General features: G+C 62.6%; 165 protein-coding genes and 1 tRNA gene (1 of these 166 cut by a window edge). 96 read left to right on the forward strand and 70 right to left on the reverse strand.

What is annotated here, in order from left to right:
- Window positions 1-18: the 5' end (the start) of a non-ribosomal peptide synthetase gene (locus ABIB73_RS23970; RefSeq protein WP_354227970.1), read on the reverse strand. 6,432 nt of this gene lie to the left of the window's left edge; only the first 18 of its 6,450 coding nucleotides appear in the window; the start codon lies at window positions 16-18; its stop codon lies beyond the left edge, outside the window.
- Between the two features lie 136 nt (window positions 19-154).
- Between ABIB73_RS23970 and ABIB73_RS23975 the strand changes: the two genes are divergently transcribed.
- The 3 genes from ABIB73_RS23975 (at window position 155) to ABIB73_RS23985 (ending at window position 5,431) form a co-directional block, all read left to right on the forward strand.
- Entirely contained in the window at window positions 155-3,589 is a 3,435-nt protein-coding gene (locus ABIB73_RS23975; RefSeq protein WP_354227972.1) for an ATP-binding protein, read from the forward strand.
- A gap of 1 nt (window position 3,590) precedes the next feature.
- Entirely contained in the window at window positions 3,591-4,385 is a 795-nt protein-coding gene (locus ABIB73_RS23980) for a protein-L-isoaspartate O-methyltransferase family protein (protein ID WP_354227973.1), read from the forward strand.
- A gap of 95 nt (window positions 4,386-4,480) precedes the next feature.
- The gene (locus ABIB73_RS23985; RefSeq protein WP_354227975.1) at window positions 4,481-5,431 is read left to right on the forward strand and encodes a DUF6492 family protein; all 951 of its coding nucleotides are present in this window, start codon (window positions 4,481-4,483) and stop codon (window positions 5,429-5,431) included.
- A 3-nt stretch (window positions 5,432-5,434) separates the two neighbouring features.
- Here the strand turns inward: ABIB73_RS23985 and ABIB73_RS23990 are convergent, their stop codons facing one another.
- Together ABIB73_RS23990 and ABIB73_RS23995 are read right to left on the reverse strand one after the other, a co-directional pair.
- On the reverse strand, window positions 5,435-6,502 hold the full coding sequence (locus ABIB73_RS23990; RefSeq protein ID WP_354227977.1) for an endo-1,4-beta-xylanase: 1,068 nt from the start codon (window positions 6,500-6,502) through the stop codon (window positions 5,435-5,437).
- 100 nt (window positions 6,503-6,602) lie between these two features.
- Window positions 6,603-7,694, reverse strand: a complete 1,092-nt coding sequence (locus tag ABIB73_RS23995; protein WP_354227979.1) for a glycosyltransferase family 1 protein — start codon at window positions 7,692-7,694, stop codon at window positions 6,603-6,605.
- 262 nt (window positions 7,695-7,956) lie between these two features.
- On the opposite strand from ABIB73_RS23995, the gene ABIB73_RS24000 reads away from it, so the two are divergent.
- The 8 genes from ABIB73_RS24000 (at window position 7,957) to ABIB73_RS24035 (ending at window position 17,421) form a co-directional block, all read left to right on the forward strand.
- Window positions 7,957-9,393 carry a lipopolysaccharide biosynthesis protein gene (locus ABIB73_RS24000; RefSeq protein WP_354227981.1) on the forward strand — a complete coding sequence of 479 codons (1,437 nt, stop codon included), beginning with the start codon at window positions 7,957-7,959 and terminating at the stop codon, window positions 9,391-9,393.
- A gap of 283 nt (window positions 9,394-9,676) precedes the next feature.
- Window positions 9,677-10,909 (forward strand): branched-chain amino acid ABC transporter substrate-binding protein, encoded by a 1,233-nt coding sequence (locus ABIB73_RS24005; protein ID WP_354227983.1) that lies wholly within the window; start codon window positions 9,677-9,679, stop codon window positions 10,907-10,909.
- A gap of 124 nt (window positions 10,910-11,033) precedes the next feature.
- Window positions 11,034-11,981 carry a branched-chain amino acid ABC transporter permease gene (locus tag ABIB73_RS24010; protein WP_354227984.1) on the forward strand — a complete coding sequence of 316 codons (948 nt, stop codon included), beginning with the start codon at window positions 11,034-11,036 and terminating at the stop codon, window positions 11,979-11,981.
- On the forward strand, window positions 11,978-13,270 hold the full coding sequence (locus tag ABIB73_RS24015) for a branched-chain amino acid ABC transporter permease (protein WP_354227986.1): 1,293 nt from the start codon (window positions 11,978-11,980) through the stop codon (window positions 13,268-13,270). Before ABIB73_RS24010 ends, ABIB73_RS24015 begins: the two co-directional genes overlap by 4 nt.
- The gene (locus ABIB73_RS24020; protein ID WP_354227988.1) at window positions 13,267-14,016 is read left to right on the forward strand and encodes an ABC transporter ATP-binding protein; all 750 of its coding nucleotides are present in this window, start codon (window positions 13,267-13,269) and stop codon (window positions 14,014-14,016) included. The genes ABIB73_RS24015 and ABIB73_RS24020 overlap by 4 nt, the downstream gene beginning before the upstream one ends.
- A complete protein-coding gene (locus tag ABIB73_RS24025; protein WP_354227990.1) occupies window positions 14,016-14,711 on the forward strand; it encodes an ABC transporter ATP-binding protein in 696 nt (231 codons plus the stop codon). The genes ABIB73_RS24020 and ABIB73_RS24025 overlap by 1 nt, the downstream gene beginning before the upstream one ends.
- Window positions 14,712-14,923: 212 nt before the next feature.
- Window positions 14,924-16,144, forward strand: a complete 1,221-nt coding sequence (locus ABIB73_RS24030) for an ABC transporter substrate-binding protein (protein ID WP_354227992.1) — start codon at window positions 14,924-14,926, stop codon at window positions 16,142-16,144.
- A gap of 83 nt (window positions 16,145-16,227) precedes the next feature.
- Window positions 16,228-17,421 (forward strand): CaiB/BaiF CoA transferase family protein, encoded by a 1,194-nt coding sequence (locus ABIB73_RS24035; RefSeq protein WP_354227994.1) that lies wholly within the window; start codon window positions 16,228-16,230, stop codon window positions 17,419-17,421.
- A gap of 24 nt (window positions 17,422-17,445) precedes the next feature.
- Here the strand turns inward: ABIB73_RS24035 and pstS are convergent, their stop codons facing one another.
- Window positions 17,446-18,498: a phosphate ABC transporter substrate-binding protein PstS gene (gene pstS / locus ABIB73_RS24040; RefSeq protein WP_354227996.1), complete on the reverse strand. Its 1,053-nt coding sequence runs from the start codon at window positions 18,496-18,498 to the stop codon at window positions 17,446-17,448.
- A 58-nt stretch (window positions 18,499-18,556) separates the two neighbouring features.
- Here pstS and ABIB73_RS24045 point away from each other — a divergent pair, with 58 nt between their 5' ends.
- Together ABIB73_RS24045 and ABIB73_RS24050 are read left to right on the forward strand one after the other, a co-directional pair.
- Window positions 18,557-18,724, forward strand: coding sequence for a hypothetical protein (locus tag ABIB73_RS24045; RefSeq protein ID WP_354227998.1), 168 nt, complete (start codon window positions 18,557-18,559; stop codon window positions 18,722-18,724).
- A 280-nt stretch (window positions 18,725-19,004) separates the two neighbouring features.
- On the forward strand, window positions 19,005-20,567 hold the full coding sequence (locus ABIB73_RS24050; protein ID WP_354227999.1) for a L,D-transpeptidase: 1,563 nt from the start codon (window positions 19,005-19,007) through the stop codon (window positions 20,565-20,567).
- Window positions 20,568-20,595: 28 nt separating this feature from the next.
- On the opposite strand, the gene ABIB73_RS24055 is transcribed toward ABIB73_RS24050, so the two are convergent.
- The 5 genes from ABIB73_RS24055 to ABIB73_RS24075 form a co-directional block, all read right to left on the reverse strand.
- On the reverse strand, window positions 20,596-21,408 hold the full coding sequence (locus ABIB73_RS24055; RefSeq protein WP_354228000.1) for a class I SAM-dependent methyltransferase: 813 nt from the start codon (window positions 21,406-21,408) through the stop codon (window positions 20,596-20,598).
- A gap of 132 nt (window positions 21,409-21,540) precedes the next feature.
- On the reverse strand, window positions 21,541-22,059 hold the full coding sequence (locus ABIB73_RS24060; protein WP_354228001.1) for a DoxX family protein: 519 nt from the start codon (window positions 22,057-22,059) through the stop codon (window positions 21,541-21,543).
- The gene (locus tag ABIB73_RS24065) at window positions 22,059-22,838 is read right to left on the reverse strand and encodes an HvfC/BufC N-terminal domain-containing protein (protein ID WP_354228002.1); all 780 of its coding nucleotides are present in this window, start codon (window positions 22,836-22,838) and stop codon (window positions 22,059-22,061) included. Before ABIB73_RS24065 ends, ABIB73_RS24060 begins: the two co-directional genes overlap by 1 nt.
- The gene (gene bufB, locus ABIB73_RS24070) at window positions 22,828-23,742 is read right to left on the reverse strand and encodes an MNIO family bufferin maturase (RefSeq protein WP_354228003.1); all 915 of its coding nucleotides are present in this window, start codon (window positions 23,740-23,742) and stop codon (window positions 22,828-22,830) included. Before bufB ends, ABIB73_RS24065 begins: the two co-directional genes overlap by 11 nt.
- A 47-nt stretch (window positions 23,743-23,789) precedes the next feature.
- Entirely contained in the window at window positions 23,790-24,095 is a 306-nt protein-coding gene (locus ABIB73_RS24075; protein WP_354228004.1) for a BufA1 family periplasmic bufferin-type metallophore, read from the reverse strand.
- A gap of 221 nt (window positions 24,096-24,316) precedes the next feature.
- Between ABIB73_RS24075 and ABIB73_RS24080 the strand changes: the two genes are divergently transcribed.
- The 7 genes from ABIB73_RS24080 (at window position 24,317) to ABIB73_RS24110 (ending at window position 32,292) form a co-directional block, all read left to right on the forward strand.
- Complete coding sequence (locus tag ABIB73_RS24080; protein ID WP_354228005.1) at window positions 24,317-26,407, forward strand: adenylate/guanylate cyclase domain-containing protein; 2,091 nt, start codon at window positions 24,317-24,319, stop codon at window positions 26,405-26,407.
- Window positions 26,408-26,595: 188 nt separating this feature from the next.
- Window positions 26,596-27,438, forward strand: a complete 843-nt coding sequence (locus tag ABIB73_RS24085; RefSeq protein ID WP_354228006.1) for a shikimate dehydrogenase — start codon at window positions 26,596-26,598, stop codon at window positions 27,436-27,438.
- A 26-nt stretch (window positions 27,439-27,464) separates the two neighbouring features.
- Window positions 27,465-28,313 carry an amidohydrolase family protein gene (locus ABIB73_RS24090; protein ID WP_354228007.1) on the forward strand — a complete coding sequence of 283 codons (849 nt, stop codon included), beginning with the start codon at window positions 27,465-27,467 and terminating at the stop codon, window positions 28,311-28,313.
- Between the two features lie 27 nt (window positions 28,314-28,340).
- The gene (locus ABIB73_RS24095; RefSeq protein ID WP_354228008.1) at window positions 28,341-29,495 is read left to right on the forward strand and encodes an ABC transporter substrate-binding protein; all 1,155 of its coding nucleotides are present in this window, start codon (window positions 28,341-28,343) and stop codon (window positions 29,493-29,495) included.
- Between the two features lie 337 nt (window positions 29,496-29,832).
- Window positions 29,833-30,354, forward strand: coding sequence for a hypothetical protein (locus tag ABIB73_RS24100; protein WP_354228010.1), 522 nt, complete (start codon window positions 29,833-29,835; stop codon window positions 30,352-30,354).
- A 32-nt stretch (window positions 30,355-30,386) separates the two neighbouring features.
- On the forward strand, window positions 30,387-30,971 hold the full coding sequence (locus ABIB73_RS24105) for a HutD/Ves family protein (RefSeq protein ID WP_354228012.1): 585 nt from the start codon (window positions 30,387-30,389) through the stop codon (window positions 30,969-30,971).
- 124 nt (window positions 30,972-31,095) lie between these two features.
- Window positions 31,096-32,292, forward strand: coding sequence for an adenylate/guanylate cyclase domain-containing protein (locus ABIB73_RS24110; RefSeq protein ID WP_354228014.1), 1,197 nt, complete (start codon window positions 31,096-31,098; stop codon window positions 32,290-32,292).
- 22 nt (window positions 32,293-32,314) lie between these two features.
- Here ABIB73_RS24110 and ABIB73_RS24115 read toward each other — a convergent pair whose 3' ends face one another.
- Window positions 32,315-33,289, reverse strand: coding sequence for a LysR family transcriptional regulator (locus tag ABIB73_RS24115; protein ID WP_354228017.1), 975 nt, complete (start codon window positions 33,287-33,289; stop codon window positions 32,315-32,317).
- A gap of 159 nt (window positions 33,290-33,448) precedes the next feature.
- Between ABIB73_RS24115 and ABIB73_RS24120 the strand changes: the two genes are divergently transcribed.
- The 7 genes from ABIB73_RS24120 to ABIB73_RS24150 all read left to right on the forward strand — a co-directional run bounded on the left by ABIB73_RS24120 (window position 33,449) and on the right by ABIB73_RS24150 (window position 39,849).
- Window positions 33,449-34,354: an amino acid ABC transporter substrate-binding protein gene (locus ABIB73_RS24120; protein ID WP_354228019.1), complete on the forward strand. Its 906-nt coding sequence runs from the start codon at window positions 33,449-33,451 to the stop codon at window positions 34,352-34,354.
- 20 nt (window positions 34,355-34,374) lie between these two features.
- Window positions 34,375-35,091, forward strand: coding sequence for an amino acid ABC transporter permease (locus ABIB73_RS24125; protein ID WP_354228021.1), 717 nt, complete (start codon window positions 34,375-34,377; stop codon window positions 35,089-35,091).
- Entirely contained in the window at window positions 35,091-35,753 is a 663-nt protein-coding gene (locus ABIB73_RS24130) for an amino acid ABC transporter permease (RefSeq protein WP_354228260.1), read from the forward strand. Before ABIB73_RS24125 ends, ABIB73_RS24130 begins: the two co-directional genes overlap by 1 nt.
- A gap of 126 nt (window positions 35,754-35,879) precedes the next feature.
- Entirely contained in the window at window positions 35,880-36,317 is a 438-nt protein-coding gene (locus ABIB73_RS24135; RefSeq protein ID WP_354228023.1) for a RidA family protein, read from the forward strand.
- A complete protein-coding gene (locus ABIB73_RS24140) occupies window positions 36,317-37,534 on the forward strand; it encodes an aminotransferase class V-fold PLP-dependent enzyme (protein WP_354228025.1) in 1,218 nt (405 codons plus the stop codon). Before ABIB73_RS24135 ends, ABIB73_RS24140 begins: the two co-directional genes overlap by 1 nt.
- A 248-nt stretch (window positions 37,535-37,782) precedes the next feature.
- The gene (locus ABIB73_RS24145; RefSeq protein ID WP_502918454.1) at window positions 37,783-38,898 is read left to right on the forward strand and encodes a DUF2336 domain-containing protein; all 1,116 of its coding nucleotides are present in this window, start codon (window positions 37,783-37,785) and stop codon (window positions 38,896-38,898) included.
- Between the two features lie 153 nt (window positions 38,899-39,051).
- On the forward strand, window positions 39,052-39,849 hold the full coding sequence (locus tag ABIB73_RS24150; protein WP_354228028.1) for an adenylate/guanylate cyclase domain-containing protein: 798 nt from the start codon (window positions 39,052-39,054) through the stop codon (window positions 39,847-39,849).
- A gap of 136 nt (window positions 39,850-39,985) precedes the next feature.
- Here ABIB73_RS24150 and ABIB73_RS24155 read toward each other — a convergent pair whose 3' ends face one another.
- Window positions 39,986-43,045, reverse strand: coding sequence for an AAA family ATPase (locus tag ABIB73_RS24155; protein ID WP_354228030.1), 3,060 nt, complete (start codon window positions 43,043-43,045; stop codon window positions 39,986-39,988).
- Between the two features lie 485 nt (window positions 43,046-43,530).
- Between ABIB73_RS24155 and ABIB73_RS24160 the strand changes: the two genes are divergently transcribed.
- From ABIB73_RS24160 to ABIB73_RS24210, 11 genes are all read left to right on the forward strand, one after another.
- Window positions 43,531-43,719: a hypothetical protein gene (locus ABIB73_RS24160; protein WP_354228032.1), complete on the forward strand. Its 189-nt coding sequence runs from the start codon at window positions 43,531-43,533 to the stop codon at window positions 43,717-43,719.
- A 54-nt stretch (window positions 43,720-43,773) separates the two neighbouring features.
- The gene (locus tag ABIB73_RS24165) at window positions 43,774-44,502 is read left to right on the forward strand and encodes a sulfite exporter TauE/SafE family protein (RefSeq protein WP_354228034.1); all 729 of its coding nucleotides are present in this window, start codon (window positions 43,774-43,776) and stop codon (window positions 44,500-44,502) included.
- Window positions 44,503-44,641: 139 nt separating this feature from the next.
- A complete protein-coding gene (locus ABIB73_RS24170; RefSeq protein WP_354228035.1) occupies window positions 44,642-45,292 on the forward strand; it encodes a response regulator in 651 nt (216 codons plus the stop codon).
- 365 nt (window positions 45,293-45,657) lie between these two features.
- Window positions 45,658-45,846: a hypothetical protein gene (locus ABIB73_RS24175; protein WP_354228037.1), complete on the forward strand. Its 189-nt coding sequence runs from the start codon at window positions 45,658-45,660 to the stop codon at window positions 45,844-45,846.
- A 468-nt stretch (window positions 45,847-46,314) separates the two neighbouring features.
- Window positions 46,315-47,583 (forward strand): NHLP bacteriocin system secretion protein, encoded by a 1,269-nt coding sequence (locus tag ABIB73_RS24180; protein WP_354228039.1) that lies wholly within the window; start codon window positions 46,315-46,317, stop codon window positions 47,581-47,583.
- Window positions 47,584-47,595: 12 nt separating this feature from the next.
- The gene (locus ABIB73_RS24185) at window positions 47,596-49,812 is read left to right on the forward strand and encodes an NHLP family bacteriocin export ABC transporter peptidase/permease/ATPase subunit (protein WP_354228041.1); all 2,217 of its coding nucleotides are present in this window, start codon (window positions 47,596-47,598) and stop codon (window positions 49,810-49,812) included.
- On the forward strand, window positions 49,809-52,715 hold the full coding sequence (locus ABIB73_RS24190) for an NHLP bacteriocin export ABC transporter permease/ATPase subunit (protein ID WP_354228043.1): 2,907 nt from the start codon (window positions 49,809-49,811) through the stop codon (window positions 52,713-52,715). The genes ABIB73_RS24185 and ABIB73_RS24190 overlap by 4 nt, the downstream gene beginning before the upstream one ends.
- A 95-nt stretch (window positions 52,716-52,810) precedes the next feature.
- Window positions 52,811-53,374 carry a cyclic nucleotide-binding domain-containing protein gene (locus ABIB73_RS24195; RefSeq protein ID WP_354228044.1) on the forward strand — a complete coding sequence of 188 codons (564 nt, stop codon included), beginning with the start codon at window positions 52,811-52,813 and terminating at the stop codon, window positions 53,372-53,374.
- 259 nt (window positions 53,375-53,633) lie between these two features.
- Window positions 53,634-53,807 carry a hypothetical protein gene (locus tag ABIB73_RS24200; RefSeq protein ID WP_354228046.1) on the forward strand — a complete coding sequence of 58 codons (174 nt, stop codon included), beginning with the start codon at window positions 53,634-53,636 and terminating at the stop codon, window positions 53,805-53,807.
- A 45-nt stretch (window positions 53,808-53,852) separates the two neighbouring features.
- Window positions 53,853-54,002, forward strand: a complete 150-nt coding sequence (locus ABIB73_RS24205) for a hypothetical protein (protein WP_354228048.1) — start codon at window positions 53,853-53,855, stop codon at window positions 54,000-54,002.
- Between the two features lie 130 nt (window positions 54,003-54,132).
- On the forward strand, window positions 54,133-54,321 hold the full coding sequence (locus ABIB73_RS24210) for a hypothetical protein (RefSeq protein ID WP_354228050.1): 189 nt from the start codon (window positions 54,133-54,135) through the stop codon (window positions 54,319-54,321).
- Between the two features lie 423 nt (window positions 54,322-54,744).
- Here the strand turns inward: ABIB73_RS24210 and ABIB73_RS24215 are convergent, their stop codons facing one another.
- The 8 genes from ABIB73_RS24215 to ABIB73_RS24250 form a co-directional block, all read right to left on the reverse strand.
- Window positions 54,745-55,506, reverse strand: coding sequence for an ABC transporter ATP-binding protein (locus ABIB73_RS24215; RefSeq protein WP_354228051.1), 762 nt, complete (start codon window positions 55,504-55,506; stop codon window positions 54,745-54,747).
- A complete protein-coding gene (locus ABIB73_RS24220) occupies window positions 55,503-56,252 on the reverse strand; it encodes an ABC transporter ATP-binding protein (protein ID WP_354228053.1) in 750 nt (249 codons plus the stop codon). The genes ABIB73_RS24215 and ABIB73_RS24220 overlap by 4 nt, the downstream gene beginning before the upstream one ends.
- Window positions 56,249-57,241 (reverse strand): branched-chain amino acid ABC transporter permease, encoded by a 993-nt coding sequence (locus tag ABIB73_RS24225; RefSeq protein WP_354228055.1) that lies wholly within the window; start codon window positions 57,239-57,241, stop codon window positions 56,249-56,251. Before ABIB73_RS24225 ends, ABIB73_RS24220 begins: the two co-directional genes overlap by 4 nt.
- Window positions 57,238-58,107 carry a branched-chain amino acid ABC transporter permease gene (locus ABIB73_RS24230; protein ID WP_354228057.1) on the reverse strand — a complete coding sequence of 290 codons (870 nt, stop codon included), beginning with the start codon at window positions 58,105-58,107 and terminating at the stop codon, window positions 57,238-57,240. The genes ABIB73_RS24225 and ABIB73_RS24230 overlap by 4 nt, the downstream gene beginning before the upstream one ends.
- A gap of 46 nt (window positions 58,108-58,153) precedes the next feature.
- Window positions 58,154-59,332: an ABC transporter substrate-binding protein gene (locus tag ABIB73_RS24235; RefSeq protein ID WP_354228059.1), complete on the reverse strand. Its 1,179-nt coding sequence runs from the start codon at window positions 59,330-59,332 to the stop codon at window positions 58,154-58,156.
- Between the two features lie 582 nt (window positions 59,333-59,914).
- Window positions 59,915-61,006 (reverse strand): NAD(P)H-dependent flavin oxidoreductase, encoded by a 1,092-nt coding sequence (locus tag ABIB73_RS24240; RefSeq protein WP_354228061.1) that lies wholly within the window; start codon window positions 61,004-61,006, stop codon window positions 59,915-59,917.
- 10 nt (window positions 61,007-61,016) lie between these two features.
- Window positions 61,017-61,730, reverse strand: a complete 714-nt coding sequence (locus ABIB73_RS24245) for an SDR family NAD(P)-dependent oxidoreductase (protein WP_354228063.1) — start codon at window positions 61,728-61,730, stop codon at window positions 61,017-61,019.
- A gap of 137 nt (window positions 61,731-61,867) precedes the next feature.
- Complete coding sequence (locus ABIB73_RS24250; RefSeq protein ID WP_354228064.1) at window positions 61,868-62,782, reverse strand: helix-turn-helix domain-containing protein; 915 nt, start codon at window positions 62,780-62,782, stop codon at window positions 61,868-61,870.
- A gap of 263 nt (window positions 62,783-63,045) precedes the next feature.
- On the opposite strand from ABIB73_RS24250, the gene ABIB73_RS24255 reads away from it, so the two are divergent.
- The 5 genes from ABIB73_RS24255 to ABIB73_RS24275 all read left to right on the forward strand — a co-directional run bounded on the left by ABIB73_RS24255 (window position 63,046) and on the right by ABIB73_RS24275 (window position 68,019).
- Window positions 63,046-64,254 carry an acyl-CoA dehydrogenase family protein gene (locus ABIB73_RS24255; protein WP_354228065.1) on the forward strand — a complete coding sequence of 403 codons (1,209 nt, stop codon included), beginning with the start codon at window positions 63,046-63,048 and terminating at the stop codon, window positions 64,252-64,254.
- Between the two features lie 97 nt (window positions 64,255-64,351).
- Window positions 64,352-65,734, forward strand: coding sequence for an FAD-binding oxidoreductase (locus tag ABIB73_RS24260; RefSeq protein WP_354228067.1), 1,383 nt, complete (start codon window positions 64,352-64,354; stop codon window positions 65,732-65,734).
- A 306-nt stretch (window positions 65,735-66,040) separates the two neighbouring features.
- A complete protein-coding gene (locus ABIB73_RS24265) occupies window positions 66,041-66,181 on the forward strand; it encodes a hypothetical protein (protein ID WP_354228068.1) in 141 nt (46 codons plus the stop codon).
- Window positions 66,182-66,422: 241 nt separating this feature from the next.
- Entirely contained in the window at window positions 66,423-67,145 is a 723-nt protein-coding gene (locus ABIB73_RS24270; RefSeq protein WP_354228070.1) for a winged helix-turn-helix domain-containing protein, read from the forward strand.
- Between the two features lie 76 nt (window positions 67,146-67,221).
- Entirely contained in the window at window positions 67,222-68,019 is a 798-nt protein-coding gene (locus ABIB73_RS24275) for an MBL fold metallo-hydrolase (RefSeq protein WP_354228072.1), read from the forward strand.
- A gap of 140 nt (window positions 68,020-68,159) precedes the next feature.
- Here the strand turns inward: ABIB73_RS24275 and ABIB73_RS24280 are convergent, their stop codons facing one another.
- From ABIB73_RS24280 to ABIB73_RS24295, 4 genes are all read right to left on the reverse strand, one after another.
- A complete protein-coding gene (locus tag ABIB73_RS24280; protein WP_256374932.1) occupies window positions 68,160-68,288 on the reverse strand; it encodes a hypothetical protein in 129 nt (42 codons plus the stop codon).
- A gap of 87 nt (window positions 68,289-68,375) precedes the next feature.
- The gene (locus ABIB73_RS24285; RefSeq protein ID WP_354228074.1) at window positions 68,376-68,837 is read right to left on the reverse strand and encodes a universal stress protein; all 462 of its coding nucleotides are present in this window, start codon (window positions 68,835-68,837) and stop codon (window positions 68,376-68,378) included.
- A gap of 110 nt (window positions 68,838-68,947) precedes the next feature.
- Window positions 68,948-69,172, reverse strand: coding sequence for a DUF4326 domain-containing protein (locus ABIB73_RS24290; RefSeq protein WP_354228076.1), 225 nt, complete (start codon window positions 69,170-69,172; stop codon window positions 68,948-68,950).
- Between the two features lie 108 nt (window positions 69,173-69,280).
- A complete protein-coding gene (locus ABIB73_RS24295) occupies window positions 69,281-69,934 on the reverse strand; it encodes a hydrolase (RefSeq protein WP_354228078.1) in 654 nt (217 codons plus the stop codon).
- Window positions 69,935-70,086: 152 nt separating this feature from the next.
- On the opposite strand from ABIB73_RS24295, the gene ABIB73_RS24300 reads away from it, so the two are divergent.
- Together ABIB73_RS24300 and ABIB73_RS24305 are read left to right on the forward strand one after the other, a co-directional pair.
- Window positions 70,087-70,959 carry a LysR family transcriptional regulator gene (locus ABIB73_RS24300; RefSeq protein ID WP_354228080.1) on the forward strand — a complete coding sequence of 291 codons (873 nt, stop codon included), beginning with the start codon at window positions 70,087-70,089 and terminating at the stop codon, window positions 70,957-70,959.
- 464 nt (window positions 70,960-71,423) lie between these two features.
- Window positions 71,424-72,386: an alpha/beta fold hydrolase gene (locus ABIB73_RS24305; RefSeq protein ID WP_354228082.1), complete on the forward strand. Its 963-nt coding sequence runs from the start codon at window positions 71,424-71,426 to the stop codon at window positions 72,384-72,386.
- Between the two features lie 144 nt (window positions 72,387-72,530).
- Here the strand turns inward: ABIB73_RS24305 and ABIB73_RS24310 are convergent, their stop codons facing one another.
- From ABIB73_RS24310 to ABIB73_RS24320, 3 genes are all read right to left on the reverse strand, one after another.
- Window positions 72,531-73,013, reverse strand: coding sequence for a tyrosine-type recombinase/integrase (locus ABIB73_RS24310; RefSeq protein WP_354228262.1), 483 nt, complete (start codon window positions 73,011-73,013; stop codon window positions 72,531-72,533).
- A gap of 171 nt (window positions 73,014-73,184) precedes the next feature.
- A tRNA-Ile gene (locus ABIB73_RS24315) sits at window positions 73,185-73,260 on the reverse strand.
- Between the two features lie 344 nt (window positions 73,261-73,604).
- A complete protein-coding gene (locus ABIB73_RS24320) occupies window positions 73,605-74,582 on the reverse strand; it encodes a Bug family tripartite tricarboxylate transporter substrate binding protein (RefSeq protein WP_354228083.1) in 978 nt (325 codons plus the stop codon).
- Window positions 74,583-74,689: 107 nt separating this feature from the next.
- On the opposite strand from ABIB73_RS24320, the gene ABIB73_RS24325 reads away from it, so the two are divergent.
- Window positions 74,690-75,667 carry a TAXI family TRAP transporter solute-binding subunit gene (locus ABIB73_RS24325; protein WP_354228085.1) on the forward strand — a complete coding sequence of 326 codons (978 nt, stop codon included), beginning with the start codon at window positions 74,690-74,692 and terminating at the stop codon, window positions 75,665-75,667.
- A 183-nt stretch (window positions 75,668-75,850) separates the two neighbouring features.
- Here the strand turns inward: ABIB73_RS24325 and ABIB73_RS24330 are convergent, their stop codons facing one another.
- From ABIB73_RS24330 to ABIB73_RS24340, 3 genes are all read right to left on the reverse strand, one after another.
- Entirely contained in the window at window positions 75,851-77,065 is a 1,215-nt protein-coding gene (locus ABIB73_RS24330; RefSeq protein ID WP_354228087.1) for an ABC transporter substrate-binding protein, read from the reverse strand.
- A gap of 101 nt (window positions 77,066-77,166) precedes the next feature.
- Entirely contained in the window at window positions 77,167-78,060 is an 894-nt protein-coding gene (locus tag ABIB73_RS24335) for a substrate-binding domain-containing protein (RefSeq protein WP_354228089.1), read from the reverse strand.
- A gap of 9 nt (window positions 78,061-78,069) precedes the next feature.
- Window positions 78,070-78,336, reverse strand: coding sequence for a hypothetical protein (locus tag ABIB73_RS24340; protein WP_354228091.1), 267 nt, complete (start codon window positions 78,334-78,336; stop codon window positions 78,070-78,072).
- Between the two features lie 30 nt (window positions 78,337-78,366).
- Between ABIB73_RS24340 and ABIB73_RS24345 the strand changes: the two genes are divergently transcribed.
- The 4 genes from ABIB73_RS24345 to ABIB73_RS24360 are packed head-to-tail and all read left to right on the forward strand — an operon-like array spanning window position 78,367 to window position 83,508.
- On the forward strand, window positions 78,367-79,206 hold the full coding sequence (locus ABIB73_RS24345; protein WP_354228093.1) for an ABC transporter substrate-binding protein: 840 nt from the start codon (window positions 78,367-78,369) through the stop codon (window positions 79,204-79,206).
- A gap of 54 nt (window positions 79,207-79,260) precedes the next feature.
- Entirely contained in the window at window positions 79,261-80,367 is a 1,107-nt protein-coding gene (locus ABIB73_RS24350) for a molybdopterin-binding protein (protein WP_354228095.1), read from the forward strand.
- A gap of 13 nt (window positions 80,368-80,380) precedes the next feature.
- A complete protein-coding gene (locus ABIB73_RS24355; RefSeq protein WP_354228097.1) occupies window positions 80,381-82,330 on the forward strand; it encodes a molybdopterin biosynthesis protein in 1,950 nt (649 codons plus the stop codon).
- Between the two features lie 47 nt (window positions 82,331-82,377).
- Entirely contained in the window at window positions 82,378-83,508 is a 1,131-nt protein-coding gene (locus ABIB73_RS24360) for an FAD-dependent monooxygenase (RefSeq protein WP_354228099.1), read from the forward strand.
- A 59-nt stretch (window positions 83,509-83,567) separates the two neighbouring features.
- Here the strand turns inward: ABIB73_RS24360 and mobA are convergent, their stop codons facing one another.
- Both mobA and fdhD read right to left on the reverse strand, forming a co-directional pair.
- On the reverse strand, window positions 83,568-84,245 hold the full coding sequence (mobA, locus tag ABIB73_RS24365; protein WP_354228101.1) for a molybdenum cofactor guanylyltransferase MobA: 678 nt from the start codon (window positions 84,243-84,245) through the stop codon (window positions 83,568-83,570).
- Window positions 84,190-85,080 carry a formate dehydrogenase accessory sulfurtransferase FdhD gene (gene fdhD, locus ABIB73_RS24370; protein WP_354228102.1) on the reverse strand — a complete coding sequence of 297 codons (891 nt, stop codon included), beginning with the start codon at window positions 85,078-85,080 and terminating at the stop codon, window positions 84,190-84,192. Before fdhD ends, mobA begins: the two co-directional genes overlap by 56 nt.
- Before the next feature lie 106 nt (window positions 85,081-85,186).
- Here fdhD and mobB point away from each other — a divergent pair, with 106 nt between their 5' ends.
- The 14 genes from mobB to ABIB73_RS24440 all read left to right on the forward strand — a co-directional run bounded on the left by mobB (window position 85,187) and on the right by ABIB73_RS24440 (window position 101,668).
- On the forward strand, window positions 85,187-85,714 hold the full coding sequence (gene mobB / locus ABIB73_RS24375; RefSeq protein WP_354228104.1) for a molybdopterin-guanine dinucleotide biosynthesis protein B: 528 nt from the start codon (window positions 85,187-85,189) through the stop codon (window positions 85,712-85,714).
- Window positions 85,715-85,723: 9 nt separating this feature from the next.
- On the forward strand, window positions 85,724-86,980 hold the full coding sequence (locus ABIB73_RS24380; protein WP_354228106.1) for a molybdopterin molybdotransferase MoeA: 1,257 nt from the start codon (window positions 85,724-85,726) through the stop codon (window positions 86,978-86,980).
- Window positions 86,981-87,024: 44 nt separating this feature from the next.
- Window positions 87,025-87,300 (forward strand): sulfurtransferase TusA family protein, encoded by a 276-nt coding sequence (locus tag ABIB73_RS24385; protein ID WP_354228108.1) that lies wholly within the window; start codon window positions 87,025-87,027, stop codon window positions 87,298-87,300.
- A 320-nt stretch (window positions 87,301-87,620) separates the two neighbouring features.
- Window positions 87,621-89,276: an OFA family MFS transporter gene (locus ABIB73_RS24390; RefSeq protein WP_354228110.1), complete on the forward strand. Its 1,656-nt coding sequence runs from the start codon at window positions 87,621-87,623 to the stop codon at window positions 89,274-89,276.
- Window positions 89,277-89,367: 91 nt separating this feature from the next.
- The gene (locus ABIB73_RS24395) at window positions 89,368-89,652 is read left to right on the forward strand and encodes a hypothetical protein (RefSeq protein WP_354228112.1); all 285 of its coding nucleotides are present in this window, start codon (window positions 89,368-89,370) and stop codon (window positions 89,650-89,652) included.
- A gap of 250 nt (window positions 89,653-89,902) precedes the next feature.
- Window positions 89,903-91,612: an NADH-ubiquinone oxidoreductase-F iron-sulfur binding region domain-containing protein gene (locus tag ABIB73_RS24400; RefSeq protein WP_354228114.1), complete on the forward strand. Its 1,710-nt coding sequence runs from the start codon at window positions 89,903-89,905 to the stop codon at window positions 91,610-91,612.
- A complete protein-coding gene (gene fdhF / locus ABIB73_RS24405; protein WP_354228116.1) occupies window positions 91,609-94,374 on the forward strand; it encodes a formate dehydrogenase subunit alpha in 2,766 nt (921 codons plus the stop codon). Before ABIB73_RS24400 ends, fdhF begins: the two co-directional genes overlap by 4 nt.
- Before the next feature lie 247 nt (window positions 94,375-94,621).
- The gene (gene ybaK, locus ABIB73_RS24410; protein WP_354228118.1) at window positions 94,622-95,095 is read left to right on the forward strand and encodes a Cys-tRNA(Pro) deacylase; all 474 of its coding nucleotides are present in this window, start codon (window positions 94,622-94,624) and stop codon (window positions 95,093-95,095) included.
- 219 nt (window positions 95,096-95,314) lie between these two features.
- Complete coding sequence (locus tag ABIB73_RS24415) at window positions 95,315-96,151, forward strand: N-acyl homoserine lactonase family protein (RefSeq protein ID WP_354228120.1); 837 nt, start codon at window positions 95,315-95,317, stop codon at window positions 96,149-96,151.
- Between the two features lie 121 nt (window positions 96,152-96,272).
- Window positions 96,273-97,211, forward strand: coding sequence for an ABC transporter ATP-binding protein (locus tag ABIB73_RS24420; protein ID WP_354228122.1), 939 nt, complete (start codon window positions 96,273-96,275; stop codon window positions 97,209-97,211).
- Window positions 97,208-97,909, forward strand: coding sequence for an ABC transporter permease (locus ABIB73_RS24425; RefSeq protein WP_354228124.1), 702 nt, complete (start codon window positions 97,208-97,210; stop codon window positions 97,907-97,909). Before ABIB73_RS24420 ends, ABIB73_RS24425 begins: the two co-directional genes overlap by 4 nt.
- An 8-nt stretch (window positions 97,910-97,917) precedes the next feature.
- Window positions 97,918-99,522 carry a Gldg family protein gene (locus tag ABIB73_RS24430; protein WP_354228126.1) on the forward strand — a complete coding sequence of 535 codons (1,605 nt, stop codon included), beginning with the start codon at window positions 97,918-97,920 and terminating at the stop codon, window positions 99,520-99,522.
- Window positions 99,519-100,580 carry a DUF4340 domain-containing protein gene (locus ABIB73_RS24435; RefSeq protein ID WP_354228128.1) on the forward strand — a complete coding sequence of 354 codons (1,062 nt, stop codon included), beginning with the start codon at window positions 99,519-99,521 and terminating at the stop codon, window positions 100,578-100,580. Before ABIB73_RS24430 ends, ABIB73_RS24435 begins: the two co-directional genes overlap by 4 nt.
- Complete coding sequence (locus ABIB73_RS24440) at window positions 100,577-101,668, forward strand: HupE/UreJ family protein (RefSeq protein ID WP_354228130.1); 1,092 nt, start codon at window positions 100,577-100,579, stop codon at window positions 101,666-101,668. The genes ABIB73_RS24435 and ABIB73_RS24440 overlap by 4 nt, the downstream gene beginning before the upstream one ends.
- Window positions 101,669-101,685: 17 nt before the next feature.
- On the opposite strand, the gene ABIB73_RS24445 is transcribed toward ABIB73_RS24440, so the two are convergent.
- Complete coding sequence (locus ABIB73_RS24445; RefSeq protein ID WP_354228132.1) at window positions 101,686-102,369, reverse strand: GntR family transcriptional regulator; 684 nt, start codon at window positions 102,367-102,369, stop codon at window positions 101,686-101,688.
- Between the two features lie 161 nt (window positions 102,370-102,530).
- Between ABIB73_RS24445 and tcuA the strand changes: the two genes are divergently transcribed.
- Both tcuA and tcuB read left to right on the forward strand, forming a co-directional pair.
- Window positions 102,531-103,922 (forward strand): FAD-dependent tricarballylate dehydrogenase TcuA, encoded by a 1,392-nt coding sequence (gene tcuA / locus ABIB73_RS24450; protein ID WP_354228134.1) that lies wholly within the window; start codon window positions 102,531-102,533, stop codon window positions 103,920-103,922.
- Complete coding sequence (tcuB, locus tag ABIB73_RS24455; RefSeq protein ID WP_354228136.1) at window positions 103,909-105,012, forward strand: tricarballylate utilization 4Fe-4S protein TcuB; 1,104 nt, start codon at window positions 103,909-103,911, stop codon at window positions 105,010-105,012. The genes tcuA and tcuB overlap by 14 nt, the downstream gene beginning before the upstream one ends.
- Window positions 105,013-105,024: 12 nt before the next feature.
- Here tcuB and ABIB73_RS24460 read toward each other — a convergent pair whose 3' ends face one another.
- The 3 genes from ABIB73_RS24460 to ABIB73_RS24470 all read right to left on the reverse strand — a co-directional run bounded on the left by ABIB73_RS24460 (window position 105,025) and on the right by ABIB73_RS24470 (window position 108,893).
- The gene (locus ABIB73_RS24460) at window positions 105,025-106,332 is read right to left on the reverse strand and encodes a sensor domain-containing diguanylate cyclase (protein ID WP_354228138.1); all 1,308 of its coding nucleotides are present in this window, start codon (window positions 106,330-106,332) and stop codon (window positions 105,025-105,027) included.
- 247 nt (window positions 106,333-106,579) lie between these two features.
- Window positions 106,580-107,884: a nicotinate phosphoribosyltransferase gene (gene pncB / locus ABIB73_RS24465; protein WP_354228140.1), complete on the reverse strand. Its 1,305-nt coding sequence runs from the start codon at window positions 107,882-107,884 to the stop codon at window positions 106,580-106,582.
- 79 nt (window positions 107,885-107,963) lie between these two features.
- The gene (locus ABIB73_RS24470; RefSeq protein ID WP_354228142.1) at window positions 107,964-108,893 is read right to left on the reverse strand and encodes a LysR family transcriptional regulator; all 930 of its coding nucleotides are present in this window, start codon (window positions 108,891-108,893) and stop codon (window positions 107,964-107,966) included.
- A gap of 70 nt (window positions 108,894-108,963) precedes the next feature.
- Here ABIB73_RS24470 and pcaH point away from each other — a divergent pair, with 70 nt between their 5' ends.
- Window positions 108,964-109,746, forward strand: coding sequence for a protocatechuate 3,4-dioxygenase subunit beta (gene pcaH, locus ABIB73_RS24475; protein WP_354228144.1), 783 nt, complete (start codon window positions 108,964-108,966; stop codon window positions 109,744-109,746).
- 3 nt (window positions 109,747-109,749) lie between these two features.
- The gene (gene pcaG, locus ABIB73_RS24480) at window positions 109,750-110,376 is read left to right on the forward strand and encodes a protocatechuate 3,4-dioxygenase subunit alpha (protein ID WP_354228146.1); all 627 of its coding nucleotides are present in this window, start codon (window positions 109,750-109,752) and stop codon (window positions 110,374-110,376) included.
- Between the two features lie 23 nt (window positions 110,377-110,399).
- Here the strand turns inward: pcaG and ABIB73_RS24485 are convergent, their stop codons facing one another.
- From ABIB73_RS24485 to ABIB73_RS37635, 3 genes are all read right to left on the reverse strand, one after another.
- Window positions 110,400-111,014 (reverse strand): LabA-like NYN domain-containing protein, encoded by a 615-nt coding sequence (locus tag ABIB73_RS24485; protein ID WP_354228148.1) that lies wholly within the window; start codon window positions 111,012-111,014, stop codon window positions 110,400-110,402.
- Window positions 111,015-111,558: 544 nt separating this feature from the next.
- Window positions 111,559-111,948 carry a nuclear transport factor 2 family protein gene (locus tag ABIB73_RS24490; RefSeq protein WP_354228149.1) on the reverse strand — a complete coding sequence of 130 codons (390 nt, stop codon included), beginning with the start codon at window positions 111,946-111,948 and terminating at the stop codon, window positions 111,559-111,561.
- Window positions 111,949-111,987: 39 nt separating this feature from the next.
- Window positions 111,988-112,152, reverse strand: a complete 165-nt coding sequence (locus ABIB73_RS37635) for a hypothetical protein (protein WP_502918455.1) — start codon at window positions 112,150-112,152, stop codon at window positions 111,988-111,990.
- Between the two features lie 266 nt (window positions 112,153-112,418).
- Between ABIB73_RS37635 and ABIB73_RS24500 the strand changes: the two genes are divergently transcribed.
- A complete protein-coding gene (locus ABIB73_RS24500; protein ID WP_502918456.1) occupies window positions 112,419-113,369 on the forward strand; it encodes a GlxA family transcriptional regulator in 951 nt (316 codons plus the stop codon).
- A gap of 19 nt (window positions 113,370-113,388) precedes the next feature.
- Here the strand turns inward: ABIB73_RS24500 and ABIB73_RS24505 are convergent, their stop codons facing one another.
- Window positions 113,389-114,291: a helix-turn-helix domain-containing protein gene (locus ABIB73_RS24505; RefSeq protein ID WP_354228151.1), complete on the reverse strand. Its 903-nt coding sequence runs from the start codon at window positions 114,289-114,291 to the stop codon at window positions 113,389-113,391.
- A 50-nt stretch (window positions 114,292-114,341) separates the two neighbouring features.
- Here ABIB73_RS24505 and pobA point away from each other — a divergent pair, with 50 nt between their 5' ends.
- Window positions 114,342-115,514: a 4-hydroxybenzoate 3-monooxygenase gene (gene pobA, locus ABIB73_RS24510; protein WP_354228153.1), complete on the forward strand. Its 1,173-nt coding sequence runs from the start codon at window positions 114,342-114,344 to the stop codon at window positions 115,512-115,514.
- A 54-nt stretch (window positions 115,515-115,568) separates the two neighbouring features.
- Here pobA and ABIB73_RS24515 read toward each other — a convergent pair whose 3' ends face one another.
- The 3 genes from ABIB73_RS24515 to ABIB73_RS24525 form a co-directional block, all read right to left on the reverse strand.
- A complete protein-coding gene (locus ABIB73_RS24515) occupies window positions 115,569-117,719 on the reverse strand; it encodes a CHASE2 domain-containing protein (protein WP_354228155.1) in 2,151 nt (716 codons plus the stop codon).
- An 18-nt stretch (window positions 117,720-117,737) separates the two neighbouring features.
- Window positions 117,738-118,406: a hypothetical protein gene (locus ABIB73_RS24520; protein WP_354228157.1), complete on the reverse strand. Its 669-nt coding sequence runs from the start codon at window positions 118,404-118,406 to the stop codon at window positions 117,738-117,740.
- 185 nt (window positions 118,407-118,591) lie between these two features.
- Window positions 118,592-119,728: an HD domain-containing phosphohydrolase gene (locus ABIB73_RS24525; RefSeq protein ID WP_354228159.1), complete on the reverse strand. Its 1,137-nt coding sequence runs from the start codon at window positions 119,726-119,728 to the stop codon at window positions 118,592-118,594.
- A 281-nt stretch (window positions 119,729-120,009) separates the two neighbouring features.
- On the opposite strand from ABIB73_RS24525, the gene ABIB73_RS24530 reads away from it, so the two are divergent.
- The 13 genes from ABIB73_RS24530 to ABIB73_RS24590 all read left to right on the forward strand — a co-directional run bounded on the left by ABIB73_RS24530 (window position 120,010) and on the right by ABIB73_RS24590 (window position 132,775).
- Window positions 120,010-120,333, forward strand: coding sequence for an STAS domain-containing protein (locus ABIB73_RS24530; RefSeq protein ID WP_074118959.1), 324 nt, complete (start codon window positions 120,010-120,012; stop codon window positions 120,331-120,333).
- The gene (locus ABIB73_RS24535) at window positions 120,333-120,698 is read left to right on the forward strand and encodes a response regulator (RefSeq protein ID WP_354228161.1); all 366 of its coding nucleotides are present in this window, start codon (window positions 120,333-120,335) and stop codon (window positions 120,696-120,698) included. The genes ABIB73_RS24530 and ABIB73_RS24535 overlap by 1 nt, the downstream gene beginning before the upstream one ends.
- Complete coding sequence (locus tag ABIB73_RS24540) at window positions 120,695-122,794, forward strand: chemotaxis protein CheA (RefSeq protein WP_354228163.1); 2,100 nt, start codon at window positions 120,695-120,697, stop codon at window positions 122,792-122,794. The genes ABIB73_RS24535 and ABIB73_RS24540 overlap by 4 nt, the downstream gene beginning before the upstream one ends.
- Window positions 122,791-123,255, forward strand: coding sequence for a chemotaxis protein CheW (locus tag ABIB73_RS24545; RefSeq protein ID WP_354228165.1), 465 nt, complete (start codon window positions 122,791-122,793; stop codon window positions 123,253-123,255). The genes ABIB73_RS24540 and ABIB73_RS24545 overlap by 4 nt, the downstream gene beginning before the upstream one ends.
- A gap of 39 nt (window positions 123,256-123,294) precedes the next feature.
- The gene (locus tag ABIB73_RS24550) at window positions 123,295-124,992 is read left to right on the forward strand and encodes a methyl-accepting chemotaxis protein (protein WP_354228167.1); all 1,698 of its coding nucleotides are present in this window, start codon (window positions 123,295-123,297) and stop codon (window positions 124,990-124,992) included.
- Between the two features lie 37 nt (window positions 124,993-125,029).
- Window positions 125,030-125,518, forward strand: a complete 489-nt coding sequence (locus tag ABIB73_RS24555; protein WP_354228169.1) for a chemotaxis protein CheW — start codon at window positions 125,030-125,032, stop codon at window positions 125,516-125,518.
- 60 nt (window positions 125,519-125,578) lie between these two features.
- A complete protein-coding gene (locus tag ABIB73_RS24560) occupies window positions 125,579-127,387 on the forward strand; it encodes a methyl-accepting chemotaxis protein (RefSeq protein WP_354228171.1) in 1,809 nt (602 codons plus the stop codon).
- Between the two features lie 138 nt (window positions 127,388-127,525).
- A complete protein-coding gene (locus ABIB73_RS24565) occupies window positions 127,526-128,380 on the forward strand; it encodes a CheR family methyltransferase (protein WP_354228173.1) in 855 nt (284 codons plus the stop codon).
- Window positions 128,381-128,397: 17 nt separating this feature from the next.
- Window positions 128,398-129,489: a protein-glutamate methylesterase/protein-glutamine glutaminase gene (locus tag ABIB73_RS24570; protein WP_354228175.1), complete on the forward strand. Its 1,092-nt coding sequence runs from the start codon at window positions 128,398-128,400 to the stop codon at window positions 129,487-129,489.
- 5 nt (window positions 129,490-129,494) lie between these two features.
- Window positions 129,495-131,213, forward strand: coding sequence for a chemotaxis protein (locus ABIB73_RS24575; protein ID WP_354228177.1), 1,719 nt, complete (start codon window positions 129,495-129,497; stop codon window positions 131,211-131,213).
- 149 nt (window positions 131,214-131,362) lie between these two features.
- On the forward strand, window positions 131,363-131,806 hold the full coding sequence (locus ABIB73_RS24580; protein ID WP_354228179.1) for a hypothetical protein: 444 nt from the start codon (window positions 131,363-131,365) through the stop codon (window positions 131,804-131,806).
- Window positions 131,807-131,931: 125 nt separating this feature from the next.
- On the forward strand, window positions 131,932-132,216 hold the full coding sequence (locus tag ABIB73_RS24585) for a hypothetical protein (RefSeq protein ID WP_354228181.1): 285 nt from the start codon (window positions 131,932-131,934) through the stop codon (window positions 132,214-132,216).
- 130 nt (window positions 132,217-132,346) lie between these two features.
- Window positions 132,347-132,775, forward strand: coding sequence for a CHRD domain-containing protein (locus ABIB73_RS24590; protein WP_354228183.1), 429 nt, complete (start codon window positions 132,347-132,349; stop codon window positions 132,773-132,775).
- Window positions 132,776-132,835: 60 nt separating this feature from the next.
- Here ABIB73_RS24590 and ABIB73_RS24595 read toward each other — a convergent pair whose 3' ends face one another.
- The 4 genes from ABIB73_RS24595 to ABIB73_RS24610 all read right to left on the reverse strand — a co-directional run bounded on the left by ABIB73_RS24595 (window position 132,836) and on the right by ABIB73_RS24610 (window position 136,110).
- Entirely contained in the window at window positions 132,836-133,201 is a 366-nt protein-coding gene (locus tag ABIB73_RS24595; protein WP_354228185.1) for a VanZ family protein, read from the reverse strand.
- Between the two features lie 153 nt (window positions 133,202-133,354).
- On the reverse strand, window positions 133,355-134,938 hold the full coding sequence (locus tag ABIB73_RS24600; protein WP_354228186.1) for an EAL domain-containing protein: 1,584 nt from the start codon (window positions 134,936-134,938) through the stop codon (window positions 133,355-133,357).
- 513 nt (window positions 134,939-135,451) lie between these two features.
- Window positions 135,452-135,703, reverse strand: a complete 252-nt coding sequence (locus tag ABIB73_RS24605) for a hypothetical protein (RefSeq protein ID WP_354228188.1) — start codon at window positions 135,701-135,703, stop codon at window positions 135,452-135,454.
- Between the two features lie 233 nt (window positions 135,704-135,936).
- Entirely contained in the window at window positions 135,937-136,110 is a 174-nt protein-coding gene (locus tag ABIB73_RS24610; RefSeq protein ID WP_354228190.1) for a hypothetical protein, read from the reverse strand.
- Window positions 136,111-136,684: 574 nt separating this feature from the next.
- On the opposite strand from ABIB73_RS24610, the gene ABIB73_RS24615 reads away from it, so the two are divergent.
- Together ABIB73_RS24615 and ABIB73_RS24620 are read left to right on the forward strand one after the other, a co-directional pair.
- On the forward strand, window positions 136,685-136,840 hold the full coding sequence (locus tag ABIB73_RS24615; protein WP_354228192.1) for a hypothetical protein: 156 nt from the start codon (window positions 136,685-136,687) through the stop codon (window positions 136,838-136,840).
- Window positions 136,841-137,390: 550 nt separating this feature from the next.
- Window positions 137,391-137,660: a hypothetical protein gene (locus tag ABIB73_RS24620; RefSeq protein ID WP_354228194.1), complete on the forward strand. Its 270-nt coding sequence runs from the start codon at window positions 137,391-137,393 to the stop codon at window positions 137,658-137,660.
- Window positions 137,661-137,680: 20 nt separating this feature from the next.
- Here ABIB73_RS24620 and ABIB73_RS24625 read toward each other — a convergent pair whose 3' ends face one another.
- The 3 genes from ABIB73_RS24625 to rfbA form a co-directional block, all read right to left on the reverse strand.
- Window positions 137,681-137,887, reverse strand: coding sequence for a hypothetical protein (locus ABIB73_RS24625; protein ID WP_354228196.1), 207 nt, complete (start codon window positions 137,885-137,887; stop codon window positions 137,681-137,683).
- A gap of 90 nt (window positions 137,888-137,977) precedes the next feature.
- Window positions 137,978-139,042, reverse strand: a complete 1,065-nt coding sequence (rfbB, locus tag ABIB73_RS24630; protein WP_354228198.1) for a dTDP-glucose 4,6-dehydratase — start codon at window positions 139,040-139,042, stop codon at window positions 137,978-137,980.
- A gap of 12 nt (window positions 139,043-139,054) precedes the next feature.
- Entirely contained in the window at window positions 139,055-139,936 is an 882-nt protein-coding gene (gene rfbA, locus ABIB73_RS24635) for a glucose-1-phosphate thymidylyltransferase RfbA (RefSeq protein ID WP_354228200.1), read from the reverse strand.
- 86 nt (window positions 139,937-140,022) lie between these two features.
- On the opposite strand from rfbA, the gene rfbC reads away from it, so the two are divergent.
- The 3 genes from rfbC to ABIB73_RS24650 all read left to right on the forward strand — a co-directional run bounded on the left by rfbC (window position 140,023) and on the right by ABIB73_RS24650 (window position 142,018).
- On the forward strand, window positions 140,023-140,577 hold the full coding sequence (gene rfbC, locus ABIB73_RS24640) for a dTDP-4-dehydrorhamnose 3,5-epimerase (RefSeq protein WP_354228202.1): 555 nt from the start codon (window positions 140,023-140,025) through the stop codon (window positions 140,575-140,577).
- A gap of 1 nt (window position 140,578) precedes the next feature.
- A complete protein-coding gene (rfbD, locus tag ABIB73_RS24645) occupies window positions 140,579-141,475 on the forward strand; it encodes a dTDP-4-dehydrorhamnose reductase (protein WP_354228204.1) in 897 nt (298 codons plus the stop codon).
- 120 nt (window positions 141,476-141,595) lie between these two features.
- Entirely contained in the window at window positions 141,596-142,018 is a 423-nt protein-coding gene (locus ABIB73_RS24650; RefSeq protein ID WP_354228206.1) for a hypothetical protein, read from the forward strand.
- A gap of 27 nt (window positions 142,019-142,045) precedes the next feature.
- On the opposite strand, the gene ABIB73_RS24655 is transcribed toward ABIB73_RS24650, so the two are convergent.
- Window positions 142,046-142,780, reverse strand: coding sequence for a metallophosphoesterase family protein (locus ABIB73_RS24655; protein WP_354228208.1), 735 nt, complete (start codon window positions 142,778-142,780; stop codon window positions 142,046-142,048).
- Between the two features lie 170 nt (window positions 142,781-142,950).
- Complete coding sequence (locus ABIB73_RS24660; protein WP_354228210.1) at window positions 142,951-143,229, reverse strand: hypothetical protein; 279 nt, start codon at window positions 143,227-143,229, stop codon at window positions 142,951-142,953.
- A 357-nt stretch (window positions 143,230-143,586) separates the two neighbouring features.
- Between ABIB73_RS24660 and ABIB73_RS24665 the strand changes: the two genes are divergently transcribed.
- Entirely contained in the window at window positions 143,587-145,011 is a 1,425-nt protein-coding gene (locus tag ABIB73_RS24665; RefSeq protein ID WP_354228212.1) for an undecaprenyl-phosphate glucose phosphotransferase, read from the forward strand.
- 115 nt (window positions 145,012-145,126) lie between these two features.
- Here the strand turns inward: ABIB73_RS24665 and ABIB73_RS24670 are convergent, their stop codons facing one another.
- From ABIB73_RS24670 to ABIB73_RS24695, 6 genes are all read right to left on the reverse strand, one after another.
- Window positions 145,127-145,846 (reverse strand): hypothetical protein, encoded by a 720-nt coding sequence (locus tag ABIB73_RS24670; RefSeq protein ID WP_354228214.1) that lies wholly within the window; start codon window positions 145,844-145,846, stop codon window positions 145,127-145,129.
- A 55-nt stretch (window positions 145,847-145,901) separates the two neighbouring features.
- Window positions 145,902-148,154 carry a polysaccharide biosynthesis tyrosine autokinase gene (locus tag ABIB73_RS24675; protein WP_354228216.1) on the reverse strand — a complete coding sequence of 751 codons (2,253 nt, stop codon included), beginning with the start codon at window positions 148,152-148,154 and terminating at the stop codon, window positions 145,902-145,904.
- Between the two features lie 27 nt (window positions 148,155-148,181).
- Complete coding sequence (locus ABIB73_RS24680) at window positions 148,182-148,829, reverse strand: hypothetical protein (RefSeq protein ID WP_354228217.1); 648 nt, start codon at window positions 148,827-148,829, stop codon at window positions 148,182-148,184.
- A gap of 192 nt (window positions 148,830-149,021) precedes the next feature.
- Entirely contained in the window at window positions 149,022-149,660 is a 639-nt protein-coding gene (locus ABIB73_RS24685) for a transglutaminase-like cysteine peptidase (RefSeq protein ID WP_354228219.1), read from the reverse strand.
- Between the two features lie 160 nt (window positions 149,661-149,820).
- Window positions 149,821-150,447: a hypothetical protein gene (locus ABIB73_RS24690; RefSeq protein WP_354228220.1), complete on the reverse strand. Its 627-nt coding sequence runs from the start codon at window positions 150,445-150,447 to the stop codon at window positions 149,821-149,823.
- A 62-nt stretch (window positions 150,448-150,509) separates the two neighbouring features.
- Entirely contained in the window at window positions 150,510-152,036 is a 1,527-nt protein-coding gene (locus ABIB73_RS24695; protein ID WP_354228222.1) for an O-antigen ligase family protein, read from the reverse strand.
- 198 nt (window positions 152,037-152,234) lie between these two features.
- Between ABIB73_RS24695 and ABIB73_RS24700 the strand changes: the two genes are divergently transcribed.
- The 4 genes from ABIB73_RS24700 to ABIB73_RS24715 are packed head-to-tail and all read left to right on the forward strand — an operon-like array spanning window position 152,235 to window position 157,033.
- Window positions 152,235-153,458, forward strand: a complete 1,224-nt coding sequence (locus tag ABIB73_RS24700) for an acyltransferase family protein (protein ID WP_354228223.1) — start codon at window positions 152,235-152,237, stop codon at window positions 153,456-153,458.
- Between the two features lie 14 nt (window positions 153,459-153,472).
- Window positions 153,473-154,813 (forward strand): hypothetical protein, encoded by a 1,341-nt coding sequence (locus tag ABIB73_RS24705; protein WP_354228225.1) that lies wholly within the window; start codon window positions 153,473-153,475, stop codon window positions 154,811-154,813.
- Between the two features lie 22 nt (window positions 154,814-154,835).
- Complete coding sequence (locus tag ABIB73_RS24710; protein WP_354228266.1) at window positions 154,836-155,942, forward strand: acyltransferase family protein; 1,107 nt, start codon at window positions 154,836-154,838, stop codon at window positions 155,940-155,942.
- The gene (locus ABIB73_RS24715; RefSeq protein ID WP_354228227.1) at window positions 155,939-157,033 is read left to right on the forward strand and encodes an acyltransferase family protein; all 1,095 of its coding nucleotides are present in this window, start codon (window positions 155,939-155,941) and stop codon (window positions 157,031-157,033) included. Before ABIB73_RS24710 ends, ABIB73_RS24715 begins: the two co-directional genes overlap by 4 nt.
- A gap of 5 nt (window positions 157,034-157,038) precedes the next feature.
- Here ABIB73_RS24715 and ABIB73_RS24720 read toward each other — a convergent pair whose 3' ends face one another.
- The 4 genes from ABIB73_RS24720 to ABIB73_RS24735 all read right to left on the reverse strand — a co-directional run bounded on the left by ABIB73_RS24720 (window position 157,039) and on the right by ABIB73_RS24735 (window position 165,825).
- Window positions 157,039-158,385, reverse strand: a complete 1,347-nt coding sequence (locus ABIB73_RS24720; protein ID WP_354228229.1) for an acyltransferase family protein — start codon at window positions 158,383-158,385, stop codon at window positions 157,039-157,041.
- A 136-nt stretch (window positions 158,386-158,521) separates the two neighbouring features.
- Window positions 158,522-159,622, reverse strand: coding sequence for an acyltransferase family protein (locus tag ABIB73_RS24725; protein ID WP_354228231.1), 1,101 nt, complete (start codon window positions 159,620-159,622; stop codon window positions 158,522-158,524).
- A 216-nt stretch (window positions 159,623-159,838) separates the two neighbouring features.
- Complete coding sequence (locus tag ABIB73_RS24730; protein ID WP_354228233.1) at window positions 159,839-164,446, reverse strand: beta strand repeat-containing protein; 4,608 nt, start codon at window positions 164,444-164,446, stop codon at window positions 159,839-159,841.
- Window positions 164,447-164,715: 269 nt separating this feature from the next.
- Window positions 164,716-165,825 (reverse strand): glycosyltransferase, encoded by a 1,110-nt coding sequence (locus tag ABIB73_RS24735; RefSeq protein ID WP_354228235.1) that lies wholly within the window; start codon window positions 165,823-165,825, stop codon window positions 164,716-164,718.
- A gap of 177 nt (window positions 165,826-166,002) precedes the next feature.
- Here ABIB73_RS24735 and ABIB73_RS24740 point away from each other — a divergent pair, with 177 nt between their 5' ends.
- Window positions 166,003-167,184, forward strand: coding sequence for a glycoside hydrolase family protein (locus tag ABIB73_RS24740; protein ID WP_354228237.1), 1,182 nt, complete (start codon window positions 166,003-166,005; stop codon window positions 167,182-167,184).
- A 35-nt stretch (window positions 167,185-167,219) separates the two neighbouring features.
- On the opposite strand, the gene ABIB73_RS24745 is transcribed toward ABIB73_RS24740, so the two are convergent.
- From ABIB73_RS24745 to ABIB73_RS24785, 9 genes are all read right to left on the reverse strand, one after another.
- Window positions 167,220-167,966 (reverse strand): hypothetical protein, encoded by a 747-nt coding sequence (locus ABIB73_RS24745; protein WP_354228239.1) that lies wholly within the window; start codon window positions 167,964-167,966, stop codon window positions 167,220-167,222.
- 150 nt (window positions 167,967-168,116) lie between these two features.
- Window positions 168,117-169,559 (reverse strand): oligosaccharide flippase family protein, encoded by a 1,443-nt coding sequence (locus ABIB73_RS24750; RefSeq protein ID WP_354228241.1) that lies wholly within the window; start codon window positions 169,557-169,559, stop codon window positions 168,117-168,119.
- 183 nt (window positions 169,560-169,742) lie between these two features.
- Window positions 169,743-171,155, reverse strand: coding sequence for a hypothetical protein (locus ABIB73_RS24755; protein WP_354228242.1), 1,413 nt, complete (start codon window positions 171,153-171,155; stop codon window positions 169,743-169,745).
- A 69-nt stretch (window positions 171,156-171,224) separates the two neighbouring features.
- Entirely contained in the window at window positions 171,225-172,424 is a 1,200-nt protein-coding gene (locus ABIB73_RS24760) for a glycosyltransferase family 4 protein (protein ID WP_354228244.1), read from the reverse strand.
- A gap of 51 nt (window positions 172,425-172,475) precedes the next feature.
- On the reverse strand, window positions 172,476-173,678 hold the full coding sequence (locus tag ABIB73_RS24765) for a glycosyltransferase family 4 protein (protein ID WP_354228246.1): 1,203 nt from the start codon (window positions 173,676-173,678) through the stop codon (window positions 172,476-172,478).
- 220 nt (window positions 173,679-173,898) lie between these two features.
- Entirely contained in the window at window positions 173,899-175,122 is a 1,224-nt protein-coding gene (locus ABIB73_RS24770; RefSeq protein ID WP_354228248.1) for a polysaccharide biosynthesis/export family protein, read from the reverse strand.
- Window positions 175,123-175,710: 588 nt separating this feature from the next.
- Entirely contained in the window at window positions 175,711-176,484 is a 774-nt protein-coding gene (locus tag ABIB73_RS24775) for a 2OG-Fe(II) oxygenase (RefSeq protein ID WP_354228249.1), read from the reverse strand.
- 567 nt (window positions 176,485-177,051) lie between these two features.
- Window positions 177,052-178,206, reverse strand: a complete 1,155-nt coding sequence (locus ABIB73_RS24780; RefSeq protein ID WP_354228251.1) for a glycosyltransferase — start codon at window positions 178,204-178,206, stop codon at window positions 177,052-177,054.
- A gap of 71 nt (window positions 178,207-178,277) precedes the next feature.
- Window positions 178,278-179,390 carry a glycosyltransferase family 4 protein gene (locus ABIB73_RS24785; protein ID WP_354228253.1) on the reverse strand — a complete coding sequence of 371 codons (1,113 nt, stop codon included), beginning with the start codon at window positions 179,388-179,390 and terminating at the stop codon, window positions 178,278-178,280.
- Between the two features lie 270 nt (window positions 179,391-179,660).
- Between ABIB73_RS24785 and ABIB73_RS24790 the strand changes: the two genes are divergently transcribed.
- The gene (locus tag ABIB73_RS24790; protein WP_354228255.1) at window positions 179,661-180,680 is read left to right on the forward strand and encodes an NAD-dependent epimerase/dehydratase family protein; all 1,020 of its coding nucleotides are present in this window, start codon (window positions 179,661-179,663) and stop codon (window positions 180,678-180,680) included.
- A 139-nt stretch (window positions 180,681-180,819) separates the two neighbouring features.
- A partial coding sequence (gene gmd / locus ABIB73_RS24795) for a GDP-mannose 4,6-dehydratase (RefSeq protein ID WP_354228257.1) occupies window positions 180,820-181,562 on the forward strand: 743 nt, incomplete at its 3' end.

Raw genomic sequence — 181,562 nt, forward strand, 5'->3', positions numbered from 1 at the left:
AATGTCCGACAACGCCATTCCCTTTTGATCTGATTGAGCTATTCTTCCAAGAACTTAGGGAACGCGTCCAGTCTGAGGTGAAGTTTGGGCCCCAAAATCTGTGGTTGAGGGGCCCCAGAGCCCTTCGACGGAGTAATAGTCGGGCGGAATCACCATGCTGGAGAAAGAGCCGGAGACGGAAGACGGGTTGAAGCGCTGGCTCGAAGGCATCGGTCTTGGCCACTACACCGATCTGTTCGCGCAGCACCGCCTCGATCTTGACGTCATGGGGGACCTGACCGAGGCCGACCTGGTCGAGCTCGGACTGCCGCTCGGCGATCGCAAGCGGCTCCAGCGGGCGATGGTCGCGTTGTTCCAGGCTGAAACGGTGGAGACGACGGTCGCGGCGGCGCGCCCGGCAGCGCGGACGGAAGTCGGCGCCGAACGGCGCCAGCTCACCACCATGTTCTGCGACATGGTGGATTCCACCGCGCTCTCGGCCCAGTTCGACCCGGAAGACGTGCGCGACATGATCGCGAGCTTCCGCGAGACCTGCGTCCGCGTGGTGAAGCATTATGAAGGCTTTGCCGCCCGCTTCGTCGGTGACGGCATTTTGGTCTATTTCGGCTATCCGACCGCACATGAGGACGATGCCGAGCGTGCGGTGCGCGCCGGGCTCGAAATCGTGCGGGTGCTGTCGACCGCGCGCGCGATCGAGCCGCGCGGCGCGCTCAGCCACGCGCCCGCCGTCCGCATCGGGATCGCGACCGGCCTCGTCGTGGTCGGCGATCTCGTCGGCCAGGGCACGGAAGAGCGCGATTCCGCGGTCGGCGAAACGGTCAATCTCGCCGCGCGCCTGCAAGCGCTGGCGCCGCCCAACGGCGTCGTGATCTCCGCCTCGACGCAATCGCTGCTGAAGGGGAAGTTCGATTACCGCAATCTCGGCGCCCATGCGCTGAAGGGCATCTCGGACAAGGCCCAGGCCTGGCACGTCGTGCGCGCCTCGCGAGTGGAGACCCGCTTTGCCGCCGCCATGGGCACGCGGCTGACCCCGCTCGTCAATCGCGAGGAGGAAATCGCGCTCCTGATGGGGCGCTGGCAACAGACCAAGGACGGCGACGGCCAGGTCGTGGTCAAGTTCGGCGAGCCGGGCATCGGCAAGTCGCGCATCGTCCAGGAGATCTTCGAGCGGATCGCGGGCGACCGGCACGGGCAGGTCTCGTTTCAGTGCTCGCCCTACTACACCTCCACTGCCTTCTATCCGTTCGCCGAGCAGCTCAAATTCTCCCTCGGCCTCGACCGCGAGGACGCCTCCGCGCTGTCGCTGACGAGCCTCGAGACCGCGATCGCCGCCACCCATGTTGACATCGAGCAGGTCGCGCCGCTGTTTGCGGCGCTGCTGTCGATCCCGGCGGGAGATCGCTATCCGCCGCTCGACCTGTCGCCGCAGCAGCAAAAGGATGCGACCGTCGCGGCGCTGGTCAATCACTTCCTGGGGCTCGCGCGCGACCAGCCGCTGGTGATCGCCTTCGAGGATTTGCACTGGATCGACCCGACCTCCCGCGAGGTCATCGATCTCCTCGTCGACCGTGTCCAGAACCGGCCGATCCTCGTCGTGATCACCGCGCGCTCGGAATTTCAGCCGAGCTGGAGCGCGCATTCGCACATCACCACCCTGGTGCTCAATCGCTTGAGCCGGCAGTTGCGCATGACGCTGGTCGAGCGCGTCGCGGGGAGAGAGCTTCCCAAGGAGGTCGTCGAGGAGATCATCGTCAAGACCGACGGCGTGCCGCTGTTCCTGGAGGAACTGACCAAGACCGTTCTGGAATCCGACCTGCTGACGGAGCGGCACGGGCGCTACGTGCTCTCGGGTGCGTGGCGGCAGCTCGCGATCCCGGCGACGCTGACGGACTCGCTGATGGCGCGGCTCGACCGGATGGGGCCGTTCAAGCGGATCGCGCAGATCGGCGCCACTATCGGCCGCGAGTTCTCCTACGAGACCCTGCACGCAGTCGCCAACACGCCTGCGGAGCAGATCGAGGCGGCGCTCAATCACCTGGAGGAGGCGGGGCTGATCATGCGCCGCGGTCACCCGCCCGACGCGCATTATTCCTTCAAGCACGTGATGATCCAGAACGCCGCGCATGCGAGCCTGTTGCACAGCGAGCGGCGCAAGCTGCATGCCCGGATCGCCCAGGTGCTCGCCGAGATGTATCCGGAGAAGACCGAGCGCGAGCCCGAGCTGCTCGCCCACCATCTGACCGAGTCCGGCCAGAGCGAGGGCGCGGCGAGCTTCTGGCTCAAGGCCGGCAAGCAGGCGGCCAAGAGCGGCGCCAATCTGGAGGCGATCGGCCATCTACGCCGGGGCTTAAGCGTCGTGCAGGCCAACGCGCGCATGCAGGGCGCCGACGAAATGGAGCTCGAGCTGCGCATCGCGCTCGGCAACGCGCTGATCGCCGCCAAGGGCTATGCGGTGCAGGAGGTCGAGGAGAACTACATCCGCGCGCTCGAGCTCGGCCAGCAGCTCGACGACGACGAAAAGGCCTTTGCCGCCACGCGCGGGCTCTGGGTGTGTCATTTCATCCGCGCCGATCTCACCCGCGCGCACGATCTCAGCGTCGAGCTGTTGAAGTTCGCCAAGCGCGAGCGGCTGAACGAGCGGACGCAGCCGGCACAGCAGACCGGCTATCTGATCGAGGCGCACCGCTCGATCGCGATGACCATGCTCTATCGCGGCCGCTTTGCCGCTTCACAACATCACCTGCACCGTTGCATCAATCTCTACAGCCCCGATCTGCATTCCGATCTGATGGAGCGCCACGGCACCGATCCCGGCGTGGTTTCGCTGTCCTATCTCGGTTACCTCCTGTGGTTCCTCGGCCGGCCCGACGCGGCGCGCCAGCACAGCGAGCAGGCGATCTTGCTTGCGGAGAAGATTCACCATCCCTTCTCGCTCGCTTTCGCGCTGGTGTTCGGCGCCTATCTCTGCCAGCACCTGCGCGATATCGAGGGTACGCGCGACCATGCCAACCGCGCCATGATCATCGCCACCGAGCACAATTTCCTGCACTGGAAGCAGCAGGCCGCGATCCTGCGCGGCTGGGCGCTGTCGCAGCTCGGCGAGGCCGATGAGGGCATCAGCCAGATGCGCTTCGGCCTCGACGAATATGAGGCGATGGATTCCTGGCTCGCCGGCTGCTGGTTCCGCTGCCTGCTCGCGGAGGCCTATGCCAAGGTCGGCATGCGCGATGCCGCCTTGCGCGCGCTGGACGGTGCGCTCGCGACCGCACGGCGGACCGGCGATCACTCCTACCTCGCCGAGGTCTATCGCATGCAAGGCGAGATCACGCTGTCGGACGGCAATCCGGCGTCCGTGCAGGAGGCCGAAGATCTGTTCGGGCTGTCGCTGGAGACGGCGCGCAAGCAGGGCGCGCTGTCCTGGGAGCTTCGCACCGCCGTCAGCCTCGCACGTCTGTCGCTCGATGCGGGCAAGCGCGAGCACGCAAGCCTGCTGCTCGTGCCGATCGTCGGCAAGTTCAGCGAAGGGTTCCTCACGCCGGACCTGAAGCAGGCGGTGCTGCTGGTCAATGAACTCGGGCCGATGCAGTGAGATGAGCGATCTTGCCGCGGCGCGTGCGCGCTATGTCGAGTTGATCGCGAAGCGGGAGCGGATTTCCTCGCCGCGCCTGCTCGCCGCGCTGGCCGCCGTTCCGCGCGAGGATTTTCTGGCGAAGGGGCCCTGGCGCATCAGGAGCGAGGCGGCGCGCAGCTACCGGCTGACGCCCGACGCCGATCCCGTGCATCTTTATGACAATGTGCTGGTGGCCATCGACGCGCGCCGCAAGCTCGACACCGGACTGCCGAGCCTGTGGGTGCATTTCATCGACACGCTCGACGTCAAGCCGAAGCAGCGCGTGGTTCAGGTCGGCTGCGGGCTCGGCTATTTCTCGGCGATCCTGTCGAAGATCATGGGCCCAAAGGGCAGCGTGCGCGCAATCGAGTGCGACGAGCGGCTCGCGGCGCGCGCTGCGAATTACCTTCGCGCCTATCGCAATGTCGAGGTCATCAACGGTGACGGATGCGAGGAGATCGGCGAGCCGGCCGATGTGATCATCGTGCATGCCGGCTTCTCGCAGCCGCATCCGCTCTGGCTTCAGTCGCTCCGTCCGCGCGGACGTCTTCTCGTGCCTATGACTCAACGGGACCGCGAAGGCGCCGTCATCAAGATCACGCGCAAGGGCAAGGGATTCGAGGCCGAGGCGGTGCAGCAGATCCGGATATTTCCCGGCCAGGGCCGCGGTACGACCGCCCTCGACGACCGCGTCGCCGACTGGTGGGAACGGGCGTCGTCGCTGGCGCCGCTGCGCTTTCGCGGCATCGAGCAGGGGCTGCCTTCAGACGGATAAGCCTTTGTTTCGCTTTACCTTGATTCGGATTGTGAGTTCCCAGCCCCTCCCGGCGCAGGTATGAATGCGGCTCCATGGCCATTTGAGCACGCTTTATGCATTCCGTTGCACTGCTGACTGCCAGCTATGCCAAGGATATCGAACGCTTTTCGCTGCTCAGCGAGAGCATCGACACTTGGTTGACGGGATATTCGCGGCATTATGTCCTCGTTAACGACGAGGACGTGCCGCTGTTCGAGCGGTTCGGTTCCGACAAGCGTGTCATCGTTCCGGCCTCGCGTTACTTGCCGAAATGGCTCTGGGCGCTGCCGCCGGCGCTTCAGTTCATCAGCAATCGCCGGGTCTGGCTGTCGCTGCTGTCGTCGCCGGTGCATGGCTGGCACATCCAGCAGATCCTGAAGATCTCCGGCGTCCTCAATGCGCCGGAGCAGCGCGTTTGCATCATGGACTCGGACAATCTGTTCTTCCGCGAGTTCGACATCGGCCAATATGCCGGCGCCGAGAAGACGCCGTTGTTCGTCACCCCGAAGGCCATCAGCGCCGACGCGCCGCTGCATGGCCTGTGGCTGCGCACGGTCGACCAACTGCTTGGCATCAAGGACCGGTCCTTCCCTGCGGACGACTATGTCGGCAATGCGCTGGTTTGGGACAAGGACGCCGCGCGCGCGATGACCGACGCGATCAAGTCGGCGACGGGCGTGAACTGGGTTCTTGCGCTGTGCCGGAAGAAGAAGTTTTCCGAATACCTGCTCTACGGCCACTTCGTCGCCAATGCGCCAAAACATCTGGCGGCACATCGGGTGACCGAAGACAGCATTGCCGTCTCGCACTGGGAGGACACTCGTCTCGACCGTCCCGCGATCGAAGCGCTGATGCGCGCTGCTTCGCCGGAGCAGGTCGCGCTCTGCATCCAGTCCTATTCGTCGACCTCGATCGACGACATTCGCGATGTCTTCCGGTTGAACTCGCGCGACCGGCGTGGTCCGAGCCTGTCTCCCGATTACATCGGCGATGCGGCTGCGTTCGAGACCCCGAAGACGCGCTAGACCTCAAGCATCCTTCGTGAACTTGCTGATGACGTCCATGAACGGCTTGGGCTTGAACTCGCCGTCGAGCGGCAGGGGACGGTTCGACTGCTTGTCCTTGCGGGCAAAGGTGCCGTTGATCCAGCTGTAGCGGTCCGAGATGCCCCAGGTCAGGATCGAGCGCACCGGGCCGCTGGTCGAGATTGCCGTCAGCAAATCATCGACGCGCTTGGCGACGATGGCGTCGCGCTCGGCCGGATTGCCTGTCAGCTTCTGATCGTCGACGTCGAGCTCGGTGACGAACACCTCCAGGCCCCACGACCGTAGCTCGGTGACGAATTCGGCCAGCCCATGCGTGTCGATCTCGAGCTCGGCATGCAGATGTGACTGAAGCCCGACGGCGTGAAGCGGAACGCCCTGGTCGAGCAGGTCCATGATAAGATTGCGGTAGGCCGCTCGCTTGGAGATGAACGAATCCTTGGCCGACTCGATGTCGTATTCATTGATCGCGAGCTTCACGTAAGGATCGGCGGCCGCCGCCGTGCGGAAGGCCAGCGGAATCCAGCGGTCGCCCAGGTGCTGGGTCCAGAACGTGTCGCGGCGGTCAGTGACCTTCTTCGGGTTGTCCGGGATCGGCTCGTTGACGACATCCCATGACGTCAGCTTGTCCTTGTAATAGGACACGACGGTCGCGATGTGATCGACGTAAGCGCGCTCGACGCCCTTCGCATCCTTGATCTGCTTGGTCCAGTCCGGAATGTCATGGTACCAGGCGAGGGCGTGCCCGCGCATCGTCAAGTCGTTCTGCTGGGCGAAATCGAAGATCGCATCCGCGCGCTCGAAAGCAAAGGTGTGCGCGTCCGGCCGCAGCATCGGCCATTTCAGCTCGAGCACCGGCACGACCTGCGTGCAGTAAGTGCTGATGGCTTCGCCGAGCCGCGGATCGGCTTGCAAGTCCCAGAGCGTGGCGGCAGCGCCAAATCCCGGGCGACGTTGGGCAAGCTTCGACGCCGGCGCTGCGGATGCAGATGCGCCCGCCGCAAGCGTTGCGGCGCTGCCAAGGAGGAATTCGCGTCTGTCGAGCCTGATCACGTGGCGGCAGTCCTTTCGGAACCAACGCGCCATCGTACCAAGCGACGCCTTGCGACGCCGGTGTTTCCTCATGTTGGGTTAACTTTTGCGGACAGCTTTGTCAGCGGGTCTGACGCTGCATCACCCCTTCCGCGATGTCGTAATAGTGAAGCGCGCCCTTCTCGAGGGTCAGATTGTCCATCACATAGTCGCGAGGCGCGTAATCGCCGGCGCTGGCATGCGACCAGAAGTCGCTCCAGCCGGAGATGAAGCCGTTTGCGTCGGTGAAGGTCATGCCGCAGCGTGCGTCGAAATAGGGCACCGAGGAGACACCCCCCTCGTATCTCACCTTGTGCGGAAAATGCTCGGGGTCCCGCCATGGACCGCCGCGGTCCCAGGCGAACACGGGAACGCCGCTCGACAGCGCCTGCTGGCAGGCGATGCCCTGGCTTTCGTGCTCGCAGAGGAAGATCATGCTGCGACAGCGCGCCAGCGCCGCCTTGTAGTCGTCTTCCTTGTAGTGGCCGTAGCGGATCACTTCGACCGTGCGGCCGCTCGCTTCGAGATGCCTGCTGATCGGTTCGATCAGTTCCGCCTCGTAGCGGTCGTGGTCCCAGCGCACTTTGTCATAGAGCAGCACGTCGACGCTTTTCTGCGCGGCAGGCGCCGGCGTCCACAGGTCAGTCTCGATGCCGACCGGCCAGACCTCGACGTGCGGCCAGTACGGCCGGCACATCTCGGCGTACCAGGTGCAGGGCACCAGGACGCTCTTCGTTTGCAGGTCTTTCAGGCGCTCTGGCTCCTCCACCGGATGGTTGTACATGGCGACGCCGAGCAGCAGCGGGTTCTTCCATGCGAACCAGTCGAGCACGAAGGGACGGCCGATGATGCAGGCGAGCTCTTCCGGGTGCTTCCGGATGTAGCCGTAATCGTTCACGCGATAGCGGATACCCACCCTGTCGAGACCGGCGCGGAGATTGAGGAACACCCGCCGCTGGCCGCTGATCCACGACTTGCCAAGCAGCATGCGCCGCAGCAGCGGCCGGATGTGACGGTCGCCGGGAAACCAGCGGTCGTCCCGTTCCTCGAAGAACAGGTTGAGGACCATCCGCTCGCCGCTTCCGGTCGCGGAGGCGGCTGGAACCAGGGGAGCATCACTGCCGCCATGAGGCAGGGAGGCCGGGGTCGCCCGAGTACGTTCGGCAACGTCCATCTCGGTCACGTCCACGCATCAGAGAAAGCCGGGCGGCGTCTTGAAATCATGGTTTCTTTTCGGTGATCGCGCCGCCCGGTTCAAGGAAAGCGCAAATTTAACGCTAACGCGCGAAACCGGCGGACCAACCCCATTCGCGGTCCGATTTGCAGACTTATGTGACTATGTTGGGGGATGCTGCGGCGCAGTCCGATCGCCACGCCAAGGTCCAACTGACTAACGGCCACCTCGATCACAAGGCCGACCCCGGTCCCGTGCACGCATGCTGAATCGCCATTTCTCGATCTACCTCCTGGCCTACATCCTGCCTGCGGCGGTGGGCTTCTTCGCGGTCACCGCCTACACGCGGCTGCTGACCCCGGCGGAGTACGGCGTCTATGTGGTCGGCATCAGCGTCGCCGGCATCTTGGGCGCGATCTTCTTTGCCTGGATCAAGCTGTCGGTGTCGCGCTATCAGGCGATGTCGGCCGAGGTGGATTTCCGCGGCACGGCGATGGTCGCCTTTGCGCTCACCGCCGCCGTCCTCTGCGCCGCGACTCCACTGGTGTTCCTGTTCCGCAGTGACGTCAGTGTCGAGCTGCTGCTCGCCAGCATGTTCGTGGCGATCATGTCGAATGCGGTCGATGTCGGCCAGGAATTCGAGCGTGCCAAGCTGCGCCCCTATCGGTTCGCGGCGATTTCGATCGTGCGCAGCGTGTCGAGCGTGGGCTTTGGCCTGCTCGGCATCTGGCTCGGCTGGGGCGGCATGGGCTTGCTCGCGGCGTTCGGCATGGGCTCGCTCGCCGGCATCATTCTCAATCTGGTGGGCGACCGTACGAAGATCGCGCACTTTCAGCGCAGCCAGTTCATGCAGCTGGCGCGCTATGGCCTGCCGCTGACCCTGGCCGGGCTTTCGGTCGCGCTGTATTCGACCTGCGACCGCCTCATCGTCGCCGGGCTGCTCGGCAAGGACGCCGCCGGCATCTTCGGCGTCGCCGCCGATCTGCCGCGCCAGTTCATGGTCATGATCGCCTCGAGCGTCGCCGCGGCGACGGTCCCGCTGGTGTTCCGATCGCTGTCGGAGAAGAGCGCGGATGCGACCCGCGAACGCCTGACCGAGAGCTTCGAATTGTTGCTCGTTGTCGTGGCGCCAGTTGCGGTCTGGCTTGCGCTCGCGACGGACCAGGTCGCCGGTACGCTCGTTGGCGTCGACTTCCGCGCCGGCGTGTCGGCGTTGCTGCCGACGCTTGTGCTCGCCCGCTTCTTCGGCATCGCCAATCAATTCTACGTGCAGATCAGCTTCCAGCTCGCCGAGCGTCCCTTCATGCTGGCGGCGCAGTCATTCCTCACGCTGGTGGTGAGCGTGGCGCTGATGTTCGCGCTGGTCGCCGGCTATGGCCTCTACGGCGCGGCGCTGGCGACGCTTGCGACCGAGGCGATCGGCTTCGTCGTCGCCGTCGTCCTGATGCATCGCGCCCATCCCGTGCCGTTCGACGTCAACCGCCTCGCCGGTGTCGCGGCGTCTGCCGCCGCGATGGCGGGCGCGATCCTCGTTGCGCGGTCGGAAGTCAGCGGCACCGGTCCCGTCTCGCTCATCATCGTGAGCGTTGCGGGCGGCCTCGCTTACACCGGTGTGGCGTGGCTGCTCAACGTCGCGAATGTACGGACGCTGTCCTTGCGCTTCGTGCGAACGTTCAATCGCAAGGCGCTGGGCGTTTAGGGCGGGGCCGACAGGGCACGGTTTCGTCGCCCCTACGATCGTCGTCCAGTGCCAATGTGCGACGCGCGTGCGAATTCCCCCTTGCGTTCTATTTCGTATCGCGGAAAGTTGTGCGGAAGAGGTAGGCAGCCGCCTTCACATTTTGCCATAGCGGCGGCCGGAGCCATGTCCTGCCGAGCTTGTCAATCATAGTTCATTCTGCTCATTAAGGCCTGAAATTGCGCTGCAACATGCGCAAAATAGTCCATCGACTAAAGTCGAAATTCAGCGAGGAAACGAAATAATGCGCAAGCTAACTTTGGCCATTGCCGTGATCGCCCCGATGCTCGGTCATGCCGCGTCGGCCGAGGACACCCTCAAGATCGGCTATATCGATCCGCTCTCCGGCGGCGGAGCCAGCGTCGGCGAGGGTGGTTTAAAGACATTCCAGTATCTGGCCGACGAGCTCAACGCCAAGGGCGGCATCCTCGGCCACAAGGTCGAGATCGTTCCGCTCGACAACAAGACCAATCCGCAGGAGAGCCTGGTGCAGGCCCAGAAGGCGATCGACGCCGGGGTGCACTACATCACGCAAGGCAACGGCTCGTCCGTCGGCGCGGCGCTGTCGGATTTCGTCACCAAGAACAACACGCGCAATCCCGGAAAGGAAGTCCTGTACTTCAACTACGCCGCCGTCGATCCGAGCCTGACCAACGAGAAGTGCAGCTACTGGCATTTCCGCTGGGATGCGAGCTCCGACATCAAGATGGAAGCGCTGACCAGCTACATGAAGGACACCGCCTCGATCAAAAAGGTGTACCTGATCAACCAGGACTATTCGTTCGGCCAGTCGGTCCGTACCGACGCGCGCAAGATGCTTGGGGCCAAGCGGCCCGACATCCAGATCGTCGGCGACGAGCTGCATCCGCTGCTCAAGGTCACGGACTTCTCGCCCTACATCGCCAAGATCAAGGCGTCCGGCGCCGACAGCGTCGTCACCGGCAATTGGGGCCAGGACATCGCGCTGTTGCTCAAGGCTGCCGCGGATGCCGGGCTGAAGGTCAACTGGTATACCTACTACGCCGGCGGCGCCGGTGGCCCGACCGCGATCAAGCAGACCGGTCTCGATCATCAGGTCTTCCAGATCACCGAAGGCTTCGCGAACTCCGGCAACAAGGCTGCGATGGACTACGAGAAGGCGTTCCGCGCCAAGGTGAACCTGTCGCTCTGGTATCCGCGTGCGGTCAACGAGATGCGCATGTTCAAGGCGGCGGCCGAGAAGGCCAATTCGATCGACCCCGTGAAGGTCGCGGCGGCGCTCGAGGACCTGAAGTTCGAGGTTCTCGACGGCGGCAACGGTCTCATGCGCAAGGATGATCACCAGTTCTTCCAGCCGATCTACATCTCCTCTTTCGGCAAGCTCACCGAGAATGAGCCGTTCGACGAGGAGAGCACCGGTTGGGGCTGGCATCTGGTTTCGAAGATCGATACGCCGCAGGCCATGGTCTCCACGACCTGCAAGATGACGCGGCCGTAATCACGGGGTACGTCGTCTTTCCGCGAGCCGCCGTCGGTTGCGGGAAGACGACGGGCGGAATGCATTTGATCGGTTGAACGATGTTCGCCGGGGCCAATTGGCCCCGGATATCCATGAGTGCGCTGTGCTTGAACTCATTGTCATTTCGACCCTGAACGGCGTGCTGTTCGGCATGCTGCTCTTCCTGCTGTCGAGCGGGCTGACCGTCATCTTCAGCATGATGGGCGTGCTCAACTTCGCCCATGCCAGCTTCTACATGCTCGGCGCCTTCTTCGGCTTCCAGCTGACGAAGTGGATCGGGTTCTGGCCGGCGCTGGTGCTGGCACCGCTCTTGGTCGGCGCCATCGGCATGGCGGTGGAGCGCTACGGCCTGCGCAACACCCACAAGCACGGCCATGTCGCGGAACTATTGCTGACATTTGGCTTGGCTTTTGCGATCGAAGAGATCGTCTCGATGATCTGGGGCAAGAGCCCGCTCGACTATCGCGTGCCGGCGCTGCTCGATTTTCCGGCCTTCACCATCTTCTCGACCAACTACCCCGCCTACAAGATATTCATGCTGGCCGTGTCGGTCGTGATCTTCGTGGCGCTGCTGCTCGTGCTCAAGCGCACCCGCGTCGGTCTGATCGTCCAGGCGGCGTTGACCCATCCCCACATGGTCGGACATCTCGGCCACAATGTCGGCCGCGTGTTCATGGCGGTGTTCGGGGTCGGCAGCGCGCTGGCCGGCCTTGCCGGCGTCATTGCCGGTCCGGCCCTGGTGACGCAGTCCGACATGGCCGCATCGCTCGGACCGATCCTGTTTGTCGTCATCGTGTTTGGCGGGCTCGGGTCGCTGCCGGGCGCCTTCATCGCCTCGCTCGTCATCGGACTGGTTCAGACTTTCGCGGTGGCGCTCGATGGCTCGCTGGCGAGCGCCTTCGGCCCGCTCGACCCGTCGTCGGGCCCCTCCGTCCTCACCGACATCTGGAACGTCACGATCGCCCAGGTGGCGCCGATCGTGCCTTATCTTCTGCTGGTGATCATTCTGATCGTTCGCCCCATGGGCCTGATGGGGACGCGCGAGTCATGACCACGGCTATGAATTCGACATCGAAGGCCGCGGCAAAGCCTGCCGGCGAAAATCTGCGCTTCTATGGCGTCTGGCTGATCGGCATAGCCCTGCTGATCGTCCTGCCGCTGGTGTTCTCGTCGGGCGGCTCGCTGACGTCGTTCAGCCTGATCGGCATCGCGATCGTCTTCGCGCTGTCCTACAACATCCTGCTCGGACAGACTGGCCTGCTGTCGTTCGGCCACGCCGTCCACTATGGCCTTGGCGGCTTCGCGGCCTGTCACATGATGAATGCTGTGGTGTCGCGTGGCTGGCCGATCCCGCTCCCGTTCATTCCGCTGTTCGGGGGGCTCGGTGGTCTCGTCTTCGCGATGATCATCGGCTGGGTCATGACCAAACGCGCCGGCACGGTGTTCGCAATGATCTCGCTCGGCATCGGCGAGTTGGTGGCGTCCTCCTCGCTGATCCTGCGCTCGGTGTTCGGCGGCGAGGCCGGCATCACCACGGATCGCACCGCGTTGCCGAAGCTGCTCGGCTGGTCGTTCGGGCCGCAGCTTCAGGTCTATTATCTGATCGCGTTCTGGTTGGTGCTGTCGGCCATTGCGATGTACGCGCTGACCCGGACGCCGCTGGGACGGATCTGCAATGCGGTCCGCGACAATCCCGAACGCGTCCAGTTCATCGGCTATGATCCGCACGTCGTCCGCTATCTCGCCTTCTGCTTTGCCGGATTCTTCGCCGGCATCGCCGGCGGCCTCGCCGCGATCAATTTCGAGATCGCGAACTCCGCCTATCTCGGCGCGATCCAGTCCGGCCTCGTGCTGTTTTCGACCTTCATCGGCGGCACCGCCTATTTCTTCGGGCCAATCCTCGGCGCGATCCTGGTCACGTATCTCCAGCTCGGGCTGACCAACCTCACCACGGCATGGCAGCTCTATTTCGGCATCATCTTCATCGGGATCGTGATGTATGCGCCGGGCGGCATCGCCGGCCTGTTGATGATGCATCGGCCGCTGATCCGCGCCGGAACGCTGTGGACGGTGATCCCGTCCTATCTGGTCGCGATCGTGCCGACCGTGGCGCTCGCCTGCGGCGTGATCCTGACCATCGAAACGGTCGCACGCTATTCCGGCGGTGATCCCATCAACCTGTTCGGTATTCCTTTCAACGCCACGTCGCCGGCGACGTGGCTCACCGCAGCGGTTCTCGTTGTTGGCGGCTTCTTCGTGGCGCGATTGACCTGGCGGCGGATTGCGGAGGCATGGGACCGCGCTGCCACGGTGGCCCGTGACCGGGGGTATCTGGCATGACCGCAGCCATCGAAGTCCGCGCCGTCGAAAAGCGCTTTGGCAATGTCGGCATCATCCGCGACCTCAATCTCAGCGTCGCGAAAGGAGAGCGGCACGCCATCATCGGGCCGAACGGCGCCGGCAAGTCCACGACGTTCAACCTGATCAGCGGCCATATCAAGCCGACCTCGGGCGAGGTCCGGCTGAACGGTGATTTGATCTCCGGCCTCCAGCCTTTCGAGATCAACCGGCGCGGCCTGTCGCGCTCGTTCCAGGTCACCAATGTGTTCGCCCGCATGACGGTCTGGGAGAATGTCCGCTGTGCCGTGCTGTGGGCGACCGGTCATCGCTACGCGTTCTGGAAGAACGTCGATAGCCTCCCCGAGGTGCGCGAACGCACCGCCCAGATTCTGGATGACATCCATCTGACGCACCGGCGCGATGTTCCGGCGGGCCTTTTGACCTACGCCGAGCAGCGCGAGCTGGAAATCGGCATCACCATTGCCAGCGGTGCCACCGTCGTCATACTCGACGAGCCGACCGCCGGCATGAGCCACGCCGAGACCGAGCGCGCGGTGTCGCTGATCCGGCGATTGACCGAGGGCAAGACGCTGGTGATCGTCGAGCACGACATGAGCGTCGTGTTCGGTCTCGCCGACCGCATCTCCGTCCTGGTTTACGGGCACATCATCGCGTCGGGCACGCCGGAAGAGATCCGGCGTGATCCGAAGGTCAAGGAAGCCTATCTCGGCGAGGAAGCGCACTGATGCTCGAGGTCAGGAATCTCCACGCCTATTACGGCAAGAGCCACATCCTCCAGGGCGTCGATCTCGATGTCGCCGCAGGCGAGGTCGTGAGCCTGCTCGGTCGCAACGGCGTCGGCCGCTCCACCACAGTCAAGGCGATCATGGGCGAGGTTGCTCCGCAGGGCACGATCCGCTTCAAGGGCAAGGATATCGTCGGCCTGCCCAGCTACAAGATCGCACACCTCGGCCTCGGCTATGTGCCCGAGCATCGCGATATCTTTCCGAGCCTGACGGTTCGCCAGAATCTCCTGCTCGGCGTCAAGGACACGCGCCGTCCCGGCAAATGGCGGCTCCAGGACATGCTCGACATGTTCCCCAATCTCGCCGCGCGCGCCGATACGGCCGCGGGCGTGCTGTCCGGCGGCGAGAAGCAGATGCTGACCACCTGCCGCACGCTGATGGGCGATCCGGACCTGATCATGATCGACGAGCCGACCGAAGGGCTCGCGCCGCTGATCGTGCAGCAGGTTGGCGATCTCATCGCCCGCATCGCGCAAGCCGGCGTCGCAATTCTGCTCGTCGAGCAGAAGCTCTCGATCGCGATGCGGATATCGAAGCGCGTCTACATCATGGGACACGGTCGCGTCGTGTTCGAAGGCACGCCGGAGGAGCTCAAGGCGAACTCTGCTGTACGCCAGGAATGGCTCGAGGTCTGACGTCGCTGTCAGGCGACGGACAGGCAAAATAGAACGGCTGCGCGATGCGCATACGCATCTGAATTCTTAGCTACATCTCACGCCCCATAATCAAGGTATCGTCGCGATCGCTGGCATCGCCATCGATGCGGCCGACGATAACCAAGAACAGAAGTGGAGGACGTTGACGACGGCCTGTGGGCCCGCGTCGATGCGCTCTGCCAGGGAAGGAGATGCCGAGCATGCCGGGAAAACAATTTAGGTTCGTCCGTGGAGCTGCCGCTCTGTTGGCGGCCTTGGGCGCTGCTACGGCCGCGATCGCCGGAAACTACGATACCGGCGCGACCGACACGGCCATCAAGCTCGGCCAGACCATGCCCTATTCGGGCCCGGCCTCGGCCTATTCCGCGATCGGCCGCGCCGAAGCCGCCTACTTCAAGATGCTGAACGAGAAGGGCGGCATCAATGGCCGCAAGGTCGACCTCATCAGCATGGATGACGCCTATTCGCCGTCGAAGACAGTCGAGCAGGTGCGGCGTCTCGTCGAGAGCGACGAGGTGTTTGCGATGTTTTCGATGCTCGGCACCGCCCCGAACATCGCGGCGCAGAAATATCTGAACGTCAAGAAAGTTCCTCAGCTGTTCCCGTCGAGCGGCGCAAGCCGCTGGAACGATCCGAAGAAGTTTCCGTGGACCACCGGCTCGCAGCCGACCTACAAGACCGAAGGTCGCATCTACGCCAAGTGGATTCTGGCGAACAAGCCGGATGCCAAGATTGCCGTCATCACGCCGAATGAAGATGCGGGCAAGGATTATCTGGCGGGCTTCAAGGAAGGCCTCGGCGAGCACGTCGACCAGATCGTGTCCGAGGCCGTCTACGAGACGACCGATCCGACCGTCGACTCGCAGATCGTCAAGTTCAAGGCCGCCGGCGCCGACGTTCTGTTCAATGAATGCACGCCGAAATTTGCGGCGCAGGCAATCAAGAAAGCCGCCGAGCTCGGCTGGAAGCCGCAGATCATTCTTCCGGCCGTCTCCAACTCCGTCGGCTCGGTGCTGACCCCGGCCGGGCTCGACAATTCCGTCGGAATCGTCACCGGTGCCTTCCAGAAGGATCCCGGCGATCTGCGTTGGGCCGATGATCCCGGAATGAAGGCCTGGCGCGAGTGGATGAAGACGTATAATTCGGGCGCAGACTCGGCCGACATCTTCAACGTCACCGGCTACACCATGGCGCAGATGATGGAGATGGTGCTGCAACGCGCCGGCAATGACCTGACGCGCGCGAATTTGATGAAACAGGCGCAGTCATTCAAGGATGTCGAGCTGCCGATGCTGCTGCCGGGCATCAAGCTGAACACCTCCGCCGAACAGGTCACGCCGATCCGCCAATTGCAGATGGCTCGGTTCAACGGCAAGTCCTGGGAGCTGTTCGGCGACGTGCTCGGCGAATAACATACACAAGCGGGCAGGGCGCCAGTCCCGCCCGCTTGGGCTGCCCCACCGCGATCGCCTCTCCCTCCAGCCACAGTGACGACATGACGACACCGACCGGCCCCCTCAGCGGCATCCGCGTTCTCGATCTGACGAGCGTGCTGTTCGGTCCCTATGCCGCGCAAATGCTCGGCGATTGGGGCGCCGATGTCATCAAGATCGAGCCGCCGACGGGTGACACCTGGCGATATGCCGGGTTGTTCCGCAACCGCGGCATGAGCGGGCAGTTCATGGCGGTCAATCGCAACAAGCGCAGCCTCGCGCTCGATCTGAAGCATCCGGATGGCAAGGCGGCGCTTGCTCGCCTGATCCCGACGGTCGATGCGCTCGTCACCAATGTGCGGCCGGCTGCGATGGCGCGGCTCGGCTTCGGCTACGAGGCCTGCGCAAAGCTCAATCCGCGGCTGATCTATGCGGCGGCGACCGGCTTCGGCCAGGACGGGCCATGGGCGGCGCGCCCTGCCTTTGACGAGATCATCCAGGCCGCCTCGGGCCTGGCATCCTCGATCGGATCGGACGATGAGCCGGAATTCATCCCGAGCCTGGTCGGTGACAAGATCTGCGCGATCGCCATGGTCGGCGCGGTGTCCGCCGCCCTGTTCCGGCGCGAGCGCACGGGCGAGGGCCAGATGGTCGAAGTGCCGATGCTGGAAACCATCGCCGGCTTCAACAGCATCGAGATGCTGGGAGGGCATGCGTTCGATCCGCCGATCGGCCCAACCGGGTACAAGCGGATGAAGAACCGGCGCCCGGTGCGCACGAAGGACGGCTGGCTGACGATGCTGCCTTACTCCGGCGATAATTGGTGCGCCTTCTTCGAGGCCGTCGGGCGTCCCGAGCTGATCGAGGAGCTCGGCGTTCGCGATCCCGTGCTGCGCTCACAGAACATCGACAGGATCTACGACCGCATGAGCGAGATCGGGCCGACCCGCACCACGGCGGAGTGGGAGGAACTGCTGCTGCGGCTGGACGTGCCACACACGGCCTTCGCGCGGCTCACCGAGATCGCCGATCAGCCGCATCTCGCCGCGGTCGGATTGTTTGCCGATCTTGATCACCCCACGGAGGGACGGATCCGGCAGGCGCGCCCCGCGACGAAATTCTCCGAAAGTCCACCTGGCATCCATCGCATGCCGCCGCGCCTCGGCGAGCATTCGCGCGAGGTGCTGCGCGAAGCGGGCCTGAACGATGCCGAAATCGAGGCACTCGTTGCGAACAAGGCCGTTGGCGCGCCGTAGGGCGCGCCGCTCTGGTTCCGGGCGTCAGCGCTTGCCGATCGCCGACGCCGTCACGGTGGTCGCTTCAAAGCTCTGCTGCCAGTACTGCTCGACCTGCTGGATCAGGGCCGGCGGCAACGGAACGTAGTTGAGCGTTTCGGCCTGCGACTTTCCGTTGTCCAGCGACCATCGCACGAAGTCGATTGCCGCGGCCGATCTCTCCGGCGATTTCGGCTGTCTCGGCATCAACACGAACGTCGTGGCCGTGATCGGGTAGGCATCTTCGCCGGGCGCGTTGGTAAGGACGAGATGGAAATCCTTCTCTACCTTCCAGTCCGCGCTCGAGGCTGCTGCCTGGAACGACGCGGCGTCGGGGACGACGAAATTGCCGGCGCTGTTCTGCACCACGCCGAACGAGATCTTGTCGAGCCGTTGCAGCGCATAGGAATATTCCAGATACCCGATCGAGCCGGGAACGAGACCGACAAGCGAGGCGACGCCGTCATTGCCCCTTCCGCCAAGGCCGACCGGCCACTCGATCGCGGTGCCCTCGCCAACGCTTGTCTTCCATTGCGGGCTGACCTTGGAGAGATAGTTCGACCAGTTGAACGTCGTGCCGGAGCCGTCGATGCGATGAACGACGGTGATCGGCGCATTCGGCAGCTTCAAATCGGGATTGATCGCGCGAATGGCCGGATCGTTCCAGGATTTGAGCTTGCCGAGATAGATGCCCGCGAGCACCTCGCCGGTGAAGTGAATCTGGCCCGGCTTGACGCCGTCGATATTGACGACCGGGACGACGCCGCCAATCACGATCGGGAACTGGATCATGCCGATCTTCTCCAGCTCCTTTGGATCAAGCGGCATATCGGTCGCGCCGAAATCGACGGTGGCCTTCTTGATCAGGCCGACGCCGATGCTCGACCCCACCGCCTGATAGCTCACGGTGTTTCCGGTCTTCGCCTTGTAGGCGTCGATCCATTTCGCCATCACGGGCGAAACGAAGGTTGAGCCTGCACCGGTGGTCTCTGCAGCGAAGCTTTGCGTCGCGACAACCAGAGCGGTGAGGACGATCGGTAGCCTGAGATGTTTCATCATGCGTGCGAAACTAGCAGCACGCCCGGCAAGCCTGTGTGGCTTACGTCACAAAAATGTAATGGAAATCAAAGTCATCTGGTTTGGCCGCAGTGTGATGCGGGCCTGCCGCAACCGAACAAGCCTGCCCGATTCAAGAACCAACGTTGCGTGCGACGGCGATCAGGACGGCCGCGAGGACGGCAAGCGACACCGAGACGGCCAGGCCTTCCAGGTTGCCGTGGCCTGACGCAATTCTCTGTGATTCCAGTCACATCCTGTCCGCTCCACCTCTGACGGCGAACATGCTGCCGCAGCGCGCGCCCGCCAGTTCCGGGCCAGCTTCAGGCGCCAGTGTCTCTCTTGGGCCGCCCTTCCGCCCGCGCGGGCCGTCGTATATGAGAGATTTGTCGCCGGAACGGGCCGAATATCGCCTGATACGGAACGGATAGTGGCTGCGATTTCTTAATCCAAAGATCGCAATCTGACAGGTGATCGATGCAAGTACGGACAGGCAACCGGGGTATGGCATGAAAGACCGACTGACGACGGCGCAATCCAATGGAGCGATGCGGCGTTGGGGATCTCCCGGAATTGTGATGTTCGCGGCGGTGGCCGCGCTGACGGCGCTGACCCCTGCCAACGCGGCCAAGCAGGCGCGCCAACCCGCCGAGGCGGTGGCGCAGCGCGAAGCGGGCGAGCCGATCATGGCGATCGTGTCGATCAAGAGCCAGCAAGTCATCTTCTACGACGCCGAGGGCTGGATCCTGCGCGCGCCGGTCTCCACCGGAACCACGGGACGCGAAACGCCCGCCGGTGTCTTCGCGGTCGTCGAGAAGGACAAGGACCACCACTCGACCATGTATGACGATGCCTGGATGCCGAACATGCAGCGCATCACCTGGAACGGTATCGCGTTGCACGGCGGGCCGCTGCCCGGCTATGCGGCGTCGCACGGCTGCGTGCGCATGCCCTTCGGCTTCGCCGAGGGCCTGTTCGAGAAGACGAATATCGGAATGCGGGTGATCATCTCGCCGAACGACGCGGCGCCGGTCGATTTCTCTCATCCATCGCTGTTCATGCCGCAGAAGAACGCCATTGCGGCGGCCCCAGCGCGTGCCGACAAGCTCTCCGCCGAGGCCGAGGAGGCCGCGAGAGCTGCCGACGAGGCCAAGAAGGCCGCCGCAGCGGCAGCGAAAGAGGCCCAATCGCTCCCCGCCTCGCTGCGCAAGCTGGAACAGCAGAGGGCCCGCGCCGATGCCGAGCTCGCCTTCGCCGACAAGTCGCTCGCCGCCGCAAAAACCGATCAGGCCACGGCAAAGGCCGAGGAGCTGAAGCAGAAGGCCGCCACCAAGGCGGCGGACGCCGCAACCCAGCTCGATGCCGCCAAGGCTGCCGCACAGCCGAAGCGTGATGCCGTCGCCGCCACGAAGGACGCCGCCAAGGCCGCGGCGAGCAGGAAGGCCGATGCCGTGAAGGCGGCGACCGATGCCAAACTCGCGCTCGAGCCGGTCTCGGTCTACATCAGCCGCGCAACGCAGAAGCTTTACGTACGGCGCAACACCCACAAGCCGGCGCCGGACGGCGGCGGCGAGGTGTTCGACACGAGCATCGAGGTTCCCGTCGCGATCCGCAATCCCGACCAGCCGCTCGGCACGCATATCTTCACGGCGATGGCCAAGAATGATTCGGGGCTGCGCTGGAGCGTGGTCAGCATTGACGATGGCGACAACGCCAAGGACGCGCTCGACCGCATTACCATGCCGCAGGATGTGCTCGACCGCATCGCGCCGACCGCCTTGCCGCGGTCGTCGATCATCATCTCGGACGAGCCGTTGAGCAGCGAGACCAACTACCGCACCGAGTTCGTCGCGGTGCTGAGCAACCAGCCCCAGGGCGGCTTCATCACGCGGAAGCCGACCGCGCCTCCGATGGCGGTTGCGAGCGATGACAGCTGGGACAATGGCGGCAACGGCTTCGGCTTCTTCTTTCAGCAGCGCGATCCCAACCCGCAACCCGTCAATCCGCGCCGTCGCGGCGGCCAGTACCAGTACTATCAACCGGCACAGCCGATGCAGCGGAGCTTTTGGTAGGACGCGGCACGCCGCGTGCCTCCCGCAACTACCGACGAGCCGTGATCACCAGGGCCTGGATCTTGGCTTCGACCGGTCCGGAGCCGTGCCGCATGCGGATCGCCTCGGCGACAGCGTCGGTCGCAGCCTGGAGCTTGGTTGCATCCCTTATCTCGATCTCGGACCGCAGCGGCGTGCCCTGGCAGTAGGCGAACGCCACAAGGTCGGGGGTCGGCGCGCGGCTTAGCGCCGGCCGTATTTCGATCGAGACGTCGCCAAAACCTGCGCGTTCGAGATCGGCTCTGATGATTGCTTGGTCGAAGTAGCCGTGCGGGGTCCGGGCCATGAAACGGGGCGGATCATCGGGAAACAGCTTGCCGAGGGTCATCGTGACATCGTGTGCGAACACGTTCTCCTCGATGCGGTCCCAGACGTTGAACAGGAACGTGCCGTTCGGCTTCAGGACGCGCTTTGCCTCCGCATAGGCTTTGACGCGGTCCGGAAAGAACATGGCGCCGAATTGGCAGCAGACCACGTCGAACTCGGCATCGTCGAACGGCAAGGCCGATGCATCCGCCTGGCGCCAGGAAATGCGATGGTCCTCGCCCTGGCGCTGCGCTGCGATCGCAAGCATCGGCTCGTTGAGGTCGGTCGCAACGTAGCGAAAGCCCTGAGGCAGCGCGGCGGCTACGGCGCGCGTCACCGCGCCAGTACCCGCGGCCGTCTCGAGCAGCGCTGAGGGAGAGAGCGCCGCCACGCGCGTTGCGATATCGTCAGCGAAATCGGAGAATATCAGCGGGACGAAATAGGTGTCGTAGATCCCCGGGATCGAGCCGGTAAAGACCTTATCGGCATTCGACATGGTCGCCTCGCGGAACGTTCATGCGTGAAGCATACCACACAGCTGGCGGTATTTGCGTTTTAGCGCGCCAGCAATGACGTGAATCCGGTGAGTTCCTCCGAACAAGGGCGAGTGAGGCGGCCGAGCCGAAGCTCAGCGCGTCTCCGCGGTGAGACCAAGCGCCCAGCCGATCAGATGGTCGAGCGAGACGCGCCCCGGCCCGTAAGCCATGATGCCGAGGGCCATTGCTGCCCAGGTGATATGCACTGGCCAGCCGTCGGGCACGGTGAGCTCGACGATCACCGTCATGAGCAACAGTCCGAGGGCTGCGAACCGCGTGCCGAGACCCAGCACCAGCAGGATCGGGAACGTGATCTCGCCGCACCCTGACAGGAAGGCCATCACCGTCGGCGCCGGATAGTGATAGGGGCCACCCGGCAGATGTAGCATGAATTCGTCGGTGAACAACGTCACCGCGGTGTCGTTCAGCTTCAAGAAGCCGCCCCATTTGAGAATGCCGGAGCGCCAGAACGGCACCGCAAGGGCGACGCGCAGCACGAGCTGGACCATCGACGGCGATGCGATGGTCTGCACCAGATGATTGGCCTTCTCGATGAGCAACCCGAGTGTCGGCAGGCTGCCGCCTGCCGGGAGGCGTTGATCCGTGATCATCAAGCGTCTCCAAAGGCAATTGAGGTGAATGCGCCCGCCTCGATCAGGCCGGCGATGTTCGAGGCGATGTTGAAATCGGGCGACGCCTCCAGCGCTGACGCGGCGGCCTCGCCGAGCGGCCGGCCCGAGATCAGATTTGTCGCGAAGACCGCACCACCCGGCGGAAGGTGCCGGACGGTGACGTCGAAGTCAGCGCGTGTGATCAGCGCGTCTTCCGGTATCGACGCGTCGATGCGTCCGACGGGCGCTGTATCGCGGTTGGCGGCAAAGATCGTCACCGTCGAGAAACGCGATCGCACGATGCACGCCGCCGGGTGAGGGCTGAAAATGAGATCGCCCAGCCGGTCCGGCGCGACTGTGGAAAGCCGCGCCGGCGCGAGTGGCGCGGCGTCGCGCGCGTGATAGGCGTCGAGCCAGGCCCGTTCGATGCGGGCGACGTCGGCAAGCCAGGGCAGCGGCCGCGCATGTTCGTAGGCCTCGATGAAAGCCGGAAAGTCGCGGCCATAATCGAACAGCAGCGGCGAGGTCGGTGGCGTTTCGCGAACATGGAAGCGCGCCATGGCGCGAAAGAAATCGGGGCCGGTGACGCGCTGCACCGCCGGATAGATCGCGGCCATCGCGTCGATCAGGCTGACCGTGACGTTGTTGCGGTAGACATCGTACCGCTTGCCGGCGGCTTTGCCGTTCGGGCCGGTCACGATCAGAGGTGCAAGGCGCGTTGGATCCAGCAGCGCCGGCACGAAGGCCGCGGCAAAGGACAGGTCCTGCTCAGGCGGCATGGCGATCTCCCGTCAGCGTGGCTGGGCTACAGCGGTCGAGGATCGCCTGCGCGGCGGCAGCCTCGGCTTGCAGGATCGGCCAATCCGGGATCTTGCTGTCCCACTCGATCAGAGTCGGCACTGGACCGCAGCGCCGGATGACGATCTCGTAGAGCCTCCACACGGCGTCCGCGACCGGGCCGTCATGGCTATCGATCAGCAGCAGATCGCCGTCATCGTCGGCTTGCTCGGCGTGACCGGCGAGATGAATCTCCCCGACGCGCGACATTGGAAAGTCCGCCAGATACTCCAGCGCCGAAAAGCCGTGATTGGTCGCGGATACGAAGACATTGTTGATGTCGAGCAACAGGCCGCATCCTGTGCGCTCCGCAACACTGCGGATGAAGTCGGTCTCGCTGATCGTCGACTCCGCGAAGGCGAGATAGGTCGATGGGTTTTCCAGCAGGATCGTACGCCGAATTGCCTCCTGCATCTGGTCGATGTGATCGCAGACGTGGTGCAGCGTGGCGTCGGTGTAGGGCAGGGGCAACAGATCGTTGAAAAACCTGGTCTCATGCGTCGACCAGGCGAGATGCTCGGACACCAGCGCCGGCTGGTAGCGCGCGACCAGGCCGCGGAATCGGGCCAGGTGCGCCTTGTCGAGTGGCTGCGGTCCGCCGATCGACATGCAGACGCCATGCAGCGACAGCGGGTGATCGCGGCGGATCGCTTCCAGCGCACGATGCGGTGGCCCGCCCGCGCCCATGTAGTTCTCGGCGTGAACCTCGAAAAAGCCGCGTTGCCGGCCTGCGCTCAGGATTGCCTGGAGATGCTCAGGCTTGAAGCTCGTTCCGGCAACGCCGCCGATCGGGACGGAATAGCGGAGTGGCATCACGGACGCGTCGGGCTCGATTGCCGTCGTCATGGTTTCTCTCCGCTCTTCCCTGTTGTGGTGGTCGTGACGCGCCGGCGTTACACTGGCTTGAGCGAGCCCTTCTTGCCGTTCGGCAGATCGATGCTGGCGCAGGTGCCGCCCTGCACGAACTTCCACGCATTGCTCTGGAAGTCGGTGGTCGAGGTGCCCTGGCAGGTCGTGCCCGGTCCCGCCGCGCAATCGTTCTGCCCCTTCAGCGCGACGCCGAAGCATTTTTCCTTCTTGGCGGCGACGGCCGCATCGGCCTCGGCCTTGGTCAGCGGGGCGGCGGCGGCGAGCGTTGCGAGCGCAGTTGACATGGCGCCGGCGAGAACGAGCGTAGTGACAGCAAGTTTGGCAGACATCGGATTCTCCTTTTGAGATGGCATCGCTTGGTACGCGAAAAGCGCATTGTCCCATTCGCCTCGTCCGCGACCCGCGTTACCTTTGAGCCACTCACGAGTCCGTGAGCCCCTTGGGTGAGTGCACACAGGCCGTGCGCCCGGGCCTGCCAGACGTAACGAACGGCGGCGGGCCACGTAGAGCGATTCAGGAACCATGCTTGGGCCTCAAGGCGGAAACAGCGATGAACGTCGATCCTGGACGGCAGCTTCACGCGATCGCCAGGCTGACGGTCAGCATCCGCCTTGCCGTCTCGGCGCTGGTCCTGACTGCGATTTTGCTGACGGCTGCCCTGTCCAGCCTGTTGTGGTGGCGAACGGCGGAGGCGACCAGCCGGCAGCTCGCCTCGACCATCAACGAGCAAATCGTGGCGGCGGTGCGCAAGGAGGTCTTGGCCATCGTGGACGAGGCGCGCGCCGCACATACCGCGATCCGCACCCTGTTCCTCCAGAACGTGCTCGACACTCGCGAGGCCGACAAGCGCGAATTCGTGTTCCTGTCGCAATTGCAGTCGCAGGCGACGATCTCCTGGGTCGCCTTCGGCTGGCCCGATGGCTCCTTCTTCGCCGCGCACAAGCTCGGCGACCGCCGCCTGGAGATGATGGAGATATCGCTGACCGATCATCCCGGCCAGCGCCGCGTCGACGAATATGACGTGGTGCCAGGCGACATCGAATTCGCCAATCGCCGCTTCGAGCCGACAGAATTTCGCGTCGCCGACCGCACCTGGTTCAAGACCGGCCTGACAGCGGACGAGCCGCAATGGTTCAGGGTGTCGGACCATCCGATCGGCGAGCGGCCCTCGATTGCCTTTGCGGGTCCGATCGACGTCTACCAGGAGCGGCAAGGCGTCCTTGCGGTCATCATCGAATATACGAGGCTCGCGCGCTTCCTGTCGCAGCTCGAGGTCGGACGCACCGGTGCGGCCTTCATCCTCGGCGGCGATGGCGAAATCGTCGCTGCGCCGGACAAGGAGGCCGACGAGTTGCATCCCGCGCGGGGCGAGCAGAAGCTGCTGCCGCTGGCGCAAATGGCGCTGGCAAAGGCCGGCGACGCGGCGCGCAAGGAAGCATGGCGAGGCCGGCTCATCTCGAACAACGCGGCCTTCGAAGTCGCGCTCACGCCGCTGCCATTTCCGGGCTGGTCGCTTGCGACGGTGATCCCCGAGGCAGAGTTCCTCGGGCCGGTCGAGACGACGCTGCGACGCCTGATCCTCGGCCTTGCCATCGGCGCCGTGCTCGCGGCGTTGGCCTCGGCGGCGCTGGCGCGTTCTGTCATCGCCGCACCATTGTCGCGCGTCGTCGGCGAGCTCCGCCATGTCGAGGCGTTCGCGCTGGAGCAGGTCCGTCGCCATCCGTCGCGGCTCAAGGAGATCGCGAGCCTGTCGGGTGCCATCGCCGAGATGGCGGCCGGCCTGTCCGCGTTCCGCAAGTTCATCCCGGCCGATCTCGTCCGCGCGCTGCTGCGCCAGGGCGTCGAGGCCCGGCCCGGCGGCAGCATCCAGGAGCTTAGTGTGATGTTCATCGACATCGCCGGCTTCACCGGTCTATCCGAGCGGCTCGGCGATCGCGTGGTGCCGCTGTTGTCGCGCTATCTCGACATCGCTTCGGAGGTCGTCGTCGCCAATGGCGGCACCATCGACAAGTTCATCGGCGACGCCGTGATGGCGTTCTGGGGCGCGCCGCAGCCGCAGGAAGATCACGCGCTGCGCTGCTGTCGCGCAGCGCTCGGCTGCCGCAGGGCGATCGCAGCGTCGGGCCTCGCCGACGACCTCGGCCAGCCGCTCCAGATCCGGATCGGGGTCAATTCCGGCCGCATGCTGGTCGGCAATATCGGCTCCGAGCTGCGCCTGAATTACACCGTGATCGGCGACGCCGTGAACGTCGCAAGCCGCCTTGAGGGCGCCAACAAGTCTTATGGCACGCAGATCCTGATCGGCGAGGCGACCGAACGCCTGGCACGCGGCGCCGTCGTCACGCGCGAGATCGACAGCATCGCCGTGTACGGACGTGAGGAGGGGTTCCCGGTCTATGAATTGATCGGACTTGCCGAGGAGAGCGGCGGTGAGATGCCCGATTGGATCGGGCGCTACGAACAGGGCCTCGCCAACTATCGCGAACGCCGGTTTGCCGCAGCGCTCGCCGATTTCGAAGCCGTGTTGAACGAACGCGGCCATGATCGTCCGGCGGAACTCATGCGCGACCGCTGCCGGCAGTTCGCTGCGGCCGCGCCCGATGCGGCGTGGCGGCCGGTCGCGACGCTGACGACGAAGTAGCCGTGAGGCGAGGACCGGGCGGCCTGCGTGAATGTGCGCCACCGCGAGCGCGTCTTCCCGCCTCCTTCTTCCTTCATCATCCTGAGATTCAGATTGCACGCGATGGCCATTCCCTCTAATTGTCTTGGACAAGTGACCAAATAAAATGGTCACGCGCCGAAGAGCGCGGTTCGGGATGGAAGCGCAGCATGCCGCAGGTGGATGGATTTGGGTTGGCGGGTGTCATCGGAATGCCGGTCGCGCATTCGCGCTCGCCGGTCATTCATAATTTCTGGCTGAAGGCGCAGGGCATCCGCGGCACCTATGTGCCGCTCGCCGTCCCGCCTGAGCGGCTCGAGGATGCGCTTCGTGGACTGGTCGCGCTCGGGTTCCGCGGCTGCAACGTCACCATGCCGCACAAGCAGACGGCGATGCCGCTGCTCCATCGCGTCAACGAGACCGCAAAGCGCATCGGCGCCGTCAACACCATCGTCGTCGAAGCAGACGGCACGCTCTCCGGCTTCAACAATGACGGCAACGGCTTTGTGCAGAGCCTGCGCGATGCCAGGGCCGACTGGCGTGGCGATGCGGGGCCGATCCTGCTGTTGGGGGCGGGCGGCGCGTCGCGCGCAGTGGTCGTGGCGCTGCTCGAAAACGGCGCGCGCGAGATCCGCATCGCCAACCGCACGCCTGATAAGGCGCAGGCGCTGGCCAAGGACCTCGGCTCCGCCATCAGCACCGTCGCCTGGGATGATCGCAGTTCCGCGCTCGCCGACGTCGCGCTGCTCGTCAACTGCACCGATCGCGGCATGGTCGGCAAGGACGCGCTCGATATCGATCTGTCGCGCTTGATGGCCACCACGCTCACCGCCGATCTCATCTATACGCCGCTCGAAACACCGTTCCTGGCCGAGGCCCGCGCGCGCGGCTGCGTCACGGTGAACGGGCTCGGTCTGTTACTCAACCAGGCGCGGCTCGCCTTCAAGGCCTGGTTCGGTGTCATGCCGGACGTGACGCCCGAGCTGATCAAGGCCATCGAGGCAACGTTCTGAACCGCGCGCCGGGGAGTTTTTGCGCCATGACCTTGCCGGCGGGCTCCAAGATCGACTGCCACATCCACGTCATCGATCCCGTCCGCTTTCCGTATGGTGCCAATACGCCATACCGGCCGAGCGGGCAGGAGATCGCGCCCGCGGCGCAGCTCATCCGCGTGTTCGACGCATTTGATGTTCGCCACGCGCTCGTGGTCGCGACCAACACCGGCTACGGCAGCGACAGCCGCATTCTGCTCGACGCGCTGAAGCAGGGCGGTGGCCGCTTCAGGGGCGTCGCCGTCGTCGAGAACGAGGTCGACATCAAGGAGCTCGAACGGCTGAAGGCCGCCGGCGTGATCGGCGTTGCCTTCAACGTGCCGTTCCACGGCGCAGACTATTATCTCAAGACGGCGCCGCTGCTGGAGAAGCTGACGAGCCTCGGACTGTTCCTGCAAATCCAGGTCGAGAACGATCAGCTTATCCCGCTCTTGCCGCTCATCGAAAAATCACCCGTGCGTCTGGTGTTCGACCATTGCGGACGTCCGTCGATTGCGCAGGGATTGCAAGGCAAGGCCTTCCAGGCGCTCCTCGCGATCGGCCGCGAGCGTGACGCGCACGTCAAACTCTCCGGCTACTACAAATTCTCGCAGCAACCGCATGCTTACGAAGACGCCTGGCCGTTCATCGCGGCGCTGGTCGACGCCTTCACGCTCGACCGCTGCGTCTGGGGATCGGACTATCCGTTCCTGCGTGCGCCCGAAAGGCTCGACTACGGTCCGCTGCTCGCGGTGCTGACGCGGCTGTTTCCGGATCCCGACGACCAGCGTCGCTTGTTGTGGCGAACGCCGGCAAAATTGCTCGGCTTCGACGGTGCGGCGGATCAAACAGGATAATAACAGAGCAAAAAGGGGAGGGACGTCATGAGGCATCTTGCAGGACCGCTCGGCATTGCCATCGCGGCATCACTGTGGGCAGGCGCAGCCTGTGCGCAGACCACGGTTTACATCCCCGACGTGATCGAGCTGTCTGGCCCCGGCGCGGTCTCCGGCACCAACTGGCGCGACGGGGTCGCGCTCGCTGTCGACGAGATCAACAATGCCGGCGGCATTCTGGGCCGAAAGATCCAGACCGAGCACCTCGACACCCAGAGCAATCCCGGCATCTCGCGCGCGCAGGTGCAGAAGGTTTTGGACAAGGATCCCTATGTCGTGCTCGGGCCAATCTATTCCGGCTCGGTCAAGGTCAATATGGCACTGACGCAGGCAGCCGAGATCCCGCAGATCGTCGGCGCGGAGGCCGCCGACATCACCATGCAGGGCAACCCCTGGGTATTCCGCACCGCCTTCGGCCAGCAATTCTCGATGCCGAAGATCGCCAACTATTTGCATGACAAGCTCAAGGTGAAGTCGGTCGCGGTGGTCTGGGTCAACAATGATTTCGGCAAGGGCGGTCGCGACAATTTCGTGAAGGAGATGAAGACGCGCAACATCGAGGTCGCGGCCGATATCTCGACCGAGCAGGGCCAGGTCGATTTCGGCTCCGACGTCATCAAGCTGAAGAGCGCCAAGGCCGATGCCGTCTTCGTCTACACCAACGAGGAGGAGAGCGCGCGCTTCCTGATCGAAGCGAAGCGGCAGAGCCTTGCAACGCCGCTGTTCGGTGAGACCACGCTGCTCAGCCAGAAAGTGGTCGAGCTCGCCGGCCCCGCCGCCAATGGCGTGCGTGGCCATGTCGGCTTGAGCGCCGACGCTCCGATTCCCGCGATCGAGGACTTCACGAGGAAATTCAGTGAGCGCTACAAGTACCGGCCCGATCACAACGGCATCAAAGGCTACACCGCCGTCTATCTCGTCAAATACGTCACCGAGAAGATCGGCAAGTTCGACAGCAAGGCCTTTGGCGCAACGATGAAGGGCCTGACGCTGACGCCCGACAAGGCGCCCGGCGTGCTGATGGAAGCAAGCTGGGACCAGAACGGCGACATCGACCGCGCGAGTTTCCTCGCCGAAATCGTCGACGGCAAGCAGAAGATCGTCGAGACGCTGCCGAAGCTGAAGGCCGGCAAGGGCGAGTGAGGGCCGCGGCATCTCTTCAACGTCGTCCTGGCGGAAGCCAGGACCCATAACCACCGTCCAATATTGTTGGAAGACGGTGTGGCCACCGCTCGTTTTGATAACCAGCATTTGGGGTAATGGGTCCTGGCCTTCGCCAGGACGACTGCATTGGCTGAGCAGCGCAAGCCTCGCTCAATCCGGCGACGGGATCAAACTGCCGGGCAAATTCTGCAGCGCTGCACCGCGCGGCGACGTTTGCTGACAAGCGCCGGAGAAGAAAGTCGATGAAAATCAACTGATCCGTCGCTGGCACAAATATTGCTAAATATTTCCGCGCAACGACCCCAGGAATGAAGACGTGACCAGCGTCGGCTACACCGTCCCGCCAAACTGGACCGCAGGCTCTGACAAGACCGGCGCCAGCAAGAACAAGAATCCGAACGATCCGAACATGCTGACGACGGGAGCCTATGGCAACGCGTTCGAGCTGATGCTCAACAGCAGGGCGAACAGCGACGGAACCACCACCGAGACGCTGACCTACAAGGGCTACAACGGTAAGACCAACGGCACGTTCTCCGCCACGGCCGAGACCGGCGCCGGAAGTGATCTTTCGAGCGCGTATCAGTCCCTGCTCGCCACGCTCCAGGCCAATGGCGAGATGGACGACAAGACCGCGACCCAGCTCAACGACGCCATGGGCAAGCTCGACGCGAAGTCCGAAAACGGCAGCACGGATGCGGCCGTTTCCGGCGGCGCCATGCTGGTGCAGGCCGGCGGCCCCGTCTATTTCAACGGCATCTCGGCCTACCAGAACCAATTCGTGGATTCGCTCGTCAACGATCTGACCAACAGGCTTCAGCTCGACGCGAAAGCATGATGAGGGATGCTTTTTCAGGTAAGCTCCAGAACATGAAAACCACGCTGCTGAAACCTGACGACTATACCCGCTCGCCGTGGAAGAATGGCGGCGGCATCTTCACCGATATCGCGGACGCCCATCGCGCCGATGCGCCGCAGAAGGATTGGGACAGCCTGCTGTGGCGCTTCGCCGCGACGCCGATCGTGGCGTCCGGTCCCTTCTCCTACATGCCCGGCATCGACCGTTTGCAGATGGTCGTCGGCGGGCGCGGGCTGGTGCTCAAGGCGCCCGGCGAGGTGTTCGACGAGCGCGAGCCCTTCACCACCGTACGCTTCAGCGGCGAGCTCGAGATCGTGACCGAGCTCGAAGCCGGTCCGGTCGAGGTCGTCAATCTGATGGCGCGGCGCGGGGCGGTGGAGATCGAATTGTTGGCGCTCAGGGAGCCCGGCGATCGGCAATTGTCAGCCGGCACGCATCTCTTCTACGCGGCGCGTGGCGATTGCAGCATCCGTCTCGATGGAGAGAACTTCGCGATTCCGGACGGCAGCACGCTGAAGCTCGAATCGACCGAGACGTCGAAGCTCACCCTTGTGTCAGGGCTGGCAGTGCTTGGGTCGATTCAGCTCATCGGCTAAGCGGCAATCTGCCCGCCACCTGGCTGGCCCGATGCGCGCAATCAGTGCAACTGGCTAGGTTGACGCCGTCACGCTGGAACACGATATATCCCGTCGGATGTAGACCGCCGCCCAGGGGCAGGATATGAACGCGCCGCCAACCACCGATTCCGTCCATTCCGGCACCGACGCCGTCGTGCACTGGTTGACCAACGGCACGCACGACCAGCGCTTCATCGACAACATCTTCGCCGAGATGTGCATCCGGCTCCAGCAGGCCGGCATCCCGCTCAAGCGGTCGACGCTTCACGTGCTGATCCAGCACCCGCAATGGCTTGGGGCCCGATTCATGTGGGCCGACGGCATGCGCGAGGCGGAGATATCGAGGGTCGACTTCGACGTGAGGGAGCGGTCCGAATATATCGGCAGTCCCGCCAACGAAATGCAGGATGGCGCGACCGAGGTGCGCGAGAATCTCGAGCGCGACCCGTCGCTCGGCCGCCAGCACGCCGTCTATGACGAGATGCGGGCGAAGGGCCTGACCGACTATGTGGCGTGGCCGCTCTACCACACGCTCGGCAAGCGGCATCTCGTCACCTTCGCGACCGACCGTCCCGGCGGCTTCGACGCTGCGGATATCGCCGGCCTCAAGAGCCTGCTGCCGGTGCTGGCGCTGGTCAGCGAGATCCGCGTCAAGAACCGCTTGGCGCGGACCTTGCTCGAGACCTATGTCGGGTCGCACGCCGGCGAGCTCATCCTGGCCGGCGCGACCCGGCGAGGCACGGGCACGACGGTGCGCGCCGCGATCATGATCTGCGATCTCCGCGAGTTCACCAAGATCTCCGACAACTGGCCGCGCGACGACGTCATCGATCTCCTCAACGACTATTTCGATGCGATGTCGGAGCCGATTGCGCGGCACGGCGGCGAGATCCTGAAATTCATCGGCGACGGCTTGCTCGCGATCTTCCCGCTCAGCGAGCCCAACGCCTGCGCAAACCTGCTGCATGCCGTGACCGAGGCGCGTCAGGCCATGGTGGCGCTGAATGAACGGAACAACGGTACCGGCCGCGCGCCGCTGAACTACGGCATCGGTGTCCATGTCGGCGACGTCATGTACGGCAATATCGGGTCGAAGGCCCGGCTCGACTTCACCGTCATCGGCCCCGCCGTCAACATGGCCTCGCGCCTCGAAGCCCTCACCAAGCAGCTGGGAAGGCCAGTTCTGCTGTCGCGCGCATTCGCCGACCTGGTCAAAGGCGATTTTGATCTCGAACGCGTCGGCGAATATGACGTGCGTGGCTTCAGCGAGCCGATCGAGCTGTTTGCGCATCGCGGGTAAGGGGGTGACGCGCGAATCGCTGTTAGGCACGTCCCCTCTGAACGGTCGAAGCAAGCTCCGGGAGTTCGACGACCGACCGGGCGGTGACGAGATGTGACCAGAGATCTTCCGCGCGCCGACTGAGGCGTCGCTGCGGCCGATAGATGCGGATGTCGAGATCGACATCCAGCTCCGGCAAACCCGTGCGAACGAGACGGCCGCGGAGGATGTCCTGATGGGTCGTGGTCAGCGGCAGCCAGGCCACGCCGAGCCCGGACAAGGCCATCGAGCGCAGTCCATCGGCCAGCGAGTTTTCATAGATGCGATTGAGTTGGGGCAGGTCAGTCGCATCGGCGAGCTTCTGGTCGACGGCCCAGCCGAGCGAGCATTCGCTGCTGTAACCGAGATAGGAGATCGACCGACGCGGCTCTGGCGTCAGATCATGTATGGGCTGTTGGTTGCTGCCGACGGCTGACAAAGGTACGAGCTTCTCCCGGCCAATGATCAGCGACTGGCATGTCGAGATCGACAGCGCCTTGCCGCCGGCCGAATTCAGACTGTTGGTCTGATCCATGTAGCAGACGACGAAATCGACGGCACCGTCGTCGAATGCTTCGCAGCATCCCGGGAGGTTGTCAGACAGGATCGTCAACCGCGTCGATCCGATCGCTGTCTGGATCTGCGGCAGCCACTTTGGAAAGAACGTCACGGACAGAAGGTGGGGGGCCGCGAAGCGCACACTACGCGTCGCTTTATCCTGGTCCTCCCTCAGGGCACGCCGGGTGGCATTGAGCCGTCCAATCACGTCGTTCGCCGTGGCCAGCAGTTGCAATCCTGCCTCGGTCAACTCAACGGGGGATTTGCGGCGGTCGAGCAATGCTGCGCCGGCCCAGTGTTCGAGCGATTGCAGCCGGCGGCTCAACCCGGATTGACCGACATTCCGCAACTCGGCGGCGCGCGTCAGGTTCTTGGTCTCCGCGACGGCGGCCAGATCCTCAAGCCAGCGGACATCGAGCATGATTGTAGCCTTCCCGCGATCTCTCCTGGCGCACCATAGCCGGTTTCCACCGATGAGCCGATGCGAATTCCGCATCGGGTCCGCGCGCATTCGCATTGGAAATCCCCGGCGTTCGCGAAGTAGCGTCCTTGCGGGCGCAACGAGTGGGAGGAATACCCGATGAGACTGGGCAAATTGGGCATGGCGACCGTGGCATCGATCGCGATCGCGGCGGGCTTGGTCACGGCGGCCTCGGCAGAGCCGCTGCCCGCACAGCAGGGGCCCGGCAACAGCGTCATTCTCAAACGGATCCTGGAACGTGGGGCCATCGACATCGGCCATCGCGAAGCCTCGGTGCCGTTCTCCTACATCGACGACAAGCAGCAGGTCGAAGGCTATTCCGTCGATCTCTGTCTGAAAGTGGTCGATGCGGTGAAGCAGCGGCTGAACAAGCCTGACCTCAAAGTGACGTTCACGCCGATCAATGTGACCAACCGAATCCCGCTGGTGGCCAACGGAACGATCGACCTCGAATGCGGCACCACCTCGAATTTCCTCACCCGCCAGGAGCAGGTCGAGTTCTCGCCGATCTACTACGTCACCGGCACGCAGTTGCTCGTGAAAGCAACGTCGGCGATCAAGGAGATTGAGGATCTCAAGGGCAAGCGCGTTGCCGCCCTCCAGGGGTCGTCGAACGAGGCCGCGGTCCGCAAGCTCAATGAGGAGAGGGCGCTCGGCATCCAACTGGTCTATGTGAAAGACCTTCCCGAGGGTGCGCTGCTGGTCGAGAACGATCGTGTTGACGCGTTCGTCGCGGACGGCGTGCAGATCAAGGTTTATGCCGCGAACAAGGCAAGGCCGGCAGGTTCGCTTGCGGTCGTCGGGCGCCTGCTCACCTACGATCCCTATAGCGCGATGATGCAGCGCGGTGACCAGGATTTCGCTTTGCTCGTGCGTGCGGCTTTCGCCGACGCGTTCCGCTCGGGAGAGGCCGAGAAGATCTATGCCAAATGGTTCGACCCGCTGGGCCTGGAGATCGAGGGCGAGCTTCTCGCCGCGTTCCGGGTTCAAGCCCTGCCGCGCTGAACACTCCCGGCAGGCACGCGATGCAATATCGCTGGAACTGGAACATCCTGTTCGTCGAGCCATACTTTGGTTGGCTCCTCGCCGGCGTGAAATGGACACTTCTCGTTGCAGGCGCTGCATGGTTCATCGCGCTCGCAATTGGCTGCGCCGTCGGCGTGTTGAGCACGCTACCGAGCCGGATCGCCCGCGCCATCGCTACGGCATACGTGGATTTGTTCCGCAACATCCCGCTGCTGCTGCAACTGTTCCTCTGGTACTTCGTGCTGCCTGAGCTGTTGCCGGGCTGGCTCGGACTCTGGATCAAGCGCGACCTGCCAATGCCCGAATACTGGTTCTCCGTGGCTGGACTCGGGTGCTTCACCGCCGCGCGCATCGCCGAGCAGGTCCGCGCCGGGATTGAATCGATCGGCCCTGGTCAGGGTATGGCGGCTGCAGCCTCGGGTTTCACCACCGCGCAGACATATCGCTACATCCTCCTGCCCCTTGCGGCGCGCAACGTGCTGCCTCCATTGACGTCGGAAGCCCTCAACATCATCAAGAACTCGTCGCTCGCACTGACCATCGGAGTTTTGGAGTTGACGGGCCAGAGCCGTCAGATCGAGGCCAACACCTTCCAGGGTATCGAGGCTCTGACGGCCGCGACCGTCCTCTATGTGATGATGACGCTCTGCGTCATCATCGGGATGCGCGCCGTGGAAAGGCGGGTCGCGATCCCCGGCACTCTGGGACGAGGCTGATCATGCGGAATCTCGATTCGAGCGCCGTGGTTCACGCGTTGCCATTCCTTTGGCAGGGATTGCAGACGAGTTTCGTCCTCGTGGCGCTCGCGATGGTGGGTGGCATTCTGCTCGGGACGCTGCTTGCGGTTCTGCGCCTGTCGGCGCCGCGTCCTCTTGCCGCGATCGCCGCCGGTTATGTCAACGGGCTGCGCTCGATTCCCCTGATCATGGTGATCTTCTGGTTCTATCTGCTGGTGCCGCTGTTCATCGGACGACCGGTTGGTGCGTTTGCGTCCGCTCTCATCGCCTTCACTCTGTTTGAGGCTGCTTACTATTCCGAAATCATGCGCGCTGGTATCAATGGCATCTCCCAGGGGCAGATGGGAGCGGCGCTCGCGACCGGCATGAGCCGGATGCAGGCCTACCGCTACGTGGTCCTGCCGCAGGCCTTGCGTCGCATGACGCCCATCCTGCTCACACAGAGCATTGCTCTGTTCCAGGATAGCTCGCTGGTCTACGTCATCGGTCTCCATGATTTCATGACGTCGGTTGGCATCGTGGCAAATCGGGAGGCGCGCTTGATCGAATTCTATCTGTTCGCAACCCTCGTCTACTTCGCGATCTGCTTCTCGGCTTCTCGCGTGGTGAGGCGGCTTCAGGGGCGGATGGCCGCCGCATGATGAATGCCCTGACCAGAGCTCCGACGCCGGTCGCGCGCACCGGCACGCAACACTTCTTCGCCAATCCAGGCTCCGACGGGCGAAGCAATTTCTGTCAGAGATCCTCAATCACTGAAAGAGACGGCAATGGACGCGAATCTTCCAAAGACGAACGCGCCGGGTGGCGACTATGTGTCGGTCGTGGTTCACGGTGGAGTTGCCTATGTCAGTGGACAGTTGCCTCGTCGTGGCGATGAACTCGTCTTCAAGGGCAAGGTGGGCGCTGAGATCGACCTGGCGACGGCGCAGCGTGCAGCTGCCGTCTGCGCTGAGCTGTGCCTGGCCGCACTCGCGGAAGCCGTCGGTGGGCTCGACCGGATCGAACAGATTCTCCGAATAACCGGCTATGTCGCATCCGCGCCCGGATTCGTGCAGCAGTCGCAGGTCATGAACGGCGCCTCGGAAGTCTTCGCGGCGCATCTTGGCAGCAGGGGACGGCACGCGCGAACGTCGGTGGGCGTGGCCGAACTTCCGCGCGGTGCCCCGGTCGAGATCGACATCATCGCGGCGATCGGGACCGGGTAGTGATCTCCCGGGATTCCCGGCGAGGCCCGTCGGCGGCAGAGGACGAGAGCGGCGTCTTTACGCACCTGAACGCAGCCGGCGCTGGTCTGATGCCCGAGAGTGTCGTTGCGGCCATCAAGTCCCACCTCGATCTCGAGGCGCGACGTGGCGTGCACTGGGCGGCGGCCGACGCGATAGGCACGATTGAAGAGACGCGTATCCTGGCGGCCCGCTTGATGAGCGTCGCCCCGACGCATCTTGGCTTCGGCGAGCAGGCAAGCCGGCTCTGGGCGCTTGCCTTTGCATCGATGCCGCTGAAGCGCGGGGATCGCATCCTGATCGCGCGGAACGATTGGGGCGGAAATATTCTGAATGCCGTGCGCCGTGCAGCTTGTGTCGGAGCGGAACTGATCAGACTGCCCATGACGAGGAAGGGGCTGATCGACATCGAGGAGGTCGCGGCACTGGTGGATGAGCGTACTGTCGCGATCTGCGCGCCGGCCGTTGCCAGCAGTTCCGGGTTGCGACAGCCGGTCGAGGCGCTCGGTTCGATTCCGCGACCGGAGACCTGCCTCTACTTCGTCGACGGGGCGCAAGCCATCGGTCAATTCGACTTGACGCTGCCGGGGGCATCTGCGGACATCATGGTCGCGCCGGGCCGGAAGTGGCTCAGGGGCGGTCGGGGGCAGGCGATGATGGCGCTATCGGATCGGGCATTGCGCCGTCTGGCACGGCCGATCATCATCGATCAGAGTGCCGGCACTTGGTGTCCGGACGACAGTTTCCAGTTGCGGGAGGATGCGAGACGATTCGAGGCGTGGGAATTCTCCGCTTCCGGCCGGCTTGGCTTGCGGGCGTCTCTTCAGGAGCTGGATCGTGTTGGCCGATCGAATGTTCGCGCCCACAACATCGAAAAGCTGCGCCGTTTGGGCGTGAACTTGCGCGACGTCCCCGGTCTCACGGTGTTCGAAGACGCGGATGCCGATGCGGCATTCCTGACCTTCCAGCATGCGTTTCTGCCCGCCGACACCATTGTGGACGAATTGGCACGGCGTGGCATCGCGATTGCGTCTGTGGGCCTCGACTATGCCCGATGGGAGCTCGAAGCGCGAAGCCTCGAGAAGATCGTGCGCGTGGCGCCTCATATCTACTCGTCGGACCATGATATCGGTCGATTCACCGAAGAACTCGCGCGTCTTGCGAAACGGGGAAAGCGGGACTGCGGTCCCTCGGCTTAGTAGCGCCGGTTACGCATACGAAGTGCGTCTGCGCGGTGCAGACGGTTGAGGTGCTCGCCTCCGCCAAGTCTGATCGACCAAGTCCGACAATACCTAAATTTCGACCAATCCGATTAGGCGGACCTTAAGCCCGGCCCAAGGCAGCCGGGGAGGATTTACCGCGCGTTGAGGTCTGAGGTGGTGTCATCGCCTCGTTTCGTTCAAATCCCTTTTTGTCGTTGGATCGTTTTCAAACTGCGAGCGCATCAATGGCTGTCACCGCGTCTTTCCTGGCCGAGTTGGACGAAGCGGTTGCGAGAGGAAATCCCGAGAGCTGTCTGCGGGCGCTCTGGCATGCGGCTGACATTCTGATCGCCGGGACCTATTCCGAGGAGCAGATCTGGACCTTCGGCGAGGTCATCGGCCGTCTCGCCCAGGAGATCGAGACGAGTGCGCGGGCGAAGCTCGCAGGAAAGCTCGCCTGTAGCGCGAACGCGCCCTATGCACTGACCCGGCAGATGGCCAGCGACGACTGCATCGACGTCGCATGGCCGATTCTCAGTCAGTCGGAGCGCCTCGACACCGAGACATTGATCGCGTGTGCCAAAAGCAAGAGCCAGCAGCATTTGCTGGCCATCTCCAGGCGACAGGCAGTTCCGGAAGCGGTCACCGATGTGCTGGTGGTGCGGGGATCTTCCGAGGTCGTCACCTCGGTCGCATCGAACACGGGGGCGAATTTTTCCAACTCCGGATTTCTCCATCTGGTGCGGCGGTCGGAAGGGGATTCGATCCTTGCGGAGTCGGTGGGACTTCGAAAGGACATTCCGCGACACCTCTTCCACCAGTTGATCGCCAAAGCCTCCGAAGAGGTGCGGCAAAAGCTCCAGAAGGAGCGTCCGGATATCGAAACCCAGATCCATCGCGTCGTCGTCGACCTCACCGGGGCCATTCACGCCAGGTTTGGCCCGGCGTCGAAGGACTACTTCACGGCCAAACGCACGGTGGCGAAGCTGCATGAGCGAGGCGAATTGACCGAAGACAAGGTCTTCGAACTCGCTCACTCTCTCAAGTTCAACGAGACCACAGTCGCGATGTCGCTGCTATGTCAGCTGCCGATCGATGTCGCGGAGCGGGCGTTGATCGAGAAGGATCGCGAGCCGGCGTTGATCCTGGCTAAATCTCTCGATTTCTCATGGCCCACGACGATGGCGCTGCTGTTCCTGGGGGCGGAGAATTACCGCATAACCGCCGGTGAGCTGGATCGATTGAAGCTCGATTTCCACCGGTTGAATGTCAAGGCGTGCCGGGAGGTCGTCACCATCTACCGAACGCGAAAGGAAGAGGCTTTCGGGAGCTCACTTCATCAGCCTCGGCGCGTGATCTAGATCGGCAAGGCCGCCGCGCGTTCCGCGCGCGCGGGAAGCGCGGCGTTTCCTCGCGCAAATCTTGCATTGGGTGTCCCTGTTGCCAACGCAGGATTGTATGACTACGCTTTGCGCCAGGTCCGCCCAGACGGTCTGTCGATTGGCCGCAATTTCATGCCAAACTTCCTTCGCATCGGAATCCATCAGTCCAACGTGTCCGGATACACGTCGAAGGCGTGGTGTGTCCGACGCGTTGGCTCGGCGATCTTCCTGAAATGGGGCGCCGTGGAGGTCCAGGGCGCCGGAGACGGGCGAAAGGTCTACTGGACGCGCCTGCCGCAGGAGAAAACAGTTCGTTGCGGCACGGCGCAGCGTGCCCAGGACTATGCAAAAGCCGCGATCGCGCGCCGGCGCAACCATCGCTATGAACCCTTGGCCGGATCTATTGCAAGCCGGCGCCGGACCGCCAGCGGTAGCGCCGAACTCAAACAGGCGCTCGCCACGATCCTGATCGTCGATATCGTCCGCTCCACCGAGAAAGCAGCAAAGCTCGGCGATGCCCGCTGGACGCAGGTGATGGGTCACTATTACGCCGCCGTCCGCAAGGAGTTGAAGACGTCGCGCGGAAAGGAAGTCGTGACGACGGGAGACGGACTGCTTGCGACGTTCAAGGCGCCGGCTGCCGGTATCAGTTGCGCGACCGCGATCCTCAAGGCCGTGCGCACGCTGGGGCTCGAGATCAGGGTGGGGCTGCATGCGGGCGAATACAAGGTGAGCGGGGCCGAAGTGGTCGGTCTCGCCTTCCACATCGGCGCGCGCGTCGCCGCAAAGGCGCGCGCCGGCGAAGTCCTGGTCTCCAGCGCGGTCAAGGACCTGCTGAAGACGCAGTCCACAATCCGCTTCAGGGATCACGGCGTTCACCAGCTCAAAGGCGTGCCGGAGCGATGGCGGCTGTATCGGGTGGAGGATTGAGGGGGCGTGCGAGAGGAGACGCCGGTTTTGTCCCCGGGCTGGCGTGACTGCACCACGCGTAGCCCGGAGGGCGAGCGTGGTGGGCCCGGCAGAACTCGAACCTGCAACCAGACCGTTATGAGCGGCGGGATATCGATCAGCTTCGTTGATTTCGCGGAGGCAGCGAGGTCATCGCTTCCAGTTGCGCTGTTCGCGTTGCTAACACGGCGAGCAAGCTCTTGTGCAGGCGATCCTCGGGTTCGAAATTTTGCGCGAGCCTTCGGACGGTCTCGACAAATCGCAAGCGATACGTCGCTGCCCTGTCGACGTCTCCGTACCTCGCGAAAATCTCGGCGGCGGTGCGGTACACCCGCCAGGAAGCGATCGGGAAGTCGGCATTGTCGACGATCTCCAGCGCGCGGGACAGGTGCAACTGAGCCTCCGCTGAATCACTCAAGCCAAGCGCCGTACGCGCGAGCAGTCCATGGGCCTGGGCCAGGTGATTGAGATCTGGAGCCGATGCCACATAGTCGTGGAGCTGGCGTGCACAGCTCTGAGCCTGCGTGAAATCGCCAACCTGCAGGTAATATTCGCCGAGGCAATGATACACCTGCGTCGCGGCGGTAAATTCGATGTCGATGCCTTCTTCACGCCTGCGGCGCTCAATATCGTCAAATTGCCTGCGAGCTCCCGACGGATCGTTCAGGCCGACATAGGCCTTCGCAAGGACGGCCCGCTTGTGGAAATACGTCGACTGATCGCCGACCAGAAGACTATCGTCGACGCTTTCGCAGAGCTCCCGGGCTCCATCAAAATCCATCGCTTCGACGTGCAACCACGCAAGCGTCAGCCGGCACAATGCGCTGCTGGGGCCGTTCGCGTTTCTGACGGCCAGTTCGAGGCCGGCCGTGATTTCACGTCGCAATTCGCGCCATTCGCCCAGATGAATGAGCGCGATTGATTCAAGCACGTTGAACAGAACAAAAGTGTAAACGTCGCCGGCCAAACGCGCCAATCGCTTTCCTTCTGTGCCGGCGCGGCGGCACTCCTGGTACCGCGACCTCCAGCAATCAACGATACCGGATATTCCATTGCGTCTGATCAAGATGCCATAGTTCGTGGCACTCGCACTCAGCTCGATCGCCCTGTCGCAGAGCGTGGCGTCCTGTTTGCGCCAGCCGTTGAGGAACAGGTTGACGCTCGCGCTGCTGCCCTGGACCAGAGCCTTGAATGTGTCGTCCGCAAGCGCCTGGCTTCGCGACAGTACGTCTTCAGCGGCCTCAAGGCAGGCGTGGCGATCCACGCGCAAGCAGAGACTGCTCACAGCCGTGAGGCCATTGAGCTGTTGCTTGATCTCGCCCGCCTGTTCGGCGCAGGCAATCATGTCGCGCAGATCACGGATGGAGCCGACGAGGTCGCCGCACGAGCGAAGAGCCCAGCTTCGCTGCCGCAGAAGAGCGACGCGGGCTGAGAATTTGTCGGCAGCATCGAAACGATCAAGTATGCCAAGCGCGCGGGAGAGATAGCTTGCGGCCTCCGCATGGCCGAGGCGTTTCGTCGAGCTCTCTGCCGCTTCCCGGAGGTAGCGCAACGCGCTCGGATATTCGCGACCCTGCTCAAAGTGGAGCGCGAGCGCGGGCGCTATTTCAGGGGTGCGGCCGGCATGGGCCTCCTCCAGCCTCTTGCCCAAGCGCTTGTGCGTTTGTGCGCGGTGTCCCGGCGGCAGATTCTGGTAAATGATATTCTGATAGAGAATATGGCGGAAAGCGTAGGCGCCCGAATATGTTCCATCGGGCCACTCGGAAACCCCGGAACGAACGAGGATATGATCCTTCCGGATCAACGCTTCGATGTCCCTTTCAACGTCGATTGCATCATCGGACAGGCCGGCTGCAACGAGAGCCGCAGAAAAATCTTCGCCGGCAACGCTGGCGACATCAAGCAGACGGCGTTCGTTGTCGGTGAGGCGCTCGAGCTCATGGCCGATCATGGTCAAGAGGCTGTCTGGAATGCGATCTTGAGCAAATGCGGCCTGTGAAGACAGGCGCCATCGGCCGTCCGTTTCGACGATCGACTCCTGGTCGATGAGATGCTTGAGCAGCGAGGCCACGAACAGAGGGTGCCCCAGCGTCCGCTCGAATACCGGCTTTGACAAGCTCGAGGCTAATTCCGCGTCGCCGAAGCGCAATGCGAGATAGCGCTCGACCTCCGAGTTCGACAATCGATCGAGCCGCAATTCGCTGCAACATCCATGAATCTCGAGATCACGATGCAGGCGACGGATCGGATGCCCGTCCGCGGCGCTGTCGGCTGGACGATAGGAGCAAAGGGCCAGCACGCGCGCCTCGCCGTTCCCGCGCGCGAAGCGAGACACCACGTCAAGCGTCGCGAAATCGCTCCAATGCAGATCTTCGAGAACCAGGACCCACGGGCGGCCGGCGCTCAGCGCTTCCAGAAGGTCGCAAAACTCCCGCAGCATCCGCTCGCGCGTTGCACCGAACACTTCATCCTGGAAAGCCGCGCGTTCCGATGCGTCGATGGCACCTGGCAATTGCAATATCCAGGTGGGCGCGTGCGCGCGAACGGCCGAAATCAGGTCCGGGCCGTTCGCCCGGTAACGGTTCACCAGCGCATCGATGAGTGGCAGGAAGACTTCGTCCGTTCCAAACCGTTCGGTGCAGCGCCCATAGAGCAGGTCGAAGCCCTGTTCCGTCAATCGCTCGATCGCCTTGGCGATGAAGGCCGTCTTGCCGATCCCGGCTTCTCCCGTGACAAAGGCCATTTGCCGTTGACCGGACAATGCGTGCCGCGCCATCCGGTCGATCGTCTCGAAGGGGGCTGTCCGGCCGACCACCAGGCTGGATATCTCGACCTTCGGAGGTGCGACCGCGATCGCGACCTCCCTGGCTGCTTCGCGCACCGTGCCGATAAAGCGCACGCCTTTGCGCGGCAAGGTCTTGATGAGCCGCTGCGCCTCGCCGGAATCGCCTATTCCCATGCGGGCTGCGTTGATGCGGGTCGTGAGCGCCGACTCCGAGACGATGCGACCGCCCCAAACTGCACCAATCATATCGTCCTTGGTCACCACCCGGGCTCGGTGACGGATCAAATACGCGAGGAGGTCGAAAACCTGAGGCTGCAACGGAATCGGAGATCCGGCACGGCGTAATTCCCGCTGGTCGGTGTCGAGAACGAAATCGTCAAATAGATACAGCAAAACAATGCCTTCGTAGGAGCAGCGACGGGGGTATTCAACCGGCACACGGGCCCGAAATCAAGGACACCCTTCAAAAATCAAGGAAAGGATAAGGACAAGTTGAGCTCGCGTTAAAGCGCGGCCGGACGTCCCGTTCGATACTTCCAGCCGCATCCAGTCACTCAGGTAAGGTGTTCGTGTCATGCGCATGGAAGAAAAGGCACGGCGTCTCACCCGCGTGTTCTATGGGTTGTTGTTTCACAAGGTGTTCCAGTCGATCGCGGTATCGTTCGTACCATCGTTTGACAGCAGAACTTCAACCAGGAGTGATTCGTTTGTCGCCTCCGAGGGGTCTTCTCGAACGGAAGGCTCGTCTGTGTGCCTCCTTCAAGCGCTGCACTGTTCGCGACGGCTGCAGGCAGAGCGCACCCTTCGACAGTATCGTGACCTGATCGACAACAGGTGGCACCAGTTTGACTCTCGGTCAGATGCTGGAGGACGTGCCAATGTCGCTCACTGAAAAGTCGTCCGAACGCAAACTTCGGATTTCGGCACCGGGCGAGAGTAGGCTGCTGGCAACGATCGCCATCTGCTTTGTCATTGTGCACATCCTTGCGGCCACGATGTTGATTTCCGCCCGCCAGAGCGACGCCGGGGCAGCACCCGAGCCGCCCGGACTGTCGTCCGGGGACTAATCGCCAAGCCGTTATTCCAGATTCCAGGATCTTATCCACCGGGAGGGGTCGCTCATGGGCGACATTGCGTCGTTCTGCCTGCTCAGTATCGCCGTGTTTTGCGGTGCCTTCGTCTCGGGCCTCGCGGGCTTTGCCTTTTCGGCGGTGGCCGGCGCGATTCTCCTTCACGTTCTCCCACCACTGGAGGCGATCCCGCTGATGATGGCCTGCAGCATCACCGTGCAGGCCACGAATCTTTGGGCGTTGAGAAAAAGTATCCGCTGGAAGCAGAGCTCGGTATTGGTCCTCGGCGGATTGCTTGGCGTTCCGATCGCCGTCTGGTTGCTGCAAGCTGCAGACGCGCGGATATTCAGAGAGAGCTTTGGTCTCGCCATCGCCTGTTATGCAGCCTATACGCTATTCCGGCCAGTGCTTTCTCGTCGCCTGCAGATGAATGTGGGACGCAATGCATTAATCGGCTTCGGCGGCGGCTTTGTCGGCGGGTTGACGGCAATGCCGGGTGCAATACCGACCATATGGTGTGACATCCACGGCGTGCCAAAAACCGAGCAGCGCGGGCTGGTGCAGCCTTTCATTGCTGCGATGCAGATTTTCGCGCTCGCGCTGATGCTGTTCCAAAATGATCTGTCCTCGAAGGTCCTGGTTGAGTTCGTCGCCAGTATTCCGGCACTGCTTGCCGGCGCGGCGCTAGGGATTTTCGCTTTCCGCTGTGTCAATGAAGCGTCGTTCCGGCGGATCATCCTCGCCATGTTGCTGTTTTCTGGATTGCTGCTGGTCTTGTAGTTACGCCACTCGCGCCTCTGGTTACAATCGCGGCTATTCGAGCACGTACGGGCTGTGAATCGACCAGGCTCAGCGTCCATTCGCCGCCAGTTCGGCAACAAGGCAGCGCAGGACAATCACCGCAAAATTGGGCGACCACATGAGGACGATCATTGCAGACGATCACGCCATCATGCGGGAAGGTCTGAAACAGCTTCTGTCGACCGTAGACGAGCTTACTGTCAGTGGAGAAGCGGCGGACGCTGAAGCTGTCCATCGGCTGCTGAACGAAAGCTCCACCGATCTTCTCATACTCGATCTCGGCATGCCGGGTGTGAGTGGATTTCAGTTCATAGCTCAGCTGAGAATCGCATGGCCGGAGCTGCGAGTTCTGGTCCTCACCGCCAATGTCGAGCCACGTTCGGTTCGGGCAGCTTTTTCCGCGGGCGCGAATGGCTATTTGACCAAGAGCGGCGATCCATCCGAACTCATCGCTGCGATCGATGCCATCAGAAGTGGCAACGCCTATGTGGCCGAGGAGGTTCGCTTTGCAGTGAACCAGCATAACGGCCCGAACGAAACTCCGGAGGCCACGGCTGCGATCATATCTCCGGTCACGCTGACGAGGCGTGAGCGGCAAATCCTCGGAATGATCCCTGATGGCGTCACCCACCGCGACATCGCCAGCCGTCTTGGCATTAGCCCGCTGACGGCCCGGAAACATCGCGAGAATCTTATGCGCAAGCTCGATCTGCACAGCGGTGCCGAATTGACGGCCTACGCGATTCGTCTCGGTCTTCCAGCGGGCTAGCCGCTGCGGCTGCGTTTTCCTGCGTGTCAGGCCTGTTGTGGGGAATGCTCGGCTGGGTGGGGGGCCAGCGAGGGATCGGACGCTGGGCCTTGGCCTCGGCGGCGCGGGGCATTTCGATATTTGCCTCCTGACCGACGACGAAATACGACATCTGCCGTATCGCCCAGCGACGGAGATAGAGATATGAAGCTTAATGGGGCGAATTTCGTCTCGAACATTCGCGTGAGTGGATGGCAAATATTGTGCAGAAGGTGAAGCGACGAAACGGTATTCCGTAGCACTCGAAATATTCTGGAAAAGAGATGAGCGCAAAGTTCGTTCGAACGTCGGTATGACGCTTGGCATTGATGAAATTGGAGATTGAAATGACCAATACGCAGGCTGCTAATTCAAATGCGGAAGCCGAACCTCGCGATCCGAAGGACGTAGCTGAGAACAAAATCTCGTCGGCGTCTGCCAAGGACGCACTCGGTGACAAAGCTCTGGACGATGTGTCAGGCGGCGGTTGGCCGTACGCAACGTTGCACTCTGCTCAGGTCTCTCCAACGATCTGATCTTGGGATGACGGCGGGATCGGTTTGGATATTGTCGAGCCCTTACGATGACCGATGGTCCCGCGCGCGGGGCGTCGGTCATTTCGTCTTTGGCGCGCCATTCTGCCGCCGCTCCGAACCAAACTGCGAACCCGACGTCGCCGACTTAACCGACGGCTCTTTTGCGGCGGCCGCATTTGACCGCCTCGAGACAACCATGCCTGCCAATCAGGCATTGTGCTTCGCAGGACGCGGCGGGCTGCGCCAAAGCGAGCGGACGATGTCTGAAGGCTGTTCTCGCAACCAGATATGAGCGAACTCGGCGTGGCTGCGTGAATGCCAGGCCTCGAGTACAATGAAGGTTTGGGTTTCAAGGCGTGGCAGTCAGAACTTCGCCCGCGCTGGCAGGCAATCTCTGCTTGTAAAAACGAAAGCATTCCGACCAAATCGAGCGCAGTCGAGGACGGCTTGGGCGTTGGCGGGGACTGTATGAAGCGCGGGACGGAACGAATCTTTCGGGAAGCGGCCATCGAGCGGCTCTCGAATCCCGAACAGCTCGACCATGTCGTCGGCGTCACGCGCCCGTTCGATTGGATGGCCGCGGCCGCGCTGGCGCTGGGACTGGTCGTGCTGGTTGCCTGGAGCGTGCTCGGCCGCATTCCAACCCGCGTGTCTGGCGACGGCATTTTGCTAAGCAGTGGCGGCCGCCTGGTCGATGCCGTATCCGCGGTCAGCGGCAAATTGGCCTCGCTCGACGTCGGCATCGGCGATGCGGTCCGCCACGATCAGGTGATCGCCCATATCGTCCAGACCGAGACCGAGCAGCGGCTTCAGCAGGCGAGGGACGTCCTGCGCGAGCGCGAGCGCGAGCATGCAGAACTCGCCGGGGCGATCTCGCGGGAGATTGATGCCAAGCTCGCCAACTATGCGGCTCAGGAAGCAGGTCTGGGCAACGTAATCTCGGTCGCCGAGCAGCGCACTGCCTATCTCACGGACGAGGTGGCCAAGCTCGAGCCTGCCGCAGCGGGCGGATTTGTGACGCGCAAATATCTCGAGGACCGCCGCGTCGAACTCAACAATGCGCGGGAGCGCATCACCGACGCCAGGAACGACATTCTCAAGCTCAACGCGCAGCGGCTGGATCTGCAAAGCCAGCGTGAGCGCGATCGCATGCTGTCGGAATTCAAGGTCAATGATTCCAGGCGGGCGGTTGAGCAGCTTGCGGCCGAGCTGGAACGAGGATCGCAAATTCTCAGTCCCGCTGACGGGCGTGTCGTCGAACTCAAGGTGTCCAGTGGCGCGGTGCTTGCCATCGGTGCGCCGGTGATCGAAATCGAGATCGCGGGGCAGGTCCTGGAGGCAACCATCTACATGCCGCCGGACCGCGGCAAGAATATCAGGCCGGGCATGGAGGTTCGTATCGAGCCGGCCACGATCAAGCGGGAGGAATACGGTGCGATTGTTGGCAAAGTGGTGGCGGTTTCGGATTTCCCGGTAACGCCCCAGGGCATGCTCGCGGACCTGCACAACGATGCATTGGTCAAGCGCTTCTCCGGGGACGGCGCGCCTTATGCGGCCAGGGTGGCCCTGGAGCGCGATCCGTCAACCTTCAGCTTGTATCGCTGGACCTCGGGCAAGGGGCCGCCGATCCTGCTCTCGAGCGGCACGTTGACCCGCGCCGAGGTCACGACGCGCGAGCAGCGGCCGATCGATCTGGTGATCCCGCTGACGAAGCGGCTGACCGGAATTGGCGGTTAGGATCGCCAGCGCATGACCGCGTCATCGCACCAAACCGACGACCAGCCGGGTTTCCTCGATCGCCTCGGGGACCGGATCAGGCGCATGCGGCGGCGTTGGGTCACTCCTACGGTGTTTCAGATGGAAGCGCTGGAATGCGGCGCGGCCTCGCTCGCGATGGTCCTGGCCTATCACGGTCTCTGGGTGCCGCTGGAAAAGCTGCGCGAAGCATGCGGCGTGTCCCGGGACGGCAGCAAGGCCAGCAACGTGCTGAAGGCCGCGCGGCAATTCGGACTGACGGCAAAGGGGTTCAGGAAGGAGCCGGCAACGCTGCGTGAGCTGCCGATGCCCTCGATCATCCACTGGAACTTCAACCATTTCGTGGTGCTCGAAAGGCTGGATGCGGATTGCGCCTATATCAACGACCCCTCGGTCGGGCGTCGCAAGGTCGGCCATGATGAGTTTGATGCGTCCTTCACCGGCGTCGTCCTGGCGATGGAGCCAGGACCTGAATTCAAGCCGGGCGGGCGCGAGCCGGATTTCTTTCCGCTGCTAAGGCGGCGACTGTCGAGTTCGTTGGGGGCGGTGCTGCTGCTGGTCGCGCTCAGCATGGCGCTCGTGGTGCCCACCATTCTGGTTCCGGCATTCGCAAAAATCTTTGTCGATGACGTGCTGATCAAGCATGTCGAGGGCTGGTTCACGCCCTTGCTGATCGGCATGGCGATGACGGCCTTGGCGCGGGCGCTGATGACGGCGTTTCAACAGTCGCTGCTCCTGCGCATCCAGACCAAGCTGACGGTGACGATGGTCAGCCAGTTGCTATGGCACGTCCTGACCCTCCCGATGGAGTTCTTCACGCAGCGGCACTCAGGCGACCTCGCCAACCGGATAGCCGCCAGCGAACAGATTGCGCAATTGCTTTCGAACGGGGTGGCTGCCAACGCCCTGAACCTGATCTCGGTCGTCTTCATCGCCGTCACGATGGCGTTCTACGATGGTCTCCTGGCCGCGATCAGCATCGCCATGGCCCTCCTCAATGTCCTCGTCCTCAGGCTGGTCGCGCGCCAGCGCGAGGATCTCAACCGCAAGCTGACCATCGAACGTGCCAAGCTGAATGGAAGCACCATCGAGATCATCCGCACGATCGAGACGATCAAGGCCGGCGGCCTGGAAGACGACGCCTTCGCGCGCTGGGCGGGGTTTCAGGCCAAGGTCCTGAACGCCGAGCGTGATCTCGGCGTCTACTCCACCTTCCTCGATACCTGCCCGACCTTCCTGACCGGATTGACCATCGCGATCGTGTTGGGTGTGGGTGGCTTGCGGATCGTCGATGGCGCATTGACCATCGGTGGCCTTGTCGCCTTGCAGGCGCTGCTCGCCAGCCTGGTCGAGCCGATCAACGCGCTCGTGCAGCAGACCACGGCCTTCCTGGCCATCAAGGGCAATTTGTTCCGGATCGAAGACGTCTTCAACTATCCCGCCCGTCCCCTGGTGCCGATTGAGCGTGCGCCCGCCCGCATGCCCGCAAAACTGTCGGGCCGGGTCGAGTTGAAGGACATTTCATTCGGTTATTCGACGCTCGAGCCGCCGCTGATCGAGGATTTCTCGCTGGTCGTCGAGCCCGGCCGCCGGGTGGCCCTGGTCGGCGCGTCGGGCAGCGGCAAATCCACCGTTGGACGGCTGGTCAGCGGCCTCTACCGTCCGTGGTCCGGCGACATCCGCATCGACGGCTGGTCGATGACCGATATTCCCCAGGAGATATTCACCAACTCGGTCGCCTATATCGATCAGGAAATCCTGCTGTTCGAAGGGACGGCTCGCGACAATCTCACGCTCTGGGACGATACCGTGCCCGAAGCCAGCCTGTCGCGTGCGCTCAAGGATGCGCTGATCCATGAAGATGTCGCTGTCCGCGCCGGCAACTATGATTGCCACGTGGCCGAGGACGGCAGGAATTTCAGCGGCGGCCAGCGCCAGCGGCTCGAGATCGCGCGAGCGCTGGCGAGCTATCCTTCCGTGGTCGTCCTCGACGAAGCCACCTCGGCGCTGGATCCGATCGTCGAGAAGGCGATCGACGACAATCTCCGGCGCAGGGGATGCACCTGCATCATCGTCGCCCACCGGCTCAGCACGATACGCGACTGTGACGAGATCCTCGTGATGAGCCGCGGGCAGGTCGTGCAGCGGGGGACGCATCAGGAACTGCTCGCCGAGGGTGGTGAGTATGTCCAGTTGGTGTCGAGCGAATGAGCAGCGCGTACAGGCCTCCTCCCCTCGAAACGCCGCCCTGGCGCGAAGGCGCGGCGTCGAGCCCGGTCGCGTTCGAGAGCCATCGACCCTTGCCGATCAACGATGTCGATCTCGTGCTGCAAATCGTGCGCGGCTATGTCGACCTGTTTGCGGTCAGACAGAGTGCCGGCGGCGAGCCGAGCCGTCGGCATCATTTGTTTCGGGTCGAGCAAGGCGCTGTCGTTTTCGGCCTGCCCGGCATCAGCGATGGAAACGGGAATGCGGTGGCCGTGATTGCGGTCGGCGGTCTCGAGACCGAGATCGTGATTGATCATCGTGGCCGTTTTGCAGATCGGGACGCGATCGATGCATGGACCGCGCTTGTGTCGGGAATCATCGCAGCCCCTCCTCAAGGAGCGGTCGTGCAGCAGGCTGCGATCGGCTCGCGATACGCACTGGCATCCGGCGACATTCTCCGGCTGTCCGGCCGGCGGATCGGCTGGATCGGGATTGAGCATGGGACCATCGGCGTGATGGAGATGCCGCAGCCCCATGGCTCCGGAGAGTCTCCCTCGCCGATGCCGCCGGGGACGTGGATCGTCGCCCGCGAGGATGCGACCCTGGAGGTTCGGAGCAGCGCGGCATTTCCGCTTGCCGAGATCTGGGCCGCCCTCGATCGGTTCCACCCGCGCGTCATGGAGAGCCTGTGCCGCAGGATTGATCAGGACACCCTTGCGGAGGCCGACCGCCTGCGCCTGCGCTCTGGTCTCAACCGGCAGCGCAGGACCAGCATTGTCAGCCGTCTTGCCGGCATCATCACGGCCGGGTCCGAAGCATCGCAGTCCGGCGCGGTCGGTGCCAGCGGTCTGCTCGCCGCCTGTCGGGAGGTTGGAGCATCCATGGGCATTTCGCTCCAGGCTCCGGCCAATATGGCGCGCGACAATGATGATCTTGCGCGCGCGGTGAGGATCGCAGAGGCGTCGCGAGTGCGAGCGCGGCGCCTGTTGCTGCGAGCGGACTGGCGGACCAACAGTGCCGGTCCGTTCGTCGCGTTCCTTGGGCAGGACCGGCGGGCCGTCGCGATCCTTCCCAAGGCAGGCGGCCGCCACATCATCGTCGACCCCGGCGCCGGTACGCGCCGTGAATTGACGCGGGCAATCGCCGCCGAACTGGTCCCCGAGGCGGTGATGTTCTATCGCCCGCTGCCGTCGCGGGCTCTGACGGTTCGCGATCTCCTGAAGTTCGGCGCCGCGACGGTCCGGGGCGATTTCCTGCGGATCATGCTGGCGGCCCTGTGCCTCGGCCTTCTCGCGCTGGCGACGCCTTTGGTGACGAAGCTGCTGATCGATTCAGTGCTCCCGCGCGCGGAAGTCGACCAGCTCCTGATCTGCGCCATCGCGCTCATCGTCGTGACGCTGGTGGCCGGCGGATTTCAGATGATGCAGGGCATCGCCATGCTCCGGCTCGAGGGCCGGCTGGACTTTGTATTGCAGGCGGCAATTGTCGACCGCCTGCTGCGAATGCCGGCCGCTTTTTTCCGCGACTTCTCCGTTGGCGACCTCGCGGACCGCACGCTTGGTGTCGAGGCCGTCCGCACGATTGTCACCGGCCGCGCCATTCGCGGATTTCTGGCGCTTGTGTCCTGCGCTTTCAGTTTTGCCGTGATGCTGTACCTCGACATCAGGCTGGGCCTGTTGGCCACAGCGCTGGCCGTGCTGCGCGTCGCAATGGTGGTCGCGATCAGTCTGGTCCGGCTGTCGGAGGAGCGCGAGAGCCTTTATCTTCAGGGATGGCTGGAGGGGCTGGTTCTACAGCTCCTCACCGGCGTCGGGAAACTGCGGATTGCGAACGCGACCATGCAGGCGCTCTCGATCTGGGTCGAGCGCTTTTCCCGGCAGAAGCGCCATTTCATCGCGTCGCAGCGTGCGGGAAACCTCCAGAAGAGCCTCGATGCGGCGTTCCCTGCATTGGCGACGCTGCTCGTCTTTGCCCTGGCCCAGACGACATCAGGCGCGAGGCCGGTGCACGAGCTTGGTACGTTCCTGGCATTCTATGCGGCGTTCGGACTGTCGCTCGCCGCGGTCGGCGAGTGGACGCTGGCGATCGGAGAACTCCTGGTCGCAATCCCGAGGATCGAGCGGATCAAGCCGATCATCTCGGAACCGACCGAAATCAGCGACGAGCGGAAGTCGGTTGGCGAGATCAGCGGCTCGATCGAGTTTGCCAACGTGTCGTTCCGCTATGGCGACAGCGGGCCGCTGATCCTCGACGATGTCAGCCTCAGTGTCGGGACAGGCGAATACCTCGCCATTGTCGGCCCGTCGGGGAGCGGCAAGTCGACACTCTTCCGATTGCTTCTCGGCTTCGAGAAGCCGGAATCCGGCGTGATCTTTGTCGATGGCAAGTCGCTCGAGACGATCGACGTCGGCTTGTTGCGCCGCGACGTCGGTGTCGTGCTGCAGAACTCCAGGCTCGCCTCCGGCAGCGTCTATGAAAACATCTGCGGCGCAGCCCGTCTGTCGATTGACCAGGCCTGGGAGATCGCACGGCTGGCGGGATTCGACCGTGACCTCGAGGCCATGCCCATGGGCATGCAGACACTCGTTGCGGAGGGCGTCAACACGCTTTCGGGGGGGCAGCGCCAGCGATTGCTGATCGCGCGGGCGCTGGCGCATCGGCCGCGGCTCCTGCTGATGGATGAGGCCACCAGTGCGCTCGACAACCGGTCTCAGGCCGTCGTCAGCGATTCAATATCAAGGCTCAATTTGACGCGTATTGTCATCGCGCACCGGCTCAGCACCGTTCGGTCGGCGGACCGGATTGTCGTGCTGGGCGGCGGCAAGATCGTGCAGACCGGCAGCTTTGCCGAGTTGATGGCGCAGCCGGGCCTGTTTGGGGAATTCGCGGAACGTCAACTGATCTGAAGCATGATCCGGAAAAGTGCGCCGCGGTTTTCCGAATAGATCATGCTCAAACAAGGAGCTAAAGCGCGATGAGGCGCTTTAGGGGGGTCACCGTTATGCGCAAGGTCCTCTTCATATTCGGCGTGCTGAATGACTCCGACATCGACTGGATGGCCCGTACCGGCTCCCGCCGCGGCATCAGGCGACAGGACGTCCTGATCGATGAAGGCGTGCCGATCTCGTCGATCGTCCTGCTGTTGCAAGGACGAATGGGCGTGAGCGTGTCCGGCATCGGCGAGATCGCCCAGCTCGAGGCGGGCGACTTCGTTGGTGAGATGTCGCTGGTCGATTCAGCGCCGCCCTCGGCAACGGTGGCTGCGAAGCTCGATTCGGTTGCCCTGTTCCTGGACAAGCAGGTCCTCTCGCGCAAGCTAGCGGGAGATCACGCCTTTGCCAGCCGCTTTTATCGCGCTCTCGCCATCCTGCTATCGGACCGCCTGCGTGCCACAGAGCGCAGGATGGCCTATGGCGAGCAGGAAAGTGGCCTCGGTGACGAGACGACGCGTTTGAAGGACGAGCTTGATCCTGCGGTGCTCGACCAGGTCTCGATCGCGGGGGAGAGATTTGACCGTCTGCTCAAGCTTGTAGAGGAGGTCGCGATGAGAGGCGCCAAATCCTGAGATCGAAGACAGGACCTTTCGAAAGGGAGGCCCTTCGAAGGGGGGCCTTTCGACACTTCCCCGTGACCGACGACGAAATACGGCATCTGCCGTATCGCTCGCAAGTCAATCCGGCGGTACCTTTCACCTGAGGCGCACGAGACAAAGGGCGACGCCGGGAAGGCGTTTTTCCTAAGCCCTTCAATATTCAGGAAATGACGTCCTCGCTGCGCCACAACTTAGGGCTTAGAAGATCATCATTTGAATTGGAGATTGAGCAATGACCAATAGGCAGGACACGAATTCGAAGCCGGAAGTCGAATCTCTCGATAGCCGCAAGGATGCCGCTCAGAACAAGGCATCCCAAATCTCGACCTCTGAAAAGGATGCACTCAGCGACAACTCGCTGGACGATGTGTCCGGCGGTCGCGTGCCTCCGACCCACGGGTTCTGACGTCCGTGTCGTGGGCTTGGCCTTGATGAGAGCTGGAGATTGAATATGACCGATCAGCAGGACACGAATTCCACAGCGGACGCGGTACCCGGCGAGAGCCTCAAGGACAGCGCCCGGACCGCAGCATCCCAAGTCACGCCGGCGGCTGATGCACTCAGCGACAGCTCGCTGGACAAAGTGTCAGGCGGCGTTTAGCCGTTCAATAATCTCGCGAGTGCCAGCTATGCCAGCGCAGGCCCGGGGGGCTAACCGGGAAAGCACCTGAGCCGACGACTGCTTGAAGCAATCGCGACTAACAATCAGCATTGATGAAGGTGGATTGAATATGAGCAACACGCAGGGCGTCAATTCAGAAGGTGAAACCGAACCTCGCCACCTGAAGGACGTCGCCGAGACCAAGATGTCGTCAACGTCCGACAAGGATGGCCTCGGTGACAGCGCCCTGGACGAAGTGTCGGGCGGCGCCTGGCCGAGCACCACGACTAAAACCGGTATCGTCCCTCCGACCATCTGATCTTGGGCTGACGGCGCGATCGGCTCGGATATTGCCAAGGCTTTACGATGACCGATGGTCCGGCGGACCATCGGTCATTTCATTTTTTGCATTGTGGGCATTCGTCCCCGAGCTGAACGGGTCACCAGCGACCTGATAGAATTCGCCCGGACTAGAGAACGCCAGTGCTGCCTTTCGTACGACGGTCTCGCCGAATCTGCGAAGGTGAGAGCATCTGGTCTGGCAGAAGAAGCTCGTGAAGCGAGCGAAGGCTGGTGGGCCCGGCAGGACTCGAACCTGCAACCAGACCGTTATGAGCGGCCAGATTCACCAGGCCTTGTCGGGTCTCAATGTTCGGTCCTCATAGGTGAGGGACCACTTCGACGCTCGCTTTAAGGACCGCTGAAGTCATCGAACCATTCGTACGTTCCTACGAAAATCGCGTCACCCTGGGATCGTATCCGCTGGGGCGCTGCTTGGTGGCTTGCCATCGGCGCTCCATTCCTTTTCGCTGGCCCCCGCCATGGAGCGGACCCGCTCCTCGTCGCCTGCCAGTGCTTCGGCTGTTCCGCTGTAGACGACAGAGCCGTCATCCAGCACATAGGCCCGATCAGCGATGGCCAGGCTGACACGAACATTCTGCTCAACCAGCAGAACGGCGATACCTTCCTTGCGCATTGCCTGGATGATCTGAAAGACTTCCTTGACGAGCAGGGGAGCCAACCCCTGGCTCGGCTCGTCGAGCAACAGCAGTTTGGGATTCAGAAGGAGCGCTCTGGCGATGGAGAGCATTTCCTGCTCGCCGCCGGACAGTTGGCGGCCGCGATTGTCCCTTCGTTCAGCCAAGCGCGGAAAGGTTTCGAAGACCCGCGTGATGGTCCAGGGGCCGGGCCGCTGCATCGGTACCCGCAAATTGTCTTCGACAGTCAGGTTTGCGAAGATCTTGCGACCCTCAGGCACATAGCCGACGCCGAGCGACGCGACTTGATAGGTCGACATCCGGCTCGCTTCGGTCCCGAATATCCTGACGTTGCCTTCGCGAGGCGGGGTGAGCGCCATGATACTGCGCAGTGTCGTCGTCTTGCCGGCGCCGTTGCGGCCGAGCAGCGCCACGATCTCGCCTTCGTTCACGGTCAGGCCCACATCGTGCAGAATGTGGCTCTTGCCGTAAAACGTTTGCAGACCCGCGGCCTCGAGTGGTGTCATCCGATTTCCCCAAGATAAGCTGCCTGCACCGCCTCCGACGCCGCGATCTCCTTCGGCGGTCCCTCGGCGAGCAGACGGCCCTGGTCGAGGACAGTGATGTAATCGGCCAGATGAAAGACCACCCGCATGTCATGCTCGATCAGGACGATCGTATAGTTGCGTTCGCGATGCAGGCGGCGGATCAGGGCGGTGACCTCGTAGGTCTCCTGATCGCCCATACCGGCCGTCGGTTCATCGAGCAGCAGCAGTCGCGGTAGCTGCGCGAGCGCCATCGCTATCTCTGTCGTTCGCTGATCGCCATGCGCGAGTTCGCCGACACGCCGATCGGCCTTGGCCGTGAGCCCCACCTGCGCCAGCATTTCGGCCGCGACATCGTTGGCGAGCTTCGCAGCGGCCTTGCTCCGCACCAGATGCAACGTCTGCCCCGCCGCCACCTCGGCTGCCGTAAGCACGTTTTCGTGGACGGTCAGTTCGGGAAAGATTTCCGTGATCTGGAAGGTGCGGCCCATGCCGAGTCCGACCCGTTTGTGTGCAGGTTGCTGTGTTACATCGCTTCCCTCGAACAGGATTGAGCCCTTGGTGGGTGCAAAATAGCCGCTGATCATGTTGAAGAAAGTCGTCTTGCCTGCCCCGTTCGGGCCGATGATAGCCCGTAACTCGCCGCGTTTAACGGACATGGAAACATCGTTCACGGCAACGAGGTTGCCAAATCGCTTCGTGACGTTACGAACCTCGAGCATGCTCATTCCGAACTGCGCTGGCGCCGCATGCCGAGCAGGCCGCGCGGAAAGAAGAGTACGACCATCACGAAGATCGTGCCGACAAAGGACATCCAGTTCACGGTCATCGACGATATATAGTCCTGAAGCACGACGAACACCGCCGCGCCAAGTAGCGGTCCCCAGAACGTCCGCATACCGCCCATCACGCACATGACAACGAAATAGCCGGAGAGGGAGTAATGCAGGGCCATCGGATCGGCGAAATTGTTGAGCAACGCATAGAGCGTGCCGGCAAACGCGGTAAAGAAGCAGGAGATCGAGAACGAGAGCCAGATCTGGCGCTCTACCGGGATGGCCAGAAAGCGCGCACGGCGTTCATTCTCCCGGATTGCCCGCAAAGTATGGCCGAAGGGCGAGCGAACCAGCAGGCCGAGCAGAGCCACGGCAATCGCGAAGACCGCCAAGAGGAAATAATAGAATTGCGGTCCGCCCGCGGTGATGTCGAGCGTCAACCGCCCGAATCCGATTGGTGCGCGGTGAAAGTCGCGCAGCCCGTCGAAGCCGCCGGTGAAGTCGTTCCAGCTGTAGGCGAGATAGTACCAGAGTTGGCCGAAGGCGATCGTGCACATCGCAAAATAGACACCGCGCCGGCGTACGATCAGCAACCCGAACAGAGTGCCGGCCAACCCACCGAGCAGCGTTCCGGCGAGCATCGCGATGGGCGTGCTGTGCACGAGATATCGCAGTGTGAGGCCGGCGCCATAGGCGCCGAGCCCGAAATATGCCGCGTGGCCGAAGCTCAATACGCCGGTAAATCCAAGCAGCAGGTTGAGCCCCATCGCCGCAAGGCCGAAAACCAGGACACGCCCGGCGAGAGCGGTATAGCCGCCGAGCAACGGAAGCCAGTAGGGGGCCGCAGCCAGAAGCGCCCAGATGATGACCAGCCTGACCCAGTTCGGAACGGCCAATTGTCTTGACGCCGGTGCGGCTGCGATAGTGACGTCGCTGCTCATGACATCATCCCTTCCTCGCCCATCAGGCCGCGGGGACGAAGCAGAAGCACAATCATCATGATAGCATAGATCACCGCTTCGCTCGCGGTGGGGATAAACACAGTGGTCAGGGCCGCCGCCATCCCGATCAGGAGTCCGCCGAACAGCGTGCCGATCAGGCTTCCGACGCCGCCGACAATGATGGCGATGAAGCTCGGCATAAGGAGATCGTCGCCCATGTTGGGATTGAGGCCGATCTGCCCGGCGGCAAGCACTCCGCTCAACCCGGCCAGCATGCAGCCGAGCGCGAAATTGAAGGTCCGCAGGAAGCTGATATTGACCCCCAGCGAAGCCACGGTCTCTAGGTCGAGTGTGCCTGCCCGGATGCGTATGCCGACCCGCGTGTAGCGCAGGAATCCGAACAGGCCGAGTACCGTCACGATGACGACCGTCACCATGAAGATACGGTACCAGGTGATGAAGAACAGTTCGGCGCTGACTGGCCGCGATAGAAAATCAGGCAGGCCCAGCGGCAAACCGTTGGGTCCCCACACATAGCGCGCGATATCCTGCATCACGAACGCAAATCCGAACGTGAGCAACAGGCTGTAGACCGGATCGCGGTTATAGACGCGGCGTATCATCAGGCGCTCGATGATGAGGCCGATCAGCGCAGTGAGCAGCGGCGAGACCAACAGTGCTCCCCAATATCCCAGCGCCGGCGACAGTGTGAAAGCGAGATAGCCGCCGAGCGCCAGGAAATTGCCGTGAGCGAAATTGATGACGTTGCTGAGGTTGAGGATGAGCGACAGGCCAAGCGCCATCAATACATAGAAGGCGCCGATGATAAGGCCGTTAGTCACGTTATACAGTATGACCTGCGTCATCCGCCCTCCTGTGCGCGCCAAAAGCCTGGCCGAAATTGTCGGCGAGTCAGGCCGGCTCCACCATCTTGCAGCCGGTATCCGAGACCGAACCCGCGGCCAGCTCACCCGGAACCAAAGCAGAGACGGTGAACACGTCGTCCGGGCCGGACTTCGCAGGATGCGCCTCGCCGACAAAGATGTTCGGCATCAGCTCATGATCGCCGGCGCGGTAACGCACCTTGCCCGGCTGCAATGCCACGTCGGGCGGCAGCTCGAGGTCCTCCAGCGCCTTCGCCAGTTTCGGGCCTTCCAGCGACTTCGCTTTTTCTGCCGCCAGTCGCACCGAATGCATCGACACGTAGCCGAACCAGTCACGCGCGGAGGGCGTCTTTTTGGTCGCGGCTCGGTAATCGGCGACAAACTTCACCACTTCAGGCACGTTGGGCTGGTTCCACCACCACTCCATGTCCCACCAGCCGGTCTGAGCATCCGGCGGACAACCCTTGATGCTTTCCAATTCGAACAGCGCGCCGCCGAGCGCCATCTCCTTCTGCATGCCGAACTGCGTGAATTGCTTCATGCAGTTGATCTGCGTCAGCCCGCCCATATTGTTGAGCAGCACGTTCGGCTTGTAGCCTTTCGCCTTGATGAGGGTGGCGGAGAAGTCGGTATTGTTGATGGGCAGCATGTCCCCTTCAAAGGTGCCGCCGGCCTTGGTGAGTGCCTTGACGAAGGCGTCCTGCAGGGTGTGACCGTAGGCATAATCGGGCGTAACGAAGAACCATTTCTTGCCGAACTTCTTCACTAGTTCCGGCGTTACCGCATTGGCATCCATTGTCGTGGTGTTGCAGACCCGGAACACATTCCATTTGCAATTCGAACCCGTGATGGGATCGGTATGGCCGCCCCCTACAATATGAAAAATCTTCTTCTCATTGGTGACCTGCGACATTGCGTAGGCGATGCCGGAGTTGACGTCGCCGATGATGACGTCGACCTTGTCACGGTCGATCAGCTTTCGCGTCTTCTGCACGCCCGTGCCGACGTCGTTTGCCGAGTCCTCGACCAGCAGTTGGACCTGACGGCCCAGAATGCCTCCCTTTTTATTGATTTCACCCTCGGCGTATTTTGCGCCGTCGACTTCACTCTGCGCCAGTGCCGAGAGAACGCCGGTTAGCGGGTTGACCATGCCGATTCGGACAGGCTCGTCGGCGAGCGACTTGACGACAAATGGCGCGCCGATCACCTGGCTGGCGCCAAGCGCCAGCGCCGATTTGATGAGTGTGCGACGGCCAATCGAGACGCGAATGATCTTCATTTTCAGGCCTCCCTCTCTGCTGCTTGGTCCGCATGCTATTGTTGCGAACTGGTGAGGTTGCTATGGCAGCAATTCACGGCACCCGTTGATTTCGCAAAATACGATCAGGTGCGGCGCGGCAATTTTTTTGGAGTTGGAGAGACGCACAACGCCATCCTTGCATCAAACGGATGCTTCAGCTGTTGTGACACCGCCCGTGTGTCAGATTGCCTCACTTTGGTTTTGCCGACAAATGGACATTGGTCTAACGATCGACATTGTCAGCGCGTTAGTTGCAGTGCATGACCGGGCATTGGTGCAGTGCGCAAGCGGCTGCGCCGTGAGACACCGGTTGCGGGTGATACGCGCCGGTGCCAAGCTTCCCGCCAAGTCTGCTGGCCGGGCAAACGGGAATGCGATCGCGTTCGTTTTGCTTTGTCGAGATTGTTTCTGGTGCGAAATGGGTGCGGTCCGCGACCGTCTGTCCGGTAGCTCACTTACGCAACGGCGAGAAGCCGTCGACGGCGTGGCCTAGCTTCGCCCAAGCTGGCGCAGGCGCGCGGTCGCGTCCTTCACAACGGTCTCGATCAGCATCTTCGCAGGCATCTCCCGGGCAAGCGCCGCCGCCTGCCCTGACCAGAGTGGCGTGAAATCGCTGCTTCCCCTCTGCTCGGCAGCAGCCCGCAACGGCGGCAGCTCACCCATGGGTAATGGAAAGTCCGGTGCCGCGTCGGACCAGGGACCGATCTCGACGGCAAGGCGATTGACAAGAGCCCGCGCCGGTCGTCCGGAGAACACGTTCGTCACAACCGTCTGGTGCGCGCACGCTTGCCTCAGGGCATCGCGGTGCAGCGGTGGCGTTGCCGCCTCGGCACAACGCAGAAAGGCGGTCCCGAGCTGCGCGCCCGAGGCTCCAAGTGCCAGCGCAGCGGCAACCCCGCGTCCGTCTGCGATGCCGCCAGCAGCGATCACCGGCACACCGGCCACGTCGGAGACCTGCGGCACCAAAGCCAATGTGCCGACCTGCGAGGCGACCGCGGAGTCTCGGTCGGGATCGAGGAACATGCCTCGATGTCCGCCGGCCTCGAAGCCCTGGGCAATGACGGCATCGACGCCGCGCTCCTCAAGCCAGCGCGCTTCATCGACCGTCGTCGCCGATGAGATCACTTTGCAGCCCGCCGCCTTGATCCGCGTCATCAGCGCGGGCTCCGGCAGGCCGAAATGGAAGCTCACCACCTCAGGCCTCACGTCCTCGACGACGGCGCAAACGGCTTCGCCAAAGGGCGCGAGATCGACGCGCGGCGGCGGTGTCGTGGGATCGACGCCCAGCTCCGGATAATAGCGCGATAGCCTGTCGTGCCAGGCACGCTCGCGGGCAGGATCAGCCTCTGCCGGATCGTGGCAGAAAAAATTGACGTTGATCGGCTTCGCGGTCAGCCGCCGCAGCCCTGCAACGCTCTTGGCGACGAGTTCCGGACTCATCGTCGCGCAGCCGATCGAGCCGAGGCCGCCGCCGTTTGAGACTGCGGCGGCGAGCCCCACCGTGCCGAACCCGGCCATCGGCGCCAGCACAAGCGGATGCTCGATTTGAAATAGTTCAAGAAGCCGCCTGTCGGGCCACATAATGCGTCTCCTACCAGCGGCCGGCGGAGGCACCGCCATCGACGTGCATTATCTCGCCGGTGACGAAGGCCGCGTGCTCCAGGTACATCACGGCATCGACGATCTCCTTCGTCTCGCCCAAACGGCCCATCGGCTGCAGACGGGCAAGAAACGGGTGCGCTTCCGGCGAATGCATCGGCGTATCGATCACGCCCGGCGAGACCGCGTTCACGCGGACATGCCGGCTGGCGTATTCGATGGCGAGCGAGCGCGTGACCGCGTTGAGAGCGCCCTTGGTGAGGGTAGCAAGCGCTGCCGGCAGCGCGGCCATTGGTTGTTCCGCGATCGTCGCCGTGATATTGACAATGTGGCCTGACCCCACCTGCAACATGCTGGCCGCGACCCGTTGCGTCAAATGGAAGAAGCCCGCGAGGTTGATCGAGACGATCTTTGCGAAATCGGCTTCGGAATATTCGGTAAACGGTTTTGCAACGAACATTCCGGCGTTGTTGATGAGCGTATCGATCCGTCCGAAGCGCTCGATGGCTAATTTATAGATGTCTTCGGCCGTCTCCGGACAGGCGATATCACCCGCGACAGCGAGCATCGCCGGATCATTGCTCTTGCCAATCGTGCGCGCGCTGGCGACGACGCGATAGCCAATCTCGCGATAGGCTTTCAGCAAGCTCGCGCCAATGCCGCGCGACGCCCCGGTGATGACGGCGACCTTCGCTTCGGATGTCATGTTCGCTCCTGTCACGCAATTGAAGGTATGGACGAGCGAATAGATGCCTCAATCGGGGCGATGCGGCTTGGCATCGCCTGCTCAGCTATTGTCATTTCTTGCGGTCGCGCGCGCGGACTGGTTACGTCGGTAACAAGTCAGGTCAGCAGGCTGCGCCGATATTGCGCCGGCGTCTGCCCTGTGGCTTGCCGAAAGGCACGGGTGAAATTGGCGTGGCACGAAAACTTGAGCGTGAGCGCGATATCGATCAGAGGTCGGTCCGCATCGCAGAGCAGTTCCTTCGCGCGTTCGAGCCGCCTCGCGCTGACATGGCGATGCGGCGATCGGCCGACAGCGGCCTTGAAGGCGCGCGCGAAATGAAACTGGCTAAGGCACGCGACCGATGCAAGCCGCGCCACTGCCAGATCGCCATCCAGATTGGCTTCAATATAGTCGAGCACGCGCGACAGTCTGCGTCGGTCGAGTCCCTCCTGTGCGACCGGCGTCAAGAATCCAGGCGGTGGCGCACAGACATGGTTCTGGACCAGTCTTGCCATCAGACTAAGAGCCAGGGTTTCGGCGAGCAGGCTGCCTGCGGAAGTCTCGTGCTCGAGTTCAGACATGATGGCATAGGCGATCTCGGCGAGCAGCGGATCCTGGAAGCCGCCCCGGTGACGCAGCGGCCCCATCGCCGCTGCACCGAATCCCTCATCTAAGCTCTGTGGCGAGAACCGGCTCGGAGGAAGATAGAGATGCAATATCGCCGGCACCGGCTCGGACATGTCGATCAGGCCTTCCTGCACGCCGGCGGGACGAAGCCAGATGGTTCCGCGTTCAGAGACGGTGGTATCGGTGACACCATCCAGCCGCCGCGTGATCACGGCTCGACTGCCGCTGATATCCACACAGACCTCGGTGTCAGGCTGCGGACTATTCCAGGCGACCGTATCGCTGTGGCTACGAAGCTCTGCCGCGAGGTTCGACCAGCCCCGCGCGGCGGAAGACGCCAGCAGCCCGGCGGTGCCGTACTTATTGAATCTGTGCTCGCCTGACAGATTCGGCTGACGCGCCAACTCTTGCTTTCCACCAGATGAATGCACGTGGACCTACCTTTGCTGAAATGCGCCTGTCGGCCTGACGGCGGTAATGTGGTCGGTTCGAACAGGAAGCGCAATTCTTGCTGGCGGCCGATCACCCAGGTGCGATCCGGCAGAGTTCAAGTGCCCCGTCCGGTTACATTCGAAACGCAGGTTCCCGCGAGCTGCAATCGAACCGTAGTTTGCCCATTGCAGACTGCTTGCTCCATTCCGATCCCTACCTCGAAGAGGATAGCCCGATGACAACGCTTCTCGACAAGAAACGGTCAGAGACCAGCAACGTCCAGAATCCCGACAGAGCCACATTGGATCAGGTACTTTCGCGCATCACCGCGCTCGCGCCCATGGTCGCGCGGCTCGCTCCCGACATTGAGCAAGATCGGCGACTGCCGGCGGAACTCGTGTCCACTCTCAAATCGGCAGGGATCTACGGCATGCTTTTGCCCCGGCGCTACGGCGGCCTGGAGCTTGATGCGCCAAGCGCCCTTCGGGCGGTCTCGGCCCTGGCCAAGCTCGATGGGTCGGTGGGCTGGAATGCGATGATTGGCAACAACGCGAGCCTCATTCCGTTTCTGGCGAGCCCGGCCCTGTGCGCGGAAATCTACCAGGACGGAAAGAGCAAGGTCGTTGCCGGCTCAGGTCAGTCGGGTGGCACGGCCGAGCGCGTTCCCGGCGGATGGAAGGTAACCGGCGCGTGGCCGTTTGCCAGCGGGTGCCAAAACGCCGAGTGGATCGCGGCCACTTGCGTGATGATGGAGGGCGGTTCCCCGATCGACGCCGCGGACGGACCCGGCCCGATGACCCGCACCTGTCTCATGCCGGCCGAACACTGGGAGATCCGGGACACCTGGCACACGTTCGGCCTCAGGGGCACCGGCAGCCACCACGTTGCGTTGGCGGACGTGTTTGTTCCCGACGAGAATTTTTTCGAGTTTCCGTTCGGAGTCTCGTTCGCGCCTGAACCCATCTTCAGCAAGATCCCCGAGGTCTTCTTTCTGTTGCATGGCGCCGTTTCCGTGGGGATCGCCGAGGGCGCCATCATGGACCTTGTCGAACTGGCGCGGACCGGCGTCAAACAACTGTTCATGACCACCCCACTGGTGGAGACCGAGCGCTTCAAGGAGAACCTGGCACGGCTTGATGCCGAACTCATGGCGGCGCGCGCGCTGCTTGAGGCGCAGATCGCCCGGGTTTGGCAAAATCCCGAGCGAGCGACGGCGAAGGGCCTGGCCCGCATGGCGGAACAACTGCAAGCGGTGGCCTGGATCGCCTCGGCCTGCGTCCGCGTCGCCGAAGGCTGCTTTGAACTCGCCGGAAGCAGGGCCGTGTACGAAAGCTGCTCGCTGCAACGAAGGGTGCGGGATCTTCGCGTCGCGGCCCAACACTTTGCAGCCCAACCGCGCAACTACGCGACGGCAGGGGTCGCCGTGCTCGCGCGCCTATCATGAGCGCACAGGATGGCAAAGCCGCCCTCGTCACCGGGGGCGAGCGCGGCATCAACCACGCCATCGGCCGATAAGGAGAGTCATTTAAGGAGAGTCATTAATGCGTGTAATGAACATACAAACGATTTCGAAGTCGGCCGCGGCGCGTGAACTGCGCGCCGTGATGCAGGGAAAAGTCGTGTCGCGCGACGACGATGACTATGCTCGCACGCGGCAGATATGGAACGGAGCAGTTAAGAACCAGCCGGCGTTATTTGCGGTGTGCGAGACGTCCGCAGATGTGCAGGCGGCAGTGCAGGCCGCGCGGCGGCACCGCCTGCCGCTGTCGGTGCGCGGCGGCGGGCACGACTGGGCGGGGCGCGCGCTGCGCGACGATGGGCTCGTCATCGACCTCACCGGGATGCGCGATGTGGCCGTGGATCCGCGAGCGCTTGTAGCCACCGTCGCGGGCGGCGCCCGGGCCAAGGATCTGGCCGTGGCCGCCGGCACCCACGGCTTGGTCGCGGCATTGGGCAACTGCGGCACGGTCGGCGTGGCCGGCCTGACCCTGGGCGGCGGCTACGGCCCCCTCAGCGGTACCTGCGGCCTCGCGGCGGACAACCTGCTCGGCGCCGAAATCGTGCTGGCGGACGGGCGACGCGTGACAACCGGTCCCGACGCGGAGCCCGAGCTGTATTGGGCCTTGCGCGGCGGCGGCGGCAACTTCGGCGTCGTGACCTCCCTGCGCGTTCGCCTCCATCCGACGCGCGACATGCTCGCCGGATCGATCATCTACAACTGGAACGAGGCGGGCGCGGTCCTGCGCCGCTACGCGGCATTCGCGGCGGCGGCGCCCGACGAACTCGGCGTGGCCGTCGGCGTGATGTCCGGCCCGGATGGCCAACCCGTCATCATGGTCGTGCCGCTGTGGAATGGCGAGCGGCGTCAGGGCGAGCGCGTCATGGAAGACGTGCAGGCTTTCGGCACGCCGCAATCCGCCCAGGTCGGACCGGCGACCTACGCCGACCTGCTCGCCCAGTTCGACGCATGGGTGGAGGCCGCGGACGGCTACCACTGGGAGATCCGGACGCGCTGGCTGCCCGCGCTTACCGCAGGCGCCGCCGATGCGATCATCGCGGCGAAGGCCCGCGCGGCGTCGCCGCATTGCTCGATCTTTTGGCACCACTTCCACGGCGCAGCAACGCGGATGGCGGCGGACGGCGCCGCATTCGGCGTGCGCCGCGAGCACTTCATGGTGGAGATCGTCGCGGGTTGGAAGCCCGATGGGGACGACGGCGCGGCGCACCGACGCTGGGCACAAGATCTCTGGCAGAGCCTCGCCCCGTTCGCCCTGCCGGGCGGCTACGCCAACCTGCTGGGGCCGGATGATCGCGAACAGGCGGCGGCGGCCTATGGCGGCAACGCCACCCGGCTCCGGATGATCAAGCGCCGCTTCGATCCCGATGGGGTCTTCACGTCCGCCACTCCGCTGCCGCAGGGGTGACGCTCCAACGCGTCCGAGCCAAAGCGCTCAGCCCCTCTCCACGTCGTAGCGCAGCCCATCCAGCAGCCCGATCATGCACCGAGCCCGCGCGGGATCATCACCGTCGCGGGTCGACGCGCCTAGGCTCGCGACCGCCGCCAGCAGGTCGTACGGGTCGACGCCGGCGCGGAAGGAGCCCGGGGACGCCGCCGCCCCGAGCAAATCCTGTAACGCCGGCCGAAGCCGCTCTCGAAATAGGCGTGCGGCCGGGGGCGCCCGAGTGAAGCGCCAAACGAGGCTTCGCGGCGCGCGTCCACTCCGGATTTCATGAAGACCGCCGGCGCCGCCTGCAGCAGCGTGTTGAGATTTGCGCTGTGCGTCGGCTCGGATGGGGCGTTCGGCGCGATCATCGCGCTTCGTCACTTTCCTCTGTTCTTTCTTCCCGGCCACCACCAGCCCGTTGCTTGACGGAACGACGTTCCGGCATGGCGGTCAATCGCAACATGCGCTGTCACGGCGCTAATGCCTGGTCGTCGTCAACGCGGAACAGTTTCCGTCGCGTTCTAAAGCGATCAACGGTTTCGTGAAATATGAACCAGTTCACAGTCTTGCATCGCTGTCCGGGTTAACCGGCTCGGAGAATTCCGGTCGTCGATTGAAGGATTGATGAGATCGGAATCAGGCCTGATGACAAATGGGAATCGAAGACATGAACCAGGACACCGGATCGACAGGCTATATCCTGATCATCAATAATGATCCCGCCTTGCGACAGACGGTGAGTGGATACTTTTCCGACCACAATTTCCCCGCCCGTTGTGTGTCCAGCTGGAGCGAGTTGAAATGCAACGGCACGCATCCCAGCTTGATCATCATGGATCAGTCACACGGGCTGAATGACGGCCTGGATCAATTGCGATCAATCCGGTCGAAATCAGATATTCCAATCATCGTCACCAGCCACCGCGCCGACGAAATTGATCCTATCGTCAGCCTCGAACTTGGCGCCGACGATTACATCGTAAGGCCCAGTCCCAGGGAGTTGCTCGCACGTACGCGCGCCATATTGCGACGGCGGCAACTGCCGCGTGCCGCACAAATTCGCGATCCGGAACGGGGCGGCTATCGATTCAATGGCTGGCGGCTCGATCGTTACAGGCGAAGTCTCGTAGACCCCAATGACGCACCGGTTTTGCTGAGTAAAGGTGAGTATGCCTTGTTGCTGGCGTTTCTGGATGCACCCAAGCGAGCTCTTACGCGCGAGCATCTGCTGCATGCGACGCGAGTTCATGAGGACATCTTCGATCGGAGCATCGATGTTCAGGTCTTGCGGCTGCGGCGCAAGTTGGAGATTGATCGGAATGCGCCGCGCATGATCCAGAGCGAGCGCGGCATTGGCTATGTTTTTGCGCCTCCGGTGGAGCGGTTCTGAACAGTTACAGCGGTGACGGAGAGATTGCGCACGAGCTTCGCATCTGCGCCAGCATGCTCGCTGCGCTCACAGTTTTGTGTTCTCGAAACTGGAACGCTCGATCGGCGCTGCCGGTTTGCGTTTCGCAGTGGAGGCCTTTCCGGGGATTCTGCCGATGGCTGTGAAGCGTGTGATCGATGGTGTGCACGTTGTCCCGATGGGGTTGGCAAACGCCTTCCTGATCGAAGGCGACGACGCCTTGACGCTGATCGACGCCGGTTACCCGGGTAAGGAGGCCGCCGTCTTCGGAGCGATCCGCGGGCTTGGCCGTTCGCCAGACCAGCTCAAGCACCTGATTTTTACGCACGGCCACCCTGATCATATCGGCAGTGCCGCAGCGATCGTGCGGGAAACCGGTGCGAGGACCTACATGCACTCGCTCGATATCCCGATGGCCGAGAGTGGAGGTCCTTTTCGGCCGATGAGGGGAGCACCTGGTCTGTTGGGGGAAGTGATATGCAAGCTGTTCTTCCATCCCGACGAGCGATTGGAGCCTGTTGCCATCGACCGGCCCTTGACCGATGGAGAAACACTGCCCATCGCCGGAGGCATCGAAGTCATCCATGTTCCCGGGCATTGCGCGGGACAGGTAGCCCTGCTGTGGCTTCCGGGACGCATGCTGTTCGCGGGCGATGTGTGCACGAACGTCATGGGCCTCGGTGATCCCGTCGGCTTCGAGAATTTGAACGACGGTCGTGCGAGCCAGCGCAGACTTGCCAGTCTTTCATTCGATGCTGCCGGGTTTGGCCACGGCCCGCCTATCGCCCGCGATGCATCGACGCGGTTCCGCGATAAGTGGGGCGCCGAGGAAGCGCGCCCCAAATGGGCTGCCTGACAGGAGAGACGCCTGCTTTGGGCCGAACCCGGCCGAAGCGAACGACACGGGGGATATTTCAATGGACTACGCAACGACCGATCTGGTGCTGGCGATCGTGCATCACCTGCTGGTGTTCATGCTTGCCGGCTGCGAGAGCATCACCGCACCCCCGTGCCTTTGCAGCGCTGGCACTTCACCACCTTGTCGCCCTTCTTGAGCAAACCTTTGCCTTCACAATTTTTGCATTTCTGCTTCTTCTTGATGTTCGGGCCTTTTTCACTAACCATGAAATTCTCCTGCCGCTAAAGAGCGGTCAACGTTTCTTGTGCGGGAGCTCAGCGCAACAGCCAAGCGGAGCCGGGTAAGTCGCTGCACTATGCCGGCTTCGGCACGACCAACACGGGAATGCTTCCGTCCACCAGGACCTCGGATGTTTGGCTGCCAAGGAACAACTTCCTGAGGCCGCGACGCCCATGAGAGGCCATGACGATCAAGTCGTATCCCCCAAGCTTTGCCGTTTCAATCATCGCAGTGGCCGGGCGCGCATTCGGAACATGCAAGAATTCCGCAGGCGTGCCGATCTGCTCCGACATGGCGCGCGCCTCGTCAAGCACTTTGCCCGCACGGGCCTTGCAGGCCGCGTCAAAGCTGTCAACCTCCTCCTGCGTAGGAATCCATCCCGAGGCGTGTCCGCTCCCAAAGTCGACCGGCAGCGCTTCCGTCACATTGATGATCGTCAGCCTGGCGTTCAGGGCCTTCGCCAAGGCAATACCATGCTCAACGCCTTTTCGCGCGACGTCTGATCCATCCGTGCTCAAGAGAATGTTGGCGTACATCCGGTGGCTCCCTTGCTCGTCGAACAAAGTGATGCCTGGCCAATATGGTCCGATACGCGCCATGGGTCCATTACTACAGGCACAGCTACTATGGTGACTGTGCACTTAATTCATTGGCCTTCGAATCCGCGGAAGCAGCCGAAGTCATTGAGTGCACCGTAATCGTAATCGAGAGTATCTATGGCCGGCAGCAGCTGGCGGTCGAACAGATTGCAGACCTGGTCGCCGTGCTCCTTGATAGCGAACCGGTTGCCGTAGGGCGAGCTGCGGCCGACGTAGACCGCGTCATCCGGCGCATTGCGGTGATGGACGTTGTAGACTCGAGGCACAGGCATCAACCACCCAACTCGTGTTTCATCCACCTTGGTTGGGTCATTACATCGATCGGTGGTGAGGGTGACGAGGCCCGCAACGGTTCGAGGATCCTCATCACCCAGTTCAACTCAGCCTGCGCTTTTCGGTACCGGAGTGTTGAGCAGCTGCTGCTCCCACAGGAACGCGATGCCACTACCGCCGGCATGCTGCAGGATCACCTCCGTCAGCTTGGCAGCTTGGTCGGCCCTGGCCCAGTCGCGCTGCCATTCGGCCGCCACTGCCAACCAGGTCATCATGTTGGCGCCGGCGGTAATCATGCGCTGGATGGCGACCTCGTGGGCCTCGACCGAAACGGCACCGGACGCATCTGTGACCACGGTGACGTCCCAGCCTTCGCCGAGGGCCTGGATCGTCGGCATCGCGACGCATATCTCGGTCCACAGACCAGCGATGATCAGCTGCTTGCGGCCCGTGGCCTTGACCGCGTCCACTACCTTCTTATCCTGCCAGGTGTTGATGAACGTCCGGTCGATCACCTCCTGTCCGGGGAACACTTCGGTGATCTGAGGGAAGAGGAGGCCACCTCGCTCGGCAATCACGCTCGTTAGGATCGTGGGGACATCGAAGGCCTTTGCTGCCTTCGCGAGAGCTGCCGTGTTGTTGATCACCATCTGCGGTTCATGGCTGTTCACGTTCGCAAGCTGGTAGGGTTGGTGGTCGATCAGAACGAGCACTGAGTCTTCGGGACGAAGAAGCGAAGCAAGGCCGTTACGAAGTTGCATCATGACATCCTTTGTTGCCGTTGAACGCGGCATCGGTTTTGGGGAGACGCTCGCCACAGGCGGCGTCACCTGGAGGGCTTATTGCCGTTCCCGTGTTCGATGCGGTAGTACCGTTTTGTGGCAAGCTGTGTCGCGAAAGGAGGAACGCCAAAGTGGACATCGAAGAGCTACGGACATTCGTAGAAGTTGCTGATGCTGGCGGAGTTTCGCCTGCTGCGCTCCGGCTCGGCGTCTCCAAGTCAATCGTCAGTCGACGGCTCTTGCGGCTTGAATCGGAACTTGGTGTCCAGCTTCTTGCACGAACCACCCGCGGCGCCGCTCTAACGGAAGCTGGGGCGACGTTCCGAGACTATGCTGCGAGGGTCTGCACCGAAATCGACGTGGCCAAAGAGACGATCCTGCCTGCCGGAGAGCTTCGTGGACGCTTGCGAGTTGCTGTGCCGCTGTCCTTCGGCTCGAACTACTTCGCCCCCGTGATGGCGGAAATGGCGCGACGACACCCCCAGCTCCAAATCCACACCTGCTACAGTGACCAATTCGTTGATCTCATCGCAGAAGGTTATGACTGCGCGATTCGGATTGGCTATCTTCAAGACTCAAATTTGATCGCCAAGCGTGTCGGACCGATCTACGGCAAGTTCGTTGCGAGTCCTGGCTACATCAAAGAGCACGGGTCGCCTGAGACACCCGAGGAACTCATCGCCCATCAAGCTCTCATGCAGGGCACCGAAACTTGGCAGCTCATGGATGGCGACAAGTTCATCACGGTTCGTCCACAGGGGCGCTTCAAGGCCGACAACGGCACAGCTCTGGTGGCCGCCGCAACAGCAGGGCTCGGGATTGCCTACCTCCCGGATTTTCTCACCAATGAATGGTTGGCATCGGGGCGGCTTGTTTCAGTCATGACCCGTCATCCACCACCTCCGGCGGGTGCCTATGTCATCCGCCCGCCAGGCCAGCATCCCGCGCGGAAGATCCGAGTCCTCACAGAATTGCTGATCGAGCATTGCGATCCGGTCAAGTGATTGATTTGCTGGTGGGCCCGGCAGGACTCGAACCTGCAACCAGACCGTTATGAGCGGTTTGGATCAGCAGAACGCCCTTGTTATCTCGGGGTTTTTTACGTCGATAATTTGCGATCTTCTGCGTTCGTTCACGCTCATGCGGGACCCAACCGGGACCCCGAGAGGACCCGAAGAACAAAGGAGAACAGCTGATTCCGTCATGCCTATGCGTTACCACCGATGCTCTGAATCTACTTCCGTCTTCGGCGGCATGGCGGACAGGGTTGGACTTACTATTGCCGCAACCCGGTCGCGATTGACCCGAAGCCGACCTTGCGCCGATGCTGCCGGAGGCGCGGTGCGGGCTCGAAAATAAATTCGTATAGCATGTCGTTTTGGCGGTCCGCCGTTCGACTGGGTGTCGGCGGAGCCACTTCGGTTGTGGCTGGGGCTCACAATGTGACTGGATCTTACGGAGGTTGGCAATGACGATCTCGCATCGATTTATCGAGACAAATGGCATTCGAATGCACCTGGCCGAAGCAGGGAGCGGCCCCACCGTGCTTCTCTGCCATGGCTTTCCGGAGTGCTGGTATTCGTGGCGGCACCAATTGGAAGCGCTCGCTGCCGCCGGATATCGCGCCATCGCGCCCGACATGCGTGGTTACGGGCAGACGGACAAACCTGATGCGATCGATCAATACACTCTATTGCATTTGACCGGAGACATGGTCGGATTGCTCGACGCGATCGGCACGGATCAAGCAGTCGTTGTCGGACATGATTGGGGAGCGCCGGTCGCTTGGCGCTGCGCTCTGTTCAGACCGGATCGATTTAGGGCCGTCGTTGGCTTGAGCGTGCCGTTTCAGGTGCGTGGTCCCAACCGACCAAGCACCGTCATGCCGAGGACCGAAAAGCAGCGCTTCTATCAACTGTATTTCCAGACGCCGGGCGTTGCCGAGGCAGAACTCGAAAAAGACGTCCACAACGCAATCAAGACGACATTGTTCGCCCTATCTGGCGATGCGCCGGTTGAAGATCCTGCGTCGCTCACGATGCTTCCTAGTGAGGGGGGTTGGCTTGATGGGAAGCCTACAACCCAATCATTGCCGACGTGGCTCACGGACAGTGACATCGAATTTTACGTTGAAGAGTTCAAGCGCACCGGCTTTGGAGGAGGTTTGAATTGGTATCGCAACATTGATCGCAATTGGGAGTTGCTCGCACCATGGTCCGGCGCAAAGGTTCAGGTCCCGGCACTCTATGTCGTTGGCGATCGAGACGGGGTTTACAGATCGCCGAGTTGGAGCCATCTCGTCCCTAGCCTGAAACAGTTCGTGCCCTTGCTTCGCGAGACAATAATCTTGAAAGGTTGCGGTCATTGGACTCAGCAAGAGCGCGCCAAAGACGTAAGCAATGCGCTCCTGGAATTCCTGAAACAGTTATAGATCGCGAACGGGGACTTGCGTAGACGCGGAAAGCAACGCAATGTGGCGTTTTGTGCATTGGCACATAGCGTCATTTCGCTGCGCTGCGGAATTTGGCCGCTGCCCGGGCATGGCGGACTTTGGCAAGCCGTCCGCCCGGCAGATTTATAGTTTCCCGGCCCAGATTGCTCGAATGCTGCGAGTGCGGACGGCTGGCTTGGTAGTCTGCGTGGCGCCGACGACGCGCTTGGTCGTCTCCCTCTTGCGAGTGATCGCGCCCGAGGCCTCCCGCATGTAGTCGGGATGGTGGTGGCCGTAGGTATCGATCAGAACCTTCACCGACATGCCGAGGTAGCCGGCCGCTTCCCATGGATCAGTGCCCAACTGCATAAGCCAGGTCGCCGCCGTGTGGCGCAGCGTGTGCGGCGTCACGTTGCCGTCCGATAGCTCGAGTTTCGCCACCTCCACGGCGCGAGCGAAGCCGGTCTTGACCGACTTCACGCCCTTGCCCTGCCACTCGACAAAGTGGTTGGCGATGATCTTCTTGTCGTACCAGCGCCGCATGTGTGCCAGCAGACGGTCCGGCAGCGGCACGGTGGGCTGACGCTTGTTCGTCGCTCGCCGGCCGATCGCAAGCCGATGATACAGGCCGCTGTCGAGGTCGACGTAGGCGTGGCCCTGCTTCTTGAGGCGTGGTGGTTGATCGCCGCTCGGAGATCCTCCAGGTCCCGGCGAGCGCCGCCGCTGATGCCGAAATCGAAGCGGGACCCGAAGCGGGACCCGCGAAAATCGTCGATCTCAGGAAATGCGCATATTCATTGGTGGGCCTGCCTGGACTCGAACCAGGAACCAGACCGTTATGAGCGGCCGGCTCTAACCATTGAGCTACAGGCCCCGCCGCGAGACGCCCGCGGGATCGCGCGGCCGGCAACGGTGCGCGGTTCGTTTACAGGGATGGAGGCGGGGGTGCAATGCTGGCTCTGGCGGATCGCAACGCCGGCGCAGCATCGACTGAAATTTTGAATTACCGAAATTGACGATGATGCACTTATGCTCCTGTTTTGCCCGACAAGTCAAATTGCCCTGCCGGGGCCCGATTTTTCGCTTCCGTAACCCCTTGTGATCGCTTGATCTTTCTACTGTGCATGGGGTTGTTTTCGGCATTTTTGATTGGAGGGGCCTACCGGTCTCCCCTCCGATGTCTTGCTGGCGAGCTGCAAGCTCGCGGCAGATCGCCGCCTAGTCCACCGAAACCCCCGCGAACTCCACCACCTTGCGCCACTTCTCGGTCTCGTCAGCGACCAGCTTGCCGAACTCGGCCGGCGTCATCGGCTTGGGGATGCCGCCGGTCTCGGCGAGGCGCGCCGCCAGCTTCGGGTCCTTCAGCGCCTCGTTGACGGCCTTGTTGAGGAGCTCGACCACCTCGGGCGGCGTGCCCTTCGGCGCGGAGATGCCGTAGAAGCCGACCGATTCGAATCCTGGCACGGTCTCGGCGATTGCGGGAACGTCGGGCACGCTCGGCCAGCGCTGCGGCGAAGTCACGCCGAGGGCGCGGACGCTGCCGCCGCGCGACTGCTCCAGTGCGGACGGCAGATTGTCGAAGATCAGCTGCACCTTGTTGGAGATGATGTCGGGGAAGGCGATGGCCGAGCCGCGATAGGGCACGTGCACCATGTCGCACTTGGTCATCACCTTGAACAGCTCCGCCGACATGTGCACCGAGGTGCCGTTGCCGGACGAGGCAAAGGAGATCTTGCCGGGATTGGCCTTGCAGTAGTCGATGAACTCCTGAACGGTCTTCACCGGCATCGCATTGGAGACGACCAGCATGTTGGTGAGCTGCATGATGCTCGCGACCGGCACGGTGTCGCGCAGGAAGTCGAACGGCAGCTTCTTGTAAAGCGAGGTCGAGATCGCGTTGTTGGGCGCGACGAACAGCAGCGTATAGCCATCTGCCGGCGCGTTGATCGCGGCACCGGCCGCGATGTTGCCGCCGGAGCCGGCGCGGTTCTCGACGATGAACTGCTGGCCGAGACGGTCTGACAGCCATTGCGCCATGATCCGCGCCACGATGTCGACCGGGCCGCCGGCGGAGAAGCCGATGATCCAGTGCACGGGGCGGTTGGGGTAGTCGGCGGCGGAGGCGGGAGGTGGTGCACTGAAAAGGCCTGAAATAATCGCGAGCCCGAAAACACTGTTACGCAAAATTCGCAACATGACGCCTCCCATTGTTCTATTGTCGTTGGGCTGCATGCTTTCACAAAAACCGCCCGCTGCCTACATCGTCGGAAGTCGATGTTGACGCGGAGCGGCCGGGACTCATCATGAAATTCGCATTCGTCATCCTTCTCGGCGCGGCGCTGCTCGCAAATTCCCTTGCAAGTCCCGCTGCTGCCCAAACCGGAGACAGGGCCATTTCAAGCACCACGATCAGCTTGGGCACCGCGACGCCCGGCGGCGGTTTCCCGCTCTATGGCAACGCCTTTGCCGAGGTGATGAACGCGGCCGATCACGCGTTGACGATTGCCCCGCGCAACACCAAGGGCAGCAACGAGAACATTCCGCTGTTGGAAAAGGGTGAGCTCGATCTCGCGCTGGTGGCAGGCGAGCCAGCCTACGAGGCCTTTGCGGGCATCGGCCGCACGCCGGTGCGGTTGAAGATCCTCACGGCGATCTATTCCAATCCCGGCATGTTCGTGGTGCGGGCGGACAGTCCCTACAAGACCATCCGCGATCTCGTCGGCCAACCCGTTGCGTTCGGTGCCAAAGGTTCGGGCTTGCCGATCCTGGCGCGCTATGTGCTCGATGGTCTCGGCCTCAAGCAGGACGAGGACTTCAAGGCGGTTTATCTCGACCGCGCCGGCGATGGCCCCGCGATGGTCGAGGACGGACGTGTCGCAGCACTCTGGGGAGCCGGCATCGGCTGGCCCGGCTTTGCGGCGGTGGCATCGAGCGCATCAGGCGCGCGCTTCATCGCGCCGAGCGCTGACGAGATCGCGCGCATCCGCGCCAAGCATTCGTTTCTGAAGCCGCTCACCGTGCCGGCTGGCAGCTACCCAAAGCAGACGGAGCCGATCGCCTCGCTCGGCTCATGGAGCTTTGTGCTGACGCGCGAGGACCTGCCGGACGATGTCGCCTATCGGCTGGCGAAGACGTTGCACGGCGCCGAGGCGACGTTCTGCAAGAAGCTCGCACAGGCCTGCGAGACCACGGCGTCGAATACGGTCGCGGCGGCGCCGAAGCCGGAGCTGATTCATCCGGGTGTGATGAAGTACTTTCGCGAGATTGGTGTGGTGAAGTAGCGAAGCGCTTACTTCCTTCTCCCCTTGTGGGAGAAGGTGGCGCGAAGCGCCGGATGAGGGGTTCTATCCAAGCGCTTCAATGTGTGAGGTTCATTCGCGGAGAGAACCCCTCACCCGGCTTCGCTTCGCGAATCCACCCTCTCCCGCAAGGGGAGAGGGTACACCGTCAGCGCGGCTACGCCGTCACTTCTTCACCATCGCACACGCCGGGTCCGGCGGACCGAACGCCTTGTCGCCCGAAATGGTCGTGAGGATCTTGTAATAATCCCACGGATATTTGCTCTCTTCCGGCGTCTTCACCTGCACCAGCCAGAGGTCGTGCACCATCAGATTGTCATCGCGTAAGCGGCCGTTGCGGGCGAAGAAATCCTCGATCGGCTTTTCCCGCATCTTCGCGGCGACCTTGAGCGGATCGTCGGTGCCGGTCTCCTTGATCGCGTTGAGATAATGCATCACGCTTGAATAGACGCCGGCCTGCCACATCGACGGCATCTTGTTCATTTTGGCAAAATAGCGCTTCGACCATTCGCGGGTCTTGTCGTCCATGTCCCAGTAGAACGACGTCGTCAGCAACAGGCCTTGGGCTGCCTGGAGACCGAGGCCGTGGATGTCGGTGATCAGCGCGAGCAGCGCCGCCATCTGCTGGCCGCCCTTGAACACGCCGAACTCCGAGCCGGTCTTGATCTCGTTCATGTTGTTGGGTGGCCCGGCGGCAATGCCGATGATCTTGGCCTTGGAGGCCTGCGCCTGCAGCACGAAGGAGGAGAGGTCTGGCGTCGCCAAAGGCGGCCGCACCGAGCCCAGCACCTTGCCGCCATTGGCGTTGACGACGCTGGAGGCGTCGCGCTCCAGCGAATGGCCGAAGGCGTAGTCGTCGGTGATGAAGAACCAGCTGTCGCCGCCGCGCTTCACCACCGCGTCCGCCGTGCCGACCGCGAGTGCGCGGGTGTCGAACACCCACTGGATCGCGTAGGGCGAGCAGAACTTGCCGTGGAAATCCGCGGTGCCGGTGGAATGGGTGATGAACAGCCGCTTCTTCTCGTTGGCGATGTTCTGCACCGCGAGCCCGACCGCCGAGACCGGTACGTCGACGATCAAATCGACCTGGTCGACGTCGTACCAGCGCCGCGCGATCGCGCCGCCGATATCGGCCTTGAGCTGGTGGTCGCCGATCACGATGCTGATCGGCTTGCCGAGCACCGTGCCGCCGAAATCGTCGATCGCCATCTGCGCCGCCGTCACCGAGCCCTGGCCGGTCGGCGCGGAGGCCGGGCCGTTCATGTCGGTGAGCACGCCGATCTTGACGACATCGTCGGAAACCTGCGCCGACGCCGCGCCCGACATCAGCGTTGCCGCCAAGGCGGCAGCGACCGGCAGTCCAAATCTCGCTGGATTCACGCTTGTCCTCCCCTGATCCGGCTCGTTGGCCGGTGTTGCGTCCGGGTATGGGCCCGGCTGAATTGGTTTCTTTTGCAACTATTTGGGGTCGGGCGTCAATGTCAGGCCGCGAAGCGGATCTGCCCTGCCGGCGAGGGATCGTAGCCGGTGAGCTCCTCTGCGCGCTGCCGCAGCCGCCTTTCGCTGAGGAATCTGATCAAGGCCTGCATCGGCGGGCGGAAATAGCTGCGCTGTCGCATCGCGAGATCGAAGTTTTCCCAGACCAGCGGCACGAAATCGAGGCCCGCCGAGCGCGCCGCCGCGCGTGTCGCCACCCCGCAATCGGCTTGTCCCGCGCGAACCACTTCGGCGAGATCCGGCCCGGTCAGGCTAGGCGTCTCGACCCGGCGCAAATCCCGTGTCGTAGCGCCCGCGCGCTTCAACAGCATGTCGAGCAACATCTGCGCGCCTGTGCCCTGTTGCCGCATCGCCATCCTGGCGCCGAGCGCGAGCACATCTGAGAGGCCGCGCAGCCGCTTGGGATTGCCCGGCGGCAGCACGAGACCCTGCTCGCGGCGCACGAACGCGACCAGCAGCGCATCATGCAGGTCCGGAGCGTCGCGCAGCGCTGTTGCGCTGGCATCAGAGGCGAGATTGCCGGAGGCGTCGAGGCCGTGGAAGTGCACCGCCACGGCCATCACCTCGTCGCGCTGCAAGCGCTCGAGCCCGCGCGCGCTCCCCTCGCTCATCGATCCCAGGCCGGAGCCGGACTCGCGCAGGCTCCAATCCAAGAGCTCGTCCTGGCTGCCGCCCACCACAGGCGGTGGCTCCGTGCTCAGCATGCCGGCCGGGCGCGCCAATCCGGACAGCACCCAGAGGTCGAGCTCATGCCGGGGAAACAGCCACTTTCCGGTCACCTTGCTACAGGGGATCGCACCATTGGTGACGAGTTCGTAGAGTTTGCGTTCGCCAAGGCGGAGATAGTCAGCGGCTTCACTGGTCGTCAGGAATTCCATCCTGCATTCCTATGCAAATTCTTGCTTCTTTTTGACGTTCGACGCAGGTGGAATTCTGCACTTCAGTTTCGGTCCGCGCGAACCATGCCTGATGATCTCGTTGCTTTGCAACACATCCTGACGCGTGTTTCGATCCTGGTTGACGATCTTTATCACCAGTGTGGTTGCCGACAGGCGGCGCAGCCTGCCTTTCGGTAGTGGCTCAATCCGAATTCTACCTCCTGGTGTTGCCGCAACGGTCAAACGCGTCACGAGTGCGGCGCAATCGATCATCATGATTGCATCGCATTCAATGGGAACCCCTTCATGGCCGTTCGCCGACTGTCCGTTGCGTTGACACTTCTCTGCGGTTTTGCCGCGGGCATTCCGGCGTCGCCCGCCGAGGACCGCGCGATCGTCCTCGCCTCGACGACAGCGACGCAGGCTTCTGGCCTGCTCGATTATTTGCTGCCGATCTTCACCGCCAAGACCGGCATCGAGGTGACGGTGATCGCACGACGTGCCGATGAGGTGCTCGACGGGGCGCGAAAGGGTGAAGCCGATGTTGTGTTGATGCACGCCCGGCCGCAGGAGGAAAAATTCGTCGCCGACGGGTTTGGCACAAAACGCTTCGACGTGATGTACAACGACTATGTGCTGATCGGGCCGAAGAGTGATCCCGCCCGCGTCAAGGGCAAGGACATCGCGACCGCGCTGAAGGCGATCGAGTCCAAGGGCGTGCCGTTCGTGACCCGCGGTGATCGCTCCGGCACCCATGCGGCCGAGCTCGCACTCTGGATCGTCGCGGGCATCGACATCGCCAGCGTCAAGGGTGCCTGGTATCACGAGGCCGGGCACGGGCAGGGCATGACTGCGGCCCTCGACGCCGCGCACGCGGCGAACGCCTATGTGCTGTCCGATCGTGGCAGCTGGATCGGCTTCAGGGATCGCGGCGATCTCGACATCGTCGTCGAAGGCGACAAGCGGCTGCTCAATCAGTACGGCGTGATGCTGGTGAACCCGGAAAAATATCCGAACGTGAAGAGGGAGCTGGGGCAAGCCTTCATCGACTGGCTGATCTCGCCGGAGGGGCAGGGAGCGATCGCCGGCTACAAGGTCGACGGGCAGCAGGTGTTCTTTCCGAACGCGGACAAGTCGGGCGGCTGATGTTCGCAGCACCAGCGGTTGCCAAACCGGGCGATGCGTGGTCCATCATGGCGCATGATCCAGCGCCTGCCGCCAAGGCTCACACCGCTCGACACTGCGCTCGCCGCGCTGCTGCGAGGCGTTGATCCGATCGCATCGGTCGAGTTGCTGCTGACGGAAGCGGCCGGTTGCATCGCGGCGGGGACACCGCTGCTGACGGCCTATCCGTCGCGCGACATCGCCGCCGCCGACGGCTGGGCGTTGCGCGCCAACGATCTCGTCGGTGCCTCTCCGTATTCGCCACTGCCTCTGACCGGGCTTCCAGTGTGGGTTGATGCGGGTGAGGCGATGCCGGAAGGATGCGACTGTGTGCTCGATGCCAACGCAGTCGACGTGTCGGGGCCGCTCACGCTGGTGTTGGCGGAGAGTGTGCCGGGGCAGGGTATCAGGCGCACCGGCACCGACGTCCCCGAACGCACGCCTGCGGCCGCAGATGGATATCCGATCAGTGCAGCGGGTCTGTTGCTCGCGCGCAGCGCCGGCGTGGAAAGGCTGAGCGTGCGGCGGCCACGGCTGCGCATCGTCAACGTGCCGGGCGCAACAGCGACGGTGCAAATGATCGCAGACATCGCGCGCGGGGCCGGGCTGGATGTGAGTGCGCACGAGGCCGGCGCGCGCGATGCGACATCGATCGCGGAGGCGCTCGACGCGTCCGCCTGTGATCTCCTGCTGACGATCGGCGGCAGCGGCGTCGGCCGCCGGGATGCTACCGTTGCCGCGCTGGCTGAGTGCGGGGCCGTGTTCGTCCATGGCCTTGCGCTCCTGCCTGGACGCACCGCCGCAGTTGGGCGTCTTGGAAAAGTTCCCGCCGTCGCCTTGCCCGGCTCGCCCGATCATGCGCTCGCGGCTTGGCTTGCACTGGTGCTTCCGCTGATCGACCGATTGTCGGCGCGGCGGCCGCGTCGGTCGGCGAGCTTGCCGCTCGCGCGCAAGATCGCTTCCAATGTCGGCATCGCCGAAATCGCGCTGCTGGCCGAGGAACATCATGCGTGGATGCCGCTTGCAGTGGGCGAATGGCCGCTCCAGGCAATCGCCCGTGCCGATGCATGGCTGCTCATTTTCGCTAGCCACGAGGGATTTGCAGCGGGCGCGCCAGTCGATGCCTATCTGATGCGGGAATGATATGGGTTCCGACATGACGAAGGTCCCGCAGCCACAAGATCGCAGCGCGCTCGAACAGGAGCAGTTCCTCAAGATCCTGTCGCGCGAGGATGCGCTGGCTCGCTTTGAGGCTGCGCTGTTCCCGCGCACGATTCCGAACGAAAGGCGCAGGCTTGCCGATGCACTCGGCGCGGCGCTCGCCGAAGACGTCACCGCCCCGATCGACGTGCCGCCCTTCGACCGCTCCAATGTCGACGGCTTTGCCGTGCGCTCGGCCGACCTCGCGACGGCCGGCGAAGGCACGCCTGCGCGTCTCGCGCTGAACGGCGAGACCATCCACTGCGGCACCGCGCCCAAGTTGCAAGTGGTGGCGGGGACCGCAACGCCGATCGCGACCGGCGGTCCGTTGCCGCGCGGCGCCGACGCTGCCATCATGGTCGAGCACACCCAGCCGGCCGGCTCTGATGCGATCGACGTCCGTCGTGCGGTGTCTCCCGGGCAATTCGTGTCTTACGCGGGCTCCGACATCGCGCGCGGCGAGGCGCTGCTGCGTGCCGGCACGATCATCGGCTCGCGCGAGATCGGCATGCTGGCGGCTTGCGGGATCGCGGAAGTGACTGTCGCGCGCAAGCCGCGGGTTGCCGTCATCTCCACCGGCGATGAACTGGTCCAGCCCGGCGAAGTGCTCGCGCCCGCCGCCATCTACGACACCAATGGCGCGATCGTCGCCGCTGCAATCGACGAGAATGGCGGCGAGGCGAGCTTCCTCGGTGCCATTCCCGACGATGAGGCAAAGCTCGAATCCGCCATGCGTCGCGCGCTGGCTGACGCCGACATGCTGGTGCTGTCAGGCGGGACGTCGAAAGGCGCTGGCGACCTGTCCCACCGCATCATCGGCCGGCTCGGCACGCCTGGGATCATCGCGCATGGCGTTGCGCTCAAGCCCGGCAAGCCGCTGTGCCTTGCGGTGTGCGACGGCAAGCCGGTGGTGATCCTGCCGGGCTTTCCGACCTCGGCGATGTTCACCTTCCACGACATGATCGTGCCGGTGCTGCGCAAAATGGCCGGCCTGCCGCCGCGCTCCGATGCCAAGGTGAGCGCAACGGTACCGGTGCGCATTGCCTCCGAGCTCGGCCGCACCGAGTTCGTCATGGTCTCGCTGGTCGAAGGCAAGGACGGCCTGATTGCCTATCCTTCCGGCAAGGGTTCTGGTGCGATTACGTCGTTCGCGCAGGCCGACGGCTTCCTGCGCATCGACGCGCTCGCCGACCAGATGCCGGCCGGCACCGAAGCCGAGGTGACGCTGTTCACGCCGCATGTGCGTGTGCCCGATCTCGTGATCGTCGGCAGCCACTGCACCGGCCTCGATCTCGTCACCGCGCCGCTCGCGCATGCCGGCCTGACCGTGCGCTCGATCGCCGTCGGCAGCCTTGGCGGGCTTGCGGCGGCGCGGCGCGGCGAATGCGATCTCGCGCCGATCCATCTGTTCGACGACAAGAGCGAGACTTACAACACGCCGTATCTCGTCGATGGTCTCGAGCTCGTGCCGGGTTGGCGGCGGATGCAGGGCATCGTGTTCCGCAAAGGCGACACGCGTTTTGAGGGGCTCGGCGCGAAGGACGCCGTCGCCGCTGCGCTCGCTGACCCCGGCTGCATCATGGTCAACCGCAACCAGGGCGCCGGCACGCGCATCCTGATCGACCGGCTGCTAGGCGGCGTGCGGCCTGAAGGTTACTGGAACCAGCCGCGTTCGCACAATGCCGTGGCCGCTGCCGTCGCGCAGCACCGCGCCGACTGGGGCATGACCATTGCGCCGGTCGCCCATGCCGTCGGCCTCGGTTTCATTCCGCTCGCGGAAGAGCATTATGACTTCGCGCTGGTGACAGCGCGCAAGCAACGCCCGGCGGTGCAGGCCTTTCTCGATGCACTCGGCTCGGACGATGCCCGCGCTGCGCTGGAGCGCTCTGGCTTCAGGCCGGCTTAGACGGACGACGACGCGGCGCTCAAGCCGCGCGACAGGGTGGGGACGTGATGGCAAGGCCGCTTTCGGTTGCGATCATCGGTGCCGGTATGGGCGGGCTTGCGTCAGCCGCCGCGCTCCGGCGCGTCGGCATTGACGTTATGGTCTACGAGCAGGCCTCTCAATTCGCGCGCATCGGCGCCGGTATCCAGATCGGATGCAACGCCATGAAGGTGCTGCGCGCGCTGGGGTTGGAGGCGCGGATGCGCGGCCAGTCGTTCTATCCGCGCTCCTGGAACAATCGCGACTGGCGCAGCGGCGACATCAAGTTCGACATGATCTTTGGCGAGAGCGCGGAAGAGAAGTTCGGCGCGCCCTATCTGCTCGCCCATCGCGGCGATCTGCATGCGGCGCTGGCGAGTGCGGTGCCGGACGAATGCGTCAGGCTCAATCACAAGCTGGTCGATCTTGACGAGGCCGGCGATGGAGTCCAGCTAACCTTTGCAAACGGCACGAATGTCATGGCCGATGCCGTGGTCGGCGCGGACGGCGTCCATTCGGCGGTGCGCGACATCCTGTTCGACACTGCGCCGGTCAAATTCACCGGCCGCATCGCCTATCGCACCACCTATCCGGCGGCACTGCTCGGCGGCGAGAAGATCGACGACTGCACCAAATGGTGGGGCGAGGACCGTCACATCGTGATCTACTACGTCAAGCCCGACCGCAGCGAGGTCTATCTCGTCACCAGCCAGCCCGAGCCGGACTTCCGCATCGAATCCTGGTCGGCCAAAGGCGACGTGCGCGATCTGCGAGCATCGTTCGAAGGCTTTCATCCGCAGGTTGGCCAAGTGCTCGCGGCGTGCCCCGACGTTCACAAATGGGCGATCATGGACCGCGATGCGCTGGACCGTTGGTCTGACGGCAAGGTGATGCTGCTCGGCGATGCCTGCCATCCGATGACGCCCTACATGGCGCAAGGCGCGGCCATGGCGATCGAGGACGCCGCCGTGCTGTCGCGTTGCCTTGACGGTGTCGATCGCGACGGCGTCGCGGATGCATTCCGCCGCTTCGAGGCAACGCGCAAGGTGCGGACCACGCGGGTACAGGAGACCTCGAGGGCAAATATCTGGCTCAAGGCCAGAACGGACACGAGCTGGGTCTATGGCTACGACGCCTGGACCGCGCCGCTGGCGGCCTGATCGCCCCCCGCGATCGTCTGGGCGCAGCTCCTCGACGAGAGTCCCAAGCCGTAAGCCTGCTAGATCGCCGCATCCAGCGCGGCCAGCCGCTCTGCTTCGGCGATATCCTCGACCGTGTTAGCGTTGAAGAAACGATCGAGCGGCTCGGTCGGCCAGGTCACCGTCGCGAGCGAATAGCGCGCGGTCCAGCGGTCGATCCTGCGGATGTCCTCGACCACCAGCGCGTGACGGAGTTCCTCGCGCAGGCTCACGCGCCATAATCCGATCACCGGATGCGATTGGTCGCCTGACGCCGCGACTGCGAGCTGCGCACTTTCTTTAGCGCGGCTCTCATGCAGACGTGCGACGAGATCGCGCGGCAGGAACGGACAATCGCCAGCCGCGCTGAGCACCCATTCGATCTCCGGCCGGTTCGCCGCCGTCCAGTCGAGCGCGGCGAGGATGCCGGCGAGCGGGCCGGGGAAGCCGGGCACGTCGTCGGCGATGACCTGCAAGCCGAATGCGGCGAAGCGCGCGGGATCACCGTTCGCATTGAGGATCAATCCGCCACATTGCGGCGTCAGGCGCGCGATCACACGCTCCAAAATGGTGCGGCCGCCGATGGTGCGCATCGGCTTGTCGCCGCCGCCCATGCGCCGCGCCAGACCGCCGGCAAGCAGCACGCCCTGCGTCAGCGGAATTTCAGTCGTCACCAGTTTCACCCTTGCGCTTGTGCTTAGACGACTCTTCCTCGACATAAGCGAGGTTCTGGTCGTAAACGATCCTCTCCTCGCCCGAGAGTACGAGGAAGCGCTTTCCGCGCGCGCGGCCGACCAGCGTCAGTCCGACTTGGCGTGCGAGGTCGACGCCCCAGGCGGTGAAGCCGGAGCGCGACACCAGGATCGGAATGCCCATCCGCACCGTCTTGATCACCATCTCCGAGGTGAGGCGTCCTGTGGTGTAGAGGATCTTGTCGCCAGCATCGACGCCGTGGCGGTACATCCAGCCCGCGATCTTGTCGACGGCGTTGTGACGGCCGACATCCTCGGTGTAGCAGAGCGGTTCGCCCTCCTTGCACAGCACGCAGCCATGGATCGCACCGGCCTCCAGATAGAGTGAGGGCGTGGTGTTGATGGTCTGCGTCATCTGGTAGAGCCAGGAGGTGCGCAGCTCTGCCTTCGGCAGCGCGACGCTCTCGACCGCTTCGAGCAGGTCACCGAACGCGGTGCCCTGCGCGCAGCCCGAGGTCTGGGTACGCTTCTTGAGTTTGGCTTCGAAATTGGTGTTGTGTTCGGTGCGCACGACAACGACCTGGAGGTCGTCGTCGTATTCGACCTGGGTGACGGCGTCATTATACTTCAGCATATTCTGGTTGAGCAAATAGCCCAGCGCCAGATATTCGGGATAGTCGCCGATCGTCATCATGGTGACGATCTCCTGGGAATTCAGGTAGAGTGTCAGCGGCCGCTCCATCGGCACCTTGATCACGATTTTGGCGCCGGTCTGGTCGGTGCCGGTCACGCTCTGGGTCAGGCGCGGGTCGTCCGGGTTGGGGACGATGAGGGGCACCGGGACTTTGTCGATCTTCATCATGGCCGCGACGTTAGCATGACATTCGGATCAAGCCGATATAAGCATGCTCACAACGACGGAGTAGGAGTTCCAGCCGCGTGATACGGCTGGCGGAGATCAGTTTGCGATGAAAGTCATCGGCCTTGCGGGCTGGAGCGGTGCGGGCAAGACCACGCTGTTGACGCGGCTGATCCCGCATTTCAACGCGCAGGGCCTGCGCGTCTCCGTGATCAAGCACGCGCATCACCAGTTCGATGTCGACGTGCCAGGCAAGGATTCCTGGCGCCATCGCGAGGCGGGTGCAGCCGAGGTGCTGGTGGCTTCGTCGAACCGCTGGGCCTTGATGCATGAGTTGCGCGGCGCGGCGGAGCCGCGGCTGCCGGAACTCCTGAGCAAGCTGTCCGCGGTCGATTTCGTCGTGGTCGAGGGTTTCAAGCGCGAGCCGCACCGCAAGATCGAGGTCCATCGCGCCGCCAACGGCAAGCCGCTGCTGTTTCCCGATGACCCCGGCATTGTCGGGATCGCGGCCGATGTCGCGGTTGAAACCCGGCTGCCGACGGTCCATCTCGACGATATCCCGGCCGTAGCCGCGTTGCTGCTGCGCGCGGCGATGCCGGTCGAGGAAGCGGTCGCGAAAAGCGCTGCGATGCGCTGACGAGGCACCATGGCGCAACTGTCGGACGATTGCTTTGCCTTCGGCGGACCGATGATGTCGGTGGACGAGGCCGTTGGCCTCATCACGACCCGCGTCAACGCGATTGCCGATCTCGAGACGGTGGCGCTCGTCGATGCCGACGGGCGGGTGCTGGCGCGCGATATCGCCGCGCCCCTGCCGCTGCCGCCCTTTACCAACTCCGCCGTCGATGGCTATGCCGTGCGCAACGCGGACCTGCCGCAAGCAGAGGAACGAGCGTTTCCGCTCGACGGCCGCATCCAGGCCGGCGGGCTCGCGCAGACCGCGATCAAGCCCGGCCACACTGCGCGCATCTTCACGGGCGCGCCGATGCCGCCGGGCGCCGAAACCGTCTTCATGCAGGAAGATGTCCGCATCGATGATGGCGGCAAGATCGTGTTGCCGTCGGGGCTGAAGCCAGGTGCCAATGTGCGCCCCGCGGGCGAGGACATTTCCGAGGGACACATCGCGCTGCGTGCCGGCCAGCGGCTGCGGCCGCAGCATGTCGCGCTCGCCGCTGCCTTCGGCCTGACCCAGTTGGACATGATCAGGCGCATCCGCGTCGCGGTGTTCTCGACCGGCGACGAACTGGCTTCGCCCGGTGAGCCGCGAGCGCCGTCCCAGCTGTTCGATTCCAACCGCTTCATGCTGATGGCGATGCTGCGCCGGCTCGGCTGCGAGGTCTCGGATCTCGGCATTTTGCGCGATGAGCGCACGTCCCTTGCAAACGGATTGAAGCAGGTCGCAGGCGGGCATGACCTGATCCTCACCACCGGCGGCGTCTCGACCGGCGAGGAAGATCACGTCAAGGCGGCGGTCGAGAGCATCGGCTCGCTGGTGCTGTGGCGGATGGCGATCAAGCCCGGCCGGCCCGTGGCGATGGGCATCATCGAGGGCACGCCGCTGATCGGATTGCCCGGCAATCCCGTCGCGAGCTTTGTTACCTTCGTCCATGTGGTGCGGCCGACCGTGCTGGCGCTCGCCGGCAGCCTGCCGGAGCCGCTCCTGCCGATCCCCGTGCGCGCGGCCTTCACCTACAAGAAGAAGATCAGCCGGCGCGAATACGTTCGTGCTTCGTTGCGGCGCGGAGAGGACGGCACGCTGGAGGTAATCAAGTTCCCGCGCGAGGGGGCCGGCCTGCTGTCGTCATTGGTGGAAACCGACGGCCTCGTTGAACTCGGCGAGGACATCACACGCGTCGAGCCGGGCTCGAGCGTAGGTTTTCTCTCCTACGCCGATCTGGTCTGAGGCGGCGCGTTGACGCCATCGATCCCTCCCGCCATGTTGCGCCCATGACCAGAACAACGACCAGAACGACGCTTGATCTCACCGGCCTGAAATGCCCATTGCCCGCCTTGAAGACGCGCAAGGCGCTGAAACCGTTGCAGCCGGGCGATCAGCTCGAGGTGCACTGCACCGATCCCTTGTCGGTGATTGACATTCCGAACCTGATCCGCGAGACCGGCGACAAGGTGGAGATCACCGAGCGCAACGACGCGCGCATCGTGTTCTTGATAGAAAAGACGAATGGTTCGATAGGCAGCGCCAATGCTGCGCTGCGTTCTTGAGCGCGTTACCGCGCTGATACCGACCTTTTGTCTATCGACATCGATCATGGCTTCTGCCCAAATTGACTTTACCCGTGCAGGCGCGGAGGTTGAGTCTCGTCTGCGATGCGCGGATCCAGCGGGCCATATTCACGAAGCCTGCACGTCGTATCGGGCATAGCGCCCCGCTCGAGGGGTTAACGTTTCAGACGCGTGACGATCCTGGCGCGCGTCGGATGATTGTGCAGAGCAGCAGGGACAGCTGGCTGCACCGCAACGGGCTGAGGAACAGGATGGTAGCGGCAGGCTTGCTCAGAAGGGCGGCTGCAGGGGAGGAATTCATGGCTACAGTTGAAGGCGCTGAGAGACTTTCGGGAGCTGGCACGGGAATTCTCGATCGCGAGCACACGGTCGCAAAGGCCGGCTTCAATCGCTGGCTGGTGCCGCCGGCCGCGCTGTGCATCCATCTGTGTATCGGGATGGCCTACGGCTTCTCCGTGTTCTGGCTGCCGCTGTCACGCGCGATCGGATTGACCGCGCCAAAGGCCTGTCCGGATATCTCGCTCTGGCAGGAACTTTTCACCACGACCTGCGACTGGAAGGTCGCGAGCCTCGGGTGGATGTATACGCTGTTCTTCGTCCTTCTCGGTGTCTCCGCTGCAATATGGGGCGGTTGGCTTGAACGTGCCGGCCCGCGCAAGGCAGGCTTCGTTGCGGCGCTTTGCTGGGGCGGCGGACTCCTGATCGGCGCCTTCGGTATCTACGTCCATCAGCTCTGGATCATGTGGCTCGGAGCCGGCGTGATCGGCGGAGTCGGCCTCGGCCTCGGCTACATCTCGCCGGTGTCGACGCTGATCAAATGGTTCCCGGATCGCCGGGGCATGGCGACCGGCATGGCCATCATGGGTTTCGGTGGCGGTGCCATGATCGGCGCGCCGCTGGCCAATCTGCTGATCAACTATTTCAAGAGCGCGACGGATGTCGGGGTCTGGCAGACCTTCGTCGTGATGGGCGTGGTCTACTTCGTCTTCATGACGATCGGAGCCTTTGCCTATCGGGTGACGCCGCCCGGCTGGAAGCCTGAGGGCTGGACGCCGCCGAACGAAAAGAAGACGATGATCTCCGAGCATCACGTCCATCTCGACAATGCGCACAAGACGCCGCAATTCTGGCTGATCTGGTGGGTGTTGACGCTGAACGTGTCGGCAGGCATCGGCGTGATCGGCATGGCTTCGCCGATGCTGCAGGAGATATTCGCGGGCAAGCTGATCGGCCTGCCGGACGTCGGCTTCAACGCGTTGAATGCCGCACAAAAGGCGCAGATCGCAGGCATCGCCGCCGGCTTTGCCGGCCTGCTGTCGCTGTTCAATATCGGTGGGCGATTCTTCTGGGCCTCGCTGTCGGATCATATCGGCCGCAAGAACACCTACTACACGTTCTTCCTGCTCGGCATCGTGCTCTATGCGCTCGCGCCGACCTTCGCGGCGATGGGCTCGAAGCTTCTATTTGTGCTCGGCTTCGGCATCATCCTGTCGATGTATGGCGGCGGCTTCGCGACCGTGCCGGCCTATCTCGCCGACATGTTCGGGACCCAGTTCGTCGGCGCCATCCACGGCCGGCTGCTGACGGCATGGTCGACCGCAGGCATCATCGGCCCCGTCGTGGTCAACTACATCCGCGAGTTCCAGCTCGCGGCGGGCGTGCCGCGTGACCAGCTCTACAACACCACCATGTACATTCTCTGCGCGATGCTGATCGCCGGCCTGATCTGCAACTACCTGATCAAGCCGGTCGATCCGAAGTGGTACATGAGCGAAGCCGAGGTGACGAAACTCCAAGCGTCGACTGCCGGAGCAAGCGCCGGACAGCAGACCGGCTCGTTCGGGATCGGCACGGGAGGCCTCGACGGCAAGGCCGCGCTGTTCTGGCTGTTCGTTGCAGTCCCGTTGGCCTGGGGCGTGTACAAGACGCTCGAGGGCGCGGTGAAGATCTTCTGATCGCAAACCCACACCGCCGCGGGAAGCTCGTGTTCAGCTTCCTGCGGCGTTCACCGTCCAATAATTGAGAATGGGACTTAGGGGGATTCCAATGCTTCGCACCCGTATCTGCCTTGCCGCCATGTTGCTGGCCGCGGGCCTCCATACCGCGTCCGCGCAGACAGCAACGACACCCGCGACAACGGCGCCGGCTGCGACGACCGGCGCCAAGCCGCCGGGCAAGATCAAGCTCACGATGCAGAAGCTGAAGGACATGAAGGCGAAGTGGTCGGCCAACAAGCCCAAGCTGAAGGCGTGCCGCGCCGAGGTGAAGGGCAAGGGCCTGATCGGCGATGACCGCTGGTTCTATATCGAAGAGTGCATGGAAAAGACCTGAGATTCGGTTCCCCGATATCAACGGTTCAGCAGGGGCGTGGTAGCGGCGCTGCCGTGCCCTTAAATGACTATAGAGACGTTCTAAATTCTCTTGGCGTCTGGCATACCAGAGATTAGAGTCGCTTCGACCAAGGCTTGATCCGAGGAAAAACGGGAACCGTTCGTCCGGACGATCATGCGGGAATGCGGGCTGATCGCGATGGCGATGCGGTCCGATGTTATCGCGGTTTTGAGGAGAACGCGACGTTTCCATGAGCAGCAACGACGACGTTCACAAGATCAGAGAATTCGAGCATCCGGGCCAGGGGCGCCGGCGGGCCAAGGCCACGCCCAAGGGACGGCAGGTCGATCCCGCCGCCGCGCATGAGATCGAGCAGCTGCTCGGCGACAAGCCGCGGCGGCGCGACCTCTTGATCGAATATCTGCACCTGATCCAGGACAAATATCGCCAGATCTCGGCCGCGCATCTTGCCGCGCTCGCCGACGAGATGAAGCTCGCCTTCGCCGAAGTGTTCGAGACCGCGACCTTTTACGCGCATTTCGACGTGGTGAAGGAAGGCGAGCCGGATATCGCCCCGCTCACCATCCGCGTCTGCGACTCGCTCACCTGCGCAATGCTCGGTGGCGAGAAGCTGCTGGAAGATCTGCAAAGCACATCGGGCCCTGGCATTCGCGTGGTTCGCGCGCCCTGTGTCGGCCGCTGCGACACCGCACCCGCCGCGGAAGTCGGACACAATTTCGTCGACCATGCGACCGTCGCCAATGTGCTGGCGGCGGCGAAGGCCGCCGATACCCATGCGCATCTGCCGACATATATCGACTACGACGCCTATGTCGCCGGCGGTGGCTACAAACTGCTCAACCGGCTGCTCTCCGGCGAATTGCCGAAAGACGATCTCCTCAGGGCGCTCGACGACGCTTCGCTCCGCGGCCTCGGCGGCGCCGGCTTCCCGACGGGGCGCAAATGGCGCGCGGTGTTAGGGGAGCCCGGCCCGCGGCTGATGGCGATCAATGGCGACGAGGGTGAGCCCGGCACGTTCAAGGACCGCGTCTATCTCGAAAGCGATCCGCATCGCTTCATCGAGGGCATGCTGATCGGCGCGCATGTGGTGCAGGCGGGCGACATCTACATCTATCTGCGCGACGAATATCCGGCGGCGCGCGCGATCCTCGAGCGCGAGCTTGCAAAGCTGCCGGCGGGCGGACCGACGCTGCACATGCGTCGTGGCGCCGGTGCTTACATCTGCGGCGAGGAATCCTCGCTGCTCGAAAGCATCGAGGGCAAGCGTGGCCTGCCCAGGCACAAGCCGCCTTATCCGTTCCAGGTTGGCCTGTTCGGCCTGCCGACGCTGATCAACAACATCGAGACGCTGTGGTGGGTGCGCGACATCGTCGAGAAGGGCGCCGACTGGTGGACGGGCAACGGCCGGCATGAACGTCACGGCCTGCGCAGCTTCTCGGTCTCGGGCCGGGTCGAGAATCCCGGCATGAAGCTGGCGCCCGCCGGCATCACGGTGCGCGAGCTGATCGACGAATATTGCGGCGGCATGGCCGACGGCCATCAGTTCTATGCTTATCTTCCGGGCGGCGCGTCCGGCGGCATTTTGCCGGCGGCGATGGACGACATCCCGCTCGATTTCGGCACGCTTGAAAAATACGGCTGCTTCATCGGCTCGGCCGCGATCGTAATCCTGTCGCAAAAGGACAGCGTGCGTGCGGCGGCGCTGAACCTGATGAAGTTCTTCGAGGACGAAAGCTGCGGCCAGTGCACGCCGTGCCGCGTCGGAACCCAGAAGGCGGCGGTTCTGATGCAGAAGCCGGTCTGGAACCGCGCGCTGCTGGAAGAATTGAGCCAGGCGATGCGCGATGCCTCGATCTGCGGGCTCGGACAGGCGGCGTCGAATCCGCTGGCCACCGTGATCAAATATTTCCCTGACGAGTTCAAGGAAGCGGCTGAATGACCAGAATTACGTTCGAGCTCGACGGCAAGCAGGTCGAAGCCAATGCCGGCGAGACGATCTGGCAGGTGGCGCAGCGCCAGGGCCGCGAGATTCCGCACCTCTGCTATTCACCGGCGCCGGACTATCGCCCCGACGGCAATTGCCGCGCCTGCATGGTCGAGATCGAGGGCGAGCGCGTGCTGGCGGCATCCTGCAAGCGCACGCCGTCAGTTGGTATGAAGGTGAAGACCGAGTCCGCGCGCGCAGTTGCTGCGCAAAAAATGGTGATGGAGCTGCTGGTCGCCGACCAGCCGGCGCGCGAGACCTCGCACGATCCGGATTCGAAATTCTGGCACTGGGCCGAGACCACCGGCGTCACCGAAAGCCGTTTTCCTGCCGCCGAGCGGTGGGAGACCGACGCCAGCCATCCGGCGATGCGCGTCAATCTCGACGCCTGCATCCAGTGCGGGCTGTGTGTGCGGGCCTGCCGCGAGGTCCAGGTCAACGACGTCATTGGCATGGCTTATCGTAGTCATGGCTCGAAAATCGTATTCGATTTCGACGATCCCATGGGCGAGTCCACTTGCGTCGCCTGCGGCGAATGCGTGCAGGCCTGCCCGACCGGCGCCCTGATGCCGGCGGTGATGCTCGACGACAACCAGACCCGCGTCACCTATGCCGACAAGAAAGTGGATTCGCTCTGCCCGTTCTGCGGCGTCGGCTGCCAGGTGACCTATGAGGTCAAGGACGAGAAGGTGATCTACGCGGAAGGCCGCGATGGCCCCGCCAATCACAACCGCCTCTGCGTCAAGGGCCGCTTCGGCTTCGACTACATCCATCATCCGCATCGCCTGACCAAGCCGCTGGTGCGATTGCCGAATGCGAAGAAGGATTCCAACGACCAGGTCGATCCGGCCAATCCTTTTACCCATTTCCGCGAAGCGTCGTGGGAGGAAGCGCTCAACATCGCGGCGAAGGGGCTCGTCAAGATCCGCGACACCAACGGCGTGAAGGCGCTGGCCGGCTTCGGCTCGGCCAAGGGCTCGAACGAAGAGGCCTATTTGTTCCAGAAGCTGGTGCGCACCGGCTTCGGCTCCAACAATGTCGACCACTGCACCCGGCTGTGCCACGCCTCGTCGGTCGCGGCGCTGTTTGAAGGCCTGAGCTCGGGCGCGGTGTCGGCGCCGTTCTCGGCGGCCATGGATGCCGAGGTGATCTGGGTGATCGGCGCCAATCCGACGATAAATCATCCCGTCGCCGCGACCTACATCAAGAACGCGGCCAAGAACGGCGCAAAACTCTTCGTCATGGATCCCCGCCGGCAGACGCTGTCGCGTCATGCGACGAAGCATCTGCAGTTCAAGCCTGGTTCTGACGTCGCCATGCTGAATGCGATGATCAACACGATCATCACCGAAGGCCTGACCGACGATCAGTACATTGCCGGCTACACTGAGGGTTTTGAAGACCTCAAGGAGAAGATCAAGGAGTTCACGCCGGAGAAAATGGAGGCGATCTGCGGCATCCCGGCGCAGACGCTGCGCGAGGTGGCGCGGACCTATGCGCGGGCAAAATCGTCGATCATCTTCTGGGGCATGGGCATCAGCCAGCATGTCCACGGCACCGACAATGCGCGCTGCCTGATTGCGCTGGCGCTGATCACCGGCCAGGTCGGCCGTCCCGGCACTGGCCTGCATCCCTTGCGCGGCCAGAACAACGTGCAGGGCGCCTCCGACGCCGGCCTGATCCCGATGTTCCTGCCGGATTATCAGCCGGTCGGCCGCGACGACATGCGCGGGGCCTTCGAGAAGCTGTGGGGCCAGGATCTCGATCCCGTCCGCGGCCTGACCGTGGTCGAGATCATCAACGCGATCCATGCGGGCGAGATCAAGGGCATGTATATCGAGGGCGAGAACCCCGCGATGTCCGATCCCGATCTCCAGCATGCGCGCCAGGCGCTTGCCATGCTCGATCATCTCGTGGTGCAGGATCTCTTCGTTACAGAGACTGCGTTCCACGCCGACGTCATTCTGCCGGCGTCGGCCTTTGCCGAGAAAGACGGCTCATTCACCAACACCGATCGCCGCGTGCAGCTCGCCCGCCAGGTGATCAAGCCGCCGGGCGATGCGCGGCAGGATCTCTGGATCATCCAGGAAATAGGCAAGCGCATGGGCCTGCCCTGGAATTATTCCGGCTCCGGCGAAGTCTTCACAGAAATGGCACAGTTGATGCCGTCGCTGAAGAACATCACCTGGGAGCGGCTGCTGCGCGAAGGCGCGGTCACTTATCCGGTCGACGATCCGGACAAGCCCGGCAACGAGATCATCTTCACCACGGGATTCCCGACCGCGAGCGGGCGCGGCAAGATCGTGCCGGCCCACGTCATCCCGCCGGACGAAGTGCCCGACGACGAATATCCGATGGTGCTGTCGACCGGCCGCGTGCTTGAGCACTGGCACACCGGCTCGATGACGCGTCGCGCCCAGGTGCTCGACCAGATCGAGCCGGAGGCGGTCGCATTCATGTCACCGAAGGACATGCACAAGAAGAAGCTTGCGCCCGGCGACTTCATTCGGATCGAGACCCGCCGCGGCGCCGTCGAGGTCAAGGTGCGCTCCGACCGCGACGTGCCGGAGAACATGGTGTTCATGCCGTTCTGCTACGCGGAAGCGGCGGCGAACCTCTTGACCAATCCGGCGCTCGATCCGTTCGGCAAGATCCCGGAGTTCAAGTTCTGCGCCGCGAGGGCCGAGCGCGCCGAGATGCGCGACGCGGCGGAGTAGGTTTCTGTAGCTTTGACGGGATGGCGCTAGCCAACTCCCCAGTGTCGTCCCGGCGCAGGCCGGGACCCATACCGCGTGATCGGTCGATAGCGGATGGTTGCAGTACCGAACGACGAGTCTTCGCCAAACCACTCCCTGTGGTTATGGGTCCCGGCCTGCGCCGGGACGACGGCTGAGTGTGTGGCGGGCATGTGCAACCACCTCGTCATCGCTTCGCTGCTCGCGATGACGGTGGTAGACATCACGCATGTCCAAAGTCACCCCAGCCACGCGCGCGCTTGCGGCCGCCGGTGTTGCCTTCACCGTTCACGCCTACGAGTACGATCCCGACGCCGAGAGTATCGGCCTTCAGGCGGCCTCGGCGCTTGGCGAGGACCCGGTGCGCGTATTGAAGACGCTGATGGCGCAAGTCGACGGCAAGCCGGTCTGCGTGATCGTCTCATCGGATCAGGAAGTCTCGATGAAGAAGCTCGCCGCCGCTGTGAGCGGCAAGGCCGCGCAGATGATGAAGCCGCCAGAGGCCGAGCGCCTCACCGGCTTCAAGGTCGGCGGCATCAGCCCGTTCGGGCAGCGGAAACCGGTACGTACCGTGATCGAGCAGAGCGCGCTCGCGCACGATCAGGTCTATATCAATGGCGGCCAGCGCGGATTGCAGGTGCGGCTCAAGCCGGGTGACGCGCGGGACGTCGTGAAGGCGATTGTGGCGGACGTCGTCGCGTGATTCCAACGCAATTGCGGTGCAGCAAAATGCGGTGCTGTGCGAGCGCTGCGCGCAGGTTGAATTTATTCGCCCCCTCGTGTGCATAGATCTGCCCAAGCGTCTTAGACTATGGTAGGATGCGTTATCCGCTTAAAAAAAGTGCGTTCGAAAAACAGGGAGGACGACATGCGGGTCAGTGCGTCGAAGGTCCTTGGTTCGTTGGCCGCAGGACTTTTTTTTATGTCCGCTGCAGCGACGGCTGCCGAGCCGCCGAAGGAGATGAAGCTCTACGTCTTCAGCTCGGGAGCGCTCAATCTCGACAAGTCGATCATCCAGAACGGAAGTAGTGGCAAGGTCCAGATTCCCGTCGGGTTTTTCCTGATCCGGCATCCCAAGGGCGACGTTCTTTTCGACTGCGGCAACAACGACAGGATCATCAAGGACCCTGACTATTGGGGCCCGTTCGTGAAGGCGCTTGATCCGGGCCGTGATCCGGACATCGCGATCGACGCCCAGCTCGCCAAGATCAACGTGAAGCCCTCCGACATAAAATATGTCGTGCTCGGCCATTTCCATGTCGACCATGCCGGCAATATCGGCAAGTTCCTGGACTCGACCTTCGTGTTTCAGCGCGACGAGATCCGGAATGCGTTCTGGCCGGCGCCGGGCTACGCCACTTTCTTCATCTCCGACGATTTTGCCATGCTGAGGAATAGCGTCGGCGGCGGCATGCCTTCAAAATACAAGAGCATCGAGCTCGACGGCGATCTCGACCTGTTCGGCGACAACAGCGTCTTCATCCACCGCGCTGTGTCGCATACGCCGGGCAGCCAGATCATGGTCGTGCGGCTGCCGAAGACTGGCACCGTGGTGCTGACCAGCGACGCCGTCTATCTCAAGGAGAATCTGGACAAGGACATCCTGCCCAGCATCGGCAGCGTCTATGATCCCGTCGGCATGCTCGACGCCTACGCCTGGGTGAAGCGGATGCGCGACACCGAGGGTGCCGACATCATCTATGCGCACGACCCCGATACGTTCAAGGCGCACAAGCACTCGCCTGAATTCTACGAGTGACCGGTCGCGCCATCAGGTTGTCTCACGCGGATACTCATTCCGGGCCCTGAGCCCGGGATTCTGTTCGGTGCTCCCTTCGCTATCAGGAGCGCGCCACGCCAGATGGGTGTTTTCAGTCTCCATGCCTCCGGTCGTTTTGGCGCAGCAGGTGACGAAATGGTACGGGCCGCGGCGCGCCGTCACCGACGTCTCCTTTGCGATCGAGCCGGGCGAGATCGTCGGCCTGCTCGGGCCGAACGGCTCCGGCAAGAGCACCATCTTCCGCATGCTGACGGGCTATCTCGTGCCGACGTCCGGGCGCATCGAGGTCGCCGGCCATGACGTCGTGGCGGATTCCCTCGGCGTGCGCCGCGCCATCAGCTACGTGCCAGAAGATGCGCCGCTCTACGACCATATGCGGGTGGGCGAGTTCCTGCATTTCATGGCCGGCCTCAAGGGCCTGCATGGGTCGCAGGCGAGAGCGGCGGTCGAACAGGCCGCCGAGCGGCTCGACCTCGCGCGGGTCATGAAACTCTCGACCGGCAAATTGTCGCGCGGATTCCGCCAGCGCGTTTCGATCGCACAGGCGTTGCTGGGCGATCCAAAGGTTCTCGTCCTGGACGAGCCGACCAGCGGCCTCGATCCGCACCAGGTGATTGCCGTGCGCGACCTGATCCGGTCGCTGGCCGGACGCCACACCGTGCTGCTGGCCTCGCACATCCTGCCCGAGATCGAGAAGATCGCATCGCGCGTGATGATCCTGCTCGAGGGCCGGATGCTCACATCCGACGCGCTGAAGGACGTTTCGCAGGACCTCACGTTCCGCCTGTCGACGGATGCCTCGGACGACGCTGTGCGCGGTGCGGCGAAGGAGATCGCCGGCGTACGCGAGGTCGTCGCCGATCCCGATCTCGGCGCCGGGCATGTCCTGATCAAAGCGGAGCGGCGTCCGTCGCTGGCGGCCAGCCTGGTGTCCGCGCTGGTCGCGGCTCAAATCCCGGTTCGCGAGTTGACCGAGTTGCGGCCCGATCTCGAACGCGTGTTCCTCGATCTCACCCGGCGGCCGAGGGAGGCCGCATGAAGAGCTTCGCAGTCCTGCTCCGGAAGGAAGAGACGGCGCTGTTCTCCTCGCCGATCGCCTATGTGCTGATGACGGTGTTCCTGTTGATCATGGGCTACAGCTTCACGCTCACGCTGTTTCTCAGCCACCAGTCCAGCATGGTGCACATCTTCTTCCAGATGTTCGTGCTGTTCATGCTGACCGCGCCGCTGATCACCATGCGGCTGTTCGCCGAGGAGCGAAAACTCAAGACGCTGGAGGTGCTGCTGACGGCGCCGGTTTCCGAGGTCGCCATCGTGCTGGCAAAATTCACGGCTGCGATGAGCCTGATCGTGGTCATGCTGCTGCTATCCGGCGCCTATGCGGCTGCTCTCGCCTGGTTCGGCGATCCTGATTTCGGCCCGATCTACAGCGGCTATCTTGGTCTCCTGCTGTTCGGCGCGGCGCTGGTCGGCACGGGGCTATTGGCCTCCGCGCTCACCGCCAACCAGGTGATCGCCGCGCTGGTGTCGCTCAGCGCGTTCCTGCTGCTGTGGATCATCGACAATTTCGGCTGGCTGTTGCCGAGCCCGGCGGACACGCTGGTGGTGAACCTGTCGCTCTCGGTTCATTTCCGTCCCTTTGCCGTCGGCTCGATCTACCTGTCCGACGTGGGCTTCTTCCTCAGCGTCACCCTGCTCACGCTGCTGTTGACGGTCCGCGCGCTGGCGCGGCGGTGAGGGCGCCGATGCTCCGGTCCGGCAGATCCGATATCGCTCTTCTCGCGCTGGCCGCCGGTGCCGTCGCCGCCGGCGTGCTCGGCTTTGCCGGGTTTGGCGAGACGGTGTCGGACAGCCTGCTGTTCGTCGCGTGCTTCCTGGTGCTGCTTGCGCTGTTCGTGCTCGCGATCCGGCTTCCCCTGCGTGGCAGTGGATCGCACCGGTCGGCGTGGGCGGCAAATGCGTCGATCGTGCTCGGCGCCATCGTCATCGTGGTCGGCGCCAATGTCGCGCTCTATCGTCACGACGTGCATTTCGACGTCAGCCGGGAAGGGCGCAACACGCCGCCGCAACAGCTCGCCGATGTGATCGCGCAGCTGCGCGCGCCGCTCGCGCTGACCTACTTCTACAATGCCGGTGATCCCAATGCGGTCAACGTCAAGGAGCTGGTCCAGACCGCCGCGCGGAACCATCCGCTGCTGGCCTTCCGTGCCATCGATCTGGACAAGGAGCCGGGTCTTGCCCGCGACCTCGGCGTCCGCGCCTATAACACCGCGGTGTTGCAGGCCGAGGATCGCAAGGTCCTGGTCGAGAACGTCACCGATCCCGCCCGTCTTGGATACGCGGCGCTGCGCGTGCTGCGCAAGCGCGTCGAGACCGTCTGCTTTGTCACCGGCCATGGCGAGACCTTCCGCCCGCTTCCCTCTCACTTCCACTTCAGCCATGTCGAGACCCTGAGGGGGCACGAGACGCCTGGCGCCGGCGACGTGCTGGAAGCTGCGCCCGAACAGCTCGACCGGCTCCAGCTCGCCCTGGATCAGGTCGGCTTCGGGATGCGCGAGATCGTGACGGCGACCGTGGCAAGCATTCCGCCCGACTGTTCCGTCGTCGCCGACATCGGCCCGCGCACGGCCTTCGCCGCCGACGAGGTTGCGCTGCTCGGCAATTACCTGAAGGGCGGCGGCCGGCTGATGCTGCTGCTCGATCCGCTGTCGCTGGTCGAAGGCGATTTCGAGCGCCTGCTGCTGAAGCCGGTTGGACTGTCGACCGAGGCCGCCATCGTCATCGATCCCCTCAATCATTTCCGCGCCGACGCCGACAAGGTCGCGGTGCCCTATTATCCGCCACATCCGATCACCAAACGTCTCGCGCTGACCGTGTTTCCGCAGGCAAGGCCGATCGCGGTCACCGCGCCGCCTTCCGGGGTGAGCCTGATCGTGCTGGCGGCGAGCAGCCAGGATAGCTATCTGCGCTCGCCGAAGGCCGCCATCGCCGCCACCGATGGGCAGGCGCCGGGCACGGCGCGCGGCGCGCAGCCGCTTGCGGTCGCGCTGGAAGGTGCCTGGCCGGGCGGCGCATCGCCCGACAAGCGTTTCCGCCTGGTGGTCGTCGGCACCAGCAAGATCGCCAGCAACGAATATTTCCCCTATGTATCCGATGGCGAGCTGTCGCTGGCGCTGCTGCGCTGGCTCGCCGAGGACGACGCCACCCCGAGCGTCGCGCCGCAGACCTTCAAGCTGCCCGAGATCGTGTTGACCAGCAGCCAGATGCGCGACACCTTCATCACGCTGGAAGTGCTGTTGCCGCTGAGCACGGCGCTGTTCGGCATCGCGATGTGGTGGAGGCGGCGGTGACGGAGCAGGCGGCCACGCGCGGAAAAGCCCAATGGCTGATGCCGCTGCTGGCTGCTCTCCTGGTGGCGCTGCTTGGTGTGCTCATCGCAAGCGGGCAATGGCCGGAGCTGCGCAGCAAGGTCGCGTTTGCGCCGAAAGGGCTGGTGACAACGGCGCCAGCGGACGTGCGGCGGGTGGAGATCCGGTCCGGCAGTGACGGCGTCGCCTTGCTCCGCAAGGGCAGCGAATGGACGATCGAAGGGCTGGATGGCGCCGTGCCGGCCGAGTTCGGGTCGCATCTCGAGACGGCGCTGCGGCTCGTCAATGTCAGCGGACCCGTGCGCGAGATTCCAGCCAGCGAGCTCACGGCGACGAGTTTTGCCGCATTCGGACTTGATCCGCCCGTCACTGTCGGCGTGATCGAGGCCGGTGATGGCTCGTCCACCGCAGTGAACTTTGGTGCGCTTAATCCGGCAAGCACGTCGCATTATGTTCGGATCGCGGGGCGCCCCGCGGTCTACCTGTTGCCTCGCCATGTCGGTGAGGAGTGGCGCGTCACATCGGACATGGCGCGTCGGCTGCGCGGTCAGACCGAGACCGGTCTCGCCGGCCGCGGCAAGAGCCTGTTGCTGCCGGTGTCGATGGCGCAGGTCTGGGCGCTCGAGATCGTCTTCGCGGGCAGGCTCACCCGCTTCGAGCGCGATCCCGACGGAACCTGGTTCCGGCATCTCAGCCAGCATAACCATGCGGCCGGCAATGTCGTGCACGCCGCCGATCCCGAGCAGGCGCGCATCATCGACGCCGCGCTTCGCGCCTTTGATGCGACTGCGGTCGAGACGCGCGTTGGGACTGCGGGAGCCTCGCAACTCGCCCGCTACGGGCTCAACCTGCCGAGCCTCATCATGCTTGTCTTCTTGCGCGACAGCTCGGCGCCGCTGGCGAGGCTCGAATTCGGCGCACCGTCCGACAGCCTCGACCGCTACGCGCGTCTTGCCCCCGACGGCGCGGTCGTCACCGTGGCCGAGTTCGAGATGCGCCGGTTGACGGAGCTGTTGCGCGCGGTCGGAGCGGGATCGTGAGGGGGAGGAAGGTCCTGCTGCTGGCCGCGATGCTGCTCGGCCTGGGCGCGCCGGCGTGTGCCCACCAGGTCAACCTGTCGACGGCGCGGCTGGCCCTGACCGGCGATCGCACCGTGACTGTCGAGGTCGCGCTCAAGGGCAGCGACGTCGACCGGCTGGCCGGCACGAAAGTCTATGACGCGAACGAAGACGCGGTCGATCCCGCCGCGGTGGCGGCCTCAGTGCCGTCGATCCTGGCCTATGTGAATAGGCATCTTGCCGTGACGGGCGCCGGCGGCGCCGCGTGCCCGGCCGGTGATGCCACGATCGCCGCAGACGGCGACGGCATTATCTTCCGCAGCACATATTCCTGCGCCAATGTCGCAGGCGAAATCATCTACCGCTCCAACGTGCTGACGGAGAAGGACCCCACTGCGCGCCAAGTGGTCCTTGTCGCGCAGGGCGGCCGCGAGGCGCAGGCGCTGCTCGACGCCGACAATACCACCGTCACGCTGTCGGCGCCGTTGCCGTCGCTGACCTCGACGGTGCAACGCTATCTCGTTACCGGCATCGAGCACATCTTCCTCGGCTACGATCATATCGCCTTTCTGATTGCGGTCGTATTGTGGGCGCGTCGGCTCGTTCCCGTCATCAAGATCGTTACGGCCTTCACCGTCGCTCATTCGATCACGCTGTCGCTGGCAGCATTGAATCTCGTCGTTATTCCGAGCCGCATCGTGGAGCCGGCGATCGCCGCTTCGATCGTGTTTGTGGCTGTCGAGAATTTCTTTTCGCGCGACATCGACAAGCGCTGGCGCGTGACCTTTCTGTTCGGGCTGATTCATGGATTCGGTTTTGCCGGTGCGCTCCACGAGATCGGGCTGCCCACGAACGCGATCGTGCCGGCCCTCGCGGCCTTCAATATCGGCGTGGAAATCGGGCAAGTCGCGATCGTTGCGATCGTTCTGCCGGTGCTCGGCCTGTTCGACCGCCTGATCGCGACTGATCGGGAGAAGCCGGTCAGGGCGGCAACGCTCGTCTATGCCGTGTCGGCGGCCATCAGCCTGCTCGGCGGCTACTGGCTTTTCACGCGCGTATTCGAGGCCTGATCGGCCGGGTCATCCGGCTACTGCTTCTGCAACAATTTCAGCCGGCAGCGCAGCGCCTCGCGGATGTGGGCGCGCGCGAGCTGTTCGGCCCTGTCGCCGTCGCGCGCGGCGATGGCCTCGATGATGGCCTGGTGCTCGCCGTGGCTGGTCGAGGGACGGCCCGACACCGTGAAGGTGGTGGCGCCGAGCAGGGCGATCCAGTCCTGCAACTCGCCTGAGGCATTATCCAGATAGCGGTTGCGCGCGGCGCGGCAGATGGCCTCGTGAAAGGCGCGGTTGAGCCTTGCCATCTCGGCTGCATCGTGCTCGGTCGCCTCGATGAAGGCCTGCTCGATATCCCTGAGTGAATCGATCTCGGGCGCAGAGGCGTGCTCGGCCGCAAGCCGGGCGGCGGCGCCTTCCATGATCTCGCGCATGGTATAGAGCTCGAGCACCTCGGAAATGTCGAGGTTGCGGACGATCAGTCCGCGGCCGCCGGCGGGCTCGACGAAGCCGCGCGCCGCGAGCCGGCCGAGAGCTTCACGCACTGGCGTGCGGCTGACCTTCAGCCGCTGTGCGACTTCTTCCTCGCGCAGGCGATCGCCGGCGCGGTAGCTGCCGGCCTGGAGCGCCTCGCAGAGCGACCGGAACACGGCTTCGCCGAGCGCAATGCCGGCGCCGCGATCGATCGATCCGCCTGTCTTTGCCGGGCGTTTACCCATGCATACTCCAGTAACCACGAAGCGCATCCTGCCCATGCAGAGATGCCGCTTGCGCCGCATCTGTATATCTTTGTATACAAAAGTACGCAATGGCGGACTGATTGACCGAGGCCGCTGGCGGGCAGAATGTCTCTAACTTGGCGTCCCATCGGGCAGACGGCATGAGCAGCAAATACGACGTGCTGGTGATCGGCGGCGGCAACGCGGCGCTGTGCGCGGCGATCAGCGCACGGCGCGGCGGCGCGTCTGTGCTGGTGCTCGAGGGCGCGCCAAAATTCTATCGCGGCGGCAACACCCGCCATACCCGCAACATGCGCTGCGCCCATGACGCGGCTACCGAGATCCTGACCGGCCCCTACACCGAGGAGGAGTTCTGGGAGGATCTGCTGCGCGTCACCGGCGGGCAGACCGACGAGTTGCTCGCCCGTCACATGATCCGGGAATCCAAGGACATCCTGAACTGGATCGTGGAGCAGGGCGTGCGCTGGCAGCCCTCGCTCGGCGGCACGCTCAGCCTCGGCCGTACCAATTCCTTCTTCCTCGGCGGCGGCCGCGCGATGCTGAACGCGCTCTATCTGACCGCCGAGCGGCTCGGCGTCGACGTCGAATATGACGCCGAGGTCACTGAGCTCGTGATCGAGGACGGCATGTTCCTCGCCGCCCGCGTCAAGCGGCCGATCCACGGTGAGACCGAGATCCGCGCGACATCGCTGGTCGCGGCTGCCGGCGGCTTCGAGGCCAACATCGAATGGCTGAAGCAATATTGGGGCGAGGCCGCCGACAATTTCCTGATCCGCGGCACGCCCTATAATCGCGGCTCGATTCTGAAGATGCTGCTCGAAAAGGGCGTGCAGGAGGTCGGCGATCCCACCCAGTGCCATGCGGTCGCAATCGACGCGCGGGCGCCGAAATTCGACGGCGGCATCATCACGCGTCACGACTCCGTCGTGTTCGGCATCGTCGTCAACAAGCACGCGCAGCGCTTCTACGACGAGGGCGAGGATATCTGGCCGAAGCGTTACGCGATCTGGGGCCGGCTGGTCGCGGCGCAGCCTGACCAGATCGCCTACATCATCTTCGATTCAACGGTCGTCACGAGCTTCATGCCGACGCTGTTTCCGCCGATCGCGGGGCAGACGGTGGTCGAACTCGCCGGCAAGCTGAAGCTCGATCCGACGGCGCTGGAAAAAACCATCACCGAATTCAACGCCGCCGTGCGGCCCGGTACCTTCGACCACACCATTCTGGACGACTGCCGCACCGAAGGCATCACGCCGCAGAAGACCCATTGGGCGCGGCGGATCGAGACGCCGCCCTATCTCGCCTATCCGGTCCGGCCCGGCATCACCTTCACCTATCTCGGCACGCGCGTAACCAGGGAGGCGCGTATGCTGATGGCTGACGGCAAACTGTCGGCCAACATGTTCGCGGCCGGCGAGATCATGGCCGGCAACGTGCTCGGCAAGGGCTACGCCGCCGGCATGGGCATGACCATCGGCAGCGTGTTCGGGCGGATCGCAGGACGGGAAGCAGCGAAACATGCACGGAACTAGAATTTTGGACGAGGCCGATCGTCTGATGACGGTCTGCAATTCCTGCCGCTACTGCGAGGGACTGTGCGCGGTATTTCCGGCGATGGAGATGCGTCGCGCCTTCTCCGACGGCGACCTCAACTATCTCGCCAATCTCTGCCACTCCTGCGGCGCCTGCTACGTCGATTGCCAGTTCTCGCCGCCGCATGAATTCAACGTCAACGTTCCGCAGACGCTCGCGGTCGCGCGCGCCGAATCCTATGCGGCCTATGCCTGGCCGCAGGCGCTGTCCGGCGCCTTTGCGCGCAACGGCCTCGTCATCAGCATCGTCGCCGCGCTCAGCATGGCGGCCTTCATCCTCGGCTTCGCCGCCCTGAACGACCGTAGCGTGCTGTTCGGCGTCCACACCGGCCCCGGCGCGTTCTACAGACTGATGCCACACAACGCGATGGCCGCGCTGTTCAGTGCCGCGTTCCTCTACGCCATTCTGGCGCTGGTGATGAGCGTGCGCGCATTCTGGCGCGATATCGGCACGCCAATCGGGGGTCGCGCGGATGGCGGCTCGATCTTTCAGGCGATCCGTGATGCCGGCGAGCTACGCCATCTCCATGGCGGCGGCGTCGGCTGCTACAACGAGGACGACAAGCCGACCGACCGGCGCAAGCTCTACCATCACCTGACGTTCTATGGCTTCCTGCTGTGCTTTGCCGCGACCTCGGTCGCCACGCTGTATCACTATCTGCTCGGCCGCGAGGCGCCGTATCCATGGTGGGATCTGCCCGTCGTGCTTGGTACGCTCGGGGGCATCGGCCTCATCGTTGGTCCGATCGGGCTGTTCATCGCGAAATCGCGCCGCGCGCCTGAATTGCTCGATGAGCAGCGCTACGGCATGGATGTCGGCTTCATCGCCATGCTGTTCCTCACTGGTCTTACCGGCCTGGCGCTTTTGCTCCTGCGCGAGACCGCCGCCATGGGGCCGCTGCTCGCGCTGCATCTTGGCGCAGTGTTTGCGCTGTTCATCACCATGCCTTACGGCAAGTTCGTGCACGGCATCTATCGCTTTGCGGCGCTGGTGCGTTACGCGCAGGAACGGCGGTCCGAGGGTTCGTGACCGCCACCGGTCTCACGCCTGAGCAGCTTCGCGCTGCCGCGGCGTGACGAGCATGATGTCCGGCCCCGGGCTGTCGACCTGAACCCGGTTGCGCCCGTTTTCCTTGGCACGATAGCAGGCGGCATCGGCAGTACGCATCGCCTGCTCGAGCGTGGTGTTGCCGTCGGCGATGCAGGCAACGCCGATGCTGGCGGTCACTGCAAAGCAGCGATCGTCCCAGGCGAAGCTGAACAGCTCGAGCGACTTGCGCAGCCGTTCGGCGATATCGACGGCGTCGAAGGCCGAGCACTGCGGCAGGATCAGGCCGAATTCATCGCCGCCGAGCCGCGCCACCAGATCATGCGGACGCCGATCCTGTTGCAGGAGACGCGAGACCTGGCACAGCAGCCGATCGCCGGCGAGATGGCCGCAGCTGTCGTTGACGCTCTTGAACTGGTCGAGGTCGAGCAGGATCAAGCCCAGCGAGCCTTTGCGGGCATGGTCGAGCTCGCCTTGCAGGCGCGCCTCGAAGGCCCGGCGGTTGGCGAGGCCGGTCAGCCAGTCGTGTGAGGCCTGCCAGGCAAGGCGCTCCTTCTCGGCATGCAAGGCATCCTCGAACGCCTGACGTTGCGATACAAGGCGCCGCGTGTGCAAGATCAGGAGCAGGATCAGCGTCGCGGCAGTGGCGATGTTCACGCAAGTCAGCGTCGTCTTGATGGCGCGGGAACCTTCGCCGAGGACGGTCGAGAACCGGTTGGCATGTCCCGTGAACTGGCTGTTCAGGTCGGAGAGCCGCGACGACAGGAAGCTCAAACGGCGGCTGTCCTCAATGGGGCCATTCCTCAGCTCGGACCGGATGACCTCGCCGAAGACACTCAGTTCCAGCAGCATGGGATCGGTGGCGGCCCACTCCCGGATCGCTTCCTGGAGGAAGCTGACACGGCTGAAATAACGAAACAGCCAGATCAAGCCCGGAACGTCGTCAGGATGATTGCCGCCTTGCAGGAAGCCGATCCGGGCCGTCTCGACGTCGACCGGATCGCGCTCGAGCGCCCAGCGCGCGAACTCGTCGCCGATCGGGACGGCGAGCGAGGCTTGGTATTGCACGAACTGGCTCGCTTCGCCCGAGCGCAGATAGAGGTTGAGGAAGTAGACGGCGTTCTTTTGCGACCGCGACCACATCGCTTCGCCCGCGACATAGGCGCGGACCGAGGACATCACGTCGAGGCTGAATCCGGCGATCGCCGCCTGCAGTACGACGACTGCGACGAACGGCGAGACAAGCTTGATCACGTGAAGGAAGTTGCTCCCCTTCGTTGCAGTCGCGGTCCTGCGAAACACCCGGCGATCCCCAATCGTCAACAACCCAAGCGGCGCGTTCAGCCTGCAACGCCAAGTAGAGGCGATAGTTGCTTAACTCGACCTGAAAAGGGTGGGGACCTGTATCGCAGGGTGAAGACGTTGTGAAACGGATGGGCGCAGATCGTTGCAAATACCGCCGAACCGGAACTGGCACGGCATCCGTGAGCCGACATCTCGAATTCGCCCGGCGCGGTTTACCTGATCGAGAGAAATCGGCCCGGTGCGGCTAGACCAGCACCGGCTTGCGCACCCGGCCAACGTCGCCGAACACGCGCAGGTAACGCTCGATCTCCGAGGGCATGCCGGTCGCTTTCTCCGGGTTGTCGGAGAGCTTGACGGCCGGATGTCCGTCGACCGACGTGACCTTGCACACGATCGAGATCGGATCGAGATTGATCGAGGCGTCCGGCGGACAGCCGACGAAATCATTGGTGAGGTTGGTGCCCCAGCCGAAGGACAGTCGCACCCGGCCGCCGAAGTGGTGATAGGTCTCCTCGATCGAGCCGACGTCCATTGCGTCGGAGAAGACGAGCAGCTTGTCCCTGGGACTGCGCCCCTTCGACTCCCACCATTTGATGATTTCCTCGCCGGCCTGGATCGGCGGCGCGCTGTCGGGACGGAAGCCGGTCCAGTCGGCGACCCATTCCGGCGCATCGCGCAGGAACGCCTTGGTGCCGAAGGCGTCGGGCAGCGCGATCAGGAGGTTGCCGCCATAGGTCTGGCGCCACTGGTCGAGGATGCGATAGGGCGCCCAGCGCAATTCCTCGTCGTCCTTGGCAAGCGCTGCCGCGACCATCGGCAGCTCATGCGCGTTGGTGCCGATCGCTTCGAGATCGTTGTCCATCGCGAGCAGCACGTTGGAGGTGCCGATGAAGGACGGACCCAGGCCTTCCTTTACCGCTTCGACGCACCAGCGCTGCCAGAGGAAGCCGTGGCGGCGGCGGGTGCCGAAATCGGAAAGGCGCAAATTCTCCAGCTTGCGCAGCCGCTCCACCTTGGTCCACAGCTTGGCCTTGGCGCGGGCATAGAGCACGTCGAGCTCGAAGCGGCCGCGCCCCTTCATCGCCGCGCGCGAGCGCAATTCGTTGAGGATGGCGAGCGCCGGAATCTCCCACATGGTGGTATGGGTCCAGGGCCCGTGGAAATGCAGCTCGTACTGCCCTTCCACCTTGCGCAGCTCGTATTCGGGCAGGCGGAATTCGGCAAGCCAGCGGATGAAGTCCGCCGAGAACATGTGGGTCTTGCCGTAGAAGGTGTTACCGGCAAGCCAGATCAGCTCCTTCTTGGTGAAGCGGATGGTGCGGGCATGGTCGAGCTGGGCGCGCAGCTCGCCCTCGTCGATGATCTCGGCAAGCCGCACATGGCGCGAGCGGTTGATGACCGAGAACGTCACCTGCTGACTCGGGTATGATTCCCGAATCATCTGTAACATCAATAACTTATAGAAGTCGGTATCGAGCAGGCTGCGGATGATGGGATCCAGCCGCCAGCTGTGATTGTAGGTCCGGCTTGCAATGTCGGTCACGGTCATGGACGAATTCTAGCGTGGCCGCCCGCGCACAACCAGTGGGTTTGGCGAGGGGCAGGCTTTCGCGGGGCCGGGCTCGCGGTCAGTCGCCCGCGGCCGCCGAGGCCACACTCTCGAGCTGGGCTCTGATCCAGCGATGAGCCGGGTCCTTCTGATAGCGCTGATGCCAGACCATGAACATCGGCAGCTCAGCCAGTGTCCGTGTGCGCGAGGCGAGCGGAATGTGTACATGCGCGAAGCCGCGCATCACGCCAGACGCCAGCAGGCTCGGCATGCTCGCCAGCATCCGCGAGCCGCGCAGGAAGGATGGCACGCCGGAGAAGCTCGGCACGGAAATGCCGATATCGCGGTGGAAGCCGTTGGCCGCAAGCCGGCGGTCGAAGTCGAGCCGCTCGTTGTCGGTGTAGACCACTGTGATGTGGCGCGCTGCGAGATAGGTGTTCCGGCTCGCCGGAGCAGCGCGCGCCTTGGGATCGTAGTAGCAGACGTAGTGATCGCTCAGCAGGCGCTTCTGCACGATGTCGACGCCGGACGGCGGCAGCGGCGTGATCAGGAGGTCGCAGCGGTTTTCGCGCAGCATCGCCGGCGAGGGCGACTGCGAGGGGATCACGCGCAGGTTCAGGCTCTTCACCTGTTTTGCGACACGGCCGAAGAATCGGGGCAGCAGCAGGTCGCGCTGGAAATCATTGGCGGCGATCGTGAGCGAAAGTTGCGCAAGCGCCGGCTCGAACGTGAAGCCGCCGGCAAAGCTGCGCATCTCGTCGATCAGCGCGCGCGCCTTCGCAGCCAATGCCTGCGCATGGGCGGTCGCGACAATGCCGCGGCCGGATTTTGCAAACAGCGGATCGCCGGCGATCCGCCGCAGCTTGTTCAGGCCGTGGCTGACCGCGGACTGCGTCAGGCCGAGGCGCGTCGCGGCTGCCGTGACCGAACCTTCTTCCAGCACGGCCAGGAACAATTCGAGGGCGTGGCCGTCCAGCGCCAAATGATCGATTTCTTTCATGGAATTCATTATAATCGATCTATTTATCCGTGGAATAGATGGCCTCATGATCTCCCGATAAGAGGGAGAGACAACGCCTATGAATGCCCAGGCGCCAGCCTTGCAGGATCCCCGCCTCAACCGCCCCGAGCCGTTCACGCCGCGCGACGGCGGCTTCTTCCAGCGCGACCACTCCATCCACCCGCCGGCCCATGCGCCCGGCTACAAATCCTCGGTGCTGCGCTCGCCACGCCAGGCGCTGTTGTCGATCGAGAATTCGGTCTCGGAGATCACAGGGCCGGTGTTCGGCCACAACGATCTCGGCCCGCTCGACAACGATTTGATCCGCAACTACGCCAAGGACGGCGACCCCGTCGGTGAGCGCATCATCGTCCACGGCCGCGTGCTCGATGAGACCGGCCGCGGCGTGCCGAACACGCTGGTCGAGTTCTGGCAGGCCAACGCCGGCGGCCGCTATCGCCACAGGAAGGACAATTATCTGGCGCCGATCGATCCGAATTTCGGTGGCTGCGGCCGCGCGCTGACGGACGACACCGGCTACTATTATTTCCGTACGGTGAAACCCGGGCCCTATCCCTGGCGCAACTACGTCAATAGTTGGCGTCCCGCCCATATCCACTTCTCGGTGTTCGGCTCGTGCTTTGCGCAGCGGTTGATCACCCAGATGTACTTCGAGGGCGATCCCCTGATCCCGGTCTGCCCGATCCTGACGACGATCGCGGACGAGGATGCGCTCGATCGCCTCGTGGCGCCGCTCGACCTCAACGCCTCGACGCCGTTCGACTCGCTCGCCTACCGCTTCGACATCGTGCTGCGCGGTCAGCGCTCCACCTATTTCGAGAACCGCCCGGAGGGAAACTGAGCCATGCCGCAGCCGCTCAACTATCTCAAGGAAACCGCCTCGCAGACTGCCGGGCCCTACGTCCATATCGGCCTGATCCCGGCGATGGCCGGCTTCGACATCTTTGAGAAGAACTTCTCCAACGTGTTGGTGACGCCGAACACGCAGGGCGAGCGCATCACGCTCGAAGGCAGGGTGCTCGATGGCAGCGGTACGCCGCTGCCGGACGTTCTTCTCGAGATCTGGCAGGCCAATGCGGCCGGCCGCTACAACCATCCGGCCGATCGTTCTGCCGGCACGCTGGACGAAGAGTTTCGCGGCTGGGGCCGCGCCGGTTCCGATTTCGAGAGCGGGCTGGTGACGTTCGAGACCATCAAGCCGGGCGCCATCATCGACAAGGCGGGCCGCAAATGCGCGCCTTACATCAACGTCTGGATCGTCGCGCGTGGCATCAATATCGGGCTCAACACGCGGCTCTATTTCTCGGATGAAGAGACTGCGAACGCCGCCGATCCTGTGCTCAACCTGATTGAGCCGCCGGTGCGCCGCAAGACGCTGATCGCGACGCGTAGCGAACGCGCCGGCAAGGTCGTGTATTCCTTTACGATCAATTTGCAGGGGCCGGAGGAGACGGTGTTCTTCGACGTCTGACGATCCGACCTCGTCCTATAGGATCATTCCACCCGGTCACCTCGATTGATCGCTCCGCGCGCGGTGAATTGCAGTGGTTGTTGACGCATTTCGCGCGATCCCGGCCGTTCTGCCGGATCGCGCCCCACTCTTGGCTTCAGTTCCGCCAAGTCAATGAAGATGTCCGCCTGCCGGCGCAGCTCGTCGGCGACCATGGGCGGCTGGGTGGCCAGCGTAGAGACGACTGTCACGCGGACGCCACGGCCTTGCACGGCTTCCACCAGCGAACGAAAATCCCCATCGCCCGAGAACAACACGATCTGATCGACGTGCTCGGCGAGCTCCATCGCTTTCACGGCGAGTTCCACATCCATGCTGCCCTTCACCTTGCGGCGGCCGGTGGTGGCGTCGACGAACTCCTTGGTGAGCTTGGTGACGACGGTATACCCGTTATAGTCGAGCCAATCGATCAACGGGCGGATTGACGAGTATTCCTGATCCTCGATGACGGTCGTGTAGTAGAAGGCCCGCAGCAATACACCTCGGCCGTGAAATTCGCTGAGCAGACGCCTGTAATCGATATCGAAACCGAGCGCCTTGGAGGTGGCATGGAGATTGGAGCCATCGATGAACAGTGCGATCTTCTCAAACGAAGACATAATGCACAAATCCCCAGTTCCGCGTGAAAGCCGGCAGGTTCAGCCGCCAAGGCTCGGTATGTCGGCTCGGTGTGCCGGCCGGAAAATACACAAGTCGCCGATGGCTTGCTGAAAAAATAGCGCAGACGGCCGGACAGGGTGTGGCCGTCTTGCGCCAAGGTCAGGGAGGTCCATGCCACCAGCGCCAGGGGCGCCGAATGCAGGTACCCTAAGGCGTGTGCCTTCGAGGCTCAATTGTACGGAGGTAAAGGGCATCTATCCAAAGGATAGGACGCCATATACGTAGGTAGGTAGATGGGCCGGAAACAGCGGCGGGCCAGATCCAAATTGGCCTGATCCCGGCTATGGCCGCCTCGATTTTTGAACGACGAGCGCGCGGGCAAGATCGTGTATTCCTTCACGATCAATTTTAGGGGCCGGAGAAGCCGTCTTCTTCGACGTTTGCTTCACCTGATCAGGAATGAGCCGGCCGCATCCGATGATGAGGCCGGCTTTCTTGTCGTGGTGGAGCTTGCACCGCCGGGTTCCCTCGGCAACGCGCCGGCTAGAATCCGGTCGGTCCGACCGCTCCGACCCAGTGCTTGACCTTGGTGGGGTCCTTTTCATCCATATAGAAGAAGTGGACCATCGTCGGTCGCACCGGCGCGATGTTGGGGTCGTCGAAGCGCATTGCGACCTTGCCGTGAAATATCTTGAGCTGTGGGCTGTCCCAGTATTCCACGACGTCGTGCAGTGCAGTGAGGCCGCGGTCGATGAACTGCCGCAGATTGTTGCGGATCGCCTCGCGCCCATGCCAGTCGGCGACGCCGAGATTGCAGATTGCGTCTTCGGCGAAGCAGTCAAAACCCTTGCCGAAGGTTTTGTCGTCGATCTCTTTCCACATCGCGAGAAGCCATTCCGGCGGCGCGGCTTTCGTAAATGTCCTGGTGCTCATGGTCTCTCCTTTGGTTGGTCGATTGTGAGGTCTCGCGAATTAGCCATTGGACGCGGCGATCCCGAGCTTCGCCGCGACGCGCCGGGCGGTCGCCTCCCGTTGCGCGGTGATATCGGCCACGGCACGTCTCACCTGGTCGATGATGGCGCGGGGCGCGCGCTCCGGCGTGCCGCTGTCGAACGGCGGCTCCGGCGCATACTGCATGTAGAGCTGGATCAGGTCGCGTTGGGAATGCGCGACAGCACCTCGAAAGGGCCGGTGAGGTCGATCTGGTCGAGGCCGTCGAACAGCAAGGATCCGATTTGCAGATGCGTCTCGTGCGAGATCATGGGTTTGCTCTCAATTCGACGCTAGACAGGCGTAACCTAACGGGGCACGCTGTGGCGCAAATGCCAAAGTCCCCTCGTTTCTCGCCAAGTTCCGTTTCGCGCGCCGCTCCCCCCTCCGGTCGGGGCGGCGCCGCGCGCGTGATCGAAGTGCTGGCTTATCCGTCGGTGCAGTTGCTCGACGTCACCGGACCGCTCCAGGTGTTCGCGACCGCCAACGAGCAGATCGTGGAAGCCGGTGGAACGGCGCCCTATGTCCTTCGGGTGGTGGCGAACGATCGCTCGCGCGTGACGGCTTCGTCAGGGTTGGAGATCGCAACAAACCCGCTTCCGCGCAGCGGTAGCGGGCTTGACACACTGCTGGTCGCGGGCGGCCCGGGCGTCGACCTCGCCGCCGCCGATCCGGCGCTGCTGGATTGGCTGCGGCAGCGCGTGAAGAAGGCGCGGCGTGTCGCCTCGGTGTGCACCGGAGCATTTCTGCTCGGCGCATCGGGCGCGCTCGACGGACGGCGCGCGGTGACTCACTGGTCGTATTGTGCCGAGCTCGCGCGCCGCTTCCCCGCGGTGCGCGTGGAACCCGATCCGATCTTCGTGCACGACGGGACGATCTGGACGTCGGCAGGGGTGACAGCCGGCATCGACCTCGCGCTGGCCCTGGTGGAGGAGGATCTGGGCCGCACCACCGCACTTGCAGTGGCGCGCTATCTCGTCGTCTTCCTCAAGCGGCCGGGCGGTCAGGCGCAGTTCAGCGAGGCGCTGTCGCTGCAATCGGCCGAGGACGAATTCGGCGCGCTGCACGATTGGATCGGCAAACATCTCGCTGGCGACCTCTCGCTGTCCAGGCTCGCCAATCAGGCCGGGATGAGCGAACGCAGTTTCAGCCGCCACTATGCGAGAGCCACCGGGCTAACACCGCTGCGCGCCATCGAGCGACTGAGGGTAGAGGCTGCCCGGCGGATGCTTTCGGAGACACGCCAGCCGGTGAAGCGGATATCCCAGCGCTGCGGCTTCGGGTCGGAGGAAACCATGCGCCGGAGCTTCCTGCGCGTGCTGGCGACCGCACCGCAGGACTATCGTCGACGGTTCAGCTCCTAAGTCCGATTAATCGAAGCTTCTATTCGCCGCCATGGAGCTGCGCGCGGAAGGCGCGCGGCGACAGGCCGGTGGCGGCGGTGTAGATCCGGCTGAAATAGGCGGGGTCCTCGAAGCCAAGCGCGTAGGCGATCGTCGAGACCGGCAGGTTGGTGTAGACGAGGTTGCGGCGTGCCTCGCGGATCAGCCGGTTGAGGATCAGGTGCGACGCGGTGTCGCCGGTCGCCGCGCGCGTCACCCGGTTGAGATGGGTCGGCGTGATTGACAACGCCTCGGCGTAGTCCGCCACGGTCCAGCGCTCCAGATGCTGTTGCTCCAGCAGGGCCTCGAAGCGGCGGAACAGTCCGGATTCGGCGGTGCCATTGCCGCCGCTCTCCCTCACGAGCGCCCGCGCCACAAGCCCGATCATGGCCGCCGACAAGGCGCGCAGCACATGCGCGCGGCCGAAATGGCGCGCGGCGTGCTCGGCGAAGATCTGCTTCATGGTGGCGCGGATCTGCGGCGTTCCGCGCACCACGGCCGATCGCGACAGCGCGCCGCGCAGGCCTTCGGCGGCAAGCAGCGCCTCGTCCAGAACTTCCGCGGCGATGGTCAGCACCCAGCCCTGGGTGTCGGGCAGGAAGCGGAAGCCGTGGACGTGGCCGACCGGCACATTGACGATCTGCATTGGCTTGAGCGGCACCACGCGCCCATCGAGCGTCGCTTCGCCACCGCCGCGGTCGATCAAGAGCACCTGGTGCAGCCGGGCATGCCGGTGCACGGCCAGCGTCCAGTCATGCAGCACCGAGCGCGACGCGATCGTCTCGCAATGCACGACATCGGGCAGGTCGCCGGACTCGCCGAACAGGTTGTAGACCCGGATCGCCGGGGCAGGGGCTGCGGTTCTCATGTTCGAATTGTACAAGACAAAGGCGAAAGCCTCCATCGGTTTGCCGTGCAGATTCTGCAAAAACGCACCGACGGGAGGACGCAAAAATGAAAGTTCAGGTCTGCATCATCGGCGGTGGGCCGTCCGGGCTGCTGTTGTCCCAGCTCCTGCACCTGAAGGGCATCGACACGGTCGTGCTGGAGAAATACAGCCGCGACCACGTGCTGGCCCGCATCCGGGCCGGCGTGCTCGAGCATGGCTTCGCGAAGTTGATGCGCGAGGCACAATGCGGCGAGCGGATGGATCGTGAGGGCGAGATCCATCAAGGGTTCGAGATCGCCCATGACGGCGTGCTCTCCCATGTCGACCTGCACAAGCATTCCGGCGGCAATACGGTGCTGGTCTACGGCCAGACCGAGCTGACGCGCGACCTCTACGAGGCGCGCGACCGTCTCGACGGCAAGGTCGTGCATAATGCAGAGGACGTGACGCCGCATGATCTGACCTCGGAGCGGCCATACGTGACGTATCGTTCGAACGGTGAGGCCGTCCGTGTCGATTGCGACTACATCGTCGGCGCCGACGGCTTTCACGGCGTCAGCCGCAAGTCGATTCCAAAGGACGTGCTGCGCGAATATGAGAAGGTCTACCCGTTCGGCTGGCTGGGCGTGTTGTCGCGCACCAAACCAGTATCGCCGGAGCTGATCTATGTGAAGCACGAGCGCGGCTTTGCGCTGTGCTCGCTGCGTTCGCAGCTCTTGAGCCGCTACTACATCCAGGTGCCGCTCACAGACAAGACGGAAGACTGGTCGGACGATGCGTTCTGGAGCGAGCTGAAGCACCGCCTCCCGGAGGAGGTCGCTGGCCGCCTGATCACGGGACCCTCGATCGAGAGGAGCATCGCGCCCTTGCGCAGCTTCGTCGCCGAGCCGATGAGCTATGGTCGCCTGTTTCTCGCCGGCGATGCCGCCCACATCGTGCCCCCGACCGGCGCGCGCGGGCTGAACAGCGCTGCCTCCGACATCTATTATCTCTACCATGCCATGCTCGCGCATTATCAGCACGGCGACGATTCCGGCCTTGCGGGCTATTCGGCCAAGGCGCTGGCGCGGATCTGGAAGGCGCAGCGCTTTTCGTGGTGGATGACGATTCTGCTGCATCGCTTCCCCGACCGTTCCGAGTATGAGGATCGGCTTCAGCAGACCGAGCTGGAGTATCTGCTCTCGTCCGAGACGGCGCAGCGCCTGTTGGCGGAGAATTATGTGGGGCTGTCGTTCTAGGGCCCGACTGCCGCACTCTTACCCTCCCCTGGAGGGGGGTAAGAGCGAGCGCGGCTACTTCCCTTCGAGCGTATTGACCGGAGTCCAATCCGACGACGGTGGGTTGGAGGCGTATTGCCGCGCGCGTTTCGCGAACAGCGCTGACGCCGGATCGAGCGTTGCCGTACCTTCGAACGCGCCAACTGCCTTGGTGAACTCCCGCGCGCGCCAGCATGCGAGCCCCTCCGCGTAAGCCGCGGCTACCTTCTTCTGCTCGACGCTCTCCGCGCCCTTGTCGGCCAGCGGCTCGAACACTCGGATCGATTCGCCGCGCCCTAACACCCTGATCGCATCGAGCTCGCGCCAGGCGAAGGCGTCGCCGGTCTGCGCGACCGTCGCCTCCGAAGCCATGATCGCGGTGCCGTAATATTTGTTGGCGCCTTCGAGCCGCGAGGCGACGTTCACGGTGTCGCTCATGACGGTGTAGTTGAAGCGGCGGCGGGAGCCGATATTGCCGACAACGGCCTCGCCGCTGTTGAGTCCGATGCGGTGCGACAGGCCGCGGCCGGCGAAGGCGGGGTTGCCGGCATTGAGCTCCGCCAGCTTCTCGTGGCACTTCAGCGCGGAGCGGACCGCATTGCGCGCGTGGGTGGGATCGTCTGCCGGCGCACCGAACATGGCAACGATGGAATCGCCGATATATTTGTCGACATAGCCGCCATGGCCTTCGATGATATCGGTCATCGCGGAGAGGTATTCGTTCATCAATGTCACCAGCTCGCCCGGCGTCATCGTCTCTGCGATGGAGGAGAAGCCGCTGAGGTCAGAGAAGAACATGGTGACATAGCGCATCTCGCCGCCGAGTGCCGGCATCTTGCCGGACGCGACCATGGTGTCGATGACCTCGGGCGCGAGGTAGAACGCGAAGCTCTTGCGCAGAAAACGTTCGTCACGATCGGCCAGCATGAAGCGGTAGCCGATCGTCATCGCGAGCGCGGTAAGGCTCGCGAGCGCAGGCTCCGTCAGCGGCAGCGCCAATGCATGGACGAAGGCGCCGACGGCCATTGCGGTGTAAGCAGCGGTGAGGACGAGCCAGGTGATCACGGCGCCACTCGGAGCAAGCACGCAGGCCGCGCAGGCAATGATCGCCGCGAACACAATCGTCAAAATCGTCCGCAGGGGAAAGCCGAGCTCGGCCACGCCGTCGCGTTCCATGAGATTTCGGACCGCCGTTGCGTGCACGAAAACGCCGGCAATGTCGCTGCGGGCCCTTTGCGCGGTGCTCCCCGGCGCGGGCAGGGCGCACCGTGCAGCCGGCGACCCGTCGTATCCGCCGGACAGACGCATCGAGGTCAGCTTGCGGTCGTCGAAGGTGAGGATGCTGCCGAGCAGCACAACCTTGCCGTCGAAGGCGCGGCGGAAGAAGTCGCGGTCGCCCTTCTCGACGCAGGCGCGCAGGTCGGCGAAGGAATAGGTCGGCACGTCGCGGCCCATGCCGCGGAAGTTGAGCGTCAGCGCGTTAGGCACTGCGCTCGGGATGGTATAATCGGACAACATCGTTGCGCCGGACGGTGCGGTCTCGGCCTGTGCGCCGAGCGCGCGTGCTGCAAGCTCGACGGCCATCGCAGGGACCAGTTTGCCATCGATGAAAAAGCTCAGCGGCATCCGCCGGATCACGTCGTCGGGGTCGGTATGGACGTTGAGCGCGCGGATGTTGTTTTTCACCGCCAGTTGCTGCGCGCGGTCGGGCCTGTCCGGTTGGTCGTTGCTGAGGATCTCGCCGAGCACGAGCTTGCCGCTGTCGGAGAGCCGCCGCAGCGCGATCAAATAGTCCCGGTCAAATCCCTTCATGCGGGTGCCGAGCGGTGCGTCGCCAAAGGGAATCTCTGATTGCTCGATCGAGTTTTTGAAGATGACGTCGAAGCCGATCACCTTGGCGCCGCCGTCCGTGATACTCCCAAGCACCCGGCCGATTTCGCGTGTCCAGGTCTGCGTCGGCGATCCCTTGAACGGCGGGGTGTCGTAAGTCTCACCGTCGATCGCTACCACGACAACCGGCGATGTCGCGGGATCGCGGCGGTCGCCGACGAGCTTGCCGCGCAAGGCCGTGAGGAAGTCGAGCGAGAGACCTTGCAGCGCTTGAAGTGGCGGCGACGTGAAGACCGCGCCCGCTAGGAGCCCGATCAGGATCGCCGCAACGATGTCCCGCCTGCCGATCCGCCGCATCGCGTCGACGCGGGCCGTCTATTCGAGCCGCAGCAGGCGACCGACGATCGGCGTCGGTGACGAGGTGGCGCTGGCGTCGACCTGGAAGGCATAACGTTTGGCGCCCAGCGTTGCGAGATAGGTGCCGCCCGGGGTCAGTGACTTCCCGGCCTTGGAAAGGTCATAGAACTTGCCGCCGACCATGATGTCGCTCTTGAGCGGCACGCTGATCGCGGGCTCCTTGCCGTCGGTGCGCTCGATCACCAGCGTGCTGCCGCTCTTGGCCTGGATCAGCGGGGCTGTGCCGTAGATCGTCGCCAGCTTTGCCGGCGCGCCCTTGGCATCGGATCGCATGGTGCGGAACGTGGTCGCGGCACTCTGGTTCGCCTCGCGCTCGGAGAGCTGCGCCGCATTGGCGTCGCAGGGCACCTTGACGCGCTGCACGTTGCCGAGCTGCACCGTGCTCTGCTCGGCGCCAACCAGGACGACGCCTTCACTAATGGTCTCGCGGAGGCAGGATTTGAGATAGCTGAGCGTGATGCCCGCCTTCGGTCCAAGCTTGATGATCTTGCCGGGCGCCACATAGTCCATGAACTCGATACCGTCGACCTTGCCCTGAACGTCCTCGACGATCGCGGCCGGCGTCTCCGCGACGGCGGGGGCCGCAAGACAAAACATGCCGACAATGGCGCCGATCAGGCTTCTCATGGGCTCTCTCATCCAATTCGAACGATACGCGACTGATCCCCGTCCTGGTCCAAGGCTTAGCAGCGGATGGCACAGGCAAGTGTGACCAGAGTCACTCGTGTTATTGGTGCATTCTAGCAGGAAGAGGTTCAAATCCGTGATGGCAGAAAACGGAGCTGAAGCAGACCGTTACTCGACGCGCAATGTCAGACCGCCGCGGCCTCGGGCGAGCGATCCTGGTCCGGACAGCCCCCGGTCACGCCTTCTATAATGGGTAAGAGGGCAGCCTCGGATTTCTGCAACAGCGTCCCACGCCGCCCGCCGGCGATTTCCACGATCTCATCCCAGCGCGACAGAAAGGCCTCGACGCAGGCGGGGTCAAACTGCCGTCCCTGATTCTCGACCAGATAGTCGCGCGCGACCTCGAGCGGCATCGGCTCTTTATATGGTCGCCGCGTCGTCAAGGCGTCAAAGACGTCGGCGACCGCGACCACGCGGGCGGCGACTGGAATCGCGTCCGCCCTGAGGCCATTCGGATAACCGGTGCCGTCCCAGCGCTCGTGATGGCCTGCGGCAATTTGCGCACCGAGCTGGATCAGCTCGCAACTGGAATCCGCCAAAATCTTCTCGCCGATCGTCGCGTGGGTGCGGATCACCGCCATCTCCTCATCGGTCAGCCGGCCGGGCTTGAGGAGGATGTTGTCGGGAATGGCGACCTTGCCGACGTCGTGCAGGGGCGCGGCGAGATAGATGTCGCGGCAGAGCCGGGGCGACAGGCCCAGTTGTTCGGCGATGACCCGGCTGTATCGGGCGACCCGCAGCGTGTGCTCACCGGTGTCGTTGTCGCGGTACTCGACCGCGAGCGCCAGCCGCAGGATGATCTCCTCCTCGCGCTCGCCGAGCTTCCGTGTTGCGGCCGCGACTTCGCTGGCCAGATGCGCGGCACGATCGTTGAGCTTGCGTACGGCTGCACCAAGCTGAACCAAATTCCGCAGGCGCACCGTCATCTCGACGCTTTGCGGTGCCTTGGGCAGGAAATCGGTTGCACCAGCCTGCAGCGCTTCCATCTTGACGTCATCAGTCTGTCGCGAGGTGATCATCGCGATCGGGACGTCGACGCAGCCGGGCAGGGTACGGAAGCTGCGGATGAAGCTGATGCCGTCCATGTGCGGCATCTCGTAGTCGACCAGCACGAGATCGAACACGCGCTCGCGCGCGCAGGCGAGCGCGTCCACCGGATCGAGGAACGTCGTGGCCTCGACCAGGCCTTCCGCCTCGATATGCCGTTTCAGGAAATTGAGGACGGAGCGGCTGTCATCAACCAGAAGCGCTTGGGTCAGCATCGGCGGCCGGGCTCGTTCGGATGGCGAGGCATGACCTCAACGAATAGCCCGTGCGATTTAACGCGGAGCAAACATCCGTGGCCAACTGCCTCAAGGTTGCGCTTGGCGCATGAGATTTGGGCGGGCCATGCATGTCTGCATGCATACGCGAGGTTTTTCGGTTTGTGACCCGTAGTTGTACGGTGGAAGCCATTAGGGGTTTGCACACTCTCCTCCGCGAATAGTCGTCGCGCGGGATTCGCGCCATGCGTGCAGCGAATCCCTGGAAGTTTGGGGGACGAATGTCGTCTGATGTCACTGAGCCGAAGTGGTCCCTACGGCTGCCTGCAGATTGCAGCATCGCCGCGATCCGCAACGTCTATGACCTGATCCGCGAAGCGTTCGGGCGGCAGGACCGGCTCGAGATCGACTGCTCCAGCGTCGACAAGGCGGACGTGACCTCGATCCAGCTCCTGCTATCGACCGCCAAGACCGGCGAGGCCCAGGGCCGTCCGGTAGTCCTGACCTCATTCTCCCAGTCTCTGCGCAACACCCTTCGCCGCGCCGGTTTCGCGAGCGAGGCGATGATCGATCAGCACTTCCCGCAAAAGAAAGATGGCACCTAATGGCCACGATTCTGACCGTCGACGACTCCCCAAGCATCCGGCAGATGATCAAGGTCGTGCTCGAGCCGGCCGGTCACAGCGTGATCGAGGCCGGCGATGGTGCGCAGGGGCTCGCCAAGGCGCAGGCCGGCAAGCTCGACCTCGTTATCACCGACCTTAATATGCCTGTCATGAACGGGCTCGAGTTGATCCGGGCGCTGCGCAAGCTGCCGAGCGCGGTCGGCATGCCCATCGTGTTCCTGACCACCGAGTCCAACGACATGGTGAAGCAGGAAGCCAAAAGCGCCGGCGCCACCGGCTGGATCACAAAGCCGTTCAAGCCCGAGCAGTTGCTCGCCGTCGTCGCCAAGCTGGTGCGTGCATGAGTGCGATGGACCCGACCGAGGTCTTTCGCCAGGAAGCCAGCGAGCTGTTCGAGGTCCTGGAAGGGGCCCTGCTCGACCTTGGCCAGCGTCCCGACGACCGCGAGCTGGTCGATTCCGCGTTTCGCGCCCTGCATACGATCAAGGGCTCGGGCGCAATGTTCGGCTTCGACAAAGTCGCTTCCTTCACCCACGAATTCGAGACCGCCTTCGACCGCGTCCGCAAGGGCGAGATCAAGCCGACCCAGGAGCTGATCACGGTTGCGCTCGCCGCCAAGGACTATATCCGCGCGCTGATCGAGGATCCGCAGTCGACCGACGACATCATCGGCGACGGCATCCTCGACGACCTCAAGCGCTTCGTCGCGTTCGACCAGCCTGCCGCTGAAGTCGCCGCGATCGTGGAAGCACCGCCGCTGGCGCCGATCGAGAGCAAGCAGGCCGGTTGGCACCTCCATCTGGAATTTGAATCCCACATCCTGCGCAACGGCTCGAACCCGCTCGATCTGCTGGAAGATCTCTGCAAGCTCGGCCCCTGCTTCGTCGTTCCGATCACCGACGGCATCCCGTTCCTCGACGAGATGGACCCGGAAGATTGCTATCTGAAGTGGGACGTCAAGCTGCACGCGGCCTGCGACAAGGACGCGATCGACGACGTCTTCATGTTCGTCCAGGACGAGATGAAGCTCACGCTCGCGCCGCTGGAGCAAGTCGCGGCGCCCGCGCCGATGCCGCTATTTCAGCTGCTCGACGAGGAACCGGCCGCGGTGGCCGAGATGGCCGCGCCGGTGGTCGAGGCTGCCGTGGCGCCGGTCGCCGCGCCGCCCGTCGCAATGGCGGAGCCCAAATCTGAATCCAAGTCTGAATCAAAGTCTGAATCAAAGCAGGAACCGAAGCCCGAGAGCAAGCGCGACGATCGCGGCATCGCCACCGTCCGCGTCCAGGCCGAGCGCCTCGACGAGCTGATGGACCGGGTCGGTGAGCTCGTCATTGCGCAAGCCCGGCTGACCCAGCTCGCCGCCTCCGGTTCCGACCTCTCGATCAAGATGATCGCCGAGGAAATCGAACGTCTCGCCTCCAGCTTGCGCGACACCACGATGGGCGCGCGCATGGTGCCGATCGGCTCGCTGTTTGGCCGCTTCCGCCGGCTGATCCATGATTTGTCGCGGGATCTGTCGAAGCCGGTCGAGTTCGTCACCACAGGCGAGGACACCGAACTCGACAAGACCATGATCGAGTGCCTGGCCGATCCGCTGGTCCACCTGATCCGCAACGCCATCGACCACGGCATCGAGGACACCGCAACCCGCACCGCAAATGGCAAGACCGAGCAAGGCCGGATCGAGCTCGCCGCGGTCCATTCCGGAGCGCAGGTGCTCGTCACCGTGAAGGACAATGGCGGCGGCCTCAACACCGCGCGCATCCGTGCAAAGGCGGAAGAGCAGGGGCTGATCGCGGCCGGTGCCGTGCTCTCCGATCACGAGATCCACCAGTTCCTGTTCCATCCGGGCTTCTCCACCGCGCAGACCATCTCGGCTCTGTCCGGCCGCGGCGTCGGCATGGACGTGGTCAAGCGCACCATCGAGAACATGCGCGGCTCGATCGACCTGACGACGAAGCCGGGCCAGGGCACCACTGTGACGCTGCGCCTGCCGTTGACGCTCGCGATCATCGAGGGTCTCCTGATCCGCGTCGGTGAGGGTCGCTACATCATCCCGCTGTCGGCGGTAGAAGAATGCGTCGAGCTCACGGCCGAGGACGAACGCTCACGCGGTCGCAATTTCCTCAACGTGCGCGGCAATCTCGTGCCGTTCCTGCGCTTGCGCGAGATCATGTCTGCGTCGGGCACGCCTGACCGCCACCAGAAGACGATCATCATCTCGACCGGCGAGAGCCGCGTCGGTCTCGTCGTCGACCAGATCATCGGCAACCACCAGACCGTGATCAAGTCGCTCTCCAAGCTGCACTCGGATGTCACCATCTTCTCCGGCGCGACCATTCTGGGTGATGGCACGGCGGCGCTGATCCTCGATGTCGCGCAGCTCGTCACGCTGGCGCAGTCGAAGGTCGAGAAGCAGCACATCAGCGAGGCGGCATGATGAACGATGGTTTGGTCGGCGAGCATCAGGCCGACGCGATGCAGGTCGTGATGATCGGCCTCGGCGGGGAGAAGTTTGCGCTCGACGCGGGCCTCGTGCGCGAAATCATCGATCCGGTTCCGGTGACCAAGGTGGCCGGTGCGCGGTCCTTCGTTCCCAGCGTGATCAACGTGCGCGGCAACGTAATTCCGCTCGCGGACCTGCGCATCCGCTTCGGCATGCCGCAGACCGAGGATTCGGCCGATACGCGCATCGTCGTCATCGAGATCGAGCTCGACAACGAGCCGGTGCTGGTCGGCGTGACCGCCGACAAGGTCTACGAGGTCACCGAGATCTCGCAGGCCCACGTGCAGCAGACGCCGCGCGTCGGCATGCACTGGAAGCCGGAGTTCATTCGCTTCATCGCCAAGTGGCGTGAGGAATTCGTCATCGTTCCCAACATGGAACGCATCCTGAATTGAACGAGGTCCCGTGGGCGGGATCGGAGTTAGGGGCTGAAGATGAGATTCACGGTCAAGGCAAAGCTTGCCAGCGCGTTCGGTCTGGTCATCGTCCTGTCCATGGTCGCCGGTGGCGTCGCCTACATGAAGCTCGGCGACATGATGACGACCGCCGACAGCATGGTCCTGCGCGCCAAGCGCATGGAAAAGGCGATGGAGGTCGAGAAAGACATTCTCGTCCAGCTTCGCGCCGAAAAGAACGCTATCATCGGTAATGACAGCGAGATCGAGCAGGCCGCTGCCGACGCTGCCAAGCGCCGCGAGGGCGCCTTGAAGACCAAGGACGAAGTCTATGCGTTGGCGAGCGAGGCTGGCAGGAAACTGCTCGACGGCTTCGCCGTGGCCTATGCCAAGATGAACGCCTATCAGGAAGAGACGATCCGCCTTGCAAAGACCGACAAGGTCAAGGCGACCGAACGCTCGATGAACGAGGGGCGCAAAATTGTAAACGATGCGCTCGAGTCGATGGGCGCTTATGTCGAGAACACCAAGAAGCAGATGGCCGACCAGGCCGTTCAGTCGAAGGACGAAGGCCATCAGGCGCAGTTCATGCTGATGACGCTCCTTGGGGTCTCCCTGATGGTTGCGATCGGCGCTGCCTTGTGGATCTCGATCTCGATCAGCCGGTCGCTCGGCCGTGCGGTCGGTCTTGCCGGCGCGGTGGCTGAGGGCGATCTCAGCCAGACCATTCCCTCGGCGAGCAACGACGAGATCGGCGATCTCGTGAGGTCTCTGAACGCGATGGTGGAGAAACTCCGGCAGATCGTCGCCGAAGCGCTCACCGCCGCGCAGAACGTCTCCGCCGGCAGCCAGGAGCTCTCCGCCAGCGCCGAACAGCTCTCGCAGGGCGCGACCGAGCAGGCCTCGTCCGCGGAAGAGGCTTCCTCCTCGATGGAGGAGATGGCCTCGAACGTGAAGCAGAACGCCGACAACGCCAACCAGACCGAGAAGATCGCCGCGCGATCGGCCCAGGACGCCGAAGCCAGTGGTGCCGCCGTCGGCCGCGCCGTCAATGCGATGCAAACCATCGCCGAGAAAATCACGATCGTGCAGGAAATCGCGCGGCAGACGGACCTGCTCGCACTCAACGCGGCGGTCGAGGCCGCGCGCGCCGGCGAGCATGGCAAGGGCTTTGCGGTGGTTGCCTCCGAGGTGCGCAAGCTCGCCGAGCGTAGCCAGGCGGCCGCGGCCGAAATCGGCACGCTGTCAACGGAGACCGTGAAGGTTGCCCAGGAAGCCGGCGAGATGCTGTCGAAGCTCGTGCCGGACATCAAGAAGACCGCCGAACTGGTCCAGGAGATCACCGCCGCCTGCCGCGAGCAGGACGTCGGATCCTCGCAGATCAACCAGGCCATTCAGCAGCTCGACAAGGTCGGACAGCAGAACGCCAGCGCCTCCGAGCAGGTCTCATCGACCTCCGAAGAGCTCGCCTCGCAGGCCGAGCAGCTCCAGTCAACCATCTCGTTCTTCCGGATCGAGCAGGCCACCCGGAATGAAAGGGCCGCGCCCGCGCCGATCGACCGCGCGGTCGGCCAGCTCCGCGCCAAGGCCGCAACCATGGCTGCGGCCGATCGTGGCGCGAAGAAGCCCGCTCCGGCCCGCAAGCCGGCCCGTACGCTCAAGGCGGCGAACGGCGGCGGCTTTGCGTTCGACATGCATGACGGCGAGGACGATCGCGACGCCGAGTTTCAGCGCTGATCATAACCCAAGAACCATCGGACCCTGGACTGTAGCAATGGCCGCAACCTCGCAATATCTGACGCTCGGGCTCGCCGGCGAGACGTTCGGCATCAGCATCCGCAACGTCCGTGAAATTCTCGACATGCGGCCGATCTCGCGCCTGCCGCATGCGCCGAACTTCCTGCTCGGCATGATCGACGTGCGCGGAAGCGGTTACCCGATCGTCGATCTCAGGACCAAGCTTGGCCTGCCGAGCGTGGCGGCGACCGAAGCCACCCGCATCATCATCCTCGACGTGCCGATGAAGGATCGCCTGGTCGGCGTCGGCTTCGTTGCCGACTGCGTGTTCGAGGTCACCGATATCGACGAGCAGGCGATCGAGCCCATTCCCGAGGTCGGTGGCAAATGGCAGTCCGACTATGCCGCCGGCATCGGCCGCAAGGGCGAGAAATTCGTCGTCATCTTCGATCTCGCCAAGCTGATGGCGCATGACGAGATCCCGGAAGGACGTAACGCGACCGCGGATACGCCGCGCGCCGCCTGAGTTTGCAAGTGTGAAGCGTGGTCAAGCGTAAGCACCCCAATTCGAACCAACGAGACTGACATGAGATTCACCGTCAAAGCCAAGCTTGCCAGCGCCTTCGGCGTCGTCATTCTGCTCTCCATGATCGCCGGCGCGGTCGGCTACATGAAGCTTGCGGATATGGTCGGCACCACCGAGCTTCTGGTCAGCCGTGCCGGCCGCATGGAAAAGGCCGCGGAGCTCAAGGAAGGCGTCCTGCTCCTCGTGCGGGCCGAGAAGAACTCAATCCTCGCAGCGACCGATGCGGAATACGATCAGTTCGTGGCCGACCTCGCCAAGAACCGCGAAGCGCTCGCCAAGTCCAAAGACGAGATCCACACGCAGGCAAGCGAGTCCGGCAAGAAGCTGATGGACAATTTCTCCACGGCTTTCGCCAAGCTGAACGCCTATCAGGACGAGACCGTCAGGCTTGCGAAGGCCGACAAGGTCAAGGCCCTCGACCGCACCATGCATGACGGCCGCAAGGTCGTCGCGGACGCGCTGGAGGCTGCCGACGGCTACATCAAGAACGTCAGGAATAACATGGCCGAGCAGGCCGAGCAGGCCAAGCAGGACGGTGCGCGCGCCGAGATGCTGCTGATAAGCCTGGTCATCGCTTCGCTTCTGATCGCGATGGTCGCTGCCACCTGGATCGCGCTCAACATCAGCCGGGCGCTGGCGCAGGCCGTCGGCCTCGCCGACGCGGTGGCGATCGGCGATCTCAGCCACAAGATCGAATCCTCCAGCAACGACGAGATCGGCGACCTCATCAAGTCGCTGAACGCGATGACGGTGAATTTGAATGCCACTGCGGCGGTCGCCAACGAGATCGCACAGGGCAATCTCACGATCGAAGCCAAGCCGCTGTCCGACAAGGACACGCTGGGCCTCGCGCTCGAGCGCATGGTGGAAAAGCTTCGGCAGATCGTCTCGGAGGCCCTGACCGCAGCGCAGAACGTCTCGGCCGGCAGCCAGGAGCTGTCGGCGAGCGCCGAGCAGCTCTCGCAGGGCGCAACCGAGCAGGCCTCGTCCGCCGAGGAAGCATCGTCCTCGATGGAGGAGATGGCCTCGAACGTGAAGCAGAACGCCGATAACGCCAACCAGACCGAGAAGATCGCTGCGCAATCGGCGAAGGATGCCGAAGCGAGCGGTGCCGCGGTGGGACGCGCCGTCAATGCGATGCAGACCATCGCCGAGAAGATCACCATCGTGCAGGAGATCGCGCGTCAGACCGACCTGCTGGCGCTCAACGCCGCAGTCGAGGCCGCGCGCGCCGGCGAGCACGGCAAGGGCTTTGCGGTGGTCGCTTCCGAGGTCCGCAAGCTCGCCGAACGCAGCCAGGCGGCCGCAGCCGAGATCGGCACGCTCTCGGCCGAGACCGTCAAGGTCGCGCAGGAGGCCGGCTCCATGCTCGCCAAGCTCGTTCCGGACATCAAGAAGACCGCCGAACTCGTCGAGGAGATCACCGCGGCGTGCCGTGAGCAGGACGTCGGCTCGGCCCAGATCAACCAGGCGATCCAGCAGCTCGACAAGGTCGGCCAGCAGAATGCCAGCGCTTCGGAGGAAGTATCCTCGACCTCGGAGGAGCTCGCCTCGCAGGCCGAGCAGCTCCAGTCGACAATCGCCTATTTCCGCATCGAGCACGGCGTGAAGGGCCACACGGCTGCGCCGATCGACCGGGCGGTGACTCAGTTGCGTGTCAAGGCGGCTCACATGGCGGCGGCCGATCGTCCGGCCAAGAAGCCGCAAGCCAAGCCTGCGCGTGCCGTGAAGGCTGCCGGCGGTGGCGGCGGCTTCGCCTTCGACATGAATGACGGCGAGGACGATCGGGACGCCGATTTCCAGCGCTAGGATATCTGAGACGTCGGCCCGCCCTTCATGGGTGGGCCGATCCGTCTTCAGTGGTTGTGCAAGAGTGTAGGAATTCAAGATGGCCCGCATGGCCCGACATTCAGCGCAGGCGGCCGTCCCGGGCCCGGGCAGGCAGCCATGATGCCTGCCATGCAGGATACGGCCGTGCATCTGTCGGACCGTCACTTCCGGACCATCGCCGAGCTGATCGAGGGCCAGGTCGGCATCAAGCTGCCGCAGGGCAAGCGGCTGATGCTGGAAGGGCGGCTGCACAAGCGCGTGCGCGCGCTGAACTTCTCCGATCTCAACGAGTATGTCGACAATCTATTCGAGGCTGATCATTTCGACACCGAGCTCACCCATCTCATCGATGTGGTGACGACCAACAAGACCGACTTCTTCCGCGAGCCGCAACATTTCACCTTCATGAGGGACGTCGCGATCCCGGCCCTGCTCAAGCTGCACGGGCGGAAGAACGCGAACCTGAAGGTCTGGAGCTCGGCGAGCTCGACCGGCATGGAGGCCTATACCGCTGCGATGGTGCTTGACGACATGACGCGGAGCGGATCGCGGTTTCAGTACCGCATCCTCGGGACCGACATCTCGACCGCGGTGCTGCGCCTCGCCAGGACCGCGATCTACACCCGCGACGTGCTGGCACCGGTGCCGGAGCATTTTCTGAAGCGATATTTCCTGTCGTCACGGGACAGGTCGTGCGGCGAGGTGCGGGTGGTGCCGGAGTTGCGCCGCATGACGCATTTCATGCGAATGAACCTCATGGACGGGTCCTATCCCGTCGACCGCGACGTCGACATCATTTTTTGCCGCAACGTCCTGATCTATTTTGACAAGCCGACGCAGCGCAAGGTCGTCGAACAGCTCTGCAGCCATTTGCGGCCGGGCGGTTATTTGCTGGTCGGGCACTCGGAATCCATGGTCCACAGTGCCGTTCCGGGTTTGAAGCAAGTTCAGCCAACCATTTTCCAGGTCTGATTGGAGCGCCGCCCAAAATGCCGAAGGAGAAAGTTCGCGTACTGATCGTGGACGATTCGGCGTCCGTGCGCCAAATCCTCCAGACGATCCTCAACGACGATCCGGACATCGAAGTGATGGGGACCGCGTCCGATCCGTTTGCGGCGGCGCGCCGCCTCCAGGACGAGATCCCTGATGTCATGATCCTCGACATCGAGATGCCGCGGATGGATGGCATGACCTTCCTGCGCAAGATCATGGCGCAGCGTCCGATCCCGGTGATCATCTGCTCCTCGCTCACCGAGGAAGGTTCGAACGTGATGTTCGAGGCGTTCGAGGCGGGGGCCGTCGATATCGTGCCCAAACCGAAGATCGACACAAGGCAGGCGCTGCTCGAGTGCTCCACACGGCTGCGCGAATCCGTGAAGTCGGCGGCGCGCGCGCGCGTTCGTCCACGCACGGAGCGGCGGGTGATCGAGAAGAAGCTGACGGCCGACGCCATCATCCCGCCGCCGGTGCAGGGCAAGGTCCGGCCGACGACGGAACGCATCGTGTGCATCGGTGCATCGACGGGTGGAACGGAAGCGCTCAACGACGTCCTTGAGATGCTGCCAGCGCATTGTCCTCCCATTCTTATCGTCCAGCACATGCCGGCAGGCTTTACCGCCGCCTTCGCCAGACGTCTCGACGGCGTTTGCCAGATCCGCGTCAAGGAGGCCGAGGACGGCGAGCCGGTGCAGCCGGGCTGGGCCTATATTGCGCCGGGCGCCCGGCACATGCTGCTCCAGCGCATCGGCCTGCGTTATCAGATCGCGATCAAGGATGGCCCGCCGGTGTCGCGGCATCGTCCCTCCGTCGACGTGCTGTTCCGCTCCGCGGCCCAGCATGCCGGCGCCAACGCGCTCGGTGTCATCATGACCGGCATGGGCGACGACGGCGCGCGGGGGATGCTGGAGATGCGCAAGCTCGGCGCTTCGACGCGGGCGCAGGACGAAGAGAGTTGTGTGGTGTTCGGCATGCCCAAGGAAGCCATCGCTCATGGCGGCGTTGAGAAGGTGGTCTCGCTGCAGCAGATCCCGCGCGAGATCATGCACTGGTATCAGGCCGGGCATGCGGCTGTGGCGGGTTGATCGCGATGTCTGCCAGTCCGGCCAGCGCGTTGACTGATGCGATCGCTGCGGTCGAGGACGTCTCGTCGCGCATCGAGGAGGTCTTTGCGCGCGTCGGTCATGAGCTCGGTCGCGGCCACATCATCTTCAAGGATCTGAACCAGGGTCTCGCGACTCTCTCCGAGGAACTCTCCGGCGCCGAGATCGAGGGAGCCGCGACCGCGTTGCAGGAGATCGCGGCGCGGCTGAGCGAGCTGGCGCAGGCATTGCCGGCTGAGAGCGCTTTGCTCACGACGATCGGCAAGAGCACGGCGGAGGCGTCCTCGCTGCTCAAGCCGTTGTTCAAGCATATCGGGATGATCACCATCATCGCGCGCAGCGCGCGGATCGAGGCGGCCTCGCTCGACGGTGATCGCGAAGGCTTTCTTGCCTTCACGCAGGAGGCCTACGATCTCGGTAAGGCCGTGCAGGGTTCGATCGAAGGCTGCGCCAAGGATCAGCAGCGTTTGTCGGAAGCGGTCGCCACCGCATCCAGCCGGCAGAAGGAGTTCGAGAGCCGCTATGGGGATCGGTTGGTCGCGGAGAGCGCCGAGCTCGGCGCTGCCTATTCTGGCCTGCGCCACCAGCGCAGCAAGAGCAGCCATCTCGCCGATCTCGCAAGCGGCAGCACGAGGAAGATCGCCGAGGCCGTCGGCAGCGCGATCATTTCCTTGCAGGCAGGCGACAGCACGCGCCAACGCCTTGAACATGTCTGCCATGGTCTGCGCCTGTCATCCGAGCCCGTTCCGAGCCTCGTCCCGGAGCCGGTCGCGAGCGATGACGGCGTGCGCGCGATCCGCCGGTTGCAGGCAGCGCAGCTCAGGGATGCCCAGCGCGAGTTCGGCGGCGACATCGGCCAGATCATCCGGGCGCTGTCGGCCATCCTGCATGATGCGGGCAGCGTCGTCGATCACGGCCGTTCGCTGTTCGGCGGAAAGGATGGCTCCTCGTCGTCGTTCCTGGCCCGCATCAAGCATACGCTGGCGCAGGCCTCGACCCTGATCGCCACCTGTGAGAGCGCCGGCCGCACGGTCGACGAGGCGCTGGCCATCGTCGAGGACACGCTGGCAAAATTCCGCCAGGCCATCGCCGGACTTGCCGAGGCCACCGTCGACATCACTTTGATCGGCATGAATGCCGGCCTCAAGGCAAGCCATCTCGGCAGCCGCGGCAGCGCCTTCGTCGTCATCGCCAACGAGCTCAAGGCGACCGCCGACCAGGTCTCGGCGGGCGCCGGGCGCCTGAGGCCCGTGCTCGACGGCGTCGAGCGGTCGGCCAACGAACTGAAGGAGCTCCGCGTCCAGGGCGATCCCACGCAGCTCGCCAATCTCGAGCCGCAGATCCTCCAGGCGCTGCGCGAGGTCGAGGCCGGCAACGAACGGCTCGGCAAGCTGATGAGCCGGCTTGTCGATGAAGGCGCGGAATTCGAAGGCCTGATGAATTCGGCGCAAGGCCTGATGAGCTCGCTCGGCGAGAGCTCTGCGTCGCTGCCCACAGTCGCCGCGCGCCTCGAGACAAGCGCGGGGGCGGATCGGCCGCAGCCGCAGGACGAGGCCATGCTCGATGATCTCTTCGCGCGCTACACGATGGAGCGCGAGCGGGACGTCCACCGGGAATTCCTGCAAGCCCTCGGGCTGGTGTCGACCGCCGCTGCGCGCCGGGTCGAGGCGGTCGAGCCTGCGGACGGCGGCATAGAACTGTTTTGACATTGCTGCCGGCGTCGCGTGTACGGCGCTGGCAATTTGACGAATTGGCTTTGCAGGGCGTTAACCGTGGCGGAATGCGCGCCGTATCGGTCATTGTCGCGCCCCAGAGTTGGTCGCAAATACGAATGAACTTTACGACGGATGTTTTTATGCTGAGAGACGGCAAATACGCTGCCTGGTTCAGGACCCCGCGTGGCCAGGGCACGGGCCTGGTGGATTTAGCCGAGGGGCGGATCTCGGGCCGCGACAGCTTCTTCACTTATGGTGGCTCCTACCAGGTCGATCAGCAGCGCTTCACGGCGGTCCTGACCGTGAAACGGCATGCCGACGGCCCGCCGAGCGTGTTCGGTCCGGACGAGGTCGAGGTTAATCTCGCCGGCGTATGCAGCGGTGCGATGGCGACCTGCGCGGGAATGGCCGGGGAGGCGCCTGAGGTCAAGTTCGAGGCGACGCTGATTTACAGCCAGGAGGATGCGCCGGCGGCCGACGCCAAATGCGCCGTCGTGAAGCTCAATGCCGACAAATTGCCCAAGGGCTTCGATAGCCGGTCGCGGCCGCGCCATCCATTCACGCCGCCCAAGCCGTCCGCCTAGGGCACCCGGCGTCTTAGCTTTGCATTGACGCTGTTGTCGCGAAAGCCTTCGCGACGGCACCGCGGCAACCGTGCTTTTAGATGTGAAATCTAGGTTGAGGCCCATAACAAAAGGCGGACAGGGATATGCCTCAGATCTGGATGACATATGACGAACTCGCGACGCTCAGCGGCTGCAGTGCTGCCGAAGCCAGGGTGCAGGCGCTGCATCTGTCGCTCGATCGCCGCAAGAGCCGCGATGGAAACACCCGCGTCAAGCTGAGCTCCGCATTGATGGCCCGGTTCTTCGAGACCATTCGCGAAGCCGAATTCGAGCTCGATGGTGCGATCACGGCGCTGCGAGAAGCCCATCGGCAGATGTCCGGGGTTCTCACGGCCGATCAGGCGAGCTCCACCCGCGGCGTGGCGTAAGTCCGCCGCCTCGGCAGCAGTCGGCCTCGTTCGAATCAGGCATAATCATCCAACCGGAATTTGGTGCGACCTCTGGTGTTTCACACTGGAACAGGTCGAAAACCAACAGGATCTGGGCTGGGAGGGTGCCATGAAGAACGCTGTGTGCCTAGCGGGTGCGTTGGTTTTTGCGCTCCCGCTTCTTGTCATGACGGCGGCCAATGCCGAAATGATCAAATTGCGGGCGGAGCTCAAGGGCAGCAATGAGGTGCCGCCCAACGCGAGCTCCGGTTCCGGCAAGGCGGAGGCGTCCTTCGACACCGATACGAAGGTCCTGACCTATACCGTCACCTATGCCGATCTCAGCGGCCCAGCGTTAGGCGCGCATTTCCATGGACCCAGCGAGCCCGGCAAGAATGCCGGCATCGCGCTCCCGTTCAAGTCGGCGCAAACCCCGATCCAGGGCACGGCGACCCTCACCGAGGCGCAGGCTGCTGATCTCCTGGCCGGCAAGTGGTACGCGAACGTTCACACCGCGGCCAATCCGGGTGGCGAGCTGCGCGGGCAGATGGTGAAGTAGGGTATCGGACTGATCCGCCCGCTCCCGCGACGTGATTTCGCGCGCCTTGCGTGCCCCCCGTCAGGACGGCGGTCTGGGCAGGAAAGCCAGAATGGTCTGGGCGAGAATGACGCCGACGGTGCCGCCGGCGGCCTTTTGCAGCACGTCGATGAACTGCGGATCGCGATCGGGCGTCACCGCCTGCAACACCTCGAGCCCGACGGCGACCGCGATTACGAACGCGCAAGCCAGCTTGAAACGTCCCGGCAGCAGGAAGGACAACAGGAAGCCCAGCAGGCCGTAGGCGCTGAAGCGCTCGATGATGACGACCCAATAGGCTTCGGCATGGCCCATCAGCGCAGGCCTGCCCGCGAGCTTGGCAAGCGTGGCATAGACGATCAGCGCAAGGCAGATGGCCGCGGCCGCGATCAGATGGTTTCGACGCATTGTACCATCATAGCCGCTCGGTCGGCGTGCCGCTCTCGAAAGCCGAGAACATCGTTAAGGTTCGCGCATCGCTGACGGAGCGTTCATGACTGGTGGTTCGCACCGGGACGGTGCACGTCGCCGAGCTGTCCGAATTCGGGTCAGCCGGATCGGTCAGGCTACCAGTGCGGTGTCGTCGACCGGAGCTCCGGCCGTACGCTGCGATGCCATCAGCTCACTGAACTTCGCAAAGGGCAGGGGCGCTGCGACGAGATAGCCCTGGCCCTCTTCGACACCGCACGAGATCAGCGCGCGGACCTGCTCCTCGGTTTCGACGCCTTCGGCGACCACCGTCATGTGGAAATCCCGGGCGAGCGCCACCAGTATCGCCACGATCGTGGTGGTCGAGGCATCCACCGTGATGGTGTCGACGAAGAACTTGTCAATCTTGATCGTGTTGGCGCCGAGCCCCTTCAGCCGTGACAGCCCGCTGTGGCCGACGCCGACGTCGTCGATGGCGACGCGGAAGCCGTAGTCGCGAAGCTCGCTCACCACGGCCGCGGCGCGCGCGAGATCGTCGAGCTCGTCGCGCTCAGTCACCTCGATCACGATCTGCCGCGCGGAAACCCGCGCGGCGGCGACGGTGCTGCGGAGCGTTTCGACGAAGCCTGCGCTCAGGATGTGCTTGGGCACGACGTTGAGCGAGAGCTTGAAATCCTTGTCGGCCTTGAGATGAGGCTGGAGGTCGGCCAGCGCGCGGCCGAGCAGCTGCCAGGTCATGGCCTCGATCCGTCCGCTGGATTCCGCCAATGGAATGAAGTTCATCGGCGGGACCACCGAGCCGTCCTCGCGCGGCCAGCGCGCCAGGATCTCGCAGCCCCTGATCTCGCCGGTCCGAAGATCGAAGATCGGCTGGAAATAGGGCTTAAACTCGCCGCGCGCCAGCGCGCGATCAAGATCGGCAACGGGGCCCACCATGCGCCGGGTCCGCGACAGGAGGAGGCTGAACAGCGCGCCGAGCGCCAGCGAGACCGCCATCGCCGGCCAGTAAGCCTCGCTGTTCCAAGTCGACAGCACGGTCTTGTCGATGCGGATGACGGTGCGCAGGGGATAGCGCGCCGAGCTCTTCTCGAAATCGACCGGATGCGTCAGCGCCTTGTCGGCGTCGAGCATGAACTCGCCGAGCTGTGCGCCGTTCTTGAGCGCCAGCAGCACCTCGCTATAGGCGCGCAACTCGGCCGGCATGATGTCGAACAGGCTGGAATTGATGCCGAGGATGGCGACCAGCGCTTTCTTGTCGCCGATGTCCCTGAGCACGCCGAGCGCGTCACTGCCGAACTGCTCGACGCGGAACAGCATCAGCTTCGAATCGCGCGAGGCGAGCATGTCCGCGCGATCGACCCAGCCCTTGTCGAACTCGAGCGTCTCCGAATAGGCCGAGCAGATCACCGAGCCGTCCGAATTGACGAGGCGGACGTCCTTCACGGCAGAGCGCTGATAGACGTGGAGGCGAATCGCCTGGAGCGAGGCCGGATCGCATGTGGCGAGCCCGCGGCCGGCCAGCTCGTCGAGGCTCGCGGCCGCAAAATCGACAGCGAACTCGGACCGGCGCAGCACGACCTCGGTCAGCTGGTCGAGCTGGCGTGCCTGCTGGTCGTGGATGAATCGCGTCGCAGCGAAGTGACCGGCAAGCGCAAACGCCGCCATGCCCGCAAGCACGAGCGCCGCCAACGAGAGTTTCGGCCGTGCTGTTTTCATCCGGCCCGCGGAGATTAAGAGAGGATTACCCGAACTCTAACCTCGGAGGCGCTAAGATAGGGTTTAAGGCTGGCGCTTGCGGCTGTGTGAGCCGAAGTTCACAGGGCCATTCGACGGGGATCAGGTCCCGAAGGTCCCCGCCCCGATCGTTCGTCTGGATGGGCAACCATGGCGGCGCGAATGCCATTTCACGCTGACGGGGCTGGGCTGGCGAGGGCCGGCACCAATTTCCCGGCCGTCCGACCTGGTGACCCACAGCCTCAACGCCACGAACAGGATATTAATGACGAACCAAATCGACACCATGATAAGGAAAGAGTTTGCCACGACGGCCTCCGCCTCCCGCATTCCTTTTCGGAACAATGCTGAGACCGGACAAGAGTTCCGCTCGTGGAGCTTGAGCTTGCGATCGTCGCTGCCCAAATTCTCGTCATCGGCGGACTTGGCCAACCCGGATCAGGCGGGAAACCGCTTGCCTCAGAGCGCGACGAAGTCGTTCACGGGACGCGACGTTCAACGCCGATTGTAGGACCAGCCCTTGTCGACATCGGTCGGGTAGCGGGCCGCGAAGTAGGGATTCTTCAGGCAGTTGCGTGCGGGATCATAGATCCAGTCGGCGCATTCGTGGAAATTCAGGAATCTGCAATCGAAGCCAAACGCACACCATGGCGCCCCGTTCGGGTATCCGAACCGCACGGGAACTTGCGCCGACGCCACTGAAGGCGGAGTCAGGAGCAAAGCTACGGCGAATGCACGGGACAACATGGTGCAATCCTCCAACAGACTATCGAGCGGAGACCGAGGCCAATCGAGCGACCGTTCTCTGCGAGAAAGAGGCGATATTCAATCTTTACTGGTGGATAGTCTAACATCTGCGCACGGAGAGATCGAGAGCGCTGAAGCGTTCGGGATGCGTCGTTTTGCGGCTTCCGCGCATCAGGTGATGACGGGAGGCACGCTTGTCCGCGAGTTGTCGCGCAAGGCTGGCGCGACGCGCGCTAGTTCTTCTTGGTACCCCTGGATTTGAGCGACAGGCCGAGACGCAAGGCCATGCGCTTGATCGCGTCGGGCGAGCGCCCGAGCTGTTTCGCCGCCTCTTCCAGTGACATCGAAGACTTGGCCAGCTCCATGAGCCGGCGGTCTTCCTTGAACGACCAGGGCTTCCGCGCCATAACCGAAATGATCCTCTCGCATCGACACAACGACAAAGCCGCCAAGCGGACCCATGTCGCTCGACGGCTTTGCTTGGGTGGGGCCGGGCCTTTGGGGAAAGCCCGGTGCGGAGATGGATATGCGATCGGTGAGACTTCGCAACAAACAACGTGGATTAAGCTAACCGCTCAACCTTACCGCGATGAAATCGGCGCGTCGTGCTCCGTATAATTCCGGGGTTTTCCCTATTCCAGGCCGACCCGCGCCGATAGCCGCTATCGAGAATGGTTCGCCTCCACGTCCGGTTGTCGCGGAACCGGCCCCCGGTCCTCGCAGGGCCGCTTTCGAATCCTCGGCCGCCCGCTCGCTAAAGTTGCAATCTTTAATCGGTTCGAAGTCCGATCGAGCGCGTCATCGAGAAAGTGTTCAGTCGTTCGACGCCGCGCGCTGGATCGATTCAAAATTTGTTGAAGATCGATGTTGCGGCAGCACTCGCGGACGCGGCGAGCTGTTTCTCGCGCGAGTCTGTCACGAGATCGTCGAATTCGTTCGGTTATGATCGTGCAAGCGACACGAATAGATCAGAAGATCGAGATGTTTCAAAAAACGCTGTCAGCTATGCCTCTTGCGAAGATGAGAGAGCGGGCATTCGAAGGAATCTTCTTCAGCGTTGCGCTGATCGCAATGGCGGGTTGGGTTTATTTTATCGTGCTGTTGTCGGTAAGGTTTTTCTTCTGGTTCGTTAGTTGATGCGAACGATCAGGACGTAAGCACGGTGCTGCCCAAAAAATCTCGCCTCTGACGACAAAATCAGCGACTGTCATCATGATCTCGACACAACTCGAAGATGAGAATGTTCGTGCCGCGAATGGAGACGGCAGACGCGCAGCAAATAGAGAGATCTCCGGATGACAATGGTTTCGATTCTGATTTCGATCTTCCTTGGTTTCTGCATCGGCTACGCGACGCGCGCGTGGCGGACGCGTAAGGAACAACGTCCGCGCCATGCTGCGTGGGATCGCCAGCACGCGTCATTTGCCCGCGCCAGGCGTGCGTTCTGAGCGGCTTCAGCCGGAAAGCACGCGCCGCGATGCTAACCATATCTGGTAGGTTAAACCGTGCTGGACGTTGTTCCCCGCTCGTGCCCTCACCATGTTGCGCACTTGAGCTGGGACTCGGACTCGGATGGTCTTGCTGTTTGCCCTGGTTGTACCGGCTAAAGACTTGTCAACGTTCGTTCGGACCTACGGTCGCCGACTTGACGGTCTGAGCGTCCCGTGGATCGCGAAAGAGGTACGCCATGACTAGCTTCAGGAGCAACAATGCGCCGCGGCGGTATTTTGTCGATGCGGTCGGCAGGCGTGTTCTGATCGGTCTTACGCTCGAGGAGACCTTTGAGTTCGAACGGCTCGATAGAGAGACCGATTGCGGTCGAACCGAGCCAATATGGATTGAGCGCGGTTCTCAGCCTGCTCCCGGTGAGAAGCGCTGGCTGGAGCTATATGCCAAGCATGAAGGCGCGTGGAAGGTCTGGATGGCGCAGAGCCGCGTCGATCAGCCCTATCTCTAGTCTTCGACGGCCAGAAAAACTCAGGCCGATTCGTCCAGGCCAGGCGGCGCGGGAAAAAGCTTTGCGAGGCGATCCAGCCCCATCCCGCGCGCCCTTGCATCGAGAACATGCCGGGCCATGACGTACCTGAACTTCCATGCGGGGCCGGAAAATTGGTCCGCGGCCCAGATCTGCGGCTTCGGACGACCATCCAGGCCGTGAATCCAGACGAAATAGCATTCGTCCATCCTCTTGCGAGTCCCTTTTGCAGGTCGACGCGGACAGCCTGTCGCCAATGTCCTGCAGGACGACAGGTGCCGCGAAGGGTGGTCGATCTGCTATCCCAGGCCGATACGCTTCTGCTGATAACCGCGATCGAGAATGGCCTGCCACCATTTCTGATTGTCGAAGAACCAGCGAACCGTCTTGGCCAGGCCGCTTTCGAAATTCTCGTCAGCGCGCCATCCGAGCTCGCGCTCGAGCTTTGAAGCATCGATCGCGTAGCGGCGATCGTGACCGGGACGGTCGGTGACGAACGAAATAAGGCCGCGCCGGGAGCCTGCCGTACCCGGCGACATTTCATCCAGCTGGTCGCAAATGCTTTCCACGACGTGGAGGTTGGTGCGCTCATTGCGGCCGCCGACATTGTACGTCTCGCCAACCGCGCCGCGCTCGAGCACAAGTGTGAGCGCCTTGGCGTGGTCCTCGACGTAGAGCCAGTCGCGGATGTTCTGTCCATCGCCATAAACCGGCAGAGGCTCTCCGGCGAGCCCCTTGATGATAATGTGGGGAATGAGCTTCTCGGGAAAGTGATAGGGCCCGTAATTGTTCGAGCAGTTCGTCACCATCGTCGGAAGTTCGTAGGTCTCACGCCAGGCGCGGACCAGGTGGTCAGACGACGCTTTGCTCGCCGAGTAGGGTGAGTTGGGCGAGTAGGATGTGGTCTCGGTGAAATAACCGTCCTTGCCGAGCGAACCGAACACCTCGTCGGTGGATATGTGGAGAAACCGGAATTGCGAACGACGATCCGGGGTCAGGTCCCTCCAGTATCGCAGCGCCTCCTGTAGCAGCGTGAAGGTGCCGACGATATTGGTCTGGATGAATTCGCCGGGGCCATCGATCGAGCGATCGACATGGCTCTCGGCAGCCAGATTCATCACCGCGACGGGCTGGTACTTTTCGAACAGCTGGCGAAGCGACAGAGCCTCGCAAATGCATTGCTTCTCGAAGGCATAGCGCGGATTTGCTTCGGCGTCAGGAAGTGACTTGAGGTTCGCCGCATAGGTAAGCTTGTCGATGTTGACGACGCGCGCGTGCGTGTCCCTGAGGAGATGACGGACGACTGCGGAGCCAATGAAACCTGCACCGCCCGTAACGAAAATCGTGGAACCTTCGAAGCGCATGGGTGATCTGCCTTAGTCGTGAGCGGCGAAGGAGCGGGCTACTGATTGCAGATACTGGCCGTAGCTGCTCTTGGCGGTCTTCTCGGCAACCTTCATGAAGGCTTCGAGAGAAATGTAACCGCGCCGCAAGGCGATTTCCTCGGGGCACGCGATGCGCAAACCCTGGCGCTGTTCCAGGATCTGAACGAAGTGACTGGCTTCGACCAGCGAGGCGTGCGTACCCGTGTCGAGCCAGGCAAACCCACGGCCAAGCACTTCGACGAACAGGTCGCCACGGGCGAGGTACGCGTTGTTCACGTCGGTGATCTCGATCTCGCCCCGTGCCGAAGGTTTGATCCCTGCCGCGATGTCAACCACACCATTGTCGTAGAAATAGAGGCCGGTCACGGCCACATTCGACTTCGGCTGCTTGGGCTTCTCTTCGATCGAGCGCGCGCGCCCGTCACCGTCGAGCTCGACCACGCCATATTGTTCGGGTGCGTTGACGACGTAGCCGAAGATCGTGGCGCCGCTCTTGCGCGTCGCGGCCTTGGCGAGCATCTCCGGAAGTCCGTGTCCGTAGAAGATATTGTCTCCCAAGACCAGCGCGACCGAATCTTGTCCTACGAAATCGCGGCCGACGATGAATGCGTCGGCAAGCCCGCGCGGGGTCTCCTGGGCTGCGTATGAAAATTTGACACCGATTTCCGATCCGTCTCCGAGCAAGCGCTGAAACAGCGGCTTGTCCTGCGGCGTCGAGATGATGAGAATTTCGCGAGTTCCAGCGAGCATCAATGTCGACAGCGGATAGTAGATCATCGGCTTGTCAAAAACCGGAAGCAGCTGCTTCGACACCACTGTTGTGACGGGATAAAGGCGCGAGCCTGTTCCGCCAGCGAGTATAATTCCCTTCATCGTCCCTCTCTGGTTTGCCAGATTGAAAATATCAGATAGAGTGCGCTGCACAAGATTGTTGTACGTGCGGAACTGAAGTCGCTAGAATGAACGTTATCAAGACTGATCTGCCTGAAGTTTTGATCATCGAGCCAAAGCTATTCGGCGATCAACGCGGCTTTTTCTTGGAAACCTATCAACTCGAGCGTTATGCGCAGAACGGGGTTGCGCAGCCGTTCGTTCAGGACAATCTTTCACGCTCACGTTATGGAGTGTTGCGTGGGCTGCACCTGCAGAATCCATTCACGCAGGGCAAGCTGGTCGCGGCACTTCGCGGCCGGGTGTTGGACGTTGCGGTCGATGTCCGTGTCGGTAGCCCAAATTTTGGGCGTCACGTTGTTGTCGAACTGAGCGAGGAGAATAGGCGGCAATTGTGGGTTCCTCGCGGCTTCGCGCATGGCTTTGCCGTTCTCTCCGAGACTGCTGATTTCTTCTATAAATGCGACGCGCTCTATAGTCCGAAGGACGAAATCTCGGTTCGGTGGAACGACCCGGCGATAGGCATCGACTGGGGCCTCGCAGATCCATCGCTTTCGCCCAAGGATGCCGACGCGCCTTTGCTGGCGGATGTGAAGAATCTCCCGCGCTACGGGGAGGTCTGACATGAAGATCCTCCTGACGGGCACTGTGGGGCAGGTGGGCGGAGCTCTGCTTCCGCTGCTTCAGGGGCGGGCCGATATCATTGCGCCGGCGCTGGAAGAGTTCGATCTGTCGCGGCCGAGCGAGCTTGCCGACAAGCTGGATTCGATCAAGCCGGATCTGATTATCAATCCGGCCGCCTATACCGCTGTTGATCGTGCGGAAGACGAGCGAGAGCTCGCGTTTCTGATCAATGCGGAATCTCCCAAGGCGATCGCCCGGTGGGCCGCGCCCCGCCGCGTGCCGTTGGTGCACTTTTCGACCGATTATGTTTTCGATGGCTCTGGCGATCGTCCTTGGCGCGAGGACAGTACTCCGGGTCCCCTCTCGGTGTATGGCCAAAGCAAGCTCGCCGGCGACCAGGGTATAGCCGAGGCGGGCGGTCTGCATTTGATCGCGCGCACGTCCTGGGTTTACGCCGCGACTGGCGCGAATTTCCTCAAGACGATTGTGCGGCTAGCCGGAGAACGCGAGCAGTTGCGCATCGTCGCCGACCAGATCGGCGCTCCAACGACCGCCAATGCGATTTCACAAGCGGTGGTTGCGATGCTGCCACGGCGCGACGACGACCTTCCCGGGATGTTCGAGGAGCGAGGAGGGGTCGTCAATCTGGTTTGCGCGGGCGAGACCAGCTGGCACGGCTTTGCGACTGCGATCGTTTCCGGATTGAAGTCGAGGGGCGCCAAGTTTGCCGTGAAGGAAATTGTGCCGATTCGTTCGGACGAATTTCCCGTCAAGGCGACGCGGCCGTTCAATTCGCGCCTTGATCTCACGCGGCTGCGCGAGCGGTTCGACATTACGCCGCCGAGCTGGCAGCAGGCGCTCGATCGCGAGCTGGATGCCCTCAAGGGGACGATCTAAACGTCCTCTGGCCGGTTCACAGGGCGGCACCGGAGCACCGTTCTAAGGACGGCCTTCAACCTTTGTTAACTATCCAGGGCCCATTTTCCGGTCTGGCGCCTCGAACCGGAAAATGCACGCATGTTTCAGCTCTTTTTGCGGGCCCGCACTCACAATTTCCTGAAAGACCGTTTCGGCGGAGAGCAGTCGTTCCGTGCTCGTTCGCCCGAGCGCGACGCCGAAACCGACCGCACGCGCATCGAAGCCATCATGATCGCGATCGAAGACGCTTTGCACGCGGCAGAGCGGGAGCAGTCGGGCCTCAACCGCCGGGTTGAAGACGTGCTGGCGCGCGCGGCCGTGACCTTCGGCAATGGTAATGACGAATATCTCGAGCGCGAGGCGCTGGACAATCACCACCAGGATCTGTTCGACACCGAAATCCTCAACGGCCAGCGCAGGCTCAAGGAACTCGGCGCCTCGATCGCCCATTTCAAGTTCCTGAAGGCGGCGATGCTCAGTCGGTTCCCGGAATACCGGCCGCCGGCAAGCCAGACCAATTGACGGCCTGCCCGGCGCGCGGACGCGTCGCTAGATCGCGAGCATGCTGCTGCCCTGAATGGACAGCAGGGTCAAATTGCCGGTGGCATACGCTCCAGTATCGATGTTGGCCCGGTTCTCCAGCAGTTCGGCCTGCCGCACCGGCGTGTGACCGTGCACGACATATTTCCCGAAACGCTTCTTGCTCTGGAGAAATTCGTCCCTGATCCACAGCAGATCCTGTTCGCGCTGTTCGGACAGGGGGATTCCCGGGCGAACGCCGGCATGCACGAAGAAGAAGTCGCCGCATGTGAATGTCGGCCGCAACTGGCGCAGGAACGCGATGTGCTGCGGCGGCATCGCGGATGTGAGCTCGCGCACGAGGTCGGACTGTTCATCCTTGCTGAGGTCGGGCGAGGCCGTGATCCCGTACGACATCAAGGTCTGGAGTCCGCCGAACTGAAACCAGTCGGTGATGCGCGAGGGGTCATCCAGCACCGAGGTGAAATAGGCCTCGTGATTGCCCTTGAGAAAGACCGTGTTGCGGTAGCGGCTGCGGCCGATCAGGAGTTCGAGGGTGTGACGCGAGTCCGGTCCGCGATCGATGTAGTCGCCGAGAAAGACCTCGATGGCGCGATACGGCCGGCTGTTCGACATGTCCGCATCGATGACGGCGAACATCTGCTCGAGCAGATGCGCGCAGCCGTGGATATCGCTGAGTGCGTAAATGCGCACGCCGTTCGGCAGCTTCGGCCGGGGCGAGTTTTGAGTTGCGGTCATGATCATGGGTTCCAACTCTTTCAGAGAGCTTCGCCCGAGATGTCAATATGCTATCGACGAAATCGGGCTGCCACGAGCCGGTTTTTCCCACTCACGCAATGGGAAGGGTCATTAGCATGCCTGACGGATCACCCGCGCGGCTGTAGGGAGCGTCGATTCGCCACGCTCCGGCCTGGCTAGCCGAAGCTGCGGCCGTCGAACGATGCCGCGGCCTTGGTGCGATAGGCGGTCGCACGCGCGCGGTCCAGAAGCGCGCCGCAGACATAGCCAAGCTGGAGCACCCCCGCAAAGACAAAGATCATGACAACAGTGTGAGCGAAGTCATGTCCTTGCCAGGCAGAGATGGCACCGATCATCGCCCCGCCAAGAACGATCGCCGGAGGCAGGATGAAAACCCGGAATCGGCCCCCCAGCAACGATCCGATCAGCAGACTGAAAACGACTACGGTACTCACGCCACAACTCCCAGAAACGGCCACGAGTGTTAATGGCGGCGACCTAATGTCGGCTTAAGCAACAAGGTTGAACAACCGTTCAAATGCTCGCGCAACAATGTGTAAAACAATGTGAAAAAAATGACGCGATGTGACGCGAAACGCGGCGTAATGCTCAGTTAAATGTCAAGCTTGTGACGGCGCTTTGAGCATCCACGTGTCGAGGTGCTGCGTTGCAGAAAGATCGAATTGATTTTTTCGGTGCAGTGCCGCAATGTTGCTTTGTTTAGTTAAGACATTGCCCAAGACGCATCGCAAATTAAATCGACTGCTTGCAATTTCTCGATTGCGAGTGCGTGACGAGGCAGCGAGGTTCGGATGGCTGTAGCAACTTATGGTTCGGAAAACTATTATTCGGTTGTATCGAACCGTCGCGGTGCCCTCCAAAGACCCCTCCAGATCGCTCTGATCGCGGGTGACTTCCTTGCACTCCTGCTCAGCTATTTCGCGGCGAGCGGTCTATATCGCCTGCTCGTGGCCGAGCAGGATTCGTCGGTCGGAGCGGGTCTCGTCGTCAGCGCGGTGTTCGTGACGATCGCCTACTTCCAGGGTATCTACGATCACCATCGCCTCCTGAATACGATGTGGCAGCTCCGCAAGGCGCTGGCGATCTGGGTCATCTCGCTGACCATTCTCGCGGTCGAGGCGTTTCTGCTCAAATCGTCCGCGGATCTGTCGCGCGGAACCACGTTGCTGTTTGCCGCGACCGGCGGAGTGGCCCTGGGCGGGCTTCGCGTGTTGTGGCGCATCGCCTTGAACTCGAGCTATGCCAAAGGCCGCCTGGTCGATCGCAAGGTCGTGCTCCTCAGCCTCAAGCCGCTCGATTTCACGTCGACCCGTTTCAAGGACCTGCGCAAGCACGGCTTCAATGTCGTGCGGCATTTCGTCCTCGAGCCGTCCGAAGACGGTGCGCGATGGGATCACGAGATTCGCGACGTCGTGCATCAGGCACGGACGGCGGATGTGGAAGAATATCTCCTCGTCATCGACTGGGACGAAATGCCTCTGCTCCAGAAGCTGAGCCAGCATCTGCGCGTGGTTCCCCAGCCGATCCGCCTTCTGCCGGATTTTCCGATCGCGGATCTGGTCTCACGTCCGTTCCAGCCGGTCAGCGGCACGGTTGCGATCGAGATCCAGCGTGCGCCGCTCAGCGTCTTCGAGCGGGCGCAGAAGCGCTGTCTCGATATCGGCCTTGCCTCGTTCGCCCTGCTGCTGCTGGCGCCGCTGCTGGCGACCGCCGCGATCATGATCAAGCTCGATTCTCTGGGCAACGTGATCTTCAAGCAGTCTCGGCGAGGCTTTAACGGCAAGCAGTTCGAAATCTGGAAGTTCCGCTCGATGACGGTTGCCGAGAATGGCCATGTCGTCACGCAGGCGACGAAGAGCGACGCGAGGGTCACGCGCGTCGGTCGCGTGCTGCGGCGGACCAGCATCGACGAATTGCCGCAACTGTGGAACGTGCTGCGCGGCGAGATGTCGCTGGTCGGACCGCGTCCGCATGCGCTCGCGCACGACAATTATTACGATCAGCTCATCAGCAACTACGTGTATCGGCATCACATGAAGCCGGGCCTGACCGGTTGGGCCCAGGTCAACGGTTTCCGTGGCGAGACGCCGACCATCGATCTGATGGAAAAGCGCGTCGAGTACGATGTCTGGTACGTCAGCAACTGGAGCATCTGGCTGGACATCAGGATCATCCTGAAGACCGCGCTGGCGCTGATCCATCAGGAAGCCTACTGAGACGCGCGGGCCCCATGGTCCGCGCCGAGGCATTGTTTCCAGCTCATATCCGATCGTAGACCAACGGCTCGGCGCTTCCGCCCAAGTCCGATCTGCGCAACCGGAAACCGCAAGGCTAGTTGTCGAGCAGGTAGCGCGGACGGTCGTCTGCCGGATAGCACCGATGCTGGATCTTTCCTCCGACGTCTCGAACGAGATACCAGAAGGCCAGTCTCTCGCGCTCGGACACGTCGCAGGTCAGATCCAGAAGCCTGCTGCGTGCTGACGTTGGGGATTTGACGTAGAGCGCGGCAGCACTGGGGAACAGCCGGTCGTGGAAGACGTCGTTGAAATCCTGTATCGCGGCGTCCGTCAGCGTGGGGGGGAGGGCGTCGAATGCCCGGAAGGTGAGGGGCACGCGCATCATTTGCAGCCAGACTTCATGCGGCGCCAGGCGGTAGGATTGGCCGAGAAACGCGACGGTTCTGGCTGTTAGCCCGTCCTGGCGGGAGCCCGCCCAGAACGCCCCCAGCCATCCGAGCGACTCGGTTGGAGCGCACCCCAACAGGATCCTGCTCATCCGCTGTACGGCATCAACATCCGCATCCGTCTGTGCCAGGTCTGTGCCACGGACGGTCATGTCGGCAGCCGACAATTGCAGGACGAGAAGCTCCCGAAGAGCCTTGGGTTCGCACTGACGCTGAGCTGCCGGCAGGTTCGCTGCAATGATCTGTCTCAGCAATGGCGCATCGTAACTCTCGCCGGCGGCAATTTGCCTGGCGACGCGCGATACGGTGAGATCGGTCAGGTTGGGGACGGTCGATGCCACCCACGCGATGGCGGATGCCGCGAGCAAGAAGTTGGCGCCTCGCGCGAGCCGGCGCGAACGGCGAGACGCGCCGACTTCGTTGTTAGGCTCCCTCGACATAGTATGCGTTGTAGTGCGAGCCCTTGTAGCCTTCGATGCGCTTCAGCATCTTCGGGTTTGCACCGTTGAGAACGGCGCCCAACACCTTTTTCTGAATGGCTTCGGAGCTCGACATCGATTCCTGCAGAGCCGTTCGCGTCGTGCGGCCCCATTCAATGACATAGATGAACGCGTCCATGAGATGGCTGATAGCCTTGGCATCGGTGACCGGCATCACCGGCGCCAGATCCATGACGATGTAGTCGTACTCATTTCGCAGCAACGACAGCAGATCGGCCATCGCCTTCGAGGCCATGATGTCGGCGGAGTTCACCATCCGCGAAACGACAAAAGAGGGGAGGAAATCCAGCCCGGTCTCCGCGCTACGCCGGATGTGGTGTCCAACCGATTGCGGATCCTTGAGAGACTCGAGCAGCCCGCTCTTGGCGCCAGGATCAAGTTCCTTTGTCAGCGAACGCGTATGAAGGTCGCCGTCGATCAGGAGCACGCGCTTTCCGGTGAACGCGGTCAAGTGCGCGAAGTTGGCTGAAACCGTGGTTTTCCCTTCCTTCGGAAGCGAGGACACGATGCCGATGACCTTCACCTCCCGGGACAGGCGAGCGAGATCGATCGAGACCTTGATGTTGCGCATGGTCTCGGCGTAGCGCGAGAAGGGATGATCGATGACGTAACGGGAAAGCTGGCCGGTTACGTCGATCGTCGGCGCGCCATCCGGCGATCGCGATCCGCGTGCCCTCGACGAGCCCATCTGCTTCGCGCCGATGGCCGGAAGCACCCCGAGACATTTGATGCCGATCTCGTCCTCGACATCGCTCGGAGAGCGCAGCACATCGCTCAGCGTCTCTCGGGCAAAGGCGGCTCCCAAGCCGAAGCAAAGGCCACCGAACAGGGCTCCGATCAGAGAGAGCACCGTCTTGGGGGAGCTCTTGCGGTCTGGCTTGACGGCGGTGCTGATGATGCGGGATTCGCTGATCGGGAAGCTCTGGTTCTGCAATGCCTGTTGCTGCTTCTCCAGGAAGCTGTTGTACAGGTTGCGGTAGGTATCGGCCGCGCTCTCGAGGTCGCGCAGCTTCACCTGCGCCTGTCCCGTGCTGCCGGCCTGGCTAACGAGATTCTTGAGGTTTTCCTCCAGCGAAGTCTCGCGGCTCTTGGCGATTTCGTAGTCGCTGCGATAGGCGTCGCCGATACGCTTGACCTCGTCTGCGATCGACTTGCGCAGCTCGTCCATGCGATTGGCGAGATTGACCGACGCCTGATGGGTCTTGCCATACCGGGTCGACCAATCCGAATACTGCGCCGAAAGATCGAGATATTGTGCGCGCAGCCGGGTGATCACGGGATTGTTCAGCGCGTCGGTGACCGTCGGCTGGGCAAGATCCTTGTCGGAGATCGCCTCGATGCGGTCCAGCCGCGCCTTGGCTTCGGAGGTGGCGGCGCGGGCCTGAATGAGCTGCGTGTTCACGTCGGTGAGCTGCTGCTCGTTCATCAAGCCGCGGCTGGTGCCGACAATATTGTTCTGGCTCTTGAAGGTCTGCACGGCGCGATCGCTGGCGGTGGCCTGCTCGCGCAGCTCGGCGCTGCGCTGTTGCAACCATTCGCTGGCGCGTTTGGTGGATTGGTACTTCGCGTCGAGGGCGCCGACGGTATAGGCATCCGCGATCTCGTTGGCGATCTGGGCGGCCTTGTCGGGGTCTCGCGAACGGAAGCTGGCCGACAGCACGTACGTTGTCAGGAGGCGCTCGACCTTCAGGTTGGCCTGCACCGCGCCAACCGTTCCACGCTCGATGCGCTCTTTCGACGCGGGCCCATCTGATCCGAAAAGTCCAATCACCCTGCCGATGATCGCCGGAATGAGGCCCGGATCCGAACCGTTGAACTCGGGATCTTCTGTCAGCTTCATGCGGCGGACAACAGATCGGATCAGATCGTCGGAGGTGATAATCTCGACCTGGCTATCGACGAAGCCTGGGTCGATCAGCGCATTGGAGACGCCCGTATCCTTGTCGAGCACCTGGGTTTGGCGAGTGTCCATCAGGATTCGCGTGTTCGCCGTATACATCGGCGTCGCGGTCAGCAGGTAAACGACGACGAGAGCGAAAGCGCCGCCGACGATCGCTGCGATAAGCGGCCACTGTCGCCGCAGGATGCCCAATATGCGTTCGACGCTCAGCGTCGCTCCCGCCAGCTCTAGCGTGGACCTCTCGTGCAGCTGAAACTGCTCTCTGGGCTGGTACATTTGAATATTCATCAACCTGACGTGAGATTATTGGGGGGCCGGCACAGGGGCAAACGGATCATCGATGTCCGTCTTCCATTCTCCGGTCATCAAGGTGGTCGCACTATCCGCTGGCTTGCTGGTTGATTGTGATCGTGGATTTCCGACCGGTTGGGAAGCGACCGAATTCGGGTTGAATTCCACTGCCTCCAACTCCGCCGAGTAGCCCGAACTCACGGCCGAGTCTGCCAGCTTTCGTACAAACTCACTGATCTTCTGGGCGGTTTCAGGCTTACGGGGGACACAGATCAGCTGCGCTCGGCGCAAGCCTGCTCCAATCGCGTTGCGATCGACATTGGTGGACTCGCTGACCAGGTCGCGCACGGTGGGCAGAACGGTGATATCAGTTACGACATAGGCGGCGAGGCGGTCCGCCAGCTTGCTTCGATCGTTGCGAATCTCGCGCAGCAGTGACGCGGGCTGGGTTTGGAAGGCTTGCAGGACGGCCGCGGGGACGCGGTTCGATTGCTCGACGCATTGAGCCTCGCAGCGGCTGGCGGCGCACGCCACAATCAGCAACGCCAACGCGATCGCCGAGCAGTAACTGCCCAGGCTGCGATTGGCAAATTGTCGTCGGAGAGGCAGGGCCAGATCACTCATCGCGTTCATGCATACCGCCGCAAATACTTCGCTCAATCCGAGTGTCGCGCTTAACTATGTCAAATTCTTGTGCGGTGCAAAATATAGTCTGAAACCTCAGAAATTCATAGCAAATTTCGCAATGCGCGACGCCGCGTTGTGCGCAGGGAACACGGCAACGCCCGCGGCGAAGCCACGGGTGTTGATGTCGCTACCCCTGAGGGACGTGGGGCGCGAACAGGTGAGCGATCAGAGCGACGAGCCCGCGAGCAGAGCGAACCGTTGCTCGCGAAGCCGGCGTCCGTGATCGCCAACGTTCACCCAGAAACGGGGATTGGTCCCGGACTGCATCGAGATCCATTCATAACCGAGGGAGTTCCATGGACGAACGGCCGACGACAAATTGTCCAGGACCACGTCGCCGTCCGGAAGCCGCGCCACCAGCACCAGGTGGCCCTGTCCGCCGTCGATCCGCACCACCGCAAGCCGCAAGGCCGCCTGCGGCCATCCCATCGCGATCAACTGGTGCCTCTTGGTCACTGCGTAGTCGTTGCAGTCGCCGGCCGAAGGCGAGACCGTCCAGTTCGCGGTGATCGGATCCGTCGGCTTGCGCATCGGCGCGATGGATTCGTTGACCGAATTGTTCACCTGCCGAAGCATCGACATGGCGGCGTCGACAGGCGGCAGCGTGCGCTCGCTGGCATCGGTGCTGCATTCCGCATCGTTCTTCATGCAGAACTTGACAAAATTCATCGGCGCAAGCGCGTTGTCGAATTCCTCGATAAACGAAGCTCCAACCGGACGTTGTGCTGTGTCCGATTCGGCCTTGGCGGTGTTGCCGGCGCACGCGATCAGGGCTGCGAGCAACGGCGCGTACATTAGTTTCATGTTATCCCCCGTCATCCGTCTATTCTTGACGCAACAGGTCTCACACAAAGATTTTAGAGCGGGGTTCCCCGAACCTCTAAAATTGAATGCAAATGACCGGCCACGTTTGCACGTGACCGGCTTTGGTTAATCAATACGGTGGGCTTGATTTCGTTCCGTACTAACGCGACGGGCTCGTGGTCGTGAGCGACGACGTTCCGGTCGAAGCCGCGAACAAGGTGTTCGTCTGGACGGTTGGGCTTGGTCCAGAGGTGAACGAGCTCGTCGGGGTCGAGTTGATCGTCCCGCCTCCGCGCTGTTCCGCCGTCGTCCCTTGTCCGCCACCTGCGGTTGTGTCGCCGTTGGCGTCTGCCCCTGTGATCGCCTCGGTCGGAATGTCGCCGGTGATGCTCGCGAACGACTGAATTAGCCCGGCGTTCTCGGTTTTCAACACGACTGCCTGGATCTGCTGGGCAAACTGAGGCTGCGTCAGCACGCAGACCGCTGCGGCGGTGCCCATTCCCGCACCAACTGCCCGGCCCTGGTCATCCGAACTCGCCTTGGCGAGTGAGCCCATGCCTTCCAGCGTTTCGGGCCTATTGGTCAGGAGATCCCGGACCTGAGAGGCCAGGCCACCCTGACCGTCCTTGAACCGGTCGAGGAGAGCCTCGGGCTTATCGAGGAACTGAATGGCCCGTTCAGAGGTCACTGCGTCGGGATTTGGAACGCAGCCAGGCTGGGCTGCAAAAGTTGATGTCGCTGCTGTCATCGCAAGCAAGGCGGCCCCGAGCCCCACGGCGTTACGCATTCGACTTCCCAACGATGCAATTAAGTAAATTTGTCTTAACATATTGCCAGAACCGCAATTCGCTACTTTTTTTGCTCGGATGAGGGCCTGCTTTGCGCCAGCCCGCAGCCGGTGATTGCCGCGAAAAACACCCCAAAGCCTGGAATCTGCAACGAGAAGTCAATGCTCGTATGCAGGAAGCCAAGCGTCGCCACACTTGCACCGATGATCGGTATGTAGCGGTCGCGCCGTCGATGCAAGCTTCCATTTAACAAATGGTAAAGATACCAGAGACATGTGATCATAATCAGACACGCTGCCGGGATGCCGAGCTCAACCGCAAGTTCTAGCGGCGTGCTGTGCGCGCGGTCCCAGACTCCCAGGCTGCCAAGCGCCTCCGGCCTGTAGGCTGGAAAGGCACTCTCAAAGCTTCCGTAACCGATCCCAAGCAAGGGGTGCTCCCGGATCATGATCAATGCGGCTCGATACGTGGCGAACCGCTGTTCATCGACCAGGCCGTAGGTCAAAATTCGTCCGGCTACCGCGCCGCCGACAAGCTGAAACAGAAAGAGCAGCGCGACGGCTGTTCCGGCGAGCCAACCCCATCGGCGAAGCTTGCCCACGCGCAGCGGCGCAAAGAAGAGTGCGGTTGCCAGAAAGACGGTCAGGATCAGCAGCAAAAACCCGGCGCGCGAGCCCGTCATGGCCGTCGCGACCAGGCAAACGACAAAGCCCCCTCCCAGCGCCAATGGAGAGGCGAGATAGTATGTGATCAGTGCCGCCATTTGCCGCGAAGGCGGGCGGTGCGGCCGATCCTGGCGGTAGATGAAGCGCAACAATGGCAGCAGAAACAGCAGGGCACAGCTTCCGAAGAAGGTGGCCGCCGTATTCCTGTTGACGAAGGTGCCGGTGACGACGCCCACATAGGCTTCCTTGCGGCGGAACAGGAGCGTGGTCGGATCGCCGATTTCGGCGAGGATTGCGTAGAGGGCGTAGGCAAGCCCTGCCCAGGCGAGGATGCGCAGCAGCTGCCGTGCATCCTCCGCGTCGGTCGCGATATAGACCGCGCGCGTGAAGGCGAGCACCAGCAGCAGCGGATAGCCGAACGCGAGCCATGGACCGTTTGCGGTGATCGAAACGCGGCCGGGCAGATTTGCCCCCGTTGCGTCACGCGCGACCGCCCACGCCGCATCAACCTGATGAAAGAGAGGATTCGGCCATAACTGCATTGTGATCACGGCCGCGACGACAACGAGAACTGCGAACAGCGGCAGCAACAAGTAGAAGTCATCGACCGTTGCGCTGCGCAGATCGGCAGTGGCGAGGCTGAACGCGAGCAGCATCGTCCAGACGCAGATCCAGACCGTCTCGGCGGAGCCGAACGGAAGCGGGGCCAGCACGAATACCCCGATCGCCGCAAACCACGAAGCCTTGTGCAAGATCAACTCCCGAAGAGTCGCGCCCGCGACTCCGCATTCCAATTCTCGGTGCTCTTTTGCCACATTCGTGCCGAATGAATAGGCTATTTGCATCGTTTCGCGAACATGCGAGGCACAACACCAACGCGACAGGTGTGTCGAGCGGGAAGCCTCTTGTTCCGCAGACAGCATGCTGCTCATCCCTGGGGCAGACAGCCGTTCATCATCGCTTGCCAAGCGTGTTGCCTGCGCCAATTAATCGTCGCGCCGTTTCTTCCGACGCGCGCGACTCCTCCAATCGAAATGCATGCGACGGGTGCTGGGCGAGACATTGTATTCGCGTCGAATGCCCAGTAGAAATGCTGCACTGCAAGGTGCAAGGAAGCTGCCGTGACTGTGTCTGTTCATCGCGAGAAAACGCATGTCCTCACTCTGGACAGCATTCGTGGAATTGCCGCGGTTACCGTGGTCATTCACCACGTGATCTTGATGCCGACCTTCCTTGCGGCATTTCCTAACCACGCGTGGATTGACGGCCCGTTCTTCCGTAGCGGCGGATTTCTCGTCGATCTCTTTTTCGTGCTCAGCGGCATGGTGATGTCGTTGAGCTACGTACAATCGGACTTCGGTCATTTTTCCTTGCGCGACTTCATGGTCCGGCGGTTCGCGCGCGTTTATCCCCTGCACATCGTGATGCTCTTCGTCACGCTGCTGTTTCGATTGGTCCGCATCGGGCTCGTCATGGCCGGAGTCATCGTCGCGGTTCCTGCGGCCTTCGAAGTCAACAATGCCTATTCGTTCTTCCTGAACGTTTTCCTGCTCCATTCGCTGGGGTTCGTTCACTACTTGAACTGGAACGCACCGAGTTGGAGCATCAGCGTCGAGTTTTACACCTACCTGGTTTTCGGAGTCGTCGTGCTGATCGCGCAAAGGCTCGGTTCGCTTCGCTGGCTCTACGTTTTCGCGGTGCTTCTCGCTGCCGGAAGCTGGTTCACGCTTGTAGTGATACTTGAGAAGCGCGACCTCGGAGCACAGTACGATTTTGGTCTCTTGCGCTGTTTTACAAGCTTCTTCATCGGTGTGCTCACGGTGAAGGCCGTCGCGCTGTTGCCGAGCCGTGTTCGTCGAGCCAACGTCTACTGGCTTGGCGGGTTTCAGCTAGCGGCCATGGTCGCCACCTTCGCGCATGTCTGGCTCGTGGAGGCCTATCCCTGGATCAGCTTCGCCGCGCCGCTCACATTCGCGGTGTTTCTCGGCTCCCTTCTCGCGTTTCCGAATGCTGCGATCGTGCCGCCGATCCTCGTCGCCAAACCGCTGGTTTGGCTCGGCGCGCGATCGTATTCGATCTACATGGTCCATGCTTTTGTTGTCTTGCTCGCCGAGTATTTCGTTCGGGCATTGGGGGCTCGACCGATCGCGGCTCTTGATGCCGTGTATCCCGGGCTGTCTACGACCTTGAACCTGGTTGTCGTTCTCGCCGCTGTTCTGGTTTTGTCAAATTTGACTTACCTCTACGTCGAGCTTCCGGGCGGCAGGTTGACCAAGAATATCCTCGGCAAAATTCCCAATCTGTCGTCGTCTGCCGCCGTGCCATCCGCACGGCCATCGAACTAGGGAGTTCGGTGCAAATGATAGCTCGTACGGTAGTACCCCAGCATAGGCTGTTACCCGATTTCGGCTTCAATCTCGAAGCTGTGGCGCTTACGCTCTATATATTCCGCGACGCTTTCGGCGGCGCGATGCGATATTATACGAGTGTCTTTCACGTCGGCGCACTTTGGTTTCTGCCGGATGTTGTCGCGATACTGTGCATTGGCTTGTTTTTCCAGCGCTGCATCGTGCGGAACAGAAGTGTCATGGCAGCTCTTGTTCTGCTCCAGATCGTGCTGTCGCTTGGCATCGGGTACTTTTTTCTGGGCACGGTCAACGCCCTTTCGTCATCCTTCAAGATGATGCTTCCCGTATTTGTCGGCTTCTCCTTTTGCGACAGCAATCTTGGGTCGTACAAAAAATTGCTGATGATCTTCACGGGCGTGTTTTACGCTTCGATCATCGGTGTGTTCTTGTCCAAATACACGACCATGCCGTGGACCGGCTTCAAATACGAATCGTTCGGCGCGGTCCGGGAGGCGGGGCGGTTGTGGTGGGCCGCCGCGGAGCAGCGTCTCTCGGGCTTTGCCGCAGACAATACGATGGCTGCGTTCTTCATTCTGATCACGTTCGTCGTGACTTCGATCCGGCGAAGCACCTTGTGGTGCTTGATATTTGGTTCGATTGCGGTCTACGCGATCAAGCTGACGACGAGCAAGACAACGATGCTCGTGCTCCTGCTTTACATGGTGTTGCTGTTGCTCGTGCGGAACCTGCCGGAACGAATGAAGTTCTCGGCCGTGCGGACGATCGCATTGTCATCGTTCGCCGCGATTTTTGCGCCGGCGATTCTCGTCCTGCTTGCCTCGGGCGCGTCGGTTGGCAACAAGGATTTGCTGTTCAGCATGATGGACAGGATCAATAACAGCTGGCAGTTGCCTTTCGTGTACATGAACGAGCTGATGCCGGTTGGCTTCATCACCGGATGTGGCGCCGGTTGTTTTAACTACCCGCAACAATTGTTCTCGAACCTGACTTCGTATTGGGTGCCGGTCGATAATTTTTATATCGGTACGTACCTCATGTTCGGGGTGCCGTTCATTGTTTTCATGTGGATGGTGTTCCGGGCGACTTTTCTGGTCACCGATATCTATAAGTTGTCCCTGATATTCACGGTCAATCTCTTCACGATCACAGTTCTGAACTATGGTCCCTCTACAGGGTTGCTGATGATCGCGCTGAGCTTCAGCGAGGTATTCTCGCGTCGCGCGTCTGTTGTTCTGCAAGTGCCTTCTCGACGACCGGATTTGGGGCGCGCAAATCTGTCGGACGACGAGCGTCCAGTTATCGGAACGAATGTGCCGCGGCCCGCCTCGTAGGCCGAGCCAAGGAAGGGTTGTGATGCATAAACGATTGGCATTCGTTGACACGCTTCGCGGCATCGCCGTGCTGTCGGTCGTGCTTCAGCACGCGCTGGAGCAGATCGTGCTCAACCAGCCAACCGGAAACTACTATTGGGCGTTTCACCATGCGCTCGGGGAGTATTTCAACTTCGGCCGCTTTGGCGTGGTGCTGTTCTTCTTTGTCAGCGGCTTCGTGATCCCCTACAGCTTTCCGAACAGCGCCGCGCCGGTTCGAGACTTCGCCGTCAGTCGCTTTTTCCGCCTTTATCCGGCGTACTGGCTGTCGCTCGTCGTCTTGTTGGTTCTCTCCCCGGTCATCGAGGGAAAAAGCTTCCCGCTGTCGCACGTCGCGGCCAACGCGACCATGTTTCAGATGTTCATGGGCATTCCCAACATCCGGATCGCCTATTGGACTCTGGCGGTCGAGCTGATGTTCTACATCAGCTGTATTTTCTTGTTCGCGACCGGCTTTCTCACACGCCGCCTGACTGCGTTCCAGATTGTCATCGCAACGTGCGTCGTCGGCATCATCGCTTTCCCGGTCGTCAAGATTCATGCTGTGTGGGGCGTGCTCGAACTGGCCCTTGACTTGACTGCGATGTTCTTCGGCAAGGTGATCCGCGATGCCGTCATGGAAGGCAAGCTCAATTGGCGCCACGTCGGGATCTGCGCCGTCCTGTACGTGATCTTCGCGGCGGGCGTTGCGTATAAGCGTTACGGCGTCGACTACCAGGAGAATTTCTTCTGCGCTTACGGAATGGGCGCCGCCTACATTCTGGCAGCCCTTGTGTTCATTGGCTTCGCAGCTCTTGGCGAGAAGGCTGCCTGGAGCTTCATGTCGTTCGTCGGAACGATCAGTTTTTCGATCTATCTGATGGGATCGTTTGCCATGATCGTGATCTTCTACTTCTTTGGCGCCGGCAATGGCCCCTTGCAGTGGCTTCTCTTCGCGCTTGCGGTGGTCGCAGCTTCGATCCTCGTCAGCTGGGTGACCTATCTGACTGTCGAAAAGCCCTGCATCAACTTCGGCCATCGGTTCAGATCCCCTCGGGCCTTTGCTTCCGTTCCGCTCCAACCCTCCTTGCGAAGCCAGGGGGCAGAGTGACGACGTCGGCGGACGCGTCTTATGCCGAGGCCGGTGGCGGTTTCGTACCGTCGATTCAGGGGCTTCGCGGCGTCGCCGCGTTGAGTGTCCTGATCGACCATTTTTGCGACATGCCGAAGGGAGGCGTCTACGACATCCCCAATCCCGGTTTTCTTCCGCCGATTTGGCCGTGGTTGCAATCGGCAATCAACTCCGGCGGGCACGGCGTCGAACTGTTCTTCATGATTAGCGGCTTTCTGATCCCAGCGAGTCTGGTGCGGCACGGGGCGATCGGAAGGTTCATGTACGATCGCGTCCTGCGCATCATGCCGGTATTCGTCGCGCTGCATCTGGCGTTGTTCGTGGCCGGCCCGAGCGTAGGATACAAGTTCTTCCGGGGGATCGACCTGCCGACCTATCTCCAGGTGTTCTTTGCCAACCTGCTCTTCGTCCAGGACGCGCTCGGGCTTCCGATTGCCCAGCAGAACGCCTGGACGTTGACCTATGAATGGGCCTTCTACATCCTGTTCGCGTTGTGCTTTGGCGCGGTCGTGCGGCTGAAGAGTTGGTGGCTTGCAGCGCCGCTGATCCTCCTCGGCTTCCTCTGCGTCCTGCATTGGCCGATCACCGCCTTCTTCGTCGTCGGCATGCTGTTCAGCGCGAGCAATCTACGCTTCCGGGTGACGGGGGCGATGGGAGTTGTTACCGGGCTCGCCTGTTTTGCTGCCATGTATGTCGCACTCGATGTGCTGCATCCGTTCGTAGCGCTGATCCCTGGCTTTCTTCTGTTCGGAATGGTGCTGGCGACGGGATCGGGGATGGCCGGTCTGTTGAGCCTGGCGCCGCTGCAATACCTCGGCAAGATCAGCTACAGCCTCTATCTCGTTCACCCCTTCGTGCTGTTCCCGTTGCAGGTCATCGGGTTGAAGCTGGTCGATCGCGGCGTCGATCGCTGGCTGCTGTGGAGCGGGTTCGTGATTTTCGGGCTTGCGCTCGCCTTGATTGCGAGCGCGCTCAGCTACGAGATCATCGAGATACGCGTGCGCCGGATCATCGACAGGACGCTCCGGAACATGTTCGCGCGGAAAATGGCGCAAAGCCCGGCGGCTTGATCCTGCTAGGCCGGCCTTTGGTAGAACCGTCGCAGACGAAGCGCCGGTTTTTCAATGACGTTCCAGGAGAATGCCGCAAATCCCAGCGTCAGCACCACGACGATCGGCAGGATCAGGGCCAGGGAGAGTCGATGGTCTGGCCCCGCAAAGCGCTGGAAAATGTCGATCGTCGCCTGTGTGATTGGAAAGCCGTAGAGATAGATGCCGTAGGACAGGTCCTGGCGGAACAGGCGATCGAATGCCGCAAAAGTCTGCATGCCGATATAGACCGTGCAGTAGGTCAGGAATATGCCGGCGAGCGGCAGCAGCACGTTCAGCCACATCATCACGGCGTAGCAGGCGGCGGACATCGCAAAGATCGCCCAGTGGATCGGCACGTATCTGGCGTTCAGGCGGAACACCATGCCGAAGAAGAACATGAAAACGAGATACCAGCCGGCCAGCCTTGTCGAATCCTGCCGGACGTTGAAGGTCGCGGGATCGATGAAGTAAGCGAGGAGTTCGGCCATGAGCGCGACGCCGACAAGGAGCGTGATCCAGCGGATCTTTCGCGACTCACTCGAGATCATGCGCACGAACAGAAGCGCGAAGGCGAAGACGTAGCACCAGAGCTCCCAGGGCAAGGTCCAGAGATTGGCGTTGACCATCTCCGGCCAGGGATTGTGCAGGAAAAGGCCTGGCAGCTCGAACGTGACATGACCGACGATGTTGCCGAAGTAGCGGTAGAACTGGTACTCGGAGAGATATTGCGACAGAGGCAATTGCGTCAGCAGCGGTCCGACCACGAGCGCACAGAGCGTCACCTCGACGCTGAGCGCCGGGACAATGCGCAATACGCGGTTGATGAAAAACGTCTTGAGATCCGGGTTCTTGATGGCGCTGCCGGTCACCAGGAAGCCGCTGAGTGCGAAGAACATCCCGACGAGCGCAATGAGTCCGGGTCTGAGCAGCTCCTGGATGATTTCGGACGCGTGGAGATGGCCGAAGGACAGCGCGGTCAATCCACCCATCTTGTCAAACGCGACGGCGCCGGGATCCTTGAGCACATAGACGGCCATTCCTGGTTCATCGAGCTTCTTGACGAAGGCGGCACCGGCGAACAGGCCGGCAACTGCGACGCGACAGTGATGCGACAGGATGACCAGCGACAGCAGGTGCCGCATCATGTTGAAGCCCGGTCCGAGACCGTTGTTCTTCGCCAGAATGCTTTCCGCGGTTTCCTGCCGCGCCAGGCTGGACTGGATGGTGTCGGGGAGCCGCCGGAAGCGCGACGGGCTGGGGGAGCGCTCGCGGCCGAGGGCGCCCGGCAACGAAACGGCTGCGAGCTCAACGTCTCGATCCGGTTGCGACATTCTCGTACAGCCTTTCATGTGCCGTTTTGGCCGGCATCAGCGGATGCCACGGAGTTAGAGCCAATTCATGGCCGTGACGCTGCCGAGGCCGTTTTTGCGTAGCACCGAACCGAGGTCTTCGCCCAACCGGTCGCCGCTATGCGACAATCGAGCGGCGGCGTCCCAGCCTGCGGCAATAACCAATCAGAGGTTGCTCGACATACCAATGGATCAGGATCCCGGCGAGGACCGAGCAGACCACTGCAAGAATGACGAAGAGAGCGGACGGTAATGGATTGTGGAGACGGGCCGATAGCTGGATCAGCACGATCGCGGCTGCAGCGTGGGTGAGGTAGATCGAATAGGAGGCGTCACCGAGCAGCATGCCGATGGAATGCAGCGGTCCCGGCTTTTCGGTGGAAACGATGCCCAGCCAGACGACGATCGTCGCGAACAGGGTCCACCATAAGGCGCGGAGCCCATTGTCTTCCGAAAGAGTCGCCCCGACAATGACGGTTGCCAGGGTGGCCGCAGCGACGGTGAGCAGGAATGCCGCCGGATATCGGCTGCGTACCAGGGGATGCCCCTTCAGCCAGAGCAGGCCCAGCGCGAAGCCCATGCCGAACTGAAGGTTGGGCATCATGATGTTGCCGTAGCCAACCACGGTCGCGAGGGCGAGGCCTGTGCTCTCCGGATGCAGCAGTTCCGGCCACGCCAGAAGACGAGCCGCCGCGTACCAGGCCAGCGGCGCAAGGAACCAGGCGACCAGCAGCGACAATCGGGGCCGCGGACGCAACATCGTGAGCGCGAACAGGATGTAGAAGATGAACTCATGCCTGAGCGTCCACACAACATAGGGCCTCAGTTCCCCGATCGGCCAGAGCGCCAGAGCCCTCAGGCCGGGCAGAGGATCGAGTTTTCCTGAGCCGGCCAGCGACAGCAAGTTGTATCCGATGACGCATACCCACATGAAGGGAATGATGCGGACGAAGCGCCGGAGAAAGAACTCCGCGAGCGTGCTGCGGATCGGGCCGAATGAAACAATCGTGATGATGAAGCCGCTGATGACGAAGAAGATCGCGACGCCGAACAGGCCGGTTTCCGCGAGCAGGAAAGGGCTCTCGCCGTAAGAGGGCGGCAGACTGACCAGCCAGTTGACGTGCCAGATCACGACCAGAATGGCTGCGAAACCGCGCAGGTATTGAATTCCCGGTACGATTCCGCCCTTGGGGGACCGTGCGCCCTCGATATCCGTCAATGTCGCCTCAATGCCGCGCTGGTTCTCGATTTTACCGATCGCTTCGGGGATCGGTCAAATCCTGATTTTTGGGCGCGATGATGATGTATGAGGCAATGCCGCTACGATCAGGCGATCGCATGCGGGCGCGCCATGTCGGGGATGGCAGAGTTCTGTGCCCCGTTGGTCCCGGATGAGTGCGGCGAAGCGGGAATTCGCCGCACGCAACCCGGTCGATCAGGCGAACAGGAAGTCGTTGCTGGTCAAGTTCGTGGCGACGACATTCTTCAGCAGGATCGAGTCGCTCGCCGTGACGTGAACCAGGGTGTCGGCACCGGACTGACTGAACTGGAGATGGCTGTAGTCGGTGGCCATGAGTTTTGCGATCGCGACCGTGTCGTGGCCCGTCCCTGATCCGGCATGGAAGCCGTTCGCTACGTCGTTGCCGCCGTCGAAGGAGATCGTCGTCGATCCGGCGCCGGCCACAGCAAAGGTGTCGTTTCCGGCGCCGCCGGCAAGCGTGAGGCCTGCCACCTTGGCCGATGCGTTGTGTGTTCCGTCCGAGTTCAGGATATCGACATAGGCCAGATTGCCGGCTGTATTGTAGGAGTCGTGCTCGGTGTTGGTGGCATTGAAGTAGAAATTGTCGTGCGAAGTGTCGGCGTTGGTGACGTACATCTTGGTCTTGACACCGTCCGCATAAACGGTCGTCGAGGACGAGCCGTCGGTGTTCTGAGCGAAGTCGCTGGCGATCTTGCCGTTCGAATAGGTCTGGGTATCTTTCGAGCCGTCGGCATTCGTGACGTAGATCGAAGTCTTGACGCCGCTGCTGAAGTTGGTCGTTGTGGTGTTGCCGTCGGCCTTTGCCACTGTCTGGGTCACGTCGCCCGACGTGTCGAACGTGGACGTCAGGGTCGAGCCGTCGGTGTGGTTCTGCACCTCGGTCGTCTTGTGCCCGGTGGTATCGTACTGGTCGGTCGTGATGCTGCCGTCCGAGTTGACGACCTTGGTGTATTGCAGCGTGCCATCGGAGTGCAGATCGGTGATCGACGTGATCGTGCCGTCCGCCTTGGTCTGCTGGATTTCGGTGGTGTAGGCCTTGCCGGTGACGTTGAAGAACGTATTGGTGTGCGTGCCGTCGGCATGCGTTTCATACGTCGCTGTCTTGACATCGTTGCTGTAGACCGTCGTCGCCGATGAGCCGTCTGTTTTCTGGATTAGCGTGCTGGTCAGGTGGCCAGCCGTGTAGAGATCGGACTCCTTCGAGCCGTCGGCGTTCGTGATGTAGACCGAAGTCTTGACGCCGCTGCTGTAGTTGGTCGTCGTGGCGTCACCGCTGGCCTTCGCCACCGTCTGCGTGACGTTTCCTGCCGTATCGTAGGTGGACGTCAGTGTCGAGCCGTCAGTGTAGTTGAGGACCTCTGTCGTCTTGTGGCCGGCACTGTCATACTGGTCGGTGGTGATGCTGCCATCCGCGTTGACGACCTTGGTGTACTGCAAGGTGCCGTCTGCGTGAAGGTCGGTGATCGCCGTGATGGTGCCGTCGGCCTTGGTTTTCTGGATCTCGGTCGTGTAGGCCTGGCCGGTAACGTTGTAGGACGTGTTCGTATGTGTTCCGTCGGCGTTGGTGACGTATGTCTTGGATTTGACGCCGCTGGCGAAGACCGTCATCGTCGATGAGCCGTCGGTCTTCTGGACGAGGTCGCTGGTGAGCTGCCCGCTGGTGAACAACTCGGTCTCTTTGGTGCCATCGGCGCTGGTGATGTAGATCGAGGTCTGCACGCCGGCACTGAGGTTGGTGGTCGTGGTGGTGCCGTCGACCGCCTTGGCCACGGTCTGTGTCACGACGCCAGACGTGTTGTAGGTCGTGGTGACGCTCGAACCGTCGGCGTAGCTGCGCACCTCCGACGTCTTCTGGCCGGTATTGCTGTAAAGGCCTGTCGTGGTGCTGCCGTCGCCGTTCAGCACCTTGGTGTACTGTGTCGTGCCGTCGGCGTGCAGGTTGGTGATGGCGGTCACCGTTCCGTCGGCCTTTGTGGTCTGGGTCTGCGTCGTATAGGGCTGGCCGGTGATGTTGTAGAACGTGTTGGTGTGCGTGCCATTGGTGTTGGTGACGTACACCTTGGATTTGACGCCGTTGGCATAGACCGTCATGGACGACGATCCGTCGGTCTTCTGCACGAGATCGCTGGCGATCTGGCCGCTGGTGAACAGCTTGGTCTCTTTGGTGCCGTCGGCGCTGGTGACGTAGATCGAGGTCTGAACGCCGGCGCTGTAGTTCGTGGTGGTGGTGGTGGCGTCGCCGGCCTTCGCGACGGTCTGTGTCACCACGCCCGACGTATTGTAGTTCGTGGTGACGCTCGAGCCGTCGGCGTAGCTACGCACCTCCGACGTCTTCTGCCCGGCATTGTTGTAGAAGCCGGTCGTGGTGCTGCCGTCACCGTTCAGCACCTTCGTGTACTGTGTCGTGCCGTCGGCGTGCAGATTGGTGATGGCGGTCACCGTTCCGTCGGCCTTGGTCGTCAGAATCTGCGTCGCATAGGCCTGGCCCGTGACGTTGTAGAACGTATTGACGTGCGACCCGTCGATGTTGGTGACATACACCTTGGACTTGACGCCGTTCGTGTAGACCGTCGTGGACGACGATCCGTCCGTCTTCTGCACGAAATCACTGGCGAGTTGGCCGGAGCTGAACAGCTTGGTCTCTTTGGTGCCGTCGGCGCTTGTGATGTAGATCGAGGTCTGAACGTCGGCGCTGTAGTTCGTGGTGGTGGTGGCGCCGTTGGCCTTCGCGACAGTCTGCGTCACCACGCCTGTCGTATTGTAGTTCGTGATAAGGCTCGAACCGTCGGGGTAGTTGCGCACCTCCGACGTCTTCTGGCCGGCATTGTTGTAGAGGCCGGTGGTGGTGCTGCCGTCAGCGTTCACCACCTTCGTGTACTGCGTCGTGCCGTCGGCGTGCAGGTCGGTGACGGTCGTGACCGTTCCGTCCGCCTTTGTCGTGAGGATCTGGGTGGCGTATGCCTGCCCGGTGATGCCGTAGAACGTATTGGTATGCGTTCCATCGGCGTTGGTGACATATGTCTTGGACTTCAGGCCGTTTGCGTAAACGGCGGTCGAGACGGAGCCGTCCGCATTCTTGATGGTCTCGCTTGCGACACTGCCGTCCGAATTGTAGTCGGTGGTCTGCTTCACGCCGTCTGCACTGACGATAGTTTCCTGCGTTTTCACGCCGGCCGAGTACAGAACCGTGTCGCTGGTCCCGTCGACATTGACAAGCGACTTGCTGGTGATGACGCCGTTGGTGAAATTCGAGGTCGAGGTTCCCGTCAGCGTACCGGTCGCATTGAAGAGCTTCGTCTCACTCCAGCTCGTCGTCGAGGTCGTCACGGAAAAGGAGTAGCCGCCCTGAATGGCCGCAAGGGCGTTACCGTAGTGCGAGATGATGTAATTCATCGTCGATACTGACGCGACAGCGAGCACATGAGTGTCCGTGAGCGTGATCGAATGCAGGGTACTGGACGCGGAGAGGTCGGCGAGTTCCGCGACGATCTCGGCGGCCGTGCCGGTAACGTCGGTAGCCTGGGCCGGATTCGAGGCCGCCGTGGATACACCGTCGATCTCGATGATGATCGGGTGATCGCTCACGGGAATCGTGAACGAGCTGACATTGGTGTAGGTCGCGATCGGTTCGGTCCCGCCGGTGGGATCGTAAACCTTGATGGATTGATGCACGCCATCGAGCTGAACCGTGACGGTCTGGGTCGGATTGCTGATCTCGGTGTTGGTGTACGGATTCCAGACCTTTGGTTCGGCCCAGACCACGAGATCGTAGGCCCCGTTGCTCTTGCCCAGCACCATGCTGTTGCCGGATGCGGGCATGTCGCTAAGCGTGTAGTTCAGCGGGGTCGTCGGCTGGCCGTTGCCTGTTCCGTCGTCGTTGAGGATTGTCGTCAGGTTGTGGACTGCGGTTGCCGCCAGCTTGGGCGTCCCGTCGTCGTAGAACAGTCCGAAATGGCTCTGCGCATCGGTATCGCTGCTGGACGAATTGCGATCGAGCAATTCATAGAGATAGGTCGTGCCGACACCGTCCTTGAAGGCGTCCATCAAGGTATTGAGGATCGACTTCGCCTGAACGGACTCGTTCACGCCGAGGTAAGGCGTGGTGCTCAGCGTCGTATAGCCGGTCTCAGTGATGACCGAGGGATCGCCGGGCGAAACCGAACTCGCAAGCATCGTAGCCGCAGCCACGGCGGCCTGAGGCGTGGTGCCCGTGCTGACATAGGCGTGAGAGTTGGCATAGTCCGACGACGCGCCGAGATTGCCTAGCTTCGCGAAATCCGTGGGATCGTCGTAGCCGAGAGTCAGATTGTAGACGGGAAGTTTTGCGAGCGACGCATCTGCCTTGATCGCACTGTAATACGCCTGCTGAAACTGCGCGGCGGCCTCGATCGTCGAGCTGCCGTTGTAGCTGAACGCCTGGAGATTGACCTCGTTCAGGCCTTCCAGCGCGATGATGCTGCCCGGGTGTGCCGCCTGAAATGCGTCGAGTGCGTTGATGTATTGCTGCAGGCCAGCTGCTCCCGTCGCCGGGATCGACGATGAAACGCCGAGATCGAACTTGTATCCGTCGTTCGCCAAACCGTCGAGAACGGGCTGTGCTCCCGGGATGTTCGTCAAACTGTCACGAAGCGTGGTGACGCCGAGATATTTGAGATCGGCTTCGACGAGCGCGAGATTGTTGTAGCTGCCCCACGCATACGACACGTGCGTGTTGACGCCGATGGAACTCGTGAACGCACTCGCCGATAGAACGGATTGATCAGTACTGGTGATGGTCGTCATGATTCACTCTGGTGATGCCCGCTGTTGTTCATTGCATAGCGGCAAGAGTTTCTCAGTGACGTTAGAAAGAAGGCTAAAGATGTAGGTAACGGCGGCTTTTCGCGGGAAGAACTGCAAGTATTTTCAGCACACTGCAAGACACTGCTTGTTCCGCGCAGGAACTTGCTTCCATTGCCCGATTACGAGTCATTAGTGATGGATTTCGCTGCGCATTGTTCCATGACAGCGCGGTGAAACGTCTTCGCAAATGAAAAATGATTCGTAGCGCGCTAATGCGTGCCCGCGGTGCTCGACGTCGACGCGCCGGGCAATTGATACTCGGTTCGCCATCCGAGTCGCTGTGCGTCACCGTCGGCGATGGCTTCGAGCAGCGGTCGAAGTGCCTTTTTGGCGCCATTGAGATCGCGATGGGCCAGGATTGCCTCAATCGCGAGGATGCCGACGTAACTCATTCGGTTGATGCGATAGGTAATTGGGGAGGTCGTATACCGCTTCTCAATCAAGATTCGGTTCCGGCAGGCATAATAGAGCCGCCAGGCCGGCGCATCCGGGCTGACGAGAGCGCTGCGCGCGCTGGTGCTCGGCTTGTCCCAGGATTCTTCCGCATCGTTGATGCAACCGACATCGGTCAAATAGATGACGATACCTGCGTCCATCAGGCGCAGCGAGTAGTCATGGTCGTCGCTATAGAGGACGAACTCCTTGTTGGGAGGCGAAACCTTCCTGACGGCGGCTATCGGCAACAGCAGCCCGCCATACGGTGCGGTTTCGATCCGACGCAGGTGAAACTCCCCGTAATTGTCCGGATGTCGCCGGCCGGATCGTGCGAACCGTCGCCATAGTTTCGACGGGAGCGAGGCGAGATGGAAATTCAGGAACGAGTTGGGGCGGATTGCCACGGCGTTCTGATCGGCGAGCAGCGTCGGATAGATGCCCCGATGCCTGCGCAATGCGCACAGGCCGATATCGTCTGTCGCGCCGAGCGCCGTATGCAGCGCGAGCAGGCGCTCCAGGAAGCCATCCTCGCCGACGTTGTCGTCGTCCAGAATCAGGACGAACCCCACGTCTTCGTCTTCGAGGCGCTGGGCGGCGGTGATGCCGGCGTGAAAACCGCCGGCCGATCCCAGATTTGCAGCGAGCCTGATGATATCGACAGGTGGTTCCGGTGCGAAATCGTCCGCGGTCACCGGGCGGTTGCAACCGTTGTCCACCACGATCACGCGTTTGATCGCAGGGCTGGCTTGGACCGCCGCAACCGTCCGCCTCACCAATTGCTCGCGCCGTCCATAAGTCACGATGACACATGCGACCGCGCGCCCCGTCTCGGTCGTACGATTGAGGACGATTTGCGGCTTCGATTCGAGGGAGGCGTTCGTCAATTTACTCTCGCTTGGCGTCAAGTCGTTCCATCTGGGCGACATTATAGATACTGAGTGGAATTGGAACGGCAATTCCGCTGGCAACTTTCGCCACAAAAGCGTGCAATCGTGCTGCGATCGGTCCAGCAGTGACTGGCGGCTTCGCCTTTGCCGGTGAGAGCCTATTGTGATCGTATTGTGAAAGCCGGCTTTGTGCGGATGCAGGTGATGGCAGATCAGGATCGAACGCATGCAGTTTCTCGGGCGCATGGAGGCGCAATGTTCCTGGCAGTGAAGAGATTGTTTCTGGCCGCGCTGTTGCTGGCGCTCGGTCTGTTGGCATCCGTCGAGAATGCTGGCGCTGGTCCGCTCACATGGGGGGTCGACGGCCCCGATGGACGGCGCGCAGACCTGAAGGCAATCTTCGAGGTTATGCGGGCCCGCGGGCTTACCCAGTACAGGGTCAGTGCAAATCTCGCGCGGGACACCGATCCCTACGCGGTTCAGATGTACCGGGACATGCTGGCGCTCGCCAAGACCTACGGCATAACGCTCAAGCCGATCTTGGCGACCCCGTTTGCCTGGGGCGATCGCACCGATGGCGGCAAGTATCCGGCCGGCGACTCGAATGCGCTGTACCAGCAGGCCTATTCGAGAACTTACACGTTCGTGATCAATTTTAAGGACCAGATCAACGATTGGGAGATGGGCAACGAGATCAACCTCCTTGCGCTGGATTCGGCCGGCAAGAAGCTCTACGGCCGCGGCTGGACCGCCGAGGAATTCGACACGTCGGTCATGAACGACTGGGCCGCCATCCTCAAAGGCATGTCGGACGCGATCGACAAGATCAATCGCGAGTACGGGTTGCACCTGCGACGCGTGCTCAACACCACGTCGACCATGTTCGGCTTCCTCGACTTCATGGCTTCGAAGGGGGTCGGCTTCGACGTGATCTCGTATCACTACTACGAAGTCCTGAATCAGAATCCGAACCGCGCATGGGGAGGCAGCAGGCAGGCCTACAGTCTGTTCAAGAAACTCGGCTCATATGGCAAGCCGGTCGTGTTCAACGAAATCAACTGCGGAGAGATTTACAAGCCCGCTTACGAGAACGAAGCCGGCAAGCCCCTCACCGAGGCGTGCTATAAGAGCCTGCACGCCACATTGAGTTACATCGTCAATCAGGCCGATGCCGACATTGAGAGCGTGCTGGTCTACGAGTTGCTCGACGAACCGAAGAAGGCTCCGCCGGAAAACCGCTTCGGCCTGATGTACGACATCCATACTCCGAAGGTTCCGCTCTACATGCTGTCGCGTTTTGCGGGAAAGACTCTCGCGCCGCACGAGGCCGAGGAGCTAACCAAGCGCGGAATGTAGGCGCGGCAAGAGCCGCGCCTACGGCAACATTCGGCCTAGATCCAGAGCCACGGGCAAACCGTGTCCAGCCCGACCCGGATGTAGAACTTCCAGATGTTATCCGTTGCGTATCCCTTGTTGTCGAGGCCGCGAATTCCGCTCACCAGCGGCACCGTCCGGAACCGTCGAACGAATTTGGACGTTCTCGGCGCGGCCTCGAAATCGTCGCGCAGCGCCTTTTCGGGGAACGCCGCGGCGGAGGTCTCCTCGTAGAGCTTGCATCTGCCCTGGAGATATTTGCCATATCCTGCGGTGGTCCACGCCATCATGTACATGTCGACGACCTTTTTGGGGTAGTTTCGCATGTTGCAGTAGAACTCGAACCCTTTCGGGGTCTTCTGGATCAGCTTGGCGAGATTCAGGACGACGTAGCGGCCGGTGACCTTCCAGATCGGGGTGTCGGCATCGCATTCCCTGATGAAGCGCGAATTCTCCATCGCGTGGTCGAGCAGGAACAGCTCGCCGTAGCCGCGGCCGTACATCTGCGGATAGTCCAGCCCCGGAAAGGAAATGAACTCGATCTTGTCGACGATGTTCAATTGCTCGGCGATGGCCTTGAGGCTGGACAGGTCGGATTCCGAGTTCTCGACAAAGACGATCCGGTCGATGCACTGGCCGACCAGCCGGCCGTAGAACCAAAGCGCGTCTTCATAATCCTTGCGGCGGAGGGCGGGATCCTTCCGGCCGAGGCTTCGCACGTCGGCTTTCGGCGTGATGGTCGCCGTCATGATCAGAATATTCATGGGTCCTTTCGATGTCATCTCATCAATCCCTCGCGGTCCGGCGCGAGACAGTACGGCAATGCTGTCGGTGGCATGTCGAAGTCTTGCAGGTTTGTCTGATAGTGTGAAGGGCTCCGGGCCGATCGCATCAGCGGCCATCGAGCGCGATGGCTAGGTGGTAGCGACCCGCTCCTTGTTCAGTTCGAGATCGCGCAGGCCGAGCAGGCTCCGTGCCAGCTGTCGATGAAACAGCAGGTAGCTGATCGCGATCGTCAGGACGTACGCGGTTGTGCCAAGCAGCCAGGCTGATTTCGGCGTGGCGGTCATGTCCATCACGCGATTTGCGACAACGAGGCCGAGCATCGTGGCGATAGTTGCGGGCGCAAGCGCCTTGACCAGGTCGAGAACCGGCAGCTTGGTCTCCCAGGAGGTGATCAGCATCGTAGCGACAGACACGATGAGCGTCACCGCAAGATAGATCTTGATGATCCCGATAAGCCCAAATCTCAGGCCGATGACGAACGCTACGATGGTCGAGATGCTGTTCGCGGTCGAAACCCAGAATTGCAGCTGAGCCTTGCCCCGCGACAGCAGCATGGCGCCGCTATAGGCGGTTATCGACTGTGCTGCGCCGGCAATCGACATCAGCCCGACCAGCGGAATGATGCCGGTCCATTTGGCCGGAAAGAACGCGGTGAAAAGATAGTCGGCGCCGAACGTGAGATAGAGCATGCCGGGAAAGACCACGGCCGCCGTCAGCGACAGCACACCGCAAATGATCTCGTTGCGCTCCTGTAGCGATCCCTTTGCGGCCTGACGGCTGAGTGTCGCCATGAGCACGCCGCTGCCGGGCCAGGTGATCACCATCAGCGGAAGGATCATGATCTGGTAAGCCAGACCGTACAGACCGACGGCGGCAGCGCCCACGGCACCGCCGATCAGGACGTTGCCAACCGCGCGACCGGCAAAGTTGAGCAGATTGCTCGCCAGCACCCAACCGCCGAAAGTCAGGATCGAGCGCACGCGGCCCCATTGAAAATTAAGCTGCACATCCCTTCGCGCGATGATGGCGAAGGCCGCGGCGCGAACGATCTGGACGACGACATAGTAGGCGACCAGCGCCCAGACGCCCCAGCCCAGGAAGGCGCCCAGAACGCATGTGAGCACCGAAACGATAACGGCGGTGATCTCGACGCTCGCGACGACCTGGTAGCGCAGGTGGCGTTCGAGAACGGCACGCGGGCCGAGGGCGGCAATGGAGAGCACCACCGAAACCGACAGCGTGGCGAGCACGCTTCCCAGTCCCTCCATCTCGAGACCGGCGGCGAGAGGCGCGGAGATAACCGCCAGGATCACGGCGCAGAGCAAGCCGATGACGCAGATCAGCGTAATCGCGGCGCCCGCGTCGTCCCGATCGAGCGTCGGCCGCTGCACCATGGCGCTTGACATGCCCAGATCGGTCAAGAGCGCGATGAATCCGACGAACGGCAGCGAAAACGTGACGAGTCCGAATTCGGCAGGCGCCGCGAAATACGTCATCATGACGGTCATCGCGAACTGCAGGCCTGATTTGAGAACGTTCATGCCGGACATCGACAGCAGATTTTTCAGCATTACGTCGATCTCCGGGCGCCACGGGATGACGCCCACTCAGGTTCCATACGGCCCAGCCCTGCACCCGCGCGTTTATCTCGCACATGCACAACTGGCAAGACAAGCAATCGGGCAACAGGCATTGCCAAGTTGTTGGGCAGGCCAATTTTTCATTCCGGGAAGCATCGCGGCGTCACGCTGTCGTTACACATCCGATCGGGATGCGCCGGCAGGCTCGAGGAAGCGCCCCTTCCACGCGAGGAGTGCGACGATGGCGGTTGCAGCCACAATCTTCGCAACCAGCGCAATCGCCGACGCCGAGGGCACGGCCGAAAATGCGCCGATGAAGGCGGCGCCCGCGACGGATGCCGCGACAAGCCCCCATCGCGGCGTTGCGCCGAACCGCACCATTGGTCCCGCCGCGAGCACGATGACGATCGCGGTTGCGACGATCGCGCTGACCAGGACGTAGGTCGGCGCTCCCGTGATGGCTTGTGTCGGCACAGCTACGGCCAGGACGAGCAGCAACTGGCAGAGGGCGACGACGACGAGACGCGTGGCGGATTTCGTCAAATGTGGTGCGATCGCGAGCGTGGATTGCAGGTGGCAGTGCATGAAATAGAAGAAAGCTGCGCCTGCCGAGGTCTGGAGAAAGCCTGCGAGAATGGACGCTGGAACGAACAATTTTCCCGCGTCCGGCAGAAATCCGATAAGCCCCCCCAGCATCACCAACGTGGCGCACATGATGAAATCGAGAAGATGCGCGACGGAAGCGCGGGCCTCGTCCGCACTGCCGCGCTCGAATTGATGGACGACTTCCGGGTAGTTGACGGTGTGGATGGCCGCGACGAGTACCGCAAACGGTCGTTGCAGCAGGTCGATTGCCATCGAGAATCCTGCGGTGACCGCGGGAGCGGCGTCGCCCAGGGCCGAAACGACGACGAAGCGTATCGAGACCGGAACTGAAAGGTGGAGCACTGAAGCGCCGGCAGCGAGCATCCCGTAGCGGGCGAAACCACCCCAATCATCGAGCAGGGCGGAGCGCCGCACCTTCTGAAGAGTTTGAGGATGCAGGAGCTGGCCGACGATCAGACTGGCGATTTGGGCGCCCAGCATGCCGAGGAGCGCCGCGTTGGCCGTGCCGTAAAGCCATGCGCCGGCCGTTGCTCCGCCCACCATCAACGTGGCCCGCAGGATGAGCAGAAAAGCGGCTGCGCCAAGTCGGTGCGAGACGCGGACAACCATGAAATGGAGATCCGTCGCGCCCTGGGCCACGGCGAGTGCGAGGCCGACGAAACCCACGCTTGCGGAAATTGGAGTCGCGATCGTAGCGGCCAGGCCGCCGATCACGAGAAGCGCCAGAGCGCTGACGAGCGCGGCACCGAACAGCGAAGATCTCAGTCGAGCTGCGTCTTCTTCGACGGCGGCGGCCAGAAAACGCACCCCGGCCAATTGCAGCCACTCGAACATCAGCACGCTGAGCAGCTGACTCGAAGCGAGCGTGAGGGAAAACGTGGCATAGGCGAGAGGCGAGAGGACTCGGCCCAGCAGAAAGATGAGAATAATCGCGGCCGCACTCTGGTAGACGACGCCGGCAAGCGCGAACAGACGAGTCATGGGAAGGTCAGGCCGCGGGCCGAAGCGCAGGAAACAACAAGCTCATTGCGCAATGCAGTCATCCGGGGGCTATTGCGTGCGCCGGGTCAGGAGGTCGAAGGCGTCGCGATATTCGGCGATGACATCCGCAAATGTGCGTTGGTCGTTCTTTTGGGCGAGCCTGTCGACCATTGCTGCCAACTCCTCGGGATTCGACATGATCCGCAGAATGCTGTCTGCGAGCGATTTCGGATCGGGTGCGGTCAGCCAGCCTACGGCACCCCGTTTCACGGCCTCGGGAATCCCGCCAAATCGCGTCCCCAGGAAAGGCTTTCGCGCCGCCTGAGCGTCGGCGACGACGAGCGGGCCTGGCTCCTCCCAGATCGGCGGAATCACGACGACGTCAATCTGTCGGTAGAATTTCTCGGGCTCGACGAACCCGAGAAATTCGATGCTCGCCTTGGGTGCCATGGCCCTGAGTTCGTGCTGCACCTCAGCCTCTGCGACCCCTGCAATGACGAGCCGCACTCGGTCATGAGGAAGATGCGCGAAGGCCTTGACGAGATTGTAGATGCCTTTCTCTTCCGTCAAACGGCCGATGAATCCGAGGGTCAATATCGGACCCACAGGATCCTTCGAAGGCGCGGAGACGGGCATCGTGGATGCATGGGGAATGACCCGGCGCAACTCGGTATCGGCGAAGAGATCCGTTTCCAGATGGATGTCGAGAATGCGCTGGCTCACACCGACGACTCCGCGCAGATATTTGGTTGCGCTTCGGCGGTTGATGGTCAACAGCCTGCAGCTCATGCAGGTGTGCTCGCAGGCCTTCCCCTGCGAAAAGCGCGAGCACCGTGGACAGGTCAGGTAGTAGTCGTGCAACGTGTGGAGGACCGGCACATTGAGCTCGGCCGCAGCCTTCCACACCGCCGTCGTGAGGCCCGAGAGGTTGTTCGAGTGGAGCACGTCGGGCTTGAATGCCCTTATCCTGCCGGCAACGAGTTCGGCGCTCTGGCTCCAGTCCTCCATCGCATGCCACATTCCCCGCGCAGGCGCGCTTCTCTGTCCGGTGAAGGGCCGGTAGATGTTCTTGACCGGCGCCGAGTAGACGTCGATGCCGTTGCTCGTCTCCATCGGCTGTTCAGGAAACGACGCCGCTCGAACGACTTCGACAGCATCGCCGTTCTTGAGAAGGCCTTCGGCAATGCGACGCACGAATATTTCGGCTCCGCCGACCACCTTCGGTGCGCCCGGTGTCGGGTACAGTGACGATGTGATCAATATCCTCATGGAAAGGATCTCATCCAATAAGCTTCTGTGAACGAACCCCGAGAGTCCTTCTCATCTTTCTCCATCGGCGTTCGAGGTGCCTTCCAAATAGACGTCGAGATATTGTCCGGTAACAGCTTCGGCTGTGAAGCTGGCTGCAAAGTCAGGCCGCGGTGGGAAAGCCTTCTTCCATTTCGCTGCCTCGCTGATTGCCTGCTTCATCAGTTCGGCTAGTTTGTGGAAGTCACTTGGCTCGTACGAGCCGAGTGACGTCGACAAATGAGAGATTTCCGGTATTCCGCCGGCGGTAGAGCAAATGGTCGCCCGACCGGCATTGATGCTTTCTATCAGTGTACGCGGCAATGGCTCCGGCCAAACCGAGCTAATTAGGCAAACATCCACGGCGGAGTAAAATTCCGCGGACTTTACGAAGCCAAGCCATTTGATCCTCGGATTATCATACCGTCCCTTCAACTCTCGCTCGTAAGCTTCGAGGCCCTTTCCGGCGATTTTGAGTTGCCACCCCGAATCGGGGAGCAGCGAGGCCGCCTTGAGGACGACATCGATGCCCTTTTCCGGCTCAATGCGGCCGATGAAGCCGAAAGTCAGGTCGGGGTCCGAGGACGGCGGCGCAGGCCGCACGCTGGAGTCCGCGATGTTGTAGATCACCTTGTGAGATACGTCCGGAAAGAATCCGAGTTTCTGGTGCCGGTCGAGCACGTATTGGCTGTTGGAGACCACCGCGTCAACCATACGGGACGCGTAGAGATGCGGCATGGTCATCGTCTTGCACGCGAGGCAACGCCGTTCGCACGTGGCGCCTTTGCTGAAAAGTGTCGATCGCTTGCAGATGAGCGAGTAATCGCGCAGCGTATGGACGATGCGGATGTTGCGACGCTTGGCCTCCGCCCACAACGACACGGAAAATCCGGTCAGATTGTTGGTGTGAACGACATCCGGTTTCTCGGTGTCGAGAATGGCGCCAAATCGCTTTGCGGCCCGCCTGTTCCAGGTATCGCGCAGATGCCATCGGAGACGGTCGAGCGGAGGCGGCTTGCGGTTCTGTCCAAACGGCCAGTACGCGTTGTCGATCTGCACCCTGTAGGTACGGATTCCGTTGCGATCGCCGACCGAGACGTCGCCCGCCTTTTGCAGGCAGACGACGGCGACCTGGTGGCCGTTGCGCATGAAGGCTTCTGCGAGCAGTGATACTGATACTTCGGCTCCCCCCATGATGTCGGGCGGATAGAGGGTATTCACGATGAGTATCTTCAACGATCGCCTCATGCGTTGATCGTGACGGGGGCGCACCTCGCTTGCCACGCAATGGCTGGGTCTGCAATCGCCTTCGGCCCCAAAACCGCGTGAATGATCACGCCGGGACGGGACCGCAATAGTCACGCGTCATTCAAGAAGCGGGCCATGAAAATCTGCCCGGACCTCCGCAAGGGCGGAACCTGTCCGGGCAGACCCAAACTGTCGAGCGTCGTCGCTCTTACTTGGAGTTGACCACGACGCTGGAGATGTTCGACGCGTTGGTTGAAGCTGCGTCCAGCGGGGCCATGAGCTTGATAAATTCGGTCGATGGCGATTCCGCGACCGAGATCACGTCGTGATCGCGCATCCTGAAGGTGTCCGCCTGGAACCAGCCATCAGGCTTGCTCATGTCGAACTTGTAGACGGCCGGAACGGTCTTGGTCGGGAATTGCGACACGTCGACACCGATACGCTCGAGCAGCGGCTTCGGCTCGAAACGATAAACGTAGATCGACTTGGAATCGGCGCGGACACTATCGAGACCGCCGGCTTTCGCGAGCGCCTCGGCCAGCGACATGTTGTCGTTCTCGAAGGTGAAGCGGCGGTTGTTGGTGCCACCGATCGATCCGGGCGACGGCGTCGAGCCGAACGCCATGTACACTCGGGGAATGCGGGTGAGGAAGACGACGTCGCCCGGAGCGAGCAGCACGTCCTCGTTGGGGTGATGCACGACCGAGGACATCGACTCGTCATAGGTTCGTCCCTCGCGCTTGATCGTAACCGTGCTCTCGTAGGACGGATATTTGGGGCCGCCAGCGCGCGCGATCGCGCCCATCAGGCGAATGCCGCCCGGGTCGATCGGAAAGCGCTGCGGCGAATTGACCTCGCCAAGCACGCTGATCTGGTTGCCGCGCTGTTCGGCGACGCTCACGACCGCCTGCGGATCGATTGCGCGATCCTTGAGGCGTTCGCGGACGATGTTCGAGACGGCACGCGGCGTCAGTCCGGAGACCTTGATCGATCCGGCATAGGGGATGTTGATGTTGCCGGACTGGTCGACCTGCTGCCGCGGGATATCGACGAAATTGCCCGGCCTCACGCCCGCTTCGCGCGGAATGAACAGGCCGCCCGCCTGGGCTTCGTAGACGGTCACGGTGACGATGTCGCCGACGCCGATCGTGACGTCGCGGTAATTGCCGCCGGGGAGGCGGGAGAAGATCATGCCCGAGGTGTCCGTAAACGCGTTGGTCGCCTGCAGCACTGCCGGATTGACCGGCATCAGCGCATAGGCAAGCGGCGCGGTCGGTTGGGTGACCAGCGCAGCATTTGTTTGCGTGGAAACGGCGTCAGGAGAGTCTAAGGGAATGAAGCCCGCGCAGCCCGTCAAGCAGATGCTGATGGCAGCGACGGCTAGAATCCGGCTAATCCCGAAATTCGAATAAGCTTGTTCGGTCTTAGCCAATGTCAGTTCCTCGCACTCACCCTAAAGTCTGAACGACCGTAGCAACCATCCTGCTGCCGAGTCACTGCTGCGTCTTCGTGTTTATGGTAAAGCACCTATGGCTGTGACCTTATTGCAACTTTTCGGTTCCAGTGCGCCAGTAATCGCCATTCAGAACCTGTGCGGTCTGCTCGATTTATTCAGCAAGGGGGCGCGGGGTGGTCAAATTGATGTCACTTTTCTGGCGCGTTTGTCTTTGTCTGGACGATGAGCGACCAAAAAGTACTATACCGAAGTTCCAGTTCTCACTTGGAGCGAGATGCTTGCTCGCCTGTTCGGCTGGGCGGCGGAGGCGGCTAGCCTGGGATTGGCCCCTCTATTTCGAAGCGGATCGTCCGGGCATCCAGGCGACAGCTGGCGGTCAGCCTTCCTCTTGGCCACGTCATTCGGACCCAGTGCGACAGCTCGTGAAGCTTGATATCGAGCGACTACGGCATCAGGTGCCGCAAAATTGAGCCTGCAAACGTTGGCGGGCGCGTTTTCGGATAGGGAGAATCACCAAAACGGTAATTCCGTGGTTGGAAAGTCCTTTCCAAATGTCCTTCTACCTTACCTGCCTCTGAATTTATCGATCAGCTTATATTTTACAGAGGACAGAAAGTCGGAAATGCCTCTAGAGCGGTATTCGCTGATACCGCGTTTGGTTCTTCTCGCGTCGATTGGCTGTGCGGGGCTGTAATAATACAGGGCGATTGAATCTCTCGTCACACCCTCAGGACAACTCAGTGGGTCCGGATGGCCATGGTAACTGCTTTCATCAGTTGAAAAAACTGCAACCGTGTTCAAATCCGGAGCGACCGACGCTTCCTTGCGGCTCATGTCCCTTGACCATAACTCAAGAGAGCCGCCCCAAGACTCTTGCCAGCCGGAGTTCAAATAAATGAGCAAATTAAGTCGGCGGTATAGGCCGAGTTGTTCGCTCCAATTGAAGTCTGCGTGCACCTTGAGGAAGCCGCCGGTCCTCGAACTATGAATCCCTCCTCCAATCAATCGGGGGTCGCCGACCAGATCCTTTTCTCCGGTCATGTCTTCCAAGAACTTGATGAAGCTGGGATGGTGACAAGTATCAATCAATTCTCGTACGGCGGGTGGCATTCTCTCGTACGCTCCGCAATAGCGCTTCTTCTGCGTGCCGTAGAAATCCTTCTCTCCATCAAAAAAAGAAAACTCTTTAACCTGCCTCGAGATTTCGGCAATTTGTTCCGCGTCCCAGAAGTCTTTGAGGGCGATATGGGGGAAGGGGCGAGCCTGCCGATAGGGAATAGCGAAATCTTTGCCATCTAATGCGAGATTTGATCGTACAATACTTGATCGCATAAGCATGCTTTTGCCCCGCCAAAATCATCGTTAAGTAAGTATTTTTTAAATGCGGGTACGTCTTATGGCAAGTGACGCCGCATCCCGTCGAAGCCGGATTGCATATTTAAGATTAAGCGCATTATTATGTCTAAGATTAAGCGCATTATTATGGCGCCCCTAAACGAAACGGCAGTTTGCCGCTCCGTTTAGCTTTCTGTCTTTAAATCGTGAGTAAATGTGGCGGGCGCCGCAACGGCGACACTCCCAAATTCACGCGTTCGGCGCGATCGCGTCTTTTCATGATGCAGGCGGCATTTTCGCAGTGGGATTCCTGCCCCGTTAACGGTCCTGCCAGGAAGCGGAGATGCTTGTAAGATCTTGCTAATTTGGGTCCGGCTAGTTGGTCAGTCAACCAACAAGGAAGGCGAGAACGATGTTGCAAATCGGATCACTGCTATTCGCGGCAGGCTTTCTCACTTGCGCGATAATGGTCGCGTCCGCGGTCGCGTGGTCGTTCTCCGATAACCGCGTGACCGACCTCGAACTCAGGAGCGGCGATGCTCGCCCGCTGGCCTGAGCAAGTTATTACGATCAGAGATTGTTTTGTAGGTCGGATTGCAGCTCTGTCTGCTGCCCGGCTTCAGTCTCGCGCATGTCCGGGACGTCGGCATACACCTGATTGAGGGTGCGGTGGGTCTGCTCGATGTCGTAGAGGCGGATGAAACGCTCGTATCCGGCCCGGCCGACCGCAGGCAGATCCAGTCTGGTCGCGCGCTGAAATCCTTCAACCAGCTTTTCGGGCGAGACCTCGTCGCAGAGCACGCCCGTCACACCGTCTTCGACGATTTCCGGCAAGGCGCCGATGCGGAATGCGATGATCGGCTTGGCCGCCCGCATCGCCTCGATGGCGACCAGGCCGAACGCCTCCCAGCGCGACGGAATCGCGACCATATCTGCCTGGTCCAGTTCGGCTTCAATCTGGTTGCGGTTCATCCAGCCCAGCAGCGAGACGTTGGCCGGCAAGTCGCTTCTGCGGAATTTGCTGACGACCGAGGCGCCGATGAGGCGCACATCGAGCGTGTCTCCGAGCGCACGGGCCGCCTCGATGAGGAGATCATACCCCTTCTGACGGTCGAGGCGTCCGATGAAGAGGACCTTGATCTTCTCCGACCGCCACGGCGCCGCGCTCGCGTCGAGCGCGGGGCGCCGTTTGGAAATCCCGTTGTGCACAAGGACCAGGCGCTTCGCCGCGATTCCGACGCGCATGGCATCGACCTGCTCGCTTTCCGAGATGCAGACGATGCGATGGGTCAGCTTCGACAGCACGCGTTCGGTGAACTGCGTGACCGCGCGGCTAACGCGGCCCGTCTCGCGGCCGAAGGCCCACCCGTGAGGGCAATAGACAATGCGTGAACGTCGATAAGTGAGCCACAGCACCGGGCGCACCACGAGCCCGGCGAACGACGAGTGAAGATGGATGATGTCCGGCCGAAGCTGCCGGACCGCGTGCATGGTTGCGGACAGCATGCGAAACAGGCCGACAGCGTTGCGGCCGTCGCGCGCGAAGGTGGTGACGGCGTCATCCTCGATGTTCACCAGGTCGCTGCGATGGTCGGACGGAACAACATATTTGACGTTTCCGCGCCCGAAGCTGTCGCTCTGATGCGGATGAAGCTCGTTGAGGTAGGTTGCGATGCCGCCTCTCACCGTTTCGGCGACATGCAGAACCTTCAGGCCGCTGGACAACGGTCAGTCCTTCCTTGTCTTGCAGACACCACGTGTAGCGCCTCCAAAGTAGCAATATTTGGGCCGCGTCATCATGTCGGGCGGCCGGATGCACTTTGGGGAGCCGGCCTGGCAAGGACTTCGAGCATGGCTGCGGCCGACTTGGCCCAGGAATATGAGGCCAGCCGCTGCCGCTGCTTCTCTTGTTCCGCCGGTGAAATCCGGCCCAGTTCAATTCTTTCGTGCATCCGGGCCGACAGCTCGTCCGCGTTGAGTGGATCGAAGTAGGCGGCGGCATCGTCGCAGGTCTCGCGCACGGCATCGGCGGAACTCGCGATCACCGGACAGGCGAAGAACATCGCCTCCAGCGGAGGCACGCCAAATCCCTCATAGAGGCTCGGAAACACGAACGCCGCAGCTCGGGAGAACAACGCCGCGATCTCTTCGTCCTTCACGCGCCCGGCGACGACAACGCCGGGCGTCGCCCCCGTGGCGCCGCCGCCAAAGACCTTGCTGTTGTCGCCGCCGACCACGACCAGCGGAAAATCGGCGCGGCCAAGCCGCTCGGCCGCGCGAATGGCGGTGTCGACATTCTTGTTCTTCGTCATCGAGCCGACGAAGAGGAAGAACTGGTGGGGCGCAAGATGCAGCTTGTCGATGATCGAGAAATCGGGCTCGATGGTCGCGAAGTGTTCTGCGCTGTTCGCAATGACGGGGATCGACGCGGGATCCACCGACAGCACTTCGGCAAGTTCGTTGCGTGAAAACGCCGAAACTGTTGCGATCGTTGCGGTGCGCGCCAGCAAATGGCCGAGCGTCCGATGCAAGGCGAGGTAGCGCCAGCTGAAGAAGTCCGGTCGCCTGAAAACCTGCGCGTCGTGAATCACGACCAGATGGTCGCGATGGAGCACGGGGCCGGAATTGGCGAGGCTGACGAGACGCGTGCCGGCGGCCGCGCGCGCCAGATCAATCTGGTCCCATGCGTGTCCCTGCAACGATCCGACCTGCTTGATATTGAAACGGCGAAGACCGGCGAGCGTCTGCGCGTTCGGCGGCGCAAGGATCTGCCACTCTGCATCCAGCAGTTGCTGTGGAGCCTCTCCGCTCGCGAGCAGGCGGTCCATCGCTTTGACCATTTCGGCGGCATAGCGTTGCACGCCCGTGAGCGATTGTGACAGGAACCTGCCGTTGATGGAGAGTTTCAAAGCCGAACTTTTTCTTTGCGGGTGTCTTACGCGAACAATGCCTCAAGACTGAGCATTCGCGCCGAATATACGTTCTATCGCGTATAGCACACGTGGCGATATCGTCAGAGCATCCTCGCAGGCGGATAGCATGCGAGGATGCATGGCGCCATCATGTTTCCTACACATTTCGATGCGCTTACATGGGCCCGCTTGGCCTGATGATTGTCGTTATCGTCAAAACCTTGCCTCTCACGTCCTGGTCTGGCATTGCTTCGCGGAATGAACGAGATGACAACTTTGCGGCCAGTGATCGTTACCGGTGCTGCCGGCTTTATCGGAATGCATGTTTGTGAGCGGCTGTTGGCACGTGGCGAGCAGGTCGTTGGCATCGATGCGTTCACGCCATATTACGATCCGGCGCTGAAACGTGCGCGCCTCGAAACCCTCAAGCATCGTCCCGGCTTCTCATTCTACGAGATCGACCTCGCGGACTTCGCCGCAGTGACGCGCGTTTTCGACGAGGTTTTGCCCGACCGCGTCGTGCATCTGGCGGCGCAGCCCGGCGTGCGCGCGTCGATCGACGATCCCATCACCAGCATCCGCGCGAATTGTGACGGCTTTGTCACCGTGCTCGAAGCCGGCCGGCGCCATGGCCTGGCGCATCTCGTCTACGCCTCGTCGAGCTCGGTGTATGGCGCCAACCGTACCCTGCCGTATTCGACCGAGCATTCGGTGAACCATCCGGTCAGCCTTTATGCCGCGAGCAAGAAGGCCAACGAGCTGATGGCGCATACGTTCGCGCATGTTCACAAGCTGCCGGTGACCGGCCTTCGCTTCTTCACCGTCTACGGTCCGTGGGGTCGGCCCGACATGGCCGCCTATCTGTTCACGCGCGCGATCTTCGCGAATGAGCCGATCAAGATTTTCAATAATGGCGACATGTGGCGCGACTTCACCTATGTCGACGACATCGTCGAAGGCGTGATCCGCACACTCGACCGGCCCGCGACGCCGAATCCTGCGTGGAACGCCGAGCAGCCGGAAAATTCAACGAGCTATGCGCCGTATCGCGTCTACAACATCGGCAACAACAGGTCGGTCAATCTGCTCGAGTTCGTCGAGACGCTTGAGAAGATCATCGGCAAGCCTGCGATCCGCAAGCTGCTGCCGATGCAGGCCGGCGACGTCCTGGAGACGCGCGCCGACATTTCCGCCCTCCAGCGCGACGTCGGCTTCGCGCCTTCGACGCCGATCGCGGACGGCCTCGGCCGCTTCGTCGAATGGTATCGAAAGTACCACGGCGTGTGATCCCGCGATCGACGGCACATGCGTGCCGTCCGGAAGCGCCGGTTCATACGCTTTTGGTCTTCGGCGACCTTGTCAGGGGGCGCGAACGGTGGTTATCCCGTGATCTGAACCCCTTTGACCCGTAACCAGGCGCAGGCCCATGGCTGAGCGGATCGCTCTCATCACCGGCGTGACCGGCCAGGACGGCGCCTATCTCGCCGAATATCTGCTGTCGCTCGGCTATGTCGTGCACGGCATCAAGCGGCGTTCGTCCTCGTTCAACACCGCGCGTGTCGACCATCTCTATCAGGATCCGCATGTCGGCAACGTGCCGTTCCAGATGCACTACGGCGACATGACGGATTCGACCAATCTGATCCGCCTGGTGCAGCAGATCCGGCCAACCGAGATCTACAATCTCGCGGCGCAAAGCCATGTCGCGGTCAGCTTCGAAAGCCCGGAATACACCGCCAATGCCGACGCAATCGGCGTGCTGCGGCTGCTCGAGGCGATCCGTATCCTCGGCATGGAGAAGGAGACGCGGTTCTACCAGGCCTCCACCTCCGAGCTCTATGGTCTCGTGCAGGAGATCCCGCAGAAGGAGACCACGCCGTTCTATCCGCGCTCGCCCTACGGCGTGGCAAAGCTCTATGGCTACTGGATCACGGTGAACTACCGCGAAGCCTACGGCATGTTCGCGTCGAACGGCATCCTGTTCAACCACGAGAGCCCGATCCGCGGCGAGACCTTCGTCACCCGCAAGATCACCCGCGGCGTCGCCCGCATCGAGGTCGGGCTGGAGCAGACGCTCTATCTCGGCAATCTCTCGGCCAAGCGCGACTGGGGCCATGCCAAGGACTATGTCGAAGGCATGCATATGATCCTGCAGGCCGACAAGCCGGA

The organism is Bradyrhizobium sp. F1.4.3, assembly GCF_040548375.1.
Classification (GTDB): domain Bacteria; phylum Pseudomonadota; class Alphaproteobacteria; order Rhizobiales; family Xanthobacteraceae; genus Bradyrhizobium.

What these genes read in the sequence shown, in the direction of transcription:
- ABIB73_RS24020 (WP_354227988.1), top strand. Translation starts at nt 13,267, where the DNA reads ATGACCGCAGCCATCGAAGTCCGCGCCGTCGAAAAGCGCTTTGGCAAT.
- rfbB (WP_354228198.1), bottom strand. Translation starts at nt 139,042, where the DNA reads ATGCGCTTCGAAGGTTCCACGATTTTCGTTACGGGCGGTGCAGGTTTC.
- ABIB73_RS24355 (WP_354228097.1), top strand. Translation starts at nt 80,381, where the DNA reads ATGACGAAGGTCCCGCAGCCACAAGATCGCAGCGCGCTCGAACAGGAG.
- ABIB73_RS24270 (WP_354228070.1), top strand. Translation starts at nt 66,423, where the DNA reads ATGAACCAGGACACCGGATCGACAGGCTATATCCTGATCATCAATAAT.
- ABIB73_RS24000 (WP_354227981.1), top strand. Translation starts at nt 7,957, where the DNA reads ATGCTGAATCGCCATTTCTCGATCTACCTCCTGGCCTACATCCTGCCT.
- ABIB73_RS24265 (WP_354228068.1), top strand. Translation starts at nt 66,041, where the DNA reads ATGAAGACCGCCGGCGCCGCCTGCAGCAGCGTGTTGAGATTTGCGCTG.
- ABIB73_RS24165 (WP_354228034.1), top strand. Translation starts at nt 43,774, where the DNA reads ATGGGCGACATTGCGTCGTTCTGCCTGCTCAGTATCGCCGTGTTTTGC.
- rfbD (WP_354228204.1), top strand. Translation starts at nt 140,579, where the DNA reads ATGAAGATCCTCCTGACGGGCACTGTGGGGCAGGTGGGCGGAGCTCTG.
- rfbC (WP_354228202.1), top strand. Translation starts at nt 140,023, where the DNA reads ATGAACGTTATCAAGACTGATCTGCCTGAAGTTTTGATCATCGAGCCA.
- ABIB73_RS24665 (WP_354228212.1), top strand. Translation starts at nt 143,587, where the DNA reads ATGGCTGTAGCAACTTATGGTTCGGAAAACTATTATTCGGTTGTATCG.
- ABIB73_RS24090 (WP_354228007.1), top strand. Translation starts at nt 27,465, where the DNA reads ATGACCTTGCCGGCGGGCTCCAAGATCGACTGCCACATCCACGTCATC.
- ABIB73_RS24055 (WP_354228000.1), bottom strand. Translation starts at nt 21,408, where the DNA reads ATGTCGAATGCCGATAAGGTCTTTACCGGCTCGATCCCGGGGATCTAC.
- ABIB73_RS24415 (WP_354228120.1), top strand. Translation starts at nt 95,315, where the DNA reads ATGTCCGCTGCAGCGACGGCTGCCGAGCCGCCGAAGGAGATGAAGCTC.
- ABIB73_RS24105 (WP_354228012.1), top strand. Translation starts at nt 30,387, where the DNA reads ATGAAAACCACGCTGCTGAAACCTGACGACTATACCCGCTCGCCGTGG.
- ABIB73_RS24685 (WP_354228219.1), bottom strand. Translation starts at nt 149,660, where the DNA reads ATGAAACTAATGTACGCGCCGTTGCTCGCAGCCCTGATCGCGTGCGCC.
- ABIB73_RS24605 (WP_354228188.1), bottom strand. Translation starts at nt 135,703, where the DNA reads ATGTTGTCCCGTGCATTCGCCGTAGCTTTGCTCCTGACTCCGCCTTCA.
- ABIB73_RS23975 (WP_354227972.1), top strand. Translation starts at nt 155, where the DNA reads ATGCTGGAGAAAGAGCCGGAGACGGAAGACGGGTTGAAGCGCTGGCTC.
- ABIB73_RS37635 (WP_502918455.1), bottom strand. Translation starts at nt 112,152, where the DNA reads ATGCAGTATGCGCCGGAGCCGCCGTTCGACAGCGGCACGCCGGAGCGC.
- ABIB73_RS24230 (WP_354228057.1), bottom strand. Translation starts at nt 58,107, where the DNA reads ATGACGCAGGTCATACTGTATAACGTGACTAACGGCCTTATCATCGGC.
- ABIB73_RS24015 (WP_354227986.1), top strand. Translation starts at nt 11,978, where the DNA reads ATGACCACGGCTATGAATTCGACATCGAAGGCCGCGGCAAAGCCTGCC.
- ABIB73_RS23985 (WP_354227975.1), top strand. Translation starts at nt 4,481, where the DNA reads ATGCATTCCGTTGCACTGCTGACTGCCAGCTATGCCAAGGATATCGAA.
- ABIB73_RS24720 (WP_354228229.1), bottom strand. Translation starts at nt 158,385, where the DNA reads ATGTCGCAACCGGATCGAGACGTTGAGCTCGCAGCCGTTTCGTTGCCG.
- ABIB73_RS24150 (WP_354228028.1), top strand. Translation starts at nt 39,052, where the DNA reads ATGCCAAACTTCCTTCGCATCGGAATCCATCAGTCCAACGTGTCCGGA.
- ABIB73_RS24525 (WP_354228159.1), bottom strand. Translation starts at nt 119,728, where the DNA reads ATGCTGACCCAAGCGCTTCTGGTTGATGACAGCCGCTCCGTCCTCAAT.
- ABIB73_RS24470 (WP_354228142.1), bottom strand. Translation starts at nt 108,893, where the DNA reads ATGAATTCCATGAAAGAAATCGATCATTTGGCGCTGGACGGCCACGCC.
- ABIB73_RS24775 (WP_354228249.1), bottom strand. Translation starts at nt 176,484, where the DNA reads ATGCTTATGCGATCAAGTATTGTACGATCAAATCTCGCATTAGATGGC.
- ABIB73_RS24240 (WP_354228061.1), bottom strand. Translation starts at nt 61,006, where the DNA reads ATGTGGCCCGACAGGCGGCTTCTTGAACTATTTCAAATCGAGCATCCG.
- ABIB73_RS24320 (WP_354228083.1), bottom strand. Translation starts at nt 74,582, where the DNA reads ATGTTGCGAATTTTGCGTAACAGTGTTTTCGGGCTCGCGATTATTTCA.
- ABIB73_RS24145 (WP_502918454.1), top strand. Translation starts at nt 37,783, where the DNA reads ATGGCTGTCACCGCGTCTTTCCTGGCCGAGTTGGACGAAGCGGTTGCG.
- ABIB73_RS24340 (WP_354228091.1), bottom strand. Translation starts at nt 78,336, where the DNA reads ATGATGATCGATTGCGCCGCACTCGTGACGCGTTTGACCGTTGCGGCA.
- ABIB73_RS24600 (WP_354228186.1), bottom strand. Translation starts at nt 134,938, where the DNA reads ATGAAAACAGCACGGCCGAAACTCTCGTTGGCGGCGCTCGTGCTTGCG.
- ABIB73_RS24220 (WP_354228053.1), bottom strand. Translation starts at nt 56,252, where the DNA reads ATGAGCATGCTCGAGGTTCGTAACGTCACGAAGCGATTTGGCAACCTC.
- ABIB73_RS24120 (WP_354228019.1), top strand. Translation starts at nt 33,449, where the DNA reads ATGAGACTGGGCAAATTGGGCATGGCGACCGTGGCATCGATCGCGATC.
- ABIB73_RS24255 (WP_354228065.1), top strand. Translation starts at nt 63,046, where the DNA reads ATGACAACGCTTCTCGACAAGAAACGGTCAGAGACCAGCAACGTCCAG.
- ABIB73_RS24520 (WP_354228157.1), bottom strand. Translation starts at nt 118,406, where the DNA reads ATGAGAAGCCTGATCGGCGCCATTGTCGGCATGTTTTGTCTTGCGGCC.
- mobA (WP_354228101.1), bottom strand. Translation starts at nt 84,245, where the DNA reads ATGTCGAGGAAGAGTCGTCTAAGCACAAGCGCAAGGGTGAAACTGGTG.
- mobB (WP_354228104.1), top strand. Translation starts at nt 85,187, where the DNA reads ATGAAAGTCATCGGCCTTGCGGGCTGGAGCGGTGCGGGCAAGACCACG.
- ABIB73_RS24580 (WP_354228179.1), top strand. Translation starts at nt 131,363, where the DNA reads ATGCTGAGAGACGGCAAATACGCTGCCTGGTTCAGGACCCCGCGTGGC.
- ABIB73_RS24750 (WP_354228241.1), bottom strand. Translation starts at nt 169,559, where the DNA reads ATGCTGAAAAATCTGCTGTCGATGTCCGGCATGAACGTTCTCAAATCA.
- ABIB73_RS24535 (WP_354228161.1), top strand. Translation starts at nt 120,333, where the DNA reads ATGGCCACGATTCTGACCGTCGACGACTCCCCAAGCATCCGGCAGATG.
- ABIB73_RS24295 (WP_354228078.1), bottom strand. Translation starts at nt 69,934, where the DNA reads ATGCAACTTCGTAACGGCCTTGCTTCGCTTCTTCGTCCCGAAGACTCA.
- ABIB73_RS24115 (WP_354228017.1), bottom strand. Translation starts at nt 33,289, where the DNA reads ATGCTCGATGTCCGCTGGCTTGAGGATCTGGCCGCCGTCGCGGAGACC.
- pstS (WP_354227996.1), bottom strand. Translation starts at nt 18,498, where the DNA reads ATGATGAAACATCTCAGGCTACCGATCGTCCTCACCGCTCTGGTTGTC.
- ABIB73_RS24210 (WP_354228050.1), top strand. Translation starts at nt 54,133, where the DNA reads ATGAGCAACACGCAGGGCGTCAATTCAGAAGGTGAAACCGAACCTCGC.
- ybaK (WP_354228118.1), top strand. Translation starts at nt 94,622, where the DNA reads ATGTCCAAAGTCACCCCAGCCACGCGCGCGCTTGCGGCCGCCGGTGTT.
- ABIB73_RS24430 (WP_354228126.1), top strand. Translation starts at nt 97,918, where the DNA reads ATGCTCCGGTCCGGCAGATCCGATATCGCTCTTCTCGCGCTGGCCGCC.
- ABIB73_RS24180 (WP_354228039.1), top strand. Translation starts at nt 46,315, where the DNA reads ATGAAGCGCGGGACGGAACGAATCTTTCGGGAAGCGGCCATCGAGCGG.
- ABIB73_RS23980 (WP_354227973.1), top strand. Translation starts at nt 3,591, where the DNA reads ATGAGCGATCTTGCCGCGGCGCGTGCGCGCTATGTCGAGTTGATCGCG.
- ABIB73_RS24705 (WP_354228225.1), top strand. Translation starts at nt 153,473, where the DNA reads ATGATAGCTCGTACGGTAGTACCCCAGCATAGGCTGTTACCCGATTTC.
- ABIB73_RS24400 (WP_354228114.1), top strand. Translation starts at nt 89,903, where the DNA reads ATGAGCAGCAACGACGACGTTCACAAGATCAGAGAATTCGAGCATCCG.
- ABIB73_RS24545 (WP_354228165.1), top strand. Translation starts at nt 122,791, where the DNA reads ATGATGAACGATGGTTTGGTCGGCGAGCATCAGGCCGACGCGATGCAG.
- ABIB73_RS24045 (WP_354227998.1), top strand. Translation starts at nt 18,557, where the DNA reads ATGGAAATCAAAGTCATCTGGTTTGGCCGCAGTGTGATGCGGGCCTGC.
- ABIB73_RS24420 (WP_354228122.1), top strand. Translation starts at nt 96,273, where the DNA reads ATGCCTCCGGTCGTTTTGGCGCAGCAGGTGACGAAATGGTACGGGCCG.
- ABIB73_RS24565 (WP_354228173.1), top strand. Translation starts at nt 127,526, where the DNA reads ATGATGCCTGCCATGCAGGATACGGCCGTGCATCTGTCGGACCGTCAC.
- ABIB73_RS24585 (WP_354228181.1), top strand. Translation starts at nt 131,932, where the DNA reads ATGCCTCAGATCTGGATGACATATGACGAACTCGCGACGCTCAGCGGC.
- ABIB73_RS24620 (WP_354228194.1), top strand. Translation starts at nt 137,391, where the DNA reads ATGACTAGCTTCAGGAGCAACAATGCGCCGCGGCGGTATTTTGTCGAT.
- ABIB73_RS24745 (WP_354228239.1), bottom strand. Translation starts at nt 167,966, where the DNA reads ATGAATATTCTGATCATGACGGCGACCATCACGCCGAAAGCCGACGTG.
- ABIB73_RS24075 (WP_354228004.1), bottom strand. Translation starts at nt 24,095, where the DNA reads ATGTCTGCCAAACTTGCTGTCACTACGCTCGTTCTCGCCGGCGCCATG.
- ABIB73_RS24590 (WP_354228183.1), top strand. Translation starts at nt 132,347, where the DNA reads ATGAAGAACGCTGTGTGCCTAGCGGGTGCGTTGGTTTTTGCGCTCCCG.
- ABIB73_RS24215 (WP_354228051.1), bottom strand. Translation starts at nt 55,506, where the DNA reads ATGACACCACTCGAGGCCGCGGGTCTGCAAACGTTTTACGGCAAGAGC.
- ABIB73_RS24025 (WP_354227990.1), top strand. Translation starts at nt 14,016, where the DNA reads ATGCTCGAGGTCAGGAATCTCCACGCCTATTACGGCAAGAGCCACATC.
- ABIB73_RS24080 (WP_354228005.1), top strand. Translation starts at nt 24,317, where the DNA reads ATGAACGTCGATCCTGGACGGCAGCTTCACGCGATCGCCAGGCTGACG.
- ABIB73_RS24280 (WP_256374932.1), bottom strand. Translation starts at nt 68,288, where the DNA reads ATGGTTAGTGAAAAAGGCCCGAACATCAAGAAGAAGCAGAAATGCAAA.
- ABIB73_RS24570 (WP_354228175.1), top strand. Translation starts at nt 128,398, where the DNA reads ATGCCGAAGGAGAAAGTTCGCGTACTGATCGTGGACGATTCGGCGTCC.
- ABIB73_RS24085 (WP_354228006.1), top strand. Translation starts at nt 26,596, where the DNA reads ATGCCGCAGGTGGATGGATTTGGGTTGGCGGGTGTCATCGGAATGCCG.
- ABIB73_RS24575 (WP_354228177.1), top strand. Translation starts at nt 129,495, where the DNA reads ATGTCTGCCAGTCCGGCCAGCGCGTTGACTGATGCGATCGCTGCGGTC.
- ABIB73_RS24335 (WP_354228089.1), bottom strand. Translation starts at nt 78,060, where the DNA reads ATGGAATTCCTGACGACCAGTGAAGCCGCTGACTATCTCCGCCTTGGC.
- ABIB73_RS24185 (WP_354228041.1), top strand. Translation starts at nt 47,596, where the DNA reads ATGACCGCGTCATCGCACCAAACCGACGACCAGCCGGGTTTCCTCGAT.
- ABIB73_RS24160 (WP_354228032.1), top strand. Translation starts at nt 43,531, where the DNA reads ATGTCGCTCACTGAAAAGTCGTCCGAACGCAAACTTCGGATTTCGGCA.
- ABIB73_RS24125 (WP_354228021.1), top strand. Translation starts at nt 34,375, where the DNA reads ATGCAATATCGCTGGAACTGGAACATCCTGTTCGTCGAGCCATACTTT.
- ABIB73_RS24135 (WP_354228023.1), top strand. Translation starts at nt 35,880, where the DNA reads ATGGACGCGAATCTTCCAAAGACGAACGCGCCGGGTGGCGACTATGTG.
- ABIB73_RS24325 (WP_354228085.1), top strand. Translation starts at nt 74,690, where the DNA reads ATGAAATTCGCATTCGTCATCCTTCTCGGCGCGGCGCTGCTCGCAAAT.
- ABIB73_RS24655 (WP_354228208.1), bottom strand. Translation starts at nt 142,780, where the DNA reads ATGATCATGACCGCAACTCAAAACTCGCCCCGGCCGAAGCTGCCGAAC.
- ABIB73_RS24515 (WP_354228155.1), bottom strand. Translation starts at nt 117,719, where the DNA reads ATGCGGCGGATCGGCAGGCGGGACATCGTTGCGGCGATCCTGATCGGG.
- ABIB73_RS23995 (WP_354227979.1), bottom strand. Translation starts at nt 7,694, where the DNA reads ATGGACGTTGCCGAACGTACTCGGGCGACCCCGGCCTCCCTGCCTCAT.
- ABIB73_RS24195 (WP_354228044.1), top strand. Translation starts at nt 52,811, where the DNA reads ATGCGCAAGGTCCTCTTCATATTCGGCGTGCTGAATGACTCCGACATC.
- ABIB73_RS24175 (WP_354228037.1), top strand. Translation starts at nt 45,658, where the DNA reads ATGACCAATACGCAGGCTGCTAATTCAAATGCGGAAGCCGAACCTCGC.
- pobA (WP_354228153.1), top strand. Translation starts at nt 114,342, where the DNA reads ATGAAAGTTCAGGTCTGCATCATCGGCGGTGGGCCGTCCGGGCTGCTG.
- ABIB73_RS24790 (WP_354228255.1), top strand. Translation starts at nt 179,661, where the DNA reads ATGACAACTTTGCGGCCAGTGATCGTTACCGGTGCTGCCGGCTTTATC.
- ABIB73_RS24395 (WP_354228112.1), top strand. Translation starts at nt 89,368, where the DNA reads ATGCTTCGCACCCGTATCTGCCTTGCCGCCATGTTGCTGGCCGCGGGC.
- ABIB73_RS24675 (WP_354228216.1), bottom strand. Translation starts at nt 148,154, where the DNA reads ATGTACCAGCCCAGAGAGCAGTTTCAGCTGCACGAGAGGTCCACGCTA.
- ABIB73_RS24650 (WP_354228206.1), top strand. Translation starts at nt 141,596, where the DNA reads ATGTTTCAGCTCTTTTTGCGGGCCCGCACTCACAATTTCCTGAAAGAC.
- ABIB73_RS24380 (WP_354228106.1), top strand. Translation starts at nt 85,724, where the DNA reads ATGGCGCAACTGTCGGACGATTGCTTTGCCTTCGGCGGACCGATGATG.
- pcaG (WP_354228146.1), top strand. Translation starts at nt 109,750, where the DNA reads ATGCCGCAGCCGCTCAACTATCTCAAGGAAACCGCCTCGCAGACTGCC.
- ABIB73_RS24170 (WP_354228035.1), top strand. Translation starts at nt 44,642, where the DNA reads ATGAGGACGATCATTGCAGACGATCACGCCATCATGCGGGAAGGTCTG.
- tcuA (WP_354228134.1), top strand. Translation starts at nt 102,531, where the DNA reads ATGAGCAGCAAATACGACGTGCTGGTGATCGGCGGCGGCAACGCGGCG.
- ABIB73_RS24625 (WP_354228196.1), bottom strand. Translation starts at nt 137,887, where the DNA reads ATGGACGAATGCTATTTCGTCTGGATTCACGGCCTGGATGGTCGTCCG.
- ABIB73_RS24260 (WP_354228067.1), top strand. Translation starts at nt 64,352, where the DNA reads ATGCGTGTAATGAACATACAAACGATTTCGAAGTCGGCCGCGGCGCGT.
- pcaH (WP_354228144.1), top strand. Translation starts at nt 108,964, where the DNA reads ATGAATGCCCAGGCGCCAGCCTTGCAGGATCCCCGCCTCAACCGCCCC.
- ABIB73_RS24060 (WP_354228001.1), bottom strand. Translation starts at nt 22,059, where the DNA reads ATGATCACGGATCAACGCCTCCCGGCAGGCGGCAGCCTGCCGACACTC.
- fdhF (WP_354228116.1), top strand. Translation starts at nt 91,609, where the DNA reads ATGACCAGAATTACGTTCGAGCTCGACGGCAAGCAGGTCGAAGCCAAT.
- ABIB73_RS24290 (WP_354228076.1), bottom strand. Translation starts at nt 69,172, where the DNA reads ATGCCTGTGCCTCGAGTCTACAACGTCCATCACCGCAATGCGCCGGAT.
- ABIB73_RS24760 (WP_354228244.1), bottom strand. Translation starts at nt 172,424, where the DNA reads ATGAGGATATTGATCACATCGTCACTGTACCCGACACCGGGCGCACCG.
- ABIB73_RS24730 (WP_354228233.1), bottom strand. Translation starts at nt 164,446, where the DNA reads ATGACGACCATCACCAGTACTGATCAATCCGTTCTATCGGCGAGTGCG.
- ABIB73_RS24360 (WP_354228099.1), top strand. Translation starts at nt 82,378, where the DNA reads ATGGCAAGGCCGCTTTCGGTTGCGATCATCGGTGCCGGTATGGGCGGG.
- ABIB73_RS24005 (WP_354227983.1), top strand. Translation starts at nt 9,677, where the DNA reads ATGCGCAAGCTAACTTTGGCCATTGCCGTGATCGCCCCGATGCTCGGT.
- ABIB73_RS24110 (WP_354228014.1), top strand. Translation starts at nt 31,096, where the DNA reads ATGAACGCGCCGCCAACCACCGATTCCGTCCATTCCGGCACCGACGCC.
- tcuB (WP_354228136.1), top strand. Translation starts at nt 103,909, where the DNA reads ATGCACGGAACTAGAATTTTGGACGAGGCCGATCGTCTGATGACGGTC.
- ABIB73_RS24710 (WP_354228266.1), top strand. Translation starts at nt 154,836, where the DNA reads ATGCATAAACGATTGGCATTCGTTGACACGCTTCGCGGCATCGCCGTG.
- ABIB73_RS24065 (WP_354228002.1), bottom strand. Translation starts at nt 22,838, where the DNA reads ATGCCGCCTGAGCAGGACCTGTCCTTTGCCGCGGCCTTCGTGCCGGCG.
- ABIB73_RS24030 (WP_354227992.1), top strand. Translation starts at nt 14,924, where the DNA reads ATGCCGAGCATGCCGGGAAAACAATTTAGGTTCGTCCGTGGAGCTGCC.
- ABIB73_RS24695 (WP_354228222.1), bottom strand. Translation starts at nt 152,036, where the DNA reads ATGCTGTCTGCGGAACAAGAGGCTTCCCGCTCGACACACCTGTCGCGT.
- ABIB73_RS24615 (WP_354228192.1), top strand. Translation starts at nt 136,685, where the DNA reads ATGTTTCAAAAAACGCTGTCAGCTATGCCTCTTGCGAAGATGAGAGAG.
- ABIB73_RS24595 (WP_354228185.1), bottom strand. Translation starts at nt 133,201, where the DNA reads ATGCGTCGAAACCATCTGATCGCGGCCGCGGCCATCTGCCTTGCGCTG.
- ABIB73_RS24035 (WP_354227994.1), top strand. Translation starts at nt 16,228, where the DNA reads ATGACGACACCGACCGGCCCCCTCAGCGGCATCCGCGTTCTCGATCTG.
- ABIB73_RS24530 (WP_074118959.1), top strand. Translation starts at nt 120,010, where the DNA reads ATGTCGTCTGATGTCACTGAGCCGAAGTGGTCCCTACGGCTGCCTGCA.
- ABIB73_RS24050 (WP_354227999.1), top strand. Translation starts at nt 19,005, where the DNA reads ATGAAAGACCGACTGACGACGGCGCAATCCAATGGAGCGATGCGGCGT.
- ABIB73_RS24200 (WP_354228046.1), top strand. Translation starts at nt 53,634, where the DNA reads ATGACCAATAGGCAGGACACGAATTCGAAGCCGGAAGTCGAATCTCTC.
- ABIB73_RS24190 (WP_354228043.1), top strand. Translation starts at nt 49,809, where the DNA reads ATGAGCAGCGCGTACAGGCCTCCTCCCCTCGAAACGCCGCCCTGGCGC.
- ABIB73_RS24690 (WP_354228220.1), bottom strand. Translation starts at nt 150,447, where the DNA reads ATGCGTAACGCCGTGGGGCTCGGGGCCGCCTTGCTTGCGATGACAGCA.
- rfbA (WP_354228200.1), bottom strand. Translation starts at nt 139,936, where the DNA reads ATGAAGGGAATTATACTCGCTGGCGGAACAGGCTCGCGCCTTTATCCC.
- ABIB73_RS24385 (WP_354228108.1), top strand. Translation starts at nt 87,025, where the DNA reads ATGACCAGAACAACGACCAGAACGACGCTTGATCTCACCGGCCTGAAA.
- ABIB73_RS24560 (WP_354228171.1), top strand. Translation starts at nt 125,579, where the DNA reads ATGAGATTCACCGTCAAAGCCAAGCTTGCCAGCGCCTTCGGCGTCGTC.
- ABIB73_RS24245 (WP_354228063.1), bottom strand. Translation starts at nt 61,730, where the DNA reads ATGACATCCGAAGCGAAGGTCGCCGTCATCACCGGGGCGTCGCGCGGC.
- ABIB73_RS24350 (WP_354228095.1), top strand. Translation starts at nt 79,261, where the DNA reads ATGATCCAGCGCCTGCCGCCAAGGCTCACACCGCTCGACACTGCGCTC.
- ABIB73_RS24550 (WP_354228167.1), top strand. Translation starts at nt 123,295, where the DNA reads ATGAGATTCACGGTCAAGGCAAAGCTTGCCAGCGCGTTCGGTCTGGTC.
- ABIB73_RS24425 (WP_354228124.1), top strand. Translation starts at nt 97,208, where the DNA reads ATGAAGAGCTTCGCAGTCCTGCTCCGGAAGGAAGAGACGGCGCTGTTC.
- ABIB73_RS24555 (WP_354228169.1), top strand. Translation starts at nt 125,030, where the DNA reads ATGGCCGCAACCTCGCAATATCTGACGCTCGGGCTCGCCGGCGAGACG.
- ABIB73_RS24755 (WP_354228242.1), bottom strand. Translation starts at nt 171,155, where the DNA reads ATGACTCGTCTGTTCGCGCTTGCCGGCGTCGTCTACCAGAGTGCGGCC.
- ABIB73_RS24345 (WP_354228093.1), top strand. Translation starts at nt 78,367, where the DNA reads ATGGCCGTTCGCCGACTGTCCGTTGCGTTGACACTTCTCTGCGGTTTT.
- bufB (WP_354228003.1), bottom strand. Translation starts at nt 23,742, where the DNA reads ATGACGACGGCAATCGAGCCCGACGCGTCCGTGATGCCACTCCGCTAT.
- ABIB73_RS24485 (WP_354228148.1), bottom strand. Translation starts at nt 111,014, where the DNA reads ATGTCTTCGTTTGAGAAGATCGCACTGTTCATCGATGGCTCCAATCTC.
- fdhD (WP_354228102.1), bottom strand. Translation starts at nt 85,080, where the DNA reads ATGATGAAGATCGACAAAGTCCCGGTGCCCCTCATCGTCCCCAACCCG.
- ABIB73_RS24305 (WP_354228082.1), top strand. Translation starts at nt 71,424, where the DNA reads ATGACGATCTCGCATCGATTTATCGAGACAAATGGCATTCGAATGCAC.
- ABIB73_RS24205 (WP_354228048.1), top strand. Translation starts at nt 53,853, where the DNA reads ATGACCGATCAGCAGGACACGAATTCCACAGCGGACGCGGTACCCGGC.
- ABIB73_RS24505 (WP_354228151.1), bottom strand. Translation starts at nt 114,291, where the DNA reads ATGGAGGCTTTCGCCTTTGTCTTGTACAATTCGAACATGAGAACCGCA.
- ABIB73_RS24490 (WP_354228149.1), bottom strand. Translation starts at nt 111,948, where the DNA reads ATGAGCACCAGGACATTTACGAAAGCCGCGCCGCCGGAATGGCTTCTC.
- ABIB73_RS24445 (WP_354228132.1), bottom strand. Translation starts at nt 102,369, where the DNA reads ATGGGTAAACGCCCGGCAAAGACAGGCGGATCGATCGATCGCGGCGCC.
- ABIB73_RS24610 (WP_354228190.1), bottom strand. Translation starts at nt 136,110, where the DNA reads ATGGCGCGGAAGCCCTGGTCGTTCAAGGAAGACCGCCGGCTCATGGAG.
- ABIB73_RS24540 (WP_354228163.1), top strand. Translation starts at nt 120,695, where the DNA reads ATGAGTGCGATGGACCCGACCGAGGTCTTTCGCCAGGAAGCCAGCGAG.
- ABIB73_RS24095 (WP_354228008.1), top strand. Translation starts at nt 28,341, where the DNA reads ATGAGGCATCTTGCAGGACCGCTCGGCATTGCCATCGCGGCATCACTG.
- ABIB73_RS24225 (WP_354228055.1), bottom strand. Translation starts at nt 57,241, where the DNA reads ATGAGCAGCGACGTCACTATCGCAGCCGCACCGGCGTCAAGACAATTG.
- ABIB73_RS24285 (WP_354228074.1), bottom strand. Translation starts at nt 68,837, where the DNA reads ATGTACGCCAACATTCTCTTGAGCACGGATGGATCAGACGTCGCGCGA.
- pncB (WP_354228140.1), bottom strand. Translation starts at nt 107,884, where the DNA reads ATGACCGTGACCGACATTGCAAGCCGGACCTACAATCACAGCTGGCGG.
- ABIB73_RS24390 (WP_354228110.1), top strand. Translation starts at nt 87,621, where the DNA reads ATGGCTACAGTTGAAGGCGCTGAGAGACTTTCGGGAGCTGGCACGGGA.